This window comes from Streptomyces sp. LMG1-1-1.1 (assembly GCF_040815545.1).
Taxonomy (GTDB): domain Bacteria; phylum Actinomycetota; class Actinomycetes; order Streptomycetales; family Streptomycetaceae; genus Streptomyces.
This window is the reverse complement of sequence record NZ_JBFPNH010000032.1, coordinates 1-230,686: the sequence shown is the minus strand read 5'-3', so window position 1 is coordinate 230,686 and position 230,686 is coordinate 1. Positions and strand designations below refer to the sequence as shown.

Below are 230,686 nucleotides of genomic sequence, written 5' to 3'. Positions count from 1 at the left end.
GAGGCCCTCAGCCCGCACGAGCCCCGCACCGCCGCGCGCCTGGCGCACGAGGTCGGCGCCCGCCCCGACGCGCTGGAGACGCTCCTGCGCTACCTCGCCATGCTGGACGTGGTCACCGAGGACCGGGACGGGTTCCGCCTCACCGGCACCGGCCTGCTGCTGCGCGAGGACGCCACCGGCTCGATGCGACCTCTGGCGCAGATGTACGGCGGCCCCTTCTACCAGTCCTTCGCGCACCTTGGCCACGCCGTACGCACCGGCGAACCGGGCTTCGAGCACCTCTACGGCGAGAACCACTTCGACCACTTCGCCCACGACCCCGACCTCGCCGCGACGTTCGACCGCTCCATGGCGGCCGGCTCCCGCATGTTCGATCCCCTCCCCTCCCACCCCGTCCTCACGGCGGCCGCCGCCGCCCCCACCCCCCGTACGGTGATCGACGTCGCCGGCGGCACCGGCGAACTCCTCGGCCGGGTCCTTGCCGCCCACCCATCCCTGCGCGGGATCCTCCTGGAACGACCGCACGTCGTGGCCGCCGCACGCGGCCGCCTCACCGCCACCGGCGTCGCCGACCGGTGCGCCTACCGGATCGGCGACTTCGCCGACGTGCCGCCCGGCGGCGACGTCTACCTCCTGTCCCGCGTCCTCCACGACTGGGACGACGCCCGCTGCCGCGACATCCTGCGCCACCTGGGGCGCGCGATGCCGCCCCACGCCGACCTCCTCGTCGTCGAACGCCTCCTGCCCACCGACCCCACGCCGTCCCTCGCCACCGCCTGGGACCTCCACATGCTGTGCAACACCGGCGGCCGCGAACGCCGCGCCGACGCCTACGCCCGCCTCCTCGACACCGCGGGCCTCGCACTCGTCGGACACCGCCCCCTTCCCCTGGACGCCCACGTCCTCCACGTACGCAAACGCTGACGCCACGCGGCCGAGCCGTGCCGGCCGGCTCCGACGGCCGGGTTTCCCGGCGCCGTCGCCGCGACTACACGCCGGAGGACGATCGGGTCGTCTCCGACGAGCCTCCCGTCCCCCGTCCCGAGCCGTCGCCAGAGCCCTCGTGAGGCCGGTACGGCACGGTCGTCTCGGACGGGCGGTGGTCGTCGTCCCCCTCGTAGGCGACGACGACCACCGCTTCGCCCGCGGGCAGTTCGCGGGTCCGGAGCGTCGCGAGACCCACCTCGTCGAGGAGGACCCTCGCGAGGACCCGGCCGTCGGCGCTGAAGGTGACGCGGCCCCCGGGAGGGCGGCCGCCGGGGACGGCCGGGGCGACCCGGACCGTCAGGGCCGTCAGCGGCTCGCCGTCCGACTCGCCCGCGTCGGTGGCGAGGGCGGGCCGGGGTGCGAGCGAGCGGGAGGCCGGAGGATCGATGGCGAAGGCGCCGTCGCGGGTGATCCCGAAGGCGCTGCACAGGCCGTGCGCGGTGCGGGCGAGGTACCCGGCCGCCGGAGCGAGGACGGCCGTCAACTCACGGGGGGCCTGCGGCAGGGCGTCGAGGGCAGTGACGCCCAGGAGGTCGCTGTCCGCGCGGACCGTCGAGAGGACCACCGGAAAGCCGCCGACGACCAGGGTGTCCGTGCCCCGTCCCGACAGGAACGCGTCACAGGACTCCTCGTAGTCCACGGTGCCGTCGGGACGGACGGAGTACGCGAGGTCGGCGGTCACCCCGGGACCCGCCTGGAGCAGGTACCCGGAGGCCGGGAGGAGCGTGAGCCGGTGCGTCGCCCCGCGGGTCAGGAAGCCCGTGCCCGTCACGGGCGCCCCGACCGGGAGCAGGTCGTGGGAGAGGGAGCGGCCGTCGACGGTGATCGTGTGCCCGTGGATCCTCAGCCGGTGTCCGTCGGAGTCGGCGAGCCCGGCCGCCTCCGGTGCCGGCACGACCTGCCCGTCCCTCGTGACGGTGAACTCGACGGCGCCCTCGGCGGTGCCGGCCGCGACCCGCAGCCGGTAGCCGTAGGCGGGCAGCAGCTTCAGCTCGTGGACCCGGTCCGGATCCAGCGGAGCCACGTCCGGCAGGTCGGGGACGAGCGCATGGTCCAGGTCCCGGGCGTCGACGGTGACGGGCAGGCCGCGCAGGGTCAGCCGCCGGGTTCCGCGGCCGCCGAGGAAGGCGTCGTACTCCGGCGCGAAGTCGAGCATGCCGTCCTCGCGGACGTCGAAGGTGACGGCGGCCGTGAGGGTGTCGCCCAGCCGGAGGCGGTACCCCGTGCGGGGCGGGAGCGAGACCTCGGGCGGCGGATCGGCCGCGCCGTCGACGAACCGGGTTCCGGGGCGGGCACCGTAGTCGGAACCCGCCGCGTATCCGGTCTCGTCCGCGGAGTCGACGACCGAGACATGGGGAAACGTCAGCTGTGAGGTGTCGATGGTGATGGCCGGCATCGGCTCTCCCGATCGTTCGAGGGTGTGGGGGAGGGAGCTCAGAACGGCGTGGCGCCGGTGATCTCCAGACGGGGTACGAGGTCGATCCGGGTCTCGTGCCTGGCCGACCGTGTGGGCTCCCCGGTACGGCGTTCCCAGCGACGGATCCTGGTGTCCCACCCGCAGGTCACGAGTTCCGACTCGTCCCGCGTGGCGTCGAAGGACGCCACGCACCAGCTGTGGGCGGCGACGGGCGTACCGATGCGCTGACCGCGGCGGTCCCAGCGGTGCAGGGTGCCGTCGGCGCAGCCGGCCGCCAGCTCGCCGTCCGTGGTGAGCAGCAGGCACCACACGGGCGAGCCGGTGTCGAGCGGGGGACCGAGCGGCCGGCCCGAGTCGAAGTCCCAGCGGCGCACCCTGCCGTCCTGCCCGCCGGAGGCGAAGTCCCGTCCGTCGGGGGCGGCCGTGATCGCCTGCACCGGGCCGCTGTGGCCGAGGAGCGGATCGCCGGTCGGGGTGCCGGCCGTCCGCTTCCACCGCCGTACGGTGCCGTCCTGCCCGGCCGTGACGATCCCGTCCCCGTCCGAGGTGAGGGCGACCGCCCGCACCGTCCCGTCGTGCCCCGTCAGCGGCGGGCCGAGCAGCGCGCCCGTCGTGCGGTCCCAGCGGCGCACCGTGCCGTCCTGGGAGGCGGAGACGACCTCCCGCCCGTCCCGGGTGACGGCGAGCCCCCGGATTCGGCTCCGGTGGCCGGTGAGGGGCTCGCCGACGGGAGTGCCGGCCACCCGGTCCCAGCGACGCACCACGCCGTCGCCGTCGCCGATGAGGATCTCGGCGGCGTCGGGGGAGAGGGCCATCGCCCAGATGGTCCGCGGGTGGACCTTCGTCGGCCCGGACAGGCGATGGCCGAGGACACGGTCCCATCGGTAGACGTTCCCGAGGTAGTCCGCCCCGACGATCTCCGTGTCGTCGGAGGTCACGTCGAGGACCATCAACGACGCGCCGCCCGAGTCCACTTCGCCCGCCGCGTTGATTACGGCCTCGCGGACCGGGGCGGTGCTCCGCGGCACCTGCGGGCGCCGGAGGCCCAGCGTGCCCTCGTCGGCCGGCGCGCCGTTCCCGGCGGCCGTGTCCGTGCCGTCCTGCCCGCGCGTCCCGGTCTCCGTGCTCATCGCGACCCCCTCGGCGGTACGGCTCCGTCGAACGCGAGGGCGCTGGAGGCCTCGCCGCGGCCGGCCCGGACACGGCGGCCCACCCACGCGTAGACCCGGCCGTCCTCGCCGCGCGCCACGACCGGCACGCGGCTGACGGTCACTCCCGCGCGCGGCACCTCCTCCTCGCGGAAGAACACCCGCTTCTCGTCGGGTTCGAGGATCTGCCCGGCCGCCTTGACCTGCGGCAGGCGGACGCCCTCCGCACTGAACCGCGGGATCTGGCCCCGGCGCAGGCAGATGGCCGCCGCACCGGGCTTCAACGGCACCGGCACCAGGGGGATCCAGTGCGCGGGGACCTCGGTGAGGAGCCGGTAGGTCAGCGCCGCCGGGTCGACCGGCGGAGGCTGCTCCGGTCCGTCCTCGGGCGGCTCGTCGGAGCGGACCCGCGGTCTGCCGGTCGCGCTCTGCACGACGCGCTCGATGGCGAAGCCCAGGTTGGCCATCTCGTCCCGGGCGAAGAGGACCTCCTCCACGGGAGCGCCTTCGAGGCGAGCCGCGGCGGTCGGCAGCAGCGGGAGCAGGGGCGGGGCCGGCAGGCCGGTGGCGGTGTCCGTCAGCCGGAACACCGACCAGTGGCCGTCGTCCGCGGGCTCGATCACCGTCTTGTCCTCGAACGTGTCGACGACCGTGAGCGAGGCGATCCGGTGCAGGGCGTTCGTGGCGAGGTCGACGGGGATGACCCAGTGGTCGTTCCCGTAGATGTTCGCGAACTCGACCACGAGGAGCCGGGCCAGGTCCGGCACCCCCGCGCCGACGTCGGGCAGGTTGACCGCCGTGTCCTCGAACTCCCACCAGCGCTCGGCCGGCATGCCGGGATACGTGACCCGGGTGGGCAGCCCCTCCAGCCGCGTGCCGCCGCCCGGCGCGGGCAGCGGGACGCCACCGGTGTCGAGGTCGAACTGGTACGCGTCCGCGGTGCCGCCGGTGTACTCGGGCGCGGTCAGCTTCACCGTCCGGCCGCCCGGCGCGGCGGTGACGGCGAACCGGTGCTCCAGGCGCTCCCGGGCCCAGCTCGACGGCGCGGGCGGACGGTGCCGCTCCGCGAACCAGTCGAGCCAGAGCCGCGCCGCCTTGTCGAAGGCCGTCCGGTGGGCTGGGGAGAGCCCCGGCGGCCGCCAACCACCGTCCAGCTCACGGGCGAGCGCGGCACCGTCGGGCACCCGGCCCGAGAGCACCTCGCGCAGGGCGCGCCCCGCCGGGTCGCGCCGCAGCGGATCCTGGTCCGGATCCTGGTCCGGCCCCGGCTTGGACAACGGCACCTTCGTGAGGACCGCCGTGTCGATGTCCTCCACCACCGAGGACGGCAGACCGACGGTACGGAGAGTGGTGAGGAACCGCTCGCCCGCCCGGGCGGCGGCGCGCAGCGTCAGCGGCGCCGCGGTCCCGCCCGCCGCTCCGGCCTCCGCCAGGTACTCCACCGGCACTCCCTGGGACAGGGGGACGGGCGTGCCGCCGTCCGACGGCAGGAACGAGCCCAGCGGCGTGCTCTCGGTGTCGAGGGTGGACCAGACGGGCGAGCCGCCGTCCTCGCCCGCGAACTCGGCGACCTGCCACTGACGGGCCAGGAGGAACAGCGGGTCGGCGACCCGCGCCGCGAGCGCGTCGTCCAGCCGACCGCCCGTACCGCTCGGCCTGACCACCGGCTCCACGCGGTGGAACTGGCCGAACTGCATGACATCGAACACCGTCAGGACTCCTTGTCGGTCAGCAGCTTCACGATGTCCCCCAGCTCCGCCCGCAGCATGAGCGACTTCAGGTTCACGGAGGGCGCCGTGCCCAGCGCGGTGTCGGGAAGGTAGGCGGCGGGCAGGTAGCGGCCCAGCCAGCCCAGCGCGTCGAGGTCGACGAGCCGCAGCTTGGCCAGGTCGAGGGCCTCGCGGACGGTCGCGGCCAGGACGTCCGGTGTCCAGGGCGCTCCCACCACCGGCGGCACGGCGAGCAGCACGGCCTGCGGAGCGCGCGCCCCTGGAGCGTCGTAGTGGAACGTGGCGCCCGCCGTGTGCCGTTGGGCGGGGATCAGCTCCGACCACGCGTCGACCACGAGGACGGCCGCCCGGTGCGTTCCCAGCGGCCCGCCCGGGCCGTGCACCACCAGACCCGTCGCCGGCTTGTCCTCGTCGTCGGGCTTCCTGCGGGTCCCGACCCAGCGGTCGCCGGCCGCGAACGGCAGTTGGCCGATGCGCAGGGACTGGCCGGCGCCCGTCCCGGCGGCCTGGGTGTGCAGCAGCAGGTCCGCCAGGGCGCCCGTGCCGGGCCGGACCGCGCCCATCTGCTCCACCCAGTCGCCCGGGACGAGCAGGGGGTCGCCGCCGCGCTCGAGACCGGTGCCGAAGGAGGCGTCCAGCTGGTCCGGGTCGGCGGCCTTCACCAGACCCACGGCACGGAATCCGGGGCCGAACACCGCTTCCAGGACCGCCGCGTCGGCCCCCGGGTCCGTCCGCTTCGCCTCCTCGTCCGCCCGTTCGAGCCGCTCCCGACCCTTGCCCAGGGCCGCGGCCAGCTGGTTCGCGAGCTCCGTGTCGGGGCCCAGCGGCAGGCCGATCACCCCGTAGGCGGCGAGCGACTCCAGATTCTCGGTGTCCAAAGCCGTCCGGAGGTGCGCACGCGCGTTGTCCGCCCGGGTCTTCAGCCCGGGATCGGCGATGGGCTGCGCCGGGTTGTGGGCCCCGTCCAGATCGGCCGCCGTGCCCGCCCGGCCCGCCGAGAGCACACCGCCGACCGCCGCGCCCACCGCCTCGATCTGCGCGATGCTCACGGTCGTCCGGGACCAGGAAGCGGCCCTGCCGGTCCGCAGCACCGGCACGGCGTCGTCGGGCACGCTCGCGGGCCGTTCCCCGATCAGTGCGTGCGCGAGGACGGCGCGCAGAGCGCCCGCCGACGCGAGCGCCACCACGTCCAGGGCGCAGTACCCGGCGAGAGGCCAGGCGTGCTCGGTCACGGTCGTCGTACCCGGCCCGTCCTCCTGACCGGGACGCAGCCACGCGGCCCGCAGCCGGATCCGGCCGGTGGGCCCCAACTGGTGCCCGGCCCAGGCGTCGAGCAGCGGCTCGGCCTCAGCCCGGGGCCGTGTGATCTGCTGTGCGCCGTCCCAGCCCGCGGCGCGGGCGGTCCCCTCCGGCACGAGGACGAGGACGCGGTGGCCCACGGGAACGCCCCGCCGCGGGGTGTCGAGCACCTGGGGCAGCGGCGGCGGCTGCCCGCCCGCCGCGAGCGCCTCCATGGTGGCGGCGGCCCGGTCCTGGTTGCCCTGGGCCAGCTGGTGGACGCTCTCGGCGAGGAGGAGGTCGGCCACCGCGTCGAGGTCGTCGCGCAGCGCGTCCAGGTGACGCAGCACCGCCTCCCGCTCCGCGGTGGACATCCCCGCGGGCCCCGCCTTCGTCTTCAGATAGGCGACGACCTGCGACGCGGGGACCTCCGCGAGCCGCGCTCCGTCCGTGACGTCGTGGGGGCCGATGAACTCCTGTGCCCCCGGGCCCGTGTGCTGCGGGCTCTGCACGGACCACTTCTCGCGCAGCGGCGCGATGTAGCGGTCCAGTTCCGGGCCGCCGGAGAGCTCGCGCTCGTCGTGCAGCCGCCGTTCGAGCCGGTAGCCGAGCAGCGCGCCGAGCGGCTGCCCCTTGGCCATGCCGTCGACGACGGTCATCGCCACGCGCATCCGGCGCGAGGACAGGTCGACGGCGAAGGCTCCGGGGTCGCTCGGATGCGAGAGGGCGCCGCTGTGCAGGATCGCCGCGGTCGCCGCCTGCGGGAGCGAGGGCGCGAGCACCCATCCCCGGCTGCGCCGCCCCGGATGGCGCGACAGGTTCTCCACCCATCCGTACGCGCCCAGCTGGACGCCGGCCGGACGCCGTTCCCGCAGGGCGCGGAGTCGGGCGGTGGCGAGGGAGGTGATCCACGCGTCGAGCCGGTGGGAGACGAGGTCGAGGGACTCGCCGAGAAGACGTTCGACCGGGCCGAAGGCGTCCCCGCGGCGCTCCCACGTCCCCACCCGCTGGGCGAGGTACTGGAGCGCGGAGTCCATCTCGGCCAGCCGCACGCTCCACGGACGCTCGGTGCCGAGCAGCGTGAAGACGCCCCTTCGCTTCGTCGCCGCGTCCGAGATCCGCCCGGCCAGGGACAGCCGGGCGTCCACGATGGCCTGGAACACCGTCGGACCCCGGTCGGCGGCGGAACCGCCGTCGGGCTCCGTGCCGCCGCCGTCCTGCGCGTTCACCCCGCCGAACCCGCCCGCGGGCAACTGCATGATCTTGCCGAGCGTGAACGGCTTCGCCTTCAGCCCGGCCGCGGCGATCGTCTGCAGCGCCGAGGCGGGGTTGAGCAGTACCTCGGCGAAGGGCAGCCGGGGCCGGAACACCAGCGGGTCCTTGGCCCCGGCGGCGGCGCGCGCGTACTCCAGGTTGGCGGCGTGCCGTAGCAGTGCCTCCAGGAGGGTGCGGGCCTCTTCCTTGCCGACCATCAGCCTGCGCACCTCGAAGCGTTCGACGACGCGGTCGAGGAATTCGGTGAGAGCGCCCACCGGGTCCTGGCCCTCGGGCAGGTGCGGTCGCGCGTACGGCAGCCAGAGCCTGGTGGCCCGCCCGTTGACGTGATGGGTGATGCGGGGCCGGTAGCGAATGCCGAGCGCCTCGTTGAGGGCCCGGGACTGCCGGTCCTCCGGCGTGCCCTCCAGGCACACCTCCCCGCCGCCGAAGCCCATGCCGAAGATGCCGAGCCCCAGGTCCTTGAAGCAGGCGAGCATCCCGCCCTGCACGGGCCGCACCGACACCGTCCCGGACACCGGAGCCATGCCGAAGGCGCGCAGCACGTCACGCTCGGGCTTGGGCAGGTCGAGGGTCTCCCCGTGCTGGTCGGGTCCGCCGACCCGGGGGAGCGTGCCGACGCCCACCTCCCAGAAGGGGCGCAGCACGCCCAGGACGCGGTGCAGACCCGCCAGCCCCGACGGCTCGTGCTGCGGCGAGTCGGCGCGCCACCGCGACGTCGCGGTGACGGGCAGCAGTCCGTACGGCTGCCTGCCGGCGCGCAGCACCGGCAGCGGGCCCCGGGCCCGCACGTTCTCGTAGTGGTGGACGCGCAGCCACTCGCGGTCGACGCCGAGCTCCGCGCCGCCCTTGTCCTGTTCCATGAGCTCGTCGAGGAAGAAGTCCCCGGTGGCGCTCCACAGGGCGAGTTGCAGACTGCGCGCGTCGGCCTGCTCCGGCTCGTCGGCACCGGGGAGCGCGTCGAGACTTCCGGGTGGCAGGCCGAGTGCGGCCGCCGTGCGGGCGCCGTTGTCCCACGGTTCGGCCGGCGCGGTCGCGACCGCGCCGAGAATCCGGTCGACGTCCGGAGGCACGGGCGGCGGGGCCCCCGCGTCGGGAAGGTTGTTGGTGGGCGTGCCCTGCGGCACGAACGCGGCCTCGCCGTCCCCGTCCCGGCCGGCCAGCAGGGCGGAGACGCGGGACGCGGCGGCATCGGGGGAGAGCGAGGCCGACACGCCGAACACGACGACGCGGGTCAGCAGCGGCTCGTGGTCCGGGGCGTACCCGTTCTCGGGGCGCAGCTCCAGCGTGACGGCGAGCCCGTTCTCCTCCGCCTTCTCGTACTTCGTCAGCCAGAGCATCCCCGGATCGATCCCGGGCCCGCCCGGCGCGGGCGTGGCGTCCGGGTCGGGGCCGAGCTGCACCACGTCCGGGACCGCCCGCCCCGTCTGCTCGGCGACGAGGAGGTCGCCCTGGTAGGCCCGTACGACGAACATGTCCGGCAGCGTCGACGCGGTCGCGGCCCGGTTCCAGCCGCGGCCCCGGACGGGCGTGTCGGGCCACTGCGGTTCCGGCACCGTGACGTGGGGGTCCGGCACCGGCAGCGGCGGCCGGGTGTCCGACGTCGGCTTCAGGACCCGGACGAGCCACCGCGCCCGCCGTGCGCCGACGGCCCCGGTCAACTGGCCCCAGGCGGCGAGCAGCAGCCGCTCGCGGTCTCCTTCGGCGTTGTCGGTGCGGCCCGCCCGCCACACGGTCCGCCAGTACCGCCGTGCCTGCTGGACCTCCCCGTCGGTCGGGTGCGGCTCGTGGGACTCGACGTGGATGTCGTCGGGGAAGATCCGCACGAGCAGCCGGTCCGGTCCCGGACCGTCCAGGCGCAGCCGTGTCTCCAGCCGCACGGGCAGGAGCATCAGCGGTACCTCGGGGTCCACTTGACGCAGCAGCGGGGCGAAACCGTCGTCGGCAAGGCTCCGCAGCTCCTCGTCGACGGCGCTCCGGGCGGCGCCGATCCGGGTGAGGGCGGCCTTCCGTTCGTCGTCGGTGGCCCCGGGGCCGAGCAGGGAGCGGTGCCCCTCGGCCTCGGCCACGGCCTGGCGCAGTGCGCCGAGATCTCTCATCGGGTGCTTTCTCCTCAGGGGGCCAGAAGCCGAGCGGCGGGCAGGACGACCCTGACGGGCTGCTGGAAGCACTGGCGCGCGGTTCCGGCCGCGCTCCTGCCCCAGACCAGGCCGCCGTAGGAGACGTTGGGCCGTACGGTTCCCGGGGCGTGGGTCGCGCCCAGATACGCTTCCTTGGAGTCGAAGAGGTGACTCCATCTCAGGTCGTTCCAGTCGTCCGCGGTGCTGGGGGTGGTCGGTGGGACGTAGGGGCCGCCCCAGGCGCCGGCGGGCGGCGAGCTGCCGAGTGCGGCGTCGTCGGGGTCGTCGAGCCCGAACCGCGGCTCGGTCGGCTGCTCCGCGATCACGAAGCACCACGACCCGTTGCGGAGTTCCGTCTCCGTGAGGGCGAAGCCCACCATCGCCGTGTCCGGATCCAGACCGCTGCGGAAGATCGGGAACCGGGCCTCGGTCTCCTTGGGCTCCGTTCCGACGAGCGGAGCGGCGTAGATGATCGCTCCGGGATAGCGGCGCAGCAGCGCGCTGCGGATCAGCAGGACGACCCGGTCGGGCGGAGCGGTCAGGTGCGCGCCCAGCGGGAGGTCGCGCTTCCACGTGTGCAGCGGGGGCAGGTCCGTCCCGTACCCCCAGAACGTGTCGAAGTACGTGCCGCGCTGGTCGGTGGGGTACTCGCGCCAGCGCAGTTCGCGGGCGAACTCGTGGTTGAGGCCGGTCATGTAGGCGGCCACGAAGGGGGCGTTGGTGAGCGCGAGGACCGCCGAGTCGGCGGGGATGTGCTCGAGACCGCCGAAGAGCCATTCGTTGGACTGCCGGGACAGGGGCGGCCACATGGCGTCGTGGAAGACGGGCGCCCACTGCACGGGGGCCTCGGGGTCGGTGCCCGCGGGCCGTTCGACCCGGGACGCCACGACCGCCGGCACCGTGACCGACGGATCCGTCAGGGCCACGATGGTGTGCTGCGACGCCCCGGCGGGGAAGGTGTCGCGGTGCGGGACCGGCGGGGCGTCCGACGGGCCCAGGACCCGGTCGTGTGCCGAGACGACCATGTCCTTGAGGTCGGCGGGCCCGGCGCCCAGGACGGCGGGGGCGGGCAGCCTGTCCTGCTGCCGGTCGAGCAGCCCGCCGCCGGTGAAGACGTCGAGCGGCAGGGTGCCGGTGTCGTGCCAGCGGTCGACGAGCCCCTTGAGGGCGTCCGGCTCCCAGGGGTCCTGCGGGGCGCCGGGGCCGTCGCCCGTGGCCTTGAGCTCGCCGTAGAAGTCCGACCACCAGTCGCCGCGGCTCTCGCCCGGCGTGGTGTTCCAGTCCCAGCTGCCCGGGGAGGTGCCCCGGAACGTGCCGTGGCGCGCCTCGGAGTGCCAGGTGCCGGTGAATACGCCGTCCGAGGAGTTGTTCAGGTCGGTCCAGGTGCCGGTGCACACGCCGCGCCACACGCCGTGCTCCTCGCCGTCCGCCCAGGAGCCGGTGAAGAGGGCGAGCCACGTGGGGTCCTTGCCGTCCGCTCCGGGACGGTTGCTCCAGGTCCCTTCGAAGGCTCCCTGCCACGAGCCCGTACGGTCGGGGCCCGCCCGCCACGTGCCCGAGCAGGTGCCCCGCCAGGTGCCTGCCGGTTCGCCCTGTCCGTTGGCGATGGCCGTCCACGGCCCGGTGCAGGAGCCGGTGAACCGCCCCGGCGGTGTGCCGGTCGCCGTCGCGTCGGTGAACAGGTCGAGTCCGGCCGGGGCGGTCCGCAGGGTCGGGAAGACCAGATCGCCGTGCCGGTCGAGTCGGGTCTTCGCCAGGAAGTCCTCGGGCGCCTCCGCCTCGGGCAGCGAGCCCAGCCGGAAGGCGCGGTTGAGGCCCGCGGCGGGGAGCGGCTCCGTGGCGGCGAGCTGTTCGGTGGTGACCGCGCGCCGCAGCGAACGCGCGGTCGCCTCGTCCGACACGCGCTGCCAGGCCTTCGTGTCCTCGTCGTCGGGCGCGAGCACCTGCCGTACGGCGGCGAGCCGTTCCTCGCTGACGACCTTCTCGGGCGCGACGGAGAAAGCCACCGTGCCGTCCGGGTCGCGCCGGGGCACGGCGAGCCCGGTGGCGGAGGCCGCGACGGAGGTGAGGACCGTGGCGAACGGCGGCGGTTCCGGGGAGTCCGCCGCCCGTCCCGCGACCAGCCCGATCCGCCGGCTCAGAACCCCCATGGGGCGTACCGTGCGGTGGAACGCCGCGGTCGCCATGGCGTTCGGCAGCAGACTCGTCCGGATCGACGACCACAGGGTGGAGTCCGCGGCCAGGGCGATGCGGCTTTGCAGGGGCGTGGCCAGCCGCAGCACCTCGTCCGTGGAGAGCGTCTTCACGTGCCGCAGATGGAGACGGCCGGAGACCAGCCGGGCGAACCGGGCCAGGTCGAGGAACCGGTTGGCCGCCCGGACGTCCGCGAGCTGACGCCACGCGGACGCCATGAGGGCCTCCTGGTCGACCTGCACGGCACGGGCGCCCAGGCCCGCCGCGACCCGCCAGCGCGGGTCCAGGTTGAGGGTGTCGAGCCAGCCCGCGGAGGACGGGTCGGCGCCCTCGCGCAGGGCGTGGAAGCCGCCGTACAGCGGGGGCAGCACATCGGGGTCCTCGTCGCCGCCGGGATCGGCGACCTGGACCAGCGCCTTCGCGAGTCGCTGTTGCCACTGGGCGCTCTGCGGGCCGGTGGGCCACGGCTCGCGCGACACGTTGCCGGGGGGGCGCAGGGCGCTCTCGACCTCCTGGACGACGGGCCCCGGACCGTTGGCGAAGAGTCCGGGACGGCGGACGTCGAGCGGCCTGCGGCCGGCGTGCGGAGGGAGCGGGCGGGACCGGAGCCGTGCCGCCAGCGTCTCGAAGTCGCCGGCCTCGCCGGTCGAGAAGGACCAGGAGAAATAGACGGGGAGATCGGACTGCGAGGCGTCGCTCGGGTCCCATGCGGGAGCCAGACTGCCGTTGGGGACGGGGCCTGCGGTGTCCTTGCCGAGGCCGGCGAGGCGGCCGGCTTCGAACGACGGGACGAGACACGCGGTGTACGAGGTGTGCGGCTCCAGCCGGCGGGGCGCCAGGAGCCGGGAGACCGACCGTCGCGGATCCTTGTCGTGGTCCGGGAGCATCTGGGCGTGCGCCCACAGGTGCAGGGTGGTCGGGTCGGGCAACTGGCCGCCCCTGACCCGGAGGACCGGCAGCGGGACGCCCGGTACGCGCTGCGGACGGCCCTCCGAGACGGGGACGCAGACCAGGGCGAGCCAGGGACGGAGTTCGCCCGTCCCGCCGGCGCGCAGCGGGGTGAACAGCCAGGGCAGCTCGACGCGTTCGAGTTCGAGCAGCGGGAACCGGGTCGGCTCCGCGTCCGGTGTGCCGGGCAGCGGGAAGACCCGCACGATCTCTTTGGGGTCGATAGCCCGGACGTCCCCGGGGCCGTACAGCCGGAGCGCGGGCACCGGCACGGGCCGTCCGGGGCGGCCGTTCACCGAGGCGGTGGCACTCAGCTCTCCCCGGGCGGGTTCGGTGCGGGACAGGTTGTCCTCGTCCGTGAGACAGGCGGCGGCGCCGGCCCGCTCCCAGGACGCGAAGGTGTACACGGTCATGGCCTCACCTCGTACGCGGGCACGACCTGGAGCAGCCCGGACCGGCCCGTGACGGTCTTGAGCAACGCGGTGGCTTCGGTGAACGTGGACGTCTTGGCGAACGCGGTGTCGGCCTTCAGCGTCCCCAGGTGGGTGATCGCGAACGCGCGCTCCTTCAGCACCGGCCGGGGCAGCGGGGTGACGTAGCGGGCGCGCAGTTCGTGGACGAGACTGCGGCCGACGGCGCCGTGCGGCAGCGCTGCCTGCAAGGCGGCTTCGCTGATCCCCCAGGGGCTGATGGGCACCGGGGCGGGGCCGCCCAGCCACTTGGTCTCGTACTCGACCGGCACGGTCGTCCGGGTCGCGCTGCCCGCCGTCGGGGGCGGGGTCAGCTCGGCGCCGGAGCGGAACCGTTCGAACGCGGGCTGGGTGAGTTTCTGGTCGTCCGTGAGGTCGAAGAAGTCGGCCCGCGCGAAGTCCTCCGTGACCGGCTGCACGGTCCCGGTCCCGGTGGGGAACGTGACGCCCACCTCGAACGCGGTCGGCTTCGGCAGCTTCCCGGGCCCGAACCGGACCACCTCGATCCCCAGGGGCACCGTGCGCTGGTTGAACCGCAGCCTGCCCAGCGGATGCAGCAGGCGCCCGGCGGCCACGCCGTCGGCGCGCAGCGACACCATCGTGCGCGCCCCGTCCGGCAGGACCGGCTCCCAGCTGCGGGGGTCGTCCAAGGCCTGCTCCAGTGCCCGGACCACGTCGGGGGGCGGCGGGGCGACCGCCTGGCCGGTGCAGTTCCAGTGTTCGTCGAAGGGGAAACTGACGTCGAAGAAGAGCAGGGACACCGAGGCCCGTCCGGCGACGTGCCAGCACGGCGTCGGACCGTCCACGTGCACGTTCAGCCCCACCGAGCACAGCGTCGCCCCGGCGAACCGCAGCGCGAACGAGCCGCTGATGTCGAGCATCACCCCGAAGCTCGGTTCCCAGCGCACCAGCGCGTCGAACGAGAGCCGCCCGGACACGCCGGTGCTCCGGGACCCGATGACGGCGGACAGCTCCGCGCCCGCCTGGACGGTACCGGGGGTGAGGGCGAAGTAGCCGGAGAAGACGACCTTCAGGAACGGACTGTCCGCGATCGGGATGGTCAGGCGCTTCGGCGTGCGGAAGTCCGCCGGAGGCGTGAAGCGGGGGTGGAAGCCGCCCGCGCTGAGGATGAACGTCGCGTCCTGGCCCGACTTGGCCCGCAGGGCCAGACCTCCCTCCACGGAGGCGGTCAGCAGCCGCGAACCGGCGAGGTTCGCGTTGATCTCGACCAGGCCGTTCGCGGCGTCGACGATCCCCGTGACCGAGGCGCGGAGGTCGATCACCGGTGCCTGCGGGGCCGGCAGCGCCACCCGGAGCCGGCCGAGGATGCCGACCACCCCGCTGGGCAGCTCCAGCACCACCCCGACGTCGGCCGTCACGAACGAGACCGGTCGGCCCCAGCCGATCCGGAACATCGGGCCGACGACGGTGCTCCCCGACCGCGCGGGGAACACCGTGCCCAGGGTGGTGAGGATGCGCGGCGCCGCCGCGGCGGCGTCCGCGGGGAAGAGCAGGTCGTCGAGGTGGCCCGACTGCACGACCTCCGCCAGGCCCGCCCGGTCGAGGGCGCGCCCGACGCCGAGCAGACCGCCGACGGCGTTGAGCGTGAACGCGAGACCCAGTTCGATGGCCGGGGTGAACTCGGCGCTCAGCGCCACGAGCACCGACGGCGGCCGTGGCCGAAGGATCCCGAAGGCCTTGACCTCCACGACGCCCAGGCTCAGCGAGAGCGCGCCGCGGTACTCCCCGTCCTGCTCGCCGAGGAAGCCGCCGCCCTTCGCGGGCCCGAGGGCGAGGGTGAGCCCGAGGCCCTTCGGCGGCACGGGCACCGCCGTGTACCCGCCGCCGGACGGACGGATCTCCAGGCCCACCCCGTCGATCGTGGCGTCCGCGACGCCGAGCAGCGAGGCGCGGAAGGAGACCGCGAGGCGGATCCCGCCGCCACCCGAGGACAGGTAGAGCGAAGGCGAACGCAGTCCGGAGGGGATCTTCTCCAGGGGCAGGGCGACGCCCTTGCCGGTGCCCCCGCCCTCCAGCCGCAGCCCCTTCTCGTCGACACGTGCGCCCAGACCGCCCTTGAGGACGAGACCGGCGGGGGCGAGGAGCTTGAGCAACTGGTGGTCGGCGAGACCGAACTCCACCCCGTCCGCCCGGAACGAGAGCGTGCAGGCGTCCGGCGCGGCGCCGCCCGGTGCCGGGGTGGGCAGGGAGAGCGTGAGGCTGAGCCCGTCCCGTACGGCCAGTCCCGGCACGAGCGGGAGCGCGCCGCTCAGCGATACGCCGAGGTCGATCGTGCCCGGCACGGCGGTGCCGAGCGGCTTCACCTCGCCAGGGTTCGCGACGAGCACGTTCTTGATCGTCAGCGTCCAGTCCGGCGGGGTCAGCCGGGCCGCCGTCCGCAGCAGGTCGACGAGGACCGGCCACAGTTCGCCCTGCTGCGCCACGGAGGGCACGGCGAAGCGGACCAGCAGCGCTTCCGGCGTGAGGGTGGTGGCGGAGAGGCCGAGCGCCTGTGCCAGGCGTTCCCTGCGGGCGGCGTCGGACAGGCCCGGCAGGAGCGGAAGCAGGGGCGTGAGCCCTGCGCGGAGGTCGGCGGCCAGTTGCGCCAGTGGGCTTGTCATCGGCGGGCCGTGAGGGAGCGGGGGACGTTCATCTGATCGTCGCCGTTCTCCGTCCGGAGGCCGCGACGAAGTGCGGCCCGGCGGGGCGGATGGGGGATCGGAACACGTCCGACGCTAACTCCGGGCACGGTACGGCGCGCGGTCCACAAGCCGCCCGAGAGCCGATCCGGTGCCCATTTCACCCGCGCGGCAGGGGCGCGCGGGGGCTCGCGAAGGGGGGCCCTCAGGGGCGCCCCATGTGGATGTTGTCGTGCACGTAGGGGAACATCGGGAGAGCCATGGCGTCCGGACTGTCGACACCGCCGAGCGCGTCGGCGATGGACCACCACAAGGCGACGATCTGCGCCTGGGGCTCGATCCCCCACTCCGACCAGGCCCGCCCGTCGAAGGTGAACGAGGAGGCGTAGACGTCCTCGTCGCGCTTCGCGGCGTTCGCCACGGCCTCCCAGAGTGAGCCGATGTCCTCGGCGGGGCGATGGGCGATCTGCCAGGCGTGGGTGAGTTCGTGAACGAGCGTCCTCTTCCGGCCGGAGTCGGCCAGCGGGGCGTCGTACCTGCTGCCCAGGCCCAGCAGGATGGAGCCGTCGACGTTCGGCGTGCAGAACGCGCGGTCGTGGGCCCGGCTGAGGTCGGTGACCAGGATCCTGCCGACCGGAAGCGTGTCGCCGAACACCGCGGTGGCGAAGGCGATCTCCGAGTCGCGCAGCGGCCTGGCCCGCACGATCTGATCCGCCAGCACGGCGCCCGCGATGACCGCGGGGATGACCCCGGTCGGCCCGAGCACGAGCAGGACGCCGCCGGCGATCAGCACGCCGGCCACTCCGGTGGGGTGGGCGTACGGCAGCTCGGCCACCGAGCCGAGTTCGGAACCGAGGACGAGGACGCTCGCGACGAGCGGGCCCGCGACCGCGTTGACGACGAGGAACTCGCCGACGACCTCGGCCGTGTCCTGCAGGGTTCCGAGCACCCCGGTGTCCTCGTACCACTTGGTGAAGGCGGCCGAGGCGTTGCTCAGGCCGTCCCAGTCGCTCTCCAGACCCGGATTGGTCCCGTTCTCGTTCCAGTCGAAGTCCCGGCTCCCGGACCCCGGCGTGCCCGCGACCGTGCCGCTCTTCAGGGCGGCGACGGCCTTCGTCGCGGCCAGGGGCGGGTGAACAGCTCCGACACCCGCACGCGCTGGAGCGTGATCGCCCCGTCCCCGCCGTCGACGTGCGCGGTGACGTCGCCGGCGGGGAGGTCGGACAGCGAGGCGAGTACGGTGCCGGCCCCGTGGGGCGGCAACTTGGCTGACAGGACGCTGGGGTTGAGGGTCGGCTCCATCGTCCTGATCCCTCCAGGAGAGCTGAAGCGGGCACGGTGGAGCGGAAGCTCCCCGCCTTCTCATTCTGGTTCCGTGGGCCTCGACCCGCAGCGGGAGCGGCGGCCCGACGGCCGCCGCGCGTCACGCCTTGCCGAAGTGGACCACGAACATGCCGTTCTCGAGGTACGGCTTGGTCACGTACAGCTCGTACTCTCCGCTGGCGTCGTTGCGGGCGACGCCGGCGTGCACCCGCTCGCCGAGGAGGGCGGCGTTCGTCATGATGCTCTTGGCGATGACGCCGAGACAGCCCTCCACGCCCATGTCGCCCGAGAGTTCCGCGGAGAAGTCGACCGCGAGGGTGGGCTCCTTGAGGACGAGGCAGATGTCGACGGTCGTACGGGCCGGCAGGGAGAGGTCCGTCGGGAAGCGGACCCGCAGCACCGCGCCGCCCTCGAAGCCGCCGAGTTCGACCCGGGAGGCCGGGGACGCTTCGAGATCGCCGGAGTAGGTGTCCGGTGACACGTCCGTGAGCCGGAAGTCGATCCCGGCCGAGGAGACGGGCGCTCCGTTCCGGAACACCGCCACTTCGGAGAACGTGAGCAGGGTGTCGCCGAAGTCGACCTTCTCCGTGTGGATGTCCGTTCCCGTTCCGGGCCACATGAGGAGGTCGCCCGAGGTGGCCCTGGCCACGGGGCCGATGCGGACCTTCAGCTCGGTGTCCGTGGATCCCGGCTCGGGGCGCGCGCAGGCGCCCATCCCGCCGATCACCACGCAGTTGTTCCTGACGTGGGGTGCGAATCCGCGTCCCCTGAGGGTCACGACCGTGCCCTCGCGGCCTTCGGCCGGTTCGACGGAATCGATGGAGACGGCTTTCCGGGTCAGCATGAGATGGTCCTCCGCGCGTGTTTCTGATGCGGTCGACGTGGACGACGTCACGGATGTCCCGGGGCGTCGGGTGCCATCGAGTGAACCGACCGGCCGGGCAGGGCCGGGGAAGCCGTGCGGCCGGTGCACTCGAACGGGGCGGCAGAAACGAAAAGCCACGTCTGTTCGGTCGGTGGTACTCACATACGAGGACGCGCCGGGGCGCACGCGCCGGTCCTCCCGGGGCGGGGCGCGCACCGCGGGCGCCCCGGCCGCGTTGACGGTGGGATGACAGCCGCCGCGTACGGTGCGAGACATCCGCGCCCGCACCGTCGCCCGCACATCGGGCGGTCCGCGACGACGGGCCCCCGGCAGCCCGGCGACCTATGATGGGTTCGGTGGCGCAAGCAGGGACCGGTGTCCCGTAGAGCCCCCAGGGACGGCAGGTGACTCCCTCCCCTTCTCCCCCAAACAGTTCGGCGTGCGTTGCTCGGCCGGTTCCGTCTGGAATGCCACGGCGACCCCGTGCGGCTGTCCGGAAACGCGCAGCGTCTTCCGGCGTTCGCCGGGCTCCGGCAGGAGGTCGACCTCGGCGTCGTCGCGCAGACTCTCCGGCCGGCCGCCACCGAGGCACACGCGCGAGGAAGGCTGCGGACGGCGCTGTGGAAACCTCCCCGCGGAGGTCACGAACTCCTGCGCTGCACAAGGGAATCGCTCGTCCTCGCCGACGAAGTGGGCGTGGGCGCCCGGACGCTCGGCGGATGATCCCGATCGGTCGGCGATGACGCCGGGATGACGGCATGGACCGACCATCGAGCGCGGAGAGATCCGTCAGAAAGGAGGCCGGCGATGAACGCCGTTCGGTTCGCTCAGAACACCCGTATCGTCGAGTTGATGCGGCAGCCCGCGGAAGAGCGGGACCTCGGGTGGCTCAAGGAAGCGGTGCAGCAGGCGATCCAGCTGGAGCTCGCCACCCTCCCCCCGTATCTGTGCGGCATGTGGTCCATCGACTCCACGGCCGGCGGGAACACCCAGGTGTTCCGCACCCTGCGCGCGATCGTCTTCGACGAGATGTCCCATCTCGGGATCGCGTGCAACCTGCTCACCACCATCGGCGGGGAACCCCGCCTCGCCGACGAGGCGCTGGTACCGGCCTACCCCGGCCCGCTGCCCGGCGGAGTGCGGCCGGAACTGAAGGTCTACCTGAGCGGACTGACGCCGGAATCGGTGAAGATGTACGCGAGTATCGAGGAACCCGACGACCCGGTCGTACGGTCGGCCCGCGCGGCGTACACCTCGATCGGTGCCTTCTACACCGCGATCCTCGACACCTTCCGGGCGAACCCGCAGTTCATCACCGGGGCCCGGCAGGTGATCAAGGACATGGAGTTCCACGGTGCGGGGAACAGTCTCGACGCCCTCGACACGTTGGCGGACGTCGAAGCGGCCATCGCCGTCATCAAGGAGCAGGGCGAGGGCACGTCCGTGTCGCCCGAGAACCCGCACCCCGCGGACGCGGGCGAGCTCGCCCACTACTACGCCTTCCTGGAGATCGTGCACGGCCGCAAACTCGTCCACCCCGAGGGCCACCCGGACAAGTGGGACTTCCAGGGCCCCGTGGTCCCGATGCCCCCTGTCCTCCCCATGGGCGTCGTGCCCGACGGAGGCTGGCCGCGGACCGGTCCCGGCGCGCCCGCAGCGGATGTGACAGCCCTCCTGGACAAGGTCAACGGCGTCTACAGCGCCATGCTGGGCTTCCTGGAAAAGACATGGCAGCAGACCGATGCGGACCAGGCCACGGACATGCTGGACGAGGCGATCCGTCAGATGCGCTTGCTCCGGACACCTGCCAGGGACCTGATGAAGCGCCCGATTCCCGGCGGTGCCGGCAAGAACTACGGACCGGAATTCCGCTTCGTGGCACAGTGAAGCCGCCCGGCTCCCGCACGCTCCCCTCGGCCGTCGGTACCCGCCTCGCCCCGGCCGCGCCGGCCCGGGCCCCGGCGCACAGGGCCGCCGTCCGGGCGCTCGAAGCCGCGCCGGATCCGCGTCCGGTCGTCCGCCGCGGTGACCGAGCCTAGGCTGGGAGGGCCGGGGGCTTACGGGGGTGAGGTGGGTGAGCGCGTGGCGGGGTCACTCGGCGAGGGAGCGGCGACGGCGGTGGGTACGTTCCGGTACGTGGGGCGGCGCCGGGAGCTGGAGCTGCTCACGGAGGCGGTCCGGCACCCCCCTGCGGTGGTGCTGATCGAGGGGGAGGCCGGGATCGGGAAGTCGCGGCTGGTGGGTGAGGCCGCGGTGGCGCTGCGGGCGGAGGGCGGCGGGCCGGTGCTCGTCGGGTTCTGCCAGCCGTTGCGCGAGCCCTTTCCGTACGGACCCGTGTCCGACGCGCTGACCAAGGCGGGGCCGTGGCTGCCGGAGAGCGGGCTGCCCGAGGCCGTCGGGGCCCTGGGCCGGCTGTTGCCCGGTCTGGCGGACCGGCTGCCGGCCGCGCCGCCGGGCGCGGGAGGGGAGCAGGCCGAGCGGCTCCGGTTGGTGCACGGTGTGCGCGCGCTGCTCGCGGCGCTCGGGCCGACCGTGCTGATCATCGAGGACATGCACTGGGTCGACGAGGAGACCAGGGACCTGCTCCTGCTGCTCGCCCGTGACATGCCGCCCGAGCTCGGCCTGGTCCTGACCTACCGCGCCGAGGACCTGCCACCGGACACGTCGGTGCTCGGCGCCGCGTACCGGCACCCGGCGGGCGCCGGCGGCGCCGTGATCAGGCTGGGCCCGCTCACGGCGGAGGAGATCCGGGAACTGGCCTCCGCCGCGCTGGGACCGGTCGCCACGCCCGCGCTCGCATCCGCGCTGTACGAGCGGAGCGAGGGCCTGCCGCTGGTCGCCGAGGAGGACCTGCTCACCCTCGCGGAGCAGGGCGGCACGGCCGACCAGCGGGAAGCGGTACGGCGCCTGCGGGACACCGACGTGCCGAAGGGACTGCGGGAGGCGGTCACCGAGCGGCTGGCCGGACTGTCACCGGCCGGGGCGGCGATCGTCGACGCCGCGGCCGTGCTCGCCGTCCCCTCCGCCGAGGCGCTGCTGGCCGCCGTCGCCGGACTGGACGCCGAGACCGGCACCGACGGGCTGATCGAGGCACTGCGCAGCTCCCTGCTCGTCGAGACGGAAGACCACCGGTACGCGTTCCGCCACGTCCTGGCCCAGCAGGTCGCGTACCGGCACATCCCGGCACCACGGCGGAGCCGCCTGCACCGCTCGGCCGTGACGGCGCTCCAGGAGCTGACCCCGCCCCCGCTCGTCCAGATCGCCCACCACACCCTGTCGCTCGGCGACCGCGCCGCGTGGCTGCGCCGGGCCGAGGAGGCCGCCGAGCAGGCCGCCGCCGTCGGCGACCAGGGCACGGCCGCCGCACTGCTCCACCGGATCCTCGACGAGCCCGGACTCGACACCGAGCGCCGCTCCCGCGCGGCCACCTCGCTCGCCCGGATCGCGTACAACGGCGTCGACTTCGCCTCCGCCGCCCGACTGCTGCGCCGCCTCGTGGAGGACCCGCACCTGCCGAGAGCGGTCCGCGGCGAGATCCGCCTGGGACTCGGCCTGCTGCTCCTGAACGAGGCCGCCAACCCGTCGTGGGTACGCGAACTCGAACTCGCGGTCGACGAACTCGCGGAGCGGCCGGTGACGGCGGGCCGGGGCATGCTCGCCCTCGCCCTCGACGAACGCGCCGGGCCCGAATGGTCCGCGCGCTGGATGGAACGGGCCCGGCAGGCACTCGACGCCACCGGCGACGAGGCCCTCCAGGCCGCCTTCCAGGCCACCCGACTCACCCTGTTCAGCTGGCGGGCGGACCACACCCTCTGGCACCTCCTCGACCTGCTGCCCCGGGACACGGACTCCCCGGCCGAGCTCTGGCAGACCGCCCGGGCCCTCCACAACGTCGCCGAGGCGGCCATCGGACTCGGCCACGACGCCCGCGCCGCCGCCCTGGTCGCCGAGAGCCGCCACCAGGGCCGCCGCGCCGGCGCGGTGATCGTCGAGTGCTACGGACGCGTCCTCGAACTGTCCCTGGACACGCTCGCCGGCCGCTGGGACGGCCTCGAAGACCGATTCGACGCGCTGATCACCGCCTATCCGGACATCGGCGTGCCCCACGCGGAGCGCCTGCTCGCCCTGGGCACGATGGCGTTCGCCCGAGGACAGCGCGACCTCGCACAGGAGTGCTTCGACCGTGCGGCGCAGCACGGAGCACGGCAGATCGCCGTGAGCACCGAGCTCCGCGCCACCGCCGGCCTCATGTCCGTCCGGCTGGCCCGAGGAGCCGCCCAGGACGCCTGGGCCGCCGCCGAACCCGCCCTCGCCGTGCTCCGCCGCGCCCAGTCCTGGCCCAAGGCGACCGGACTGCTCCCCCTCGCCGTCGAAGCGGCCCTCGCCTGCGCCGACCGCCCCTCGGCCCAGTGCCTCGTCGACGAGGCACACCAAGGGCTCCAGGGCCGGGACGCACCGGCGGCCGAGGCGGAGATCCACCTGGCCCGCGGGCTCCTCGCCCTCGACGACGCCCCCGCCCGCGCCGCCGAGCACTTCGGGGCCGCCCGACTCGGATGGCTCGACATCGGACGCCCCTACGACGCGGCCCACGCCGGCGAACGCCAAGGCCACGCGCTCGCCCTCGCCGGCCGGCCCGAGGAGGCCACCACCCTCCTGACCTCCGCCGTCGACACCTACACCGCACTCGGCGCCCACGCCGACGTCTCCCGCTGCCGCCAACTCACCCAGGACCTCGGCCTCACCCGTCCCGGCACCCCCGGCCGCCGCGGCTACGGCGACCGCCTCTCACCCCGCGAACGACAAGTCGCGGAACTCCTCGCCGTCGGCGCCACCAACCAGTCCATCGCGGACACCCTCTTCCTGTCGCCCCGCACCGTCGAAAACCACGTCGCCAGCGTGCTGCGCAAGCTCCGCACCACCCGCAAGACCGTGGTGGACGCCCTCACGGAACCCGTCACGGACGACTGACCGAGCCGCCGGCCGGTAGCCGGTAGCCGGGCGCCCTGGCCCTTGTCCGTTGGTGTCCGGGCGCCGCGGCCCTACCCGCCGGTATCCGGGAGACCCGGCCGTACCCCCGCCCCCGCCCGCGTGACCCCGTACCCCCGCCCCCGCGACCCCGTACCCCGGCCGCCGCCCGAGTGGCCCCCGTACCCCCACCCCCGCCCCCGTACCCTGCGTACCCCCGCCGCCGCTCCCTCCCGTGCGTACCCCTAAAGCCGCCACCCCGGATTGTTTCCCGAACGTCCGGCGCCGATCGTGGAGAGCGGGGGAATCCATCCGCAGTCTCGGGAGACCCGATGCCCACCATTCCGCACCTCCGCCAGGCCGTTCTCATCGACGACCGGCCGGGCGACCGCCCGACGCACCGACCGGACTCGTCGTCCGCCGCGCGGCGGACCGCGGGATGCCTGACGGCCGCGACCGCCGCGTCGGTGCCCGCGCTGCGACGGTTCGCGCGGGGGATGGCGGCGCACTGGGGTCTGCCGGCGGGCATAGACGACGCCCTGAGGCTGGTGGTGAGCGAGCTGGTCGGCAACGCGGTGCGGCACAGCGGCGGGCCGGACGTCGCGCTGTTGCTCTCCGTGGACCTCGCGACGCTCAGCGTCGAGGTCAGGGACAACGGCCGCTGGCTGCTGCGCGCGGGCCGTCCCCGCCCCGAGGGGGAGCTCGCCTGCGGCGGACGGGGCCTGGACCTCGTCGAGGCGCACGCGAGGCGCTGCACGGTCGACGTTCGGCCGGGCGGGACGCACGTCATCGCGGAGCTCGCGCTCACGGATTGATCGGGCGGTCGGATTTTTCCGCGGCCCCCGGATGGGTAGGCCCGCCGGTGGTACGTACCCCGTGTACGCATCCCATGTGCGCACCCACGACGGAAGGGACACGGAATGGAAGACGACGGTACGAAGGGGCGACCGGTCACGGCGGCGGAGCTGTTCGACGGCCTGGGGATCGAGTACGAGCGCGCCTTCGTCCGGCTCCCGGCGCAGCTGGCGGCGGTCGAGTGGCTCACCGCACGGCTGGGCGCCGGAGCCAGGGTCCTCGACGTCGGCAGCGGCACCGGACGCCCGGTGGCCGACCTGCTGGCGCGCGCCGGCTGCGACGTGACCGGCATCGACGTCTCCGGTGCGATGGTCGCCCTCGCGAGCGAGCAGGTGCCCGAGGCACGCTTCGAGCAGTGCGACGTCCGTGCCTTCGACCCGCCGGACGGCAGCTTCGACGCCGTGTGCGCCTTCTTCCCGCTGATGATGATGACCCGCGCGGAGGCCGCCACCACTCTCAAGCGCATGGCCGGCTGGCTCGCGCCGGGCGGCTTCCTGGTGACGGCGACCGTGCCCGCCGACGTGGAGGGCGTCGAGATCGTCTGGATGGACCGCACGGTCCGGGTCTCCAGCTTCTCGGTGGACGAGTACGTGCGCCTCCAGCGCGAGGACTGCGGCCTCGACGTCCTCCACCACGCGCTCTCGGTCTTCGCCCCGGACGACGACCGCGCCGCCCCCGAGGACCACCTCTTCACCTACGCCCGCCGCCCGTCGCCCACGGGGGACGGAGAGCCGTCGGTCTGAGTCGCCGCAGTTCTGACGCCTCCTCATGTCCTGAGCCACGAATCAGGAGTTCACGATCCTTGCTCGCGTGTGAACGTGTGAACGTGTGAAGGTGCGGACGTGCGGACGTGCGGACGTGCGGACGTGCGGACGTGCGAGGGTGCGAGCGTGCGGGTCGCGAGCCCGCCTCCTTCGCCCGCCGGGCCGGGTGTGGGACGGTGGGCGTATGCCCGTTCCCGTGATTCTCGACTGCGATCCCGGTCACGACGACGCGTTCAACATCCTGCTGGCCGCCGCGCACCCGGCGGTCGAACTGCTCGCGATCACCACCGTCGCGGGCAACCAGACGGTGGAGAAGACGACGCTCAACGCCCGCCGGGTGTGTTCGGTGGCAGGGATCAGGGGCGTGCCGATCGCGGCGGGTCGAGACCGACCGCTGCGCGGACCGGTCAGGGTCGCCGAGAACATCCACGGGGACTCGGGGCTGGACGGGCCGGGCTTCGCGCAGGGCGAGCCGGACGTGCCGCAGGACGCGCGGGACGCCCTCACCCTCATCCGGGACACGGTGCTCGCGCAGCCGGGGCGGGTGACGTTGGTGCCGACCGGACCGCTCACGAACATCGCGGTCTTCCTGCTGGCCCACCCCGAGCTCGCCGAGCGGATCGAACGGATCGTGCTCATGGGAGGGTCGACGGAGCGCGGAAACACCACGCCCGCGGCCGAGTTCAACATCCTGTGCGATCCGGAGGCGGCGGACATCGTCTTCCGCAGCGGTCTGCCGGTGACGATGTTCGGCCTGAACGCCACCCACCAGGTGCGGGCCACCGCCGACGTCGTCGCCAGGATCGCCGCGCTCGGCACCCCGCTGAGCGCCCTGTGCGTGGACCTGCTCACCTACTTCGCGTCCACCTACCGCGAGGTGTACGGCTTCGACGCGCCCCCGCTGCACGATCCGCTCACCGTCGCCCACCTGATCGACCCGTCGCTGGCGAGCCTGGTGAGGGCCGCGGTGGCGGTGGAGCTGGACGGTACGCACACACGGGGCGCGACCGTGGTGGATCTTCACGGGGTGACGGGACGGCCCGCCGACATCGAGGTCGCGATGCGGGTCGACACGGACGCGTTCTGGGACCTGATCGTGGAGGCCGTGCGCACGTTGGGGGAGTGAGCCCCTGCGCCGATGCCCGGAAGTGCCTGTGCCTGTGCCTGTGCCCGCGGCCGTACCCGTGACTGTGCCCGCGGCCGTACCCGTGACTGTGCCCGTACCTGTGCCCGGACGGGGAGGATCTCCGTCCGGGCACGTCGTCCGGGTGCGGCACGCGGGTGGTCATCCGGGTGCCGCGGTCCGGGGGGTGGGCCTCGTCGCTACGGTTGGCCGTCGAGCCAGCTCAGCTTGTGGCTGTAGAGCACGCGCTGGCAGTAGTCCGTGCCGACGGGGTCGGCGGAGTCACGGTTCGCGGTGCAGTCGGACGCGGACGCGGGGCGGTGTTCGGAGAGGGACCAGAGGCGGTTCGTGCCGCGCTCGATGTAGAGGTCCTCGGCGCCACGGGCGGTTTTGACGGCCTGGCCGTTCTGGACCAGTTGGCCGTTGCTCCACTTGTAGCGCCAGAGGTTGCCGGGTTCGTCGGTGCCCTTCGACTCGTTCACGTAGAGCGTGCCGGCGGTGGCTGCCGCGCCCTGTGCGCCGCCGTTGGTCAGGGGCAGGTAGTTGGCCCAGCCTTCGGCGGTCACGTCGGCGGAGCGTCCCTCGAGGTCGGCGACGGGGTACGAGGCGATGCGGCCGGTGGAGGGGTAGCCGGACTCGGGGCGGCAGTACTCGCCCATGAGCAGGCGGTCGGGGGTGGTGCTGCGGTCGAGGGAGATGTACGAGGCCTTGGGGGCGCCGGTGGAGACGCACGCGTAGGAGCCCGTGGGGTTGCTCTGCGTCGCCTTGAACTTCCAGGCGGCCACCTGCGGCATCACGTAGCGGTATCCGAAGCTGTACCAGACGTTGTCGTGCCGGCCGACCTTGGTCTTGTCCTGGACGTTGGCGGTGGTCGCCACGCCGTCGGTGTCGGAGCCCATCGCGTCGTGCGTGGCGGGGTCGCCGTCCGGGTCCAGGTCCATGATGTAGCGCATGTCGAAGACGCGCAGGCCGTTGCGGGTGTCGGCGACGTAGAGGTAGTTGCCGTACCAGACGATGCCGCCGGCGTGGACGCCCTTCTGGATCGGGTACTCGGAGGCGTGCAGGCCGTCGAAGGAGACGTGGTCGGCCGAGTTGATGTACGTCCAACCCAGCAGGACGTGGCGGTACTTGACCTCGGGGCTGCCGGTGGCCGGATTGGTCCGGCTCTGCACGAAGGTGATCCGGACGCCCTTCTGGTTGCAGGCGTCGTCGGCCTCCAGCTCCGCGGCGGTGCAGTCGCCGGTGGCCGGGTTGGGGTCGGTCTCACGGCCGGGGTCCCAGCCGTCGTACGAGGCGAACAGCTGGATGTTCCCGGCGGTGCCCCACAGTTCGTTGTCCTTGGCGTCGGAGACACCGGTGAATCCCTGCGGCACCCATTCGCGCGAGATGGAGTCGTCGCTCTGCAGGCAGTACTTGATGTCGGGGTTCGGCGCCGTGCCGAACGGGTCGCGGGAACACCACGGCTCCACCGTGCGGTTGGCCCCCACCAGCAGGTTCTGCACCCCCGACTTCGGAAGCACCGAGTCCAGGCGCGTGACCCGCGTGGTGGTCTCGCCGTTCAGCGCACCCGGCGACATCGTGAAGTCGCCGGGCGAGGCGGCGCCGCCGGGTGACGTCCACCCGGTGGCCGCGAACGGGGAGGGGGCGGCCTCCGCCGCCAGCGGCTCCTGGACCGAGGAGTCCGAGACGTCCCGAGGGGCGTCCTCGGCCTGGGCCGGAGCCACGAGACCGGTGAACGCGAGCGACGCCGCGGCCGCCGTCGTGAGCCAGGCGCGACGTATTCGCCTTGCGCGCATGTGAGTTGCCTCCGTTGCTCCTGTGTCGGACGAGTCGAACGGAGAGTTCCAGAACGCCGGAACGAAGCGCAACCATGATCGACAGTGTGGCAAGGGCAGTGGTGGGAGCGGTAGTTGGTGCCGTTTTCGGGTGAATGGCCCCGCACGGAAGCGTGTGTGTCCGGAGGGCGGAGTGATCGCGAGGGCGCCTGTTTGATGGTGGCTCGGTGCAAGACCTCCCGCGGATCCGCACACGATGTACACGGCAGACGGCACCCGGCACCACCACCCGGCACCCGCCACCCGGCAGGCGGCGTCATGGACGGAGGCCGGTCGCCCGGCGGTCCGGCGGCCCGCGGACTTCGCCGCCCGCACGCGAACGGGTACGGCGTCCGCCGGGGGCCAAGTGGGTCCCCCTGCCGTCGACTCCCGGACAAGGTGACCGGGAGTCGGTCACAAGGACACCGGGCGGAGGTATCTTCCAGGGCGTGGTCAGTGACGAAGAGCATCGCGACGAGCCGGTCGGACAGGTGTCGGCGGGGGTGTTCCCCGGTGGTGCCGAGCTCTTCGGGCTCGACGAGCGGACGGCCCACCTCAACCACGGTTCCTTCGGGGCCGTCCCCTTGCCGGTCGCCCGGGTGCAGCGGCGGCTCGCGGACGAGGCGGCGGGCGACCCGGACGCCTTCTTCCTGGGCGTCGCGGACCGGCTCGCCGCCGCGAGGGTCCGGATCGCCGCGCGCCTGGGGGCGGACCCCGAGGGAATGGCGCTCGTGGCGAACGCGACGGAGGCGGCGCATCTGGCTCTGGACGCGCTCGGACTGAGCCCCGACGACGAGGTGCTGGTCACCGACCACGGCTACGGGACGGTGGTCGCGGCCGCCGCGCGCCGGGCCCGGCTCGTGACCGTCCCCATCGACCCGGCGTTGCCGGACGAGGACGCGGTGCGGGAGGCGGTGCTCGCCGCCGTGACGCCCCGTACGAGGGTCGCGGTGCTCGACCAGATCACGTCGCCCACCGCGCGGATCGTCGCCGGGCCGGGGCTCCTTGCCGCCCTCGCCGAGCGCGGGGTGACCACCGTCGTGGACGGTGCCCACGCGCCCGGCATGCTCGCCGACCCGCTGGCCGGCCGGCCGGACGTGTGGTTCGGCAACCTGCACAAGTGGGGGTTCGCGCCTCCGGGCTCCGCAGTCCTCGCCGTCGCGCCCGCGCTCAGGGACCGGGTGCCCGCGCCCGTACCGTCCTGGGAGGACCACCGCGGATTCCCCCGCGCCCTGGAATTCCGGGCCACCGTCGACTACACCGGCGTGCTCGCCGCGCCGGAGGGCCTCGACCTGATCGCCGCGCTCGGTCCGGAGCGGGTACGCGCCCACAACAGCGCCCTCGCGGCCCACGGCGCCGAGCTGCTGGCCGAACTGCCCGGCGTCACCCCGCTGCCGGCCGACGACCGCCTCGCCCTGCGGGCACTCCGACTTCCCGCCCGGTTCGCCCGGACCAAACAGGAGGCGGAGGCCCTGCGCGAGGAGATCATGCTCCGACTCGGCTGCCGCGTCCTCGTCTGGCCGTGGCCGGACGGCGGCGGCATCCGCGTCTGCGGCCAGATCTACAACCACCCCGGCGAGTACGAGCGCCTCGCCCGGGGCCTGAGGTCCCTCCTGGACGGCGCCTGACGCCGCTGAACGGGGAACCCACCCGCTCCGGTTCGGAGAGCCGTCGGACCAGGCCGGTCGTTCGGGGAGGGTGCGTGGAGGTTCGGAGGCCTAGATGATCTCCTGTCAGGGGCACGTGGTAGGACTGTCTGGGCCGGTCGAAGCGACCGGCGGGAACGTCACCACGGACGGGGGAACACAGCGTGGCGGTCACGGTTCCGGACTGGGCGGACACTCTTCTCGATCTGATCGGTGTGGCCTGGCCGAATGTCGACGAGGACGCGTACCGCGAGATGGCGGACGCGCTCCGGGAGTTCGCGGACGACCTGGAGGACGACGGGCAGCTCGCGAACAACCACGTCGAGCGGCTGCTGTCCTCGGGCCAGGGCGAGTCGATGGACGCGCTCAACGAGCACTGGGCGAAGGTCAAGTCCAAGCACATCAAGGACATCTCCGGGGCGGCCCGCACGATCGCGGGGGCCCTGGACACGGCGGCCGGCGTGATCGAGGGCATGAAGCTCGCGGCGCTGGTGCAGCTCGGCTACCTCGCCACCGAGGCGGGCATCGCGATCTCGCTGATCCCGGTCACCGGCGGTCTGTCGGCGCTGATCGGCGCGGGCGCGATGCGGGCCACGCAGGAGGTGATCAAGCGGCTGATCAAGGAGTGCGTGGAGGAGGCCGTCGGCTACGTCGTGGCGGCGATGACCGAGCCGGCCGTGGCGGCCCTGGAAGGCATGGCGGCGGATCTGGTCGTGCAGCTGGGCGCGATGGCGATCGGCCTGCAGGACGGGGTGGACCTCGACCAGACCAAGGACGCGGGCAAGGACGGCTTCAAGGACGGGGTGCAGTCCGGCAAGGAGGCCATGCACCTGGCCTCGGCGGGCAGCGGGGCGAAGGGTCCCGGCAGTGGTCTGAAGAACCTCCACATCGAGCATGCCGAGCACACCCACGCCTCCACCCAGCTCAACTCCGTCAGCGTCAGCATCCACGGCAAGACGGCGGGAAAGCTCGGCAAGGCGAGGACCGCGCACGGCCGCACCCGGGGCCGCGACTCGATCGCCGACGCGATCGACCCGATCGCCGACAAGGCGCTCGAAGCCCTCACCAAGGCCGCGAAGAGCATGGGCGACCACGTCGGCACGACGCTCCCCAAGGTCGTCAAGCAGATCTCCGTCGACCACAAGAACACCGACGACAACCTCCGCGACCGGTTCGCCCGCCAGCGCAAGGGCGACCACGACGACGGCGGCAAGGGGAACGGGGCGCCGCGCAAGGACCGCGGCGACGACGTGCGGACGCGGCCCAACTCCGTCACGGACGCCAAGGACGACCCGCGCGCCCACGGCGTCTCCCTGGACAAGACGGTCTGCAAGAACGACCCCGTCGACGTCGCCACGGGCAAGATGCTGCTGCCCCAGACGGACCTCACCCTGCCCGGCGTCCTGCCGCTCGTCCTGCGCCGCACCCACGTCTCCAGCTACCGCTACGGCCGGTGGTTCGGCCGTAGTTGGGCCGCCACCCTGGACGAGCGGATCGAGGTCGACGCCTCGGGCGGCGGCGCTATCTGGGCCCGCGAGGACGGTGCGGTACTGATCTTCCCCCGGCTGCCCCGCCCGGGCGACGACCGGGTCATGCCCGTGGAGGGCGACCGCCTGCCGCTGCGCCACGGAGGCGTGTCGGGCGACGAGACGTCGTACGAGGTCCACGATCCGCACAGCGGCCAGGTCCGCGTATACACCGGCAGCCCCTACCGGAGTTCCACCGCCTACTGGCTGGCCGCGATCGAGGACCGCAACGGCAACCGGATCGAGTTCTCGCGCCGCTCCGACGGCGCGCCGACCGCCGTCACGCACTCGGGCGGCTACGTCCTCCAGATATCGGCCGACGACTCGCGTGTCACCGGCCTCGCCGTCCGCGGGCCCGGCGAGCCGTCCGCGGTGGTGGGCTACGCCTACTCCCCGTCGGGCGACCTCACCCGGCTGACCGGCCCCGAGGGCCCCGGCGGCCCGGCCATGACGTTCACGTACGACGGCGACAGCCGGATCACGTCGTGGACCGACCGCAACGCCACCACGTTCCGGTACGTGTACGACGGCGAGGGCCGGGTCTCCGGCACGGTCGGCCCCGACGGCATCCTCTCCTCGCGGTTCGCCTACGACGTCCACCCGGAGACCGGGCACCGGATCACGCGGTACACCGACTCCACGGGCGCCACCACGACCCTGGTCCTCGACGACCGGCTCCAGGTCGTCGCCGAGACCGACCCCCTCGGCCACACCACCCACCTCACCTGGGACCCGTACGACCGCCCGCTCAGCCGCACCGACCCGCTCGGCCACACCACCGAACTCACCTGGGACGAGGCGGGGAACCTCGTCGAGGTGCGGCTGCCCGACGGCAGCACGGCGACGGCACGCTACGACGAGCGCAACCTCCCCCTCGAAGTGATCGCCGCCGACGGCACGGCATGGCGGCAGACCTTCGACGAGCTCGGCAACTGCACCTCCACCGAAGGCGCCGACGGCGCGGTCACCCGCTTCACCCACGACCCCACGGGCGCCGTCGCCTCCGTCCGCGACCCGCTCGGCGCGACCCTCCGCATCCGCTCCGACCGGGCCGGACTCCCGCTGGAGATCACCGGGACCGACGGCGGGGTGGCCACCGTGGAGCGCGACCACCGCGGCCGGCCCCTCGTCATCACCGATCCGTCCGGCGGACGCGAGGAGTTCTCCTGGGACCACGACGACCGGCTGCGGTACCGGACCGCGGCCGACGGGACCCGGGAATCCTGGTCCTGGGACCCGGAGGGCAACTGCCTGGCGTACACCGACGCCGCCGGCGGTGTCTGGACCACCGAGTACGGCCCCTTCGACAAGCCCGTCGCCCGCCTCGCGCCCGACGGGGCCCGCCACGAACTGCGCTACGACACCGAACTGCGGCTGCTCCGGGTCACCGACCCCCTCGGCCACGACTGGCACTACCGCTACGACGCGGCCGGACGGCTGGAGGCCGAGACCGACTTCGACGGCCGGCAGCTCTCCTACGGCTACGACGCCGCGAACCGCCTGACCACCCGCACCACACCCCTCGGCCGGACCGTCGGCTACGCCTGGGACGCCATGGACCGCCTGGTGGCGCGAAACGCCGACGGCGAAGTGACCCACTACGCCTACGACCGCTCCGGCGCGCTCGTCGAGGCCCGCACCGCCACCTCCACGCTCACCGTGGAACGCGACGCGCTCGGCCGGCCCCTCGCCGAGACCGTCGACGGGCGCACCCTCCGCCACTCCTACGACACCGCGGGACGCCGCGTCACGCGCACCACCCCGACCGGCGCGATCAGCCAACTCCTCTACGACGCGGCGGGGGACCGGGTCGCCCTGATCACCGGCGGCCACGCGCTCACCTTCACCCACGACCCCCTCGGCCGCGAACTCACCCGCAGCTGGGGCGCCCCGGGGGCCGCCACCACGCTCACCACCGACTGGGACCGCATCGGCCGACCGGTCGGCCAGACGCTGTCCGCGCCCGGTTCACCGGACCCCGTGCGCGCCCGCGACTACGCCTACCGCGCCGACGGCTACCCGGTCACCCTGGGCGAGACCACCGGAGGCCGGGCCCGCCGGGACAAGCGCGTCACCCTCGACCCGGTGGGCCGACCGCTGTCCGTCGAGGCACCCGACTGGGTCGAGCGGTACGCGTACGACGCCGCGGGCAACCAGACGTCGGCCGAGTGGCCCGACGCCGCAGGACACACCGAGGCCCGCGGCCCGCGCCGGTACGAGGGAGCCCACCTCGTCGCCGCGGGCGGCGTCCACTACGAGCACGACGCCGCCGGCCGGGTCGTCCTGCGCCGCCGCACCCGCCTGTCCCGCAAGCCCGACGTGTGGCGCTACGCCTACGACGCCGAGGACCGCCTTGTCGCGTGCACCACGCCCGACGGCACCCAGTGGACCTACGCGTACGACCCGCTGGGCCGCCGCAGCGCCAAGCACCGGATGGCCGCCGACGGCACCACGGTCGTCGAGACGATCCGCTTCACCTGGGACGGCCCCCTCCTCGTCGAGCAGTACGACGAGACGGCCGGCACCATCCTCACCTGGGAGTACGAGGGACACCGGCCGCTGGCCCAGTACGAGCGCAGGCCGCTGGGCGACGACGAGGTCGACGCGCGCTTCTTCGCCGTCGTCACCGACCTGGTCGGCACCCCCACCGAACTGGTCTCCACCGAAGGGGAGACGGCCTGGCGCAGCCGGTCGACCACCTGGGGTGCCACGGGATGGAACACGGCGGCCACCGCCTACACCCCGCTGCGCTTCCCCGGGCAGTACGCCGACCCCGAGACCGGCCTCCACTCCAGCTACTTCCGGCACTACGACCCCGACACCGCGCGCTTCACCAGCCCGGACCCGCTGGGCCTCGCCCCGGCGCCCAACCCCTCGACGTACGTGGTCAATCCGTGGGTGTGGACCGACCCCCTCGGCCTGGCGCCCAAGCGTTGCCAGATGGACGCCTACGATTGGGACGGCTCGATCCGGTACGGCCGGCTCGACCACCTGGGCAGGCCCACCGGCGTGTACGCCTGCCTGCGGCCCGAGATCGTCGACGCGAAGAAGGGCACGGAGGCGGGCAAGCTCAAGCCGCCGGGCTGGCGCGGCGACGGCACCGCCTTCAACGAGGCCCGCGGCCACCTCCTCGCCGACCGGCTCGGCGGCGCGGGCAAGGGGCGCATGGCCTGGCACAACCTCGTCACCCAGACCCAGACCCCGACCAACTCGCCCGACCAGCGCGACCAGGTGGAGCAGGTCATCTTCGACCAGGTGACGAAGAACAAGGAGGTCGTGCAGTACCACATCAAGCCGATCTACGAGGGCTCCAACCCGATCCCGATCAGGCTGGAGTTCACGGCGTTCGGCAACAAGGGCTTCTCCTTCACCCACAGTCTGGAGAATCCGGCCGCGGGCGTCCGGACCGCGGTACCAGGCCTATAGCATCGCAAACCGAACCGCCCCTGGAGGATCCGCGCATGACCCGCACCACGCCCCCGCGCCCCGTCGACATCGAAGCGGTGTTCCCCGCGCTCGCCCGGTACCGCCGGACGGCGACGCGACTGCACCCACGGCAGGGCGCGGCGAAGCCGGAGGAAAGCTCGGTGGCGGGGCCGCTCCTGTGGCCCGCCGACGAGCCGTGGCCGGTGTGCACCGCCGTGCACCCGAAGGGCACCGGACACCTGCTGTCGGACGTACGGCTCCGCCGGCGCATCCAGGACGAGGCCCGCGGGCGGGAGTTCACCGACGAGGAGCGGCGGCTCCTCGACGGGATGACCGCGGGGACGCACGTCCCCGAGCTCCGCGACGAGGACCCGCTGCCCCTCCTCGCCGTCGCCCAGCTCCGCACCCGGGACGTGCCGGACCTCGTCGGCCCCGAGGGGCACGACCTCCTCCAGGTGTTCTGGTGCCCCTTCGAGGTCCACGGCCCGGAGCGGACCATCGCCGTGGAACTGCGCTGGCGCCGCTCGGCCGACGTCGGCGCGGTCCTCGCCCCGCAGCCCGAACCGCCGGTCGCGGGGCGCGAGGAGTGCGTCCCCACCTCCTGCGTCGTCCACCCGGAGCAGGTCGTCGAGCACGAGTACCTCGGCCTCCTCGGGGAGGAGCTCCAGGAGGAGATCGACGAGTGGGAGGAGGGCCTCCTCGACGACGACGACGAGGACGACGAGGACGCGTACGACTCCTCCTCGCCCGCGAGTTACGCCACGTACGAGGAGTACGAGGCCGCCATGGCAGCCGCCCGCGCCCAGGAGCCCGAAGAGATCGACTACATGAGCGACCTCTCCATCGCCCCGGGCTGGAAGGTCGGCGGCTTCGCGTCCTGGCACCTGACGGACCCGCGTCCCGTGGACTGCCCCACCTGCGGCACGCCGATGCCCCCGCTGCTCACCGTCGCCACCGTGGAGTGCGACGGCGCCTCCCGGAGCTGGCTCCCGGTCGAGGACCGCGGCGCGGCGGACGACCCCCGGGTGATCGACCCGGTCGGCGTCTACCTCGGACGGGGCCTCATGCGCGTTCACACCTGCCCGGCCGACCCGGCCCACCCGCACCGGCTCAGCTTCCAGTAGGCCGAACGGCTCCGGGGCCAGCCGCTATCCCGCCGTGGTGCGTACCAGCGGGTTGTGGCCGATCGCGTTGGCGACGGAGAAGCTGACCGCGTCCGGGCGGTAGCGGTCGTCGGACCACTCGACCGGGCGGCCGTCGTGGGTGGTGGTGACACGCCGGACCCGGAGGAGGGGGCTGGTGCGGCGGACGGCGAGGAGGCCGGCGTCCCGGGCACCGGCCGCGACGGCGTCGATGACGTGCTCGCCGTGCGCGAAGACCAGGCCGGTGTCGTCGTAGAGGCGCTGGGTGACGGAGGCGCACCCGGGGTCGATGGTCTCGACGGCGGGGGAGATCCAGTCGGCGTAGACGGTGCGCTCGACGAGCACCGGCTCGCCGTCCAGGCCGCGCACGCGCAGCACGTTGAGCACCCGCGTGCCCAGGGCGAGGTGGAGCCGGGTGGCGTCCTCGGCGGTGGCCGGACGGTACTCCTGGGCGACCACCCGGCCGGTGGCGGTGCGGCCGTTGGCCTGGGCCCACTGGGCGAAGCTGCGCAGCTCGGCGAAGCTCTGGCTGCGGCGCGGGGCGAGGACGACGCGGCGGGCGCCCTGACGGGAGCCGATGAGGCCCTCCGCGGTGAGCGCGGCGACGGCCTGGCGGACGGTGCCGCGCGAGACGCCGTACCGGGCGGCGAGCTCGGTCTCGGCCGGCAGGTGGGCGCCGACCGGGTAGTCCTCGCGGTGGATCGCCCGCCGGAGCTCCGCGGCGATCTGCTCGTGGCGCGCGGTCATCGTTCCCCCTGGACTGCTGCGGTTCCTTCGACTGCTGTGTGCAGTGCGTCCAGCCTAGACCAGTGCTCAAGTGGCCGAAAACAAGCGTGATTGTGCAGGGAATGGCGGTGATCCGTTCTGCCGTCGTTCACCTTCAGGTCATCAACGCCCGGCGTACTGAGGCCAACTTGTTCAGACAAGTTGTCGCCCCCCGATCACCTGGAGAAGCTGCCCGTCCCCGCGACCCTCCCGAGAAACACCGTCATCGGCGGCTCCCTCGCCGTCGTCGCCGCGCTCGCCCTCACCGCCTGCGGAGCGGCCCCCGAGGCCACCGGCACCGACGGCAAGAACGCCGCCACCGCCACCTCCGCCGCCGACTTCGGCGGCCTGGACGCCCTCGCCGCCGCGGCCAAGAAGGAAGGCACGCTGCACGCCATCGCGCTGCCGCGCGACTGGGCCAACTACGGCGCCCTCATCGACGGTTTCCAGAAGAAGTACGGCATCAAGGTCGAGGTCGAGAACCCCGACGCCTCCAGCCAGGACGAGCTGAACGCCGTCACCTCCCGCAAGGGCCAGGACCGCGCCCCCGACGTCCTCGACCTCGGCAGCAGCTTCGCCCTCAGCGGCGCCCAGCAGGGCCTCTTCGCCCCGTACAAGGTGACCGCCTGGAACGACATCCGGGCCAGAAGGACCCGAAGGGCCGCTGGTACAACGACTACGGCGGCTACGTCTCCATCGGCTGCGACGCCAAGCGCGTCAAGAACTGCCCCACCACCTTCAAGGACCTCCTCAAGCCCGAGTACAAGGGCCAGGTGCCCTCAACGGCAACCCCACCAAGTCCGGCTCCGCCTTCGGCGGCGTCTACGCGGCGGCCCTCGCCAACGGCGGCTCCTTCGACGACATCCAGCCCGGCCTCGACTTCTTCGCCGCACTGAAGAAGAACGGCAACTACACGCCCGTCGAGTCCACCCCCGCCACCGTCGAGAAGGGCGAGACGCCCCTCTCCATCGACTGGGACTACCTCAACGCCGGCTACGCCGAGGAGTTCAAGTCCAAGGGCCTCGACTGGAAGGTCGCCGTCCCCGCCGACGGCCGCTACGCCCAGTACTACTCGCAGGCCGTCAACAAGGACGCCCCGCACCCGGCCGCCGCCCGCCTCTGGCAGGAGTACCTGTACAGCGCCGAGGGCCAGAACCTGTGGCTCAACGGCTTCGCCCGCCCCGTCCTGATGCCCGCCCTCGACAAGGCCGGCACCCTCGACAAGGACGCCGCCGGCCGGCTGCCCGCCGTCACCGGCGTCCCGGCCTTCCCCGCCGAGGCCCAGCAGGCCAAGGCCAAGACGACGCTCGCCCAGGGCTGGGGCAAGGCCGTCACCGGATGACGACCGACACCCCGCCGAGGGACACAGCGATGAGTGACACCCTCACGGCGACCGCCGCCGCCGGGCCCGAAATGGCCCGGCGGGGGCGGCCCCGCCGCGCCCCCGCCTGGCTCGCCGCCGTCCCGCTGCTCGCCTTCACCGCGATCGCCTTCGGCATCCCCGCCCTCGCCATCGTCGGCGGCGCCCTCACCGTGGACGACCCGGCCACCGGCGCGGCCACGTACGGCACCGCCAACCTCGCCGCCTCCGTCCACGGCGCCTACCTCACGGCCCTCATCGGCAGCGTCAAGCTCTCCGCGACCGCCGCCGGCCTCGCCGTGCTGCTCGGACTGCCGCTCGCCCAGGCCGTCGTCACCTCCCGCTCCCGCGCCCTGCGCGAGGCCGTGCTCACCGCCTCCGGCGTCCTCGCCAACTTCGGCGGTGTACCACTCGCCTTCGCGTTCGTCGCCACCCTCGGCAACTCCGGAGTCCTCACCACCCGGCTCGGCCTCGCCGACCACGGCTGGAGCCTCTACAGCTTCTGGGGCCTCGTCATCGTCTACCTCTACTTCCTGATCCCGCTGATGGTCCTGACCATCACCCCCGCCCTCGACGGGCTGCGCGGCCAGTGGCGCGAAGCAGCCCGCAACAACGGCGCCACCGCCCTCCAGTACTGGCGGCACGTCGCCCTGCCCGTGCTGCTGCCCAGCCTGCTCGGCGGCCTCGTGCTGCTGTTCGGCAGCGCCTTCGCCGCCTACGCCACCGCCGCCGCGATGGTCGGCAGCGCCGTCCCCCTCGTCACCCTGCAGATCTCCGACGCCCTCTCCGGCAACGTCCTCGTCGGCCAGGAGAACGTGGCGCTCGCCCTCAGCCTCGACATGATCGTCATCGCCGGGCTCGTCATGGCCGTCTATCTGCCCCTGCAACGCCGGAGCACGCGATGGCTCGCCTGAACCGATCCCCCTCCCCGTGGCGGTGGGCCGCCCTCGGCCTCGCCGGCCTGTACTTCCTGGTGTCGCTGGCCGCCTCCGTCGTCTTCACCGTCGACGTGCCCGGCCAGGGCCTCACCTTCGACGCGTACACGAAGATCCTCACCACCGACGGCTTCGTCACCAGCCTGCTGCTGTCCCTCGGGCTCGCCGCCGTCACCATCGCCGTCGTCCTGCTCCTCATGGTGCCCGCCATGGTCGCCCTGCGGCTCGGCGCGCCCCGGCTGCGGCCGGTCGTCGAGGCGGTGTGCTCGCTGCCGCTCGTGGTACCGCCCATCGCCTTCGTCGCCGGGCTCGGCACCGTCCTCAAGTGGGGCCCCGAGCACCTCTCGCGGACCCCGCTGTTCCAGACCTTCGTGGCCCTGCAGAACCCCGACTTCCCGGTCGTGCTCGTCCTCGCGTACGTGGTGATGGCCCTGCCCTTCGTCCACCGGGCACTCGACGCCGGGCTCGCCGCGATCGACGTCCGCACCCTCGTCGAGGCCGCCCGCAGCTGCGGAGCCGGCCGCGTCCAGGCCCTCGTGAGCGCCGTCCTGCCCAACCTGCGCGGCGCGCTGATGAACGCGTCCTTCCTCACCCTGGCCCTGGTCCTCGGCGAGTACACGGTCGCCCAACTGCTCGGCTTCCGGCCGTTCGCCGTCTGGATCGTCAACATCTCCGGGTCGCAGGCCCAGATGTCCGTCGCCGTGTCCGTGCTCAGCCTGCTCGTCACCTGGCTGCTGCTGCTCGCCCTCGCCGGCGCGGGCGGGCGCCGCCGTACCCGTACCTCCGAGGCATGACCTCCAGTCCTGACCCCCAAGGGATGACCATGAGCGTGACCACCCCCCTCGCACCGCGTACGGACACCGGCGCCGCGACCGTCGCATTCCGGGGCCTGAGCCGCCGATTCGGCGCCACCACCGCCCTCGACGGCCTCGACCTCACCGTCGCGCCCGGCGAACTCCTCGCCCTGCTCGGCCCGTCCGGCTGCGGCAAGACCACCGCCCTGCGCATGCTGGCCGGATTCGAGCAGCCCGACTCGGGCGCGGTCCTCGTCGACGGCGAGGACATCACCCGGGTGCCCGCCCACCGCCGCGACGCCGGCATGGTCTTCCAGTCGTACAGCCTCTTCCCCCACCTCGACTGTCTCGACAACGTCGCCTTCGGCCCGCGCATGCGCAAGGTCGCCAAGACCGCGCGCCGGAAGCAGGCCGCGGAACTGCTCGACCTCGTCGGCCTCGGCGACAAGGGCGGCCGCTACCCCCACCAGCTGTCCGGCGGCCAGCAGCAGCGCGTCGCGCTCGCCCGCGCCCTCGCCCTGCGCCCACGCGTCCTGCTCCTCGACGAGCCGCTGTCCGCGCTCGACGCCAAGGTGCGGCTCAGCCTGCGCGAGGAGATCCGCCGCATCCAGCGCGAACTCGGCATCACCACGCTCTTCGTGACGCACGATCAGGAAGAGGCGCTGTCCATGGCCGACCGGGTCGCCGTGATGCGCGCCGGCCGCCTGGAGCAGTGCGCGCCGCCCGCCGAGCTGTACGGGCGCCCCGCGACCGCGTTCGTCGCGGAGTTCGTCGGCACGATGAGCCGGATCCCCGGGGACGTCGACGGCAGCACCGTCGACGTCCTCGGCCGGCGACTCCCGGTGGACGGCGAGGCGCCCGCGACCGGCGCGGTGGACGTGCTCGTACGACCCGAGGACGTACGGGTCACCGACGGCGAGCCCGCCGCGGACGCGGACGCTCCGGCGGACGCGGGCACCGGCCGGATCACCGCCACCGCCTTCCTCGGGGCGACGACCCGGCTCACCGTACGGATCGAGGGCGGATCCGCCGACGGAACCGAGGTGAAGGCCGACCTGCCCACCCACGAGGCCGTCGCGCTCACCCCGGGCCGGCCCGTGCGGCTCGCCCTGCGCGAACGCCCCGTTCTCGTCGCGCCCCGCAGGGCAGGCTGACCCTGGGGCCCCGACCTACCGGTCCCGCGTGACCTGACAGCCGGTGCACCGCGCGCCGGCGGAACAGAGAAAGAGACCAACGTGCCCGCACTTCACGCCGTCCTGTTCGACATGGACGGCACGCTCGTCGACACCGAGGGCCTGTGGTGGCAGGCGGTGGAACAGGTCGCGGGACGCGCCCTGACCGAGGCCGACCGCCCCGACGTCCTCGGCCGCCCCGTCGAGCACACCGCCGCCTGGCTGGCCGCCGCCCCCGGCGCCCCGGCCGCCGAGCGGCTCGCGGCCGAACTGCACCGCGAGTTCGCGGCCCGGGTCGCGGCCGGCGTCGAGCCCCGGCCCGGCGCCCTCGACCTGCTTGCCGCGCTCGCCCGCGACGAGGTGCCCGTCGCGCTGGTCACCGCCTCGCCGCGGGCCGTCGCCGACACCGTGCTCGCCGCACTCGGCGCGCTCGGCGCGCCGGCCTTCACCGTGTCCGTCACCGCCGACGACACCGAGCTCACCAAGCCCGAACCCGACCCGTACCTGGCCGCCTGCCGTGCCCTCGGCGTCGACCCCGCGCACTGCGTCGCCGTCGAGGACACCCCCACCGGCGTCGCGTCGGCCGAGGCCGCGGGCTGCACGGTGCTCGCCGTCCCGTCCCTCGCCCCGATAGACCCCGGCCCCCGCCGGACGGTACGGAACGAGGGCCTCACCGGCGTCACCCCGGCGCTGCTGCGCGACCTGACCGGCGGCCGCCTCACCGTGATGAGCTGGAACCTGTGGCTGGGTGGCGCCATGGTCGACGACCACCGGGCCAAGCAGCTCGCCGTCATCCGCGCCTCAGGAGCCGACGTCGTCGGCCTCCAGGAGACCGGCGGCATCGCCACCCGCGAGCTCGCCGACGCGCTCGGCTGGCACCACCACACCGCGGGCGACAACCTCGGCGTCCTCAGCCGCCACCCCGTCGTCGCCCGCCTCGGCGACCCGGACGTCGGCTTCTACGGCGCGGCGGGAGTGCGCGTCCGGGTCGACGACGACCTGGAGGTGGACGTGTGGACGGCCCACCTCCACTACACCCCGTACGGGCCGTACGAGGCCGCCTTCGACGGGCTGGGCGCCGACGAACTGATCGCCCACGAGGACGTGCGCCTGGCACAGATGCGGGACACGCTCGCGCGCATCGCGAAGGAGGCGGGGGAGCGACGACCCGTCGTCCTGGTCGGCGACTTCAACGCCGCCTCCCACCTCGACTGGCCCGACGTCCCCTGGCCGGTGACGGAGGCCGCCGCCGAGGCCGGCCTCCGCGACTCCTACCGGGAGGCCCACCCCGACCCCCGCACGGACCCCGGCCACACCTGGTCGCCGATCCACCCCGTCCACCCGGAGCAGGGCGAGCACGTCGGCCGCCCCGAACCGCAGGACCGCATCGACTACGTCCTGCACAACGCCCGCGGCCTCCGCGTCCTCACCTCCCACACGCTCGTCACGGGCACGCCGGCGCCCTGGCCGGACGTCTCGGCGAACACCTGGCCGTCCGACCACGCGGCCGTGGTGACGACCTTCGCCCTCTGACAGGGGTCGCGGCACACCGTGTCCGGGCCGGCCGGCCCCCGGGAGGCCCGGGCACGGAGAGTCGCCTGAACGGACCCGTGTTCGGGGGGTCCGGATACGGAGAGTCGCCCGAACGGCCCCGTGCTCGGGAGGTCCGGGCACGGAGAGTCGCCCGGACGGGGACCGGCCGTCGGGCGCGGCGCCGGGCAACAGGACATGCCGCGCGACCTGATGTATGCCTTTCCCATGGGTTCCCGCCGCAGCGCCTTCGTCCCACGCCTCACCCGGCGCCGGGGCCGAATGCTGCTCGCCGTGCCCTTCGCGCTGATCGCGGCGGTCACCGTGGTGGACGTCCTCGTTCCCCCCGAGGTGCACCTGGGCCCGTTCCTCATCGCCGCGCCCGCGGTGACGGCGTCGTTCGCGGGACCGCGTATGACGGCCTTCGTGGGGGCGGTCGCGGTGCTCGCCCAGGTGGTCGTCTCCGTCGCCCGGACGAGCTTCACGGACCTCAACCACACCTACCAGATCGTCGCCCTCGTCCTCATCTCGATCATCGTCACCTTCTTCTCCTACCTCCGCGAGCGCGACGAGACCCGGGTGACCCGGCTCCGCTCGATCGCCCACGCCGCCCAGAGCGTCGTCCTCCGCCCCCTTCCTCACCACGCGGGACCCCTGCACATCGCCTCCGTCTACCTGGCGGCCGAGGAGGAAGCGCAGATGGGCGGCGACCTGTACGCCGCCGCCCGCACGGCGACCGGAACCCGCCTCCTCATCGGCGACGCCCGCGGCAAAGGCCTCGACGCCATCAGTGAGGCCTCGCTCGTCCTCGGCGCCTTCCGGGTCTCCGCCCGGCGCGAGCAGGAACTGCCGGAACTGATCGGGCACCTGGAGGCAGGCGTCGGCTCGAAGGAGGACGCCACCCTCGCGCCCGAGGCGCCATCCGGCCCCGACGACCCGACCGACGACACCGACGAGGCCTTCGTCACCGCCGTCGTCCTCGACATCCCCGACCACGAGCCCGTCGTACGCCTCGTGAACTGCGGCCACCCGCCACCCCTGATCATCAGGAACGGACGCGTCATCCCCCTCGACGCCGTCGACGCGAGCCCCCCACTGGGCCTGTCCGACGTCCTCACCCCCCACGTGACTGTCGAGACCTTCCCCTTCGCCACCGGCGACGTCCTCCTGCTCTATACGGACGGCGTCATCGAAGCCCGCGACCGCACCCGCGCCTTCTACCCCCTCACCGAACGCCTCGCCTCCTGGGCCGGCGATGACCCGCCCACCCTCCTCAGCCGCCTACGAGCCGACCTCCAGACCTACGCGGGCGGCCACCTCGGCGACGACGCGGCCCTCGTCGCGGTCGAGCGCCTCCCACCGAAGCCGTAGCGCGGGCCACGCCGTCCACGGGCCCGCACCCGGCGACGCCGCCCCTCCCGGCGGCGCACCGCTGCACGGCCCGTGGATCCGCCGGTCGTTCACCGCGCAGGGCCCCGCTGCACCGCCCGGACCCGCCGCTCGGTCACCGTGCGCGTCCGATGTCACCGAGCCGTCTCCTGATGTCCCTCACCACGCGCTGCGACAGATCGCTCACCTGACCGTCGCCGTCGGAGATCGGCGTCCGCACGAGGGCGACCACGTCACCGGCCAGAGCGACGAGCACGTCCACCTCGGCCCGCTGCGCGGGCGTGTAGACGGAGTAATCGCCCTCGCCGTCCACCAGGCCCCCCACCGCCCGCAGCCTGCGCCGCATCTCCTTGCGGAGGCCGTCCAGCAACTGCCGTACCTGACGGCTGTGCTTGCACCAGGCCCCGGCGCGCTCCTCGCGCACACGGATCTCAGCGGCCTTCTCCTTGAGAAGGACGGCGGCGGCGCGCTGCCCGCGAAGGTCCTTGCGCCCCTTCCAACTGATGAAGCCGCCCGCCGCGAGGAGTACGGGCGCGGCCGCGATGCCGCCGAGCACCAGCGTGCCCGCAGCGATCCCGCCCCCGCCCGCCGCCAGGGAGCCACCGCCCAGCCAGGCGAGGACGGCGCTCGTCGCGGCCGCCCCGGAGAGGCCGGAGATGGCCGTACCCGTGGACGCGGTCGCGAACGCCCCCACCGCGGCGACCGTGCCCGCCTTCGCGCCGACGGAGGCCGCGACGCCGCAGGCCATGGTGAGGACGGCGCGCACCGCGTCCCGCTGGACGCGACGGGCCTCCGCGTCCCCCGGGTCCGTCTCCGGAGGCTCGGCGACGGCCTGCAGGTCATCGGGACCGAAGTTCCTCAGATGGGAGAACACCTCGCCGAACGGCACGAGTGCCTTGTCGTACGCGCGGCGGCGGGCGCGCTCCTGCGCCGCGGTCTCGACGGCCACGTCCTGGGCTAGCCGTTCTTCACGCCGGTTCAACTCCTCCGCTCGCCGCTCGTTCCTCTTGCCCAGTCCGATCGCGTCGACCATGGCTATGCCCACCTGTGCCGCTCCCCTCCCGGCCGCTGCCCGCGCGGCCCACCGGTCGTCCTCTGCGGGGAAGTATCGTCGGGCGCGGACTGCCGCGCGGCCGATCCGGAGCGGATTGAGCCTGTCGTGTGGACGTCGTGCGTGGCGGGGGACCGGTGCGCGGGGGAGGGGGGCCGGGGACCGTAGTCTCGGGCCGCCCCGAGGGCGTACGCCCGCCTTGGGGCGCGCTCCGCCGGGAGAGCGGACGGCCGCCCACGCACGGACACGAGGACCTGTCATGACCGCACAGGAAACCGCCCCGCCTCTGCTCACGACCGACCGGCTGGACGAGGTCGAAGGGTGGTTCTTCGACGCCGACCGGTTTCTGTTCGGATGGCTCCTGGACCATCAGCGCGAGCGGGGGATCCGCGGCGACCTGCTGGAACTCGGCGTCTACAAGGGGAAGAGCGCGATCGTCATCGGCTGTCACGCCGCCGAAGGCGAGCTGTTCACCGTCTGTGACCTGTTCGACGCCGAGGAGGCACCCGACGACTCCACGGCCACCGAGATGCGGGTCTACTACCCGACGCTGACCCGCCAGGTGTTCGAGGCGAACTACCTGCGGTTCCACCGCCGGCTCCCGACGGTGGTCCAGGGGTCGTCCTCAGGGATCACCGGACACGTGCCGGCCGACAGCTGCCGTTTCGTGCACATCGACGCCTCGCACCTGTACCACCACGTCCGAGCCGACATCGCCGCCGCCCGTGAACTGCTGATCGAGGACGGGGTGGTCGCCCTGGACGACTTCCGCAGCCCCCACACCCCCGGGGTGGCGGCCGCCACCTGGGAGGCGGTCCTCACCACCGGCCTCAAGCCGGTGGTGCTCACCGAAAGCAAGCTGTACGGAACGTGGGGCCGCGCCGACGCCGTGCGCGACGCCCTCGCCGACTGCCTGACCACGCACCCCACCCTCTGGGGCGTGACCGAGGACGTGGCCGGCCACACGTTGCTACGGGTCCACTCCCGCTGACGCGGCGCCCTCCCCGACGAGATCCGGACCGCCCCGGGGTGATTTCTTCGGGTTTATGCGGGTAGCGAGCCAATAGCTGACTTTGGAGGTGACGGGATGGCCACGGGCAAGAAAGCCAAGAACATGGGCAAGACCGCCAAGGGCAAGGCGAAGGAGGCCACCGGCAAGGCTGTCGGCAACGAGAGCCTGGAGGCGAAGGGGCGGGCCGAGCAGGCGGCCGGCGATGCGAAGCAGGCCGCGCAGAAGGCGAAGGACGCCCTCAAGCACTGACCCGGCGACTGTCGAGAAGGCCGGCGGCGCGAGCCGTCGGCCTCTCTCCGTGCGCGGGCATGGCCGTGGCTCTTCGGTTCGCCGCGCGGGCATGACCGTGGCCGTGCGGGGGCACGGCCACGGGTCGGACGATTCGGACGATCAGGCGAGGCTCAGCGTCGACGTCCTGCGAGTTGGGGCGCCTCGTCCTCGGCGTCTTCCTCGGCGTCGTCCTCGTCCTCATCCTCGTAGGAGTCTTCTTCGTACTCGTCCTCCTCCTCGTCGGGGTAGGCCTCCTCCTGGTCCTCTTGGTCCTCCTGGTCCTCCTCGTCTTCCTGGCCCTCCTGGTCTTCTAGGTCGTCCTGGTCTTCCTCGTCTTCCTGGTCGCCCTCGGCCGGCTCTTCGGCCTCCGCGTCCTCGTTCGCACCCTCGCCCTCACCCTCGCCCTCGTCGTCGTTCTCGCTCTCCTCCTCGGCGACGGCATCCTCGTGAGTGACGACGACCTCGCCGCCCTCGATCTCCCCGCGCCAGCCATCCGGCTCCTCGTTGGAGAGGGACACGAAGCGGTCGAAGTGCTTCAGGTCCAGGCGCATGCGTCGGCCCTGGGCCCGCCACAGGTTGCCGGTCTTCTCGAAGAGCCCGGCCGGGTAGTACTCCACGACCAGGAGGATCCGCGTGAGGGAGGGGGCGAGTTCGTGGAAGCTCACGCATCCGCGCGTGGTCCCCTTGGGGCCCTCTGACGTCCAGACGATCCGGTCGTCCGGTATCTGTTCCTGGACGGAGGCCTTCCAGCTGCGGGTGGACGGTCCGACCTTGACCTTCCAGTCGGTGGTCGTCTCGTCACCTTGCGAGACGCTCCGGACGCCCTTGGCGAAGCTGCTGAAGTTCTCGTACTGCGTCCAGTGGTCGTAGGCGGTGCGCAGCGGTACGCCGACGTCGATGGACTCGACGATGTTCATCGACTTGCCGCCGCCCTTGCGGTTCTTCTTCTTCTTACCGCCGAGCAGACCGGAGCCCACGTCCTTGACTTTGTCCTTGATTCCGCCGAACGTCTGGCCGAGAACGGCCTTCGCGGGGGAGTCGCCCTGGAGCAGACGGCCGCCGAGGTCCCCGAGTTTGCCGCCGTTCTCCGCGACGTCGTAGAGGCCGTCGGTCAGGTCGCCCAGTTTGTCCACGGCCTTGTCCGCGAGGTGGCCGGCCTGAGAGGCCAGATAATCGGAGGCTTCGCTCATCAGCCGGTCGAACCCGGACCGGTCGCCGTTGTCCGATTGGTCGGTGGCCATGATTCACCTCCGCGCGGTCGGCTTGCGGCGGGCCGTCTTGGTGGCGGCGGGCTTTTTCGCGGCGGACTTGGTCGCCGGTGCCCGCGCCGTGCTCTTCTTCGCCGGTGCCGTCTTCTTCGCGGCCGGCTTGGCCGCGGTCTTCTTGGCGGGGGCGGCGCGCTTCGGCTTGCTCGCGGCGCGCTTACCCGCCGTGCCGGTGCTCGTCTTCCGCGTCGCAGTCCCCGTCCCGGCGGTCGAGCTCTTCTTGGCCGGAGTCGCCTTCTTGGCGGGAGCCGCCTTCTTGGCCGGGGTCGCCTTCTTGGCGGCGGCCGTCTTCTTGGCGGGGGTCGCCTTCTCGGCCGGAGTCTTGCGGGCCGAGCTGCGGCGCTGAGGCGCCTTGGACGGCGATGCCTGGGCGGAACGGCGGGTGGGCCGCCGGCGAGCCTTCGGCTTCTCCTCCTCCTCGGGTTCCTCTTCCGGTTCCTCCTCCTCCGGTTCTTCTTCCTCCGGCTCTTCCTCCGCGGCCCCTTCCGGTGCGGCTTCTTCCTCCTCCTCGGGCTCTTCCTCTTCGCCCTCCTCGTCCTCGTAGGGTTCCTCGGCGTCTTCGGGCTCGTCCTCGTAGCCGCCTTCCGCGTCGTCGTACTGGTCCTCGTACTCCTCCTCGTCCGTGTCGTCCTCGTCCTCGTCGCCGTGTCCGAGGGCGAGAGTGCGCTCGCGCAACGAGTCGGCGAGGCCGGCCATCCGGCGGTTCGCGGTGGCCACGAGTGCCTTGCGCCCGGCGTCGAGTGCCTCACCCTTGATCTGGTCCCCGAGTTCGGCCACCTGCGGCATCTCGCCCAGCTTCTTGAGCCCCTGCGTCGCGAGCTCGCGTGGGTCGAGGCCGAGACGGCGGCCCGCGGCGTACGTGATCAGGGAGAAGGCCAGTCGTCCTTTCTTGGCCCTCCCCAGTACGTAGCCCCCGGCGACGGCGGCTGCCAAGGCGATCTTGGTCGTGTCGTCCATGAGCTTTCCCTTCACCGGACGGTTACTTACGGGACTGCTCTGCTCGATGCGAGATATGCGTGAAGTGGACGGAAAAGCGAAGGATCGGAGAAAATGAGGGTGTTTGTTCCGTTTTGAGCGGGGAAGGCGCACGGGTCAGTCCGCGAGGGGAGCGAAAGCAGATGGCCGCCGCAGAGCCGGGCCGCAGACGACGTCCTCCGCCGGAGGAGGACGGCGAGGTGAGGCCGACCAGGCCCGCCAAGAAGGCCGCCGCGCGCAAGGCGCCGGCGCGCAAGCCGCCGCGTCACGGGGTGACCGGTGCGGCGGCTGCGATGCGCTCGGCGGTGGAGCAGCTCTCGACGTTGCTGGGTCGGGTTCCCGACTCGGTTTCGTCCCTCCGGCCGAGCGAGGACGGTTGGGAAGCCCAGGTCGAGGTCGTCGAGCTGGAGCGGATCCCCGACACCACCAGCATCCTGGCCAGTTACAAGGTCACCATGGACGAGGAAGGCGAGTTGATCTCGTACGAGCGCACCCGGCGATACAGCCGGGGCATGATCGACCGGCCGACCTGACCGAGCCGGCTCCGTGACCGGCCGACCTGAACGAGCCGGCTCCGTGACCGGCCGACCTGAACGAGCCGGCTCCATGAAGGGAAGCGGCCATGACAGTGGTGCCGCAGGGTGGAAGCAACGTCACCAGAAGCGGCGGCGCAGGTTCGGGCAACCTCTATGACGTTCTGGAGTTGATCCTGGATCGCGGCCTGGTGATCGACGTGTTCGTCCGCGTGTCGCTCGTCGGGATCGAGATCCTGAAGATCGACGCACGCATCGTCGTCGCCAGTGTCGACACCTATCTGCGATTCGCCGAGGCGTGCAACCGCCTCGACCTGGAATCCGGCCGGAAGGCCCCGGCGCAGTTGACCGACGTCGTCGGCAACGCGGTCGAGAGCGGAGCCCGCGGCAAGTCCAAGGGTGCCATCGGCGGCGTCGTGGACGCGGTGACGCAGTCGCTCTCCGGCGGGTCCGACGACGAGGAGGAAGAGCCGGAAGAGGAACCGGAAGAGGCCCCCCGCCGCCGTCGGCCCGCCCGGCGACCCGCACGCCGAGAGAAGGAGTAGACGATGCCCCTCTACGTGTACTCCATCACCGCCGCCACGCACCCGTGCCGCCTGGACGGGCTGACGGGTGTCGGCGCCGAGCCCGCGTCGGTGCGCGCCATCACCGCCGGGCGGCTGTGCGCGGTCGTCTCGGACATCGACGAGGAGATCCGGCCCAAGCGCCGGGACCTGGCCGCCCACCAGGCGGTGCAGGACCGTCTGATGGCCGACGGAACGGTTCTTCCCCTGCAGTTCGGCTACATCGCCGCCGACGACCAGACGGTCACCCAGGTGCTCCTGGAGCGCGCGGACGGTTATCTGGAGGCGTTGGAGCGGCTCCGCGGCTGCGCCGAGTACCACGTGAAGGCCTCCCAGGACGAGAACGTCCTGCTGAGGGAGATCCTCCACGACTCGGACCAGGCCCGACAGCTCAACGACCGCATCCGGGCGGGCGACGCCGACCCGAGACTGCCGCTGGAGCTGGGGGAGATCGTCTCCAACGAAGTACGGGCGAGACAGGAGGACCTGGCCGCCCGGCTGGTCCAGGCGCTGGTCCCCCTCGCGGCGGACCACAGCGTCCGCGCTCCGGCCGACGGCGACATCCTGAGCATCTCCCTCCTGGTCCACGACGACGACAAGGACACCTTCCTCCAGGCGGAGGCCGACCTCGCCGAGCAGGTCGAGGGCGTCGAGTTCCGCTACACCGGGCCGCTGCCGCCCTACAGCTTCGTGTAGCCGGCCCAGGCATTGCCGGGCCCGGCAAACGAGGAAGCGCCGAGGAGGATTCATGGGAGCGCTGAGCAAGCTCCTGACCGCGCCGCTGGCGCCCGTACGGCTCGTGGCGTGGGTGGCGGAGCGCGCCATGGACCAGGCCAACGAGGAGTACTACGACCCCGCCCCCGTCTACGCCGCCCTCGCCGAGCTGGAGCGCAGGCTCAGGGACGGGGAGATCGACCCGGCCGCCTTCGACGTCCAGGAGGACGAACTCCTCGACCGTCTCGACGAGATCGCACAATTCCGGCAGAGCCTGCCGTGACCCAGGAGGTCGGGCACCGTGACTGACCCGCTTGCCCACCGGATCGCCCCGCTGCCGTCGCGTGCGTCGCCGGCGGCGTACCCGCAGTCCTCGTCGGCCAGTCTGGCCGACATCCTGGAACGCGTCCTGGACAAGGGGATCGTGATCGCCGGCGACATCCGCATCAACCTCCTCGACATCGAGTTGCTGACCATCAAGCTGCGCATCCTGATCGCGTCGGTCGACAAGGCCAAGGAGATGGGCATCGACTGGTGGGAGCACGATCCCTCGCTGTCCTCCCGGCACAGCGGCGACCCGCTCGCGGTGGAGAACCGGCGCCTGCGCGCCGAGCTCGACGCCCTGCGTCGCGAGCGGCCGGACGCCCTGCCGTCCGACCACTCCGACGAGAGCCCCCAGCGACGTGGCACGGCCCGGCCCCGCGACACCGACCATGAGAGGCCCGCACCGTGACCGGAGCGCCGAGTCTCGTCTACGTCTACGCCGTCGTCGCCCCCAACGCCCGGCTCGGCGAGCTGCTTGGCGGCCTGCGCGGGGTCGGTGACGCCCCGGTCGCCCTCCTGTTCCCCCACGGGGCGGGGCCGACCGCCCCGGCCTTCGTCGTCAGCCGGGTGCCCGCCGACGCGTGGGGAGAGGACGTCCTCAGATCCCGCTTCGAGGACCTCGACTGGCTCGACGGCACCGCCCGGGCCCACCACCACGTCATCCAGGCCCTCGCGGAGCACACCGTCGTCCTGCCCCTGCGGCTTGCCACCCTCTACCGGGACGCCGACAGTGCCCGGCAAGCGCTCGGCGAGCAGCAGGAGAACTTCGGGACCCGGCTCGCCCTCCTCGCCCACCACACCGAGTACGGAGTCAAGGTGTACGTCGCCCCCGACACCGACACGGTCGTCGACACCGATACGGCCGGCGACACCGATACGGCCGGCGACACCGACACGGCCGGCGGCGCCGATGCGGCCGACGGTACCGCCGGAACCCCTGGCGGCCGTGCCCGAGAGACAGCTCCTTCCCCGAGCCCCGGCAAGGCCTATCTGGAAGCCCGCCGTGCCCAGCGCCACGCCCGTGAGGACCGCTATCTGCAGGCCAGGGAAGCAGCGGACCGCATCGCCGCCACAGCGGCCCGGCACGCCGCCGAGGCCGTCCGCCACCCCGTGCAGACCGGCCCGCTCACCCGTCGCGAGAACGGCGAGAACGTCCTCAACGACGCCTACCTCGTCCCCGACGACCAGGCCGAGGCCTTCCGCGCCGCTCTCCGTCAGGCAGGCCGAGACCTCACCGGTGTGCGCATCGACGTCACCGGCCCCTGGGCGCCGTACTCCTTCGCCATGCCGCCGGCTCCGCCCGACGCCCCGCCCGACCACCACGGCGCGCGATCATGACCCCCATCGAACGCGACGGCCCCCTTGCCGGCCGGCAGGTCGCCCTCGTCGACCTCCTCGACCGGCTGTTGGCCGGCGGCGTCGTCATCACCGGCGACCTCGTCCTCTCCATCGCCGACATCGACCTCGTACGCATCTCCCTGCGTGCCCTCATCACGTCCGTCACGGCATCCGACACCATCGCCCCCGAGGTCCGGCCATGAACACGGAGCGCGCCGCGCGACCGCCGACACCCGACCTGGACGCCGTCGGCGAACCGCTGGCACACGCCTTCCGCCTCCTCCAGGCGCCACCCGAAGCGCCCGGGGGGACCCGGCCCGCAGCCCATCGCATCCGCACCGACCCCGAGGCCGTCGGCGAGGACCTCCTCAAACTCGTCCTGACCATCGTCGAACTCCTGCGGCAGCTCATCGAACGCCAGGCTCTCCGCCGCGTCGACGCGGGCGACCTCACCGACGCGCAGGAAGAGGAACTCGGGGCCACCCTGCTCGCCCTGCACGACCGGATGACCGAGCTGTGCGTCGAGCACGGGTACGCCCTCGAAGACCTCAACCTGGACCTGGGCCCCCTCGGCACCCTGCTTCCCCCCGCCCGCTGAGAGGCGTCCCGTTCTCGCGCCCGCTGAGGGGGCGCGACGTCGTGCCGAGGGCGGGCCGCGCCTTGGCCCAGAGCAGGCGTGTGGCCCGGGAGCCGCTCCCGTCGAGGAGAGGGGCTCCCGGCCACAGTGGGGCTGGTCGGGCGCGGATCACGGACGTACGCGTGGCTCGCGCCGTACGGAGACGCCCCGCTCACGTCGTGCGAAGGGACGGCGTCACTTGTGCCGGACGAAGAGCCGGGCGACCGCGAGGAGGATGAGCGACCCGACGATGGCGGCGATCCAGGTGGACAGCTCGAAGAAGCCGTCGATGGAGTCGACGTCGAAGATGACCTTGCCGAGCCATCCGCCGAGCACGCCGCCCGCGATACCGATGAGCGTGGTGACGATGATGCCACCCGGGTCCTTTCCGGGCATCAGCATCTTCGCGATGATGCCGGCGAGCAACCCGAGGAGAATCCAAGCGAGTATTCCCATGATTCCTTCTGTCTCGCGATGTGATTCAGTCGTCGATCAGGAGAACTTCTCCTTCCCCTTCTCCTTCAGGCGCCGGGCCTTGCCGCGAGCTTGCAGTGCCCCGCCTTTGGCCGCCAGCTTCTCGTTTCCCATCGCGTGCGCCGATTTCCTGACGGCGCCGCCCGCGACCACTTCCATCTGCGCTTTCGTCTTCTCCCAGGTGCTCATGGCTCCTCCGTCCACGGACCGGACCGGCCTACACCCTGCGCCGCACAGCCGTCGGCAGCATGGCGTGCAGAGCCCGGCGGACCGTCATCCGCATGCCCCATGCCATCAGATGGAGCTCCCATTTCGTCAGGCGCACCACGGTTCGGCGGACGAGAGCCCCCGGAGTCCACCGGGAGAGCGCCAGGGGTCCGCGCCACCCGTGGCGATGGCGCCCCACACGGAGTTTCACTGCTGTCTCCTGCCGGTCGCGGAGCTGTGTCGTGCCCCGATTCGGTCGTCGAATCGGTGAGGGGACGGGTTCCCGGTGGATTTCCTCGTCTTCGCATGCGACTGCGCCGGCAGTTCGTTTTTAAACATCCGGGGGCTCGCCGGTGCCCGGCCCGGCGGGCACCGGCGAGCGGTTCGCCTACTCGGACTGGGTGGAGAGGCTCACTCCGCTGAAGTCCTGCGCGGCGGCGAGGCTGAAGTAGACCCAGCCGGAGGGCGGGTTGTCGATGGTCAGGGTCTCGGCGTTGCCGGCGTGGGCGGACTTGGCCTGGTAGCTGCCGGTGGTGGCCCAGCTGCCGCCGCCGTAGTACAGGTCGGCGTTGCCGGTGCCGCCGCCGCTGGTGATGGTCAGCCGCTTGACGCCGGCCGGCAGGTAGACGAAGTGGTAGCTGTAGTTGCCGGCGGAGGCGGTGAGGCCGTCGCGGCGGCAGTTCCCGTCGAACTGACGCGGGTCGCCGAGGGTGCAGAGGGGGGCGGCGGCGGCCGTGGCCTCGGGCAGCGGACCGCAGTCGTTCGTCGCGCAGTCGGTCGTGAGCCAGGTCGCGAAGTCCGCGTCGTAGCGGGTGCCGACGGTCTGCTTCAGGAAGGTGCGGGCGCCGGTCCAGTCACCGGTGCGGTACGCGCCGAGCACGGTCCGGACGTCCGCGGGGTGCTTCTGGAGCATGTAGCGGACCGCGAGCCAGCCCCAGCGGTAGACCCGGTTCGAGTTGACCTCGGGGTCCTCCTCCTGGCCGTAGACGGTGTCGAACAGGTCGCTGAGCCGGTACGTCCGCTTGCCGGCCTCGGTGATGGCGTCGGCGTTGCGCTCGCCGCGGTAGCCGTACGAGATGTTCTCGGCGATGCCCTCGACCCACCAGATGGTGGGCGTGGTCATGCCCGCCTCGAAGTCGCCGTACATGTTGTGGCGGCCGTCGAGGTAGTGGGTGTACTCGTGGTTGAGGTTCCAGATCTGGAAGTCCGGGCGCAGCCAGTGGGCCTCGTGGGCGATGAAGCGGGCCTGGTTGCCGGGAACGGCCGGGTCGCCCTCCTCGTACATGCCGCCGTTGTCGACGTCGATGTCGTAGATGGCCCAGGCGTACAGCGCGTACTGGGTGTAGTCGTCGAAGACGACGACCTCCAGGTTCGTGTTCACGTCACCGGGGATCGCGCCCTTGTCGCCGATGATCCGGTGGAAGTAGGCGTCCTGGTTGACCAGGCTCGTGCAGGTGGTCGCCAGCTGGTCGGGGGACATGTCCTGCGCGCGGATCCCCAACCCCGGGTTGCAGGTGTGCTGGAGGGGCAGGACCAGCGGCAGCACGCGCCGGCCGAGGTCGCAGATGGCGTAGGCCGCGCAGTTGTTCCTGTCGTACTGGCGCGTGTACCAGCCCAGGTTCATGGTGAGCGGCGCGGTGGGGCCGACGTTCGGGTACCGGTTGATCAGGTCCTTGAGGAGCGGCCGGACGCGGTCCTTGAGCTCGGGGACGTCGAGGGCGTAGCCGAGGTAGCGGCCGACGTTGCTGACGACGTCCAGGCGGTTCAGCTGGGCGCCGTTGCGCGTGACGAAGCCGGCCCACGTGTCGAGGAGGGCTGGGTCGGCCTTGAGGGCGGCACGCCAGCCGCGGTCGTCGTCGCTCGCCTTGAAGCCGTTCGAGACGACCCACTCGACGTGCTGCATCGCCAGGTTCATCTGGCCGGGCCAGGTGGCGTCGTACCTGCCGAGCATCCACTTCACGACACCGGCGTACCGGCCGGCCTCCCGGGTGCTGTCGATCAGCGTGACGACCTCGTTGAGGATCTCGCCGTTGGCGTCCGTGACGTCCTTGCTGCGCGGCGAAGCGAAGAAGGCGTCCAGTGCGCCGCGCGCCGCGCTCTTCAGCGCCGTGCCGTAGCCGCCGACGGCGTCCGCGTTGTTCTCCTGCACGTAGTAGCCGGCGCGCAGGAACATCACCAACTGCCCGGTGGAAGCCCTGTTGTCGCCCGCGTACGTGGCGGAGTCGGCGCGCAGCGCGTCGGCGACCGTCACCATCTGGGCCTCGCGGAAGGCCTTGCGCGCGTTCTCCCCGGTGAGGTTGAACAGCGGGTAGGTACAGCTGATCTGCGGGAGGGCCTTGAGCTGCTGCACCAGCGCCCCGCCCGTCGCGTTGATCACGCCGGACAGGTCGCCGCACGCGTCCGCCGCCGCGGACGCCGACCACTTGCCCGCCTTGGCGGCGGGCGCGGGGGCCGGTGCGGACTCCTCGGCCGCGTCCTGTGACGAGAGCCGGAAGCGGGGGTTGGCGTTGATCGCATGGGGCGACTTGGGCACGGGGATCGCCCGGGGCGCCGAGGCGGCGGCGCCCGCGTTCGCAGCGGCCGCGGCCGTCGTGTCGACGGGCGCGGCCTGGCTCTGCGGCGTGAACAGACCGAGCGTCATGAAGAGGGCCAGGCCGAGGACGGGGAGTCTTCGCGCGCCGGTCTTCGCTATCCGGAAGGGATGCATCTGTGGGGGCCTCCGGGGCCGTTGGGGCCGCGTGCTGGAAGAACGGCACGAGCCACTTGACATGTGACGTGTAAAATTTCACATGTCGCATGGTTCCGGAAGACCCCCGACGGGATTCGCGGCCGACGACCGTGGCGAGCCCGCGGTCGCCGACGGCCGCGGAGGGCCCGCGCGGTCACCGGCGGCAGCGGTGAGCCCGAGGACTACTCGCTCCGCAAGGCCGTGACCGCGGGGGCCCGCGCGGCACGGACGGCGGGTGCGAGCGCGCCGATCACGGCGATGAGCAGCCCGCCCAGTGCGAGCAGGACCAGATCGGGCGTCCCGTAGACGCGGAGGACGACCTCGGGAAGGCGAAGCCCGGCCTCTTCGCCCATGGCGGGAGTGATCAGGGAGTGGAGTGCCACGCCGAGCGGCGCGCCGACGGCACCGCCGACGAGCCCGGTCGCGAACACCGAGGCGACGACCATCGCTACGGTCTGCCGGGGGACCATGCCCAGCGCCTTGTGGACGCCGAGGTCACGGACCCGCTCGCGGATGTCGAGGACGACGCCGTTGAGGACGCCCATGGCGGCGACGGCGACCAGCATCAGCGTGAGGATCGCGGTCAGCGAGTTCAGGACGGTCACCTGGTCGCTGTCACCGCCCGCCCCGCCGGCCTCGGCCGAGACTCCCAGCGGCCGCAGCGCGGCGTTCAGCCCGTCGACGTACGCCGCCACGTCCGTGCCCGGTCGTACCGCGATGTGATGCGAGACGGCCGCCAGATCGGGTTCCGCGGCGTCGAGGGTCGCCCGGTCGGTGAAGATCCGCCTGCCTTCATGACGGGTGTCGAAGACCTCGCCGACGATGCGTACGGTCACCGAAGTGCCGCGATCGTCCAGCCTGATGGTGTCCCCGATCTTCGTTCCGGTCGCCGCCAGGAACGGCGTCGGCACCACCGCCTCGCCGGGCTTCGCGATCCAGCAGCCCGCGACCATCTCGTAGCCGCCCCAGGACGCGTCGCCGGTGAACGCGACGACCTCGACCGATCCGGCCGAACCGGGGACCGTCACCTGCGTGACGGAGGCGGCGTAGTACGCGCCGGTGCCGGGCCGGGCCTCGATCGCGGTCGCGATCCCGGCCGCCTCGGCCGGGGTCGGCAGCCCGCCGTCCGGACCGGCAGGCGCGTCGCGCCCGGGGACGCCGACGGTGACGTCTGCGGCGTCGTGCTCCCGCGCGGTCAGCACCTCGCCGAGCGACGAACCGAGACCGACGGCGAACGTGACGGCCGCGGTGCCGAACGCCACGGCCACGCACATGGCCGCCGTGCGCGCGGGGCGGGCGAAGGGAACGGCGAGCCCGAGCCCCACCGGCCTCGGCAGCGGAAGCCGGGCGCCGAGCCGGGCGGCCCGCCGGCCGCGGCCGGGCGAGGGAACGCGCCCGACGGCGAGCGCGTCGACGGTCCGCAACCGACCGCCCCGCCACGAGGCGGCTCCCGCCGTGAGTGCCACGAGGGCCAGAACGCCCGCGACCACGGCGGCGTCGACCCAGGGGGCCACGGTCAGACCGGTCGTGCCGTAGGCCTCCGCGGCCTCCGAAAGCACCGGTACGGCAAGGAGGTTGCCCGCCAGGACGCCCAGCCCCGCGCCGACGGCGGCCGGGATCAGCGCCTGGCCCAGGTACGCCCGTACGACCTGCGCCGGGGTGAGGCCCACGGCCTTGAGGATGCCGATCCGCCGCGTCCCGGAGCCGACCGTGCCCGCGACGACGTGACCGACGACGAGGACCGACATGACCAGGCCGAGCACGCCGAACGCGATGAGGAAGGGCACGAACAGAGCCGTCTCGCGCTCGGCCGCCTTCTTGACGGTGAGCCAGGACCGCGCTCCGGTGACCGCCCCGGCCGGTACCGCCGCCGTCACCGCGTCGCGCCCCGCCGACACCTCATCGGCGGTCGCCGCGTGGTCGAGGCGGTAGAACATCTCGTACCCCGCGGCGCCCCCGGGCGGCCTGAGCGCGTCGATCTGGGACGGTGACACCCAGGCGTCGGCGCTACGGGTGACCGACCGGGCCACGCCGACGACCTTCAGCTCCGGGTCGCCGGGGAGATCGGGCAGACGCAGGCGCAGGCCCAAGACGGGCATGACCCGGCTGTCGGCCGACAGCACGACCTCGCCGGGCCCGGTGGCCCAGCGCCCGTCCGTCAACACGAGTTCGTCGACCGCGCCCTCCGGACCGGAGCGCCCGGCCAGCGTCAGCGGCGGCAGGTCGTCGAACCCGTCGACGCCCGGGGTGAGGGAAACCGTCGTGAACGGGCCCGACGCGGCGGCGATCCCGGCGCCGCCTGCGGTGGCGCGCAGCCGAGCGGCCGATGCCCTGTCCGCGTCGAAGAGCACGGACAGATGGGCGCCGCGCTGCCGTGCGAAGGCCTGGTCGAACGGGGCACCGGAGACCGCGAGGAGGGAACCGGCGAGGACGGACGCGGTGACCGCCATCATCACGGACAGGCAGATCACCCATGCCTGCACGCGACGGCCTCCCGTCCCCGAGCGCACGACCCGGCTCAGCGCGCTCATCGGACACCCTCGGCAGCCTCGGCGGCGACGCTTCCCCCGACGTCGCCGGTGGCGCGATCGGCGACGACCCGTCCGTCGCGGAGCCGGATCGTGCGGCGCGTGCAGGACTGGGCCAGGGCGAGATCGTGGGTGACGACGACGATGGTCTGACCGTCGGCGTTCAGGTCGGCGAGTAGCCGGCTGACGTCCTCTCCCGACGCGGTGTCCAGGGCACCCGTCGGCTCGTCGGCGAGCAGGAGCGGGGGCCGGTTCATCAGCGCCCGCGCCACGGCGACGCGTTGCCGCTCGCCACCGGACAGGCGGCCGGGGTAGGCCTGGGCGTGCCGGTCGATGCCGAGCGTCTCCAGCAGCTCCGCGGCGCGGCGACCGGCCTCGCCGCGTGCCATGCCCGCCAACTGCGCGGGCAGGAGGACGTTGTCGGTCACGGTCAGGTCGTCGAGCAGGTTGAAGAACTGGAACACCATGCCGATCCTGGAGCGCCGGTAGCGGGCCGATGCCGCCTCTCCCAGTCCGTCGACGCGCACCCCGTCCACCGTGACGGTCCCGGCGTCCGGCCGGTCGAGCCCCGCGATCAGGTTGAGCAGGGTGGACTTGCCGCTGCCGGACGGGCCGAGGATCGCGACGGCCTCACCCCGCCGCACGGTCAGCGACACCTCCCGCAGGGCCGGTGGGCCCTCGGGCGATCCGTCGTATCTGCGGTTCACATCGCACAGTTCGATCAGCGGGGTGGACATGGCTCTCCTCGGGTCCGTTCATCCGGCTCGTCGGACGCTAGGCGCGAGCACGGTCCGTGCGCGTCGTCACGCCGGGCCCTTTCGCGTCCGCCGCGGCGACGAGAGCGCGCCGCGTCCTCCCTGAGGCGTAGACGAGAGGCGTACGCCCGATGCACCCCGAGGAGGGTGTGCCCGGGTACGGGGGTCGGTGACAATGGCGCGATGAACAGCACGTCACTGGCGGCCGGGCTGCGCGACGGGCTCCGGCTGCTGAAACGTCCGACCGGCCCGCTGCCCCGGCCGACCCGGCCGGGCTTGGCGTTCGACGCGGTCCTGGCGCTGGTCCTGTCCGCCGTGCTGCTCACGTACGCCGTGGACCAGGCGCCGGAACGGATGCGGGGCGCCCGGGACGGCATCGCCCCGCTCGTGCTCGGTTCGGAGACGGCGACCACGACCGCCGTGATCGCCCTCACGGTCCTCGCCTCGGCGCCCCTGGTCCTGCGCCGCAGATACCCGTTGGCCGTGCTGTGGACCGTGACGGTGGCGACCGCGCTGACGCCGTACGACGCGCAGCGGATCACCTTCTACGCCGGTGTCGTCGCGGCCTACACGGCGGCCGTCTACAGCCCCTACCGGGTGGCCACGCTGGCGAGCCTCCCGGCGCTGCTCCTCGCGAACGGGTCGATCACGCACCTGGAACTGCTGACGGTCTCGTCCTCGGTCCCCAGCAAATACGTTCCGCTCATGGTCCTCGTCCCGCTCGTCCTGGCGGCGAACGGGATGCGCACCTGGAAGGTGCGCACCGCCGAGAGCCAGGCGCAGGCGGCCGCACTCGAACGCGAACAGGCCGAGGAACTCCGCCGCGCGGCCGAGCGGGAGCGGGCACGCATCGCCCGTGAGCTGCACGACGTGGTGACCCACAACGTCAGCATGATGGTGATCCAGGCCGGCGCCGCTCGCACGGTCCTGGACACCGCCCCCGACCGGACCCGCGAAGCACTCCTCGCCATCGAGGCGAGCGGCCGGACGGCGCTGTCCGAGCTGCGGCACACGATGGGCCTGCTCACCATGGACGCCGAGGACGGCGCGGCCACGGCCACCGCGAACCTCGACCCGCAACCCGGCCTCGACCAGCTGGAATCGCTCGTCGCCCGGGTGCGGCACGCCGGTACCCCCGTCACCCTCCACGCGACCGGCACCCCCCGTGACGTGCCCTCCGGCATCAGCCTCGCCCTCTACCGGGTCGTGCAGGAGGCGCTGACGAACACCGTGAAACACGCGGGCGGCGCGAGCGCGGCCGTGACCCTGGACTACGGCGCCGACCGCCTGTGCGTGGAGGTCACCGACACCGGAGGCAGCCCACGCGCCGCCGCCGCCACGGGAAACGGGCGCGGTCTGATCGGGCTGCGCGAGCGGCTCGCGGTCTACGGCGGCACCCTGCAGACCGGGCGCCGCCTCACCGGCGGCTACCGTGTCACCGCACGCGTACCCCTGGAGACGGCGTGAGGGAGACAAGGTGAACGACCCCCTGCGCGTGGTGATCGCGGACGACCAGGCGCTCGTCCGCGCCGGCTTCCGGATGATCCTCGCGGCCCACGGCGTGGACGTGGTCGCGGAGGCGCCCGACGGCGCCGAGGCCGTCGACGCCGTCCGCCGCACCCGGCCCGACGTGGTCCTGATGGACATCCGCATGCCGGGGACGGACGGCCTCGAAGCCACCCGGCGCATCCTCACGGGCGCCGCCGACCAGCCGCGCGTGATCATCCTGACCACGTTCGACCTCGACGAACTCGTCTACGAGGCCCTGTCCGCGGGGGCGAGCGGCTTCCTCCTGAAGGACGTCACCCCCGAACACCTCGTGGCCGCGGTCCACCTCGTCCGCACCGGCGACGCGCTCCTCGCACCCACGATCACCCGCCGCCTCGTCGAGCGCCACGCGCGCGCGGTACCGGTCGGCGAGGCGGCCGACCTGCACCGCGACCTGGCGGTGCTGACCCCGCGTGAACTGGAGGTCCTGAGGCTGCTGGCGCAAGGCCTGAGCAACGCCGAACTCGCGGAGCGCCTGTACCTGTCCGATACGACGGTGAAGACCCACGTCGGCCGCATCCTCGCCAAACTGGGCCTCCGCGACCGTGTCCAGGCCGTGGTGACGGCGTACGAGACCGGACTCGTCACGGCCCGTGCCCCAGGCGCCGGCGGACGGCCCTGACTCCCGCGCCGCACGTCACGTCGCGGGAAGGCCCAGGCAGGCCGCCAAGCGGGCGCGGTGCCAGGCCGGCGGACCGAACAGGTGGGCCGAGCCGTGCGCGCGCTTGAAGTAGCGGTGGGCGTCGTGCTCCCAGGTGATGCCGATGCCGCCGTGCAGCTGGATCGTCTCGGCGGCCACCGCCGAGAACGCCTCCGAGCAGGCCGACTTGGCCGCGGCCGCCAGTCGGGGCAGCTCGCGGGCGCCCGAGGCGGCCGCGAAGGCCGCGCCGAGTGCCGCCGACCGCGCCGACTCCACCTGGACGTACGCGTCCGCGAGGCGGTGCTTGACCGCCTGGAACGAGCCGATGGGGCGCCCGAACTGGATCCGCTCGCCGGCGTACGCGAGGGTGAGCTCCAGGCAGCGCGAGGCGGCGCCGACCTGCTCGGCGGCGAGCGCCGTGCAGGCCAGGTCGAGTACGTGCGCGAGCACGCGGGCGCCGTCGCCCTCGCCTCCGACGAGCCGGCCCTCCGCCGAGGTGAGGACGACGCGCGCCAGGGCCCGCGTGGAGTCCATCGTCACGGTCGGCTCGCGGTGCACGCCCGCGCCGTCGCCGGGCACCTCGAAGAGCGAGACGCCCGCATCGGAACGGGCCGCCACGAGCAGCACCCCGGCCGCCGCGCCGTCCAGCACGTGCTCCTTGGTCCCGGTGATCCGCCACGTCCCCCCGGGCCCCGGGGTGGCCTCGGCCCGTGGGGCTGACGGGTCCCACGAGCCGCGCTCGGCCCACGCCACGGCTCCCACCACGGCGCCCGAGGCCAGGGGCGGCAGGAGCCGCGCGCAGGCCGCGTCGTCGCCGGAGGCGAGCAGCGCCTGCACCGCGAGCACCGCGGAGCCGAGGTACGGTACGGGGCTCAGCTCGCGTCCCAGTTCCTCCATGACGACGCCGACCTCCCGCGCCCCGCATCCGGCGCCGCCGTACTCCTCGGGGACGGCGAGCCCCGCGACGCCGATCTGCCGGGTCAACGGCCGCCAGGCCGCCTCCCCCGCGTGGCGGTGGAGCACGGCCCGCACGGCGGACCGCAGTTCCTCCTGTTCCTCCGTCGGTCTCACGCTTCCGCCCCTGTCGCCGTCGGCGCGACGCCGGGCCGGTCACAGGCCTCGATGACGCGGGCACGGCAGGCCGCGGGGGTGCCCCAGGCGTCGCGGAGGGGTCGGGCCTTGCGGATCCACAGGGCGAGGTCAAGCTCCTCGGTGTAGCCGACGGCGCCGTGGAGCTGGAGGGCGGTGCGGGCGGCGGCGTACGCGGCCTCGCCCGCCGTGACCTTCGCCGCGGCGACCTCGGCGGAGCCGTGGTCCGCTCCGCGCGCCAGGGCCACGGCGGCGGAGTGGAGCAGGGGCTGGGCGAACTCCAGGGCGATGAGCGTGTCGGCGAGGCGGTGCTTCACGGCCTGGAAGGAGCCGATGGCGACCCCGAACTGAGTGCGCTGCCGCACGTACGCGACGGTCCGGTCGAGGAGGGCGCGGCCGAGGCCGAGGCACTGGGCGGCGGTGGCCAGGGCGGCGACGTCCGCCGCGTGCGAGGTCGCGGCCGTCACCGCCGGGCCCCGCGCGAGGACGGTCCCGCCGAGCGGGCGGGCCAGCCGGCGCGCGGGGTCGGCCGAACGCTGGACGGGGCCGGCGGTCTCCGCCAGGCGTACGGTGTCGCCCTCGACGACGAGTACCGCGTCGGCGGCGTCCGGGTCCAGGGCGTAGGGCCCGCCGAGGGCGGGCACGCACAGCGAGACGACCGCCTTGCCGCCGGCGATCTGCGGCAGCAGGGTGGCGGCCCCGGTGTCTCCGAGCCGGTCGAGGAGCGCCGCCGCGGCGACCGTCTCCACCAGCGGTCCCGGCACGGCGTGCCGGCCCAGTTCGGTGAAGGCGACGGTCAGCTCGACCGGCAGGGGGCCGAGGCCGTCGTGCCGTTCCGGTACGGCGAGGGCGAAGACGCCCGCGTCCGCGAGCCGCGTCCAGAGCGCGCGGCCGGGCACGGTGTCCCCGGCCGCCCAGGCCCGTACGGCACCGGGGGTGTCGGCGGCCGTGAGCTGGGCGTCGAGGGAGCGGGCGAACTCCCGCTGCTCGTCGTCGAGGAGGAACCGCATCACCGGCGTCCCTTCGGGAGGCCGAGCAGCCGCTCGGCGATGATGTCGCGCTGGATCTCGTTGGTGCCGGCGTAGACGGGTCCGGCGAGGGAGAAGGTGTGGCCTTCGGCCCAGCCGCCGTGCGCGGGCGCGTCGGGGGCCTCGTCGGAGAGTTCGCCGTACGGTCCGAGGAGGTCGAGGGCGGTCTCGTGGAGTGCGATGTCGAGCTCGGACCAGAAGACCTTGTTGAGGCTGGACTCGGCGCCGATGGTCCCTCCGGCGGCGATCCGCGAGGCGTTGGCGTAGGTGAACAGGCGGTAGGCGCGGGCGCCGATGACGGCGTCGGCGACCCGGTCGCGCACGGCGGTGTCGCCGGGGTCGGCGTTCTGCCGCCACAACGCGGTCAGCCGTTCGGCGGCGGCCGTGAACCGGCCGGGGCTGCGCAGGGTCAGTCCCCGCTCGTTGCCCGCGGTGCTCATCGCGACCCGCCAGCCCTGCCCCGGCGCGCCGATCACGTCCTCGTCGGGCACGAAGACGTCGTCGAGGAAGAGCTCGGCGAACGCGGGCTTGCCGTCGAGACGTCCGATGGGGCGCACGGTGACCCCGGCGGCGTCCAGCGGGAACATCAGGTACGTCAGGCCCTGGTGCGGCCTTCCGGCGTCGGGGTCGCTGCGGAACAGGCCGAAGGCGCGGTCGGCGAAGGCGGCTCGGGACGACCAGGTCTTCTGGCCGTTCAGGAGCCAGCCGCCGTCGGTCCGTTCGGCGGTGGAGCGCAGCGAGGCGAGGTCGGAGCCGGACTCGGGCTCGGACCAGGCCTGGGCCCAGATGACCTCGCCGCTCGCCATGGACGGGAGGACGCGGGCGCGCTGTTCGTCGGTGCCGTGCTCGAAGAGGGTGGGGGCCAGGAGGTTGATGCCGTTCTGGCCGACCCGGCCGGGTGCGCCGGCCGCGTAGTACTCCTCCTCGAAGACCAGCCACTGGACGATGGAGGCGCCCCGGCCGCCGTACTCCTCGGGCCAGGAGACCGCCGACCAGCGTTCCGCGGACAGTTTCCGCTCCCACGCGCGGTGGGCGGCGAATCCCTCCCGCGTCTCCAGGGACGGCAGGGGAACGCGGGGCACGTGGGCGGTGAGCCAGGCGCGGGCCTCGGCCCGGAAGGCGTCGTCCGCCGCGGAGAAGTCGAGGTCCATCAGGCTCCCGCCTCCCGGGGGCGGGGGTGGTCCCCGAGGTCCCCGACCCGGTCGACCATGCCGACCTCCACGGCCACCGGGCCTCGGCGTGCGTAGCGGACTGGCCCCTTGAACGCGGTGCGGGCAGCGGACATCCGCCCTCCTTCCCTAACAAGTGTTTGGTAGGTTAACGTACGGCCATGAGCGACGTCGAGGAGTTCCGCAGAGAGGTCCGCGGCTGGCTGCGGTCCCACCTCACCGGCGAGTTCGCCGCCCTGCGCGGCCGCGGCGGCCCCGGACGCGAGCACGAGGCACACGCCGAACGCCTCGCCTGGGAGCGGCACATGGCCGCCGAGGGATGGACCTGCGTCGGATGGCCCAAGGAGTACGGCGGACGCGGCGCGACCCTCGAACAACAGGTCGCCTTCCACGAGGAGTACGCCCTCGCCGACGCCCCCGCCCGGGTCGGCCACATCGGCGAGCAGCTCCTCGGCCCCACCCTCATCGCCTTCGGCACCCCCGCACAGCGCGAGCGGTTCCTCCCGCCGATCGTCGCCGTCGACGAACTGTGGTGCCAGGGCTACTCGGAGCCGGACGCCGGCTCGGACCTGGCCAACGTCAGGACCCGCGCCGAGCGCGACGGCACGGAGTGGGCGGTCACCGGACAGAAGGTGTGGACCTCGCTCGCGCACGAAGCCGACTGGTGCTTCGTCGTCGCCCGCACCGAACCCGGATCGACCCGCCACCGGGGCCTGTCCTACCTCCTCGTCCCCCTGGACCAGCCCGGTGTGGAGATCAGGCCGATCGTCCAGCTGACCGGGACCTCGGAGTTCAACGAGGTGTTCTTCGACGGAGCCCGCACCCACGCCTCCCACATCGTGGGCGCCCCCGGCGACGGCTGGCGGGTCGCCATGGCCACCCTCGGCTTCGAGAGGGGCGTCTCCACCCTCGGCCAGCAGGTCGGCTTCCGCCGCGAGCTGGAGGCCGTCATCGAGCTCGCCAAGCGCAACGGAGCGGCCGCCGACCCGCTCATCCGCGACCGCGTCGCCCGCGCCTGGATCGGCCTGGAGACCATACGGTTCAACGCCCTCCGCATGCTCGACGGAGCCGCGGCCGGGGCACCGGGGCCCGAGGCGTCCATCGGGAAGATCTTCTGGGCCACCTGGCACCGCGAACTGGGCGAACTCGCCATGGACGTCTGCGGTGCCGACGGCATGCTCGCCGCCGGCGAACCCTACGACCTCACCGACTGGCAGCGGCTGTACCTCTTCTCCCGCTCCGACACCCTCTACGCCGGCTCCAACGAGATCCAGCGGAACATCATCGCCGAGCGCGTCCTCGGCCTGCCCAAGGAGGTCCGCCCGTGACCACCCCGCACACACCTCCGCCCTACGTACCGGGCCACGGCCTGCTGGCCGGCCGCACCGCCGTCGTCACCGCCGCGGCCGGTGCCGGCATCGGCGGCGCGACCGCGAGGCGGCTCCTTGAGGAAGGCGCCCGGGTCGTCCTCTCCGACGCCCACGCCCGCCGCCTCAAGGAGTCCGAGGCCGAGCTGGCCCGGGAGTTCGGCGCCGACCGGGTCGCCGCCCTGCCCTGCGACGTCACCGACGAGACCCAGGTCGGCGCGCTGTTCGACCTCGCCGCGGAGCGCCACGGACGGCTCGACATCGTCGTCAACAACGCCGGCCTCGGCGGCACGGCCGACCTGGTCGACATGGCCGACGAGCAGTGGGACAAGGTCCTCGACGTCACCCTGAACGGCACCTTCCGCTGCACCCGCGCCGCACTGCGCCGCATGAAGGCCGCGGGCGCCGGCGGCGTCGTCGTCAACAACGCCTCGGTGGTCGGCTGGCGCGCCCAGAAGGGCCAGGCCCACTACGCCGCCGCCAAGGCCGGCGTCATGGCACTCACCCGCTGCGCCGCCCTCGAGGCCGCCGACTACGGCGTACGGGTCAACGCCGTCTCGCCGAGCCTCGCCATGCACCCGCACCTGGTCAAGGTCACCACCCCGGAACTCCTGGAGGAACTGACCGCCCGCGAGGCCTTCGGACGTCATGCGGAGCCGTGGGAGGTGGCCAACGTGATCGTCTTCCTGGCCAGCGGGTACTCCTCGTACCTCACGGGGGAGGTCCTCTCCGTCAGCAGCCAGCACCCGTGAGACCGGCGCCGGAACGGCGCCGCGAGATCCTGGACACGGCGGCCGAGGTCTTCGCCGCCCAGGGGTACGACGCCACCACCGTCCGCCGCATCGCCGACGCGGCCGGCCTGCTCGCGGGCAGCCTCTACTACCACTTCGACTCCAAGGAGTCGATGCTCGACGAGATCCTCCGCGCCTTCCTGGACGAGCTGTGGGCCCGGTACGACGCCGTGCTCGCCGCGGCCCTCGGCCCCCGCGAGACCCTGGAAGCCCTCGTCACCGAATCGTTCCGGGAGATCGACCGGCACCGCGCCGCCGTCGCCATCTACCAGAAGGAGTCCCGGCACCTGCGCGAGCAGCCGCGCTTCGGCTATCTCGCGGGCTCGCAGCGGCGGTTCGAGGAAGCCTGGCTCAGGACCCTGGAACGCGGCGCGGCCGCCGGAGTCTTCCGCACCGACCTCGACGTCCGGCTCACGTACCGCTTCGTGCGCGACACCGTCTGGGTCGCCGCGTCCTGGTACCGGCCGGGCGGACGGCACAGCCCGGAGGAGATCGCCCGCCAGTACCTGTCGATGGTACTGGAGGGCGTCGCCCTCCGTGACGGACATCGGACGTACGCACGCCGTACGAAGAAGGAGTGACCATGGCCGAGGCCTACATCGTCGAAGCGGTACGCACCCCGGTCGGCAGGCGGAACGGCGGGCTGGCCGCCGTCCACCCGGCCGACCTCGGCGCCCACGTCCTGAAGGCGCTGATGGAACGCTCGGGCGCCGACCCGGCCGCCGTCGAGGACGTCGTCTTCGGCTGCCTGGACACCGTCGGCCCGCAGGCCGGCGACATAGCCCGCACCGCCTGGCTGGCCGCCGGACTGCCCGAGGAGGTGCCCGGCACGACCGTGGACCGGCAGTGCGGCTCCTCCCAGCAGGCCCTGCACTTCGCCGCACAGGGCGTCCTCTCCGGCACCCAGGACCTCGTGGTGGCGGGCGGCGTGCAGAACATGTCGATGATCCCCATCGCCTTCGCCAGCCGTCAGGCCGCCGACCCGCTCGGACTGACGGAGGGCCCGTACGCAGGCTCCGCGGGCTGGCGCGCCCGCTACGGCGACCAGCCGGTCAACCAGTTCCACGGCGCCGAACTCATCGCCGCCAAGTGGGGCGTCTCCCGCGGCGACATGGAGGAGTTCGCCCTGCGCTCGCACCGGCGTGCCGCCCGCGCCATCGACGAGGGCCGATTCGACCGGGAGATCGTTCCGTACGGGGACGTCGCCGTCGACGAGGGCCCGCGCCGCGACACCACCCTGGAGAAGATGGCCGGCCTGAAGCCGCTCGTCGAGGGCGGCCGACTGACCGCCGCGGTCTCCTCGCAGGTCTCCGACGGGGCCTCGGCGATGCTGATCGCCTCGGAGCGCGCCGTCCGGGAGCACGGACTGACGCCGCGGGCCAGGGTCCACCACCTCTCGGTGCGGGGCGAGGACCCGATCCGCATGCTGTCGGCGCCGATCCCGGCGACGGCGTACGCGCTGAAGAAGGCGGGGATGACACTCGACGAGATCGACCTCGTGGAGATCAACGAGGCCTTCGCCTCGGTCGTCCTGGCCTGGCTGAAGGAGACGGGCGCCGACCCCGAGAAGGTCAACGTCAACGGCGGCGCCATCGCCCTCGGCCATCCGCTCGGCGCGACCGGCACCAAGCTCATGACCACCCTGCTGCACGAACTGGAGCGCACCGGCGGCCGCTACGGCCTCCAGACCATGTGCGAGGGCGGCGGCCAGGCGAACGTGACGATCATCGAGCGCCTGTGACGCCGTCCGCGTCCCCGGCGCCGAAGAGCCGCTGCCGGACCGCGTGATCGGTGCGGGGGCCGCCCGGGGTATCCGCACCGTACCGCTCGATCGCCGCCTCCCTGTGCGGCGGCAGGGTGGAGGGGGCGGGCTCAGCCGGTCGTGGACAGGGCGTCGATCGTCGCCCGTGCCTCGGCCATGACGCGGTCGACGAGTTCGGCGCACGACGGCAGGTCCTCGATCACTCCCGCGACCTGCCCGGAGGCCATCACGCCGAGGTCCGTCCGGCCGTCCACCATGGACGCCTTGAGCAGCATGGGAGTGTTGGCGGCCAGCAGGACCTGGCTCCACGTCAGGTCCTTGCCGTGCTTCATCGCCAGCCCGTCACGGATCATCGCCGCCCAGGTCATGCCGGAGTCGCGCCGGAACGCCGACGCGTGCCGGACTGCCCGGAGCAGCGCGGAGGCCCGGCCCGAGCGCTCCAGGGCGTCCACCAGCTCCGTGCGCAGCATCCGGTGCGGCAGTCCGTCCACCTTCGTGGTGACGGTGACGTCCTTGACCGTCGCCGCGAGATAGCGGGCCTTCACCGCGTCGGGGACGGTGCTGTCGGACGTGAGCAGGAAGCGCGTCCCCATGCCGATCCCGGCCGCGCCGTAGGCCAGTGCCGCGACCAGGCCGCGCCCGTCGTGGAAGCCGCCGGCCGCGACGACCGGGATGTCCACCGCGTCCACGACCTGCGGGAGCAGCACGGTGGTGGCGACGCTGCCGGTGTGGCCGCCGCCCTCTCCGCCCTGCACGATGACCGCGTCGGCGCCCCACGACGCGACCTTCTCTGCGTGCCGTCGGGCGCCGACCGAGGGGATGACGACCACGCCCGCGTCCTTGAGCCGCGCGATCAGCTCGCGGGACGGCGCGAGCGCGAAGGAGGCGACCCGCACGCCCTCGTCGACGATGAGGCCGACGCGCTCGGCCGCGTCCCCGGCGTCCGCCCGCAGGTTCACGCCGAACGGCGCGTCCGTACGGGACTTGACCTCGCGTACTGCGGAGCGGAGCTGTTCGACGGTCATGGTCGCCGACGCCAGGATGCCGAGTGCGCCCGCGTCGGCGGTCGCCGAGACCAGGCGGGGGCCCGCCACCCACCCCATGCCGGTCTGGACGACGGGGTGCCGCACCCCGACGAGTTCGGTGAGGCGGGTGGCGATCGTGACGTCGCTCATGCGCGGACCTCCCGGTCGCGCAGCCCCTTCGGGTCGATCTCCTCGCGGATCAGGCGCAGTTCCTCGACGGTCGGCTCACGGGTGTACGGCACCTCGTCGGGGACGGCCAGCGCGAAACCCGTCGCCTCCGTGACCTGCTCGACGGTGACGCCGGGGTGCAGCGAACGCAGCCGCATGGTGCGGTCCGGGGTCTCGAAGTCGAAGACGCCCAGGTCGCTGATGACGTCCGGGACGCGGTGGTAGCGGGTCGAGGCCGGGTCGGCCGCGGCGGCCCGGTCGTAACCGACGCCGGAGACCATGTCGACCCGCTCGACGAAGACACGCGCCGAGTGCCTGGGAACCCAGTAACTCGTCGGGTTGTTCAGGGTGTTGACCGGCGCCCCACGCACGCCGAGGAGCTGTCGCGTCGGCCGCGCCCAGTCGCCGACGCAGCTGATGTTCTGGTTGCCGTACCGGTCGATCTGGCTCGCGCCCATCATCACGTGCCGGCGCCCGGTGGTGACCAGGGCCAGGTGCTGGCGGTACGGCAGCCAGCCCTCCACGACCCGGGGCGCGGCGCCGACGGCGGGCACGTCGCCGACGAGCAGCGCCTCGCCGTCGGTCAGCAGCAGGTCGGGGGAGAAGGTGAGCCTCGCGAGGCGGGCGCCGATCATCGGGACGGTGCCCATCGGGCTGGCCAGGACCTCGCCCGCGCCGCGCCACGCCTCGGCGCAGGCGATGACGCAGTACTCGGCCCGCGTCGCCGTCGTGCCGGTGCCGGTGCCGGTGCCGGTGCCGGGGGTGGGGGTGCCGGTGCCGCTCATGCTTCCTCCTCGTGGAACGCCGCTACCGCGGCCTGGTAGGCGTCCTCGTCGCCGGACAGGAACCTGGCGCTGAAGGCCCGCCACTCCTCCGGGTCCCGGGCCGCCTTCGCGTAGGCCCGCTGGAAGGCCTCGTCGCGGTCGTAGTCCGGGGCGCAGGAGGTGAAATGCGCGCCGTTCGGGGTCTCGACGACCCCGTCGACGAACGCCCTCTTGAGCAGCAGCGACTGCGGTCCCGCGTCCTTGAGCAGTTCGGAGGTCTCCACGATCCGCTCGCAGGAGACGTACGCGGTGTCGGCGGCCTCGCAGAACAGGTCGTCGAAGTACGGGTCGGGGCCCAGGTACTGGCCGTTGCCGAGCGCGTCGGCACGGTTGAGGTGGACCAGCGCGGCGTCCAGGCGCAGCGCGGGCACGGCGACGAGCTCCTCGCGGTCCCCGTAGGGAGACGTGACCGTCCGCAGTGAAGGGTTGACGCGCATCACGTCCGAGGCGATCCCGGCCCGGATGGGCATGAAGGGCAGCCGGTGCACGGCGGCGGTGAGCCCCCACATCACCATGGCCTCGTCCAGCTCCATCAGTTCGAAGTCGCCGCGCTGCCGGGCCGCGCAGAAGTGCGGCTCCAGGGGGACGGTGTCGAGCGTGGCGAACGCCGCGACCAGCTTGCGGATCCTCCCGGCCGCGGCCAGGAGCCCCACGTCCGGGCCCCCGTACGAGACCACGGTCAGATCGGTGACGTCCGACCGCAGCAGCGCCCGTACCAGTGCCATCGGCTTGCGCCGGGATCCCCAGCCGCCGATGCCGATCGTCATCCCGCTCCGAAGCCGACCCACGACCTCCTCGGCGGTCATCGTCTTGTCCCTGCTCACGACTGCTGCTCCTTGTCCGTGTCGGAGGTGACGCCCTGGGCGACCGCGCTGTCCGTGCCGAACGCGTCGCGTACGCGGTCGGCGACGCCGCTGAGGTTGGCCTCGAAGGTGAACCCCTGCTCGAAGCGGTAGCTGCGGCGGACGTCCACCGGATCGATGCCGTTGATCGCCGCCTTGGCGAGCCGGATCAGCTGTCCGTCCTTGGCGGCGATCTCCCGGGCCAGCTCCAGCGCCGCGTCGAGCAGCCGTTCGCGCGGGACGACCCGCCAGACCGAGCCGTGCCGGTGCAGCTCCTCGGCGGTGGCCGTGCGCGAGGTGTAGTACAGGGCCCGCATGAGGTGCTGGGGGACCAGCCGGGCCAGGTGGGTGGCCGCGCCGAGCGCGCCGCGGTCCAGCTCGGGCAGGCCGAAGGTCGCGTCGTCGGAGGCGACGATCACGTCCGCGTTGCCGACCAGGCCGATGCCGCCGCCGAGGCAGAAGCCGTGCACGGCGGCGACCACCGGCACCTCGCAGTCGTAGACGGCGGCGAAGGCCTCGTAGCAGCCGCGGTTGGCGCCCAGGAGGGCGTCGTGTCCGGCGGTGCGCTGGATCTCCTTGATGTCGACGCCGGCGTTGAAGCCGCGGCCCTCCGCGGTGAGCACGACGCAGCGCACCTCGGGATCGGCTCCCGCGGCGCGCACCGCGGCGGCGAGGTCGTACCAGCCCTGTACGGGGAGGGCGTTGACCGGTGGGAAGTCGACGGTGACGACGGCGATGCCCTTGTCCGGGGCGGAGGTGGAGACACCCATGAGCAGATCAGCTACCTTTCCACCAAACGTTTGTTAGGTGGAAGATAGCAGCGGTTCGCGCGCTGCGGGAGGTGTCCATTGGCAGTCACCATCGATCTGTCGGGATCCGTCGCCGTCGTCACCGGCGGCACGCGGGGCGTCGGCGCCGGGATCGCCAGAGCCCTGCTCGCAGCCGGGGCGGAAGTCGTCACCTGCGCCCGAAGAGCCCCCGACGAACCCGTCGAGGCGGCCGGTCGCACCGCCCGCTTCCTCCCCCTCGACCTCCGCGACCCCGCCGCCGTCGCCGACTTCTTCGACCGCGTCCGCGACGACCACGGCAGGCTGGACCTCCTCGTCAACAACGCCGGAGGAACACCCTTCCGCATGCTCGCCGAAGGAGGAGCCGCACAGCAGGCCAGGGTCGTCGAACTCAACCTCGTCGCCCCCCTGACCGCCTCCCTCGCCGCGTACGAGGTGATGCGGCATCAACCCGGGGGAGGGGCCGTCATCATGATCGGCAGCGTCAGCGGCACCCGCCCCTCACCGGGAAGCGCCGCCTACGGAGCAGCCAAAGCGGGCCTCGACAACCTCGCCCGCACCATGGCGGTGGAATGGGCGCCGCGCGTACGCGTCAACACACTCGTCCTCGGCATGGTGCGCACCGAACTGTCCCACCTGCACTACGGCGACGAAGACGGCCTCGCCGCCGTCGCACGCACCGTGCCGCTCGACCGGCTCGCCGAACCCTCCGACATCGGCGACGCCTGCGTCTTCCTCGCCTCCGACCACGCCGCCTACATCACCGGCGCCAGCCTGCTCGTACACGGAGGCGGGGAACGCCCGGCCTTCCTGGACGCCGCAACGGTCAACCACTGAACCCACGCGCACCCACCCGCCCCCTCACCGAAAGGCACCCCCATGACAGGACTGTGCAGCGGACGCGTCGTCATCGTCACCGGAGCCGGCCGCGGACTCGGCCGCGCCCACGCCCTCGCCTTCGCCGCCGAGGGCGCCAAGGTCGTCGTCAACGACCTCGGCGTCGGCCTCGACGGCACCGGAAGCGGCACCGGGCCCGCCCAGCAGGTCGTCGACGAGATCACCGCCTCCGGCGGAGAAGCGGTCGCCCACGCCGCCGACATCGCCACCACCGACGGAGCCGCCTCCCTCATCGCCACGGCCCTCGACACCTACGGCCGCCTCGACACCCTCGTCAACAACGCCGGCTTCCTCCGCGACCGCATGCTCGTCAACCTCGACGAGGACGACTGGGACGCCGTCATGCGCGTCCACCTCAAAGGCCACTTCCTCCCCCTCAAGCACGCCACCGCCCACTGGCGCGCGGAAACCAAAGCGGGACGCACCCCCGAGGCCCGCGTGATCAACACCAGCTCCGGCGCCGGCCTCCTCGGCAGCGTCGGCCAAGGCAACTACTCCGCCGCCAAAGCCGGCATCATCGGCCTCACCCTCGTCGCCGCCGCCGAAACCGCCCGCTACGGCGTCCAGATCAACGCCATCGCCCCCGCCGCCCGCACCCGCATGACCGAACACACCTTCGCCGACACCATGGCCGCCCCCACCGGCGCCGCCTTCGACGCCATGGCCCCCGAGAACGTCTCCCCCCTCGTCGTCTGGCTCGGCTCCACCGCCTCCGCCGGCGTCACCGGCCGCGTCTTCGAGACCGAAGCCGGCCGCATCACCGTCATGCACGGCTGGCGCCCCGGCCCCACCGTCGACAAGGGCGCCCGCTGGACCCCCACCGAAGCCGGCGCAGCCACCCTCACCCTCCTCGCCACCTCCGAACCCCCCCACCCCGCCTACGGCGCCCACTGACCCCCCCTCTCCGCTCCGGTTGTCATGGGGCAGACGCCCTGCGCCCGGCAGAGCGGCTCCCCCCGCCCCGCTGGGTCTGCCCGCCCGCCCCCCGTCGCGGGCACGACGGACGGCGCCCGCCCGGCCGCCCCCTCGTTGTGGGCGCGACGGACGGCGCCCGCCCCGGCCGCCCCCCGTTGTGGGCGCGACGGACGGCGCCCCGGCCCCCCTCGTTGTGGGCGCGACGGGGGGCGCCCGCCCCGGCCGCCCCCCGTTGTCGGCACGACGGACGACGCCCGCCCCGACCCCCTCGTTGCGGGCGCAACGGACGGCACCCACCCGTCACCCGCGTTGTGGGCAATCGTTCCGCTGGGGCGGAACGGGTGGGCACAACGGAACGGCGCCCCCTGCCGGGCCTAAAGCGTGTTGCAAAAGGTCGTGTCTGGGCAGGTCAGAGCCGGTTTCAGGCTGGCCGGGTCACGCTGTCATGGCGAGGTTGTGCATGTGGGCGACGGCCTGGACCGCGTGGTGGAGGCCGTTGCCGCGCTGTCGGCAGTCGCGGAGGATCTTGTAGTGCTTCATGCGGGCGAAGGCGTGCTCGACACGGGCCCGGACCTTGCGGTGCTCGGCGTTGTCCTCCTCCTCGCCGGGCAGCAGGGCCCGTCCGGGGCGTTTGCGGTGCGGGACGACGAGCCCGGTGTTTGATGTAGGCGCCGTCGGCCAGCACCGTCACGCCCTCGCAGACGGTGGCCAGGCCGGAGTCCCGCCACGCTTTCGAGTCCGCGGTGTTGCCGGGCACCGGCCGGGCCGCCGCGACCACGAGTTTCGTGTCGGCGTCGATGATGACCTGCACGTTCGCCGAGAACCGGTAGTTGCGTGAGGACGCGCCGGTCTTGCGGTCGCGGACCGGGATGAGGGTGCCGTCCACGATCCACAACCGCTCCACCGCGTCGGCCGGGCGTGCGGCCGGCTCGATCGCGAGCAGCGGCCGCAGCCGCTTAATCACCCGGCAGACGGTCGCAGGTGAGCAGCCGAACAGCGGGGCGAGCTGCCGCATGGTGAGGTTCGTCCGGTAGTACACGGCGACCAGCAGCACCCGGTCCGCCAGTGGCAGGCACCACGGACGGCCGCCACCGGGCCCGTTCCCGCCCCGTTCCCGCACGACCTTCAGCAGCCGCTCGAACTGCCGCATCCGCAGACCCGTGAACGTCTCCACCCACAACGGCTCAGCCCTCAACACCCCACGCATACAGGGGAAATGCCCGAATCAGAGCCTTCTGCAACACGCTTTAGGCTTCCGTGCCTTAACCCGCACCGGTTGCGCGCCCAAGTAAAGGTGCGGGCAGGTACAAGGGGCGGAGGCGCCGCCAAGGGCGCCGTCCCGTGTGCCCCCCGTCCCGCCCCAGCGGGACGATTGCCCACACGGAGGTGGGCAGGCGCGGGGTGCGTGGGCCCACACGTCAACGCGCCCCCCAGGGCCCCCTCCCACCCTCACCCGGGACGCCGCCCCTCACCGGGACGCCGCCCCTCACGGGATGCCGCCCCTCATCGGGACAACGCCCCCCACCGGGACGCCCGGCCAAACCACGGCACCCGGAGCCTGACAGCCCGAAGGCGCCGGACGCAGGTCACGGTTCCCGCTCACCGGGAAGGTGGTCCCACGCTCGGCGCCTCCGTCTCCGCGCGAGGCGGTCCTCGGCGTGCGCGCTGCTACTTCGGCGTCGGGGTCAGGACGACGAAGTCGGCGAAGGAGGGGTCGAGGCAGACGGCGAGGCGGCCGACGTCCTCGGCGTCGTCGGGACCCATCTGGACGCTGCCGCCGTGGTCGTTGACCTTGGCGATGGTGGCGTCGCAGTCGAGGACGTCGAAGACGGGGTGCCAGTAGGGGCGGCCGCCGGTGAGGGAGAGGTGTTCGCGGGGCAGTTGCATAAGGCCGCCCTGCATGCGCTCCGGGGGCAGTCCGGCGGGGGTGATGAGGGTGTACGTGCCGTCACCGCCCGGCATTGCCATGTCGGAGTACTGCCAGCCGAAGACGCTGCCGTAGAAGTCGCGGGCGGCCGCGGCGTCGGTCGTGTAGAGCTCGGTCCAGGAGAGGGCGCCCGGCGCGTCGACGAGGTCGACGCCCTTGTTCGTGCCGGGTTGCCAGACGGCGAACTGGCCGCCGAGGGGGTCGCTGTACTGGGCCATCCGGCCCCATTCGTCGAGGTCGGTGGGCGGGACGCGGACAGTGCCGCCGCCGCGTTCCACGGCCTCGGTCGTGGCGTCCGCGTCGGTGACGCTGTAGTAGATCATCCAGGCGGAGCGGGCGCCGGGTTCGGTGAGCTTGCCCAGGCCGGCGACGATCTTGCCGTCCTTGCGGAACATACCGCCTTCCATGTCGTCGCCGCCGCCGGTCATGGGTTCGTAGGTCCAGTCGAGGACGGCGCCGTAGAAGGCCGCGGCATCGGGGACGTCGGGGGCGCCGAGGTCCAGCCAGCAGGGGGAGCCCGGGACGAAGTCGGTGGTGATCATGGGTGTTCCCTTTCGCAGATCCCGTACGGCCCCAGGCTGTCATCGGCGACGGCCGTCCGCCCCTCGACCGACACCGCCCGTGGCCGCGCGCCTCCCGCTGTCGAGGAGCGGCCGATGTCCGCTGCCCTCACGCCCGAATCGCCTCGGGAGAACGCCCACCGTGGCGGGTGTCCCGGGTCGGTCGGGTCGGTGTCGTCCGGGTCGTCCTGGTCATCCGCCGAACGTACGCGGCCCGACGGACGTCATGACGTGCGGACCAGCGCGTGGATGAGTCGCTCGATCCGCGCCTGGGAGCCCGGCGTCGCCTCGGCCGAGCCGGTCATCAGGAGGTGGTGCAGCGTTCCGACGAGTGCGAGCGCCACCGACTCCGTGTCCAGAGGCGCGGCGACCCTTCCGAGCTCCTGCTCCGCGTGGAGGTAGCCGCTGACCGCATCCTGGATGGCGGAGAAGCCGGGGGCGCCGGCCTGCCAGGCCTCCCGGACGCGCCGGGCCGCCACCGGACGGGTCACCGCCAGGCCGACGAGCCCCGGGTCCAGGGACAGCACCGCGGCGGAGACCTCCGCGAGGTTGGCGTCCACGGAGCCGGTGCCCGCTCGGGAGGGCAGGTCCTGCGATCGTGCGGCGGCCGTGGCGAACCGGTGGAGGACCAGTTCGGCGACGAACTCGTCCAGTCCGGTGAAGTGGGTGTGCAGGACTCCCTTGGCGCATTCGGCCTCTTCGGTGACGGCGCGGCTGGTCAGCGCCGCGGCCCCGTCGCGGGCGAGGACGCGCTCCGCCGCGTCGAAGAGCCGTTCTCGCAGGCCTTCGATGGCTACTCCGCGCGGTGACATCAACTTCCTCCTGGAGAAAGGGCATTGCGAGTATGGGCAGCTGCCCATACTGTTTGGGCACGCGCCCATTCTAGGGCTCTCGCTCCTCGACCGGAGGTCATTTCGCATGCAGCAGACCGCCAACCCCGCCCAGGCGCGGGCATGGAACGGCTACGAAGGCACGCACTGGGCCGCCCACCACGACCGCTGGAACGCCGTCAACGCCGGCTTCGACGGGCCGCTCCTGGCAGCCGCGTCGATTCGCCCCGGGGAGCACGTGCTCGACATCGGCTGCGGCGCGGGCGCGACCACGCGCCTGGCCGCCCGCGCCGCGGGGCACGGCCACGCCACCGGCCTCGACCTCTCCGGCCCGATGCTCGAGCGGGCCCGGACCGCCGCCGCCGAGGAGGGGATCGCGAACATCTCCTTCACGCACGGCGATGCCCAGGTCCACGACCTGCCCCGAGCCGCCTTCGACCTCGCGATGAGCCGCTTCGGCGTCATGTTCTTCTCCGACCCCGCCGCCGCGTTCGCCCACATCGCCACCGCCCTGCGTCCGGGTGGCCGCGTCGCGTTCCTGACCGCGGCGGAACCCGACGGCAACGAGTGGCTCACCGCGCTCACCGCGCTTCGGGACATCCTGCCGATCGGCGGCTTCGGCACCCCGGGCGGACCGGGCATGTTCTCCCTCGCCGACCCCGACACCGCGACCGGCCTGCTGCGCACCGCGGGTCTTCAGGGCGTGCGCGCCGAACACGTGCAGGCGTACGGGACCTGGGGCCGCACCGCCGAGGAGGCCGCAGACTTCCTCCTCGACTCCGGCCCCGGCCGGCACCTCCTGAGCTCGGTCGATCCCGCCGCGCAGGCCCGTGCGCGCCGGCGCCTGACCGAAGGCCTCGGTGCTCACGAGACCGACGGTGCGGTCCGGCTCCTGAGCACGGGATGGCTCCTGACCGCCACCGTCGCCGCCTGACCGGCCGAGGGAGGCGAGCCCTCGACCGGCCCGACGGGGGCGCCCCGCCCTTCCGTGGTCAGGGCGCCGCGGGGGTCCTTGCCGCTGCGGTCGTGGGCGGTGAGTCCTGCCGGTAGAAGATGTCGATGTCGACCTCTTCGCCTCCGACGATCAGGGTGTCCCACGCTCCGCTCTCCCACAGCGTGCGCAGGGTGGGGGAGTCGAGCGACTCCAGGTGGCTCCGGAGCGTCGCGTCGTCGGGCATGCCCGGGAGGCGTGACGCCAGCCGGTCGCGGATCGACCGCAGCCGTTCGACGAGGGCGTCGATGTCCGCGCTCCTGTCGAGGTCCTTGCCCTCGGACTCCTCGATGCTCTGGGCGATCTTGTCCTTGATCGGGCGGCTGACGCCGTTCTCGTCGGTGGTGATCATCGTGTTCCAGGCGCGGCTCTTGTGCCGGTACTGGAGCATGGACATGGCCGCTTCGTGGCGCGCGAAGTCGGCGTCGCGGAACGGCCTGCCCGTCCAGGCGCCGTTGAGGGAGCGGGCCAGCGAGATGGCCGAGCCCAGGCCGCTGTTGAGTCCGCGCCCCGGCCAGAAGTGGATGGCGTTGGCGGCGTCGCCGAGGAGGAATCCGTACGTCCCCGGTGACGTCGACGTGGCCGAGTGCAGACGGGTGGTGAACCTGGGGCGCTGCACCATGTCGAGCCGGAAGGCGGTGACGGCGCTGAGGTCCTTCTCGGCCACGCCGAACAGCGTCAGCCCCTCCAGCACCCGCTTCCACAGGGCCGAACTCCTGACCATGGCGGGCAGGAAGAGGGTGCTGTGCGTCGAGCACTGGAAGTCGCCGTGCTCGTCGCGGCCCATGACGCACGGGCGGGAGGCGATGCAGTCCTCGAACACGTGCCGGACCGGATCGATGCCGACGACCTCCGCGGCCTCGGCGTCGGTGAGCCGCATGTTGAGGAATCCCTCGCCGCGCAGGGCGTTGAGGAGAAACCGGTTCTGGGCCACGGTCAGGAGGACCGTCATCGGGTCCGTCAGGTTCGACTTGACGCGCAGGCCCAGGACGACGTCCTGGACGTGCCGACCTTGCAGCGAGTAGATGGACTTGTCGGCGCTGCCGAACTTGTCGGCGAAGTACTCCCGCGTCCGGGACCGGCCGCCCTCGCAGACGGCGAGCACGTGATCCTTGGCGCCGGACTTCTGGTGTTCGGCCGGATCGAACGCGGCGGGCACCAGCCGTATGCGGTCCGGCTTCTCGTTGGCCAGTTCGAGGAGCGTGTCCTCGATGTAGGCGATCCGGAGGTTCCTCGGGCTGTGGCCCCGGACCGAGTCGGGGCCGACCGGCCACATCTCGGAGAACGCGTCGCCGCGGAAGAGCCGTTCCCGCACCTCCTCGGGGAGGTTCAGGTACTGGCGGCTCTGCACCGTGACGACCTGCTGCCGGCGCACGTTGCCCTGGCTTTCGTCCTTCCAGACGACCTTCGGCCCGTCCTGCGTCCAGCGCCCGTCGTACACGGTGATGGCGACCCGATGCCCCATGAGGTGCTCCAGGAGCAGGGCGAAACTCAGGCCGACGGGGCCTCCGCCCGACACCGTGACGTCCAGGACCGGCCCCGCCGCCATGGTCGCCTGGGCGGAGGGGGCGAGCGGGCGCAGTACGGAGAGGTCGAGGATGGTCTCCATCGCGTCGGCCGCTTCGAAGCGGAACGTCTCGGTGCCTATCTCGATGAGGTCGCCGGGCTGCAGTTCGTGCGACGTCACACGCGTCCCGTTGACCCGCGTTCCATTACTGCTGCCACTGTCGTACAGAACGAATCCATGGCCTTCACGGCGTACTTCGGCGTGAAAGCGTGAGACGTTCTCCCCGACTATCACGATGCTGTTGTCGCCTTTGCGACCCAGGGTTACCGGTGTGGTGCCGATCGGGAACTGCTTTCCAGCCAGGGAGCCTTGATGGCCGACAAGCCGAGGAGGCATGGGTCACCCAATTCCACGAGTCACGGATCCGATGACGAATGACGAAGCCGGTGACCAGGCAGTGTCACCCCGCATCACACAGCGAGAATCCTCCGGCACGCAGGGCAATCCTAAGGCGGCCGCGAGGTCGGTGAGAAGGCATACGGATCGACCGATCACCATACCGTGGTCATTCCGTGAAGATGTCACGGCAAAGGCCCGACAGGGACGCTTGATGCGCAGGTGAAGGGTGCGGCAGGACGGGAAGGGCGTGACCTGTCGGCCCCGACTCCGCCGCCCCGCCACCCTGTCGCCCTGCCGCGGGAGCGTCGCCGGTCAGGCTTCGTCGCGGAGTGATGAACCGGCGGGCGGTCAGTGCTCGCAGAGGGAGAACTCGCGCTCGTAGAGCTGCTCGTTGTGTTCGTCGACGAAGAACTTGCGCTCCTGCATGAGCTGTTCGCGGAAGCTCTCGGCCTGCTCGAGCGTCATGGTCGAGGATTCCGCCCAGGGCTGCTGCGGTGGCACGTCGGATGTCGAGACGATCGTCTCCGACGGGTCGACCAGGAAGAAAGCGAGGATCTTGCGATGGCCCGGGCGGGTTGGGTCCGTGAGGCGGAACGGGTCGACGCGGTGTTGCAGGACGTTCGGGAACGCGAGGCAGCGGCCCGCCGGGGTCGATGCCGACCCGAGCATCTGGTTCAGCGCGTCCTCGTCCTCCAGGCCGTAGACCTCGCGCAGACCGTCGTCGTCGTTCTGTTCGTAGTCCGGGTCGTCGAGCGCCGACCGGAAGCTCAGACGGCTCTCGGTGATGTTCTCGCTGTCCCAGTAGTAGAGCGCGGTCGAGACGATCCGCTCGTTCAGCATTCCCTCGACGTGCCAGGAACCGCCGGCGTACTCGGGCTTGTCCGGGGTGAGATGAAGGGTGGCGAGCTTGACGATGACCTGGAGTCGCCGGCCGCGCAGGTCGACCCGGGCGGATGCGTCGGGTGACTCGGGCGGGGTGAAGGCCGGGGCGTCCGGGACGACCGGGCGGCGGTTCTCCCACCAGTCGTCCTGGGCCCGGTCCCATGCGCGACGGGCCTCCGCGAACGCCTCGTCGTCGCTGTAGGACGACCTGTTCGGGTACTCCGGCTGCGGGCCGTACCAGCCGTAGGGGTCCGCCTGGATCCGCGGAGGCCGCGGATGGCGCAGATCGGTGAGTACGTTCTCCAGCAGCGGACGCATGCACGCGAACAACTCCGGCAGCACGGAGGCCAGTTCGTGGTGCTTCTCGGGGTGGACGTTGTTCACGTACGAACGGAAGGCGACTTCGCCGTCGTCGCTGACGTCGACGTCCGTCGGCAGCCACTGGAACTTCTCCGAGAACTCGTACCGCGAGTACTGGTTCGTCGGGTTCTTCCACGCCCGCTCGGGCGCACCGCTCACCTCCCTCACCAGGCAGAACAGTGAGGGGTGAACGAGATCCAGGACCTGGCCGTCGGATCCGGGATGCCAGTCCTGCTCCGCTTCCGGGACCTCTTCCAGGACCCGTACCGCCTCGCGGAGGCGGGACCCGAGCTTCTCGTCGACGAGCGTGTCCGACTGCCACACCCCGTCGACGGCGGACACCTCGATGCCGGTTCGCTCGTCCCGCAGCGCGGCGTAATGCGCGAGTTCGGAAAGCACGTAGCGAACCTGCGCTTCGGTGAGGCCCTGGGCCACCGCTTCCCGCGTCCACCGGGCCACGATGTCGGCATCGCGCATCTTGTCGAACCATCCCGGCTTCGCCCGAATGTGCGCGCTGCACCGCATGATCTGAAGTTCCCGCAGCGTCCGAGGCGTCGCGAACGGCAGGGAACGAGAAGCATGAAAGGGCAGCGGGAAAGCAGACAGGCCAGACAATTCTCTTGGTCCTCCCGGTCGGTGTGCGGTGGCGGGAAGAATACTTCAGCCGACTGACACCGCAGTCGTGCTCCTGTTCGTAGTGGTAGTCGCAGTCTCCCGCCCCGCCCCGGCCCCCGCCCCGCGCCCGCGCCGGTCACGTCGTCACCTCCGCGCGGGCGGCGGACCGGGAAAAGCGCAGTTCCGGGTCGGCGACGCCGCCGGACCGCAGCAGTCTGACGTCGTCGCGGTAGTCCATCGAGGTCAGCCACGGCATGCGGTCCCCCTGGCGGGGGAGCGAGTCCACGGCGCGCCGGACGTAGCCGGCCCCGAAGTCGAGGAACGGACGGGTCGCCATCCCGGGGTCCGCCGGCTCGGGTCGGCAGGTGTCGTACCCGTGGGCGTCGAGGTGGGCAAGGAGTCGGCAGAAGTGCTCGCAGAGCAGGCCGACCTTCAGCGTCCAGGAGGAGTTGGTGTAGCCGATCGCGAAGGCGAAGTTCGGCACGCCGGACAGCATCATGCCCTTGTACGCGAGGGTGTCGGCCGGCCGCACCTCCCGGCCGTCGACGGTGAGGCGGATGCCGCCCAGCGCCTGCACGTTCAGCCCGGTCGCCGTGACGACGACGTCCGCCGCAAGCTCCCGGCCGGACTCCAGCAGGACGCCCTGCTCGGTGAAGCCGGCGATGCGGTCGGTGACGACCGAGGCCCGACCGTCGCGGATCGCCCGGAACAGGTCCCCGTCGGGGACGGCGCACAGGCGCTGGTCCCACGGGTCGTACGGCGGGTTGAAGTGCAGGTCGACGGGGTAACCGGCGGGCAGCTGGCGGGTGTTGATCCAGCGGATCAGACGCCGCGCCGCCTTCGGGAACCTCTGGCAGAAGCTCCAGATCAGGCGCTGCTGGACGATGTTCTTGCGCCCGGTCAGCGCGTAGCCGCGCCGCTGCCCGAGGTACTTCTTCAGCGTGTTGGCGATCAGGTCGGCGCGCGGCACCGGCAGGACGTAGGTCGGGGTGCGCTGGAGCATGGTCACGTGCGCGGCGGTGTCCGCCATCGCCGGTACGACGGTGACGGCGGTCGCCCCGCTGCCGATGACCACCACGCGCTTGCCCGCGTAGTCCAGGCGCTCCGGCCAGTGCTGCGGGTGCACGAGCGTGCCCCGGAAGCGTTCCACGCCCTCGAACCGCGGAGTGAAGCCCTCGTCGTAGCGGTAGTAGCCGCCCGCGCAGAACAGCCAGCCGCAGGTCAGCGTGGTGCGCTCGCCGGTGTCGGTGCGTTCGACCTCGACGGTCCACCGTGCCCGGTCGGTCGACCAGGACGCGCCGAGCACCTTGTGGTGGTACCTGGTGTGCGCGTCCAGACCGCTCTCGGCGGCCGCCTCCCGCAGGTAGGCCAGGATCCGGGGCGCGTCGGCGATGGACTGCTCGTCGCGCCAGGGCTTGAACTCGTAGCCGAAGGTGTGCAGGTCCGAGTCCGACCGGATGCCCGGGTAGCGGAACAGGTCCCAGGTCCCGCCGGAGGCCCGGCGGGCTTCGAGGATCGCGAAGCTCTTCGACGGCAGCTCCGTCTTCAGGTACCGGGCGGCACCGATGCCCGAGATCCCGGCTCCGACGACGAGGACGTCGAGGTGCTCGACGGCGGACCTGGCAGGGGACGTGGACACGGGCGGCTCCCGGCGGTGTCGGAGGGGCGGTGCGTCCATGCTGCTGCCGGCACCACCGGGCGGCAATGTGCAAACTGCCCCGTCCCTGGCGGCCTGTGTGGCGATCTGCACCCGTACGATGAGGGGATGTCGTGGCAGCCGCCTTCTCCCCGAGTGCGGGAACTGATCCGCCGGGGTGCCGAGATCGCGCTCAACCCCTCGGACGACTGGCTCGCCGAGCTGGACGCGGCGACCCTGGCCGGCGGGGCCAGGGGGCAGATCGCCGACGATCCCGTGCTGGCCGCCGGAACGCGCCGGACCAACCGCTCCAACCTGCTGTTCTGGGCGGCCTCCAACGTCCGAGCACCGGGCGAGCCGGTCCCGGCCAACGACACGGAGGCGCCCCTGGCCGTCGCCCGGGACATGATCCGGCGCGGCCTGGACGAGTCCGCCCTGGACGCCTACCGGGTCGGCGAAAGCGTCGCCGTACGGATGTGGACGCAGATCGCCTGCTCGCTCACCAGCGATCCGCAGGAGCTCTCCGAACTCCTCGACGTGTCCCTGCGCTCCATTGCCGCCTTCGTGGACGACACCGTGGGCGCGATCTCGGCCCGCATGCGCGTCGAGCGGGACGAGCTCACCCGCGGCACCCACGCGGAGCGCAGGGAGGCCGTCGCCCTGCTGCTCGAGGGGGCGCCGATCACGCGGGAGCGCGCCGAGAGCCTGCTGGGCTACCGGCTGCACGCGACACACACCGCCGCGATCGTGTGGACCGTCGCCCCCGACGCCGACCTGAGCGGGCTCGACCGGGCCGCGGACGCGCTCGCCGGGGCCGCCGGCCAGCTGCGCCCGCTGAGCGTCATCGCCGGCGCCGCCACCCGCTGGCTGTGGGTGCACGGTCGACCCGACGGCGACCGGGTGCGCGCCGCACTGGACGAACTGCCGGACGTGCGGGTCGCGATCGGATCCACCGCGCCGGGCGTCGACGGGTTCCGCCGCAGTCACCTCGACGCCCTGACCACCCAGCAGATGCTCACGCGTCTCACCTCGCCCTCACGGCTTGCCTTCCACCACGAGGTCGAACTCGTCGCCCTGCTCACCGCCGACCCCGAACGCGCCGACCGGTTCGTCACCCGCACCCTCGGCGACCTGGAGACCGCACCACCCGAGATCACCGAGACGCTGCGCGTCTTCATCGCCGAGCAGTGCAACGCCACCCGGGCCGCCGCCCGGCTGTTCACCCACCGCAACACCCTGCTCCGCCGACTGGCCCGCGCCGACCGGCTCCTCCCGCGCCCCCTCGCCGAGCACACCATCGAGGTCGGCACCGCCCTCACGGTCCTCCAGTGGCGCGGACGCCCCTGACACCGCCGGCCGCCCGGCGTGCTCTTCTCCGGGAACGGCCGGTGGGGCGGGCACCCTCTAGGATGTCGGCCGCGCGTCGATGTCACGTGCGGTAGGCGTCACGTGCGGTCGGTGTCACGTGCGGTCGAACCGCGTGTGCCGTCGTGCCTCATGTGCCGTCGTGCGTCCGTGAGCCTTCCGGCCGGATGCGCGCGGGGAGCAGTTTCTACGGGGGAGAACTTCGGTGTTCGGAATCATCAGGCCGTGCCGCCATCGCCTGGGCGAGGGCCTGCGCAGCGAGTGGATGGCGCATCTGTGCGGGCTGTGCCTGGCGCTGCGCAGCGAGTACGGGCAGTTCGCCAGGGTGGCCACCAACTACGACGGCCTGATCGTCTCGGTGCTGACCGAAGCGCAGTCGGAGCGGACGGGGGACTGGCGCCGGGGTGCCGGTCCGTGCCCGCTGCGCGGGATGCGGTCGGCGGACGTCGCGCAGGGCGAGGGCGCGCGGCTGGCCGCGACGGTGTCGCTGGTGCTGGCCGCGGCGAAGATACGTGACCATGTGGCCGACGGCGACGGCCTGGTGGGGCGCCGCCCGGTGGCGCTGGCGGCACGCCGGATCGCCCACGGCTGGGACCGCGCGGGCGCCGCGGGCGGCGACCGGCTCGGCTTCGACACCGCGGTGCTGCTCGAAGCGGTCGGACGCCAGCCGGAGGTCGAGCGGTCGACCGGGCCCGGCGGGTCGCTGCTGACGGTCACGGAGCCCACGGAGACGGCGACCGCGGCCGCCTTCGCGTACACCGCGGTGCTCACGGACCGGCCGGGCAACACCGAACCGCTCACGGAGGCCGGTCGCCTGTTCGGCCGACTGGCGCACCTGCTGGACGCGGTGGAGGACCTGGACGCGGATCGGGCGTCTGGAGCGTGGAACCCGATCGCCGTCACCGGCGCGGACCGTGCCGAGGTGCGCCGGCTGTGCGACGACGCCGTCCATGGAATCCGACTCGCCCTGTCCGACGCTGAGTTCGTCGACGCGCGGCTGGTACGGGCGCTCCTCGGCGGCGAGTTGGAGCGCGCCGTCGACCGGGTCTTCGACCCCCGCCGCCGTCATCACCAGCACCGCCGCCAGGCGCGGGCCCCGCGCATGCTGCCCTGGCTGGGACGCCGTACGGCCACGGAGACGGCCTCCGAGGCCGGCACGGGCACGACGTGCGGCGTCGGGGCGCTCTCGGGCACGGCCCCGGAGGGTGGGGCGATGGCCTCCGGCCGGCCGGAGGGGCAGTGCCGCCGGTGTCACGAGTGGGGGCGCCTGTGCGGCGACTGCCGGTTGTGCTACAACTGCTGCCGCTGCGACGACGACGGCGGCCAGGACGACGGCGAGCCCATCCAGTTCGGCGACGGCAACCGCGACGGCGGTTCCGGCCGGGAAGGTTCCGGCCGGGACGGATCCGGCCGGGACGGCTCCGGCGGTGACGGCTGGTTCGGCGGCCGCGGCGGCGGCAACTCCGGCGGTTCGTCCGGTGGTTCGGGTGGCGGGAACGGCTTCGGCGGCTCCGGTGGCTCCGGCGGCGGATCGGGCGACGGCTGCGGCGGAGGCGGCGGTTGCTGCAACCCGTGCAAGTGCTGCTGCGATTGCTGCGACTGAACGACGGACGCGCCGGGTGGCACCCCGGCCATGGAGGGCCCGGCCGCCCGGTGTCGCCTCAGCGGGATTCCTCCCGTAGCCAGGCCAGCTTCTCCTCGGCGGCCCGCTCGCGGGGGTGTCCCGGCCCGTAGATGCGCCGGTAGTCGCGGACGCAGCGATCGAGGAGCGCGGCGGCCTCGGCGTGCTGTCCCACGTCGATCAGGACGTTCGCGAGGTTGTCCCGGGTCGACACGGTGTTCGGGTGGTCCTCGCCCTGCAGGGCCGCCCGGCCCGCCAGGACGTCCCGCAGGACGGGGACGGCGTCCTCTTCGCGCCCCATGGCGTGCAGGACGGCAGCCAGGTTGTTGCGCGCGGTGAAGGTGCTCTCGTGGCGCGGACCGAAGGTCGCCTCGAAGGACCGGATGACGGCGCGGAGGTGACCCTCCGCCTCGCTGTGGCGGTTCAGCCGGACGAGTACGGCACCGAGATTGGCCCGGGCCGCCGCGGTGCGCTCGTGGTCGGGCCCGTAGCGCTGCTCCAGTCGGGGCACCAGGCCGCGCAGCGCCCGCTCGGACTCCTTGTGGCGGCCGCACTTGATCAGCGACGAGGCGTGCGAGTTGGCGGCGCTCAGCACGTCGGGATGATCGGGCCCGAGCAGCTTGGTGCGCCGCTCCCACACGTCCCGCTGCAGCGGTTCGGCCTCGGGCGCGCGCCTCAGGTCCTCCAGGACGGTGGCCAGCCCCGCCGCGCTGCGCAGCGTGTCGGGGTGGTCGCGTCCCAGGGTCTCCGACTGGCTGCGGAAGGTGTCGCGCCAAGCAGATTCGGCGAGTTGCAGCTGTCCGGTCCGGTGGAGCACGTCGGCGAGTTCGGCGGAGGTGCGCAGCGTCTCCTCGTGACGGGGTCCCAGGACGGTCCACTGGCCTCGGGCCACCTGCTGGTAGAACGTCACCGCCTCCTCCCCGCGCCCGGGGGTCGACGCGAGGACCCGGGCCAGCTCGCGCACCGCGTCGAGCGCCTCCGGATGCTCGGCGCCCAGCCGTGCGACGACGGCACGGGCGCGCAGGGTGTGCCACTCCTCGGGGGAGATCTCGACCTGCGCGATCTCGTTCTGCGGGCCGCCCTCCGTCACCTCCGTGACGGTGATGCGTCCGCCGACCGGCCGCCAGGCCCGCCCCTCCCGCTCCTGTTCCGGCTCCTGTTCCGGCTCCTGTTCCTGCGGGTACGCCTGCTCCGGCTCCTGTCGCCGTACCTGATTCTGCTCCTGTTCCCGGCCGGCTCCTGACGATCCCGCCGTGACGTCCGCGCCGCTCTCCGCGTCCTCCCGAGGCGTCCTGCGCCACCACCGGCTCATCGTGACCATCTCCTTGTGTGCGTACGGTCCGGACGGTTCGTACGAGCGCCCTCAGGCACCCGCGTGTACGTGGGCGGCCCACAGGCTCGGGCTGGCGGCGAACGCGGTGCGGCACTCCCGGACCGCCTGGTGCAGTGCGGTCGCCGTCCGGCCGTGGTCCAGGGCAGGACCGCCGTCGCCGTCGCCGGTGCGCAGCCCGCGGTAGAGGAGGCGGGTGACGCGGACGGCCACGGCGTCGTGCACCGGCCAGAGCGTGCCGACGGCGTGGGGATATCCCGCGAGCTGGAAGGCGGAGGTGATGTGGATGGCCTCGTCGGCGAGGTCCCCGTCGGCGCGCGCCGTCTCGCAGGCCGAGAGCACCGCGAGTCGCGCGGCAGGCAGGTCGAGACGGGCGATCTCTCGGACCGTCAGCGGCCGTGTCGCATGGTCGTGTACCAGCAGCCGGCCCGCCGACGGGTCCGCGGGGTCACTGACCCCGTGGCAGGCGAAGTGGACGCAGGAGTGGTCCGGCAGGGCGGCCATGACCTGGTCGAACGTGGCCCCCTCCCCGCACAGCACATCGGTCGGCAGCAGCGCGCGCAGCGCCTCCACCTCGCGTAACGCCCCGCCGAGCGGCCGCGCTCCCGGGGTTTGTGGCAGGGCGACGGCGAGGAGCCGGCCGGACGGCGAAGGGACGGCGGCCCGGTCACGGGCGTACTGGAGAGCCCTGACGGTGGGCGTGTAGGAGGAGACCACACGGTCCATGACCGTTCGCGGCCCCAACTCGTCCGCCCGCCGCGGCGCGGTGTCGGTGCTGTCGCCGTGGTGACCGGCCGCGTGCAGCGGCAGGGCGGCCAGCGTGCCGCCCGGCGACCACCACAGCCGGGGCAGCCCGCCGTCCGCCCGAGGAGCGCCGGACAGCCCGAGCCGGTCGAGCACCGGACCGGTCACGTGGTCCCACGTCCATGCCAGCACCTCGGCGACGGTCCGCTGGGCGGCCTTGTCGCGGGCCGGGTCCCTCGCGTCGGCGAGCGCCTGCCGAAGCCGGTCCGCCTGTGCGCCGACCGCGTCCGGCGTGGCCCGCGGCAGCGATACGAGGAGGACGCCCCCCGGACGCAGGACCAAGGCGTCACTGCGGTAGCCGCTGCAGTAGGCGAGCACCACCGGGCCGTCCGCCGCGCACGCGAGCAGCGCGTCCTCGTCCGGCGCGGCGAGGAAATCGGCGAAGCCCGGTGCCCCGCGGATCTCGGCCACCAGCTCTTCCAGGCGGCTCGCCAGCGTGTGCCGCCGGTCCGCGGTACCGGGCGACAGCCGCCCCAGGGCCGTCTCCGCCGCGTCGGCGGCCTCCAGCGCGTCGAGCCGGTCACGGAGCGAGGTGAACCGCTCGGCGAGGCCCGGATGAGCTCCCCGCAGCCGTCCGATCCCGTCCCGGGTGGCCATGGCCCGGCTCAGCAGGACGCCCCGGCCCTGCTCCAGGAGCACCACCGCGTGTTCCGGCCGCCCCGCGTTGACCGCGCACGCCGCGGCCTCGGCGGCGAGACCCCGCACCCGGGACAGGCCGCGCTCCTGGTCGCCGCGGGCCAACCGGCCGGACGCGGCGAACGGCAGCAGTCCCAGGGCTGCTTCATGACCGCGCACCGCCTCGTCCCAGCGGAGTCCTGCCGCCGCGGCCGCTCCCCAGTCCCAGGCCGCCAGAACCCGCTCGTAGGCGGGCATGGCCTTCGTACCGGCGGCCTGCCGGTAGGCGTCCTCGGCGGCCCGCAGCACGCCCGGGTCGCCGTCCCGGTGGTGGAGGGCACGCAGCGCGTCGCCGTACGACCGCAGGAAGGAGCCGTGCGTCGAACCGCCCTCCGGAACGGCCCAGACGGCCCGGCCCAGATCGCTCACCGCCTGCTCCAGGAGCCCCTCGCGGGGGCTGTGGTGATGCATCGTCAGCCGGGCCGATCCGACGTTCGACAGTACGAGTGCCAGCGTCGGATCGCCGTACGGCACCTGCTCGGCGGCCTCCTCCAGGAGGACGATCGCCTCGTCCAGGTCCGCTGTGTCGGCGCTCCCGTCGAACCGGGCGCGCAGGGCGTTGGCCAGGTGGTTCAACCGGTCCGCGCGGACCACGCCTGCCCGTGGGGCCAGTGCCAGTGCGCGACGGGCCGCGGTGACGGCCTCGTCCGCGGCGCCCGTGTCCCCGGTCGCGCCGTGCCAACTCTGGAGCACCACACCGAGGTTGGCGAGGCGCACGACCTGCGCGGCGGCGGAGGCCGGCGTCGCGTCGAGCGCGTCGCGGGCAAGCAGGGTGGCTTCCCTCAGGGAGTCCAGGTCGTCCGTCTGCAGGGCCCGCTCCCGCAACGTCACGGCGAGGTTCGCCAGGGTGTCGGCGTACGGGCCGGTGCCCGGCCGCTGCCGCGCCAGGGCGGCCCGCAGCACGGCGATCGCCTCGTCGAGCACTGCCGCGTCCCCGGTCGCCTGGGCGAGCCGATGCAGGGTGTTGCCGAGGCTGTTCATCCTGGTGGCCCGCTCGGGGGCGTCGGCGGCGTACAGCGGCAGGGCCTCGCGCAGCAGCCGCGCGGACTCGCGCAGCAGGCCGGGGTCACCGTCGTCCTCGGCGGCCAGACGCAGGGCGACGCCCAGACCGGCGAGCCGCTCGGGACGGTGCGGGTGGCCGGCGGGTGTCTCGGCCAGGGCGGTGCGGTGCACCTCCAGCATCTCCGCGCGGTGCGCGTCGTCGGTGTGGTGATCGTGCCACTGCCGAAGGCCCTGGGAGAGGTTCGCCAGCACCAGCGGGCGTACCGCGCTGCCCGGCGGGCTCTCGCGCAGCGCGGCCCGCCACATGGCCAGGGCTTCCTGCAGGGCCGCTGTGTTGCCGCCGTGCAGATAGGAGCTGTGCAGCGCCGTGGCGAGGTTGGTGCGGTAGCCGGGCCGGTCGGGGGAGCCGGGCGGCAGGATCTCCAGTGCGTCCCGCAGGGTACGGATCGCCCGCGCGATGTCCGCCCCGTCGGACGTCCCGGAGCCCTCGCCGCCGTGGCCGCCGCTCCTCTGCCGCACCTGCAGGGCCTCGGCCAGCGAGGCCAGCGTCCGCGCGCCGGTCGTGGCGTCCTGCGGCAGGTCCGCGGCGCGATCGAACAGCTCGACCGCCCGGTCGAGATCGTCGGCATGCCCGTGGAGGTCGAAGCGCTGACGGTACGCCAAGGCGAGGAGGACCACGTCCTGGGGGCGGACGCGATCGGCTGACAAATGCCCGGGGAGCAACTGTCCGGCGGATAAACGCTCGACGGGCAACTGCCCGGGGCGCGACTGCCCGGCGGACAACCGCTCGGCCGGCACCCGCTCGTGGCCGAAGGCGATGACCGCGGCCAAATCGTCCGCGTCGCCCGTCAGTTGCCAACGGCGGTGCAGGGCGATCAGGAGATTGCCGGCGCGGCCCGGCACGGACGCGTCGCCGGGCTCCGTGGCCGCGAGTTCCCGGCAGTACGAGCGGATGGCCTCGTCGAGCACCTCGCGGTCGCCCGTCCTCAGGTGGAGCAGCAGCAGTTGATCGGCGCCGGGCCGTCCGCCGACTCCTCCGGCTGCTGTCGCATCCGCCGCGCTGACCACGACCACCCCCGGTTGACGCCGCCCAGGACCGCGCGTCCTCCGCGCGACTTCCACGGCCCGGCCCGTGTTCACGATAGCCAAGAAGCCCTCGGATCGCCGAGGTCCGCCCCTACAATCGGCACGAAGCGGCAACCGGCGTCCGAGGGGGAGCGGGAGCGTGGCGAACACGACCGACGGGGCGGACCCGGGCGATGCGCGGCTCGGTGAACTCTGCCGCCGGCTCACCGACCGCTCGCCGGACCTCGGCGCGCTGGGCGAGCCGGGGGCGCGGCTCGTCGAGGCCATCGTCGCCGCCCTGCGCGACGGCCGTTCGCCCGAGCAACTCGGCGAGCGACTGGACGAGTTGGAAGAGCTGCTGCTGGCCGCGGGACACAGCGCCGGGCTCGGCTCGTACCGCACGACGCCCCCGCCCTCCGTTCCCGGCTTCCAGAGCCTGCCGGTGGCCGGCCCCGGGCATCCCGCCCTGTACGTGCTCGCGTGTCCCACAGGCCGATGCGGACGCGTGGAGGCCCCCGACGCGGACGCCCCCGACCCGCCCGCCTGCGGCATCATCGACGGTCCGCTGAACGTGGTGCCCCTCCGGTGACCGGCGCCTTCCTCAGCGCACTGGGGGGCCGCATCGCCGAGCGGTGGCTGACGCTGCTGGCCCTGCCCGGACTGCTCTTCATCGCCGCCGCGACCACGGCGACGGTGCTCGGCCACGAACACTGGTCCGACATGGGAAAGTTGCGGACCTGGCTCGACACGCTGGCCGCTTCCCCCGCGTCCCGGAGCGCGGGAACCATCGCCCTCGTCGCCCTGGGAGTGCTGCTCGCCGCGGCCGCGATCGGCACGGCAGCCCAGACCCTCGGCGCCGGAGTGGAACTCCTCTGGTGCGCCGAACCCCGCGGGCCCCTGCTGCGCCGCCTCGCCGCCCGCCGGCTGCGCACCTGGCGCGCCGCCGACGCCGCGTTCCGCGCCGCACTGGTCACCGCCGGTCGGGCCCGCATCGCCGGGGCGGACGACGCCGACCGGCTCGCCGGCCTCGCGGAGAGCCACTTCGCCGCCCGCGACCGCATCGCCGCCGCCGCGCCTCGCCATCCCTTCGCCATGGGCGACCGGCTGGCCGCACCCGGCCAACGGCTCTGGCGCGTGTACCGCCTGGACCTGGCTGCGGCCTGGCCCCACCTCTGGCTCCTCGCCGCCGACGGCACACGCGCCGAACTGCACGCCGCCCGCGTACGGTTCAGCGCGGCGGCCCGGCTGAGCGCCTGGGGCGCGGGATACCTGCTGCTCGGCGTGTGGTGGTGGCCCGCCGCCCTCGTCGGGATCACCGCCGTCGCCGCGGGCCTCCATCGCGGCCGGACCGCCGCGGCCGCGTTCGCCGAACTCACCGAGGCCCTGGCCGACCTCCACGTGCGCGACCTGGCGGCCGCCATGGGCATCGACTCCGCACCTGCCATGGACCGCGCACTCGGCGAACGCCTCTCCCATGCCCTACGCAAGCCCGCCTGACGCCTCCCGACGCCTCCCGACGCCGCCCGGGCGGCTGCCGGCCCGCGGGTTCACCCCTGGGGAGGCATGCGGCGGCAGCGGTCGAGGTCGGGTCCTCCCTTGGGTGGAGATGATGCCGTCCTTCGGGGGGATTCGGACAAGTCCCTTATGAGAAAGGCTGCTTGGGACCGACCGTCCACCTCACGCGAGGATCTCCATCACCGTGCGAAGCAGACGAACAGTGCCCGCCTTGGCCCTCGGCGCCATCGCGACGCTCCTCCCTGTGCTCACCCCCGCCGTGGCATCGGCGGCCGGACCGGCGCCCCGGACCGCCACCGCGACCGGCGTCACGCCTTCCGTCGACCCGCTCGCCCGCTACGGGCGGCAGAAGCCGCGCTGGAGTCCCTGTGACGCCGGAGGGCCGGCGGAGTACGAGTGCGCGACGGTCGAGGTGCCCCTCGACTACGCCCGTCCGAACGGACGCACACTCGACGTCGCCGTGTCGCGGACGAAGGCGACCAGCGCCCGTGACCGGCGCGGTGTGCTGCTCCTGAACCCCGGCGGGCCCGGCGGATCGGGCCTCGACATGCCGCTCTGGATGGCGCCGATGCTGTCCGACGACGTGAAGAAGCGGTACGACCTGATCGGCTTCGACCCCCGGGGTGTCGGCCGGAGCGCCCCGGTGAGCTGCGGGCTGAACGACGACGAGAGGGCGTGGCAACGCCCGTACAAGGCGGAGACGTTCCGGAAGGACGTCCAGTGGGCGCGGACCGTCGCGGAGAAGTGCCGGGCGCGGAACGGCGCCGTCCTGCCGCACCTCACCACCCGCAACACCGCACGGGACATGGATGTCATCCGTGAGGTGCTCGGCGAGAAGAAGATCTCGTACCTCGGCTATTCCTACGGAACGTATCTGGGAGCCGTCTACACGCAGATGTTCCCGAAGGGCGCCGACCGGTTCGTGCTCGACAGCGCGGTCGACCCGGAGCGGATCTGGCGCGGCATGATCCGGATATGGGCCGAGGGGGCGGAACCGGCGTTCACGCGGTGGACCGCCTGGGCGGCGGAGCGGAACGCGACGTACGGGCTCGGCGCCACCCCTGCCGAAGTCGGTGCGACGTACTGGGCGCTGGTCGCCCGTGCGGACCGCGAGCCGATCGTGCTCGACGGCGTCGCCCTGTCCGGCGACGACATCCGGCTCGGGTCGCGGGCCGTGTTCTTCGACGTGGCGTACGCCGCCGAGACGGTCGTGCGGCTCAAGGACGCCGCCGAGGGCCGGACTCCGGCGCCGGCACGGAGCGGTACGCCGCTCGCCCCCGTACCGCCGCACTCCGCCCGCGCCGCCGACGCACCGGCCGACGAGCCCGCCGTCCCGGCGGACAACATGGACGCGGCCTTCTGGTCCGTGGTCTGCGCGGACACCCGCGCCTGGCCGCATGACCCGGAGCGGTACCGGCGCGACGCCACCCGCGACAAGGCGAGGTACCCGCTGTACGGGGACTTCGCGTCGAGCATCAAGCCGTGCGCGTTCTGGCGGGACGGCTCCGAACCCGCCACCAGGGTGAACAACTCCGTCGCCGCCCTCGTCCTGCAGAACGAGTGGGACTCCCAAACACCCCTGGCCAGTGGCCGGGGACTGCACCGGGCCCTGAAGGGGTCCCGCATGGTCACCGTCCTCGGCGGCCAGGGCCACGGCGTCTACGGACTGGGATCCTGCGCCGACGCGACCGCCACCGCCTACCTCACCACGGGCCGCCTGCCCGCCGCCGACCTCACCTGCCGAACCCCGCCCGATCACACCGGCCGCTCCACCCCGCTCCCGCTGCCGCCCCTCCCGCAGCGCCTCCCGATCGGACAGGACCACTTCTGACGGCACCCCCTCCTACCTGAGGGCGGGGCCCCACGAGACGGGGCGCCGCCCGTGCCAGGCGGGGCGGCGATCGTGGGTAGCGCGCCGGGCGGTCGCCGCCCCGACGCGGCCGGCAGAGTCGCTCCGGCTGATCCGGGGCCACGCCTACGGCCGGCGCGTCCGCACCACCGACGGCACGACCACCTCGCCCATCTCCACGAACTGCCGCTTCAGGGCCCCCGCCGCCTGAGCCTGACGGACGGTGGGCGCGCCCCCGGTTTCCGGTCCTACGGTGGTGGTGCGTCCGGGTGGGGCAGACTGGCGGCGTGCGCATCGTGATGATGACGGCGGGTTCGCGGGGCGACGTCGCGCCGTACACGGGTCTGGGTGCCGGTCTCGTACGGGCCGGGCACGAGGTGACGCTGGCGACGCACGCGGTGTTCGAGCCGCTGGTGGCGGGGTCGGGGGTGCGGTTCCGTCCGCTGCCCGTCGATCCCCGTGCGGAACTGCACTCCGCGCGGGGCCGGCGGCTGCACGACGCGAGGACCGGTGCGGGGAAGCTCGTACGGCTGGCGTACATGGCCCGTGGCGCGGTCGACGAGATGACGGCGGCCCTGGTGGAGGCGGCGCGGGAGGGCGAGGTCCTGCTGGTCGGCGGGGCTCTGGGGCCGCTCGGGTACGCGCTCGCCGAGGGTCTGTCGGTGCCCGCGCTGGGGCTGCACCTCCAACCGCTGCATCCGACCGCGGAGTTTCCCGCTCCGGTCCTGGGGGTGCGGTCCCTGGGCCCGGTGGGGAACCGGCTGAGCGGACGGTTCGTCATGGCGTCGGTGGAGCTGATGTTCTCCGACGCCGTACGGTCACTGCGGCGACGGCACGGACTGGCGACGGCGGGCCGGTCCCGGCGGCCGCGACCGGTGCTGCACGGATACAGCGAGCTCGTCGTCCCCCGGCCCCGGGACTGGCCCGCCCCTCTCGAAGTGTCCGGGTACTGGTGGCCGCACGAGACCGGGCAGCTGTCGCCAGAGCTGGAGGACTTCCTCGCCGCCGGGCCTCCACCGGTCTTCGTCGGACTGGGCAGCGCCACCGTCCCCGATCCCGAGCGGGTCAGCCGCGAGATCGTCACCGCGCTGCGCGCGGCGAACGTGCGCGGGATCGTCCAGCGGGGCTGGGCGGGGCTGGGTGCCCACGGCGACGACATCCTGACCGTCGACGAGGTGCCGCATTCCCTGCTCTTCCCCCGGACTGCCGCCGTCGTCCACCACGCGGGCGCGGGCACGACCGGCGCCGTCCTGCGAGCCGGCGTGCCCACCGTCCCGATGCCGGTCCAGTTCGACGCGGCCTTCTGGGCCTCCCGACTGACCGCGCTGGGCACCGCTCCCGCGGTCCTCCCGCTGCGACGTCTCACCTCCGGGTCCCTGGCCGAGGCCCTGCGCCGGGCGACGCGGGACGGCTCGCACGCCGCCCGCGCCCGCGCGCTGGCCGACCGCCTGGCCCTGGAGGACGGCGTCGCACCGGTGCTCGCCGCGCTCGACCGGCTGGCACGCTGACGCCGTCCCCGCGACGATCCCGCCCACCTTCACGAACAACTCGGCGCCAGGCCGAAGGGAGCGGCCTCGAGGAGCGAAACGGGCACACTCATCTCACGAGGTGCCGGAGGCCATGGGCGGGCGCGGGCAGGAGGGGAGTCAACGGTCAGCCAGCCGTGGACGCGGGGCCTCGCCCGCGGGTTCCGCGCCGGTGTCGTCGGTGCCGACCGGGCCGCGGGGAAGCAGCCGGTCCAGCCACTTCGGCAGCCACCAGTTGGTCCGGCCGAGGAGTGTCATGGTCGCCGGTACCAGCACCATGCGGACGACCGTGGCGTCGATGAAGATCGCGGTGGCCAGGCCGAGCCCGAACATCTTGGTGGAGGGGTCGTCGGCGACGGCGAAGGACAGGAAGACCGCCACCATGATGAGGGCGGCCGAGGTGATGATCCGGGCGGTGCGCGAGACGCCCTCGACGATCGCCGTGCCGTTGTCGCCGGTGCGCAGGTACTCCTCGCGTACGCGGGAGAGGAGGAACACCTCGTAGTCCATCGACAGGCCGAACAGGATGGCGAAGAGGAACATCGGGATGAACGACACGATCGGAACCGTCGCTTCCAGCCCGATCAGTGCGCCTCCCCAGCCCCACTGGAAGACCGCGACCATGATGCCGTAGGCCGCGCCGATGCTCAGCAGATTCAGCAGTACCGCCTTGAGGGGTACGAGCATCGAGCGGAAGATCAGCATCAGCAGCAGGAACGACATCGCCAGCACGGCGGCGACGAACATCGGCAGGCGTTGGCTGGTGCGTCGGCCCACATCGGACAGGCTCGCGGCGGCGCCGCCGACGTGGGCTCTGGCCGGGCCGTGCCCGATCGCCGTGGGCAGCACGTCGGTGCGCAGCCGGGCGATGGTGTCGGCCGTGGCCTTGTCCTGAGGGCTGGTGGTCGGGAACACCACGAGGGTCGCGATGCCGGTGGCCCGGTCGACGTGCGTCGGCGCGACGGATGCGATGCCCGGATCCGCCGCGACCGCCGCGACGAGTCGGTCCAGCACTCCCGGATCACCGGCGGGGTCCGCGGCGATGACGAGGGGACCGTTGGTGCCCGGGCCGAACCCCTCGGCGACGAGGTCGTAGGCCCGGCGCTCGGTACGGCTGTGGGGCAGTGAGCCGTCGTCGGGCAGGCCGACGCGCAGGCCGAGCACGGGCAGCGTCGCGGTCAGCAGCAGCCCCGCCGCGCCGATCGCGTACGGCACCGGGTGCCGGCTGACGTGCCCGATCCAGCGCCGCCAACCGGCGGCGTGGGCTTCGCCCGCCGCCGTGTCCCGCCGTCGGCCGAGGCGGCCCGACCGCCCGGCCCGAAGTGCCCGGCCGATCCGGCCGGCCCGGCCCAGCCGCGGGCCCGCCGCGCCGAGGAAGGCCGGCAGCAGCGTCACCGACGCGAGCACCATCGTCAGGACGACGATCGAGACGGCAACCCCGCCCACCGTCATGAACGGCACGTTCGCGACCGCGAGGCCGAGGATCGACACGACGACGGTGCCGCCGGCGAAGACCACCGGCCGCCCCGCCGTTGCCACCGCTCTTCCGGCCGCCGCCTGCGGATCGAGCCCGCACGCGAGGTACTCCCGGTGCCTGGCGAGCACGAACAGCGCGTAGTCGATGCCCACTCCGAGCCCGACCATGCTGCCCAGGACGGGGGCGAAGGTCGGGACGTCCGTCACCCCCGCCAGGACCGTCATCGTGGCGACCCCGACGGTCAGCCCGAAGACCGCCATGCCGATCGGCAGCGCGGCGGCGACGAGTGAACCGAACGCCAGGAACAGGATCGCGGCCGCGGCGAGGAGGCCGATCAGCTCGCTCGCGCCGCCGTCGGGGTCGGAGAAGGCGTAGAAGAGGTTCCCGCCCATCTCGACGCGCAGGGGCAGCTCGGCGCGCAGCCGGTCGCCGAGATCGACGAGGGCGTCGAGGTCTTCGGCCGACAGCCGGCTCTGGTCGGGGTACTGCACCCGGACGACCGCGATCCGCCCGTCGGCCGAAACGAGGCCGCCGCGCACGGCGGTGTCCCCGCCCGCGTCGAGCGCCCCGGCCGGGTCGCTCGTACCGAGCACGTGCGGCAGCCGCTTCACCTCGGCCCGCAGCCGCGTGAGAGCGGTGCGCGCGCCGTCGTCGTCGAAGAACGTCGCACCTGCGTCGACGGGGGTGACGACCACTTGGGCGGTCATCCCCTCCTGTCCGGTGCCGGCCCGCTCGATCAGTTCCGCGGCCCGCTGGGAGTCCAGTCCCGGAGCGGTCATCGAGTCCGCGGTCCGCCCGCCGAAGGCGACGGCGGCGAGCACGACGAGCGTGGCGGCGATCAGCCATGCCGCGATCACCCGCCAGGGATGGCGGGCGGCGCTTGCGCCCAGGCGCAACAGGGCTTTCGAGAGCATCGGGTCCTCCAACCACCTCGTCGGCCGTCCGTGTACGGCCTCCGATACAGAGGCTCGCCGCCACGGCGCTCCGCGGCATCGGCCCGCGGGCCGCGGATCCGTCGGCCCCAGGGCGGAGTGACGACCCGTCCTTTCGGCCGATGCGCGGCACGCCGCTGCCCCTAGGCTGAGAACCGTGCTCCGAGACGACGTGCGAAACCTGTGGACCGAACCCCGGCCGCCCGACGCGCCCGCCCGGGTGCGGCGGGACTGGGCGCTGCTCGCCGCGGGCCTGGCCGGTGTGGCGCTGGAGGCCACCCTGCGCGAGAACGTCGTGTGGCGGCCGGTGGCGGTGGTGTTCACCGTATGGCTGTGCCTGCTGCTCCTGTGGCGCCGGACCCGCCCCCTGGCGATGGTCACGCTGGCGTTCGGCTCGGTGATCCTGCTCCAGCTGGCCTCGCTGGTCGCCGCACCGCGCGAGTCCGTCGGCCTGTACACCAGCACGGTCGTGGTCGTGCTGGTGTACGCGCTGCCCCGGTGGGGATCGGGACGCGAGATCGTGCTGGGCGGCGCGGTGATCCTCGGGGCCAGCGCGCTGTGTTCCGTCACGGACGAGACCCCGGTCGGCGAGAACGTCGTCGGCTTCGTCTTCCTGCTGCTGCCCGGCGTGGTCGGGGCTGCCGTGCGGTTCCGGGTGACCGCTCGCGAGCGGCAGTTGGAGCAGGTGCGCTCCCGCGAGCGCGAGCAGCTCGCCCGGGAACTGCACGACACGGTGGCCCACCACGTGTCGGCCATGGTGATCATCGCCCAGGCGGGCCGGGTGCTCGCGGGCACCGACCCGTCCGCCGCCGTCGAGGCGCTGGAGGGGGTCGAGGAGGAAGGGGCGCGCACGCTGGAGGAAATGCGCGCCATGGTCGCCGCGCTGCGCGACCGCGGGGTCGGCGCCGAGCTGGCGCCCCCTGCCGGAGTCGCGGATCTGGAGCGCCTGGTGCGCACCCCGGGTGGTCGCCTCAGGGTCGACCTGGGGCTCGACGGCGAACTGGACGCGCTGCCCCCGGCCGTGGACGCGGCCGTCTACCGGATCGTGCAGGAGTCGGTGACCAACGCGCTGCGCCATGCGGTCGACGCGACCGAGCTCGTCGTTCGGGTCGCCGCGGAACGGCACACGGTACGGGTGAGCGTGCGCGACGACGGCCGGCGCACCGGCCGGGGCCGCGACGGATACGGACTCACCGGCCTGCGCGAGCGCGCGACCCTGCTCGGCGGCACACTACGAGTCGGCCCGGGGACCGACCGGGGCTGGCATGTCGAAGCCGAACTGCCGAGAGTGAGGACCGAGAGCGGTGTCCATTCGCGTCCTCGTCGCTGACGACCAGACGATCATCCGCACCGGGTTGCGGATCATGCTGAACGCCCAGCCCGGCATCGAGGTGGTCGGCGAGGCCGCCGACGGACAGGAAGCGGTATATCTGGCCCGCGAACGGCGCCCCGACGTCTGCCTGTTCGACATCCGCATGCCCGTACTCGACGGGCTCGAGGCCACCCGGTTGGTCGCCGGCCCGGGCGTCGCCGACCCGCTGGCCGTGGTCGTCATCACCACGTTCGACCTGGACGAGTACGTCTACGGCTCCCTGCGTGCCGGCGCCCGCGGATTCCTCCTCAAGGACACGGGACCGGACCTTCTGGCGCAGGCCGTACGGTCGGCGTCCGACGGTGAGGCGCTCATCGCGCCCAGCGTCACCGTCCGTCTGCTCCAGGCATTCGCGGACCTGCCCGCCGGCCGGCCCGTGGCCCAGCCGGTCTCCCCCGTCACCGCCCGCGAGGAGCAGGTGCTCCTCGCCGTCGCTCGCGGGCTGACCAACACCGAGATCGCCGATGCGCTGCACATCAGCCTCAGCACGGTGAAGACGCACCTGGCCAGCCTGATGGCCAAAGTCGGCGCCCGCAACCGGGTCGAGATCGCGATGTGGGCCTACGAAACGCGCCGTATCCTCCCCGGACCCTGAGCCGGGTGCCGGGCTGTGTCCCATGAGTCCCCGCCCGGCGACAGTGCACCGGTCGGATCACGTCGGCCCCCCAGGACCACCCGGTGATCACGGCTCGATACGCGCCCCGGAGGGTGTCTTGCCGACCATGCCGGGCTCGCGGGGCTCGGCCGACAGGGACGAGGAGTCGGGGCCGTACGCTCCCGGGCGACGCCGCCGCCACGCGCCGGCGCACACCGCGAGCGCCGCCGTGCCGTACGCCGCCGTCACGACGCCCGCTCCCGCGACCGGAACCGAGAGGTAGGCGACCGCGCCGGCGAGGGCGACACAGGACCATTCCCAGCGGCCGTCGAGCGCCACGAGCGCGACGAGCAGCAGGGCGTACCAGGAGTAGCCGGGCGTCAGGAGGAGGAACGCCGTCCCGGTGGTCACCAGGGCACCTCGCCACGGGCGTTCGGCATCCCCGCGCAGGACGACCAGGGCCGACACCGCGGCGAGACCGAGCAGGGCGGCGGGCAGCGCCCACGCGTCGGGCAGTACGAGGCGCAGCAGGGCGTACCGGCCGCCCGCGCCGGCGTCGTCGTAGCCTTCCTCCTCCGCGTAGCCGCCCAGGTATCCGAGCACCGAGCCGTGCGAGAGCAGCACGTACGGCAGGTACACGGCCGTGACCGTGGCGGCGGTGGTGCCGAGGACCGTGAAAGCCGTACGAGGGCTCCGCACCCCGGACAGCGCCCCCGGTACCAGCAGCATCGGCAGGAGCTTCGCGGCGATGGCCAGACCGAGCAGTGCCCCGCCCACCGCGCGCCGCCGGACCACCACGACGAGCGCGGCGACCGAGAGGAGCACGGCGAGGACGTCCACATGGGCGTTGTTGACGCCCTCCACGGGAACGGCCGGACACCACGCCCACCAGGCCGCCCGGCGAGGATCGCCCCGACGGCGCAGCACGAGCAGCAGCAGAGCGGTGACGGCCAGGGACAGGGCGGCCCCTCCGATCTGGAGGGCTTTGTGACGGGCATCCGACGGCGAGGCGGCGTGGAGGAGAAGGAACCAGCCCTCGGCGACGGGCGGGTAGATGGTGTGGACGGCGGGCCGGTTGATGCGCGTGCACAGGCCGTCGGCGAGCCCGGCCAGGCCACCGCTCCGCGCGCAGGCCCCCCGATCGGGGAAGAGCCAGGGATCGCGAAGCCCGGCGAGTTCGGCGTCGCCGGGGGCGTGGTCGTACGGGGAGATTCCGGCGGCCTGCACGCGGCCGTCCCACGCGTACCGGTAGGAGTCCGTGCTCGTACGCGGCGGCGCCACCAACCCGGTGACGGCCACCGCTACCGCCCCCGCCAGGACCAGGGGCACCACCGCGCGAACGGGGGCACGGCGCAGGGCGAGCACGGCCACGGCGAAGAGGCCCCACGCGGCCGCGTACCCGGTAAGGAAGCCGACACCGGTCGTGTGGCCGTCCAGCAGGGCGAGCAGCGCGGTGGTCAGAGCGGCGAGGACCAGGGAAGTGACGAGGACCGCACGGGTGAGGAGGCTGACACGAGGCATGGGCGCAGCCTGGCAGCGCCCCCGGCCTGGGGACGGGCGACCCGTCGGGGCGTTCGGGTTTCGTAAGGTGTCGAAGCCCCCACGGGGCCCGCCCCGGCGGTGTCATGGAGGGCATGACCTCCCCCGAGCCCAGGCCGCGCCGCATGCCGGCCGAGATCATCCGACCCCCGGTCTTCCGCGGCCCGCTCCACGACGCCCGCACGGCGACGTCCGTCGGCCGGTGGCTGGGCCTCGCCTTCGCCGTCTGCTTCGCGACCGGGATCGTCAGCCACTACCTCCAGCGGCCGCCCGCCTGGCTCGCGGACCGGCTGCCCGGGCGGCCTGTGGGGGGATACGCGTTCACCCAGGGCCTGCACGTCGCCACCGGGCTGGCGGCGATCGTGCTGCTCCTGGTCAAACTGTGGGCGGTGTACCCGCGGTTGTTCGTGTGGCCGCCGGTCCGGTCGGTGCGGCACGCCCTGGAGCGGCTGTCCGTCGCCGTGTTCGTGGCCGCCGCCGTCCTCGAACTCGTCACGGGGCTGCTCAACATCGTGGAGTGGTATCCGTGGCCCTTCTCGTTCGTCCCGGTGCACTTCGCCGTCGCCTGGCTGGCCGTCGGCTCGATCCTGCTGCACATCGCGGTCAAGGCCCCTGAGATCAGGGACCATTGGGGTCGGCGCTCGGCAGGGACGCTCGCGCTGCCGGCGGAGGACGCCGTCGACAGGCGTTCGCTGCTCCTGGCCACGGGCGGCGCGATCGGCGTGGTGACGCTGACGACGGTCGGTCAGTCCTTCACCCCGCTGAAGGCGTTCGACATGCTCGCGCCCCGGCACCCGGACCACGGCCCGCAGGGGCTGCCGGTGAACCGGACCGCCGCGGCGGCCGGAGTGTCGGCCCACCGCCTGGCCGAGTGGCGACTCGACGTCGTCGGCCCGCGTCCGTACGCGCTCACCCTTGCCGAGCTCCGGGCGGTGCCACAGGTGGACGTCCGGCTGCCGATCGCCTGTGTCGAGGGCTGGAGCGTCGACGCCGACTGGGCCGGGGTGCGGGTGCGCGAGCTCCTCGCGCGGGCCGGCGGACTGCCGGGCACCGCGGCGCTCCGGGTGACCTCACTGGAGGCGGGCGGCGCCTACCGGGTGACGGAGCTGGGCGCCGCGTACGCCGACGACCCGCTCACCCTCCTCGCGCTCACGCTCAACGGGCAGCCCCTCTCCCTGGACCACGGCTTCCCGGCGCGGATCATCGCCCCGGGCCGGCCGGGCGTGCTGCAGACCAAGTGGGTTCACCGGCTGGAGGTGCTGTGAGGAGCATGCGGACGCTCAGGTACGGGATCGGCGGGGTCGGACTCGCCCTGATGGGGCTCGGGGCGTGGCTGACGGCCGGCGAACCGGAGCCGCTCGGTGTGCTGGTGTGGCTGGCGGGCGCGCTCGTCCTGCACGACGGAATCCTCGCGCCGCTCGTCCTCGGCGTGGGACTGCTCCTGGTCGGACGGAGCCGACGGGGGCTGCTGCGCGGCGCGTCGGTCGTCGCCGGCAGCGTGCTCCTGGTGACGCTGCCGCTGCTCGTACGCCCCGGTGCGCCGGCCAACCCGTCGGTGCTGCCCCTTCCGTACGGGCGGAACCTGGCGATCGTCCTGGCCGCCGTCGCGGTGGTGACGGGCGTGCTCTACCTCGTACGCCGCCGCCGGGACGTCCCGCCGCGGTGAGAGGGCTGCCGGCCCTGGCGAGAAGGCCACCCACGGTGGTGAGGAGGCTGGCCACGGTGGTGAGGATGCTGCGCGCGCCGGTGACGGGTCGGCCTCGGTGGCGTACCCGCCCCGAGGCCGACCGAGGTCAGGGGCGGGCCGCCGGGGACTGCTCGGGCACGAGGGTCAGGAAGGGGCGGCCCGCCACCGTCCACCGCGTCGCCACGCTCCAGTCGGCCTGAGCGGCGTGCGCGGCCAGCGCCCGCGTGCCCACCCGCGCCCAGGGGAACGGCGCCCCGCTGCCGCCCCGGCCGTCCTCGACGCGGACCTCGCAGCGCTCGTCGACGTCCACGGGCACGCACTCGGCGATCACGGCCCCGGCGGGCGCCACGATCTCCCGCAGCCGCCGCAGCAGGGCGGCGGGGTCGCCGCCGATCCCGACGTTCCCGTCGATGAGCAGGGCCGTGTCCCAGCGGCCTTCCGCGGGCAGCGGGGCGAACACCGAGCGGCACAGGGCCGTCCCGCCGAGCCGTACGGTGCGGTCCACCGCCGCCGGGCTGAGGTCGATGCCCAGCGCTCGCCTGCCCTGTACGGCGAGGGCGGCGACGAGGCGCCCGGGGCCGCAGCCGACGTCCAGGACGGCGCCCCGGCAGTGGTCCAGGACGGACCGGTCGGCCTCGTCGGGGGCCTCGCACCAGCGCTCGACCTCCAGGGGCAGCAGCCAGCCGTCGTCGCGGCGCAGGAAGAGCGGCCCGCGGCCTGCCCGCAGCGCGTCGGTGTACGGGTCGGAGCGCCACGCCGTCGCCGCCGTCACGCGCCCACCTCCGACACCGCGGCCGTCAACTCGGCGTGCCGTGCGGCGAAACGCGTGCCGGGCGCCTCCGCCGCCACCCGCCGCGCGTCGTCCGCGGTGTCCACGTCGCGCAGGAGCGGCAGCGCGCCGACGCGAAGCCCGGCCGCGCGCAGCCGCTCGTACTGGACGGCGCCGGTGTCGGGGCGCGACATCGGTACGCCGCGCAGGAGCGCGGGGGCGGCGACGGCGACAGGGTCGGCGAAGCCGAGGGCCCAGAAGCCGCCGTCCGCGGCCGGGCCGAACCAGGCGTCGTATGCGTCCCACCGGAGTGCGGGGGCCAGCAGCTCCGGGGTCACCTGCGGAGTGTCCATGCCGATCAGCAGGGCGGGTCCGGCGCAGCCGGCGAACGCGGCGGCGAGCCGCTCGTCGAGCCCGCCCGCCGCCTGGGGGACGACCTCGAACCCGGGCGGCAGCCACGGACCGGGCTCCCCGTCGAGGACCAGCACGTGTCGCGCGGCCGGGACCAGGGCCGCGGCACCCAGGGTGTCGGCGAGGGCCACCTCGGCGAGCGAAGCGGCCTCCTCGGAGGTGAACGGGGGCGTGAGGCGGGTCTTCACCCGGCCGGGCAGCGGCTGCTTGGCGATGACGAGGAGGGTGGTCACGGACGGACACCCGCCACGGGTGCGAGCGGCGGCTCGTCGAGGACCCTGCGCATGTCGTGCACGGCCTGCCACGTCCCCCGCCAGGTGCCGGTGACCTTCGAGCGGCCCGACCGGGGCAGGTACGGCACGTCGACCTCGCTGACCCGCCAGCCCGCGTCGGCGGCCCGCACCACCATCTGGAGGGGATAGCCGCTGCGCCGGTCGGTGAGCCCGAGGCCGAGGAGCGCCTCGCGACGTGCGGCGCGCATCGGACCGAGGTCGCGCAACCGGACCCCCGTGCGCCGGTGCAGCAGCCAGGACAGCGCCAGGTTCCCCGCCCGGGCGTGCGCGGGCCACGCACCCCGTCGGGTGGGACGACGCCGGCCAAGGACGAGATCGCCCCGGCCTCCCGCCACGGCTTCGACGAAGCCCGCCAGGAGGCCGGGGTCGAGCGTGGCGTCGCAGTCGCAGAAGCAGACGAACTCGGCTTCGGCGGCCAGGAGCCCGGCGTGGCAGGCGGCCCCGAACCCGCGCCGGGGCTCGTGGACGACGGTGGCACCGAGGCCCGCCGCGAGCGCGGCCGATCCGTCGGTGGAGCCGTTGTCCACGACGATGGCCCGCCATCCGGCGGGGACGCGGCCGAGGACCCAGGGCAGGGCCTCGGCTTCGTCGAGACAGGGAAGGACGACGTCTACGGTCAAGGTCACGGGACCCACCGTAGGAAGTGAGCGGCGGATCGGGGCCGCGGAAGTCCTTACGAAACGCGGACGTCACCCGAGGTGCCCCAGGAAGCCATGGCCGGACGGTCCCCGCGGGTGCGACGCTGTGCGGCATGAACGAGAACACCGGCCCGGCGGACCGGGCCCGGATCCTGGTCGTGGACGACGACCCGACGGTGGCCGAGGTCGTCACCGGCTACCTGGAGCGGACCGGCCTCACCGTCGAGCACGCCGGCGACGGCACCGACGCCCTGCGACGCGCCGCGGAACGCCGACCGGACCTCGTCGTCCTCGACCTGATGCTGCCCGGCCTGGACGGTCTGGAGGTGTGCCGCCGGCTGCGCGCCGACGGGCCGGTGCCGGTGATCATGCTGACCGCGCGCGGCGACGAGGAGGACCGGATCACCGGCCTGGAGGTCGGCGCGGACGACTACGTCACGAAGCCGTTCAGCCCGCGCGAACTGGTGCTGCGCGTGGAGTCCGTACTGCGCCGCAGCCGGTCGGCGGCCGGGGCCGTCGTCCGGCCGGGGCTGCGGGCCGGGGACCTCGTCGTCGACCCCGCCACCAGACGGGCGACACGGCGCGGCGCCGAGATCGCCCTCACGCTGAGGGAGTTCGATCTGCTGGCGTTCTTCCTGGAGCACCCCCGGACGGCACACTCCCGGGAAGACCTGATGCGGAGGGTGTGGGGCTGGGACTTCGGCGACCTGTCCACGGTCACGGTGCACGTCCGCCGGCTGCGGTCGAAGATCGAGGACGACCCGGCACGGCCCCTCCTGATCCAGACCGTGTGGGGTGTCGGCTACCGCTTCGAAGCGGGCCGCGAGGAGGGGGCGGCGTGAAGGACGTACTCCTCATCGCCGCGTTCGCTCTGGCCGGCGCCGTATGCGCCGGCGCGGCCGGTGCCGTCGTCCTGCGGCTCGTACGGCGCCGCTCGGTCGCGGTCTCCCTGACGGTCGTCGCCGCCGTCACGGTCACCGCCATGCTCGCCGGGACGCTCGCCGTCGCCCAGGCGATGTTCCTGTCGGCGCACGACCTGTGGGTCGTGACGGTCGTGGTGGCGATGGCGGCCCTCGTCTCGCTCGGCACCGCCCTCGTCCTCGGCCGCTGGGTGGTGGCCCGCAGCCGCGCCCTCGCCCGCGCCGCGCGGGACTTCGGCGACGGCGGCAGCTTCTCCGCCCCCGACGGCGCCGCCACGGCCGAACTCGCCGCCCTCACCCACGAGCTGGCCGTCACCAGCGCCAAACTCGAAGCGTCCCGGGCCCGCGAGCGCTCCCTCGAAGCCTCCCGCCGTGAGCTGGTCGCCTGGATCTCCCACGATCTGCGCACCCCGCTCGCCGGCCTGCGGGCGATGGCGGAGGCCCTGGAGGACGGCATGGCCGCCGACCCCGCCCGCTACCACCGGCAGATCCGCACCGAGGTCGATCGCCTCGCCGCCATGGTCACCGACCTGTTCGAACTCTCCCGCATCCACGCCGGTGCGCTCTCCCTCAGCACGAGCCGCGTCTCCGTGTACGACCTGGTGGGCGACGCGCTCAGCGGCGCCGACCCGCTCGCCCGCGAGCACGGAGTACGGCTGGTGGGGGAGGAGGTCGCCCCCGTACCCGTCGAGGTCGACGGCAAGGAGATGACCCGCGTCCTGGCCAACCTCCTCGTCAACGCGATCCGGCACACCCCGGCCGACGGAACGGTCGCGGTCGCCGCCGAACGCCGTGCCGACTCCGTCGTGCTGTCCGTCACCGACGGCTGCGGCGGCATCCCCGTCGACGACCTGCCGCGCGTCTTCGACACCGGCTGGCGCGGCACCGAGGCCCGGACCCCACCGGCCGGCGCGGGACTGGGCCTGGCCATCGTCCGGGGCATCGTCGAGGCCCACGCCGGCAGAGCCGAAGTCCGCAACGTCCCCGGCGGCTGCACGTTCGAGGTGACCCTCCCCGCGGCGCAGGAGCAAGTGTCGGTGACGTAGCGACGGGAGCGACGGACGCGGGGGCGGGCCCTGTCGGGAGGGGCGGGAGCCCCTCCGCCCGGCGGGGCATCGCCGGGCGGAGGGGGCTGCCCGCGGGCGCGGGCGGACGCCCGCGAGGGTGGGCCCCGCGCCGTCCCGTGCGTGGCATCGCCCGGCGGAGAAGCGCCCTGTGCGCGGCGGACTCCGGCGCTCCCCATGACGGGCCCATGCCCCGCGCCGTCCCGTTCTGTGCCGCCGGCCCCGCCGTGGCCAGGTCAGCCGAGCAACGCCGAGGCGCGCTGGTCAGCGAGGGCGAACTCGGCCATGCCCTCGGCGAAGCCGACCCCGGGCCGCCAGCCGAGGTCCCTGCGGAGCCGGGACGAGTCGGCGGTGATGTGCCGGACGTCGCCGAGCCGGAACTCGCCGGTCACCACCGGCGTCGGGCCGGCGCCGGCACGGGCGAGGGCCGTCGCCATCTCGCCCACGGTGTGGGGGTCGCCGCTGCCGGCGTTGTACGTGGTGAGGGAGCCGGAGGGCCGACTACCGGTGCTCTCCAGCGCGAGGACGTTCGCGGCGGCGACGTCGCGCACGTGGACGAAGTCCCGGCGCTGACCGCCGTCCTCGAAGACGCGGGGCGCCTCGCCGCGCGCGAGCGCGGAGCGGAAGAGGGACGCCACGCCGGCGTACGGGGTGTCGCGAGGCATGCCGGGGCCGTAGACGTTGTGGTAGCGCAGCGACACCGCGGTCCCGCCCGTCGCGCGGGCCCAGGCGGCCGTGAGGTGCTCCTGGGTCAGCTTCGTGGCCGCGTACACGTTCCGGGGGTCGGCCGGCGCGTCCTCGTCGACCAGCCCGGGGGCGAGGTCGGATCCGCACCCGGGGCAGCGCGGTTCGAAGCGTCCCGCGGCGAGGTCGTCGGGGCGGCGGGGCCCGGGCCGGACGACTCCGTGACGGGCACACTCGTACCGGCCCTCCCCGTACACGACCATCGACCCGGCGAGGACCAGCCGGCGTACTCCCGCCTCGGCCATCCGCGCGAGCAGCACGGCCGTGCCGAGGTCGTTGCAACCCACGTAGGCGGGGGCGTCCGCGAAGTCCTTGCCGAGTCCGACCATGGCGGCCTGGTGGCACACCGCGTCGACGCCGTCGAGGGCGGCCTCCACCGCCGTCGCGTCCCTGACGTCGGCGTGGAGGAACTCCGCGGCGGGAGGCTCGGGGGCCACCCGGTGGGCGCCGGGCAGCAGGGAGTCGAGGACCACCGGCTCGTGCCCGGCCGCGGTGAGAGCGGTGACGATGTGCGAGCCGATGAATCCGGCTCCGCCTGTGACGAGTACGCGCATGACGGGCACGCTACGGACACCACGTGCCGAAAGGCCTCGGCCGCGCCGCGCCGTAAGACTTCCGTCACCCTGGACCTGCCCGGTTCCGGTGTCAGCCGGCTGAGGTGAGCTCGCCGCTGAGGGAGTCGTGGAGTCGGGCACTGGGGCCGTTGAGGCCCGTGATCTCGACCGTCTTGCCGCGCTGGGCGTAGCGGTGCTCGATCGCGTCGAGCACCGCCACCGAGGAAGCGTCCCAGATGTGCGCGGCGGAGAGGTCGATGACGATCCTGTCCGGGTCCCCGGCGTAGTCGAAGCGGCCGACGAGATCGTTGGAGGAGGCGAAGAACAGCTGGCCGGTGACGGCGTAGACGACCTGGCCGCCGTCGGGGTCGGTGACCGCGGTGACGTCCGCGAGCCGGGCGACGCGCTTGGCGAAGACCACCATCGCGGTGACGGACCCCGTGACCACGCCGACGGCGAGGTTGCGGGTGGCGACGACGCACACCACGGTGACGACCATGACGATGGTCTCGCCCGCGGGCATCCGCTTCAGCGTCCCGGGCGCGACGGAGTGCCAGTCGAAGGTCGCGAAACAGACCATGACCATGACGGCGACCAGGGCGGCCATCGGGATGTCCGAGACGACCGGGCCGAAGGCGATGCACAGCACCATCAGGAACACGCCCGCGAGGAAGGTCGACAGCCGGGTCCTGGCACCCGACACCTTCACGTTGATCATGGTCTGGCCGATCATGGCGCAGCCGCCCATGCCGCCGAGGAAGCCGGTGACGATGTTCGCGATGCCCTGCCCGACGGCCTCGCGGGTCTTCGACGAGCGGGTGTCGGTGATCTCGTCGACGAGCTGCGCCGTCATCAGGGACTCCATCAGCCCGACGAGCGCCATGGCGAAGGCGTACGGGGCGACGGTGGCCAGGGTGTCGAGCGTGAAGGGCACGTCCGGCAGCCCGGGGACGGGCAGCGACGACGGCAGCGCTCCCTCGTCGCCGACGGTCGGCACGCTGATGCCCGCGGCGACGGTGATCACCGTGAGGATCACGATCGAGACCAGCGGAGCCGGGACCGCGGTCGTGATCCTCGGGAACAGCACCATGAGGGCCAACCCGGCCGCGAAGAGGGGGTACACGGCCCACGGCACGTGCGTCAGCTGCGGCACCTGGGCCATGAACACCAGGATAGCCAGGGAATTGACGAAGCCGACCATCACCGAGCGCGGGACGAACCGCATCAGCTTGCCCACGCCCAGCGCGCCCAGCACGATCTGGAGGACCCCGGCCAGGACGACCGCGGCCACGAGGTACCCGAAGCCGTGCTGCCGGTTGAGCGGTGCGATGACGAGCGCCACCGCCCCGGTGGCGGCGGAGATCATCGCGGGTCGGCCGCCGACGACGGCGATCGTCACGGCCATCGTGAACGAGGCGAACAGGCCGATCGCCGGGTCCACGCCGGCGATGATCGAGAAGGAGATGGCCTCCGGTATCAAGGCCAGCGCGACCACCAGCCCGGCGAGCACCTCGGTACGCAGCACCTTCGGTGACAGCCAGGACGGACGGAGGGAGCGCAGCCGGGCGGCTGCGGAAACGGCGGAGTCGGGCAAGGGAGGCAGACCTGTCGGGCGGGCACACCGCCGGCGGGCAGGCGAGCGTACGGGGAGACGGAACGACCCTCCACGGTACCGGCGCTCCGCCCGGACGGATCACGCCCCCTGGGGGACTGGGCGACAGTGGGTGCATGACGTACGACGAGTGCCTGGCCCAGCGGTGCGTTTCGAACCGGCCTCCGGGTGAGGCGAAATCGGCTCGCCGCTTCGGCGGACCAGCTGGCAGGGTGCGGCGCATGACGCCCCAGTATCAGATTCGTGCCGACTACGACGCTCGCACCATCGTGGTCTATCAGGCGTACTCACCCGCCATCGCTGACGCGGCACTGCGGGCGGGCCGCTTCGTGGCGCCGTCCACCTGATCCGCACGTTCGCCGACGACTGGATCGTCAGCCTCACCGACCTCACCCCCCAGGTCCGTCAAGCCTCGGCACTGATGCGAAGCGGGCGCGCCGGCAAGGCACAGCGGCTGTTTCCGACAGAGCGCGTCTACCCGGTGGCCCGGACACTGGAAGACGTCGTTTCCCCAGGTGGATGACAGGAGACGCGTGACGGGCCACCCACGGCCCACCTCGTCGATGAACACTCCCGACACGCGGCCTAACAGCGGCATGACGGCGACCGTTCGGCCCCTGTTACGGGCCGGGCCGCAGGTTGGGCGCATGAACCATGACATCGGCGCGACGATCGAGGTCGTCGACGTACACAAGCGCTTCGGTCCACAGGTGGCCCTGGACGGCATGACGTTCGCGGTCCGGCCGGGCCAGGTCACCGGTTTCGTCGGCCCGAACGGCGCCGGGAAGTCCACGACGATGCGCGTGATCCTCGGCCTGGACGCGGCCGATGCGGGCGGCGCCCTGGTCGGCGGGCGGCCGTACCGGACCCTGCGCGAACCGCTGCGGCACCTGGGGGCTCTGCTCGACGCCTCCGCGTTGCAGCCGAGCCGTACCGCCCGCGGCCATCTGCTGTGGCTGGCGCACTCGCAGGGCCTGTCCGCGCGTCGGGTGGACGAGGTCATCGAGCAGGCGGGTCTGGGCCAGGCCGCCCGGCGCAGGGCGGGCGGCTTCTCCCTCGGTATGCGGCAGCGGCTGGGCATCGCCGCGGCCTTGCTCGGCGACCCGCCCGTGCTCATGCTCGACGAGCCGTTCAACGGGTTGGACCCCGACGGCATCGTGTGGATGCGCGGCCTGCTCGGCAAGCTGGCCCGGGAGGGCCGCGCGGTGCTGGTCTCCACCCACCTGATGGGCGAGCTGGAGGACACGGCCGATCACCTCGTGGTGATCGGCCGGGGAAGGGTCGTCGCCGACACGGGTGTGGGGGAGCTGCTGGCCTCCCGCTCCGGCGGCCGGATCACCGTGAGAACCTCCGCCGCCGCACCCGCCGAGGCCGTACTCCGCCGCGCCGGGGCGACCGTGGTGGCCACGGGCCACGACACCCTCAGCGTGTCGGGACTGGCCGACGAGCAGGTGGTGGCCGTCCTCAGCGGCGGCGCGGTGCCCTTCGCCGCGGTGTCCGCGGACCGCGTGACGCTGGAGCACGCGTACATGGAACTCACCCGCGACGCCGTCGAGTACCGCGGCACACCGGCCGAGGACGGTGCGCGATGACCCGTACGAAGGCCTTCGCCCGTCTGATCCACGCCGAGTGGACCAAATTCCGTACGGTACGGGGCTGGGTGCTCGGCATCGTCGGCGCGGCGCTCGCGACGGTGGTGGTCGGACTGCTCGGCACGGCCGCTCCGGGAGGGTCGGGCCCATCGGGCGCCGCCAGCGGCTTCCCCACCGGGCCGGGCGGGGAGGCCGTCAACGACAGCTTCTACTTCGTCCACCGCACCCTCGACGGAGACGGCAGCATCACGGTGCCCGTGGTCTCGCTGACCGGACGCGCCGAGGACGGCCACCGGCGGAACACCGAAGGAAGCGCCCAGCCATGGGCCAAGGCGGGAATCATCGTCAAGAAGGACCTCGCCCAGGGATCCCCCTACGCCGCACTCATGCTCACCGGCGGCCACGGCGTACGGATGCAGTACGACTACACCCAGGATCGCGCCGCACCCGCCGCCACCCCAGGGCCGGGCCCGCGATGGCTGCGGCTCGTCCGCGACGGCGCCACGCTCACCGGCTACGTCTCCGCCGACGGCGCGCACTGGAACCGGGTCGGCACCACCCGCCTCACCGGGCTGGGCGGCAGGGTGCAGGCCGGACTGTTCGCGGCCTCCCCGCAAGCCAGGCAGGAGACCCCGGTCGGCGTGGGGTTCGGCCCCGCCGTGGCCACCGGTACCTTCGGCCGCCCCGTCCTCCAGGGCACCTGGTCACGCACCACGTGGCGAGGCACCCAGGTGGGCGGCGACGCCGGCACGTCCGGCAGCTACTCGAACGCCATGAAAGGCGGCTACACCGAGTCCGCCGGCACCCTCACGGTGACCGGAGCCGGCGATATCGCCCCCGTCGTGGGCGGCCCGGCCATGGGGCCCGCGTACTCCCTGGAGAACTTCCTCGTCGGCGGATTCGCCGGGCTGATCGTGGTGATCGCCGTGAGCACGGTCTTCGTCACCGGCGAGTACCGGCGCACGCTCATCCGCACCACGCTCACCGCGCACCCGGCTCGCGGGCGCGTCCTCACGGCCAAGGCCGTCACGGTCGGCTCCACGGCCTTCGCCGCAGGACTCGCCGCCGCCCTGGTCGTCCCGCTCGGCGAACAAGGCGCCGAGGGCCGGGGCTTCCGGGTCTTCCCCGTCGACACGTCGACCGCACTGCGCGTCACCGTCGGCACGGCCCTCCTGTTCGCCGCCACCGCCGTCCTCGCGCTCTCCCTCGGCGCCCTGCTCCGGCGCGCCGCTGCGGCCGTCGCCGCGGTCGTCGCCGCGATGGTCCTGCCGTACCTGCTCGCCACCTCCGCCGTGCTCCCCGCGGGCGCCTCGGAATGGCTGCTCCGCGTCACCCCGGCCGCGGGCTTCGCCATCCAACAGACACTCCCTCGATACCCCCAGGTCCTGACCGTGTACGAGCCCTCCACCGGCTACGCCCCACTCGCCCCCTGGGCCGGCTTCGCCGTCCTCTGCGGTTACGCCGCGCTCGCGTTCGCCCTGGCCCTGACACGGCTCCGCCGGAGCGACGCATGAGGCACACCCTGCACGCCGAGTGGACGAAACTGCGGGCCGGCGGCGGCACCCTCCCGCTCCTCCTCCTCGCCGCGCTGCTGACCGTGACGGCCGGCGCCGCCACGGCCGCAACCGTGACCTGCCCCGCCCCCGGCTGCGGCGAGGACGACGTACGCCTCTCCCTCACCGGCGTCATCGTCGGCCAAGCCGTCGTCGCCATCGCCGCCGTCCTGACCGTGACCGCCGAGTACTCCACCGGGATGATCCACACCACCTTCACGGCCGTCCCCCGCCGCCTCACGGCCTTCACCGCCAAGGCAGCGGTCCTCACCGCGGCCGTCCTCACCACCGGAACCCTCGCCGTCCTCACCGCCCTGCTCGCCGGCCGCTCCCTCCTCCCGGGCAACGGCTTCACCACGGAAAACGGCTACACACCCCTCTCCCTCGGCGACGAACCCACGCTGCGCGCCGCCGTGGGCTCCGTCCTCTACCTCGCGCTGATCGCCCTCCTGAGCTTCGGCGTGGCGACAACGGTCCGCGAAGGCGCCACCGCGATCGGCATCGTCCTCGGCCTCCTCTACCTCTTCCCCGTCGTGGCCCAAGTGGTCAACGACCCCGACCTACAACGCCACCTCCAACAACTCGCCCCCATGTCCGCCGGCCTGGCCGTCCAATCCACCACCGACCTGGACCACCTCCCCATCAGCCCCTGGCACGGCCTCGCCGTCCTCGCGGCCTGGACGGCAACGGCCCTGCTCACCGGCGGCTTCCTGCTGCGCCGACGCGACGCCTGAGGCGCACGGCCCGTCCGGCCCTTCGACACGTGAACGGCACGCGGAACGCTCGACTGTGACGACCGGTCTGCGGAAGGCGGCGGCCTCGGGGGAGTCCGCCGGCTCCCCGGGTACAACCCACACAGCAACAGCCAAGGCGGGCACGGGTTCATAACCCGCCGCCACAAAGAAGTTGAGTCAGTTGACGACGGACGCCGCGAGGGCCGCCGCGGCGCCGTCGTCGTCGCGCGCCGCGCGGAGGAGTCGATGGTCTTGGCTCCGCCGTGGATCAAGGAGGAGACCGGCAGTCCGTCACACTCCGTATGTCTGGCGGCGATACGTTGACGGTGAGTATGTCCTCGTCCGCGGGACGCCACGCAGAGCATCCGGAAAGCTCCGCCGACTGCGGAGTGCAAGCCCGGCGCCGTACCGTCGCGGAGTCCGCCCCGGGCCTGCACGAGCCGCGGCTTCACGAGTCGCCGAGCGTCGAACGGCGCCTCTGAGTTGGGGCGTTCGAGCGCGCAGGCGACGCCGAGACGTCGGCCTCCCTGGTGCGCGCCAGCCGCCCGCCGTCCGGAATGCCGCCCCGTCCTCAACAGAGCGTCGCTCACGCCGTGCAGTCGGGGCCGCCGCGCCGCGGGACGCGTGATGAACCGCGCCTCCGCCGCGGCCACCAACCGCTCCAAGCCCTACCAGGCCGGGTTCCGCGTCCCGGAGACCCTCGTCACCGACGACCCCGACCTCGCCCTCGCCTTCCGGGACCGGCACAGCCAGGTCGTCTACAAGTCGATCAGTGCGGTGCGCTCGATCGTACGGCTCCTCGACGACGACGCGGCCGCCCGGCTGCCGCGGATCCGCTCGTGCCCCGTCCAGTTCCAGCGCTACATCTCCGGCGTGAACATCCGCGTGCACGTCGTCGCGGGAGAGGTCTTCGCCACGCGCATCGAGACCGACCAAGTGGACTACCGCTACGCCGGCCGATACGGCGGTCGTGCCGACCTCACGCCATGGACCCCGCCCCGCGAACTGGCGCGACGCTGCGTGGACCTCGCCGCCGCGCTGGGCCTCGCCCTCGCCGGCATCGACCTCGTCCTCACGGACGACGGCGAGTTCTTCTGCTTCGAAGTCAACCCCAGTCCCGCCTACAGCTTCTACGAGGACCACACGGCACAGCCGATCTCCGACGCCATCGCACGGGCCCTGCTCGGACGGCACTTCACCCGCACGGGGCGGATCATGGAAGGAGTCGGCGCGGGGTAGTGCGAGGCGTTCATGGGTGCCCTGCGCGAGCAGGGGGGCGAGCGCGAGGACAGTTCGTCTCCACGGTGTTCCTCGGCAGCGGTCTGGTCTTCGTGGCCACGCTGTTCGGGGCCGCGGCGGCGGCCTGGAGCGTGCTCGACGAGAGCGGCGGGGCGGAGGGGGTGGGCAGGGCTCCTCGTTCGGCCGCGCTGTCGCTTACGCCCTGCTGACCACCTACGCCATGCGGATGGCCGCGGTGTTCGTCATCACGACCTCGACCATCGGCCGCCGGCTCGGCGTCCTTCCGCGCCCGCTGGTCGCCGTCGGGTATCTGAACGGCTTGCGGGGTCGGCATTCCGTCGCGCCACGGCCCGCGGCCTCGGCCTGATCGGGCCGCACCGTCACTCGAATCACTCGAATCCCATGCATCACTCGAACGGTCCGGTCCCCGTCGCTGTGGCCGTCCCGGCCGACAAGAGTGGCGCAGGAGGCTTGACCGGGCCATTGGAGAGGACCGATCCCGTGGTGAGCATTGCCGTCGATCTGAACCGCTGCCAGGGGTACGCGCAGTGCGCGTTCCTCGCTCCGGAGATCTTCACCATGCACGGCGAAGAGGCGCTGCTGTACGACCCGGACGCCGACGAGGCGCAGCGCGAGAAGCTGGCCCAGGCCGCCGCGGCCTGCCCCGTGCAGGCCGTCCTCGTCGATGCCGTGGACGAGCCGGCCGAGGCGGTGCCCGGTGGTCGGTGACGGAGCCTTGGAGCAGCTCAGACGCGAGGGCCGGATCGTCGTCGTCGGCGCCTCCCTGGCAGGACTGCGGGCTGCCGAGACCCTGCGGGCCAAGGGCTTCGCGGGGTCGTTGACCATGATCGGCGACGAGGCTTGCGAACCGTACGACCGGCTGCTGATCGCCACCGGTGTCCGGGCGCGGCCGTGGCCGCGCGAGGAGGAGGCGGAACTCGACGGCGTCTTCGTGCTGCGGACCCGCGACGACGGCGCCGCGCTCGCCCGGCGGCTCGACGACGGACCCCGACGGGTCCTCGTCATCGGGGGAGGCTTCGCCGGCTCGGAGGTCGCCTCCGCCTGCCGCGAACGCGGCCTGCCCGTGCGTCGCCGAACGCGGTGCCGCGCCCCTGGTCGGCGCACTCGGCGGGGTGGTCGCCGCGGTGGCCGCCGACCTCCAGCGCGAGAACGGCGTGGACCTGCGGTGCGGGGTCATGGTGACCGCTCTGGAGGGCGACGCCTCGGGGCGGGTGCGCGTCGCGCATCTGTCCGACGGCTCCACCGTGGAGACCGACGTGGTGGTCGTCTCGCTCGGAGCCATCCGTAACACCGAATGGCTGAACGGCTCCGGGCTCGGGGCCGGTCCCCGCGGCATCGCCTGCGACGCCGGCTGCCGGGCCTTCGACATCCGCGGAATCGTCACCGACGACGTCTACGCGGCGGGCGACGTCGCCCGCTGCCCCCACCCCCTGTTCGGCTACCAGTTCCTTTCGCTGGAGCACTGGGGCAACGCCGTCGCGCAGGCCGGGATCGCGGCGCACAACATGGTCAGCGAGAGCGTCGACCGGCTGCCGCACATGGACGTGCCGGCCTTCTGGTCCTCCCAGTTCGGCGTCAACATCAAGTCGGTGGGGGTGCCGTCGATCGCGACGGAGATCCTGATCTCACAGGGCTTCCTGGGCAGCCGCCGGTTCGTCGGCGTCTACGGATACCAGGGGCGCGTCATCGGTGCCGTCTCCTTCGACCACGGCCGGTGGCTGCCGTTCTACAAGGAACTCATCGAGAGCACCGCGCCGTTCCCGCCGCAGTTCCCCACGGTCGACCGGCACGCGGACGGACAGCGGCCGATGGACGCGGACTTCCCCGACCCCTCGGTCCCCAGCCACGGCCCCACCGTGACCCTCAGCGGATACTCGCCGGCCGACCGCCGGATGACGTTCATCCCCGCGCACTGACACGCACGGCCACAAGGACCTGCCATGACGCAAACCCTGCTGCACCAGATCCTGGACTACGCCAACCGGGCCGACCCGCTGGCCGAGTCGGACTCCGAGGAGAGCGCCCTGCCGCCGAGCTTCCTCCGGCTCGACCCGCCGGAACACGACCGGCTGCGACGCATGACGAACCGGCACTTCGGCCCGCCGCACTCTCCCCACCGGGTCGACGGAATGCGCCCGGAACTGGCGGACACCCTCGCAGCCAGCCTCGACCCCGACCCGGACGCCGATCCCGCCGAGCGCGGCAAGGGCGCTCATGAGGCCCGGATGCAGTTGGGCATGTACCTGGCCGGCCTGATCGAGGAGCGCCGCAAGAACCCCGGCGACGACATGCTCTCCCAGCTGGCGACGGCCAAGGGCCAGGACGGCCCGATGACGACGATGGAACTGCTCAGCACCGCGGCCCTGCTCCTGATCGCGGGGCACGAGACCACGGTCAACCTCATCACCAACGGAATGCTGACCCTGCTGCGCAACCCCGACGTCCTCCGGCGACTGAGGACCGAACCGCGCCTGGCCGTGCCCATCGTCGAGGAACTCCTCCGCTTCGAGCCGCCGGTGCAGCTGCTGCCCCAGCGCACCACTCTCGCCGACATCGAGGTCCGCGGCGTCACCATCCCCAAGGGCTCCACCCTCTGGCTGCTCCTGGCCTCCGGCAACCGCGACCCCCCCCAGCGCTTCGAGAACCCCGACCGCTTCGACCCGGACCGCCCGGACGTCCAGCACCTCGGCCTCGGCAGCGGCATCCACAGCTGCTTCGGCGCGCCCCTCGCCCGACTGGAGGCCCAACTCGCCCTGTCGGAGCTGGCCCGGAGACTGGAGAACCCCCGCCTCCTGGACGACCCGCCCCCGTACCGCCAGAACGCCGTACTGCGCGGGCCGCGCCAGCTGGGGATCGCCTGCGACGGGATCCGACCCTAGTGCGGCAGCGGGCATGAGGTGGTGACCCGGCGCCCGCGTAACGTCCGCACCGCACCGCACGGCACCGCACCGCGCCGTACCGCATTCGCGACGGACGATCGGTCGGACGGTCGGCGAAGCCGTCAGCCCTTGCGGACCTCGCGCGGTGCGTGGCTGTAATGGGCGTGGCCGCGTTCGACGGCGACGAAGGCCAGTCGAGTGTTGTCGAGCAGGGGGGAGAGGTCGCCGTCGACGACCCGCGTCGAACCGGAGAGGATCACCTCGCGGAGTGCCGGGTGGTCCGCGACGGGGACGAGCGAGGCGATGTCGCCGCTGTTCTCCAGCTCAAGACGCTGGAGGAGGGCGAGACCGGAGACGAAGGCGATCGTGTCGGTCTTCGCGGAGAGCAGGGACACGTCCTCCAGCGCCGCCGCCTCGGCCAGCAGCTCGGGGCGGGCGAGCCGGCCGTCGTAGAGGCGGAGTTCGCGGAGGGCCGGGAAGAGCCCGGCGCCTTCCATGTCGGTGACGTGCTTGCGGCTCGTTTCGAGCCGGAGCTTCCGCAGGGCCTGCTTGGGGCCGAGCGCGGAAAGGGACGCGCCCTTCCACTCCGGCAGGACGAGGTCGTCGAGGGACGCCAGCAGGGGAAGGGACCGGGCCACGACGGGCCACGGGGTCTCCAGTTCCCGGAGTTCCGACAGCCCGGAGAGGTCCAGCTCCTGGGTGGTGGACGCGGGCAGACGCAGCCGGACGAGTCCGGGGCATCGCGTCACGGGGGAGAGGTCCGGGACACCGCTCAGGACGCGGAGGCTGCGCAGACCGGTGACGTCGGGCAGGAAGGCGAGGTCGGTGGCGGGACCCGTCTTACGGCGTGTGGGCGCTCCGATGACCAGCCCGTCGCATGTGCCGTCCTCGAACCGCTCGGCGTACGCGGGATCCCACGGTTCGTCGGTCACGAACATCTCGGACCACCCGTCGCGCCGTCGGGCGATCTTCATGCGTACTCCTCGGGGAAAGGAAAAGAGGGGGGTGGGGACGGAACGTCCCCACCCCCCTCTCCGTCAGCAGTGAGCGTACTTCCTCGACGGTCGGATCTTGTTGGTCAGCGTCGCGCCGCCGTAGCACTTGTAGCGATTGTACAAGCCCTGTTCGAGCCTACGGAGGCTGCCCTTGCTCCGCTCGTGATAGCGGATCGACTTCACGTTGTTGAGCTTGCCCTTCTTGTCGTGCTGGTGCATACGCCGGTGCATGTTCTTCGACTTGCCCACGTAGTACGAGCCGTTGTTGTACTTGATGACGTAGACACCCCGCTTTCGGGGCGCCTTCCTGGCGTGCCGGTTGAGGTTGCAGCTGGCGTTGTGGACGAGCGTGTCCGCGGTTCCGTCGAAGACGAGGTACGTGTGGACGTTTCCGACGTTGAGGTTGAAGACCAGCTGGTCCGGGAGCTCGCCGAGGTTGCGGACGGCCCGCACCGCGTGGGCGGTGTCGTCCGCCGATCGGAGCGCGTCGCCGGGCACGAGGTCGACGGCCTTGGTCCAGCCCTTGTCCTCGACCCACATCGGGTGGTCCGCGGTCGCCATGAGCGGCGGAGTCGCCGGGTCGAGGTCCGTGTCGATCGCCACCATGTGCTTGGTGCCGGAGCCGGTGTAGACCTCCAGGACGGGCTGGGCGGTGGTCAGACCCGTCACCGGGTCCATCGCCGCCACCAGGTCACCCGCCTGGACGTCTCCGATCGGCAGGTAGCTTCCGTCGGCCATCAGGACGGGAGTGTCCGGTGCGAAGGAGTTGCACCGGGACCGCCTGAAGACCTTCTTCGCCCGTGAGGCCATGCGGCTGACGCGGCCGGCCTTGCGGAGGGCGCGCGCCGCCTTGAAGCCTCTGACCGCGAGGCGTCCGGCGGAGCCGAAGGCGATGCCCACGCTCATCTCGGCGGCCTTGCGCCAGTTGCCGGTGGCGGCGTAGGAGAGGGCGCCGACGGCGGAGGCGATGTTGCCGATGGGGCCGGGGATGTACGAGGCGACTTCCGCGACGCGGGCGACGCGCTTGAACATCTTCTTGAAGCTGAAGCCCCAGTTCCCGTCGAGGTCCGTGCAGTTGACGGGGTCGCCGCTGCAGTAGTCGTACGGGTTGGCGTTGCCTCCGGGCTCCGGGTCGACCTGGAGGAACCGGCCGAGCGCGGGTGCGTAGAGGCGGGCGCCCATGAGGATGACGTCGTCGAGTGCCTCGGAGGACCGCTGCTTGGCGCCGAGCCAGCCGTAGCGCTGGGTGGCCTGCCCCTGGGCCGGGACGCCGAACTCGTCGAAGGTGAACACCTTCGGAGCGGTCGTCGCGGTGTCGAGGGTGACCGCCACGTCGCCGTGGAGGTTGGCGAACTGCAGTTCCACGCCGCCGGTCGCGGACGTGGTGGCGGTCAGGTCGCCGTCAGGTCCGGAGACGTTGCGGGTGAGGGTGCCCTGGGTGGTGTCCTCGATGATCCAGCGGGGCTCGTCGGAGTCGTCTCCGTAGTGGTTGAGCTTGCTGGTCGCGTTGGCCCAGGTGCCGTCCGGCTGCTTGGCCTCCGTCGTGAAGGCGGTGAAGCGGTGGGCCGGGTCGAGGGACCAGGACTGCCGCTTGTCGCCCACGGTCTGGGAGGCGACGAGGTCGTTGTCCCAGTAGGTGTTGGTGGAGCCGGTGCCGGTGGCCGTGGTGCGGCCGAAGGCGTCGTACGTGTAGCCGCCGGTCAGGAGCCGGTCGGCGCTGTCGTACGAGCTGGTCGTGACCGTGCCGTTCGCCGACGTGCAGGAACCGTCCTCGGCGGCGTCGTACACCGTCTTGGAAGTGCGGTTCATGCGGCCGGCGGTGCTGCGGCCCGCCTCGTCGAAGGCGTAGGCGCGGGTCGTGCAGCCGGCGACGGTGGTCTGGGCGGCCTTGGTCAGGCGGCCCAGACGGTCGTAGGAGTACTCCTTGCTGTCGGTGGAGTTGGTGTCCGCGGCGACGGCGCCCTGGGTCGTCATGTCCAGGTGCTGGCCGTAGACGACCTCGCCGTCGGAGATGCGGCTGTACGTACGGCCGGTGGCCGCGCCGCTCGCGTTGAAGCCGTCCTTGCGGACGTAGCCGCCGGGGTAGGTCTGCTCGGTGAGCTGGCCGTCGGGGCCGTACTTCGCGGTGAAGGTGCCCGCGACGGAGTCGGTCACGGAGGTGACCATGCCGCGCGGTTCCTTGGCGCGGTCGTACGTGTACGTGGTGGATCCGGTGTTGTCGCTGACCTTGACCGGCTTGCCGAACCTGTCGAACTCGGTCGTGGTCGTGCCGCCGTCGGCGTCCGTGTAGGACAGCAGACGGTCGAGCGCGTCGAACGTCCGGCTGATGGTCTTGCCACCGGCCATGGTCTTGACCGCGTTGCCGGTCACCGGGTCGTACTCGGTGGTGACCTCGGGAAGGTCCTGGCCGAGGTCACCGGTGATCTTCGTGGAGACGATCCGGTCGGCCGCGTCGTACACGGTGGTCGACGTGCGGGTCCTGCCCGCGTTCGTCTCGGTGGTCTCCTCGACGTCGCCGAAGCGGGAGTACCGGGGGATCCGCTTGACCGGCAGGGTGTCGGGCATGCGGGTGGTGTCCGCACCGGTGACCTTGCCGCCGGGCAGCGTGACGCACGGGTCGCCCGCCCACTCGGGGCGGTTGCCGCACGCGGCGTCGTCGGGGTTGGCGCCGGCCGTGTAGAACACGGTCCTCACGGTGCCGGTGTCGGCGCCGTTCGAGCCCGGCCTGCGGGACTCGACCGCGCGGCCCGCCGCGTCGTACCTGATGGTGGCGGTCAGGTTCGCCCCGCCGGTCACGGCGTCCGTCGTCACCGAGGTCTCGGTGCGCAGCGCCCAGCCCGACGTGCCGCCGATCGGGGTGCCGTAGCCGGTCTTGGTGACCCGGACCTCGACGTCGTCGACGTAGCCCTCGACACGGGCGCCGTCGAGGGTGGTGGTCTCCAGGTGGTAGGCCGCGCCGTCGGGCTTGCCCTCGTCGTACCGGTGCACGGTGTGCTCGCGCGCGACCACCGAGGCGCCGGCGGCGAGTGCGGGCATCGGCGGGTCGGCCTGCGCCGGCACCGCCTCGTCCAGCAGGGCGCGGAAGACCGGACCGGTCTCCTCCAGGAGGTCCTGGCCGTCGCGGCTGTAGACGCTGCGGGAGTCGAGCAGCGCGGCACGGGCCGCGGACTCGTCGGGCAGCGCAAGCTCGACGACCTTCTCGTCCACGTTCTCGCCGAGACCGAGCGCCAGGAGGCGGCCGGTGGCGTCGAGGGTGCGGACGGTGTTGCCGAAGCGGTCGTACTCGGCCGTGTCGACGTCGCCCACCCCGGTCGGCGACCAGGTGGCGGTGTTCACCTCCTGCGCCGAGGCGTTCAGGTAGCGGACGACCGCCTGCTGGTAGCCGTCCGTGCCGGGGACGGTGGCGGTGGCCGTGTTCACGGCCGGGGTGGACTCGACGTCGAAGACGGCGGTCGCGTCCGTCGGCACGTCCGACTGGCCCCACTTCGCGGCGCTCGCGCCGTCGAGGTCGTACGGGCCACCGGCCGCCCGGGTCAACGGGACCTCGTAGACCACCTTCGAGACGGTCTCGCCCTCGACGACGTCCTTGCTGCCCGGCTGGAGCGCCGGACGACGGACCTGGAGCAGACGGCCCGGGTCCTGGTCGGCGCCGGCCTTGCCGTAGTCGAACATCCAGGGCAGCTCGCCCGCGGTGTCGATCTTCGTCAGACGGTTCCCGGCGTCGTACGCGTAGACCGTCTTCAGGACCGTCGTGTCCGCGGCCGAAGCCTTGCGCGGGTCCCAAGCCTCGACGAGGCGGCCCTGGGCGTCATAGCGGTAGGCGGCCGCGTCGACGGCGTTCACGGCGTTCGCGGCCGGGTCCCACGACCAGACCCGCACGGCCTTCACGCGGTCGGCGACGTCACCGGGCGCGGTGGTCGTGGCGGTGGTGGCCGTGGCGTAGACGTACTCCAGCACCTCGCAGCCTCGCGCGGGGACCGCACCGGTGCACTGGCCGGTGTCGTCGACGCCGGGCTCGGCCTCGCCGATGACACGCTTGACGAGGGTGCGGCCGTCGGTCGTGTCGTACACGTACCGACTCGTCGACGCCTCGTCCGTACCGGAGACGGAGTCCACGACGTGGACGTCCGAGCCGGTCTGCTTCCTGAAGCGGGTGACCGTGCCGTCGTCGTCGGTCAGGACGTAGTCGGCGCCGGACGCGGCGAGGATCAGCCCCTCCGCTCCGGGCTCGGGGCTGAACGTGCCGTCCGAGCTCTTCGCGAAGGTGATCGTGGAGTCGTCGTAGCCGGTGATGACCGCGACGTCCTTGCCCGGGAAGGTCAGGGAGTGCAGCTCGTTGTCCGTCACGCCGCCCGCCGCGCCGCCGGCCCACTCCGGACCGAACGGGGCGACCAGCTCGCGCAGGGACAGGTGGTCGAAGTACACGGCCTTGCCGGAGTTCGCCGGGAAACCGTTGTACAGCCGCAGGAAGGCCGTCGTGGCGTCCTTCGGAACGGTGAAGTCGAGGGTCAGCTCGGCCCACGCGTCGGTGTACGGCACCTTCCGGGACGTCGGCTCGACGTAGCCTCCGGGCGTGGCGAAGCCCGCGTACAGGCGCAGGCCGCGCGCGTGCTGCGGGGACAGGCCGGTCGACGAGGGCACGTAGGCCCAGGTGGAGAACCGGTAGGTCCTGCCCGGCTTCATGCCGAGCTGCAGGGCGTTCTGGTCGCCACCGACCATGGCGAAGGAGTCGCCGCTGGTGTTGGTGGTGGGGACGACCTTCAGCGAGTCGGTCGAGCCGTCCTGGCCGAGCGTGGTCTCCCGGGTGAGCGTCGCCGTGGTCGCCGAGAAGCCCGTCAGGTCCGTGGCGACGTCCTGCTGGTTGGCGGTCAGCCGCTGGCCCTGCGGCATCCAGCCGCGGTCCGTCCCGCGGGAGGAGGCCGTACGGGTCGAGGACAGACCGAACTCGTCGGTGTCCGTCACGTTCACCGAGTAGTCGCCGGTCAGCAGGTTCACCGAGCCGGGGCCGACCTCGTCGGAGGCGGCGCCGTCGGCGTTCGGGTCGACGGTGAAGCCACGCCACTCGCTGATGTACGCGGGATCCGTGTCGCTGTCGGTGTAGAGCGTCGCGCGGACCTGGACGACACCGCCGACCTGGCCGAGTGTCTCCAGGACCGACCAGTTCGCGTACGCGCCGATGTCCGCGAGCGGCGTCTTCGGCGCGGTGATCGGGGTGTTGTCCTGCTTCGTCAGGTTCGCGAGCGGCACGTCGTAGACCGAGGCGCCGGGCCCCCGCCGCCACTGGTAGGTGACGCGGGTGTACTTCGGCTGGGCGTCGACCGCGATCTGGATGCGTCGCGCGCTGACCGCGCCCTCGGCAGGCCGCAGCATCGCGCCCTGGCCGACGAGGAAGTCGTACACGACGGCCGTCGAGAGGTTGCCCGCCTTGTCCTTCGCCTGGACGCGCAGGGTGCGGTGGCCGTCGGCGGCCGGGGTCACCGTCGCCGTCGCCGTACCGGTCGCGGCGACGGTGACGGCCGCGGCGCCGTCCAACGAGTAGACGTAGCCCGCCAGGTCCGTCGTGCCGGAGGCCGCGGTGAAGGTGAACTTGCCCGGTACCCCGCCGGCGCCGTGCCACAGGTTGTCCTGCGGGTAGTCCGTCGAGGAGACGAACGGCGCGCCGGGCTTGGTGGTGTCGACCGTGAAGGTCTGCCAGGCCGACCAGGTGCCGTTCCAGTCCTGACCGTCGTAGACCGCCGCCCGCCACTTGTACGAGCCCTGCGCCAGGGCCGTACCCGGCGTCCAGGTCGCGGTGGCGCCGGAGGCGACGTACGCCGAGGTGCCGGACTGCAGTGCCGCGGTTCCGTCGGACTTCCAGACCTCGAACGTCAGCCGGACGGTGTTGCCGTCGGCGTCGACGGCCTTGGCCGACAGCGTGGGCGTCGTGTCGTTCGTCGCCGCACCGGTCAGCGGGGACAGCGGCGCGGCCGCACCCGGCTTGGTGTTGTACGTGACCGAGATGTAGGGCGTGTTCGAGGCCGCGTTACCGGAGTTGAACTTCTTCCAGGCGAACTCGTCGGTCTCGTCCGTGGCCCGGATGCCGAGCGTGTTGGTGCCGTTGCCGTTCGCCGCCCAGGCGGCGGCCAGGCTGGTGATGTCCGTGCTCACCCAGCCGTCGGCACACGAGGACGAGTAGCCCTTGGTGGCCGTGGAGGTGGACCACTTCCGGTTCCAGTTCGGCTGGGCGGTCCAGCGCGTCGCGGTGGAGGCGGAGCTGGTGTCCCAGACCTCCCAGCTGCGCGCGCTGCACGACCAGGAGTGGAAGTTCCACAGGTTCAGGCTCGACGACTTGATCACCTTGCCGGAGATCTTCGCCATCGGGAAGGCCAGGAACGAACGGGCCACCTGGCCCTCGCCGTTGTTGCCGAGCTTGAGCTCCGTCGCGGCCGACTGGTCGGACGTGAACCCCTGCTGGACGAAGGCGTCGAAGCTCGCCCCGATGTTCACGGCCGGGTCGACCGTGACCGGGAACCTCGTCGCCGGGTCGGCGAGGAACGCCGCGTCCGGCGTGAGCGTGAGGTCGACCGCGTTGCCGTTCTGCGTGACCTTCAGACCGACCTCGGCCCGGTTCTCGTGCTCGCCCGTGTTCGGGTCGACCGTCGCGTCCCACATCACCGGCGCGGGCAGGACGCCCGCTTCCTTGCCGGTGTTCTTGTCCAGGAACGTCACCGAGCGGTCGGCGTTGGCCTTGACCGTCAGGCCCTTGGCCTGGAGCGACAGCGTCACCGAACCGGTGGCGTCGACCGCGCTGCGGTCCTTCAGCTCGAGGAACTGCTCGAAACCGGTACGGGTCGACTCGACCACCATGTCGGTGCCGGTCGTCACCCCCGGGTAGCGGGCCTCGGTCCCGTGCACCGTCGGATCGGGCAGGGCGCCGCGCCACGACAGGGTCATCCCGTGACCCTCGCCGCTGTCGAGCGACACCAGCGGGACGGCCGGCGTCTTCTTCTCGCCCGGTTCACCGCCCGACGCCTCGACCCGCGCGACCTCCTCGGCCGTCGACTCTCCCGCCAGCGCCAGATCCAGCGGATGGGCCACCGCGCGGACCCCGCCGCCCGGCGCCTCGACCAGGCTCGGGTCGACCGTGCGCCACGTGGCGTTGTCGTCCTTGAAGCGGACCGGACCGGTGTAGGTGTCCAGCGACATCGAGCCGTCCGGGTTGGCCCAGCTCGTCGTGGACTCGGTGCGCTCCCCGGTGACCTCGATCCGCCGGTCCTGCAGCCGCGCCATCAGCAACGCCGACGCGGCGTCCTCCGCCTCGGCCGGCCCCTTGACGTCCCCCGGCCCCTCGGCGGGCACCCGCTCGGGTATCGCCGCGGTCGCCATCCCCTCCATCAGCCCGAACGTCATCACCAGTGCCGTGGCCAGGGCTATGCGCCTCATCCGGCCAGGCGAAGGCAGCGGATGCCGCTCACGCAGAGCGGACGTCCGTCTTCTCATCCTGTTCGTTCCTCCCCTTGTTGATCACCCAGTGGTGACGGGGAAGGAATGTACCGCAAGCTAATACAGTACTTTTTATGACTAATTGACGTCTCGTCGGGGCCGTGAGCGAGGGAGCCGAAGCCCCGATACGCCGACAGGGCCCGGACCGCGCGTCGCGGTCCGGGCCCTGCCGTATGGGGTGCCGCCCTGCGGCGGCGTTGCGTCAGCTCTGTGCGGTGTCGTCGCCCGTCTGCCCGCCGTCCTCGACCGCGTGTACCTTCTCGCGCATCTTGCGCACCAGCTCCGCCTTCTTCTCGGCGGCACCCTGGCGGTCGGAGTTGCGATGCGGACCGTTGTTCTGCCGTTCGGCGCGCGACAGCTTCTTGCGCTGGCCGCCGCCCTGGCCCACGGGATTGTTGATGTTCTTGCTGTCGGTCACGGGTTCTCCCGGTGGTGATGTGAAAGTGAGCTGCGCATTCATCGGTGGGGGACGGGTGCCGCGTCGTCGAACGTCGTCAGCGGAAGCCCGTCACGCTCTCACTCGTCAATCGGCGTCTGGAAGAACATGACAATGACGTTACCCGCTTCCGGGGGCCCCGCGCGCCAAGATTTCCGCCGCCCGGGCGGGCGTCAGTGCGGGGGCACCGCGACGAACGCCTCCCTGGGCGTGGTGGTCGGCACGTAACGGTACGCGGTGCGCTCCGTCGGGGTCAGATCCCGATGGATCACCTTGGCCACGGCCTGGATCGTGTTCACGCCGTAGCTCATCGAGCTGTTGCCGTCCGTGAGCACGGTGATGGTGTAGTCGTGGCCGCCGCCAGCGAACGTGCCGACGCTGTGTACGCGCCAGCCGCGCGTGGCGCGCTGCAGCCAGCCGTTCTTGACGTGCACGGACACGGAGGAGGGCGCACCGGCCGGGGTCCCCCACTTCTGCGAGGTGATGACGTTCCCCATGAGCTTGAGGATGTAGGCGCGGGAGCCGTCGCTCAGGACGTTGTTCTTGGCGATGATCAGCGAGAGCAGCCGCTGCTCGTCGGTGACGTTGATCCGGGTGAGCCCCCAGTAGCCGCCGGACCCCGGCACCGTCTGCGTCATACCGGCGGCCGCCAGGAAGCCCTTCACCTTGGTGACGCCCAGCTGGTTCCACAGCGCGGTGGTGGCCGCGTTGTCGGACTTGGTGATCATGGCGGTGGCGAGGTCGGACTCGCGCGAGGTCAGGTACCGGTTCGTCTTCTTCGCGTCCCAGAGCAGTGTGGCGAGGACGGTCACCTTCACGACGCTGGCCGAGTCGTACGAGGTCGTGGCGCGCAGCGTGCACGTGGTGTTCGTGGTCCGGTCGCGCAGACCGACGGCGACCGTACCCGTGCGCGTGGCGAGGGCGGCGGTGATGTCCCTCTGCAGCTGGGCGGCAAGCCCCGCCTTGCCGGACGTGCAGCTGACCTGCGGCGCGGTAGCCGCGGCCGCAGGCGCCGCGCCCGCGACGACGGGCACGAGCATCCCGGCGGCCGCCACGGCCGGAATCACGCGGGCACGCAGGGATATGTGGTGAGTCATATGGGTCCCCCATGGAAACGAAACGCGCCTACGGCGCACTCGCCATAGATGACTCTTGAGCGTGCGGATGGTTGTACGAATCCAGCGGATTCCTCGGAACGGGGGCCCACTCCCGGTTCTCCGTGCCGCGCTGTCCACCACCGCTCCTCGCCCTCATCGGCGGCCGCCTCCCCGCCACCGAGGAGGTCGACGCCGCCGACAACCGCCTCCAGCGGGCCCTCGACGACCTGGTGGACGCCGCCGGCGGGCTCGAGGCCGGGTCGCGGGAGTCCGGGGATACGTTCACGAAGATGGCGACTCCTTGCACGATCCTCTCGCCGGGCGGTCGCCGTCCCTCGACGCGTGGTCGGATGGTGATCACGCCCGTTCGGGCGTTTCCGTCGAGAGCATGAAGGGGATTCGGGAATGAGCGAGCCGACGAATCGACGTCCGCTGCCGCACGACTTTCACCCGCCGGTGTCCGAGCTGGTGGTCGGCAGCGAGGATCTGACGGACGGCGGGGTCCTGCCGGACGCGCACGTGTACGCCAAGGGGAACTCCTCGCCGCAGCTGAGCTGGTCGGCGGGGCCGGCGGGCACCCGTGGCTACGCGGTCACGTGCTACGACCCGGACGCGCCGACCGGCAGCGGATTCTGGCACTGGACCGTCTTCGACATTCCGGCGGATGTCACCGAGCTGCCGGCCGGGGCCGGAACCGGGGGCTTCCGTGGTCTGCCGGCGGGTGCCGTGCAGGCTCGGAACGACTACGGCAGCAGGGACTTCGGCGGGGCCGCGCCGCCGCCGGGGGACGGGCCGCACCGCTATGTGTTCACGGTGTACGCCGTGGACCGGGAGAACCTGGGACCGGACGCGGACGCGACGCCGGCGGTCGTCGGCTTCCATCTCCGGTTCCACGCCATCGCCCGCGGTCATCTCATCGCGGAGTACGAGGACACCGGAGAGTAGGTGCCCACGGTGCGAGCGGCCTCACGGTGGGCCCTCGCGCGGCGCGGGGCGCCCGCACGATCTTCGCGTGTTCTTGCACGATCCTCTCGGTGGCGGGGGAGGAACGGGTCGGTCCGTGGTGAGATGGGCGCATGTCCCTCGACGAGCTTCGCCATCTGCTGGAGCGGCACGCACGGCCCGACCTGACCACGGCCATCGACGGCGTCCGGATCTGCCGCTCAGACCCGGGCGCCGAGCCGGAGTACGCGATGTCCGGCGTGATGCTCGCCGTCATCGCGCAGGGCGGCAAGCGGCTCGCGCTCGGCGAGCGGGTGTACGAGTACGGGGTCGGTCAGTACCTGGTCACCTCCGCCGATCTACCGGTGACCGGACGCGTCGCACCGGGCGGACCGGAACTCGGTTTCGGCATGACACTGGAGCCGGCTGTCATCGCGGAGTTGATGCTCCAGGGCGGGCCGGGTGACGTTCCCCGGTCGGCCGGGTCGCCGCGGCCGGGGATCATGGTCAGCGAGGCCTCGGCGGAGCTGATCGACGCGATCGTCCGCCTGGTCCGACTGTTGGACCGGCCGCGTGACCGCCGGGTCCTGGTGCCCTTGATCAAACGCGAGATCCTCTGGCGGCTGATGACGGGGGAGCAGGGTGAGGCGGTCCGCCAGCTGGGCCTCGCGGACAGCAGCCTGAACCACATCACCCGGGCGGTCGACTGGATTCGGGACCACTACGCCGAGCCCTTCCGGGTCGAGGACCTTGCACGTTCCTCCGGGATGAGCGTCTCCGCGTTCCACCGGAACTTCCAGTCGGTGACGGCGATGAGCCCGATCCAGTTCCAGAAGCAGATCCGCTTGCAGGCGGCGAGGCTCCTGCTGGCCAACCGTCCGCACGATGTCACCGGCGTCGGCCACCGGGTGGGGTACGACAGCCCCTCACAGTTCAGCCGGGAGTACAAGCGCCAGTTCGGCCTGCCCCCGAGCATCGACGCGGCCCGCACGCGCGAGCGCGTCGATCGTGTTGCGGCCGCCGTGTCCTGAGCGTGTCCAGACGGCTTCGAATGCCGACACCTAGCTGGTCCGTCGCCCCCCCCGTGCACAACCGCGCGCGACGTCACACGTGAAGGGTGGCCGCCGCTACAGGGGAGCGTCCGCCGGCGTCTCGTGTCCGCGGGGGCTCGCGCCCGCCTCCGGCTGCTGTCGCTCGGCGCCGCCCGCGGGGACGCGTACCGTCGCGACGACGACCAGTGAGGCCACCGCCCCCAACACCGCCGCCACGACCAGTACCGCGTTCAGGCCGGACGCGAACGCCTCACGCACCAGGTGCGCCATGTCGGCGCGTTCGCCCTCCGGCCAGCCGGCGACGATCGACCGGGCTTGTCCGCCGCTCAGAGCGACGGCCGCCTCGTGCGGGTCCGGGACACTGCCGTCGGCCGTCAGCACACTCTCGATCCGCGACTGGAAGATCACGCCGAACACGGCGATCCCCAGGGCGAAGCCCAACTGGCGGAAGGTGTTGACCGCACCGCCCACCATGCCTCCGCGCTCGGGCGGCACCGTGGCCAGGGCCGCCGCCGACAGACTCGGTGTCACGAGCCCGACTCCCAGACCGGCGACGAAGAGCCCCGCCACCAGGCTGCTGCCCGAAGACCCCGCGTCGAGGGTGGCCTGCATCCCGGAGCCCAGAGCGATGAGCGCCAGTCCGCCCCCGATGGACGCCCGGGGCGGCCAGGGGCCGAAGCGGCCCGCGAGTGCGGAGACGACGAACGCGGAGGCGCACATGGGCAGGATGTAGAGACCGGCTTCGACCGGCTCGTACCCCAGTACGGACTGCATCCACAGCGACTCGAAGAGCAGATACGCGAACGCGGCGCCTTGCAGGAACATGGCGCTGATCATGATGCCGGTGAACGACGGCCTGCGGAACAGCGACAGGTCGAGGACGGGGTGCTCGTGCCTCGTCTCGACCACGACGAAGAGGGCGAGGGCGACGGCCGCCACGGCGAACAGGCCGAGCGTGAAGGGTGCCGCCCAGCCCTCGGAGTGGGCTCGGATCAGCCCGAACGTGAGGGCACCGCTCGCCACCGTGAAGGTGATCACGCCGAGCACGTCCGCGCGCTGCCGGCCCTGCCCCTTCGCCTCCCGCACCGAACGCAGAGTCATCACGACGGCGGCCAGGCAGACCGGCAGGTTGACGAAGAAGATCCATCGCCAGTCCAGGTACTGGGTGAGGAGCCCGCCGACCACCGGCCCGGCCGCTGCGGCGACCGAATTGGTGGCGCCCCACACGGCGAAGGCCACGCCCCGCTCCCGGCCGCTGTAGTGCATGCCGAGCAGGGCGATCGTCGTACCGAACATTCCGGCGGCGCCCATTCCCTGCACCGCCCGGGCGCCGATCAGCACACCCGCGTTCGGGGCGAGCGCGCACACCACCGAAGCCGCGGTGAAGACGATCAGCCCGAGGAGGTACACCTTCTTGCGGCCGATCCGGTCGGCGCGGGACCCGACGCCGAGCAGCAGCGACGCCAGCGCCAGGGCGTAGACGTCGACCACCCACTCCAGATCGGAGAGCGTGGTGCCGAGGTCCGCGGCCATGGCGGGCAGCGCCACGGTCACGATCGTGACGTCCAGAAGCAGCATGAAGGTGCCCAGACAGATCGCCGCCAAGGGCCACCACTTACGCATCCGAACCCCTTCCCTGCCCGCCGCACCGAAGAGACGCCCCCGGCGGCCCCATGATCCACGGAGGAGCGGCCTTTTCACCCAGGACCCGCGCGCCACGCCCATGGGTGGACCGCAGGGAGGTACGCCTAGGTCCGCCTGGGGGATCAGCGGTGGCAGGCCGGAACACGCGCTCATAGCTTCGGCACATGACCAAACGACAGATCGCCCTCCTGGCATGCACCGTGGCCGTCGTCGCCTCGGGGACGGGCGCAACCGCCTCGACGGCCGGCAGCCGGACCGTGCACCTGGTGAAACCCGGCGAATCGATCCAGAAGGCCGTGGACGCCGCGAAGCCGGGGGACACCGTCATCGTGTCCCCCGGCACCTACCGTGAGAGCGTCCGCATCACCACGTCGGGCCTGACGCTGCGAGGCTCGGGCCTCTCCGCCACCGTCATCGCGCCCGGCGACGCCGCTGCCGGCGACGCGTGCGCCAAGGCCGGCCACGGTATCTGCGTGACCGGGACGGGGAGCAGCCCCGTCCAGGGCGTCACCGTGCGTTCGCTCACGCTCAGGGGCTTCACCGGCAACGGCCTGTGGGCGTCCTGGACCGACCGGCTCAGGGTCCACAGAGTGCTCGCCGAGAAGAACGGAAAGTGGGGCATCGCCCAGGAGAGATCCGTGCGCGGTGTGTTCAGCCACAACACCGCCCGGAACAACGGCGACGCCGGACTGTTCCTGGCCAACACCGTCGACAGGGAAGGCGGCGCCACCGACGCCAAGGGGACGGTGATCACGCACAACAGCCTGTCCGGCAACCGGATCGGCATCACCGTGAGGCGCCTGCGGAACGTGACCGTCGACCACAACGACGCGACCGGGAACTGCGCCGCGGTGTTCGTGGTGGGCGACGAGTCCGCGCCGCGCGCCGGGGCGATGACCCTGCGCCGGAACAACATCCACGCCAACAACAAGCACTGCCCGCAGACCCCTCGTCTGCCCTTCCTGCAGGGCTCGGGAATCGTCCTCACCGGTACCGAGGAGACGGTGGTCGAGAAGAACAGGGTCGTCGACAACGCGGGCACCTCGCCGCTCTCGGGCGGCATCGTGCTGTTCAAGAGCTTCGTGGGCGCCCTGAACGAGCAGAACGAGATCCGCGACAACGTGGTGATGCGCAACAGCACCGCCGACCTGGCCAACCGGGACACCGGCCGGGGAAACACCTTCACCCGCAACACGTGCACGCTCTCGGAGCCCGCCGGAATGTGCTGACCCACCGGGTTCCCCTCCATCCCCCATGGCACGACAGCAAGGACGAGGCAACAGATGACAACGGTTGATCCGGCTCCTCCGCCGCCCATGCGGCTGCGGGAGCTCGTATTCGGGGCGGCGTGCGCCGCCGCCGTACGTGCGGCCGCCCGCCTCGGTGTGGCCGACGCCCTGGGCGACACGCCCATGACCGTGGACGACCTGGCGGCGGCGGTGAAGACCCAGCCGCGGACACTGCGCCGACTGCTGCGCGCACTGTCCTGCCAAGGGGTCTTCACCGAGCACCCCGACGGCACCTTCGCCCACACGGAGATGTCCCGGCTGCTCCGCGAGGACGATCCCCACAGCCTGCGGTACATCGCACTGTGGTGCACCGAGCCGTGGACCTGGGACGTCTGGCCGAAGCTCGACGAGGCGGTGCGCTCCGGACGCAACGTCTTCGAGGACGTGTACGACCGGGAGTTCTTCGCGTATCTCAACGAGGACGCGCCCGAGTCCGCCTACGTCTTCAACCGGGCCATGACGACGTCGAGTCAGCAGTCGGCACGGGACGTCGCGAACCTTCTCGACCTCACGGACGTGTCCTCCGTCGCGGACATCGGCGGCGGACAGGGACACGTCCTGGCGAGCCTGCTGGAGAAGCACCCCTCCCTGCACGGCACGCTGCTCGACCTGCCGGGAGTGGTGGAGAACGCCGACCCGCGCCTGCGCGAGGGCGGGGCGCTGGCCCCCCGGGTCCGTGTCGTGGCCGGCGACTGCCGTGAGGCCATCCCCGTCCAGGCGGATGTGTACATCATCAAGAACATCCTGGAATGGGACGACGACAGCACCCGCAGGGCGCTCGCCAACGTCCGCGGGGCAGCGCGCCCCGGCGCCCGGGTCGTCGTGATCGAGAACCTCGTGGACGACACGCCTTCGATGAGGTTCACGACCGCCATGGACCTGCTCCTGCTCCTCAACGTCGGCGGTGCGAAGCACACCCGGCAGAGCATGGTCGACCGGCTGACGGACGCGGGGCTCGTCATCGGCGAGATCCGCCCGGTCAACGCGTACCTCCACGCCTTCGAGTGCACCGTTCCCGCCTGACGGGGACGAAGGAGGGAAACCCGAGGCCGCCCGCTCCGCGTCGTTCGCGGGGCGGGCGGCCTCGGGTTTCCCCGTCGTGCCGACGCTCGGGAGATCAGGAGCGTGCGTCCCGTTCCCAGCTGTAGAAGCACTGCGCCATGGCGTCCTTGGGGCTCCGCCACGTCTTCGGGTCGTACGCGCTGACGTACGCCGACAGCTTCTCGCTGGCGTCCCGGAACTCCGGGTGGCCGGTCAGCTTCGCGATGGCCGGCGCCGGGTCCTGTTCCGACTCGATGAGGTGCAGGTACACGTCGCCGAACTGGAACAGGCGACGCCGGGTGACTCCGACCAGGTGCGGGAGTTCACCCCGGTCGGAGGCGGCGAACACGTCGGCGATCGCCGGCGCCGAGTCGGGCGCCATGCGGGCGACGATCAGAGCGTGGTGCATCGAGCTTCCATCCTGGGTGTGGGGTGGGTGTGGTCAGCGGGGCAGGACCGAGGCGCTCCGGCGGTCGCGGGCGACCTGCTCGACGCGGTCCCGGATGAGGGCCATCTGCGTGCGGGAGTTGCGGTTGATGTTGTCGGTCATCCAGGCGTCGTCGACCGGAGCGTCGGGCTTCATCGCGAAGTCCTGCACCCAGCGCATGTGAACGCCGACCGGCGTCTCCTCGTACTCCCACCGGATGTTCATGTGGTCGAACGGGCCGGTCTCGACGCGGCGGGCGCGAACGGTCCGCCCGGGGCGGTCCACGGTGCGCTCCGACACCCAGCTCCAGACCTTCCCGGACTCGTCCGGGTGCATGGTCAGGCGGAACGTCGTGGAGTCACCCTCGCGGGAGAGCACCTCGAGGGAGGCGTACTCGCTGAAGAGGCTCGGCCAGTTCTCGATGTCGTTGGTGATGTCCCAGACGAGGTCGAGCGGGGCGTCGATGGTGATGCTGTTGTCGGTGTGACCGGACAAGGTCAGACTCCCGTCTTGAGGGTGCTGTTGACCAGGCTGAGGAACTCGGCGGGCGTCTTGGAGCGCTCGGCGTCGGTGGGCAGCGCCACGCTGTACGAGGTCTCCAGCTCGCCGACGATGCCGAGCAGGCCGAGCGAGTCGAGCCCGAGCGTGGTGAACGGCTGGTCCGGCGCCTTCTCCAGCTCCCGGGCGTCGACGGTGACACCGGCGGCCTTCTTCATCAGCGCCGCGAGTTCGTCGAAGGTCAGTGCGGTGGTGATCATCTGTGCTCTCCTTCCCGCCCGGTCCTACCGGGCGGAGTCGTCGCCGCGGCGCACGACCAGCGCCGCGTTGGATCCCATGAGTCCCCGGCTGAGGACGAGGGCCGTGCGCAGCTCGGCGGGGCGAGCGCGGGACACCACCAGATCGAGGTCGTGGCAGGTGTCGAACACGTTGGGGGTGGGGGGGACCAGCCCGTGTTCCATCGCGAAGACCGCGGCGGCGGTGTCCAGGACGGGCGCCCCGCAGTAGGCGCGGCCGATGCCCGTCTTGGGCGCCGTGACGGGTACGCGGGTGGCGTGCGCCCCGAGGGCGTCGGCGATCGCCATCGCCTCGGCGCGGTCCGCCTCCGGTACGCCCAGGGCGTCGGCGAACACGACGTCGATCTCCTCGGGGGCGCACTCGGCCTCGTCGAGGGCGACACGGATGGCGCGGGCGAGTCCCTCCCGGGACTCCTTCCACCGGGAGGCGCCGGTGAACGTGGCGCCGTGGCCGGCCACGACGGCCCGGACGGCCGCTCCCCGGTCGCGGGCACGGGACTCGTTCTCCACGACGAGCATCGCGCCGCCCTCCGCGGGGACGAAGCCGCAGGCTCCCGCGGTGAAGGGCCGGTAGGCGCGGTCCGGGTCCTCGACGGTGCTGAGCTCCGGGTATCCGAGCTGGCACACCATCGAGTACGGGGCGAGGGGCGCCTCCGCCGCTCCGACGATCACCGCGCCGGTCCCGCGCCGTACGGCCCGAGCGGCGTGGGCGATGCCGTCCAGTCCTCCCGCCTCGTCGCTCGCGACCACACCGCACGGTCCCTTGAACCCGCTCCGGATGGAGATCTGGCCGGTGCTGGCGGCGTAGAACCAGGCGATGGACTGGTACGGGCCGACGAACTTGGATCCCTGGCCCCAGAGCTTCTGCAGCTCTCGCTGGCCGAACTCACCGCCGCCGGAACCGGCCGCGGTGACGACGCCGATCGAGAAGGGCTCCTCCGGGTCGTCGCGGGCGAGGCCGGCGTCGTCGAGGGCGAGCTGGGCCGCCGCCATCGCGTAGTGGCTGAAGCGGTCGGTCTGGACGAGGAAGCGCTCCTCGATCAGGGCGGAGGCGTCGAAGCCCCTGACCTCGCCCGCGACCTTGAGCGGCAGGTCCTCGCAGCCCTCCCGGGTGATCCGGTCCAGGACGCCGAGCCCTTCCCGGACGGACTTCCAGTACGCGTCGCCACGCTGTCCGTTGGGGGCGATCACACCGATGCCGGTGACGACCGCGCGCCGTGGGCGCTCAGTGCTCATCGTTTCCTCCCGCCCGGCCCCGTCAGGAGGACCGCGGACTGGAAGCCGCCGAATCCGCTGCCCACGGAGAGCACGTTCCTGAGCTTCCGGGAGCGGGCGGTGCGCGGCACGTAGTCCAGGTCGCACTCGGGGTCGGGGGTCTCGTAGTTCGCCGTCGGAGGTACCACCTGGTGCTTCAGCGCGAGGACGCAGGCGGCCACCTCGATCGCGCCGATCGCGCCCAACGAGTGCCCCACCATGGATTTGATGGAGCTCATGGGCGTGTCGTAGGCGTGCGCCCCCAGGGAGCGCTTCACGGCGGCGGTCTCGTGCCGGTCGTTCTGCCGGGTGCCCGAGCCGTGCGCGTTGACGTAGTCGATCAGCGTGGGGTCGACCCCGGCCTGGCCGAGAGTGGAGTCGATCGCCCGGGACATCTCAAGGCCCTCGCCGGTCAGACCGGTCATGTGGTACGCGTTGCCGAAGGTGGCGTAACCGCCGATCTCGCAGTAGATGTGCGCACCGCGAGCCCTGGCGTGCTCGTACTCCTCCAGGATGAGGACGGCCGCGCCTTCGCCCATGACGAAACCGTTGCGGTTGTTGTCGAAGGGCCTCGATGCGTGCTCCGGGTCGTCGTTGTCGGGCGACGTGGCCTTGATGGCGTCGAAGCAGGCCATGGTGATCGGGGAGATCGGGGAGTCCGACGCGCCCGCTATGCAGACGTCCGCCCGGCCCTCCTCGATGGTGTGGAAGGCGTAGCCGACGGCGTCGAGGCCGGAGGTGCATCCGGTGGAGACGGTCTGCACCGGGCCCCGGGCGCCGAACTGTTCGGCCACGACGGACGCGAGCGTGCTCGGCGAGAACGCCATGTGCAGTTTGGGGGCGGCCGCGCGGTGGTCCACGTCCCACCGCCGCCCGCCCTCGCTGACCAGGACGTAGTCGTGTTCGAGCCGGGTGGTGCCGCCGACGGCGCTGCCCAGGGAGACGGCGACGCGCCAGGGGTCCTCGGCGTCGGTGTCGAGTCCCGAGTCGCGGACGGCTTCCCCGGCGGCGACGACGGCGAACTGGATGTACCGGTCGGCGTGGCCGCTCAGCTCCGGATCCAGTCCGTGGTCCGCCGGGTCGAAGTCGCACTCGGCGGCGATGCGGGACCGCAGCCCGACCGGGTCGAACAGGGTGATGCCGCGGGTCGCGGTACGGCCGGCGGCGAGGAGGTCCCAGAACGCCTTCGCTCCGGTGCCGCCCGGAGCGACCACACCGATGCCGGTGACGGCCACTCGCCGGGTCACTCGATGGCCCCGCTTCGCTCGGACACCCGTCCCGGGTCGTGCACGGTCAGGTGCGGGCCCGCGGCGGCGAGCTCGGCCTCGTCGGTGACCTCCGTGTCGACGTGGCCGAGGCTCGGCCGGGGGGCGAGCGGCCCCAGGTGGAAGACCATGCGGGCCTCCACGTCGCCCACGTTGCGGAAGCGGTGCCGCACGTCGATCGGGATCAGGAGACCCTGGTCGGGCTGGAGTGCGTACGTGTCGCCGTCCAGGTCCACCTCCAGCGCGCCCGACACGACGTAGACGAACTCCTCGGAGTACGGGTGGTAGTGCTCGCCGATGCGCTCGCCCGGCTGGACGATGGCCAGGCCCATGAAGCCGCTGGTGGCACCCACGGTGGCCGGCGTGAGCATGGCCCGCAGGTCACCTCCCCGCCTGCGGTTGGGCTCCGTCTCGCTCAGGTTCACGATGAGTGGACGCTGCTTGAGCATGGGTGATACCTCCAGATGTGGCAGTGACGTGCTGGGGGAGCGACGGCGGCGGAAGCCGCGACCAGCCGTCAGGCGTTCGACGAGCGGTCGGTGACGGGCAGCATGTCGGCGTGCGACAGAAGCCGGTTGATGTCGCGCTCCGTCTCCAGGGAGCCCTCGACGCCGATCGCGGCGCCGTCGAGGAGGCGTGCCAGCTCCGCGGCCTTCCGGGCGCCCTTGAGCCCGAGGGAGGCGACGGGGTCGAGGTCGAGGTCGCCGGTGATGTCGATGAGGCGCACCACGGTGTCGTCGCGCTGGAACACGGTGCTGCTGTACACCGGGCTGTCCGGATCGTCCGCCGCGGCCTGGTCCTGATCGGCGAGGAGCCTGGCGAGCTCCATCCCGTGGCCTTCCTTGGCCGGGTAGTACAGCGCGTGCCGCCGCAGACCGGCCGGCGTCGGCCGGTCGGACACCACGTGGTGGACGGCCGGGAGCGCGGCCCGGGTGAAGAACACACGCGCCGACTCGGGGTCGGTCAGGTCCCGGTCCTGCTCCAGGTACGGGTTGATGGCCTCCTCGACCGCGCGTACCTCGGGCTGGCGGGCGACGTGCCGCAGGGCCACCAGGAGGTCGCCCTCCACCTCCACGGCACGCACGACGCGATTGCCGTGCATGAAGAGCGAGGTGCGGCGCAGCCGGGTGGTCTCGTCGACCTGGGCCCGGGGCGACTCGTACCCGGCCAAGAGCTCCGCCACCTTCGACTCGGAACCCGGCTTGACGGTGAAGGTGAGGGCGTGGCGTGCCACACCGTCGCCCACGCGGGCCTGCACCTGCATGCCGGCCGATGCCGCGGTCCGCGAGGCCGGCTGATCAGGGCTGGTCTCCCGGAGGATGCTGTAGCGCATCGAACGGGTGTCCCGGACACAGCTGTGCATCGGCTTGACGGTTTCGACGTGCTCCTCGCTGTTCACCCACGCGAGGAACGGCGGCGCGCTCTCCCACTCGCTGGTGATGAGCCACTGCGAGGGGTTCTCGATGGACTGGCAGAGCTGGTCACTGATGTGACCGGGAACGGAAGCGACCTGCTTGCGCATGAGTTCGTACGCGTCCAGGAACTGCTGCTGCGCGCCCTCGTACAGGTCGAGCAGGAGGATCACCCGCAGCCTGGAGCCGTCGAACACAGACTGCGAGATACGTCCCGAGGGGGCCATCCGGCACACCTCTCTCTTCTCAGCGGGGGGGAGGGGGAACGACCTGCGCGACCGAAACGCCGGGGCCGTCGTGTGTTGATCCTTGACAGGAGTGCCGACAGCGCGCGAGCCCCATGAAGCGGACGAGTGAACCGCGTGTCATCCGGGTGCCCCCGGCACGCGGACCCGTCCCCGAAGGGCATGAATCTGCATCCCATCCCCGACTCGCGTCGCAGGTGACGCCGGAGACGAACAATGAACCGATACGACGTGGCCGGGGGAGCAACCGGCCACCGCACGCCCGTACTCATCGTCGGCGGCTCGCTGGTGGGCCTGTCCACCTCGCTGTTCCTGGGGCGTCTCGGAGTGCCGCACACACTGGTCGAGCGCCATACCGGCACCTCGATCCACCCCCGTGGCCGCGGCAACAACGTGCGCACGATGGAGCTGTTCCGCGGCGCCGGGGTCGCGGAGTCCATCCGGGAGGCCGCCTCGGTTCTGGCGTCCAACAACGGCATCCTCCAGACGCCGAGCCTGGTGGGCGACGTCGGCGAGTGGCTGTTCAAGGAGATCGACCCCGGCGGCGGGGTCGCCCGCTTCAGCCCCGGCGGGTGGTGCCTGTGCAGCCAGAACGACCTCGAACCGGTGCTGCGCGAGCGCGCCGTGGAGCTGGGCGGAGATCTGCGGTTCGCGACGGAGCTGATGTCCTTCGAGCAGGACGCCGAAGGGGTGACCGCGCAGGTCAAGAGCCGCGACACCGGTGAGCACACCACCATTCGCGCGGACTACCTCGTCGCGGCGGACGGCCCGCGCAGCCCAGTTCGCGAGCACCTCGGCATCGGGCAGAGCGGCCCGGGCGACCTTTTCCACAACGTGAGCATCACGTTCGTCTCCCGGGGCCTCTCGGGCGTCGTCGGCGACCGGCGCTTCATCGTCTGCTACCTGACGAACCCGGAGGCCGACGGGGCCCTGCTGCCGGTCGACAACCGGGAGCGCTGGGTGTTCCACGCTCCTTGGCACCCCGAACGCGGCGAGACGCTGGAGGAGTTCACCGACGAGCGGTGCAGGGAACACATCCGGCGGGCCGTGGGGGTGCCGGACCTCGACGTGGAGATCACGGGCAGAGCGCCCTGGCACGCGGCCGAGAGGATCGCCGAACGGTACGCGGACGGCCGGGTGTTCCTCGCCGGCGACGCCGCCCACGAGATGCCGCCCACCGGGGCGTTCGGCTCCAACACCGGTATCCAGGACGCGCACAACCTCGCCTGGAAGCTGGCCGCCGTACTGGGCGGCTGGGCCGGCCCCGGCCTGCTCACGTCCTACGACGCGGAGCGCCGGCCGGTCGCCGAGGCGACGAGCGCCCGGGCTTCGGCGCGGTCGGTCGAACACAGCCACCCCGGGTACACTCCCGGCCCCGGAGCCGGCGGCCCCCAGGGCAAGAAGGGCGGCATCCTCAACGAGGTGCTCGGCTACCGCTATCCGCAGGGCGCCGTCCTGGGCACCGACCCCACGCTGCCGGTCGTGTCCGACGGACTGCGGTTGACGGGCGAACCCGGCAGCCGGGCACCCCACATGTGGCTGAACCGCGCCGGCGCCCGGGTCTCCACCCTCGACCTGTACGAGCGGTCCCTGGTGCTCCTGAGTTCCGAAGGCGGCGTCGGCAGGTGGCACACCGCGGCGACCCGCGTCGGGCAGCGGCTGTCGGTGCCGCTCGACTCGTACCGGATCGGCGGCGGGCCCGACGCGGACCTCTCCCCCGAAGGCGACACGGACTGGGCGGGGGCTCACGGCGTCACCGCGGACGGCGCGGTGCTGGTCCGCCCCGACGGGTTCGTCGCGTGGCGGTCCGAAGGGGCGTCGGAGGATCCCGAAGCGGCGTTGCGGCAAGCCCTTGCGGCGATCCTGAGCCAGGACTGACCGGCTTCCTCGTGGTTCAGGACGGCCAGGACCGAGCGCTCTCTCCTCGTCGGCACGGCGGGGACGTTCCGGGGCGCGCCGGCGTTCGGTCGTAAGCCACTAACCCGTTCGCGCGCAGGACGCCGTCCGTTCCCGAACGCCGCACGGACCGCTGTGACCTGCGGCGGTGATCACCGCGGAGGACGATCAAGACCCCAACCGGGGGACATCGCGGGCGATGTCCCCGTTGCGGTGGTCACCGGTCGGGGATCTCCTCGTGCACGGAGCACAGCACAGGAGCCGCGCGGCCCAGCCGGCCAGGAAAGCTCCACCGAAAGAGAGAAGAAGCATGCGTCTCGCACGTACGGGCCCCCAGCTCGCCCTGGTCCTCGGCGCCCTCGTCCTGTCCGCACCCTCCGCCGCCGCGGCGCCCGCCGACGACGTCCGGATCAATCCGGGGAGAGCCACCCCTGGCACCACCGTCACCGTCAGCACCACCGCCTGCGGCAAGGAGACGTACGGCAAGGGCGAGTCGGAGGCGGGCGGGAAGTTCCACCTCCTGCCGGGAGACCGCAAGGGCGTCCTGGTGGGTCGGTTCACGATCCCGTTGGACGCCGCCTCCGGCACGGACACCGTGACCCTCAAGTGCCCGCCCCGCATCAAGCAGACCGTCACCTACCAGATCAACGGCCGCCCGAACGGTGCCGTGGAAGCGGGCTTCGGCTGGGCCGCGGGCGCGGGCGCGGACGGGGGCGACGGCGGCAGCCAGGCCGCCCTCGGCGCGCTGCTCCTCGGCGGCGCCGCCGCGGGCGTCCTGATCAGGATGCGCCGCCGCACCACCGCCGCCCGGAACGCCGTCTGAGCCCACGCCCCACGTCCCTCCACCCCACCACGGCCAGGGCCCCGGCTCCGCGAGGAGACCCGGGGCCCGCCGTCCAGCGGAGGCACGATCCGCGATGAAGAACGGCTCCGGGCCGAAGCCCGGCGCAGCGCCGTCCCGGCGCGTCCCCTCGGTCAGGCACTGGCCTGGACGCGACTCCGGCTACCGGGCACTCTTGCGCTGATCGGATCGGCTACACGGACCTCTTGCGCTGACCGGATCGGCTCCAGGGCGCGCGGAGCGCTCCGGCATAGGAGCCTGGTGGTGTGGTGAAGCCAAGGAAGGCGGCCGGCGAGCACCGGCGGAGCTGGCTGCGCGGGGCCCCGCCGCCCCGCTGGGTGCGGGTCCTGCCCGTGCTGCTGCTCGTCGGGGTCGGAGCGGCCTCCCTCACCGACTCCGTGCCGCTGGACATCGGCTTCCTGCTCGGCGCGGTGCCTCCGCTGGCCGTCCTGGCCTACGGACCATGGGCCACGGCCTTCCTCGGCGCCGCGACGATCGCGCTGCTGACGATTCCGTTCTTCCACCTGAACCGGCCCGGCAACACCGACCTCTTCACCCTGGGCTTCGTCGCGACCCTGAGCGTCTTCGTGTCCTTCGTCCGCGGGCGCCGGGACGAGCAGCTCTCCCTGGAACGCACCGTCGCCGAGACGGCCCAGCGGGCCATCGTCCCGGACGTCCAGCGGCGGGTCGGGCCCGTGCGCTGCGCGAGCCTGTACCGCGCCGCCGAGCGCGGCACGCTGGTGGGTGGCGACTTCTTCGACGTCCGGGCCGGCCCCCACGGGGTGCGGGCCGTCCTCGGCGACGTACAGGGGCACGGTCTGCCGGCCGTCGCGACGGTCGCCTCCATCCTGGGGGCGTTCCGCGAGGCCGTGCTGGACGACGTGGACGCCGAGTCGATCGCGGCGCGGCTGGACCGCAGGCTCGTGACCGACTCGGCGCGGACGGAGCACGCGGAGCTCTTCGCCACGGCCGTCCTCCTGGACTTCGCGCCGTACGGGCGGGAGGTCCGTGTCCTGGCCTGCGGGCATCCGCCGCCGGTCCTGCTGCGCGGCGGATCCGTGAGCACTCTGGAACTCGACCCCGGCCCGCCCCTGGGACTGGGCCTCGCCGACGTCATGCCCGGAACCGCCGCGACGGTGTCGCTGCTGCCCGGGGACCGGCTGCTCCTGGCATCGGACGGTGTCCTGGAGGCTCGCGACGCCTCCGGCGCCTTCTACCCCTTCGTCGAGCGTCTGGCCCGGATGACCGGTGTCGGCCTGGACGAGCTGCCCGACGAGATCTGGGACGACCTGAGCCGCTTCGCGCCCAAGATCCAGGACGACGTCACCCTCCTCATCCTCACCCTGGACACCTCGGGGCCGGGCTGACGCGAGAGACTTTCTGCGGCAAGGCGAAACGCTCGGCCGGGAAGCCCCGGCCGAGCGTTTCGCACACGAGGTGAGGTGTCAGCCCTGCGGCTGGAACTTCACGTCACTCACGTCCCAGAGGAACGTGCCGCCCAGTGGGTTCTCCGGCCATTCGGCACGGAAGTTCCGGACGAGGAACTCCACCATCCCGCAGTCGTAGCGACTCCACAGACAGTCGTTGCGCTGGTAGACGAGGACGGGCCACGTGGCGGGATCGTCGTCCGACGCGTCCCAGCAGAGCATGTCCGCGGTGGCGGAGACGCCCCAGGTGATCAGCACCGGAGAAGTGCCCTCCAGCTCCGGCGTCTTCTCCTCCGTCTCCCAGTCGGCCTCGGCGTTCGCCGTCTCGATCACCATGCCGTCCCGCGGCGCTTCTTCCAGCGGCACCTTGGGCTCCGGCCTGCCGATCGACAGGTAGTTCTGCACCGCGCCGGCCCCGTAGACCTCCATGAAGCGCCGGAAGTCGTGCGGGAACGGCTTGCCCCACGACGTGGCGAGGGCGGCCCAGTCGACCGTCGTGTCCCCGTCCTTCGGCGGCGGCATCAGCCGTCGCAGGGCGTCCAGGTCGGTCGGCTCACTCATCGGTTCCTCGCTCCGTGTCCGTGTGGTCCGCTCCGGTGCCCGTCATGGGGTGCTCCCCGTGGGTACCGGTGAACCGCCGCTGCTCTGTGTGCCGAGATTGTCTCCCGTGCTGAGTGTGTTCGGGATGAACACCTGGAAGTTGATTCCGACCGAACCGTCAGGATTGACGCCGTACGCCGACATGTCGTATCCGGTCGGTACCGTCCTGTTGCCGTCGTAGCGGGGTGACACGGTGTACATGACGTCCTGGCCCGCCATCACGGCGTTGTAGACCTGCAGTTCGTACGCCCTCATGTGCTCTTCGCCCTGCGTGGAGCCGATCTGCTTGGCGTTGGCACCGCGAGCGCACGGGGAGAGGTTCGCCAGGACTCCCTTGCCCGCCAGCTTGTTGCCGATGAGGTGACAGGCGTTGACGTTCTTCTGCGCGTCGAGGCCCTTGCCCTTGGCGTAGTCCTGCGCCCACTCGTATCCCGGCGGGTTGGAACCCACGCCGGTTCCCTTGTTCTTGCTCAGGTAGTCCTTGGTCAGGCAGGCCTCGGCGGCCGTGGCCCGGTTGCCGTTGGCCGCGTCCCGCTCGCCGTACTTGATCCAGCCGTCGCCGCAACCCGACCGGTTGTCGTCGTCGTTGTCGGGCTCGGGCTGGGGCCGTGGAATGCGCCGCGGGTCCGGTGCGGGCTCGTCGGCGGTGTCGTCCCGCGACCGGGAGGCCTCGTCGATCCGGTCCCGGACCTCGTTGACGACGTACTCGACGGCCGCGGCGACGGCGATGACGGCGACGACCACCACGACCGCGGCGACGAAGGCCACGGCGACCGCCGGGATCGCGAGGGCGAACCAGTGGCCGTCGATCTCGACGTTGCTGATCGGGTTGCCGCCGGTGAAGGCGTAGCGGTTGCCGGTGAAGGGGTCGCTGCCCAGGCTCATGTCGGCCAGGGCCCCGTTGTACATGTCGCGGCTGGTGAAGCGGTTCAGCCCCGGGTCGTAGTCACGGAATCCCATGTCGTACGTGCCGGAACCGGCGTCCCACCGCTTGGCGCTGTAGCGGTAGGAGTTGTACTCCTCCTTCGTCGGGTCGGAGGCGTCCGGCTTGTCGATGCCGGTGAACTCCGACGAGTCGTCGTTGCCGTAGGACGTGTAGCCGTAGGTGGCCTTGGTGTCGCCGCTGCCGTCGGTCAGCGTCTCGACGTCCGTGTGGCTGTTGTAGCCGTAGTAGGCGTCCTCGGTCGTCCCGTTCTCGTTGTGCTTGACCTGCGACAGCCGCTGTCCCCACGGGCTGTACTGGTAGGACTTGGCGAGCTTGCCGGCCACCTCCTCGGTCAGCACCTCCTGGGAGAGGCCGAGGTAGCGGTAGTCGGTGGTCTTGCCGTCCGCGGTCTTCGACGAGGTGCGGTCGAGCGGGTCGAAGGTGTACTTCGTCGACTTCATCGCGCCGGCGCCGTCCCGCTGCTGGGACTCGACGACGTGGTCGAAGCCGTCGTAGACGCTCCGCGAGACGATCTGCCCGTCCTGGGACGTCGACTCCTGACGACCCAGCGGGTCGTAGGTGAAGGAGGTGACGGATCCCGTGGTGGTCGACGTCTGGAGCCGGTTGCGGTCGTAGCGGAAGTCCGTGGCGGTGCCGCCGACGGTCTGCTGGACGACGTTGGCGTTGTCGTCGTGGACGTACGTCTCCGTGGCGGCGCCGTTGCCGGTCTTCACCGACTTGGCGATCCGGTCGACCGGGTCGTAGGTGTACGCGGTGGTGGACTCGAGGTACGCCGAGTGGTTGTCGGCGTTCATCTTCTTCGACGCGTCCTGCGCCTTGTTGCCGTTGGCGTCGTAGGCGTAGGTGTGCGAGGCGACGAGCGTGCCGTCGGCCTTCTTCTCCGCGCTGGTCCTGACCGCGCCGTCGAGGAAGTAGGCGAAGTCGAGGGTGTTGCCGTTGTCCTTGGTCTCCCGCAGCGACTCACCGCGGTCGGTGTAGGTGTACGAGGTGACCTTGGGGTCGGTGTCCGTGGGCGAGGTGCCCACCGAGACCGTCTTGACCTTCTCCCTCAGGTCGTAGGTGTACTTGGAGTACTGGTCGGGGTGGGTGATGCTCTCGGGCTGGTCGTTGGCGTCGTAGGTGTAGGTCGTGCTGGTCTTCTGCTGGCCGGCCAGGGTCTCGGTGATCCCGGACACCCGGTTCAGACCGGTGTAGGAGATCGTGTACGTGTCGACCTCGGCGCCGGACGAGAGGTCGTCGATCAGCGAGAGGTTGTCGTTCAGGTCGTAGGCGTAGCGGAAGTGGTGCTTCTCCGCGTCGATGTCGCCGGTGAGGTCGCGCACCAGCTTGACCCCGTCGGCCACGACCTTGCCGTCGGCGGCCTGGAACAGTTCCAGCTTCGCCGCGTTGCCCTGGGCGAAGTCGTACGTGCCGAGGCTGACCCAGGTGCCAGCCGCGGTGGACTGGTCGACCGTGCGGTCGGTGCTGCCGGCGCCGTGGGTGACCTTGTACCTGGCGGTCTTGCTGGCGCCCGCGACCTGCGGGAACTTCACGTACGCGGTGTACTTGCCGTTCTTCGGGATGTTCAGCGTCCAGGAGTACGCGTCCGTCCCGACTCCCGCCGCGTGCACGCGGTGGTCGAAGCCCTGCTGCCCGGCGAGGTTCGCGGTGGTCCAGGTCCCGGTGGAACCGGTGTTCTGGACGTCGGAGTTGTCGACGAGCGGCACCGCGGTGCCGACCGGCACGCCGTCGTCGGTCTTCTCCTTCAGCTTGCCGTTCGGGTAGTAGCTCCAGCCCATGGTGCGGCTGACGGACCCACCGGCGGAGCTGAGCGTCCTCGAGGTCTGCAGCCCCAGGTCGTCGTACTCGTAACTCGTCCGGATGTCCCACGGGTCGGTGGAGCTCTTGGTCCACCCGTTGTCGTAGTAGGTGAACTCGGTGTCGTTGCGGACCGTCTGGCCCTGGGAGGGCGGCTGCGAGGTCCGGGTGACGCGGCCGGCCGCGTCGTAGAACGTCTGGGTGTAGACGTTCGGGTTGTTGTAGCGGGCGTCCGACGGGTCGTACGGCATGTACTGCTTGACCGGCCGGTTCAGCTCGTCGTACTCGGTGCGGCTGGTGAAGTCGTCCGCGTTCGCGGTCTCCGTGCCGCGCGGGGTGACGACCCGGGTGGCGTTGCCGACCTGGTCGTACTCGTAGCGGGTGGTGCGGTACGTGGTGCCGGTGCCGGAGCCCGCGTGCGGAACCCTCTGCTCGGTCTTGCGGCCCCGCTCGTCGTAGCCGGAGAAGGTGGTGTTGCCGTCGGGGTCCGTGTCGGCGACGACCAGCGCGTCCTTGTCGTAGGCGCGGCGCGTCACCTTGCCCAGCGGGTCGGTGACCGAGGTGACCCGGTGCTCCAGGTCGTAGGTCATCTTCGACGAGAAGTCGTCGGGGTCGGCCGTCCGGTTCTTCTTCGGGTCGACGACCTTGACGTTGTTGCCCACCTCGTCGTACGTGTACGTGATCTTCTCGCCGAGGGCGTTGACCACCGAGGCCAGCTGGTAGATCTCGTCGTAGTTCTGGGTGGTGGTGTAGTCGTCCGGGATCCCGGACGTGGCCACGCCCTTCGGCTCGGTCGTGGTCTTCAGGTGGCCGGTCTTGTCGTAGGTGTAGACCGTCCGGCGCAGCGGCGCGGTCGGCGTGTCCTGCGGCGAGGTGGCCTCGGTGAGCTGGTCGGCCGCGTCGTAGGCCGCCGTGGAGACGGCACCGGTGGGCGCGATGGCCTTGGTGACGTTGTCGTTGGCGTCGTAGTCGGGTGCCGGAACGGTGATCAGGTCGCCCGCGGCCTGGTCCCTCGGCGCCGTCCTGATCAGCGGTCGGCCGTACGTGTCGTACGTCTGCGTGGTGCGGTGGCCCAGCGCGTCGGTCGTCTTGGTGACCTTGCCGCGCACGTCGTACTCGTAGCCCGTGCTGTTGCCGAGCGCGTCGGTGATCTTCGCCGGGTAACCGGTCAGCGTGAACTCGCTGTTGACCGTGGAGTGGCTGTTCGCGTCGGTGGCCTTGGTGAGCTGGCCGTGGGCGTCGTACTCGTACGTGGTCGTGTAGTCGCCCGCGGTGGGCGTCGCGACGCCCTTCGGGTCGGTGACGGTCTTCAGGTTGCCGAAGGCGTCATAGCCGAACTGCCAGGCGCGGCCCTGCGGCGACGTCTTGCGGTACAGGTCGGAGGAGTAGCCGTCCAGCCGCTTGACGTACTCGAACTTCTGGGCGTCGGCCGGGTACTTGCCGGGCGCGCAGTCGCTCTGCGGCGGGACCCCGCCCGTGTTGTGCTCGGCGGTGCGCTTCCACAGCGGGTAGCCGGTGAGCGGGTCGTAGCAGTACGCGGTGACAGCGCCGTTGTTCTCCTCCATGTACGTGACGTTGTTGTCCGCGTCCCACGCCAGCTCGGTCTGCTGCGACTTGGCGTTGACGGACCGCACCGGACGCCCGAAGTCGTCGGTGACGTACGTGGCGTCGTGGCCCTCGGCGTCCGTGACCACCGTGGACGTGAACCGGGTGTCGGTCGTGTCCGCGGCGTACGCGAACCGCGTGGAGCCCCCGATGCGGTCGGTGATCGACTGCGTCCACCAGTGGTACTTCGGGTCGTCGCCCTCGCTCGGGAGGTAGTAGTCGAGAGCGGTGGCGTTGCCGCGCGGGTCGGTGATCCGGACCAGCTTGACGTTCTTGTTGCCCTGCTCGGCGTCGTAAGTGAAGCCGAAGACCTTCGGCTGGGACGAGCCCGCGCCGTCGGTCAGCTTGGTGAGCAGCCCCTTGTCGGAGTACTCGAACGCCAGCTTGCGACCCGAGACGTCGGTGATCGACTTCAGGTGGTCGACGATCTTCGGGCTGCTGGTGTCCCCCTTGGTGTAGTAGGTGGCGGTGAGCGTCTGCCGCCCGGCGGGGTCGGTGATGTACGTCAGGAACTTGGTCGGCTTGTTGTTCGACTTGCGTTCCTCGTACGTGAACGTCTGGGTGTTGCCGTTCTTGTCGACGACGGACGTCTGGTAGCCGTCGCAGCCGAACAGGAACCGGGTGCCGTCCGGACGCGTCAGCGTCCAGGCGTCCGGGATCGGGTCCTTCGCCGGGGTGCAGTCAAGGCCCGGCTTGGCCGACAGCCGGAAGTGGACGCCGGCCGGCGCCTTCCACGAGCCGTCCGCCTGTACCCGGAAGACGTGGGTGGTGCCGTCCCCGTCGGGCAGCCGGACCTCGCGCGGGTTCGGGTTCGGGTGGAAGTCCAGCGGGGCGCCGAGCCGGATCGGCCCCGCGGCCTGCACGGACCAGCCGTGACCGGCGACGGTGTCCGAGGTGTCCTGGGTGTTGTAGGCGAAGCGGACGAAGGTGTTCAGACCGCGGCCCGGGTTGCTCAGGGCGTTGTACTGCCAGACGCTGTTCCCGACGGCGGTGTTGTTCATCAGCGACGAACCCGCGCCGGTGTTCTTGCCGTTGTACGAGGAGAACTTCTCCAGGCCGAGCTGGTCCGAGGTCGGGTCCTCGACGGTGACGTTCAGCCGGAGCCCGGCCGGACCGCCCGTCCCGGACAGCCAGGTGCCCGCCGCCGTGTCCCGGACGTCCCAGGTGAGGACGTACTCGGTGCGCTTGCTGCCGGAGCCGGAGTTGACGGGTGCGCGGAGCCGGGCCTGCAGGGTGACCGAGTCACCGGGCAGCAGATCGGCGGGCAGGGCCGTCTCGAGCTGGTTGCCGCCGGTCGTGGCGTCCGTGCCGTCCGGGAGCGCCCACCGGTAGCTCAGGGCGCGGGTGCCGGCCTTCCAGACGGACGTGGTGGTGTTGGTGAGGGTGAACTCGACGGTGTGGTCGCTGTTCGGGGTGATCCGGGTCGGGGTCTGCGGCGCGTAGTACGTCGACTCGGTCGTCGAGTCGATGTACGTGACCGCGATCCTGGGCCGAAGGCGCTGCTCGGTGCCCTCGGAGGACAGGAACAGGGTCCGCTCCTGCTGCGCGGCCTCGTCGGCCATCTTGAGGACCACGCCCCGCTGGGACGACGGAGTCGTCACCCAGGACTGCGCGAGCGAGGTGACCGTCCAGTCGTGCCGCGACGGGTCGTTCGTCTTGGCCCCGGTGTCACCCGCGACCGCGCCGAAGTCACCGCCCGCGGCAGCCCAGTTCGTGGCCGCGTCGGCCTTGACCCAGGTCGCGCCGGCCTCGTCGAAGTCGCGCGTCAGCGGCCGGATCTCGTAGACCGCCCCGGCGGTGTCGGTGGAGGTCTGGGTGCTCCACAGGCGCACCTTGGCTTCGAGGACGCGCGCGGTGGTGGGGATGCCCAGGGCCGGGAACTTCAGCAGGGCGCGGGTGTCGCCGTAGGTGGCGGAGTTGTTGCCGACGCTGAGCCAGTTCTTCGGGCCGCCGTCGTCGATCGTGTCAAGGAGCGACGTGGGCCGGGCGGAGGACAGGGTGGTGTCCTGCGTCGCGTCCAGCACCTTCGTCGTCCGGCCCGCCTTCGGCAGCCGCACGAGCCGACTGGGCGCGGCGAGTACCTGCCCGTCCTTCGTCTTGACCGCGACCATGTAGTAGTACGCGCGGCCGAACGGGTCGGGGTCGTCGGCCTTCGTCGGCACGGCGCTCGTGTCCGTGAACGAGGTCGCCGTGGACGCGACGGGCGCCACGAGGGTGGCGGCCGACGGGGTGAACGCCTGGTTGACGGAGCGGTGGACCTGGTATTCGGCGATGTCGTCGCCGGTCCCGATGGGGTCCGTGTCCTGGTACGCCGACCAGGACAGCTCCGCGCCCGTGTCGTGGATGGTGGTCGGGGTCGCGAGGTCGACGCCCTGGCGCCCGAAGGTCATGACGAGGCGCGGGTAGTGGGCGGTCTCGCCGCCGTAGGCGTACTCGCTGCCCTCGTACCGCGGTCCGCCCTTCGGGCCGTTCGCGGACTCGTCGCCGGCCTTGATCACGAAGCCGTTGTTCGTGGAGGTGCCGTCGATCCACTGCTGGACCGTCTTCGTCACCGCGAAGGAGTGCCAGGTGTTGAGCTCGCCCGGCTTCTTCGTGACCGCACCGCCCTTGGTGAACCGGACGGCGTCCGCGATCACCGAGGTGCTCGTCGAGGCCGGACCGTCCCCCAGCGCGATCTTGCCGAGCGTGCCCGCCTTGAACGGGTGGGAGCCCAGCGTCTTCCAGACCCCGGCCGTGCCGGCCTGCTGGTCGACCGTGTACGCCTTCGACCCGCCGTCGTACGTGACGGTGTACGGCGCGCTGGTGGCGCGATCCGAGGCCGGGACGTAGTGCGCCTCTACCTGGTAGGTGCCGTCCTCGGGAAGGTTCGGTTGCCAGGTGTAGGTGTCACCCGCGGCCGAGTCCTTGTTGTACAGGTAGTCCTGGTTCACCGCGTACTGCGTGAACGCGGTGTTGCCCGAAGCCGGCCAGGCGCCGACGGCGGCCGTCCGTCCGGCGTCGCCGTCGTCCACCACGACCGACGTGCCCGACAGCTCGCCCGTGAGCGCGTTCGCGTTGTTCCATGTGGCGCCGTCCTCGGTCCACGCCTGGGTGGCGCGGTGCGCCTCCAGTTGCACCTCGGTGTCACCGGTGGTGTGGGTCTGGTCGTAGTACAGCTTCAGATCGGCCGAATCGAGCCTGGTGCCGGCCGGGACGCCGGTCAGCGGGAACCGCAGCAGCGCACGCGAGGTCCCGGTGCTGGTGTTGCCGACCGACAGCCGCCAGTTCTCGTCGTAGTTGCCCCCCGGATCGTCCGAGGAGATCATCACGTCCTGCGCCGTGCTCGGCGTCGGCGCGATCGAGATCGTCGGGTCGATCGTGACCGGGAACCGCCGCTCCGGCGCGGCGAGCCACTTCGCGTCCGGCGTGACCGTCAGCTTCCAGCCGTCGCCGGCCCGGACGAGCTTCTGCTCGATCGCGGAGCTGTACCCGGTGCCGTACGGCGAGGAGGCGTCCTTCCTCGCGTCCGTCATGAACGCGGCCGGAACGACGAGGACCGGATCCGCGCCCTCGCCGTAGAACCGGATCGACCCGTCCTTGTCGGCCTTCGGTGTCAGCCCGCCCGCGTCCAGCGTGAACGTGAACGTCACCGGCCCGGCGGGCCGGGCGTCCAGGACGATGTTCTCCTTCACCCGCCCCGGACCCACCTGGTACGTCAGGTCCGCGCCGGCCACGGCGTCCTTGTACGTGACGGTGTCGCCCTTGGCGACGGGGGCGAGCGTGCCCGCGCCCTCCAGGCCCAGGGTCACCGCGTGTCCGGTGCCCGCCTCGAAGCGCAGCAGCCTCGCCGCGTCGCGGCCGAAGGACGTGCGCGCGACGTTCGTCGTGTTGGTGAAGGCGAAGCCCCCGGACCCGGCCGTCGTGACCGTCGGGTCGACGTCCTTCCACGACTTGCCCGACCGGTACGCCGTCGGCTCCGCCGACACCTCGGCCTGCACGCGCCCGTCGGACAACTTCCAGTACCGGGCGTTCGACGTGCGACGGCCCGTCAGTTCCGTGACACGCTGCGGCTTTCCGGCCGCCTTGCCCTGCGGGAGTTTCTCCCGGCTCGGCAGTACCGGGGACCCGCCGGTCGACGGCTGTTCCGGCCGGTCCTCGCCCTCGTCCTCGGTGAACCAGTCGGCGAGAGTATCGGATATGCCCTTGCCGTCATCGGCTGAAACCGGTGCGGCATAGGCGACTTGCGGAAGCATGGTGCCGACGACCGCCGAAACCACGAGGCAGGCTATCGCCGGCCCGTATCTCGCTTTCACGCCATTCCCCTCTTCGATGGACTTGACATCGACCGAAGCGCCTCAAGGCATGGCGAAACAGGCCACGTCCCCCACGCGGGGAAGCGGCCTGGCCGGAGCTTCGATCGCGAGCGGGGGGATTCTTCACCACGTCGCTGATACGCCGTCAACTGATAGCCCATTCAGGGCATTTCGCTGACCGGCGTTGGTGATTGGGGTCGCCTTGCCCGACATTTCCGTTGCCTGGCGTCCATCGAATCCGGTGGTGTATAACCCAATCCGATTCCTCGACGGAAGGTGCTGCCATGCCGACGACCGAAGAACCGCATCGACGCATCGACCGCAGCGGCCGCGGCCGCCGTGGCGTAGCCGTCGCCGCGGCTCTGCTGCTCGTATGCGGCGCGTTCGTCGCGTACGGATTCCGCGACACCGAGGACGAGGACGAGGCCGCGGCCGAGCGGGCCGCGCCCCCGACCGCCGGGGCGACCTACGACGTGACCTACGAGGTCCTCGGCGAGGGCGCGGCCGACGTCTCCTACCGTGGGGCGGGCGGCGAGGAGGCACACGTCACGCGTGTCGGCCTGCCCTGGCGGAAGACCGTGAGCGTTCCGCTCGGCGCCTCACCGATCGTCAACGTCACCCTCGGCGAGAAGGGCGGCACGGCCAGCTGCACCCTGGCCGTACGCGGCAAGCACGTCCAACGCGCCACCGCCACCGGCGCCTTCGGCCGCACCACGTGCGGCGGTGAGCTCCCCGCTCCCGAAGCGGCCGCCGCCCCTCGGTGAGTCGCCGGTGCACGCGGGTCAGGAGCGGGATATAGGGCGGGATACGGGCGGAATGGAGCGGGAGTTCCGATGCGAGTCGGCTGCCGTGACCGATGAGACGCAGACAGGCGCCTGGCGGGCAAAAGCCCGCGTCAGGCGCCTGTCTTCGCGCTCCTGGAAGAACCCGACCTTCTGGGAGCTGTAATTCGCGTAGTGGCCCTTTCCTTCTCGGTGCGGCGTCAGCCCGGGCGGGGGCCGGAGGAGTCGTCGTCGGGGTTCACGCCGGTGAACGCCGAGTCGTCCTTCGTACCGCTGGGGCGCTGTGTCCGGCCCCGGCGGCCGGTGTCGTGCATGCCCTTCTCCGACGGGCGGCCTCGCTTCTCGCCTCTGGTCGTGTCGCTGTGCACGGTGTCGCCGGGGACGTCCTGTTCTTCTTCCTTGGCGACCTTCCGGCCCTTGCCGGGCGGGGGCGCGTGCTTCTCGGGGTGGAAGGAACGCGAAGCGCTCGGGTTCTCCTGCTGTCGCGTCTCGTCCACGTCGGGGGACCATCCGTGCTGCCCGGCCATACCGTCGCGGCTCGGTTCGCCGCGTGAGGGCTTGGAGGACTTCGGTTTCTCGGCCATGAGCCGGCCTGCCTGTCCGTACGAGGGGCATGCGTCCGCATACCTGGGAGGACTTCGATTTTCTCACGGGACCCCTGGCGCGTCTCGTGGGCCGCGCACTGCGGCGATCGGCCCGCCAATCGGTCGGACGCGCACCTCGATCGGGTGAGGTGCGGGGTCCGTCGCCCTGCTGCCGGGCTCGCGCTGCCCGATGATCGCAGGCGGTCGGCGGATCGCGGTTCCCGGGCCGCACCGTCCGCCGTAACCCGGAAAGGCCGCCCATGCGCATCCTGCTCGTCGCCAGCAGCTTCAACAGCCTCACTCAGCGTGTCCTGGTGGAGCTGCGCGACCGCGGGCACACCGTTCCCGTCGAGGTGACCCCCGACGGGGCTGCCGTGCGCGAGGCCGTGGCGCGCCACGCGCCCGAGCTGGTCGTGGCCCCCCTGCTGAAGGCCGTCGTGCCCCGCGACGTGTGGACGGCGCACCGCTGCCTGATCGTGCACCCGGGGCCCGTGGGGGACCGGGGTCCGTCCTCGCTGGACCACGCGATCCACGACGGGGTCGAGGAGTGGGGCGTCACCGTCCTCCAGGCCGACGAGGAGATGGACGCGGGCGACGTCTGGGCGTCCGCGGCCTTCCGCGTCCCGGAGGTGGGCAAGAGCGATCTGTACCGCAACGAGCTGTCGGACGCCGCCGTGGCCGCCGTGCTCCTCGCCGTCGAGAGGGTCGCGGCCGGGGCGGCCCCGCGTCCGCAGACCGGCGAGATCCGTGCCCGTCCCGCTGTCCGGCAGGAGGAGCGTCGGATCTCGTGGGGCGAGGACGCCACCGAGACCGTCCTGCGCACCCTGCGGGCCGCCGACTCGCAGCCGGGTGTACCGGACCGGCTGCTCGGCGCCGAGTGGTTCCTGCACGGCGGCCACGCGGAGGACGGCCTGCGCGGGCGGCCCGGCGCACTGCTGGCCACCCGGGCGGGCGCGGTCTGCCGCGCCACCGTGGACGGCGCGGTGTGGATCCCCGAGCTCCGTGCCCGCACCGGCCCCGGCAGGCCGCGTGCCTGCAAGCTTCCCGCCGCCCTGGCCCTCGGGGGCCGGTTGCCGGAGCTCCCCGAGCTGCCGGCGCCCGCCGACCCGGCGCCGGGCCGGCGGACCTGGTCCGACATCCGGTACCGCGAGCAGGGGCCGGTCGGCGTTCTGTCCTTCGCGTTCCCCGGCGGGGCGATGAGCACCGACCAGTGCCGCCGCCTGCTGGACGCGTACGAGACCGCCCGCGGGCGCCCCACCTCCGTCCTGGTGCTCGGCGGGCAGCGCGACTTCTTCTCCAACGGCATCCATCTGAACGTCATCGAGGCCGCCGCCGACCCCGCCGCCGAGTCCTGGGCCAACATCAACGCCATGAACGACCTGGTCGAGGCGGTGCTCACCACGACCGACCGGCTCGTCGTCAGCGCGATCGGCGGCAACGCCGCCGCCGGCGGGGTGATGCTCGCCCTCGCCGCCGACGAGGTCTGGTGCCGCTCGGGATCGGTCCTCAATCCGCACTACCGGCGCATGGGGCTGTACGGATCGGAGTACTGGACCCGCACCCTGCCCGGGAAGGTGGGCGAGGCCCTGGCGGCGCGCCTCACCGAGGAGGCCCGGCCGGTGTCCGCGGCGGCGTCGCTCGACATGGGTCTGGTCGACCGGGTCGTCGACTGCGGACCGGGGGAGTTCACCGCCGAGATCACCCGGTTGGCCCTCCACCTGGCATCCCGCGGGGGCCTCCAGTCACGGATCGCCGCGAAGAAGGCGGAGCACGAGCGCCGGGAGGCCATCGCTCCCCTTGCGGCCCACCGCGAGCGGGAGCTCTCCCGGATGCGGTCGATCTTCGACGATCCCGCTTCGAGCTACCACGCACGGCGCCGTGCCTTCGTCCTGAAGGAGGCCCCCGAGCGGCGTTCCCGGACGGCCCAGGTGCGGGCGCGGGCGGATCGGCCGACTGTTAAGCAAGACCCAGGCCCGAAATGAGGCCTTCGCCCCATCCCTCCTCAGGAGGCGACTCATGAGCGCAGTACAGCCGGCCCCGGTCGAGGACCAGGGCGCCGCACCCGGCAGCGAAGAGAAGCCGATCCACATCCTCTGGATCAACGCGGGTCTGAGCTGCGACGGCGACTCGGTGGCCCTGACCGCCGCCATGCAGCCCAGCATCGAGGAGATCGCCCTCGCGGGACTGCCTGGGCTGCCCAGGATCGCGGTCCACTGGCCGCTGATCGACTTCGAGTGCGGCCCGGTGGGCGGCGCCGACACGTTCATCGAGTGGTTCTTCAAGGGGGAGCGGGGCGAGATCGACCCGTTCGTGCTGGTCGTCGAGGGTTCGATCCCGAACGAGGCCATCAAGCAGGAGGGCTACTGGAGCGGCTTCGGCGACAACCCGGAGACCGGCCAGCCCATCACCACCAGCGAGTGGATCGACCGGCTGGCTCCCAAGGCGCTCGCGGTGGTCGCGATCGGCACCTGTGCCACGTACGGCGGCATCCACGCGATGGCGGGGAACCCGACCGGCGCGATGGGTCTCCCGGACTACCTGGGCTGGGACTGGAAGTCGCACGCCGGCATCCCCATCGTGTGCGTGCCCGGCTGCCCCATCCAGCCGGACAACTTCGCCGAGACGCTGACCTACCTGCTCTACCAGGCGGTCGGCTCCGCTCCGATGATCCCGCTGGACGACAAGCTCCGGCCCACCTGGCTGTTCGGGGCGACCGTGCACGAGGGCTGCGACCGGGCCGGCTACTACGAGCAGGGCCAGTTCGCCTCGACGTACGACTCGCCCAAGTGCCTGGTCAAGCTGGGCTGCTGGGGGCCGGTCGTCAAGTGCAACGTCCCCAAGCGCGGCTGGATCAACGGTGTCGGCGGCTGTCCGAACGTCGGCGGCATCTGCATCGCGTGCACGATGCCCGGATTCCCGGACAAGTTCATGCCGTTCATGGACGAACCTCCCGGCGGCAAGGTCTCCAGCACAGCGAGCGGCGTGTACGGCTCCGTCATCCGCCGGCTGAGGAGCATCACGGCCAAGACCGTGGACAAGGAGCCGAAGTGGCGCCACACCGGCGAGCGCATCACCACCGGCTACCGGCCGCCCTGGTGACCGGTGCCCCACCGCACGGCCACCTCCCGCACGACCCCCATCCACTCCACTGTTCGAGAAGTCGAAGATCTGACGAAGGGCATCACGACGACCATGGCATCTCCGACGAAGGCGACGGGTGACGGCTCCGGACTGGTGGAGATGGCCTGGGACCCCATCACCCGGATCGTGGGCAGCCTCGGCATCCACACGAAGATCGATTTCAAGCAGAAGCGCGTCGCGGAGTGCTACAGCACGTCCTCCGTCTTCCGCGGCTACAGCGTCTTCATGCGGGGCAAGGACCCCCGCGACGCGCACTTCATCACCAGCCGCATCTGCGGCATCTGCGGTGACAACCACGCGACCTGCTCGGTGTACGCGCAGAACATGGCGTACGGCGTGAAGCCCCCGCACCTCGGTGAGTGGATCATCAACCTCGGCGAGTCCGCGGAGTACATGTTCGACCACAACATCTTCCAGGAGAACCTGGTCGGGGTCGACTACTGCGAGAAGATGGTCCGCGAGACCAACCCCGGCGTCCTGGAACTGGCCGAGCGCACCGAGGCGCCGCACGCCGCCGAGCACGGCTACCGCACGATCGCCGACATCATGCGGTCCCTCAACCCCCTCGAAGGCGAGTTCTACCGCGAGGCGCTCCAGGTCAGCCGCTACACCCGGGAGATGTTCTGTCTCATGGAGGGGCGGCACGTCCACCCCTCCACCCTCTACCCCGGCGGTGTCGGCACGGTCGCGTCCGTGCAGCTGTTCACCGACTACATGAGCCGCCTCATGCGCTACGTGGAGTTCATGAAGAAGGTCGTCCCGCTCCACGACGACCTCTTCGACTTCTTCTACGAGGCGCTGCCCGGCTACGAGGAGGTCGGCCGCCGCCGGGTGCTGCTCGGCTGCTGGGGCGCCCTCAACGACCCCGAGCACTGCGACTTCACCTACGCCAACATGACCGACTGGGGCCGGCGGATGTTCGTCACCCCCGGTGTCGTCGTCGACGGCAAGCTGGTGACCAACGACCTCACCGAGATCAACCTCGGCATCCGCATCCTGCTCGGCAGCTCGTACTACGAGGACTGGCAGGGCCAGGAGCAGTTCGTCACCCACGATCCGCTGGGCAACCCGGTCGACCCGCGCCACCCGTGGAACCAGCACACCATCCCGGCCCCGCAGAAGCGGAACTTCGACGACAAGTACAGCTGGGTCATGTCCCCGCGCTGGTTCGACGGCAAGGACCACCTGGCACTGGACACCGGCGGCGGCCCCATCGCGCGGTTGTGGTCCACCGCGCTCTCCGGCCTCGTCGACATCGGCTACATCAAGGCCACCGGGCACAGCGTCGTCATCAACCTCCCCCGGACGATGACCAAGCCGGAGACCACCTTCGAGTGGCGGATCCCGAAGTGGAGCAACGCCCTGGAGCGCAACCGCGCCCGGACCTACTTCCAGGCGTACGCGGCCGCCGTCGCCCTGCACTGCGCCGAGAAGGGCCTGGAGGAGGTCCGCGCCGGACGCACGCAGACCTGGGAGAAGTTCGAAGTGCCGGACGAGTCCATCGGCGTCGGCTTCACCGAGGCCGTACGGGGTGTCCTCTCGCACCACATGGTCATCAGGGACGGCAAGATCGCCAACTACCACCCCTATCCGCCGACGCCGTGGAACGCCTCCACCCGGGACACGTTCGGCACCCCCGGCCCGTACGAGGACGCGGTGCAGAACACCCCGATCTTCGAGGAGAACACGCCCGAGAACTTCAAGGGCATCGACATCATGCGCGCCGTGCGCAGCTTCGACCCCTGCCTGCCCTGCGGCGTCCACATGTACACGGGCAACGGCAGGACCGTGAAGCAGATGCACGTGCCCACCGGTCTGAGCGGTCTGGCCGGATGACCGCGACCACCGCCGAGCAGGCGGGCCGACGCGTCGAGGAGGTCCTGGACCGGCTGGCGGAGAACGGCGACGCCGAGGCCTGCGCGGCCGCGGAGGAAGTCGTACGCGTCCTCATGGAGTTCTACGGCAGCGGCATCGCCCGCGTCGTCGACCTCCTCGGGCGTCCCGCCGCCCGTCCGCCCGCCGACCCGCTCGGACCGCTGCTCGCGGACGAACTCGTCGCCAGCCTCCTCAACCTGCACGGACTGCACCCCGAGGACGTGCCGGCCCGCATCGACCGCGCCCTGTCCGCTCTGCCGCAGCCCGTGGAGAACGCCGGATTCGACCCGGCGACGGGCGTGCTGCGGCTGCGGGCCACCGCCTCGACCGGCGGCTGCGGCTGCTCCGGCACCCAGGACTCCGTCCGGCAGGCGGCCGTGGACGCCCTCGCCTGCTTCGCCCCCGAGGTGACCGGCGTGGAACTGGAGAGCGGCGCCCCGCGCGAACCGGCGCTGCTCCAGATCGGCGCCCGTCCGTCGCTCGCGGGCGCGGACGGCCACTCGTCGGCCGCCCGGTGAACGGGCTCCCGAACGGCGCCGGTAGGCCGCCGGGTCCTACCGGCCTGCGCCGGTTCACCACCCCCCGCCCGCCCCGCGAGGAGCGCTGCGAACTGTGCGGCGTCCCCCTGGCGGCCGAGCAGCGGCACCCGCACCTCGTCGACACCGACAAGCGGGCCCTGGTCTGCGCCTGCCGCCCGTGCTCGCAGCTCATGGACCGCTCCGGCGACTCCCACGGCCGCTTCCGGGCGGTCCCCGGCCGTTTCCTCGTCGACCCGGGCCACCGGATCGACGACAGGGCGTGGGAGTCGCTGCGGATCCCGGTCTCCGTCGCGTTCCTCTTCCGCAACTCCGCCCTCGACCGGCCGGTGGCGCTCTACCCGAGCCCCGCCGGTGCCACCGAGAGCGAACTGGACGAACCGGCCTGGCAGTCCGTCCTCGACGCCACACGGCTCGCCGCCCACCTCGAACCCGACGTGGAGGCCCTGCTGCTGCGCCGCCACGAAGGCCGCACCGAATGCTTCCTCGTGCCCATCGACCTCTGCTACGAACTGGTGGGCCGCATGCGACTGCACTGGCAGGGCTTCGACGGAGGCGCGGAGGCACGGGCCGACCTCGACGCCCTGTTCGCCCACGTACGCGGCCTGGCCCGCGAGCCGCAGGGGAGCAGGCCGTGACCGAGTTCTCCTTCAGCTGCACCGACGTCCGCGCCGACGCCTACGCGGCCGGACCCACGCTCGTGTTCCGGCTGCGGATCACCGCCTCCGGCGGCACCCGGGTCCACGCCATGGCCCTGCGCTGCCAGATCCGCATCGAACCCGCCCGGCGCGGTTACGACGACCACGAGGCCGCGGCCCTGGGCGACCTCTTCGGCGAACGCTCCCGGTGGGGCAGCAGCCTCAACCCGGTCCAGTTCGCCCAGGCCTCCGTGATGGTGCCCGGCTTCACCGGCGAGATCGAGACCGACCTCGTCGTGCCGTGCACCTACGACACCGACATCGCCGCGTCCCGCTACTTCCGGGCGCTCTCCGACGGTGACATCCCGCTGCTCCTGCTCTTCTCCGGCACCGCCTTCACCGGCGCGGGCGGCTTCCACGTCGAACCCGTGCCCTGGGACCGGGAGGTCTCCCACCGGATGCCCGTGAAGGTGTGGCGGGAAATGATCGACCAGCACTTCCCCGGCTGCGGATGGATCCGGCTCCCGGCCGACACCATGGACGCCCTGCTCGCCTACCGGTCGCGGGAGGCCCACCCCTCCTGGCAGACCACCGTGGAGACCCTGCTCGCAGAGGCGGGGGAGAGGACACGATGACCACCACCGTCGCCTTCACCCCCGGCACCGAGGCGCGGTTCGCCGTCGCCCGGCACGTCGCCGACGCCGTCCTCTTCGAGGGGTACGTGCTCTACCCGTACCGCGCGTCCGCCGCCAAGAACCGGCTCCGCTGGCAGTTCGGCGTCCTGGTGCCGCCGTCCTGGAGCGCCGCCGCCGAAGAGCACGACTTCCAGCTCACCGAGTGCCTCATGGAGCCCAGGACCGGCGCCGAACTCGCCGTGGAGGTCCGCTTCCTGCGCGCCCAGCGGCGTACCGTCGAGGAGTTCCGCGAGGACGGGACCTTCGCACCGACCGGCGAACTCCGCCTGGCCGACCGGGTCCTGGTGCCGTGGGACGAAGGCGTCGAGGAGCGCGTCACCCTCGTCGTCCCCGTCGCCGGACTGCGGGGCGACGGCACCGTCCTGCCCTTCACCCGCCCCGCCGCCGAGGAGACGGAGGACGTCACCGACGCCGACGGACGCGTCCTCGGCCGACTCCTACGCCGCCGCGAGGAGATCAACGGCACCCTGCGGATCTCGGCGGCCGAACTCGACGGCCCGTACCGTGTCGAGCGCCTCTCGGTCACGGTGGAGAACACCAGCGACTGGACCGCGCAACGGAACACCGACCGCCACGCGGCACTGCCGTACTCCCTCGTCGCCACCCACACACTGCTCCGCATCGACGGCGGCTCGTTCCTGTCGATGACCGACCCGCCGGAATGGGCCAAGGGCGCCGTCGCCGCCTGCCGCAACCTGCACACCTGGCCCGTCCTGGCCGGCGAACCCGGCCGCGACGACCTGATGCTCTCCTCGCCGATCATCCTGGAGGACCACCCGGCCATCGCGCCCGAGAGCCCCGGAGCCCTCTACGACGCGACGGAGATCGACGAGATCCTCGCCCTGCGCACGGCGGCCCTCACCGACGAGGAGAAGCGCGAGGCCAGAGGGACCGACGCCCGCGCGGCGGCGGTGATCGAGCTGGCGGACACCATGCCGCCCGAAGTCCTCGAACGTCTGCACGGAGCGGTACGGAGCCTCCAGAGCGTCACCGGGCCCCCGAAGCCGGCCGGGAACTTCCTCGAGCCGGAGACGCCCTGGTGGGACCCGGGCGGCGACACCGGTGTCGACCCGGGCAGCGACCACGTCCTCATCGACGGACGCGAGGTCCGCGCGGGCAGCAGGGTCGTCCTTCGCCCCCGGCTGCGCCACACGGACGCCCAGGACCTGTTCCTCGACGGGCGCAGCGCGCTGGTCGAGGCGGTCCTCCACGACGTCGACGGCGGAGTCCACATCGCGGTGACCGTGGAGGACGACCCCGGCGCCGACATCCGCCGCGAACAGGGCCGCTTCCTCTACTTCCAGCCCGACGAGGTCGAAGCCCTGGAGGACGTGTGACCGGCCCCGCGCCCGAAGCCCGGGCACCCGGCACGGCCCGCACCCTCGTGGCCGGGGTGGGCAACATCTTCCTCGGCGACGACGGCTTCGGCGTGGAGACCCTGCGGCGGCTCACCCGCGAGGCACTCCCCGCCTCCGTCGAGCTGGCCGACGTCGGGGTCCGGGGCGTCCACCTCGCCTACGAACTCCTCGACGGCTGGGACACCCTCGTCCTCGTCGACGTCACCGCCCGCGGCGGTGCACCGGGAACGCTCTATCTGATCGACGCCTCGGCGGCCGGCGACCGCGGCGGAACGGAGCCCGCGCCGCTCGACGGACACCGGATGACGCCCGACGCCGTCCTCGCCCTGCTCGACAACCTGTGCGTGGGCACCGGGGCCGCGCCGCCACGGCGCATCCTCGTCGTCGGCTGCGAACCGGCCTGCCTCGACGAGGGCATCGGGCTCAGCCCGCAGGTCGCCGCGGCCGTGCCCGAGGCGGTGCGCATGGTGACCGAACTGGTCCGCCAGGAAGCCGTCGTATGAACACCGAAACGGAGAGCACGATGCCCAAGAACCTCCTCGGCGCCGCAGTCGCCGCCACCGCCGCCCTGGCCGTCGTGGCCGTCGTCGTCGGAGTCCTCCCCGACGTCCGCCGCTACCTGCGCATCAGCAGGATGTGACGCACCCGCGGGTCCGGTGGCGGCGGCTGCACCGAACGGACGACACCGCCGCCCGGTCCCGGCGCGCCGGGCGTACCCCCGCCGCCCCCCGTTCTCTAATGGCGCCCGAACCCCCCGCGCCCAGGACGGAGACCGATGCACGAGATGTCCCTCGCGGTCGCCGTCGTCGACCAGGTCGAGGCCGCGGCGAAGTCCCGCGGGGTCGCCGGCGTCAGCAGCATCGAGCTGGACGTGGGCGAGCTGGCCGGCGTCGTCGCCGACGCCCTCGCCTTCTGCTTCGAACTCGCCTGCGCCGGAACCGTCGTCGAGGGCGCCGAGCTGATCACCCGTACCGTCCCGGGCACCGCGCGCTGCGCACCGTGCGCCGAGGACTGGGCGGTCGGCATGCCGCCCCGGCTGCTCTGTCCCCGCTGCGGCGCCGCGGCCGACGAACTGGTCTCCGGCCGCGAACTCCAGATCAGGGAAGTCCGCTGGGCCTGCCCCGAAACGACGAACGAACGACCTCGCCGACCGATCACCGAAGAGAGCTGACCATGTGCCGAGCCGTCGATCTCCAGCGCGCCGTCCTCGCCAAGAACGAGGCCGCGGCACACATCCTGCGCACCGAGCTGAACGCCCGCGGCACCACCGTCATCAACCTGCTCTCCAGCCCCGGCAGCGGCAAGACCGCCCTGCTGGAGCGCGAACTGCGCCTCGCCGGCGAACGGGGCGTCAGCGCCGCCGCGCTCACCGCCGACCTGGCGACCGAGAACGACGCCCGCCGCCTGGCCCGCTCGGGCGTCCCGGTCAAGCAGGTGCTCACCGACGGCCTCTGCCATCTGGAGGCAGACATGGTCGCCCGGCACCTGCACGACTGGCTGCCCGAGTCCGTCCGCCTGCTGTTCGTCGAGAACGTCGGCAACCTCGTCTGCCCCGCCGGCTACGACCTGGGGGAGTCCCTCCGTGTCGTGCTCGCCTCGGTCACCGAGGGGGAGGACAAGCCGCTCAAGTACCCCACCGCGTTCGGCCTCGCCCAACTGGTGATCGTCACCAAGACCGACATGGCCGAGGCCGCGGAGTTCGACGAGACCGCCTTCCGCGCCCACGTGCAGCAGGTCAACCCCGGCGTCGAGGTCGTCCTCAGCTCGGTGCGCGACGGCCGAGGAGCCGGCGCGCTCCTGGACCGGGCCCTCGCGGTGGCCGAGGGGAACCGCGCCCACACCCCGGCGATGGCACAGGCCGGCGCGTGACCGCTGCGCGGCCCGGACCCGCCCCGGCCATGGCCGCGCGGCGCAGCCGCGTGGTCGTCCGCGGTGTCGTGCAGGGCGTGGGCTTCCGGCCCTTCGTCTACGCCCTCGCCACCGGACTGCGCCTGTCCGGCCACGTCACCAACACGGCGGACGGCGTCGTCGCCGAGGTCGAGGGCGACCCCTCGGACGTCGCGTCCTTCTGCGCCCGCCTCGCACCCGACGCCCCGCCCCTGGCCCGCGTGGAGTCGGTCGAGGCGGCAGAGGTGACCGCGAGCGGCGGCAGCGGATTCACGATCGTGCCCTCCCGTCAGGGCGGCGCCGTCCGCACCCTCGTCCCGCCGGACACCGCCACCTGCGACGACTGCGTCGCCGAGCTCGCGGACCCGACCGACCGGCGGTATCTGCACCCCTTCATCACGTGCACCAACTGCGGCCCGCGGTTCACGATCGTCACGGGACTGCCCTACGACCGGGCCCACACCACCATGGCCGGCTTCCCGATGTGCCCGGACTGCGCCCGGGAGTACGCGGACCCGGCCGACCGGCGCTTCCACGCGCAGCCCGTCGCCTGCCCCCGCTGCGGCCCCCGGCTGCGGCTGGTCACGGCGCCCGGCGGCCCCGTCGCCTTCGGTGTCGAGGCCCTTGACTCCGACCGGGCCCGGGCCACCCCCGACCCGGACCCCGACCGCGGTCCCGATTCCGATCCCTGTCCCGATGCCGACCCCGACCGCGATCCCGACCCGGTCGCCGCCGCGCGCAGGATGCTCGCCTCAGGCGCGATCCTCGCCGTCAAAGGCCTCGGCGGCTACCACCTGGCCTGCGACGCGACGAACCCCGACGCGGTGGCCGAACTCCGCCACCGCAAGGCGCGCGGTGACAAACCGTTCGCGATGATGGCCGCGGACCTCGCCGACATCGAGCCCCTCGCGCACCTCGGCCCGCTCGAACGCGAACTCCTCACCGGCGCCGTCCGGCCCGTCGTCCTGCTGCGCCGCCGCGACGACGCCCGGCCGCGCGGCGGCGCCGCCCCCGCGCAGGGGGTGGCACCGGGCAGCCCGGACCTCGGCTTCATGCTTCCGTACACCCCCGTGCACCACCTCCTCCTCGGCGTTGGCGCACCGGACCGGGAAGGGCCCCGGTTGCTGGTCATGACCAGCGGCAATCTCGCGGGCGAACCCATCGTCATCGACGACGCGGAGGCACTGACCAGGCTCGCCGGTCTGGCGGACGCCTGGCTGCTGCACGACCGGCCCATCCATGTGCCCTGCGACGACTCCGTCGTCCGCGTCTGCGACGGCGAACAGCTGACGCTGCGCCGCTCCCGGGGCTACGCGCCGCTGCCGGTCGCGCTGCCCGTCGAGGTCGGCCCCGCCCTCGCCGTCGGAGGCGACCTGAAGAACGCGTTCTGCCTCGGCGACGGACGCCAGGCCTGGCTCTCCGCCCACATCGGCGACATGGACGACCTCGCCACGCAGCTCGCCCTCGCCTCCGCCGAGCGGCAGCTGGAGTCCGTCACCGGCGTCCGGCCCCGACTGCTCGCCGCCGACCGCCACCCCGCCTACCGGTCCACCCGATGGGCCCGCGAACACGCGGCGGGACGGCCCGTCGTCCCCGTACAGCACCACCACGCGCACGTCGCGGCGGCGATGGCCGAGAACGGCCTCGACGGCACGCGCCCCGTGATCGGCGTCGCCTTCGACGGCACCGGCTACGGGCTCGACGGCGCCGTGTGGGGCGGCGAGTTCCTCCTCGCGGACTACGCCGGTTTCACGCGGTTCGCGCACCTGGCCTACGTACCCCTGCCCGGTGGCGACGCCGCGGTACGGCGGCCCTACCGCATGGCTCTGGCCCACCTGCGGGCCGCCGGCCTCACCGCCGACCGTGCGTTGCCCTGCGTACGAGCCTGCGCGCCCGGTGAACTTCCGTTGCTGGAACAGCAGTTGGCGCGCGAGCTGAACTGCGTACCCACCTCCAGCATGGGGCGCCTCTTCGACGCCGTCTCCTCCCTCGCGGGGATCTGCCACCACGCGGGATACGAGGCGCAGGCCGCGATCGAGCTGGAGGCCGCGGCCCTGCGCGCACCCACCGTGGCCGAGGACGGACGCTACGCCTTCCGGCTCGGCCCGCCGCGGGCCGGCGCCCCGCTCACCGCCGACCCCGCCCCCCTGCTGGCCGCCGTGGCCGCCGACGTGCTGGACGGGACCCCCGCCGCCGTCGTCGCGGCGCGGTTCCACCGTGCCGTGGCCCGACTGGTGCGTGAGGTCTGCGCCGCCGCCCGCGGCGAGACCGGCGTGGAGACCGTCGCCCTGACCGGGGGAGTGTTCGCGAACACGGTGCTCTCCTCGGCCTGCGCCGAAGGACTGCGGGAAGACGGCTTCACCGTCCTGCGCCACCGCCGGATTCCGCCGAACGACGGCGGTCTGGCTCTCGGTCAGCTCGTCGTGGCCGCCCGGACCACGGACGGGGCGACCCCCGGAACACCGCGACGAGAGCGAAAGTGAGGAGACACCCATGTGCCTGGCGGTACCCGGAAAAGTGCTGGACGTCGAGGACCGGGACGGTACCCGGATGGCCACGGTCGACTTCGGCGGCGTGGTCAAGGAGGTGTGCCTGGAGTACCTGCCGGACCTGAAGCCCGGCGAGTACGCCATCGTGCACGTCGGCTTCGCCCTCCAGAAGCTCGACGAGGAGTCGGCCCGGCGGACGCTGGAGCTGTTCGAGACCCTCGGTCTGCTCCAGGAGGAGTTCGGAGACCCGTGGGAGGCCGCGGAGGCCGCGGTGAGCGAGTGGCAGACGGAGGATGACGTCCACGGAGAGGTACGGCCGTGAAGTACATCGACGAGTTCCAGAACCCCGACCTGGCACGCCGGCTGCTCGACGAGATCCGCGCGACGGTGACCCGCCCCTGGGCCCTGATGGAAGTCTGCGGCGGCCAGACCCACAGCATCATCCGACACGGCATCGACCAGCTCCTGCCGTCCGAGATCGAACTGATCCACGGCCCGGGCTGCCCGGTCTGCGTCACGCCGCTGGAGATGATCGACAAGGCCCTGGAGATCGCCTCCCGGCCCGGAGTGATCTTCTGCTCCTTCGGCGACATGCTCCGCGTCCCCGGTACGGGCCGCGACCTGTTCCAGGTCCGCGGGCAAGGCGGCGACGTCAGGGTGGTCTACTCCCCGCTGGACGCGCTGCGGATCGCCGAGCAGAACCCGGACCGGGAGGTGGTCTTCTTCGGCATCGGCTTCGAGACCACGGCGCCGCCCAACGCGATGACGGTCCATCAGGCCCGCAAGCGGAACATCCGCAACTTCAGCCTGCTCGTCTCCCACGTCCGCGTCCCCCCGGCGATCGACGCGATCATGCGGTCCCCGGACTGCCGCGTCCAGGGGTTCCTCGCCGCCGGCCACGTCTGCAGCGTGATGGGCACGGCCGAGTACCCGGAGCTCGCGCAACGCCACCGCGTGCCGATCGTGGTCACCGGATTCGAGCCGCTGGACATCCTGGAAGGCGTACGCAGGACCGTGCTCCAGCTGGAGCGGGGCGAGCACACGGTCGAGAACGCCTATCAGCGCGCCGTGACGGCCGAGGGCAATCCGGCGGCACAGGCGATGCTGAGCGATGTCTTCGAGATCACCGACCGGGCCTGGCGAGGCATCGGCGTCATCCCGGACAGCGGCTGGCGCCTGTCCGAGCGCTACCGCGACCACGACGCCGAGCAACGCTTCTCCGTCGAGGGAATCGCCACCCGCGAGCCCGCCGAGTGCCGCAGCGGCGAAGTGCTCCAGGGCCTGCTGAAACCGAACGAGTGCGAGGCGTTCGGCACCACCTGCACGCCCCGCTCCCCGCTCGGCGCCACGATGGTCTCCAGCGAGGGCGCCTGCGCCGCCTACTACCTCTACCGGCGGCTCGACGCGGGAACCCCCGGACAGCGGCCCCCCACATCGGCCCCCACGGCCTCCGACACCCCGTCCCCGGTCACCGCTTCCTTGGAGGGCAGCCCCCTTGCCTGACACCGTCAGCACCCCCCAGGCCGTCGACGCCGCACAGCCGGCCCCCGACATGCTCGCCTGGACCTGCCCGGCGCCACTGCGCGACCGACCCCGCATCGTCATGGGCCACGGCGGCGGAGGAGTACTGTCCGCCGAACTCATCGAGCACGTCTTCGCACCCGCCTACGGCGGACCGGCCCTCGCCCACACCACCGACGCCGCCGAGATCCGGATCGGCGGCGCCCGCCTGGCGTTCTCCACGGACTCCTTCGTGGTGCGCCCCCTCTTCTTCCCCGGTGGCACCATCGGCGACCTCGCCGTCAACGGCACCGTGAACGACCTCGCCATGAGCGGCGCCCGGGCGAGCCACCTCTCCTGCGGGTTCATCCTGGAGGAAGGCGTCGAGACCGACGTGGTCGCCCGCGTCGCGCAAGCCCTCGGCGCGGCGGCGCGCGCGGCCGGCGTCCAGGTCGTCACCGGTGACACCAAGGTCGTGGAGGCCGGTCACGGCGACGGCATCTACATCAACACCTCCGGCATCGGGCTGATCCCCGACGGAGTCGACCTGCGCCCGCAGCGAGTGGTGCCCGGAGACGTCGTGATCGTCAGCGGCCCCATCGGCATGCACGGCGTGGCGATCATGAGCGTGCGCGAGGGCCTCGAATTCGGAGTCGAGATCAACAGCGACTGCGCACCGCTCGGCGGCCTCGTCGAGGCCATGCTCGCCGTCACCCGGGACCTGCACGTCCTTCGCGACCCCACCCGCGGGGGCCTGGCCGCCTCACTGAACGAGATCGCGGCCGCGTCGGGCACGGGCGTCGCCATCCAGGAGCGCGCCGTCCCGGTGCCCGAAGCGGTCGGCAACGCCTGCGCGGTACTCGGACTCGACCCCATGTACGTGGCGAACGAGGGCAAGCTCGTCGCCTTCGTCCCACGTGACCACGCCGACGCCGTACTGGCCGCGATGCGCGCCCACCCCACGGGCACCGAAGCAGCGGTCATCGGCGAGGCCGTCGAGACCCACCCGGGCATGGTCGTGGCCCGTACCGGACTCGGCGGCACCCGCGTCGTCGACATGCCCCTCGGAGAACAGCTGCCGCGGATCTGCTGACCTCAGCCCCGGCCACCGCGTCGGCCGCGCGAGGTGTCGAGGGTGCCGCGTCGAACGGTCCGGCTGGCCGGGGCCGGATGCGCAGCCGGGGAGGTTGCTCGACTGCACGCCCCTGCCTGGGTGGGGCGAGCGAGAGGCGCCTGACGGGCAGAACTCCCGTTCAGGCGCCTCTTTTTATGCAGTCTTTTACGTCATGGAGTCCGAGCGCTCACATCAGGCCGCCGGTGGGCGCCGCGGCAGTGGACACCGGCCCCGCTCTTGACGGCCGGGGACTCGCGTTGAGCGGTTGCTAGCGGGTCACTACGGCGTGTACGGGGTAGATCTTCGGCTGCACGTCCGGAGCGCCGAGCTCGCGCAGGATCGGGATGATGATCTCGCCGAACTGCCGGAAGGCCTCCTCCGACTCCCAGACGTCGACGACGAGCCAGCCGTTCGGTGTGGGGGCGGAGGTGTGCGAGATGAGGCCGGGGACGGGCCAGTCGGCGGCGCTTGTCACGGCGCCGCGCCCGCCGGTGACCCTGTCCGCGCTCTCGTCGTACTGGGCCTGGGTCATGCCCGGGACATCGAAGACTGCGACGATCGCCATGGTGGCCTCCGGTCAGGTGGAATCGGTCCAGCCCAGTCGACCACGGTGGAGGGCCGCGCACCCGTCGGCCCGCTCCGAATGGGCGCAACGGGGTGAGCCGGTACCCGCTGACCGGTAAAGGGTGCCGAGATCCGGCAGTGAACCCCTGCACCGTCCGCTGCCACCATGCACCGGACGAGGACGACACCGGTCATTCCCGTCGTCTGTGTCGAGGAGGATCCCGACGCCCGAGGTATCCCGCTCGCCCGCAACCTGCAGGTGCCGGTCGTCGTCGGCGACGTCACGGAGGACGGCGTGCTGGAGGCGGCGAACATCGACCGTGCCCACGCCTTGCTCGCCCTCACCAGTTCCGACGCCACCAATCCGGAGGCCGCGCTCTGCGCCCGCACGCTCAAGGCGGACCTCCGGGTCGCACTACGGCTGTTCGACGACGACTTCGCCACCGCCGTCTACCGCACCCTCCGCTCCGCCCACCCCGACGCCCTCACCCGCAGCCGCAGCGTCTCCCATCTCGCCGCACCCGCCTTCGCCGGAGCGATGATGGGCCGCCAGATCCTCGGCGCCATCCCCGTCGAACGCAAGGTCCTCCTCTTCGCTGCCCTCCTGGTCGCCGGACACCCGCAGCTCGAAGACCGAAGCGTCTCGGAAGCCTTTCGCGCCGGCGCCTGGCGCGTCCTCGCCCTCGACACCGCCGCTCCGGACACGCGCCGCCCCGACCTCGCCTCCAGCCACCACGACGCGGAACGGCCCCGACTTCTCTGGGACTTGCACCCCGGCTACATCCTGCGCCCGGAGGACCGCGTGGTCATCGCCGCCACCCGTCGCGGCCTCGCCGAACTCCTGGCCGGAGACCCACAGGCACGCGCCGGGTCGTGACCCCTCGACGCGATGCTCGACCGCGCCACGCGGCGCCGCGGCCGGTGGTCAGGACCGTCGTTCCGGTGGCAGGCGGTGGGTGGGCTTGCTGCGTCGCCCCACGGGCCAAAGATGACGAAAGCCTGACGGTCGGGCGTCGGCCCTGGCAGTCGGCGTAGCCGCCTGGTCGAATCGGCGTCATGGATGATGACGACCATGACGAGAGCCGGGGTGCCCCGGTCGGCCGACGTGTCGTGCTGGGAATCCTCGGCCTGGGCGCGGTCGGGGTCCTCGCGGGACCTCGACTCCAGCGCGCGCAGGAGGCGGTGGTGAGCCGGGATCCCAGTGGGCTGGCGGCCGTGCTGCCCGGATCCGGTGGGTTCCGGTACTACTCCGTGACGTCTTCGGTGCCGGAGCGGGGGCCGACCGCGTACACCCTGAAGGTCGACGGACTGGTGGACCGGCCCGCAGAGTACCGACTGGCCGACCTTCAGGCGATGCCGCAGCGCAGGATCGTGCACGACGTGCAGTGTGTGACGGGCTGGCGCGTGCCGCGCACCCCCTTCGAGGGCGTACCACTGGCCCACCTCCTCGCGGCGGCAGGGGTGCGGCCCGAGGCACGCGCGGTCCGGTTCCGGTGCTTCGACGGCGTCTACACCGAAAGCCTCACTCTGGAGCAGGCCCGGCGTGACGACGTGCTGATCGCCCTGAGGCTCCGGGACGCGCCGATCTCCCACGCCCACGGTGGCCCGGCCCGCCTCTACGTCGCACCCATGTACTTCTACAAGTCGGCGAAGTGGCTGTCCGGGATCACCGTCACCGATACGGTCCGGCCGGGTTACTGGGAAGAACGCGGATACGACACGGACGCCTGGGTCGGTTCGTCGAACGGACGCGACGATGCCGCCACCGTCTGACCGCCTGATCCGCTTCGGTCGGGCCGTGCGCTGGGTCCACCGCACCACCGCCTGTCTCATGCTGACCTGTCTGGCCACCGCGGCCTGCCTGTACCTCTCGCCCCTGGCCCAGGCGGTGGGCAACCGGCACGTGGTGGTGACCGTCCACGTGTGGTGCGGGACGGCGCTCCCCGTTCCCTTCCTCTGCGGGCTGGCCCTCCGGGTGGTGCGCGCCGACGCTGCACGGCTGAGCCGGTTCGGCCCCGCCGACCGGGCTTGGCTGCGGGCCGTGCGCCGACGCCTGCCCGACCGCCCCGCGGGCAAGTTCAACGCCGGACAGAAGATCTACGCCCAATGGACCCTGGGGTCCATGCTGCTGATGCTCGGCACCGGCCTGGCCATGTGGTGGACCGGTCTCGCCCCCCTGGCATGGCGGACCGGTGCGACCTTCGTACACGATTGGGGAGCCACGGCGGTCGCGACGGCCGTCGTCGCCCACGTCGTGATGGCGCTGCGCGATCCGGAGGCGAGGAAGGGGATGCGTGCCGGCACCGTGGACCGCCGCTGGGCCGCGCGGGAGCATCCGCTGTGGAAGGCCGGGGCGGTCGACGTCAGTCCTTCCGAGTGTCCCGTTCCCAGACGTGGAGAGCGTCGCGGGACTCGGACGACGTCGACCAGGCGCCCCCTCCCAGCGCGGACGGCTGGGACGGGACCGGCGAGGGATAAAGGACCGGCATGAGACGGCGCGCATCCCTGGTGTCGATCAGCCAGTGACGCAACGGCCCCCACTCCTCGTCGCACTCGGCAGTCGATACGACGAGGGTGGTCTCGTCGACGAAGCCGCCCGCCCAGTCCCAGCAGCCGTACGCTTCTCCGTCATCCTCGGAGGGGGCGTCGGGGTGCCGCGGGATCGATGCCTCGGCGTCCCACTCCCACCCCTCCAGCACGGCGCCACGGGAGTCACGTACAGCGAGTGAGTCCTGGTCGTGGGAGACGGTCATGAGCCGCTCGCCCGAGGGGCTCACGCTCAACAGGCAGAGGTCGCCTCCCAGGTGGTTCACGTCCAGTTCCCGCCCGTCCCACCTGCCCCAGCGCAGGGGTGCACCATCCTGCCCTTCGCCGATGCTCAGCCCCATCTGGTGCGGGTCGGTCGGGTGGGGAAGGTGGAAGCTGCCGGCCGCCGCGGCCTCGGCGTCGACCCGCGCGAGCACGCGACCGCTCGCCGCGTCCAGGAGGAGCCATTCGTCGACGGTGTCCGGGCTCAGCTCGCTGTCGGGCAGTGGCCCGCGCACGTGAGCCCAGACGAACCTGCCGTCCGCCGAGAAGCCGACCGAACCGCCGTCCGGGTAGCGATGGTCCTGACGGTCCGCGTACTCGTCGTACGACTCGTGCGTCTCCCGGCACGCGCCGTACCAGCATCCGTGGCGGACCTCCCAGCGCACCGCACCCGACGGCTCCACCGCTCGCACGGCGTGAACCCCGGCGAAGACGGCCACACCGGCGTCCGGCGACACCTCCCACGTCCCGCGGTCTCGGGGCCAGGGTGCCGGGAAGCGCACGCTGGAGTCAGGGCGGGCGGTGAAGGCGTCGTCCAGGGGCTGCGCCACGATCTCGGTGTCGCTCCGCTGGACGAGCATCCTGCTTCCGGGCGGGCCGACGATCTCCGGCGGACCGGCCTCCGATGAGGACATGAGGGCGGGGACGGTGGCACAGAGCCGGGCACGGGCGGACACGCGAATCTCCTCAGGGCAGGCGAACGAGGGGAACGCTACGGCACCCCTAGGCCGCCCTCGCCCCACGTCTGCGCGACTACCCCGAGCTGTTCGGAGCGCTTACCGGCCTCGCGGTCATCGCCGCGTTCGTCGTGACGACGACCTCGGTGCGAGCGGACCGAGGAACCGCGGGCCCATGTCCTCCCCGGACAGCGGGTTGCCTGATGGGGTGGCGGCGAAGCCTCGCGGTGTCATCGCCCGTCGAAGAGGTGGGCCAGGCTCGTCGGGGTGAGCCGGATGTCGTCGAAGTGGACGCGGCAGCCGTCGCCGACGGGTGACTGCACCTCGATGCCGACGCGTACGGGGCGGGGGCCGTCCAGGGCGAACTGTCGTACCAGACGCCAGAATTCGCCGTCGTCCGAGACGTGGAAGGCGAACCCCTCCCCGATCCGGCTGATGCGCAGCCACAGTGCGTCTCCCGCGACGGGCCCGGCGAGCGCGTCGTCGGACCGCCCCCGGGTCACGACCGAGTAGACGCTCGGCGCTCCGTCGGGCGCCTGCTCGAAGTTGAGCTTGGCCCAGTGCTCGTCGTCCGACCGGACGATGAGGGCCCCGGCGTCCCAGGCGGACCGGAAGCCGACGCGAAGCCGGGCGGAGAACTGCCAGTCGCCTTCCGGCGGACCGGTCAGGGCCATGGCGGCGTCACGCCGCGCCGCCCCGCTGACCGGGTCCGTGAAGACGTCCGTTCGCGGGGCGGCCGTGACGGTCAGGACGCCTGCGGCCAGGGACCACGTCGCCGGGGCGATGGTCCAGTCGAGGCCGAGGGGGAGTGAGCTGTCGTCGTTCATGGCGTCATGATCGCGAGCCGGCGGGGAGATGGCCACGGACTGAGCCGAACATCCAAGAGCCCGTACGAGAGTCCAACAGGGTCTCCGCCTCCGTACCGCGGGCCGCGGGGCCGGTGGGGCCCCGCGGCCGTACGGGGTCAGTAGGAGCAGCCGCTGGTGGGCAGGGAGCTCGGGGCCGGTGGTGTGGTGCCGTCGTAGAGGGCGAGGAGCAATAGCTGCGGGCAGTGCTTGACGCCGCCGATGCGGATCTCGAAGTGGAGGTGCGGCCCGGTGGACTGGCCGGTGTTGCCGGACTCGCCGAGGTACTGGCCGGGGGTGACCGTGGTGCCGGCGGCGACGGCGCGGGAGTCCAGGTGGCCGTAGATGTACGTCACGCCGTTGGCGTCGGTGAGGGCGATGCCGTTTCCGAAGCCGCCGTCGATGTGTGCCACGGTGCCGCGGGTGACGGCGTAGACGGGCGTGCCGATGGGGTCCTGGATGTCGATCGCCGCGTAGTCGTGGTGGGGGTCGTCCAGCTCGCTGCGGGGGACGGCCGACCGGGGGAGGACGTAGGCGTACTGCCGGCCGACGCACTCGGCGGTCTCCGGCTCGGCGGAGAGGAGGGTCTGGGTCCAGCCGGAGACGTCGACCGGATCGTCGTTGTGGTAGACGATGTCGCTGCCCGATCCGTCGTCGGGGTCGAGGTCCTCGTACCAGTACATGCCTCCCGCGGAGGTGACGCCGTAGTAGAGGCCACCGCCGGGCGAGACGAGCTTGCCGAAGCCGGACCAACCGGACGCGACGAGCTGCTTGCCGGTCCAGTTCCCCGTGTCGTCGATCCGGTACTCCAGCAGTCGGCCGTCGGTGGTGTTCGCGAGGAGCCGGTCGTCCCCGGTGGAGGTGAGCGCCTTCAGGACGAAACCGGTGCCGATCTCACGGCGCTGGCCGATGTGCTGGGACCCGGCCGGCTTGGGCTGCGAGACGAGGTACTGCAGCAGCACGCCGCCCGCGGTGCCGTAGAGATGTCCGTGGCCGTCGTAGACGAGCTTGTCGTGGGTCCAGCCCGTCCAGATCGGCGTGGGCGCGCTCATCAGGGCGAGGGAGAGGTTGTTGGTCTTGACGTCGATCCGGTAGAGGGTGCCGGACGCGTCGGTGGCGAGGACGGTGCTGAAGTTCAGGGTCGCCATGGCCCGGGGCTCGAAACCGAGGTCGGGGCCTATGTGGGTCTTGACGCGGTTGCCGCTGGAGGGTCGATCTGGGAGTACGTCAGGCGGCCGTCGGCGAGGGCCCCGTAGACGGACACGGAACCGGAGCAGTCGGCGTCCGCTGACGCGGCGCCCACGGTGCTCGGGCTCGCGACGGCGCGGGGCGCCCGGGCGTGGACGGCCGCCGTGGCGGTGGTGACGAGTCCGAGGGCCATGGCCCCCGTGAGGAGCGCGCGAACGGTAGTGCGGCGCCTGCGGGTCAACGTCGGTCCTCCGTTGGTCGGGTTCCGGCGGCTGGAACGCACGGTTCTCGGCGTCCGCATCCCCGGCGGGGTCGCCGGCGCGCGGAGTGGTGCCGGCGCCGGTGAGCCTCTCCGACGGCGAGGCCGGTCGGTGCGATACGTGACCGATTGTTACCTGGCGTGGCGGAGTCGACCGGAGGGCATCCCCTTCACGACCCGCGGAAGCCTTGACCGATCACCAGGAGTCGGCGTAACGCCGAGCGGCGGCCCGGACTCCGTCCGCATCCCGACCGCGACCCCGACTCCATGTGATCGCTGGTCGCGGCGCCGTCGAAGTCAGGTCCCGGACTCCGATGTACGCGGCGACGTGAGGGCGTGGCCTGCTTGACCGGCCCCTCCACCACCTGCAAAGTCGGGATGCGGCCCGCACGAGCGTCGCCCGACTCTGCCGACCGGCCCGCCCGTCCACCGGAAAAACCACCCTTACCTCCAGGAGCGGCTGATTCGATGGTCTTCGACCTGATCGTGATCGGTACGGCCATCAGTCTGGGGCCCTTGCACAACAGTGCTTTCATTCTCCTGCTCTCCTCGCGGCGCGGCGTTCGCAAGGGACTGGCGTTCCTGCTGTCGTGGCTGGCCAATCTCGTCGCGGTGATCGCCTGTGTGGTGCTGCTGACCGGTGGTCAGCCCCCCGCGCATCACAGCGCCCCGTCGACGGCCGTGGTCGTGGCGAAGCTCGCCATCGGCCTGGCGATGGTGTTGTACGGCGTGCACCGGCGCCGCCGACCGCCCCGCCCGCACGGCCCGCCGCGCTGGGCCGCCCGGATCGACGACGCCTCCCTTGCCACCGCGGCCGGCCTCGCATGGCTGCTGCAGCCGTGGGGGCTGGTCGGCGCCGGCGCCGCGACCGCCGTCGACGCGAACCTCTCCACGGTCAACGCCTGGCTCGCACTGGTCGGCTACTGTCTGCTGGCCACGCTCAGCCTCATCGTGATGGAGATGTACACGGTCTGGGCGCCCGCTGCCGCGAACGCCCGGCTGACCGCCCTGCGGGACTGGTTGGCGCATCATCAGGAGCAGCTGATCGTCACCCTTTCCCTGGTCGCCGGCCTGTGGGTGGCGGCCCGGAGCATCTACGAGCTGGTCGCCTGACACGTACGACGCGGGGAACAGGTGCGTCCGCCCCGGCCCGGGGGCAGGTCAGATCCAGCCGCGGCGAGCCGCGACGACGCCGGCCTGGAAGCGGTTCACCGCGCCCAGAAGTTCGTGGAGGCGACTGATGCGCCGACGCATGGTGCGGACCGACCAGCCGAGCTGGCGGGCTATGGCCTCGTCCTTGAGGCCGCTGACCAGCAGGGTGAGCACCAGGCGATCCTCCTCGCCGAGCGGGTCCTCGGCCGGGGCGTCGAGTGGCAGGGCCTGTTTCCAGCACAGGTCCCAGTAGTCGGTGAGGGCGTCCAACAGGCTGGACGGTCGGATGACCGCGGCACGTACGCCATCGAGGTCCAGGGAGAGCGGCATCAGCGCCAGCCGGCGGTCCGCGATGGCCAGTTTGATCCGCAGGCCCGGCATCACCCGGGCCTGCTCGCCGCGGCGCACGAGTCCGCGGATGTCCTCGAGCACCCCCGGCCACTCCAGCGCCTCCGGGGCGTAGACCGCGCGGTAGCGCACGCCGCGCCCCAATGCGGTGCTCTCCACCGGGTTGGAGGTGGTCAGTGCGTACGGCGGCCGGTCCAGTGTCATGACGTCCTCGCGCGCCTCCTGCTGGAGGCGGACGAACCAGCGGCCGAGCGCCTCACGGCCCGTGGCGATCTCCACCTCGTCCTCCCCGGACGTTCCGGCCTGGGCCGCAGCGAAGAGGCGGGACAGCTCGCCCGCCGCCGAACGGACCCGGTCCAACTCGGCGGTCCTGTTCCGCACCAGGGACTCGACCGCGGCTCCCGGCTCGATCGCCGCGTACCGGCGACGGGCGCCCGCGAGCCGCCCGACCAGGCCGTGGTCGTGCAGCCGGTCGAGCGCCCTTGCAGCGCGGAGGGGGGAGCAGCCGAGGTCGGCGGCGAGCTCGGTCGGTGCCGCCGTACGCCGTGTCAACACGGCCCGGTAGACGCTCTCGTCGAACGGATCGATTCCTGCCGCGGTGAGCTCGTTCGTCATATGCGGATGGTGGCCCACTTGTGCCAGGTGCAGCAATGGGCCGCCAAGAGCCGTTGTACGGAGCGTGACTTCGGCGCTAGGACTTCTCCCCATGGCCAAGAACCCACGAAGTTGCCGACGCCTGCTGGCGGCCACGGTCACCACCGTCGCGCTGGCCGGGACGCTCACCGCGACACCCGGCACCGCGACCGCGAAGTCACCCGACCCGAACCAGCGGGTCATCGTCGAACTGTCCGGGGACGCCGCCGTGGCGGCCGCCCCCGGCGGCTCGCTCAGCTCGCCGACCGCCGTCGCCACCTCCGTCGTCGGCGACGCCCGACGGGCCCTGGCGGCACGGCAGGACGCCTTCGTCAGGACGGTGCGGCAAGCCGGACTGCACCCCGCCGCACCCCGCAAACTCGGCCTGCTCGTCAACGCCGTGGCGATGACGGTGCCCGCCTCCGAGACCGCGCGGCTGGCCGCGCTGCCGGGCGTCGTCGCCGTCCGGCCCGACACCCGTATACAGGTGCGTACGGACACCAGCGTCCCGCTGACCGGCGCGCCCGAGGTCTGGAAGCGCGAGGACCCGACCGGGGTGAAGGCCACGGGCAAGGGCACCGTCGTGGCGGTCCTGGACAGCGGCGTCGACTACGGCCACCCCGACCTGGGCGGCGGCTTCGGTGAGGGCCACAAGGTCGTCGGCGGCTTCGACTTCGCCAACGGCGACGACGACCCGATGGACGACAACGGCCACGGCACCCACGTCGCGGGCATCATCGCGGGCAAGGCGGCCACGAAGGGAGGCGTCACCGGCATGGCGCCCGACGCGCGCCTGCTGGCCTACAAGGTCACCGGAGCCGACGGCAGCGGCTACACCTCCGACATCATCGCCGGCATCGAGGCGGCGGCCGATCCGAGCAACCCCCACCCTGCCGACGTCGTCAACATGAGCCTCGGCGGCCCCGGCGACGGCACCGACCCCCTGGGCCGCGCGGCGACCGCAGCCGTGCGGGCCGGAGTGGTCGTCGTCGCGGCGGCGGGCAACGACGGACCCGCGAGCGGCACCGTCAGCACACCGGCCTCGGCCGACGGCGTCATCGCGGTCGGCGCCTCCACCAGCGGGCTGCGGATTCCCCGCGCGTACCTGGCGGGCAAGGAGCCCGAACTGATCCAGACGTACCGAGGCGTCCTGTCCGCGAACCCGCCCCGGGAACCGGTCACCGCGCCGCTCGTGGACGTCGGCGCGGGCACCGCCGAGGACTGGAAGCGGATCGGTGACGTACGGGGCAAGATCCTGCGGGCCGACATACTCGTCGCCCCCAGTACGGACGTCCTGAGCCAGAGCGACATCGACTGGGCACGCGAGGCCGAGAAGCGCGGCGCGCTCGCCGTCCTCGGCGGCCTGCCGGTCCACGACGGACCCGTGCTCGCCGCCACCCCGGGAACGGTCGAGGCCCGGGAGACCCCCGCCCGGCCCGACCTCGGCCGGACCGCCGCGTCCGGCGACTCGTTGCGCATGGACCGCCTGGTCGTCATGGGCATCGACACGACCCAGTACGCCCAGCTGAGCCGAGAACTGGCCGCCGGCGAGGTGTCCGTCACCCTGCGGGGCACCGACTCCACCGACGACATCGCCTCGTTCTCGTCGCGCGGACCCGGCACAGGCTTCGGCCTCAAGCCCGACCTCGTCGCACCCGGCGTGGAGATCAGCTCCTCGATCCCCACCTCGATGTACGCACCCGGCGTCTACCGCATGTCGGGCACATCGATGGCGAGCCCGCACGTCGCCGGAGCCGCCGCCCTGCTGCGCCAACTGCGCCCGGACCAGGACCCCGACGGGATCAGGTCCGCACTGATCGGCACCGCGAAGCCGCTCGCCGGCACCGGCCCCACCGTCCAGGGCAACGGACGGCTCGACGTGGCCGCCGCGGCGGCGGCCACCCTCAGCGCCTCGCCGACGACCGTGTCGTTCGGCCTCGCCGACCTGGCGGACAGGACCGTCGGCGGCACCGCCGAGGTACGCCTGGCCAACCCCGGCGGGGAACCGCTGACCGTCACCCTCGGCAGTACCGGACCCGCCACCGTGTCTCCGTCACGGGTCACCCTCCCCGCCAGGGGGTCGGCAACCGTCGGCGTCACCCTGCGCGCAGACCGCCCGGCCACCGACACGGAGATCAGCGGCCGGATCACGGCCACCCCCGCGCGGGGCCCGGTTCTCCGGGTGCCGTATCTGCTCGTCGTCCGGCACCTGGTCGTCCAGGCGTCCCCCGACCCGAGCGACGGCCGTTCCACCGTGCACATCGCCGCCCCGGCCGCCCTGAACGCGCCGCCGGAGATCAGGGTGACACCGCCGCACGGCAAGGCCTTCACGCTGCCCACCACCATGAACGGCGCGGGCTACTACCAGGCCGACGTGACCGGGAAGGCGGCCGGCGCCTACCGGTTGGCCGTGCGGGCCACGACCACCGACGGCCGGCGGATCACCGGCACCGGCGCCTTCGAGGCCACCGCCGCCGACAGCCGCGGCGACCGCTGGGAGCCCATCGGCCCGAACAACGAGGCCGGTCACGTCGCGCTCTCGCCCGCGCGGCCGAGGCAGGCCGTCGTGACCCAGTTCCGCAAGGCCGCCCCGTGGCTGACCACCGACGGCGGCGCAAGCTGGCGCCAGACGGGCAGGCTGCCGATCGCCGACGGCAACGGCACCGGAGCGGTCGTGGTGGACGCCCACCGACCCGATCGCTGGTGGTACGCCGTGAACACCGCCGCCGACCCCACCCGCCGGGGCACCATCCTGCGTACCGACGACAACGGCCGCACCTGGCGCAAGCTCGACGTGCCCGACGCGCACATCGACGAGTTCGTGGCGGACGAGCAGACCCGTACCCTCGCCGCCGTGGTAGACGGCTCGCTGCTGGTCAGTACGGACGCGGGCGACAGCTGGGCGACGTACCCCACCGGCGTGAGCGGCGACGTCCGCGACGCCGCCCTCGTCGGCGCCACCCTGTACCTGGCGACCTTCGACGGCGTCTGGCGGCTCGACGGCGTCGGCAAGGGCGATCCCGGTACGGCGCACCTCGTCCTCGACGAACCCGTGAACACCGTCCGCGGCATGGCGGCCGACTCCACCGTGGTGGCCGTGTACGTCCCCGGCACCGGCGTCCGCGGCTCCTACGACAAGGGCCTCACCTGGTCCACCCTGCTGCCCCTGGCGGAGGGCGGCGACGGACTGTCCGCCTCCGGAGGCGACCTGTACCTGCGCGCGCTGTTCGGCGCCGGACAGGTGAGCCGTGACCACGGCAGGACCTGGAAGCCCGTGCCCGCCCCCTCGCGGGCCGCCATCGCGATGGACTACGACCGCTGGGCCGACGGCTCGGTGACCGTGTCCAGCGAACAGGACGGCCTGTACCGCGGCGCGGCCGACGGCACCGGCTACCGGAGGATCGGCATCCAGGGCCTGACCACCTTCGCCCTCGCGACGAGCCGCGACCAGCTGCTCGCCGGAACCGTGAGCGGCACCTACCGCACCGCGATCCCCGTCGTCGGCCCCGAGTGGGGTCAGTCCGGGGCGGAGGGCATGACCGGTCGACTCACCTCGCACATCGCCGTCTCGCCCAAGGACACCGCGGTGGTGTGGCAGGTCCGGCGCACCGCGACCGGCCTCTTCGAGGTCTCCCGCAGCGGTGACGCCGGCCGGACTCGGCAGGTGAAGGGCACGTCGTCGGAGATACCGACGTCGCTCCTGGTCCACCCGGCCGACCCGGACCGGGTGGCGGTCAGCTTCAGGAGCATCTTCGGCGACGGCCTGTTCTCGACGTCCGACGGCGGCAGGACGTGGAAGAACCTCTTCCACGAGAGGTCCTTCGACGCCATGGCCGGCGACCCGCGCGACCCGCGGCGCCTCTGGCTGGGCAACGCCGCGGGCCTCTACCGCTCGGACGACGGCGGCGTCACCAAGACCAAGGTCGCCGAGGGCCCCGTCTCCGCGATCGTGGTGGACGGCCGACGCCTCGTCGTCGGCGGTTCGTCCGTCCGGGTCAGCACCGATGACGGCAAGACCTTCCGCACCGCCGACACCGGCCCGCTCGCCGTCCACGTCTCGGACCTGCTACGAGTGAACGGCGCCCTCTACGCGGCCACCGCCGGCTCGAAGGCGTCCGGACTCGTCCAAGGCGGCCGGGGCGTCCTGCGCAGCACCGACGACGGGCTCACGTGGGAGAACATCTCGACCGGCCTGCAGAACACCGACACCACCAAGTTGGCCGCCGCTCCCGACGGCCGCACGCTCTACGTCGGCACGGTCGACGGCGGGGTACACCGCCTGAAGCTACGCCGCTGACCCCCTCCGCGCAGGACGAGTACGTTCGCGTGCCTGCGAACCGGCGTCGACCGGCGGACCGCCCCACTACGCAAGCGGGTGTCCGGAGGTTCTGACGCCGACCGCACCTGCAGGCCGGCACACCGGGGATCTGTCGACGCCGACCGGCGCGCAGCAGCAACGAGGTTCGCGATGCTCCTCGTCCACGACGACGAGGAGCGCGAATTCCCCTACATGGCCGCCGCCGAGAAATGGGTGGAGGCGGCGAAGCGGCAGGGATGGACCCAGGTCAGCATCAAGAACGACTGGAAGGTGGTGTTCTGGCGACGTCGCCGCCCGCGTCCCTCCGCGCGGGCGGCGTCGTCGTGGCCGACGGCCCGCGCGGAAGCAGCTCGGAGGTGATGAAGGAGGTCACGGCCGCCAGGATCACCACGGGGATCGTCTGGGAGTTCCCGAGCATCAGGACCACCAGGGCCACACAGCTGACCGGGAGGCGCAGGGCGGCCGCCGAGGCCGCGGCCATGCCCGCGGCGGCTCCGGGGATCACCCCGAGCCCGGGCAGCGGGGCGGCCAGCACCCCCGCCGCTGCGCCCAGGAAGAGCGCGGGGAAGACCGGTCCGCCGCGGAGGCTGCCCAGACACAGGGTGTACGCGGTGGCCTTGAACAGCAGGACGGCGACGAGGGCGCCGACACCCCAGGCGTGCGGATCGCCGGTCAGTCCCTCCAGCGTCGCTTGGCCCGACGAGGCGACGTCCACGGGGGTACGACCCGTGACGACCGTGTAGAGGGCGGCGCAGCCTCCCGCCCCGACCGCGCAGACCACCGTCCGGACGAAGGGGGAGGCTGCCACGAAACGGGCCGTCAGCCGACCTCCGATGAGGATGAAGTGCACGACCGCTCCGATGCATGCGGCCAGCAGGATCGACCACACCACGTCCCCGATGTCCAGGCGTGGGGGAGCGGTGGGGAAGTGGACGGAGAGGCTGCCCGTGTCGCGGCCGGTCCAGTGCCCGAAGCCCGTGAACACGACGGCTCCGACGCCGCTCGACAGCAGAGCGGGAAGCATGATGACGAACAGCTGCGGGCCGCCCACGCCGGCCACCTCGATCAGCAGCACCGCGGCGATGAGCGGATTTCCGAAGATGGCGGAGATGGCCGCCGCCGCGCCCGCCGCGCCCAGCAGGGCCGTACTCTCGGGGGTGGCAGGGGCGCGGACGAGAGTCCGGAACAGCAGGGCCAGACCGCCGCCGAGCGCGATGAGGGGCGCCTCAGGGCCGAGGACGGCGCCGAGGGGCAGGCTCGCGACCGCTGCGATGATCACGCCGGGCAGGGCCGCGGCCGAGCCTCCGCCGGCGTGGAGGCCGGACGCCGGGACGTGACCCCCCGCACCCGGCAGATGGGTCACCACCAGCCCCACGACGACCCCGGCGACGGCGAGCAGAGGCAGCGGCCACCACGTGGGCGGGGTGTCCCAGCCGAGCGACTTCGGCAGGTCCGCCCACATGACGTGCTCCAGCTCGTGCAGGCCCACGAGGAACCAGAACGCGGCCAGGGAGACGGGGACGCCGATCAGAGCACTGAAGACCAGGACCTTGCGGTACGCGGGCTTCCGTAGGAGGTCCCGCAGATGGTCGGCCTCCGAGGACTCCTGCGGCTCTTCGGCGGGGGCTGGACGGGCTTTCGGTGTCGTCACGGATTCCGTCCTTTCGCAGCGGGGGATGGGGAGGCGGCGAGGGAGGAGGACTGCCCTCCGATGCCCTGGAGGTCGGCCTGCAGCGCGATTGCCTGGCGGGCCGGATCGGGGAACGCCCGCTCGACCGCTGCCCGCAGCAAGCTCGACTGCTTCAGGATCGCGGGGTGCTGCCGCGGCGGCAGGTCGGCGAGCAGGCCGTCGAGCATGGCGTGGAGCCTGCGGCAGATCTGCACGGACGCGCTTCCGTAGTCCCTGATCTCGCAGACGGCGAGCTGCAGATAGCCGTCCCAGTCACGCCCTGGCAGCACGAGCCGGGCGGCCCCGTGGCCGTCGGCCAGAACGTAACGACCGGGGAGCTGCGCCTTGCCCACCATGTGCAGGAACGACTCGATGTAGTTGATCACCTGTACGGCGGTCGTGGGGTCGTTGACCGCCGGGGAAAGCGCCCGGATGGCGATGTCGACGAGGACCCGCAGGGCGAAGGCGGGGTCCTGCTCGATGGTGCGCTCGGGGCCGAGGGCGACGAGACCGGCCACGCGCACCGGATCCGGCGCGGACGTGCCCTCCGACGAGGCCCTGTGGACCTCGACGATCACGGCGCCGCGCGGTACGAAGTCCCCGATCAGTCGTGGCAGGACGAAGACGCAGTCGTGGCGTGCCGCCTCCGCGACCAGACCGGCGACGTCGAAAGCCTGGATGGCGCCACCGCGTTCGGCACGGATGCGCGTCACCGGGTCGCCGTCCGCCACCGCCTCGGCTGCACGGGCGGTGGCGCTCCGGACCGCTGCCGCACCGCGCCTGAAGACGGCCGCTCCCATGCCTTCGACGAGTTCCGCGACGGCCACCGGCCGGAGACTGTGGGTGAACCGGTTGAGGTAGATGAGCAGGAGCACGAGACTTACGGCCACCGCGACGCCGGCCAGGGTCACGCCGAAGTCCGGAACCGAGTCGGATTCGATACTCCGCAACAAGGCGAAGGAGAAGGCGAACGTACCCGTGAAGGTCGCCAGAACCGCCTTCTGCAGCCGGTCCCGGTACCAGAGGCGCATGTACCGGGGGGAGAGGGTCCCCGTGGCCTGCTGCACCACCAGCACGCCGATGGTGACGACGAATCCGAGGAGCGCCACCATCGCGCCCACGATGGCGGTGAGTACGCCGCTCGCCGTCGTGGCGGAGTAGTGCCAGCCGCCGGGTGGCCAGTCCGAGCCCTCGCCGACCAGGGCGAGCTCGGCGAGAAGGGTGCCGAGGAAGAGACCGAGCATCGGCACGATCCACAGGCTCGCCTTGACGTACTGCCGCAGCCTGAACCTGCCGGCCCAGGAGGTCATGACACGCACGCCACGCCCCTTCACTGGAGGAGTCAGGTGCTCTCGAGGCACACGGGACGACGGGCTCCTCGACGGGGCCGCCCTCACTCACGGTAGGGCGATTCCCACGGCGGCGCAGCGGGAGCACCGCTGCCACCTCGTACGACGTGCCTGCCAGGACGGACCCGCTTCGGCGACCTAAGCTGATCGGGTGCCGACCGGTCCCTCGCGTCCGCGGCCTGAAGGCGCCCCGAGTGCGGTCGACCGGGGCTGAAAGGGGTCCCACGATGGACGACTATCCCCTGATCGAGGACCACGGACTGATCGGCGACCTGCAGACCGCGGCCCTCGTGACGACCGAGGCGACGATCGACTGGTTCTGCTGTCCGCGGTTCGACGCACCCAGCGTCTTCGGTGCCCTGCTCGATCGGAACAAGGGCGGCCACTTCGCCGTGCGGCCCGCTGCGGGCACGTACACCACCAAGCAGCTCTACCATCCGGACACCGCCGTTCTGGTGACCCGCTTCATGACCGAGGAGGGGGCGGGGGAGGTCGTCGACTTCATGCCGGTGACCGGAACGACCGCCACGGACCGGCACCGTATCGTCCGCATGCTGCGCTGTGTGCGCGGCAGCATGACGTTCGAGGGAGAGATAGCTCCGCGCTTCGACTACGGTCGTGAGCCTCACGAGGTGCATCTCACGGAGCACGGGGCGCTGTTCGCCTCGGGGCACCTGAACCTCGCCGTCCATGTCGTCCGTGAGCCGCAGGACGAAAGCCTGTTGAACAGACTTTCGGCCGACTCGAACGACGTGCGCTTCTCCCTGACCCTGCGGGCGGGGCAGCAGCGAGGCCTGATCCTGGAGTCGTCCCCCGGAGGGCCTCCGCGCGAGGTCCGTGTCGAGGAGTTCGAGCAGCTCTTCCACGAGACGGTCCGCTACTGGCGTTCCTGGCTGGGGCAGTCCACCTACTCCGGCCGCTGGCGGGAGGCGGTGGAACGTTCCGCCGTCACGCTGAAACTGATGACGTACGCGCCCACCGGAGCCCTGGTCGCCGCCCCCACGGCGGGACTGCCCGAGCAGCTGGGCGGAGAGCGCAACTGGGACTACCGGTTCACCTGGATCCGTGACGCCTCGTTCTCGGTGTACGCCCTGCTGGGCCTGGGATTCGAGGAGGAGGCGGCGGCGTTCATCAGCTGGCTGCACGACCGGGTGAAGCAGGAGGCGGGCCAGGGGAACGGGACCGGACCGCTGAACATCATGTACCGGGTCGACGGCTCCTCCGACCTGGTCGAGGAGACCCTCGACCACTGGGAGGGGTACCGCGGCTCGGCCCCGGTCCGCATCGGCAACGGGGCGGCGAGCCAGCTCCAGCTGGACATCTACGGCGAGGCGCTCGACAGCATCTACTTCGCGCACGAGCACGGCATGCATCTCGACCACGGGGGCTGGACCGCGCTGCACACGCTGCTCGACTGGTTGGTCGACCACTGGGACCAGCCCGGCGAAGGGCTCTGGGAGACACGCGGTGGTCGCAAGGACTTCACCTACGGCCGCGTGATGTCCTGGGTGGCGTTCGACCGCGCTTTGCGGATCGCCTACGACGACGGCCGCCCGGCGGCCGGCGGACGCTGGGTGGAGGCGCGTGACGAGATCTACACGCAGGTGCTCGACCGTGGGTGGGACCCCAAGAAGCAGGCGTTCGTCCAGCACTACGGCGACGACGTGCTCGACTCCGCCCTGCTGCGCATGCCGACGGTCGGCTTCATCACGCCGGGCGACCCGATGTGGAAGAGCACCCTGGACGCGATGGAACGGGAACTCGTCAGCGACAGCCTCGTCTACCGCTACAACCCGGAGGCGTCCCCCGACGGGCTGCGTGGCTCCGAGGGGACGTTCTCCCTGTGCACCTTCATGTACGTCGACGCCCTGGCACGGGCCGGACGGACCGACATGGCCAGGCTGGTCCTGGAGAAGATGCTCACCTACGCGAACCACCTGGGCCTCTTCTCCGAGGAGATCGACCTGACGGGGCGCCAGCTGGGCAACTTCCCGCAGGCGTTCACGCACCTGGCACTGATCGACGCGGCGATCACCCTGGACTCGATGCTCCGGGAGGAGGAACGGCGCCACAGGGCGTAGGCCGCGGGTCCTCAGAGCGGCGGAGGCGTCGGGGCGGGCCCGAGGAGGACGACGGTGTCCCCTTCCGCGGGGGCGCTCTCCCGCCTCTCCGTCACCGGATCCAGCTGGTGGTCGGCCCGCACCACGAAGAGCGTCTCGTGCTCCGGCGGCAACGGGGCGGTGGCCGGCTGCACCACGAACCGGGCCCCCCGCCCGTAGCGCTCCGCGAGGACGTGGCGGACCAGGGAGCGCCCGAAGAGGATGTCGCCGCCGGTGTACGGAGCGACCACGCCGTGGCTGTCGTGCGGGGGGCCCACCCGGTAGACGGGCCCGTCGACGTTGTCCTGCATCACGATCGAGGCGAGTGCGTTGAAGTCGTCGTCGTCGGTGGCGAGGAAGACGGCCGTCACGCCTTCCAGGCGCGCCCCGGGGTTGATGGCGGTGGCCAGCAGATCGCCCTTGGCGAGGGCGAGACCCGATTCCTTGATTCTCTCCCGCTCCTCGTCGAGTCCCGCCCACATCAGCACGTCGAGGCCGGCGGACCGCAGGGTCCTGCCCAGGTCGACCACCCAGGGCGCGCCGCCCACCAGGAGAACGCGGGTGCCCGCCACCTTGACGACGCCCAGCCGTCTGGCCACCGGCGCTGCCGTCAGCGCGTACAGCAGAACAGTTCCGACGATCACCAGAAAGGTCGCCGGGAGGATCTTCGCCGCCCCGGGCACCCCGCGTTGGACCAGGCCTGCGGAGAAGGCCGACGCCGTGGACGCCGCGACGATGCCGCGCGGGGCCATCCATCCGACGAAGGCGCGCTCCCCCCGTGTGAGATCCGTACGCGCAGCGGCGCCGAAGGCCACGACGGGCCGGACCACCAGTACGAGGATCCCGATCAGTCCGAGCGCGGGAAGGAGCACGGGCACCACGGACGCCGGGGTGACGGTGGCGGAGATGGAGATGAACAGCAGTCCGATGATCAGCTGGATCAGAGTCTCGAAGAAGGGCCTGCGCGCGGGCATGTCGAAGCCGCGGATGTTGGCGACGGCCAGTCCTGCCATGATCGCGGCGATGAGCCCCGTGTCCTCGCGCACGATGTCACAGCCGGCGGACACGCCGATGACGATCGCGAGTTGGGCCAGCGTGCCCAGGGTCTCGCCGAGCCGAAGGGTGCGCAGGGTGAACCACAGCAGGGCGGTCCCCACGATCCCGCCGACGAGCCCGACGGCCAGGCTGATGAGGAACTGGCCCAGCTGGTATCCCCGACCGAGGTCGACGTGATGCGACGAGGCCACGGCGTGGAAGACGAGCGCGCCGAGGATGCCGCCGATCGGGTCGGTCAGCGTTCCCTCCCAGATCAGGATGCGTCGCACCTTGTCGCTCGGCCGCACGAAGTCGAGCAAGGGCCCCACGACCGTGGGCCCGGAGACGACGAGGATCACGCCGAGCATCGCGGCCACGCGCAGCGGCATGTCGAACATGGCCGGTGCCACCGCCGCGACGACCAGGAAGGTGATCAGCACGCCGTAGACGAGCAGCCTGCCCACGATCCCTCTGGTGTGGCCGGCGAGCTTGCGCAGGTCGAGTCCCACACCGGCGTCGTAGAGGATCACCGCGACCGACAGTGACACCAGGTCCGAGAAGTCCGGCCCCAGCAGTTTGTCCGGGTCGACGACGTCCGTCAGCGCGCCGGCGGCGAACCCGACGGGCAGCAGGATGATCAGGGCGGGAACGCGCAGCTTGCTCGCCAGGATCTGCGATCCGGTGGCGAGCACCACCGTCAGGGCGAGGCCGAGAAGGATCTCGTCGTCGGTCACAGCGGCTTCCTCCGTTGGGGGCCGGGCGCGAGGGGGATGTCCATGACGAGCAGGAGCGGGTGATCAGCTGTCGGGCGCCGCGTCGTCATCGGGTGAGTGGCTTCCGCCACGCAGCTCGGACGGGGTGAGTTCTGCCAGTTCACCGTGGCTGTCCAGCCAGTAGAGGAGGACCACGGCCGGCGTGACGAGCAGCAGGGCCACCAGAGTCACGATCGCCAGCCACGTCAGCGTGGCGGGCGCGCCCGCCGCGTCCGCCACGCTCAGCGAGGTGGGGAGCAGATAGGGACGCTGGGCCATGCCCCAGCCGACGACGGCGGACGCGACGACGCCGACCGCCGTGACGCGCACCCACGTTCCCGGCGTCCGCAGCAGCAGCCACCCGGTGGCGAGAGCGAACGCTCCGGCCAGGACGACGAAGAACAGCCCCAGGCCGTGGGTGAGCCCGTGCCACACGTAGGGGGCGTCCTCGGAGGTGACGAACCCCGTGACCACCGCCAGGACGGTGAGCACGGCCAGACCGCCCAGTGCCCGCCGCCTGAAGTAGGCGATCAGATCGGGCGCGTCGAACCTGCGAGCGTCCCCGGTCAGGAACACCGCCCCGAGGAACGCGGAGGTCGCGACTGCGGCCAGTCCGAACACGATCGAGGTCGGACTGGTCCAGACGTCCGCCGAGGCCTCGGTGCCCGGCGCCACGCGTTCCGACGCGACTCCGCCCACGGCGGCACCGAGGAAGAAGGGCGTCACGAGCGAGGCCACTGCGAACACGGCGCCGTACAGACGCCGTCCGGCGAGCCGGCGGGTGGGTTTGCGGAGCGCGAATCCGGCGCCCCGCAGGACCATGCCGACGACGGCCAGGGCCAGGGGCAGCCACATCGCTGAGAACACGGTCTGGAAGAGGACGGGGAATCCGGTCCACATGATGACGAGAACGAAGATCAACCAGACGTTGTTGACCTCCCAGACGGGAGCCATGGCGTGGTCGATGAGCCGGCGGGGACGCCGACCGCGTTCCGTCCCTCCGGCCGTCAGGTCCCAGAAGCCGGCTCCGTAGTCCGTGCCGCCGGCGCAGGCGTACGCGGTCACGGCCAGGAGCAGCACCACGGCGATGAGGTCGGCGGTCACGGGCCGTCACCCCCGTGTCGGTCGGCTCCGGGGCCGACGGCGGGCACGTCACCCGCGGTAGGGGAAGGCCGTGGTCCGTACGGGCTGTCGGACTCCGGGTGGGTGTCCGCCGTGGCTCGCCGCGCATCGGCGAGCCGCCAGCGCGTGCGCATCTTCAGCAGGACGACGAGGAAGGAGCCGAAGAGGAACACGTACACCACGACCACCACACCGAACATGATCCACAGGCTGGTGGAGCGGGTCGACGTCACTGCCTCGGCGACCCGCATGTTCTGGTACACGATCCACGGCTGTCGGCCCACCTCGGTGGCGATCCACCCGCACTCGACCGCCACGACGGACCCGACACCGGCGCAGGCCGCCGAGCGGTAGAACCACGGCGAGGCGGGCAGGCGGCGGCGGCGGAGCCAGACGAGCCCGTACCAGAGCGCGAGCAGGACCAGTACGGACCCGATGAGGACCATGATGTCGAAGGCCCAGTGGGCGATGGTCGCCTGAGTGGCCGTCGGCCGCTGGTCTGCCGGGACGGAGGTCAGTCCCACCACCTTGGTGTCCGCCTTGAATCCTGCCAGGACGGAGTCGAGCAGGGGGATCTTGAGGCCCCCCTTGACGGTCCCGTCCTCCTGAAGGCGCCCGAAAAGGTACTCGGGTACCCGCGTGTCCGTGTTCCAGACGATCTCCATCGCGGCGAACTTCACCGGCTGCTTGTGGAACACCGACCGGGCGATGGAGTCGCCGAGGACGAACTGCACCGGTGCGGCGATGGCGGCGATGGTGAACGGGACGGCGAACCCGAGCCGGTGGTAGTGGTCCCGGCGTCCGCGCAGCCAGCCCACGGCGTACACCCCGGAGACCATGAAGCCCGCGGTGAGGACCATGGCCACGACGAAGTGCCAGTACTGCGGCCCGAACATCGGCGTGAAGATCGCCTTCCAGACGTTCACGTCGACCGGATCGCCCTCGGAGTCGAGGGAGAAGCCCTGCGGGGTGTTCATCCAGGAATTGGCGGCCAGGATACCGAACGCTCCGAGCAGCGCGGCGAACGGCAGGGGCAGCCCGAGGAGGAAGTGCGTCCGCGGCTTCAGCCGCCGCCATCCGTACAGGTAGATGGCGATGAGTACGGCCTCCAGGAAGAAGGCCCAGGCCTCGACGCCGAATCCGACGCCGAAGACGTCACCCCACCGCCCCATCAGGCCCGGCCACAACAGGCCGAACTCGAACGACAGCACCGTGCCGGTGACGATGCCGAGCGCGAACTGCACCGCCATGACGGCCGACCAGCGCCGAGCCAGGAGCAGGGCCGTGGCGTCCTTGCGGCGCAGCCCTCGGTAGTGCATCACCAAGGTGATGAAGGGAAAGGCGACTCCGAGGGGTACGAGGATGATGTGGGAGGCCAGGGTGAAGGCCATGAGTTCCCGGGCCGGCAGGAGTTGGGGCGGGGCAACCGCCAGCAGGTGGAGCGAGGTCGGCATACGTGCCTTCGCCGTTCGTGGATGTGGAGTACCGGGAGAGGGACGTCGTCACCCGCCGGTGGCGAAGCCGGGGAAGAGGGTCATGCCGCCGTCGACGTACAGGGTGGTTCCCACCACGTAGTCCATGAGGTCGGAGGCGAGTGCGACGACGGCGTGGGCGATGTCGTCGGGGTCCCCGATCCGGTCGTACGGGATGAGCGTCAGGAGGTCCTTCCGTGCCTCGGGGGTCTCCCAGGCATCCCGGTTGATCGGCGTCTTGATCGCCCCGGGGGCGACCGCGTTCACCCGGATCTTCTCCGGTGCGAGCTCCTGGGCCAGGGTCTGCATCATCATCTGCACGCCGCCCTTGGAGGACGCGTAGTTGACGTGGCCCGCCCAGGGGATGAGCTGATGCACCGAACTCATACAGATGATCTTCCCGGCCGAGCGGGAGACCTCGGGGACCACGCCCCGGCGCCGGAACTCCTTGGCCGCCTCCCGCGCACACAGGAACTGGCCGGTGAGATTGACGTCGAGGACCTTCTGCCACTGAGCGAGGGACATCTCCGTGAACGGGGCGTCACGCTGCAGTCCCGCGTTGGCCACGAGCACGTCGATGGTGCCGAACTCCTGGACCATCCGGTCCATCATGGCGACGACCTGGTCCTCCTGGGACACGTCCGCCTCGTACGCCGCCGCGCGGACCCCGAACGAGGCGATCTCCTCGGCCACCGCCTCGGCGGCCTCGCGCCCCGCCACGTAGTTCACGACCACATCGGCGCCGGCTCGGCCCAAGCCGATCGCCGTGGCCTTGCCGATGCCCGAATTGGCGCCGGTGACCAGAGCCTTCTGCCCGTGCAGCAATCGCGCCGGGATCACACTCCGCGGTGCTCCCACAGTGGAATCCATGCCGTACTGCCTCCTCGCTGCGCGGTTGCGCTGAGCCCGGCGCTCGGCACGGCCGGGCATCGTCGTCACGCAATCACCCGTCGGGGCGGTCGGCATCTCCGGGGAATCGCCTTTGGGCCGTTGGGTCCAGCTCTTCGCCCGGACGGACCAGCGGCCCGGTCGCCGCTACCGACCCAGCCGGCTCAGGAGGTGGTCGCCGACCCGGAGCGCGTTGGCGATGGCCGTCAAGGACGGATTGACCGCGCCGATGCTCGGGAAGAAGCTCGTGTCGACGACGTACAGGTTGTCGAGGTCGTGGGCCTTGCAGTTCACGTCCAGGGCGGACGCGGCGGGATCGGTGCCGAAGCGTACGGTGCCCGCCTGGTGTGCCGTCGCTCCGATCGGCATGCCCTTGTGCAAGTAGATGCTGTGGGACAGCAGATGATGCTCGTGCATGCCCAAGTGGCCAAGCATTCCCTGCAGTTTGTGCCTCAGGCGCTTCAGGCCCTCGATGTTGTTCTTCTCGTCGAGGGCGAGCCTGATACGCGCGTCACCGTCCAGGGTGACCCGGTTGTCCGCCAGCGGCAGGTCCTCACCGCACAGCCAGAAGTCGACGGCGTGGTGGGCCAGGACCTCGAACGGCATGTCGGGTGTCACCGCACCGGCCCACCGGGGAGCCTCGCCGTGGATCTGCTCGGCGTCCGACTTGCCGAGCATCTGGATGCCGCCCAGGGGGAAGTCCCAGTCGTCCGCGCCGAGGTACCAGTCGTGCAGGGCCAGGGTCTTCTGGAACGAGGTGTCGTTGGGTTCCTTCGACACCGCCATCAGGGCCAGGTTGTTGTGCCGCATGTAGAACCGGCCGACGACGTCGGAGCTGTTGGCCAGCCCGTTGGGATGCCGCTCGTTCGCCGAGGCCAGCAGCAGCGCGGCGGAGTTGACCGCCCCGCAGGAGACGACGACCACATCCGCGGTGAAGCGGACTTCCGAGCCGTCGGGAAGCCGTCCGACGACCGCGGTGACACTGCGTCCGCGGTCATCGGTCTCCAGGCGCACCACCTGCGTGTGCGTGACCATCTCGACGTTGGGGTGTTCCAGGGCCGGCTCGACACAGATCACCTCGGCGTCGGACTTGCCCCGTACCAGGCACGGGAAGCCGTCGACCCGGTTGCATCGGATGCACACGCTGGAGTGGGTGGGCCGGCCCCCGTCCTCCTGGCTCAGATCGACGCCGATCGGCAGGTGGAACGGGTGCAGGCCACGCCTCTCGAGGTCGTCGCTCAGCTGCTGGATGCGCGGCTCGTGTTCCACGGGCGGATGGGCGTACTGCGCACTCACGGGACCCTCGCCGGGATCCTCACCGTGCCGTCCGTGGACGCGGTACAGGTGCTCGGCCTGGGTGTAGTACGGCTCCAGGTCCTCGTAACGGATCGGCCAGGCGGGGGAGACGCCGCCGTGATGACGGAGCTCGCCGAAGTCCTCGGGCCGCAGACGGAAGAGGGCGGCTCCGTAGAACTTGGTGTTTCCGCCGACGTAGTAGTTGACCTCCGGCGGGAACTCCGTGCCGTGCTTGTCGAGCCAGAACTCCGGGGCCCGGTACTTGCCCTTCACGAAGACAGCCGTCGAGTCCCAGTTGTCCCGCTCGCGGGGTAGGTAGCCGCCGCGTTCGACGAGGAGGACGCGTGTGCCCGACGGGGCGAGGCGATGGGCGAGAGTCCCCCCGCCGGCACCGGTGCCGATGATGATGACGTCGTAGTGAGGGGCGTCGCCCACGGCGACCACCGTCCTTGGGATCATGGCCCCGACCTGGTGTCAGGTACCTGGCGCACGCTGGGCGAGGGCCAGCGGTCCCACCTTCGTCGAAACTATCGGCCATCCCCGTGGGCGGCGACCGGAGCGGCGTCGACGGCGCGCGTCCCGGTCACAGCACCGCGATCGGGTTGACGGGAGACCCCGTGGCCCCGGTCAACCGCAGGGGGGCGACCACACACAGGAAACTCCAGCGGCCGGCCTGCGCGCAGGCCGGGGCGAGATCCTCGAACTGCAGGTAGTCCATGAGGTGGATGCCCATGGCGTGGATGGCCAGGACGTGTACGGGGAAGGCGATGTCGAACACCGCGCTGGGCGCGGAGTCGTTGTTGCCGTCCCCACCCAGGACCGCGACCTCGCGCGCTGCCAGGAACTCCACCGCGGTCGGATGGAGGCCGACGCGTGCCTCGGCCGCGTTCCACGCCCCGAGCTCGGTGCGCCGCAGGCGGTGCCCGACCCTCACGAACAGCAGGTCGCCCGCTCCGACGCGGACCCCCTGCGCCAACTCGGCGGCCGTCAGGTCATCCGAGGTCACATGGTCGCCCGGCTCCAGCCACGGCACGCCGCGCAGCCGCGGGATGTCCAGCAGGACTCCCCGGCCCGCGATGCCGTCTTCGAGCAGGTCGACGGAGAGCATGCGGGCACCCTCGGCCGTCACCGTGCTCGCCGGCACCCCGCCGTAGAGCTCTCCGTCGACCACGACATGGCAGAGGGCGTCGAGATGGCTGTCCGCGTCGCCGTGCACGTTCATGGCGAAGCGGTCCGTGGCGAAGTGCAGCCCGTCCGCGTCGATGTCGCCAGGGCTCGGCCCGGTCATCCGGTGCACCGCCGGTTCCGGATCGTCGGCGCTTCGCACGGTCTCGATCGGTGCCGCCAGTGACACCGTGCGTCCGACACGGACCTCGGCGGCGGCGGCCGCCACCCGGTCGGGCGTCAGATGGCGCAGTGCCCCGCACCGACCGGTCACCTTCGGCGGTCCCGACCGCCTCCGCAGACGCTCGTACAGCTCGCGGAAGTCACGCGCGGTCATGTCGCCTGCCGCCGTCGGATCCGCGGACGCCGTCATGCGTACCCCCAAGGGCTCAGGCCCCAGCGGAGCACGTGCGTCGCGCCCGGCTGCAGGACGGTGAGGTCGGTGCCGCTACGGAAGGCGTCCGGCGGGCAGGACATCGCCTCCACCGCTACCCCCCGCCGCCGTTCGCCCTCGGGCAGGGTGTCACCCGTGAACACCTGCACGTACCGGGTTCCCTCGCCGAGCCAGAGATCGACGCCTCGCGTTCCCGAGGGGTGCGCCAGCCGCACGACCGCCCTCCCGTCAGCGCCGCGGTCGAGCCCGGTGAAGGGAGTGTCCAGTCGCAGGTCTCCGATGGGGCGGGCGGAGCGGAAGTCGTACGGCGTGCCGTCGACGGGCTCCCGGCTGACGGGCAGGCCTTTGTCGTCGGTACGCAGCCGGTACCGGGCGGGAACGGTCAGCACGGCGCTGTCGACGAGGTCGGTGCCGACCGTCAGGTAGGGGTGCTGTCCCACGCCGTACGGTGCCTTCTCCGTACCGGTGTTGGTGGAGTGGACGACGGTCGTGAGCCCGTCCGGGCCCAGCCGGTACTCGACACGGACATCGAGGAGGAACGGGTATCCGGGCTGGGGGCAGAGCGTCGTCCCGAGCAGCACCGAGTCATCGGCGCGGGCGAGCAGCCTCCACAGGGTCCAGCGCAGGAGTCCGTGGATGGCGTTGCCCTGCTCCACCTCCGTCAGGGGGAGTTGCAGACTCCTGCCGTCGAAGCGGTAGCTTCCGCCGCCCACACGGTTCGGCCACGGGACGAGCAGCTGTCCGCGTCCGCCCGTGATGGCGGACCCCGTGGAGAACCCGTCGAGCAGCGGCCGGCCGTTCACCACGTACTCGCGCAGCGCGGCGCCCAGTTGGACCACCACCGCGCTCTGGTCTCCCCGGACCAACCGCCATGACGCGCCCGTGGGCCCGGGGGACTCGGAATCGCCGCCGCCCGCGAAGGAGTGGACGGCCCGCTCCGGGTCCGCCCCGGCCGCCGACGTGCCGAGACCGGATGCGCGGGGCATCAGCGACAGCACCGCTGCCACGACGGCCTCCGGAGACTGGTCGATCTCCACCACCAACGGGTGCTCGTCGGGCTCCGGCTCCTGGAGGTCCGCGAGCTGGCTGTCCAGCAGGTCCGCCGGAAAGAAGTGGCCGTGACGTGCGGCCAGCCGGGACCTCAGCAGCTCCTTCGAACCGTGCAGGTACACCAGGAGAACATCGGGGCGCCCTGCCAGCAGCGTGTCCCGGTAGGCGCGCTTGAGCGCCGAGCACGTGACGACGGCCCGCCGACCGGCCGCCGTCGCCCGGCTCATCCACTCCCCGATCGCTTCGAGCCAGGGCTCCCGGTCGCTGTCCGTGAGGGCATGGCCGGCGGCCATCTTGGCGCGGTCGGCCTCGGAGTGGAACTCGTCCGCGTCCCGGAACTCCCAACCCAGTCGCCCGGCGAGAAGACGGCCCACCGTCGACTTGCCCGACCCGGCGACGCCGACGACGAGCACCATTCGCGGCAGCGCCCCCGTCGCCGTGTCGAATGCCATGGGTGCCGGTCCCCGACTTCAGTCCCTCATCGGCCGGGGCGCGACGCACGGCCCCCGGATGACGACGGCGTCGATGGCGATGAATGGGTCGTCATGACAGCTCCTCCGCGTCTGCCTGCCCGAGACGTCTCGGCAGGCGGGTCCGTACCCTCCAATCTGACCCCCGTCGCCCCCCGACGCATGTCGGCACGGTGGGAAGGCCCGTGTCGCCGCGAGCTCCGGCACGGTGGGAAGGCCCGTGTCGCCGCGAGCTCCGGCACGCTGGGAAGGCCCGTGTCGCCGCGAGCTCCGGCACGCTGGGAGGGCGCTCTCCGCCGGTCCGTACGCTGTCTTTCCGCCGGATTCGCACGGTTCACGGGTGACAAGGCTTTGCCATGGCGAGGACTTGCCGTCACGAGCCCTTCACGACGACGTTCGCCGGTCGATAGACCCATGGCATGTACTCCCCCTCTCACCCCTCCGCCTTCCGGCGCAGGCGCTGGCAGCTGATCTCGGCCGCCGCCGCGGTGCCCCTGCTGGCGTCGAGTCTCGCCATGCTGCAGGCACCCGCCCAAGCCGTGCCGAGCGAGCCCACCGTCCCCGCCAGGCCCTCGGCCACCCACAAGGTCACCCTGGTCACCGGCGACGTCGTCACGGTCACCACGACCGCCGACGGCAAGCAGATCGCCGATGTCGACCGGCCGGACAGCGCCGTCGGCGGTGTGAAACTCCAGGAGATCAAGGGTGACTTGTTCGTCATCCCCGACGAGGCCGTGCCCCTGCTGAGCACGGACAAGCTGGACCGGCGGCTGTTCAACGTCACCGACCTGATCGAGATGGGCTACGACGACGCGAAGTCGAGCGCCGTACCGCTGATCGCGACGTACACCCAGCCGAGGTCCCGTGCGGCCGTCGAGCCGACGGCCCCCCGGGGCAGCAGGCTGACCCGCAAGCTCAAGGGCATCGGCGGTGCCGCGCTCAGCACCGAGAAGCGGCAGGCCCGCACCTTCTGGAACGCACTGGTGCCGGAGGGCGGCGCGCCGCTGGGCGCGAACGTGGCGAGGCTGTGGCTCGACGGTCGCGTGAAGGCCAGTCTGAAGGAGAGCGTGCCGCTGATCGGCGCGCCCGAGGCGTGGGCGGCCGGCTACACCGGCAAGGGCGTCAAGGTCGCGGTGCTCGACACCGGCATCGACGTCAACCACCCCGACCTCGCCGGCCTGATCGACGGAACGGCCAGCTTCGTGCCAGGTGAGGCCGTCACCGACGTCAACGGGCACGGCACCCACGTGGCCGGCACGATCGTCGGCTCGGGCGCCGCCTCCGGAGGAGACAACAAGGGCGTCGCCCCCGGCGCCGACCTGTTCGTCGGCAAGGTGCTCGGTGGCGAGGAGGGCTACGGCCAGGACTCCTGGGTCATGGCCGGCATGCAGTGGGCCGCCGAGTCCGGTGCCGACGTGGTCAACATGAGCCTCGGCGACTCCTACCCCACGGACGGCGGCGACCCGATGTCGCAGACGGTCGACGCGCTCTCCGCGCAGTACGGCACGCTGTTCGTCATAGCCGCCGGCAACGCGGGCCCGGAGAGCATCTCCGCCCCGGGAGCGGCCGCCGCGGCCCTGACCGTGGCGGCCACGGACAAGCAGGACCGGCTCGCCTCCTTCTCCAGCACCGGCCCGCTGGCCTACTCCGGCGGCATGAAGCCGGACATCGCGGCTCCGGGCGTGGACATCACGGCGGCCCGCTCGCAGGAGATGACCGGCGGCGGTGAGGGCCTCTACCGCACCCTCAGCGGCACGTCGATGGCCACCCCGCACGTCGTCGGCGCGGCGGCGCTCCTGGCCCAACAGCACCCGGACTGGACCGGAGCGCAGCTCAAGGAACACCTGACGAGCACCGCGAAGGGCCTCGGCGACGAGTCCTCGCCGTACGAGGTCGGCACCGGCCGTGTCGACGTGGCCGCCGCCGTGCGCGCCACGGTCCGCGGCACCGGATCGCTCTTCTTCGGCAACTACACGTGGCCGCACGAGCCGAGCGACGTCGCGGTCACGAAGGACCTGACGTTCACCAACACCGGTTCCGCCGACGTCAGGCTGAACCTGGCGCTGACCCGTGCCGACGGCCCGTTCACACTGGGCGCCCCTTCGGTCACCGTCCCGGCGGGCGGCACCGCCTCCGTACCGGTGACCGGCGACCCGCAGGCCGCTCCGGCGGGACGGCACGTCGGGTACGTGACGGCCACCGACGCGGCCACCGGGCAGCCGGTGACCCGCACTTCCGTTGCGCTGCTCAAGGAGGAGGAGCGCTACGACCTGAACATCAAGCTGGTCGGCCGGGACGGCCTGCCCGCCGCGGGCTGGGTACAGATCAACCTGGCCGGGGACGTGTTCCCGTGGTCGGTCTACGTCGACGGCTCGACGACCATGCGCATGCCGCGGGGCCTCTTCACCGTCGCGGGGTACCTCGACGTGGCCGGCGAGAAGGCGGACCGTTCGGGTCTGGCCGTGCTCGTCGCCCCCGAGGTCGTACTCGAGAACGGCTCGGCCGACGTGGTCCTGGACGCGAGCAAGGCGCACCTGCTCCAGACCGAGGCACCGCAGCGCACCGAGGACCGTCAGCGCAAGGTCGACTTCAACGTCCACTACCGGGGCCTCGACCCGTACCTGGACTACCGCAGCGCGTACGTACTGCCGCCGACCTACGACGATGTCTACGTCGCGCCGACGAAGCCGATGAAGCAGGGCGAGTTCTTCCTGACCACCCGCTGGCGCAAGGGCGAGCCGCAGCTCGGACTGAGCACGGCGGACGGCCGGACCGACTTCCCGACGTTGCTGCAGGCGGGCAGTGCCCTGGGCACGGCCACGGACCGGCTGCAGGCGGTCCACGCGGGCAACGGCGCGCCGGCCGACTACGAGAAGGCCGGTGCCAAGGGGAAGGTCGCCGTCGTCGAGCGCAGCGACGAGGTCTCGCCGGAGGAGCGCACCGCAGCCGCGGTCGCGGCCGGCGCGAAGGCGCTGATCGTCGTCAACGACGGCGTCGGCAGCCTGATGGAGTACGTCGGCGAGTCCGCCATCCCGGTCGCTACCGTGCACCGCGACGCGGGCACGCACCTCGTGGCGATGGCCAAGGCCGGCGGACTCAAGCTGACCGTGGAGCAGACCGAGCACACGCCGTTCGTCTACGACCTCACCCGGGAGTACCCCGGGAACGTGCCGGACCGCGCCCTGGTCTACAAGCCGTCCAAGGACGACCTCGCCCGGATCGACGCCCGCTACTACGCCGCCGCGGGGGGCCGCCAGGCCGAGGGCTACCGGTCGGACTTCAGCCTCAGCCCGTCGTTCAACTTCGCCGAGCGCGAGTGGCACCCGGGCACCCGTACCGAATGGGTGACCCCGGGGCAGGTCTGGAGGGAGTTCCATACGCAGGGCGTCGACGGATCCCTGCCGTGGTCGATGGTGTCGGGCGACAACACGTACGCGAAGGGCAGCACCACCCGGCTGGACTGGTTCGCTCCGGTGACCCGGCCGGGCCAGAGCGAGTCCTTCGGCGTGTACAACTCCCGCTGGCAGAACTACATGACCTGGAACGTGCAGGCATGGGCCTCCGCCAGCGACACCATGCGGCTGGGCGGTTTCCTGCCCTGGGGCGAGACACCGTCCCACCTGCAGGTCTTCCAGGGCGACACGCTGATCCACGACAACCCGGTGAGCGGAGACATGCAGTGGGTGGAGGTGCCCGCGGGCAACCTGCCCTACCGCACCGTCCTCGACGCCGAGCGGCCCGGCGACACCTTCCGGCTGTCGACGCGCACCCACACCGAGTGGACCTTCACGTCCGACACCGTCGACTCGGACTCCTTCGAGCCGTTCTCGGTGCTGAACCTCGACTACGAGCTGGAGACGGACCTGCACGGAGACGTCAAGGCCGGCGCGGCCCAGCGGATCGCGCTCAAGCCGGTTTCGACCGACCTCGGCACCGTGCCGGGCACCGTCAAGACGGTGACGCTGGACGTCTCGTACGACGACGGTGCCACCTGGCAGAAGGTGACACTGACCAAGGGCACCGACGGCGCTTGGACGGGTTCGTTCCGGACGGCCAGGAAGCCCGGCGGCTTCGTCTCGCTCCGCGCGAGCGCCGGGACGGACAAGGGCTTCGGCGTCAAGAACGAGATCATCCGGGCGTACGGCCTGCGATGAACCGCACCGTCGGGCCCCGGGGAGGCGACTCCCCGGGGCCCTTCCCCTCGCACCTGCTCCCAGCAGGGACTATTCAAGATCTGCCGCCCTGGCGCATACTCTCCCCGCTGCGGAACGTGGAAGAGAGTCGGTCGCCGATGCTGGATGCCCTGGGCCTCGAACCGGATGACGAGCGCGTCTACCGGGCGCTGGTGGGACGACCGGACACCACCGCGGTCCTTCTCTCGGACCTCCTCGCGCTGACCCACGCCCACGTCGACAAGACCCTCTCGCGCCTGGTCGAGTGGGGACTGGCGACCAGGTCCGCGGACGGGCGCTTCACCGCCGCACCCCCGGCCATGGCGCTCGGCGCCCTCATCAGCCAGCGCCGTGACAGTCTGCGTACGGCCGAGCGGGCGCTGGTCACCATCGCTGAGGAACACCGCGCCGCGATGACCGGCAGCAGCATCACCGATCTGATCGAGGTCGTCACGGGCGTCGACGCCATCCGTCATCGCTTCCTCCAGGTGCAGCAGGCGGCCAGGACGGAGGTCCGCTCCTTCATCACCGCGCCGTTCGTGGCCCTGCCTCCCGACGAGAACACGGCCGAGCCCATGGCCCTCGGCCGCGGAGTCCTCTTCCGGGCCGTACTGGACCGCGCCGTCCTCGCGGAACCGGGAATCCTCCGCGACGCGATCGATTCCCTGCGCAACGGGGTGCAATTGCGCGTCGCGGACCACCTTCCGATGAAACTCGTCCTGGCCGACGCCGACCTCGGCCTGGTCCCGCTCGCGGTCACGCCGGCGGGAGAGCCGGGCGCCGTGCTGCTGCACCGCAGCGGCCTTCTGGACGCGCTGGACGCGCTCTTCGAGACGGTATGGCACACGGCCCATCCGCTCGAGTTGTCCGACACGGGAGGCGATTCCGAGGCGACTGTCGAGGTCGGTCCCCAAGGCCCGACCGACCTCGACCGCAAGATCCTCGCTCTACTCCTTGCCGGCCTCACGGATCTCACGGCCGCGACCCAGCTCGGTCTGTCACCCCGCACGCTGCACCGGCGCCTGCGCCATCTCATGGACCTGGCCGGGGTCAAGACCCGGATGCAACTCGGCGCCCACGCCGTACGAAACGGCTGGACGTGACAGGGGTTGGCGTCGCCACGTACGGCCGGCGACATTCCCTGGGGGGGTGTCCGCAATGACATTGCGGACACCCCCCCAGAAGAATCCGAGCTTCGTGTCGGACGACGACTGCGGCCGGCAGGCGGCATTCCCCCGAGAGGTCAGAGTGTGAGCGGGGTCCGTACTTGTGTACGGCTCACTGGCCAGGCGGACGTTGCTGGGCCTCAGTGTCCGGCGCTTGGGGGTTCGAGCCCCGGAAGCGGGTGAGCGTCTTCGCGAGGGTCTTCCAGGGCGAGGGGTCCTCCTTGGCCGTCGCCGGCGATGCCGTCCGGGGTGCGCCGTCGCTGCTGGTCGCCTCGGCGAGGGCGTCGAGCGCCGACTCGGCGGCCTCCCGGTACAGGTCGCAGGATGCTGTCATGGCTTCGAGTGCCTTGGCGTACCGGGTGACCATGGCCTGTGCGTGGGCCAGTTCCTCGGTGGGGGTGAGCAGGTGCCAGCCTTGGCGCAGCCGTGTCAGGACCTGTTCGGCGTCGGCCGGAAGTGGCTGGGGCAGTGAGGCGAACTCCTCGATCTTGCCGAGGAGTTCGCTGGGTTCCGTGCCGTCCAGGAAGACATTGCGTACCGTGAAGCGCTCCCCGTCGTAATCGAAGGCCTGCGGTGTCGGAGGCAGGATGACCGCGCCGCCGCGCGGTATCCCCACACCCAGCTCACGCTTCATCACGAAGTCGGCGATCAGCGCCTGCTCCGGCGTGGCCCGGTGCTCGACCACCCGGTGCCGCAGGCTCGGTGGCAGGAACGCCGTGATGGGCCGGCGTCCCAGGGCGTCCGGCGTCATCGCCTCGTGCACCACGACATGGATGAACCAGCTCTGCCGGGTGCAGGCCCGCAGCAGGCGGCGCAACTCGTCGTCGTCCTTCGGTAGATGGTTCGTCGTCCGCAGGCGCACGTCCGACACCGTCTCGTGGTCCCATGCGATCCGGTCGCTGTCGGGCCAGAACACAGTGGCCGGTGAGGGCCAGCTCGCCTCCCACACCCGCTCGGCCTCGGCGGCGAGGACCCAGTTGACACCCTCGCCCTTCATACGGCGGGACTCGGGCTCGTACGTGGTCAACTGCGCGCGCACCGTGACGTCGTCGGCCACGCGCCAGCGGGCCTCGAAGAGACGGCGGGCGGACGGGCCGGGGTCGGCGGACTCGTCCCGGGGATACAGGTCGGTGGAACGCGCCGCCTCGACGGGGTCGAGGTCCAGGAAGTCGTCGATTACCCGGGCCGCCTTCAGGGCGATCAGGTTGCGCCGGACGTCCCGCTCGGGCTCGGGCCCGACGTGACGCCCACGCCCGAGCCAGGCGGTGTCGGGGACGGTGGTCGATGCAGTGCTGTTCTTGGCCATGGAACCGTTCGGTGGGCGATCAGGGCCCGACCAGTATGGTCCCCAGCCCGAACGAGGGAAGCAGTACCCCGTCCGCCTCGTCGTGGAAAGAAGCCGAGTCTTCTTCGGCGAAGGGCTGACCAGCAGGTTTTCCGGCTGCTGGTCATACAGCAGTCGCCTCCGCACTGATCAGCGAAGAGGGTCGTGCGGACGGCTCCTCGGAGAGCGCCGGTCCGGAATCAGGTGGGATCTTGGTACGCATCCACCGGTTGTGCCGTGACGACCGGCCTGTCTCCAGTCACTCTGGCCGCTGATCGTGCTCGTCTCGTGCGGTCGCTTCGGCGGTGTCTGTCGGTCAGGCCCGCGGGGCGCGTGGCTCCAGCCGGAACTCGAAGCCGAGGGTGCCCGGGTCGAGTGCGGTCGCGCCGCCGTCGACGGTGAGCACCGCACCGTTCACGTACGAGGCGGCGGGCGACAGCAGCCAGGCGATGGCCTCCGCGACCTCTTGCGGCTCACCGGGCCGCCCGGCGGGCAGGACCCGGGTCACCTCGCTGTACGCCGCTTCCAGACCGTTCTCGTCCAGGCCCGCCTCGTCGGCGAACCGGTTCATTCGGCGGTCGGCCATGTCGGTGCGCACCCAGCTGGGGCACACGGTGTTGGCGCGCAACCCCGTGCCCCCGTAGTCGACCGCGAGCGAGCGGCACAGCTGGAGCAGCGCCGCTTTGGAGGTGGCGTAGGCGGCGTTCCCGACACCGTTGCGCAGCGCGGACACCGAGGCCACCGCGACCACCGCGCCGCGCGCGTCGAGCAGGTGCGGGAGCGCGGCGCGCAGCAGCAGGAACGGACCGGTGAGGTTGGTCCGCATGACCTCGTCCCAATCCTCCAGGGTCACTTCGCCCACCCCGCCGCCCCGCCCGATCCCGGCGTTGAGCACCAGACCGTCGAGCCGCCCGTACGTGCCGACCACCGTCTCGACGAGCGAAACCACCGCGGCCGGGTCCCCGATGTCCGACGGTACGGGCAGAGCACCGGTCTCCTCGGCCACCAGCCGCAGCGGCTCGGGGCGGCGCCCGGACACCGCCACCTTGTGTCCCGCCCTCGCCAATGACTGCGCGGTCGCCGCCCCGATTCCCGTCCCGCCCCCGGTCACCAGGTACACGCGCTCGTCCGCCACGTCCGCCGCCTCTCCCGTGTCGCGTCTGCCGTCCTCCGTCCCGGTGATCTTAAGCGCGCACCGCCCCGGGGGGCGGGCCGACCGGTCGCCACGGGGCATGCCTCAACCCGACGCGCCACGAGAGAATGCGCTACCGGAGGGCTGCTCCGCTTGACCGCGATCGAACGCAGCCGGGACGTTTCTTTCGGATCTCTCGCTGACCAGATGAGAAGGCGGCGAGGTGGAGTCCGGCGAGGTGGACAGTGGCGGCCTGCGGCGCACCGGCGCGCGTGACCGTCGCAGACGCCCGAGAATGGTCGGGCGGAGAAGGAACCAGCCCCCCGCCCAAACCGGGCCCCGCCCATACCGGGCCCCGCCCAAACCGGGCCCCGCCCAAACCGGGCCCCGCCCATACCGGGCCCCCCATACCGGCGGACCCGCGCGGCAACGGGTTCCGAGGCCCGGTCCTGTTGATCGTCCGAACTGCGGATGATCCGACCCGCAGCGGGCAGCCGAGTGGAGCTGTCGCCCGCGCCCGCGGGTCACATCTATCACGGAGGTATGCCGTGGCCAGTACGGCCCTCACTCTGGGCACCCTGCCCTCAGGTCTCGTCGCGCTCCCGGGCGTGTACCAACCGCAGGGGGACACCTGCCTCCTCGCGCATGTTCTCGCCCAGGAGGATGTGGGGCCCGGGACGGACGTGCTGGAGATCGGCACGGGCACGGGCGCCCTGGCCCTGCATGCCGCACGCAGGGGGGCCAGGGTCACGGCGGTCGACGTCTCCTGGCGAGCCGTGTTCACCGCACGCCTGAACGCTGCGGGCCGCAGACTGCCCTTGCGCGTCCTCCACGGCGACTTCGCAGCGCGCACCGTGGGCAGCCGCTTCGACCTGGTCCTCTCGAATCCGCCCTACGTCCCGGCCCCGGGCTCCGTGCCCTCGCGGGGGCCGGAGCGTGCCTGGGACGCCGGCCCCGACGGGCGGGGAGTGATCGACCGGATCTGCGAGCGCGCCCCGGCCCTGCTGCGCCCCGGCGGGGTGCTGCTCATGGTGCATTCAGGCATGTGCGGGGCCCCGGAAACCGTCGACCGGTTGAACGCGGCCGGGATGGCAGCGACGGTCGTGGCCCGGTCCATGGTGCCGTGGGGGCCCGTGCTGCGATCACGACGGGCCTGGTTGGAGAAGCAGGGCTTGGCCGCCGAAGCCGAGCAATGGGAAGAACTGGTGGTCATCCGTGCCCAGCACCTCTGACCGCTCCGAACGGCCGAGTCCCGACGGGGCCGCCGACCGCAGGGTGATCCTGGATGCGGCGGGCCCCGTCCTGGTGGAGGGGCCGGTCGAGGTCGTGCTCCCCGATGGCACCCTCGCCCGCTCCGACCGGTTCATGGTCGCCATCTGCACATGTCGCCGTAGCCGTACGTACCCGTGGTGTGACACCAGTCATCGCCGCCGCGAAAGGGCCGACTCGCCGCCAGGAGACAGGAACCCGTCATGACCCCGACCATTCCGAGCACGATGACGGCCACGACGGGGCCCCGCCTGGCGGAGGGACGCGGCGAACTGTCCCGTGCCGTGGTCCAGGCCCTGCGGTCCGGTGGCCCGCCCGCCTATTCGGCTGCGGTGGTACTGCGGACGGACCCGTTCGGCGAGGACCTGCATCTCGCGCTGTACTTGCTCTACGAGTTGCACTACCGGGGTTTCGACGGCGTAGACGACGAACGGGAATGGGACCCGTCTCTGCTGGGCCTTCGACGGGCGCTGGAAGCCCGTTTTCTGGACGCACTACGCGCCGCGCTGCCCGACGCCCCTCGCACCGTGGAAGAGGCCTTCGCCCCGCTTCTCGTCGAACCGCTGGACCTCTCCGGCAGCCTCAGCCGCCACTTGGAGAAGGAAGGCGAACTGTGGCAGTTGAGGGAATACGCCGCTCTGCGGTCCCTGTACCACCTCAAGGAGGCCGACCCGCATGCCTGGGTCCTTCCGCGCCTCACCGGTCGGGCCAAGGCCGCGATGGTGGCCATCGAGTACGACGAGTTCGGCGCGGGCCGCGCCGCCGGCATGCACGCCCAGCTGTTCGCGGACCTCATGCTCGACCTCGACCTCGATCCCGCATACGGCCACTACCTCGAACTGGCCCCCGCCGCCCTACTCGCCACCGTCAACGTCATGTCGCTCTTCGGGCTCCACCGCGCGTTGCGCGGCGCGCTCGTCGGCCACTTCGCCTGCCTCGAAGTCACCTCCTCACCCGGTTCCCGGCGGCTGGCCAAAGCGATGCGCCGCTGCGGGGCCGGCGCGGCCGCGGAACACTTCTACGCCGAGCACGTCGAGGCCGACGCCGTTCACGAGCAGCTGGTGCGCCACGAGGTCATAGGTGGCCTCTTGGCGGACGAGCCCACGTTGGAGGAGGACATCGCCTTCGGGTGCGCGGCCACGGTGTTCCTGGAAGATCACCTGGCCGATCACATCACCGCGGCCTGGGCAGCGGGGGAAAGTGCCCTCCTCACACCGCTGCCCCGGACGTGCCCCCCACACCCTCCCGCCTCCGTCCGACCCCGGCCCGGGGCCGGACCAGAGGGTGACCGCCCGTAGCGCGACTGAGTCTGCCCTTCAGGGCCCGGCGTCGACCGGAGTCACATGGCGCCAAGGAAGCGTGCCCGAAGGCGGCGGGCGGCGGGGGCTACGGACGGCTCATGTCGATGCTCGGACAGCAGCACGGCTTCCCCGTCCCCGCGGGCGGCGCCGGTGAGCTGACGGCCGCGCTGGTGCGGCGGCTGGAGCGCGGGGGCGGCGCGATCCGCTGCGGCACGCCGATCACCGAATTCGTCGCACGGGCCGGCCGCGCCGTCGGCGTCCGCACCGCCGCGGGCGAACGCGTGCCGCCCCGGCGTGCCGTCCTGGGCGCTGCTTCGGCACCCGTGCTGTACGGCTCCCTGGTCGGTGAGGAGCACCTGCCCAGCAGCGTCTGAGGGACCTGCGGCGCTTCCATTGGGACTCCGCCAATTCAAGGTGGAGTGGGCGCTGAATTCCGGGTGCCCTGGACGCCCCCCTGGGCGGCGACCGCGGGGACCGTGCATCTGGCCGACGGCAGGGACGGCCTGACCGTCTGCGCCGCTCGGATTGCCACGGGACTCGTACCCGAGGATTCCTTCCTCATCTTCGGTCAGGTGACCATGGCGCCGACGCTATTCGCTCTCCGGCGGGGGCCGAGTCCGCGTGGGCGTACGCGCACCTGCCGCACAGGACCAAGGGCGACGCGGGCGGGCAGGGTCTGACGGGTCGCTGCGAGGGCAGCGGGAGCGAAGCGGTGGCCGAGCGCATGGAGGAGTCGTCGAACGCCACGCCCCGGCTTCCGAGCGCGCGTCCTACGGCGGAGGGTCCTGGCTCTCCCGACCATGGAGGCGATGGACGCCAACCTGTGCGGCGGCGCCCTCCACGGCGGCACGGCCGCCCTCCACCGGCAGCTCGTCCGCCGGCCGGCCCCGGCAACGGGCGACCTGAGACACCCGTCAAGGGCTCTTCCTCGCGTCGGCGTCCGCACCCCCGGGCGGCGGTGTGTACGGCGCGCCGGGCGCCGACGCGGCCCAGGCCGCCCTGCGGCGCCACCTGCCGACGGTGCTGACCGTGCGTCGCCGACGGCTCCCGCGGTCCACGGAGCGCCCGGACTCCTGGACGGGCCGCGCCCGCGGGGGCGTCGGCAGATGCGGCGGCCTACCGTGGGACGCATGCAGCTCCTGCTGACCTCGGACACTCACCTGCCCGCCCGCGCCGCGTCCCTGCCGGAAACCCTCATGGCAGCCGTCGCCGACGCCGACGCCGTCATCCACGCCGGTGACTGGATCGACGAAGCCACGCTCGACCTGCTGGAGTCCAGGTCCCGTCGGCTGATCGGCGTGTACGGCAACAACGACGGCCCGGGACTGCGCCGCAGACTTCCGGAGGTCGCCCGCGCCGAGCTGGAAGGGCTGCGGTTCGCGGTCGTGCACGAGACGGGAGCGGCCGCAGGACGGGAGCGGCGCTGCGCCGCGCGCTTCCCCGACGTGGACGTCCTCGTGTTCGGCCACAGCCACATCCCGTGGGACACCACCGCCGGGAGTCTGCGTCTGCTGAACCCGGGATCGCCCACGGACCGCAGGCGCCAGCCCTTCTGCTCCTTCATGACGCTGACGGTGGTGGGGTCGAGGCTGTACGACGTGACGCTCCATCGGCTGCCCCCGCGGCGCTGACCGTTCCCGAACCCCTGTCTCGAGAGCCCCGGCACCGCCGCCGGACAGACCTGCCAAGGGGAAAGGTCGGCCGTCGGCCGATGGGGGCGCCGAATGCCCCGACCAGCGAGGCCGTCCGCGAGGCGGCGTGAAAGGAACAGCAGTGAACGAGCCGGATGCGGGGCCCCTGTTGCTGTTCGCCAACTTCCTGTCGGACCTGGCGGTGGACCTGGAGGAAGGCCAGGTGCTGGCGCAGTGGGCCCAGCAAGCGCCGCGCAAGGCGTGGCTGCTGCGGGCCGGCGACGCACTGGTGACCCCCGGATCACTGAGCGAGGAGTTCCGGCGGTACGTGAGCGACTTGACGGGTGTCGCCCGCGAACGGACGGCTGTCATCGAGGTGCCGCCGGCCGGCGCGGTCCCGCTGGCCCGGGCGGTTCGCGAGGCCGGGCTGATGGACCGGGTGGCCGCCCACGCGCGCCAGCCGGGAACGGCATTGCTGCCGACCGCTCCCGACGCTTCCGCCGTCGCGTTCGCGCGCGATCTCGGGCTGACCGTCCACCCGTACGCAACGGTCGACGAGGCCGCCGCCGCCCTGCCGGTGACGATGCTGCTGAACACGAAGGCCGGCTTCCGTGAAGCCGCCGCGCGACTGGGCATGCGACTGCCAGAGGGACGGGTGTGCCGCCGCCCCGAAGTCGAAGGAGCCGTACGACAGCTGCTCGAACAGCACGAGAGGGTGGTGGTCAAGCCCGACCGCTCCGCAGGAGGCCACGGCATGCGTTTCCTGTCCCGGCAGGACGTACGAGGATCGGGCCTGGCGCTCGAATCCGTCGGCGGCCCGCAGGGAACCTGGGTGGTGGAGGAATACGTGCCCGTGGCCGAGTCGGTGAGCATCCAGATGGAGAACACGCTCTCCGGGACCAAGGCCCTGTTCAGTGGCGCGATGCGGACGGAACACGGCTCCTTCACGGGATACGCGTCACCCCTGCCGCCGTCGTGTGCGCACGTGGCCGGCGAGCTGGAGGAGTGGGGGCTGAAACTCGGCCGCCACCTGGCCGACCACGGCCACCTCGGTCCATTCGGACTCGACGCACTCGTCGACACTGACGGAGTGCCGTACGCCGGCGAGACCAACGTCCGCAGGACCGCCACCACCACGCCCCACGCCATGGTCACCCGGCTCACGGCCTCGGCCGCCGTGGCCCCACCGGCATGGTCGGTGTCGAAGGGGCGCACCCGGACGGCTTTCGGCCTGGCCGATGCCCTCGACCGCCTGCGTGCCCACCGGATCGCCTTCGACCCGGAACGCGGGGAGGGGGCGGTGCTCTACGCGGGCGCCCCCCAGGACGGCCACTCATGGCGCTACGCGGTCATCGCGGCACACCCGGACGAGGTGAGCGAGTGGGAACGCAGCCTGGTAGAAGTCCTCGGGATCAAGTGACGGTACGGCCGCCGCACCCCCGGAAGCCCGAATATCGCGCCGTGCACGGGACGGTCGATGCGACCGTTCGCCGCCGCCAGAGAGCACCTTTCATGAAAGGTCGGTATCCGGGAAGGCGCCCGCTGAGCCATCCGGCTGTGTAGGCGGGTACGGGACATGGCGCAGCAGGGTGAGGAACGGTGGCCACACATGGACCGGATACAGCGCCCCGGAAACCCTCGTGGCGGGGAGTGCGCCGCCGGTGAGGCTCGCGCGACACCGTGGCAAACCCTCGAAAGGGCCCCCGATCAGATGTTCGGTCCTCTGGGGGGCCTCCGGCGACTACCAGCGGGCCGGCGGCCAAGAGCAGGCCCGGGACTGTCGGCGGGCCGCCCGCGGCTTGGACCGGGTCCGCGGCGGCCCTCGACCGTGACCTCCCCCTGACCACTGCCACCGCACCCGGCGCCGTACCCCGAGACGACGCTCTGGCCGAGCTGGCCGAGCTGGCGGAGTGGGTGCGCATCGCGTCCGTCTCCTCCGACCCGGACCGGGCACATGACGTACGCCGGTCCGCCCGCTGGCTCATGGAGGCAAGGCACCGCACCGGCTTCTCCCGCGCCGAAGTCCGGAAACAAAAGTTCTGCCCATCGTCTACGCCTCCTGGCCGGTGGCCGACCCCGGTGCACCGGTCCTACTCGTCTATAGAGCGAACGCCGCGGCCGAACTGTGCCGCCTGGTGGACCTCCTCAGCGACGCGCCGGGCCGCATCACTGTGCCCGGCTTCTAAGACTTGCCGGGCTTCTACGACACGGCGGCCGCCCCAGCCCCCGACCTGCACGCGGGCGTCGGCTCTGTCCCTGTCGACCTGACGGGCCGGGGAGGGAGACCGGGTACGTTCGGCGCCCCCGGTGAAGCGGGGTTTACGGCCCCCGAGCGCCTGGGGACCCGTCCCTCCGCCGGGGTCGCGCGCCTCGCGGCCGGTCGCACCGACGCACCCGCACACGGCCTCATTCCGGGCCGAGATCCAGGCGCTTCGACTCGGAGTCAGCGCGCTGGCCCGGCTCCTCGACCAACTCCCGACCGGCGATACGCCAACCCGATAGAAGGCGCAACAGACCCGCGGCAGAGCGCCCAGCCACGGGCCGGCCCCGACGGCGCGAGCCTTGCCGTCCACGGCAACAGCGCATGCCGCTACCACTTTCCGCCCTCGCCCCGCCCCGCCCCGGGGCGCTGCCCACGGCAGTAGGCCTTCGCTTCCAGCCCGACGGCCATGACGGTCGTCGCGACCGTCCTGTGACCGGCGTCGGCCGCATCGGTTGGGCAGCGCCAGCTTGATCCTCCCCCCGCCGGCCGGAAGGTGCGCCAGGCGAAGAAGCGGCTCCCCGCAGCTGTTTCGCCTGACCTACCGCGGGCAGCCGCTCCAGAGGGAGGGTGATCGAGACGGCGAAAGGAGCGCTTGATGAGCGAGGACCAGATGGCGGACGACGCCTATCAGCCCACGGGCACCAAGGGGGAGCAAGAGGACGCGGCGCCGCTGGACCTCCAGAACGCCGTGGACGAGCGCACCTACGACGACATGCTGGACGAGGGCTACTCGCCTCCCGAGAAGCCGTTGGGCGTTACCAAGCACGGTACGACGGCCGAGGAGCAGCATGCCGGCGAATCCCTGGACGAGAGGCTGTCCCAGGAGGTCCCCGACGTCGCGGAGCCCGAAGGGGACGGTCTGGGGGACCTGCCCGGCGGGGAGGGAGAATTGATCGACACCGAGGTGGGTACCGACCGCGCCGGGCGACTGAGGGCGCCGGACGAAGGTGCCCCTTCCGACACCACCAAGGAACTGATCGCCCGGGACGCGGGCATCGACGGAGGCGCGGCGAGCGCCGAGGAAGCGGCCGTGCACGTCGTCGAAGGCGAAGAACCGGACTCGACGTGACTCCTGGCACCGGGGGACCGACGACCCGCCTCGGCACGGGGACCACTTAGGCTTCCCGGCCCAAGCGCGAGACCATGAAGGTGACCCCTCCTGCGTGTCCGGTGCTCGCCTGGCGCCGCCGGACGGAGGATGGCCCGAGACGATCCGCCCCTGTCGCCAGGAGACCCCGTGCTGGAACGCAAAAAGTTCAAGGACCGCACCCAGATCACCTTCGTCCTGCCCGCAGAGACGCCCCCCGGCCCGGTCAGCGTGGTCGGTGACTTCAACGACTGGCGGCCCGGCACCCACACTTTGGTGCCCCGCGAAGACGGTACCCGCGCGGTCACCGTCGCCCTGCGCGGCAAGCGCGTGCACTCCTTCCGCTACCTGGCCGCAGGCGACTACTGGTTCGACGAGGACCATGCCGATAGCCACGACGGCACCAACAGCCGCGTGCACACCTGAGTCGAACGCAAACGGGCGGGCACCCGAGGAGTGCCCGCCCACCCGACTTTCCGGGCCCAAGAGCACAGGCGTGACGGTGCGTGATCAACAGCGGTTGTCACGCCGGTGGCTCACGCCGGTGGCTCACGCCGGTGGCTCACGCCGGTGGCTCACGCCGGTGGCTTACGCCGGGGAGGTTACCCCCAGCTGCCGATGTCCTCGTTCTCCACGTCCATGCAGGTGTAGAGGCGCAGTTCGTTGCCCCAGGCGTTGCCGCCCCAGCCGTTGATGCAGTTCTTCCAGGCGCTCTTGGGCTGGAGCTGGGCTCCGTTGCCGGTGTAGACGAAGTTGAAGACACGGTCGGGGTTGGACGCGCCGCAGGGGTACAGCTTGATGTGGTTGCCGATCGTGTCACCGCCCTCCCAGTTGTTCAGGCACAGGTCGGGGTTCAGGTAGCTGCGGATCTCGTAGTGGGTGGCGTCCACCTGGCGCCAGGACCACTTCTGGGCGTCGGTCCCGTTGCACCCCCACTGCTGAACCTGTGCGCCGGCGTAGGCGTTGGAGTTCGGCACGTCCCAGCACAGGTAGTTGTGCATCTCGATGTGGTAGTAGCCGGTGTCGGCGCTGGCCGGACTGGCGGTGAGGCCGGTGGCGATGAGGGCCGCGCCGGATATGGCGGCGGCTATGCGCTTGCGCATGGGTGTCTCCCCCGTGGAGTAAGTGGTGCTCGGTGAATCTGCCGCGGTCGCGGCTTGCGCGTGTGAGCGGACACTGATGGAGCGGTCCACGAAGATCATCCACGCCGGTCGTCACCTGAGCAACCGTCAAGGGACGTCGATCGTACGAGGGTTGACCGAGGCTTGGTGAGGTCACCGATCACATCGCTCACGCCGATCACGCCGATCACGCCGATCACGTCTCGCCGGCTCTCTACCGGTCGCCCCGCCGCGGTGTCCGGTCCGGGTGCGACGGCTCGATTCGCGTCGACTGCGGTCAGTCAACGGCACGCACGGGCAACGACCGGCGGTACCGATAGAGCGGCGCTGCCGGTCAGGCGGTCGGTTCAGCGCGGAGCCGCCGAGGCTGCGTTCGAGTCGGTCACGGCGCGAACTGGCCGGCGGGTGGCGCGTTTCCGGCGAGTACCAGGAGTGCGGCGTCGAGGCCGGCCATGGCCAGGATGGCGACGAAAGGCACGCGTCCGCGGAGCAGAGAGGGCGGTCCGGCCACCGCCACGGCGCAGAGCGCGAGGGTCACGCCGATCGCCCCCGCTCCGGCCAGGGACACCCGGCCCGTGGGGCCGGCTGTCAGCGTCACGCAGGAGGCCAGGGCGAGGGCGGCGGCCGACGCCATGGACCCGCGGCGGCCCAGTCGCTGCGGGAGCCCACGTACCCCGCTCGCGATGTCGTCGTCGAGGTCGGGGAGGACGTTGGCGAAGTGGGCGCCGGTTCCGAGGAGCGCTGCCGCGGCGGTCAACCACAGGGGTGGCCACGGGCTGGCCGGAAGAGTCAGCGTCAGGAACGCGGGGAGCAGCCCGAAGGCGGCGGTGTACGGCAGCCAGGAGAGGACCGTCCGTTTGAGCCACAGGTTGTACGTCCATCCGGCGGCGACGCCGCCGAGGTGCACGGTGCCCGCCAGGAGCCCGCAGCCGAGCGACAGAGAGACGCAGACCAGCAGGGCTGTGCAGGCCGCCGCGCCCACCGCGCCCGGCCGTGCGGCTCCCGTGGCCAGCGGCTTGTCCCGGCGTCCCGCGGCGCGGTCGCGCCGGAGGTCCAGTCGGTCGTTGGACCAGCCGATCGACAGCTGACCCGCGGCGACAGCCGCCACCGCCAGGGCCGCGGAGGCGAGATCCAACCCGAAGGCAGTGGCCAACAGCGCCGCGAGGACCGTCACCGTCGTCGCCGGCACCGGGTGACTCGCCTTCAGCAGACCGAGGGCGAAGGAGTGTTCCGTCGGGCCGGGGACCGCCGGGGTGGCGAGGGGGTGGGGTCCTTCGTCGGTGGTGGGGCGCATCGCACCACGCTAGGCGACGGCGCGCCCATGATCTCGGGGTTGAGGGTGTCGACGCCTCACCGTCCCTATGTTGGAGCAATGACCCGCGTCCTCGCGGTGAGTACGGCCTTCCCGCCGCACCGCTACCTGCAGCACGAGATCACCGAAGACCTCGTCTCCAGCCTGCCGCCCGGATCCGACCGGGCTCTCGTGCGCCGGCTGCACGCCGCGGCCGGTGTGGAGAGTCGTCATCTCGCGCTGCCCCTCGACCGTTACCGAGATCTCGGTACGTTCGGCGAGACCAACCGCCTCTTCGTCGAACTGGCCGTCGCGCTGGGCGCCGAGGCCGTCGAGCGGGCGCTCCACGAGGCCGGCGTACACCCCGAAGACGTCGACCTGGTCGTCTCGACGACCGTGACCGGCATCGCGACCCCCTCTCTGGAGGCCCGTCTCGCCGGACAGATCGGTCTGCGGCCCGACGTCAGGCGCACGCCCCTGTTCGGGCTCGGTTGCTCCGCGGGCGCCGCCGGCCTGGCCCGCGTCCACGACTTCCTCGACGGCCGGCCGGACAGCACCGCTCTGCTTCTCTCCACCGAACTGTGCTCGCTCACCTTGCAGCGCGCCGACACGTCGACGGCGAACCTGGTGGCGGGTGGCCTGTTCGGGGACGGAGCGGCCGCTCTCGTGGCCGTCGGGAGTGACCGTTCCGTCGGCCGTGACCTTTCCCCCGCGTCCTCACGGACGACATCACGCCCGTGCGGATCGTCCGTGCCGAGCGTCGTGGCGGCGCGCAGCCGCCTGTACCCCGGGACGGCGCACCTGTTGGGGTGGGACGTCGGTGACTGGGGCTTTCGCATGGTCCTCGGTCCGGAACTCCCCGAACTCGTCAGGTTGCAGGTGGCCGAGGAGGTCGAGTCCTTCCTCGCCGTGCACGACCTCAAACCCGGGGACGTGGGGGCGTGGATCTGCCATCCCGGCGGCCCGAAGATCCTGGACGCGCTCGCCGACGGGCTCGGTCTGCCGGACTCGGCCCTCGCGGCGAGCCGCCGCGCCCTGGCTGCCTACGGCAATCTGTCCTCCGCGTCGGTACTGCAGGTCCTGAAGGACACCCAGGCCGAAAGGCCGCCGTCCGGAACGACCGGCCTGGTGATCGGCTTGGGGCCCGGCTTCTCCTCCGAACTCGTCCTCCTGGTCTGGTGAGGCTCTCGTGACAGTGACGGTGACGCTGTACACCATGGTGGTCCTTCTGGTCGTCGCCGAACGCTTCGCGGAACTCGCCGTGGCGCGACGCAACGGGGACTGGAGCCGGGCCCGGGGCTCCCGCGAGCACGGCGCCGGGCACTACCCGGTCATGGTCGCCCTGCATGCCGCACTCCTCCTCGGCTGCCTCGTCGAGCCATGGGCGGCCGACCGGCCCTTCCTGCCGCTGCTCGGCTGGGTCGCCCTCGTCCTCACTCTGGCTGCCCAGGCCCTGCGGTGGTGGTGCATCGGAACGCTGGGGCCTCGCTGGCACACCCGGGTGCTGATCGTCCCCGACCTGCCGCTCGTCGCCTCCGGCCCGTACCGCTTCCTTCGGCACCCCAACTACGTCGCGGTCGTCGTCGAGGGCATGGCCCTGCCCCTGGTGCACACCGCCTGGCTGACAGCCCTGGGCTTCTCGCTGCTGAACGCGGCTCTGCTCACCGTCCGCATCCGCTGCGAGAACACCGCGTTGGCGCCTTCACGTGCCCTTGCCCCCGCCGGGGCCGCGTCGTGATCGACCTCCTCGTCGTCGGGGGCGGCCCGGCGGGTCTGGCCACCGCGATCCACGGAGCGCGACGAGGCTTCGACGTCATGGTCGCCGAGCCTCGGCCCGCGCCCATCGACAAAGCCTGCGGAGAGGGACTGATGCCCTCGGCGGTGCGCGCTCTGGACGCCCTCGACGTGCGGGTGCCCGGCCGACGCCTCCGGGGCATCCGCTACGTCGACGCCGAGGGCGGCCGGCGTGCCGAAGCCGCGTTCCGCACGGGGCCCGGTCTCGGTGTACGCCGGACCGTGCTGCACGAGGCACTCGCCGCCCGGGCCCTCGGGCTCGGCGTCCACGTCGTGCCGCACCGTATCCGTCAGGTGTCCCAGTCCGATGCGTACGTGACCGCCGACGGGATCGCCGCCCGCTATCTCGTGGCGGCCGACGGACTGCACTCGCCCACCCGGCGCGCGCTCGGCCTGACCGTACGGCCGGCCGCCACCCGGCGACGCACGCCCCGGTACGGACTGCGGCGCCACTACGCCGTCGAGCCGTGGACCGACCTGGTGGAGGTGCACTGGTCCGCCGACTGCGAGGCGTACGTCACTCCGCTCGGACCATGGCAGGTCGGCGTCGCCATCCTCACCTCGAGCCGACTGCCCTTCGACGAGCAGTTGACCCGCTTCCCCGCGCTGGCCGCCCGTCTGCGCACGGCCGACGGGACACCGGTCAGGGGCGCCGGGCCGCTGCGTCAGCAGGCCCGCGCTCGTACGGCCGGCCGGGTCCTGTTCGTGGGCGACGCCGCCGGGTACGTCGACGCGCTGACCGGCGAGGGCCTCACCCTCGCGCTGACGGCGGCGGACGCCCTCGTACGCTGCCTTGACGAGGGCCGTCCGCAAGCGTACGAACAGGCCTGGTGCCGTTTGTCCCGCAGCTACCGCCTCCTGACGAGGTCCCTGCTCTGGATCCGGAACCAGCCGTCCATGGCCCCCTTGATCACGCCGGCCGCCGCCCGGTTTCCCGGCCTGTTCCAGAGCACCGTGAACCTGCTGGCCTGAGCACCTGTGTCGCCGCTGCGCAGCGGCGTCCGAACCCGGGCCGCGGGTCGCACCCGTCGAACGGGTCGGTGCCGGAAGCGAGCGCAGCAGCTTCTCTCCCTGGGCCGTCAGTCGCCCGCCGCACCCGGCGACGTCCGAGCCGCGGCCGCCCTCCGACCCCTGCGGCGCGAGCGCGGACGCCCCGGCGCCGTGCCCGTCGACAGCTGGAACGTGACCGCCACGCGGGCACCGCCCAGGGGGCCGCGCGTGATGCGGACGGCGCCGCGGGCGGCGAGGGCCGCGCGACGGGCGATGTCGAGCCCGAGGCCGGTGGAGCCCGTACTCCCGCCGCGGGCGAGGGCACCGTCGGGGTCGGCGATGCCGGGGCCGCCGTCGTGAACGGTCAGTTCCACGGTGTGGGCGGTGCGGCACACGGAGACCTCCAGGGCGGTGCCCCGGGAGGTGTACCTGAAGACGTTGCCCACGAGCGCGTCCACGACGGCCGTGATGTCCGCTTCGGGGAGGCGGACGGGGGTCGTCTCGTCCGTGATCTGCAGTGTGCAGGGGCGGTCCTGCTGACCCGCGAGCACGGCCCAGAAGGCCGCGCGCCGACGGACGACGTCGGCGACCTCGCAGTGGGACCCGCCCTCCCGCGGCCCGTCGGGCGATTCCTCGCCCCGCAGGGCCCGGCCCATCGGGCCGACGGCGAGCGGGGTACGAGCCTCGGCGATGATCGCGTTGAGCTCCCGCTCCAGTTCGGCGACGGCCGTCTGGATGCGTCCGGTGTCGGCGCTCGGCGCGATCCGCTCGACCGCCAGGTGCAGGGCGGTCAGGGGGGTGCGGAGCCGGTGGGACAGGTCCGCGACCAGTTCGCGTTCGACGGCGAGCAGGTCCGTCATGCGGTCGGCCATGGTGTTGAAGGCCGTGCCCGCCTCCTTCAGTTCCGGCGGCCCCTTCGGCTGGACGCGGGTGTCGAGGTTGCCCGTGCCGAGCCGGCGTGACGCCTCGGCCAGCCGCTTCGCCGCCGTGACGACGGCGGAGCCGAGGCGGTCGGCGACCAGGACGGAGCCGCCGAGCAGGACGACCGCCAGACCGGCCATGACGCTCCACGACAGGGCGACGCCGCGGGTCAGGTCGTCGTCAGGCACGAAGTTCTCCACGACCGCGACCCGGTCCTGGGGCAGGATCACCGGCTGCAGGTAGATCCAACCGCCGGGCACGTCCCGGGAGATGGACTCGCGTTCCTCCTCGGCCCGGCCCAGCAGATCCGGCGGAGCGTGCCCCGTGCCGCCGACCGTGCTGTGGTCCGGCAGGTGGATGACCATGTGCTCGGCCGCGCGCAGCCCCGCCCCCGCCTCGCGCAGCTCGGCCGCGTCCGTGGTGAGGGCCAGGATCGGCGCCATCGCCGCCGCGCTCTGCTCGGCCGCCGTGATGCTCTGCTCGCGGGCGAGCGACATCACGAGCAGCCCCAGCGGGATCAGGAACGACAGCGCCACCATGGAGGTGACGGCCAGGGCCACCCCCGCCAGGGAGCGCCTCACCGCGGGGCCCCGGGCTCGGCGCGGCGTCTTCGGTGCCCTCGGTTCACGGGTGCGGCGCTCCAACGGGTAGCCGTGCGCCCAGCGCCACGGTGGGGGGATTCGGGTCCGGGGTCCGTGCGACGGGCCGCCGGAGGGTCTCCCGGTACGACGTCCTCCGGGAGTGGCGCATGCCGTCACCGGCCCCGTGGTCCGGGACGACGGGCCGTCAGGAGGTGCCGAACGACAGGCCGTGCTCGCCGGTGCGCAGGGACACCGCCCGGTCGGCCACCGGGATCGTACACCCCTCGGTCGAACTGCAGCTCGCATAGCCGATCAGCACTTTCGCCTCGCCCGGAGCGGTCGCCCGGATCGGCAGCGTCACCGTGACGGGGCCGTCGGGGTAGACCGGTACGGCGGCGCGCACGCCCGGCACCGTGATGCTCTTGACCGGCTTGTCCACCGTCATCTCCCCGGCGGTGGCGACCGAACCGACGGGACGGACCTCGGTCGGCCGCCCCACGCCTTCGACGCCCTCGGCGCGGAGCGTGGTGCTGTAGAGGTGGAAGCCGGCTTCGTCGGGCGTGAACGTGGCGACCAGGGTCCCCGCTTCGGACTTCCAGTCGGCCACGCTCAGCCGGACGGTGACGCCGTTCTCGTTGAACTCCGTCACGGCGACGGCGTGCGGCGGCGCGGCCTCCTGGCCGCAGCCGGTCAGCGAGATAGCGGCCAGCAGTGAAGCCGCGGCCCAGGCGAGGCGCGTGCGCGCGGCGCGGGGGAGGCGGTGGGCCGGGCGGGGAGAGGCCATGGGGTGTCTCATGTCGTCTTTCCGGGTCTTTCTCGTGTTTCGGGGAGGTGGGCCGCACGCCGGGGGCGCGACCGGCCCTCTTGGGTACGGGGGAGTGGAGCCGTCCTGCGCGCAGGGGGAGTCGAGCCCTCGCGGGCGCGTGGCGCCGGTACTCGCGTACCGCCGCTCACAGGGCCGCGGTCGTTCCCTGCAGCCGTACCTGCAACGCGTACACCAGGTCGGACCACAGGCCGGTGACCAGCAGGACGCCGACGAGGACCAGAAGTGCGCCGCCGGTCCGCATGACGGTCCCGTGGTGTTTCCTGACCCAGCGGAAGGCGCGCAGGGCCCGCTGGAAGGCGAGCGCGGTGAGCAGGAAGGGCGCGCCAAGACCCACGCAGTAGCAGACCATGAGGAGGGCGCCGCGCCCGGCGCTGGCCTCGTTCCAGGCCAGGGCCTGCACGGCGGCCAGGGTCGGCCCGATGCAGGGGGTCCAGCCCACGCCGAAGACGACGCCCAGCAGGGGCGCGCCGGCCAGGCCGAAGGAGGGCCGGCGGCTGCTGCGCAGCTCGCGCTGGGTGAAGCCGGGCAGCCAGCCCGCGAACGCGAGGCCCATGACGATGGTGAACAGGCCCAGGACCAGCGTGATGCCGTCCTGGTAGGCGAGCAGGTTGCGCCCGACGAAGCCGAACAGGGCGCCCCCGGACACCAGGACGCCGCTGAAACCCAGCACGAACAGCGCCGCTCCTGCGACCATCCGCCCGCGCCGCCCGCCGTCCGCCTCGGCGAGGTCGGACACCGACAGGCTGGTGACGTAGCTCAGGTAGCCCGGCACGAGCGGCAGGACGCATGGGGAGAGGAAGGACGCCAGGCCCGCGGCCACTGCCACCGGCACGGCGAGGAGCAGGGTGCCCGACACCGCGCCGGCGGCCGGCCCGGCGGCGAGCGCCGCCCACGTGGGGCCGGTCATGCGTCCTCCCCGGCGACCCGGTCCACGAGGGGCTCCAGGCGCGCGCGGGTGACCGGACCGGAGACGGCGACGGCGATCCGGCCCTGCCGGTCGATGACCAGCGTGGACGGGATGGCCTGCGGGTTGAGCAGCGCGGGAGGGAAGGCCAGCAGCAGCTTTCCGTCGGGATCGTGGATGCTCGGGTACCGCAGACCGTAGGTCCTCTCGAACTCCCGGGCCGGCCCGGTGGAACGGTCGCGGACGTTGACGCCCAGAAGCTCCACACCGCGCGGCGCCGCCGCACCGCGCAGCGCCTCCAGGTCGGCGGCCTCGGCGCGGCAGGGGGCGCACCAGGAGCCCCACACGTTCAGGACGACGACCTTGCCGCGGTACGAACGCAGCGCCAGGTCCCGGCCCGTGAGATCCCGGCCGGAGGTGTCGGGCGCGGAAGGGCGTTCGGCGACCGGCAGCACCGCCGCGGTCTCGACGGTGCCCGCTCCCGGCGCGCCGGCGTCCGCTCCCGCGACGGCGCCCCCGCCGCAACCGGTGGCCGCGAGGGCGAGGAGGAACAGGGCGACCGTCGCCGACGCGCCGCGTCTGTGGGTGCGGGCCGTCATCAGGCCCACTTCCGCAGGAACGCGCCGAGGCCCGTCTCGGTCAGCTCGGGGTTGCCGGTCGAGTGCGTCTCGGTCACCACCTTGCCGTTGCCGTCGAGGACGACCAGGACGGGCATCTTGTACGCGCCCTCGCCGGAGCAGTAGTCGCGCAGGAGGTCGAAGGCCGAGGAGTCCTGGCTGCCGATGTCCACCTTGACCACGTGGTACGAGGCGTCCAGGAGCGCCCCCACGCCGCTCGTGGCGAACACCCGGTCGGCGGCCTTGCAGTTGCCGCACCAGTTGGCGCCGAAGTCGATCAGCACCTTCTTGCCGTCGGCCTTGGCGGCGGCGACCGCGGCCTTGACGGCCCCACGGGCGTCCGCACCGGTCGGGTAGCCGCTGGTGAAGCCCGAGGAGCCGGAGACGGGCGCGCTCTTCTTCACGGCGGGCTTGGCCGGGGCGGGAGCGGCCGTCGTCCTGGCAGGGCGACGGGCGGCATCGGTCGTCGCCGCGGGCCGCTTGGCCAGGGGCGAGGACGCGGAAGGGCTCGGCCGGGTCGTCGGCGGGACCGACGTCGCCGCGGTGGTGGGGGACGCGGATGCCGTCGCCGCCTCCATGGGCGCCGGGGCGCCGGTTCCCTGGTCGGCGGGCGCGTCCGGGGCCGCCGCGGCCGACACGTTCTGCGCCGCGTCGTTGTTCGAGCCGCCCACTCCGCAGGCCGTGGCGACGGCGGCGGAGGCGAGCGTGAGGGAGACGGCCGAGAAGCGGACGAGGCCCTGGATGCCGGCGGTGCGTTGTTTGCGCCGGTGTGCGGCCATGACGGATCAACCCCTTGTGTCGGTGAGCTCTCCGGGGCCTGGAGGCGGCCGATGCCGGAGTGGGCGCAGGACACGGCCCGGCGTCCTGTCCGCCGGGGCCGGAGCGATCGTCCTGACCGACCGTGAGCTTAGGTGCCGAAAAGGCGTCCTGGACCGTCCTGATGCCACCCATCAGGCACGCTTAAGGAACTGCTCAGGTTCGCGACCGCAAGCCCTTCACCAGGGGTTCTCCGGCCGTCCGCGGTGCCTGCCCGAGGACTCACAACCGGGTCTCGCGCACGCTTGCCTGCGCCGTCGGCACGACGGTCGCCGTGATCTGCGAACGGTGGTCGTCGCTGGTGAAGACGACCACCAGCGTGCCGGGATCGCTCTGGCCGGTGCTCGTGCGGAAACCCGGATCGGGAACGGCCGAGACGAAGCACACGCTGTCGCGGCCGTACTGGACGGTGACCTTGCCCCCCTCGGAGGGAACCGTGTGCAGCCCGGGGCCGCCGCTGCACTTCGAGGCCGACGGCCGGGGCGTGGACGTGACGGGCGCCCGCGTGACCGAGGGCGACGGCGAGGGCGTACGCGTGGTCGGCGGCGGTGACGAGGGGGACGCGGGCGTGGTGGAGGACGCCTTCGGCGTGGTCGCGACGGACGAGGCCGGCACCCCGACGAGGACGGACGGGGAGGGGTACACCGCCTGGACCGACCGCGCGGTGGGCGGGGTCGGTCGGGTCAGGCCGATGACGAAGTACACCGTGAGCATCACCGCGGTGACGCTGGCCGCGGTGCACGACAGCCATAGGAGGAGATAGCGCAGGAGGCGTGGCACCGCATCAGTGTGGCCGACGCCCACCGCCCCACCCACCCCGCCCTCGCTCACGGAGAGGCGCACGCGTCCCGTACGGGCCGACGCGACCGGCGGCCCGACCTGGCGACCGCCCCGAGCCGGTCCCGAACCTGAGCTGTTGCTTAGGTCCTCCTGAGCGCATCCCTCAGAAGGCGTTCTCGCCGCTTCGGCACGCCTACGCTCCCGTCTCGGCGCCGGCGGACCCTCTCCGCCGCACGAAACCCGCCCGAGCCGACGCGGACCTGGGCCGGCCCCGCCACCGCACCCGTACAGCCCCTGGAGGAAACCGAGATGAGTGCCCGAGCCGCCCACGGACGTCGTGGACACCGCGCCCCGCGTCGCCCGCGCGTCACCGCCGCCGTGGCGGGCCTCAGCACCCTGGCCGTCGCCGCCGTATGCCTGGCGGGCGCCGAGCTCGCCGGCTCCGCGCACGACAAGGCCGAATCCGTCGCCCTGGACGGCGGTTCGCCCGACCCGACGCCGACCACCGGACCGCCGAACACCGCACCGCCCACCGCACCGAAGTCCCCGTCGGCCGCCCCGCACACCCTGACGACCCTCTCCACCACGCCGACGGCCCCCTCGGCCACCCCACCGTCCTCGGCCACCGCCAGGGCGACGAGACCTTCCGCGTCCCCGGGCGCGCAGAAGCCCAGGTCCGCGCCCCCGGCCACCGCGAAGCCGCCGGCCACCGAGCCCGACAGCGGTACGCGCCCGGCGGGCGGCGGCGAGGTCGAGGAGGTCGTACGCCTCGTGAACGTCGAGCGCGCAGCGGCGGGCTGCAAGGCCCTGGCGGTCGACGCGGACCTCACCGAGGCGGCTCAGGACTACACCGACGACATGGCCGCCACCGGCAACTTCTCCCACACGGGAACCGACGGCTCCCAGCCGCAGGATCGCATCGAGGCGGCCGGATACACCTGGTCACGATCCGGCGAGAACATAGCCAAGGGACAGACCGACGCGGCCGCCGTCATGGACGCCTGGATGCACAGCCCCGGCCACCGGGCCAACATCCTCAACTGTGGTTTCACCGAGATCGGCGTCGGCGTCAGTACCGACGGAGGCCCCTGGTGGACCCAGGACTTCGGCACCCCCTCCTGAGCTCTCCTCAGTGCGGCGCCACCAGCTTGATGCCCACCCCGCGCACGGTGCGCAGATAGCGCGGTGCCGAGGCCCGCTCACCGAGCTTGCGGCGCAGCGCGGACACGTGCACGTCGATCGTCTGGTCCTCGATGTAGGCCTCCCGCCAGACCTCCGCGAGCAGCCGGTGCCGGGACACCACCGTGCCGGCGTGCCGGGCGAGAAAGGCCAGCAGATCGAACTCCCGGCGCGTGAGAACCAGTTCACGCCCCGCCAGATAGGCCGAACGCCCCGGCGGATCCACGGTCAGCTCACCGACCGTCACCAGACTCGACGGATCGGCGGTCGGGGCCTGTCCGGCGACCGCGGCGGGCACCGCGGTGCGCCGCAGCACCGCCGAGAGCCGGGCCAGGAGCTGTGCCCCGGAGAACGGCTTGACGAGGTAGTCGTCGGCGCCCGCGTTCAGGAGCTTGACGATCTCACTCTCGTCGTCGCGGGCGGTCGCGACCACCACGGGCACGTTCGATATCCCGCGGATCATGCGCAGCGCGTCGCCGCCGTCGAGATCGGGCAGGCCGAGGTCCAGCACCACCGCGTCCAGCGATCCCTGCGCGACCTCGCGCAGCGCGCCGAACCCGTCGCCCGTGCTGCGCACCGCATGGCCGTGCTCCGCGAGGATCTCCATCAGCGAGGCACGGATGCTGGGGTCGTCTTCGACCACGAGTACGCAGGGCATGGCCGACACCCTACAACCGGCCGTCCGCCATCCGGACAGCCCAACCATGGCCCGATTCCGGGCGCGTGGCTCCCGGAATCGGGCACGGGTGATCCCGTGGACCGCTGCCCCGCGCGCCCCCGTACCGGAGAAGGCGTCCGGATCCCGCAGGCATGACCCCTCCGGAGCGGGGCACCCGGAGGCCGGAGGAAGGCCCCCGAAGAGAGAGAGCCATGACCGAAGACACGAGGCGGGGCACGTCCGTACCCGCAGCCACAGGAACCGTGACCACGGCCGTACCGGCCCGACTGGACCGCCTGCCCTGGTCGCGCTGGCACTGGATGATCGTGATCGGCCTCGGGACCGTCTGGATCCTGGACGGCCTCGAAGTCACCATCGTCGGCAACATCGCCGGCCGTCTCGCCGAGAGCGGCAGCGGCCTGGACATCACCGCCGCCCAGGTGACCGGAACGGCCGCCGCGCTGTACGTCGCCGGCGCCTGCTCCGGAGCACTCTTCTTCGGCTGGCTGACCGACCGCTACGGCCGCAAGAAGCTCTTCATGGTGACGCTGGCCGTCTACCTGGCAGCCACCGCCCTCACCGCCCTGTCGATGGAATCCTGGTGGTTCTTCCTCTTCCGCTTCCTGACGGGCTTCGGGATCGGCGGCGAGTACGCGGCCATCAACTCGGCGATCGACGAACTGATCCCCTCCCTCTACCGGGGCCGCGTCGACCTCATCATCAACGGCAGCTACTGGCTCGGAGCCATCGGCGGAGCCCTCCTCTCCATCGTCATGCTGGACACCGACATCTTCGCCCTCGACATGGGCTGGCGGCTCAGCTTCGCCCTCGGCGTCGTCCTCGGCCTGGTGATCCTCCTGGTCCGACGGCACGTCCCCGAGAGTCCACGCTGGCAGTTCATCCACGGACGCGGCGAGGAGGCCGAGGAACTGGTCTCCACCGTCGAGCGAGAGGTCGAGGAGGAACACGGCCGCCCGTTGCCGGAGCCCGCCGGCGAGATCACCATCCACCAGCGACGCAGCATCGGCTTCGGGCTCATCGCGAAGACCGTCTTCCGCCGCTACCCGCGCCGCGCCGTCCTCGGCCTCTCCCTCTTCATCGGCCAGGCGTTCCTCTACAACGCCATCACCTTCGGTTTCGGCACCATCCTCTCCACCTTCTTCGACGTCCCCACGGGCCGGACGGGCTACTACTTCGCCGTCATCGCCGCGGGCAACTTCCTCGGCCCGCTGTTCCTCGGCAGGCTCTTCGACACGGTCGGACGGCGCGTCATGATCTCGTCCACCTACCTCCTGTCCGGCCTCCTGCTCTTCGGCACCGCATGGCTCTTCGGCAGCGGCGTCCTCAGCGCCACCACGCTCACGGCCTGCTGGTGCGTCGTGCTGTTCTTCGCGTCCGCCGGCGCGTCCAGCGCCTACCTCACCGTCTCCGAGGTCTTCCCCATGGAGACCCGCGCCATGGCCATCGCCTTCTTCTACGCGATCGGCACCGCTGCCGGCGGCATCAGCGGCCCGCTGATCTTCGCCAAGCTCACCGAGTCCGGCATCCCGTCGCAGACCGTCCTCGCCTTCCAGATCGGCGCCGCCCTCATGTGCGCGGCCGGAATCGTGGCGGCCTTCCTCGCCGTCAAGGCGGAACGCCGCTCCCTGGAGGACATCGCCGAGCCCCTCTCGACGGCCCCCGCCGAGGTGTCAGCCACCCCCGACGCGGCTCCGCCCCGAGCCTGACGGAACCCCACGCGGACGCCGCAGCCCCGCTCTCCCGCACACGTGCCTCCCCGCCGCGGCGGGGAGGCACGCCGATGAGTGGCAACGGCCGTGCCGTACGCGGGTCTCCCCTCTCCCGCCTACTCAGGAACGGGGCACCCAGGGGGCGCAGCAGGGTGGCGCGGGCCCCGACGGCCGGCTGCTGCGTGCCGTCCGCGTCAGGACGGGAGCCACGCCCGCCAGGTGGACTCGTTGTCCTTCACCCACCGGTCGGCCGCCTCCTGCGGCGACAGCTTCTGTTCGGCGATCATCAAGGCGACGTCGTTCTGCATGTCGGTCGACCAGCGGAACCTCTTCAGGAAGGCGGCGGCGTCGCCCCCGCCCTCGGCGAAGCGGGCGTTGAGGAACTTCTGCAGGGGCGTGTGCGGGTACGCGCAGGACACCTTCTCCGGGTCGGCGTCACAGCCCTCCTCGTAGGCCGGCAGCTTCACCTCCGTCATCGGGACCTTCTCGAACAGCCACTGCGGTTTGTACCAGTAGGTCAGGAACGGCTTGTGCTCCTTGGCGAACTGCTTGATCTGGGTGATCTGTGCCGCTTCCGAGCCGGCGAACACGACCTGGTAATCGAGGCCGAGGTTGTCCACGAGCGCCTTGTCGTTCGTGACGTAGGACGGGGAGCCGTCCATCAGCTGGCCTTTGCCGCCGCTTTCCGCGGTGCGGAACGCCTCGGCGTACTTGTCCAGGTTCTTCCAGTCGGTGACGTCCGGGTGCTGCTCGGCGAAGTAGGTGGGCACGAACCAGCCGATGTGACCGGTCACCCCGAGATCGCCGCCCCGCTCGATCGTCCCCTTGCCGTCGATGTACCGCTTCTCCTGGTCCGGGTGGCCCCAGTCCTCCAGGATGGCGTCGACCCGGCCCTGGCTGAGCGCGTCCCAGGCCGGCACCTCGTCGATCTGGACGGTGTCGACCCGGTAGCCGAGTTCGTGCTCCAACAGGTACTGGGCGACGGCGACGTTGGCCTGCGCGCCCACCCACGACTGCACGGACAGCGTCACCGTGCGGGAGTCGTCGGCGGCGGCGTACGGGGAGGCCTGGCGGGTCATGTCCGCTGCGCCGCAGCCGGTGAGTGCCGTCAGCGCGACGGCGGTCGCGAGAGCGGCGAGACGTGTGCGAGCCATCTCAGGCCCCCTTTCCTGTGAGCTCACGGCGTTCCGTCGGCTGGGTCACCCGGTCCAGCGCCAGACCGAGGCAGACGATCGCCGCACCGGCGACCAGACCGGTCGCCAGGTCGCCCCGGGCGAGACCGAAGACCGCGTCGTAGCCGAGTGCGCCGCCGCCTACGAGGCCGCCGATGACGACCACGGCCAGGACGAGCACGACCCCCTGGTTCACGGCGAGCAGCAGCGCGGGCCGGGCCAGCGGCAGCTGGACCTGGAAGAGCTGCTGACGCCCGGTCGCTCCGAGCGACCGGGCGGACTCCAGGGCCGCCGGGTCCACGGCACGTACGCCTTGGGCCGTGATCCGCACCACCGCGGGCAGCGCGTAGACCACGGCGGCCGCGGCCGCCGGGGCACGGCCCACTCCGAACAGGGCGACCACGGGGATCAGGTACACGAACTGCGGCAGCGTCTGGAAGACGTCGAGCATCGGACGGAGTACGCGTCCCAGCCGGGTGCCACGGGCCGCGGCGACCCCGAGGGCGACGCCGAGCACCAGGGTCACGGCGACGGCCGCCAGGACCTGGGACAGCGTGTCGAGCGCCGGATCCCAGACCCCGAGCACGCCGATCACGCCCATCGCGAGGACGGCGGTCGCCGCGGTGCGCCAGGTACCGATGAGCAGGGCGAGCGCGCCGACGCCCAGGAGGACCGCCCACCAGGGCAGCCACTGAAGCCCGTCCCGCAGCGGGTTGAGGACGCCGGTGGTGAACCGCCCCGCCCAGTCCGCGGTGCCCCCGATGACGGGCACGCCGGAGTAGAGGTGTGCGGTCATCCAGTCCACGGCCCGGTTGACGGGCTCGGCGACGGCCACCGTCCACGCGGCCGGCCAGGACAGGCGGCCGGACAGGCGGCCGGTGAGCGCGACGGCGGCGGTCGCCACGAGGACGACGGCCCAGCCGAACCCGGCGCGGGGGACCGGCGGCGCACCGATCCGCGCTCCCGCCGCGGCGGTGACGCGGTCCAGGACGACGGCGAGCAGCACGACCGGCACCCCGGCGGTGAGCGCGGCACCGACGTCGACCGAGGCCAGCGCCTGGTACACGCGGTCACCGAGGCCGCCCGCGCCGATGACGGACGCGATCACGGCCATGCCGAGGGCCATCATGATCGACTGGTTGACACCGAGCATCAGCTCCTTGCGGGCCAGGGGCAGCCGCGCGGTCAGCAGCCGCTGCCTCGCGGTGGCGCCGAGGGACGCAACCGCCTCCATGACACCGGCGTCCGCGCCGCGCAGTCCGAGCGCGGTGAGCCGGGCCATGGGCGGGGCGGCATACACGACGGTCGCCAGGACGGCCGCCGGCACGCCGATGCCGAAGACCAGGACGACGGGCAGCAGGTATGCGAAGGCCGGCAGCACCTGCATGGTGTCGAGCACCGGTCGCAGGATCCGGTGCATCCGGTCCGACAGGCCCGCGGCGAGTCCGAGGAGACCACCGAGCAGCACCGACGCGGCGACGGCCACCACCATCAGCGCGAGGGTCTGCATGGTGGGCACCCACATGCCGAGAAGTCCGCACACGGCGAAGGCGGCGACGGAGGCCAGCGCGAGCCGGACACCGGCGACACGCCAGGCCACCAGGCCGGCGGCCGCGATGACGCCGCCCCACCCGGCGGCCAGCAGCGCCAGGTACACCGCGCGGACCGACACGACCACCAGGTTGCTCACGTGGCCGAGGAAGTAGAGGAACAGCGGGTGGCTGTCGCGGTGGTCGATGATCCAATCGCTGCCGCGCCCGAGCGGCGCCGACACGTCGACGGTCAGCGCTCCCGGCCAGCTGCCGCCGCCCAGGAGGACGGCGCCGAGGAGCAGGCCGAGGGCCGTGCCGACGCCGACCAGGCGGCCGCGGTGCCGCGCGAGCGCGCGCAGCGGGCCGGGCCGTGTGTCACGGGTCGCGGCGCCGGCGGCGTCGGCGGCCGTCCGGCCGGAAGGAGCGGGGGTGACGGTCACGGTCATCGCACCCACCGCCCCGGGCCTGCACGAGCCGCGGCTTCACGAGTCGCCGAGCGTCGAACGGCGCCTCTGTGTTGGGGCGTTCGAGCGCGCAGGCGACGCCGAGACGTCGGCCTCCCTGGTGCGCGCCAGCCGCCCGCCGTCCGGAATGCCGCCCCGTCCTCAAC

General features: G+C 72.3%; 179 protein-coding genes and 7 pseudogenes (1 of these 186 cut by a window edge). 102 read left to right on the top strand and 84 right to left on the bottom strand.

Annotation, left to right across the window (positions count from 1 at the left end; all coding sequences use genetic code 11):
- Nucleotides 1-924, top strand: partial view of a methyltransferase gene (locus MRBLMG1_RS19240; RefSeq protein WP_367825295.1) — the 3' portion only. The gene continues 825 nt to the left of window position 1, outside the view; only the last 924 of its 1,749 coding nucleotides appear in the window; its start codon lies off the left edge, out of view; its stop codon occupies nt 922-924.
- A gap of 64 nt (nt 925-988) precedes the next feature.
- On the opposite strand, the gene MRBLMG1_RS19235 is transcribed toward MRBLMG1_RS19240, so the two are convergent.
- From MRBLMG1_RS19235 to MRBLMG1_RS19195, 9 genes are all read right to left on the bottom strand, one after another.
- Entirely contained in the window at nt 989-2,383 is a 1,395-nt protein-coding gene (locus MRBLMG1_RS19235) for an Ig-like domain-containing protein (protein WP_367825294.1), read from the bottom strand.
- A gap of 38 nt (nt 2,384-2,421) precedes the next feature.
- Nucleotides 2,422-3,534: a WD40 repeat domain-containing protein gene (locus MRBLMG1_RS19230; protein WP_367825293.1), complete on the bottom strand. Its 1,113-nt coding sequence runs from the start codon at nt 3,532-3,534 to the stop codon at nt 2,422-2,424.
- Nucleotides 3,531-5,261 carry a hypothetical protein gene (locus MRBLMG1_RS19225; protein ID WP_367825292.1) on the bottom strand — a complete coding sequence of 577 codons (1,731 nt, stop codon included), beginning with the start codon at nt 5,259-5,261 and terminating at the stop codon, nt 3,531-3,533. Before MRBLMG1_RS19225 ends, MRBLMG1_RS19230 begins: the two co-directional genes overlap by 4 nt.
- A gap of 2 nt (nt 5,262-5,263) precedes the next feature.
- Nucleotides 5,264-9,934, bottom strand: a complete 4,671-nt coding sequence (locus tag MRBLMG1_RS19220) for a hypothetical protein (protein ID WP_367825291.1) — start codon at nt 9,932-9,934, stop codon at nt 5,264-5,266.
- Nucleotides 9,935-9,948: 14 nt separating this feature from the next.
- On the bottom strand, nt 9,949-13,509 hold the full coding sequence (locus MRBLMG1_RS19215) for a hypothetical protein (RefSeq protein ID WP_367825290.1): 3,561 nt from the start codon (nt 13,507-13,509) through the stop codon (nt 9,949-9,951).
- Nucleotides 13,506-16,187: a DUF6603 domain-containing protein gene (locus MRBLMG1_RS19210; protein WP_367825289.1), complete on the bottom strand. Its 2,682-nt coding sequence runs from the start codon at nt 16,185-16,187 to the stop codon at nt 13,506-13,508. The genes MRBLMG1_RS19215 and MRBLMG1_RS19210 overlap by 4 nt, the downstream gene beginning before the upstream one ends.
- A 223-nt stretch (nt 16,188-16,410) precedes the next feature.
- Complete coding sequence (locus MRBLMG1_RS19205; protein ID WP_367825288.1) at nt 16,411-17,154, bottom strand: hypothetical protein; 744 nt, start codon at nt 17,152-17,154, stop codon at nt 16,411-16,413.
- A 146-nt stretch (nt 17,155-17,300) separates the two neighbouring features.
- Entirely contained in the window at nt 17,301-17,507 is a 207-nt protein-coding gene (locus MRBLMG1_RS19200; RefSeq protein ID WP_367825287.1) for a hypothetical protein, read from the bottom strand.
- A gap of 121 nt (nt 17,508-17,628) precedes the next feature.
- On the bottom strand, nt 17,629-18,372 hold the full coding sequence (locus MRBLMG1_RS19195) for an IPT/TIG domain-containing protein (RefSeq protein WP_367825286.1): 744 nt from the start codon (nt 18,370-18,372) through the stop codon (nt 17,629-17,631).
- Between the two features lie 504 nt (nt 18,373-18,876).
- Between MRBLMG1_RS19195 and MRBLMG1_RS19190 the strand changes: the two genes are divergently transcribed.
- The 6 genes from MRBLMG1_RS19190 to MRBLMG1_RS19165 all read left to right on the top strand — a co-directional run bounded on the left by MRBLMG1_RS19190 (nt 18,877) and on the right by MRBLMG1_RS19165 (nt 26,103).
- Nucleotides 18,877-19,116: a hypothetical protein gene (locus MRBLMG1_RS19190; protein WP_367825285.1), complete on the top strand. Its 240-nt coding sequence runs from the start codon at nt 18,877-18,879 to the stop codon at nt 19,114-19,116.
- A gap of 84 nt (nt 19,117-19,200) precedes the next feature.
- Complete coding sequence (locus tag MRBLMG1_RS19185; protein ID WP_367825284.1) at nt 19,201-20,280, top strand: ferritin-like domain-containing protein; 1,080 nt, start codon at nt 19,201-19,203, stop codon at nt 20,278-20,280.
- 195 nt (nt 20,281-20,475) lie between these two features.
- A complete protein-coding gene (locus MRBLMG1_RS19180; RefSeq protein ID WP_367825283.1) occupies nt 20,476-23,361 on the top strand; it encodes a helix-turn-helix transcriptional regulator in 2,886 nt (961 codons plus the stop codon).
- A gap of 329 nt (nt 23,362-23,690) precedes the next feature.
- Nucleotides 23,691-24,173, top strand: a complete 483-nt coding sequence (locus tag MRBLMG1_RS19175) for an ATP-binding protein (protein ID WP_367825282.1) — start codon at nt 23,691-23,693, stop codon at nt 24,171-24,173.
- A 105-nt stretch (nt 24,174-24,278) separates the two neighbouring features.
- Entirely contained in the window at nt 24,279-24,956 is a 678-nt protein-coding gene (locus MRBLMG1_RS19170; RefSeq protein ID WP_367825281.1) for a class I SAM-dependent methyltransferase, read from the top strand.
- A gap of 205 nt (nt 24,957-25,161) precedes the next feature.
- Complete coding sequence (locus MRBLMG1_RS19165; RefSeq protein ID WP_367825280.1) at nt 25,162-26,103, top strand: nucleoside hydrolase; 942 nt, start codon at nt 25,162-25,164, stop codon at nt 26,101-26,103.
- 197 nt (nt 26,104-26,300) lie between these two features.
- On the opposite strand, the gene MRBLMG1_RS19160 is transcribed toward MRBLMG1_RS19165, so the two are convergent.
- Nucleotides 26,301-27,896, bottom strand: coding sequence for a hypothetical protein (locus MRBLMG1_RS19160; protein WP_367825279.1), 1,596 nt, complete (start codon nt 27,894-27,896; stop codon nt 26,301-26,303).
- Between the two features lie 467 nt (nt 27,897-28,363).
- Between MRBLMG1_RS19160 and MRBLMG1_RS19155 the strand changes: the two genes are divergently transcribed.
- The 3 genes from MRBLMG1_RS19155 to MRBLMG1_RS19145 all read left to right on the top strand — a co-directional run bounded on the left by MRBLMG1_RS19155 (nt 28,364) and on the right by MRBLMG1_RS19145 (nt 35,636).
- Entirely contained in the window at nt 28,364-29,542 is a 1,179-nt protein-coding gene (locus MRBLMG1_RS19155) for an aminotransferase class V-fold PLP-dependent enzyme (RefSeq protein WP_367825278.1), read from the top strand.
- A gap of 182 nt (nt 29,543-29,724) precedes the next feature.
- On the top strand, nt 29,725-34,512 hold the full coding sequence (locus tag MRBLMG1_RS19150) for a DUF6531 domain-containing protein (RefSeq protein WP_367825277.1): 4,788 nt from the start codon (nt 29,725-29,727) through the stop codon (nt 34,510-34,512).
- A gap of 35 nt (nt 34,513-34,547) precedes the next feature.
- Nucleotides 34,548-35,636 (top strand): hypothetical protein, encoded by a 1,089-nt coding sequence (locus tag MRBLMG1_RS19145; RefSeq protein ID WP_367825276.1) that lies wholly within the window; start codon nt 34,548-34,550, stop codon nt 35,634-35,636.
- Nucleotides 35,637-35,660: 24 nt separating this feature from the next.
- Here the strand turns inward: MRBLMG1_RS19145 and MRBLMG1_RS19140 are convergent, their stop codons facing one another.
- Nucleotides 35,661-36,401: a GntR family transcriptional regulator gene (locus MRBLMG1_RS19140; RefSeq protein WP_367825275.1), complete on the bottom strand. Its 741-nt coding sequence runs from the start codon at nt 36,399-36,401 to the stop codon at nt 35,661-35,663.
- Nucleotides 36,402-36,608: 207 nt separating this feature from the next.
- On the opposite strand from MRBLMG1_RS19140, the pseudogene MRBLMG1_RS19135 reads away from it, so the two are divergent.
- The 6 genes and pseudogenes from MRBLMG1_RS19135 (at nt 36,609) to MRBLMG1_RS19110 (ending at nt 43,581) form a co-directional block, all read left to right on the top strand.
- Nucleotides 36,609-37,761: pseudogene (locus MRBLMG1_RS19135) on the top strand (ABC transporter substrate-binding protein).
- A 29-nt stretch (nt 37,762-37,790) separates the two neighbouring features.
- Nucleotides 37,791-38,693, top strand: coding sequence for an ABC transporter permease (locus MRBLMG1_RS19130; RefSeq protein WP_367825274.1), 903 nt, complete (start codon nt 37,791-37,793; stop codon nt 38,691-38,693).
- A complete protein-coding gene (locus MRBLMG1_RS19125; protein WP_367825273.1) occupies nt 38,681-39,508 on the top strand; it encodes an ABC transporter permease in 828 nt (275 codons plus the stop codon). Before MRBLMG1_RS19130 ends, MRBLMG1_RS19125 begins: the two co-directional genes overlap by 13 nt.
- Before the next feature lie 29 nt (nt 39,509-39,537).
- Nucleotides 39,538-40,662: an ABC transporter ATP-binding protein gene (locus tag MRBLMG1_RS19120; protein ID WP_414721607.1), complete on the top strand. Its 1,125-nt coding sequence runs from the start codon at nt 39,538-39,540 to the stop codon at nt 40,660-40,662.
- A 111-nt stretch (nt 40,663-40,773) separates the two neighbouring features.
- Nucleotides 40,774-42,213: an HAD-IA family hydrolase gene (locus MRBLMG1_RS19115; RefSeq protein ID WP_414721612.1), complete on the top strand. Its 1,440-nt coding sequence runs from the start codon at nt 40,774-40,776 to the stop codon at nt 42,211-42,213.
- 225 nt (nt 42,214-42,438) lie between these two features.
- On the top strand, nt 42,439-43,581 hold the full coding sequence (locus tag MRBLMG1_RS19110; RefSeq protein ID WP_367825271.1) for a PP2C family protein-serine/threonine phosphatase: 1,143 nt from the start codon (nt 42,439-42,441) through the stop codon (nt 43,579-43,581).
- A gap of 133 nt (nt 43,582-43,714) precedes the next feature.
- On the opposite strand, the gene MRBLMG1_RS19105 is transcribed toward MRBLMG1_RS19110, so the two are convergent.
- Entirely contained in the window at nt 43,715-44,632 is a 918-nt protein-coding gene (locus tag MRBLMG1_RS19105) for a hypothetical protein (RefSeq protein ID WP_367825270.1), read from the bottom strand.
- A gap of 277 nt (nt 44,633-44,909) precedes the next feature.
- Here MRBLMG1_RS19105 and MRBLMG1_RS19100 point away from each other — a divergent pair, with 277 nt between their 5' ends.
- Both MRBLMG1_RS19100 and MRBLMG1_RS19095 read left to right on the top strand, forming a co-directional pair.
- Nucleotides 44,910-45,641, top strand: coding sequence for a class I SAM-dependent methyltransferase (locus MRBLMG1_RS19100; protein ID WP_367825269.1), 732 nt, complete (start codon nt 44,910-44,912; stop codon nt 45,639-45,641).
- A 96-nt stretch (nt 45,642-45,737) separates the two neighbouring features.
- The gene (locus MRBLMG1_RS19095; protein ID WP_367825268.1) at nt 45,738-45,911 is read left to right on the top strand and encodes a CsbD family protein; all 174 of its coding nucleotides are present in this window, start codon (nt 45,738-45,740) and stop codon (nt 45,909-45,911) included.
- Between the two features lie 152 nt (nt 45,912-46,063).
- Here the strand turns inward: MRBLMG1_RS19095 and MRBLMG1_RS19090 are convergent, their stop codons facing one another.
- Together MRBLMG1_RS19090 and MRBLMG1_RS19085 are read right to left on the bottom strand one after the other, a co-directional pair.
- Complete coding sequence (locus MRBLMG1_RS19090; RefSeq protein WP_367825267.1) at nt 46,064-47,173, bottom strand: SRPBCC family protein; 1,110 nt, start codon at nt 47,171-47,173, stop codon at nt 46,064-46,066.
- A 3-nt stretch (nt 47,174-47,176) separates the two neighbouring features.
- Nucleotides 47,177-48,154: a histone protein gene (locus tag MRBLMG1_RS19085; protein WP_367825266.1), complete on the bottom strand. Its 978-nt coding sequence runs from the start codon at nt 48,152-48,154 to the stop codon at nt 47,177-47,179.
- 161 nt (nt 48,155-48,315) lie between these two features.
- Between MRBLMG1_RS19085 and MRBLMG1_RS19080 the strand changes: the two genes are divergently transcribed.
- From MRBLMG1_RS19080 to MRBLMG1_RS19045, 8 genes are all read left to right on the top strand, one after another.
- Entirely contained in the window at nt 48,316-48,705 is a 390-nt protein-coding gene (locus MRBLMG1_RS19080) for a gas vesicle protein (RefSeq protein WP_367825265.1), read from the top strand.
- 89 nt (nt 48,706-48,794) lie between these two features.
- Complete coding sequence (locus MRBLMG1_RS19075) at nt 48,795-49,250, top strand: gas vesicle structural protein GvpA (protein ID WP_367825264.1); 456 nt, start codon at nt 48,795-48,797, stop codon at nt 49,248-49,250.
- Nucleotides 49,251-49,253: 3 nt separating this feature from the next.
- Nucleotides 49,254-49,964 (top strand): GvpL/GvpF family gas vesicle protein, encoded by a 711-nt coding sequence (locus MRBLMG1_RS19070; RefSeq protein WP_367825263.1) that lies wholly within the window; start codon nt 49,254-49,256, stop codon nt 49,962-49,964.
- Between the two features lie 52 nt (nt 49,965-50,016).
- Complete coding sequence (locus MRBLMG1_RS19065; RefSeq protein ID WP_367825262.1) at nt 50,017-50,265, top strand: gas vesicle protein GvpG; 249 nt, start codon at nt 50,017-50,019, stop codon at nt 50,263-50,265.
- A gap of 18 nt (nt 50,266-50,283) precedes the next feature.
- Complete coding sequence (locus tag MRBLMG1_RS19060) at nt 50,284-50,715, top strand: gas vesicle protein (protein ID WP_367825261.1); 432 nt, start codon at nt 50,284-50,286, stop codon at nt 50,713-50,715.
- Nucleotides 50,712-51,644, top strand: coding sequence for a GvpL/GvpF family gas vesicle protein (locus MRBLMG1_RS19055; protein ID WP_367825260.1), 933 nt, complete (start codon nt 50,712-50,714; stop codon nt 51,642-51,644). The genes MRBLMG1_RS19060 and MRBLMG1_RS19055 overlap by 4 nt, the downstream gene beginning before the upstream one ends.
- A complete protein-coding gene (locus MRBLMG1_RS19050; RefSeq protein ID WP_367825259.1) occupies nt 51,641-51,847 on the top strand; it encodes a gas vesicle protein in 207 nt (68 codons plus the stop codon). The genes MRBLMG1_RS19055 and MRBLMG1_RS19050 overlap by 4 nt, the downstream gene beginning before the upstream one ends.
- Complete coding sequence (locus MRBLMG1_RS19045; RefSeq protein WP_367825258.1) at nt 51,844-52,242, top strand: gas vesicle protein K; 399 nt, start codon at nt 51,844-51,846, stop codon at nt 52,240-52,242. The genes MRBLMG1_RS19050 and MRBLMG1_RS19045 overlap by 4 nt, the downstream gene beginning before the upstream one ends.
- Before the next feature lie 213 nt (nt 52,243-52,455).
- Here the strand turns inward: MRBLMG1_RS19045 and MRBLMG1_RS19040 are convergent, their stop codons facing one another.
- From MRBLMG1_RS19040 to MRBLMG1_RS19020, 5 genes are all read right to left on the bottom strand, one after another.
- On the bottom strand, nt 52,456-52,716 hold the full coding sequence (locus MRBLMG1_RS19040) for a GlsB/YeaQ/YmgE family stress response membrane protein (protein ID WP_367825257.1): 261 nt from the start codon (nt 52,714-52,716) through the stop codon (nt 52,456-52,458).
- Between the two features lie 36 nt (nt 52,717-52,752).
- Nucleotides 52,753-52,923 (bottom strand): hypothetical protein, encoded by a 171-nt coding sequence (locus tag MRBLMG1_RS19035; RefSeq protein ID WP_367825256.1) that lies wholly within the window; start codon nt 52,921-52,923, stop codon nt 52,753-52,755.
- Nucleotides 52,924-53,329: 406 nt separating this feature from the next.
- Nucleotides 53,330-55,648 (bottom strand): M9 family metallopeptidase, encoded by a 2,319-nt coding sequence (locus tag MRBLMG1_RS19030; protein ID WP_367825255.1) that lies wholly within the window; start codon nt 55,646-55,648, stop codon nt 53,330-53,332.
- A gap of 203 nt (nt 55,649-55,851) precedes the next feature.
- Nucleotides 55,852-58,200: an ABC transporter permease gene (locus MRBLMG1_RS19025; RefSeq protein ID WP_367825254.1), complete on the bottom strand. Its 2,349-nt coding sequence runs from the start codon at nt 58,198-58,200 to the stop codon at nt 55,852-55,854.
- Nucleotides 58,197-58,934 (bottom strand): ABC transporter ATP-binding protein, encoded by a 738-nt coding sequence (locus MRBLMG1_RS19020; protein WP_367825253.1) that lies wholly within the window; start codon nt 58,932-58,934, stop codon nt 58,197-58,199. Before MRBLMG1_RS19020 ends, MRBLMG1_RS19025 begins: the two co-directional genes overlap by 4 nt.
- A 201-nt stretch (nt 58,935-59,135) precedes the next feature.
- On the opposite strand from MRBLMG1_RS19020, the gene MRBLMG1_RS19015 reads away from it, so the two are divergent.
- Together MRBLMG1_RS19015 and MRBLMG1_RS19010 are read left to right on the top strand one after the other, a co-directional pair.
- The gene (locus MRBLMG1_RS19015; RefSeq protein WP_367825252.1) at nt 59,136-60,419 is read left to right on the top strand and encodes a sensor histidine kinase; all 1,284 of its coding nucleotides are present in this window, start codon (nt 59,136-59,138) and stop codon (nt 60,417-60,419) included.
- 10 nt (nt 60,420-60,429) lie between these two features.
- A complete protein-coding gene (locus tag MRBLMG1_RS19010; protein ID WP_367825251.1) occupies nt 60,430-61,122 on the top strand; it encodes a response regulator in 693 nt (230 codons plus the stop codon).
- Nucleotides 61,123-61,137: 15 nt separating this feature from the next.
- On the opposite strand, the gene MRBLMG1_RS19005 is transcribed toward MRBLMG1_RS19010, so the two are convergent.
- From MRBLMG1_RS19005 to MRBLMG1_RS18990, 4 genes are read right to left on the bottom strand one after another with little or no spacing between them, the layout of a single operon-like run.
- On the bottom strand, nt 61,138-62,211 hold the full coding sequence (locus MRBLMG1_RS19005; RefSeq protein ID WP_367825250.1) for an acyl-CoA dehydrogenase family protein: 1,074 nt from the start codon (nt 62,209-62,211) through the stop codon (nt 61,138-61,140).
- Entirely contained in the window at nt 62,208-63,239 is a 1,032-nt protein-coding gene (locus tag MRBLMG1_RS19000) for an acyl-CoA dehydrogenase family protein (RefSeq protein WP_367825413.1), read from the bottom strand. The genes MRBLMG1_RS19005 and MRBLMG1_RS19000 overlap by 4 nt, the downstream gene beginning before the upstream one ends.
- Nucleotides 63,239-64,408 (bottom strand): acyl-CoA dehydrogenase family protein, encoded by a 1,170-nt coding sequence (locus tag MRBLMG1_RS18995; protein ID WP_367825249.1) that lies wholly within the window; start codon nt 64,406-64,408, stop codon nt 63,239-63,241. Before MRBLMG1_RS18995 ends, MRBLMG1_RS19000 begins: the two co-directional genes overlap by 1 nt.
- Nucleotides 64,408-64,542 (bottom strand): hypothetical protein, encoded by a 135-nt coding sequence (locus MRBLMG1_RS18990; RefSeq protein ID WP_367825248.1) that lies wholly within the window; start codon nt 64,540-64,542, stop codon nt 64,408-64,410. Before MRBLMG1_RS18990 ends, MRBLMG1_RS18995 begins: the two co-directional genes overlap by 1 nt.
- A 45-nt stretch (nt 64,543-64,587) precedes the next feature.
- On the opposite strand from MRBLMG1_RS18990, the gene MRBLMG1_RS18985 reads away from it, so the two are divergent.
- The 4 genes from MRBLMG1_RS18985 to MRBLMG1_RS18970 are packed head-to-tail and all read left to right on the top strand — an operon-like array spanning nt 64,588 to nt 68,325.
- Nucleotides 64,588-65,754 carry an acyl-CoA dehydrogenase family protein gene (locus MRBLMG1_RS18985; RefSeq protein ID WP_367825247.1) on the top strand — a complete coding sequence of 389 codons (1,167 nt, stop codon included), beginning with the start codon at nt 64,588-64,590 and terminating at the stop codon, nt 65,752-65,754.
- Nucleotides 65,751-66,545 (top strand): SDR family oxidoreductase, encoded by a 795-nt coding sequence (locus MRBLMG1_RS18980; protein ID WP_367825246.1) that lies wholly within the window; start codon nt 65,751-65,753, stop codon nt 66,543-66,545. Before MRBLMG1_RS18985 ends, MRBLMG1_RS18980 begins: the two co-directional genes overlap by 4 nt.
- On the top strand, nt 66,542-67,165 hold the full coding sequence (locus MRBLMG1_RS18975; RefSeq protein WP_367825245.1) for a TetR/AcrR family transcriptional regulator: 624 nt from the start codon (nt 66,542-66,544) through the stop codon (nt 67,163-67,165). The genes MRBLMG1_RS18980 and MRBLMG1_RS18975 overlap by 4 nt, the downstream gene beginning before the upstream one ends.
- Before the next feature lie 2 nt (nt 67,166-67,167).
- Entirely contained in the window at nt 67,168-68,325 is a 1,158-nt protein-coding gene (locus tag MRBLMG1_RS18970) for an acetyl-CoA C-acetyltransferase (RefSeq protein WP_367825244.1), read from the top strand.
- A gap of 131 nt (nt 68,326-68,456) precedes the next feature.
- Here the strand turns inward: MRBLMG1_RS18970 and MRBLMG1_RS18965 are convergent, their stop codons facing one another.
- From MRBLMG1_RS18965 to MRBLMG1_RS18950, 4 genes are read right to left on the bottom strand one after another with little or no spacing between them, the layout of a single operon-like run.
- Entirely contained in the window at nt 68,457-69,521 is a 1,065-nt protein-coding gene (locus MRBLMG1_RS18965) for an NAD(P)H-dependent flavin oxidoreductase (protein ID WP_367825243.1), read from the bottom strand.
- Nucleotides 69,518-70,324, bottom strand: a complete 807-nt coding sequence (locus MRBLMG1_RS18960; protein ID WP_367825242.1) for a CoA-transferase subunit beta — start codon at nt 70,322-70,324, stop codon at nt 69,518-69,520. The genes MRBLMG1_RS18965 and MRBLMG1_RS18960 overlap by 4 nt, the downstream gene beginning before the upstream one ends.
- Entirely contained in the window at nt 70,321-71,169 is an 849-nt protein-coding gene (locus MRBLMG1_RS18955) for a CoA transferase subunit A (protein WP_367825412.1), read from the bottom strand. The genes MRBLMG1_RS18960 and MRBLMG1_RS18955 overlap by 4 nt, the downstream gene beginning before the upstream one ends.
- A 14-nt stretch (nt 71,170-71,183) precedes the next feature.
- Nucleotides 71,184-71,975, bottom strand: a complete 792-nt coding sequence (locus MRBLMG1_RS18950) for an enoyl-CoA hydratase family protein (RefSeq protein WP_367825241.1) — start codon at nt 71,973-71,975, stop codon at nt 71,184-71,186.
- Between the two features lie 78 nt (nt 71,976-72,053).
- Here MRBLMG1_RS18950 and MRBLMG1_RS18945 point away from each other — a divergent pair, with 78 nt between their 5' ends.
- Together MRBLMG1_RS18945 and MRBLMG1_RS18940 are read left to right on the top strand one after the other, a co-directional pair.
- Nucleotides 72,054-72,830, top strand: a complete 777-nt coding sequence (locus MRBLMG1_RS18945) for an SDR family oxidoreductase (protein ID WP_367825240.1) — start codon at nt 72,054-72,056, stop codon at nt 72,828-72,830.
- A gap of 42 nt (nt 72,831-72,872) precedes the next feature.
- Nucleotides 72,873-73,784: an SDR family oxidoreductase gene (locus MRBLMG1_RS18940; RefSeq protein WP_367825239.1), complete on the top strand. Its 912-nt coding sequence runs from the start codon at nt 72,873-72,875 to the stop codon at nt 73,782-73,784.
- Nucleotides 73,785-74,240: 456 nt separating this feature from the next.
- Here MRBLMG1_RS18940 and MRBLMG1_RS18935 read toward each other — a convergent pair.
- From MRBLMG1_RS18935 to MRBLMG1_RS18925, 3 genes and pseudogenes are all read right to left on the bottom strand, one after another.
- Nucleotides 74,241-75,012: pseudogene (locus MRBLMG1_RS18935) on the bottom strand (transposase family protein).
- Between the two features lie 461 nt (nt 75,013-75,473).
- On the bottom strand, nt 75,474-76,274 hold the full coding sequence (locus MRBLMG1_RS18930; RefSeq protein ID WP_367825238.1) for a VOC family protein: 801 nt from the start codon (nt 76,272-76,274) through the stop codon (nt 75,474-75,476).
- A 242-nt stretch (nt 76,275-76,516) separates the two neighbouring features.
- Nucleotides 76,517-77,104, bottom strand: a complete 588-nt coding sequence (locus MRBLMG1_RS18925; RefSeq protein WP_367825237.1) for a TetR family transcriptional regulator — start codon at nt 77,102-77,104, stop codon at nt 76,517-76,519.
- Nucleotides 77,105-77,210: 106 nt separating this feature from the next.
- On the opposite strand from MRBLMG1_RS18925, the gene MRBLMG1_RS18920 reads away from it, so the two are divergent.
- A complete protein-coding gene (locus MRBLMG1_RS18920; protein WP_367825236.1) occupies nt 77,211-78,056 on the top strand; it encodes a class I SAM-dependent methyltransferase in 846 nt (281 codons plus the stop codon).
- Between the two features lie 58 nt (nt 78,057-78,114).
- Here the strand turns inward: MRBLMG1_RS18920 and MRBLMG1_RS18915 are convergent, their stop codons facing one another.
- From MRBLMG1_RS18915 to MRBLMG1_RS18905, 3 genes are all read right to left on the bottom strand, one after another.
- The gene (locus MRBLMG1_RS18915) at nt 78,115-80,016 is read right to left on the bottom strand and encodes an FHA domain-containing protein (RefSeq protein WP_367825235.1); all 1,902 of its coding nucleotides are present in this window, start codon (nt 80,014-80,016) and stop codon (nt 78,115-78,117) included.
- A gap of 351 nt (nt 80,017-80,367) precedes the next feature.
- A complete protein-coding gene (locus tag MRBLMG1_RS18910; protein ID WP_367825234.1) occupies nt 80,368-81,876 on the bottom strand; it encodes a DUF4246 domain-containing protein in 1,509 nt (502 codons plus the stop codon).
- Nucleotides 81,877-82,012: 136 nt separating this feature from the next.
- Complete coding sequence (locus MRBLMG1_RS18905; protein ID WP_414721606.1) at nt 82,013-83,554, bottom strand: flavin-containing monooxygenase; 1,542 nt, start codon at nt 83,552-83,554, stop codon at nt 82,013-82,015.
- Nucleotides 83,555-83,641: 87 nt separating this feature from the next.
- On the opposite strand from MRBLMG1_RS18905, the gene MRBLMG1_RS18900 reads away from it, so the two are divergent.
- Nucleotides 83,642-84,859, top strand: a complete 1,218-nt coding sequence (locus MRBLMG1_RS18900) for a PucR family transcriptional regulator (RefSeq protein ID WP_367825232.1) — start codon at nt 83,642-83,644, stop codon at nt 84,857-84,859.
- A 223-nt stretch (nt 84,860-85,082) separates the two neighbouring features.
- Nucleotides 85,083-86,480, top strand: a complete 1,398-nt coding sequence (locus tag MRBLMG1_RS18895) for a DUF5685 family protein (protein WP_367825231.1) — start codon at nt 85,083-85,085, stop codon at nt 86,478-86,480.
- A gap of 58 nt (nt 86,481-86,538) precedes the next feature.
- Here the strand turns inward: MRBLMG1_RS18895 and MRBLMG1_RS18890 are convergent, their stop codons facing one another.
- Both MRBLMG1_RS18890 and MRBLMG1_RS18885 read right to left on the bottom strand, forming a co-directional pair.
- Nucleotides 86,539-87,810 carry a tetratricopeptide repeat protein gene (locus MRBLMG1_RS18890; RefSeq protein ID WP_367825230.1) on the bottom strand — a complete coding sequence of 424 codons (1,272 nt, stop codon included), beginning with the start codon at nt 87,808-87,810 and terminating at the stop codon, nt 86,539-86,541.
- A 51-nt stretch (nt 87,811-87,861) separates the two neighbouring features.
- A complete protein-coding gene (locus MRBLMG1_RS18885) occupies nt 87,862-91,377 on the bottom strand; it encodes a CHAT domain-containing protein (protein ID WP_367825229.1) in 3,516 nt (1,171 codons plus the stop codon).
- A 157-nt stretch (nt 91,378-91,534) separates the two neighbouring features.
- Between MRBLMG1_RS18885 and MRBLMG1_RS18880 the strand changes: the two genes are divergently transcribed.
- The 4 genes from MRBLMG1_RS18880 (at nt 91,535) to MRBLMG1_RS18865 (ending at nt 96,246) form a co-directional block, all read left to right on the top strand.
- Nucleotides 91,535-91,963 (top strand): hypothetical protein, encoded by a 429-nt coding sequence (locus MRBLMG1_RS18880; RefSeq protein ID WP_367825228.1) that lies wholly within the window; start codon nt 91,535-91,537, stop codon nt 91,961-91,963.
- Nucleotides 91,960-92,871, top strand: coding sequence for a hypothetical protein (locus tag MRBLMG1_RS18875; protein ID WP_367825227.1), 912 nt, complete (start codon nt 91,960-91,962; stop codon nt 92,869-92,871). Before MRBLMG1_RS18880 ends, MRBLMG1_RS18875 begins: the two co-directional genes overlap by 4 nt.
- A gap of 202 nt (nt 92,872-93,073) precedes the next feature.
- Nucleotides 93,074-94,720: an alpha/beta hydrolase gene (locus tag MRBLMG1_RS18870; RefSeq protein ID WP_367825226.1), complete on the top strand. Its 1,647-nt coding sequence runs from the start codon at nt 93,074-93,076 to the stop codon at nt 94,718-94,720.
- 320 nt (nt 94,721-95,040) lie between these two features.
- A complete protein-coding gene (locus MRBLMG1_RS18865) occupies nt 95,041-96,246 on the top strand; it encodes a glycosyltransferase (RefSeq protein WP_367825411.1) in 1,206 nt (401 codons plus the stop codon).
- Nucleotides 96,247-96,384: 138 nt separating this feature from the next.
- Here MRBLMG1_RS18865 and MRBLMG1_RS18860 read toward each other — a convergent pair whose 3' ends face one another.
- Nucleotides 96,385-98,655: an MMPL family transporter gene (locus tag MRBLMG1_RS18860; protein WP_367825225.1), complete on the bottom strand. Its 2,271-nt coding sequence runs from the start codon at nt 98,653-98,655 to the stop codon at nt 96,385-96,387.
- Nucleotides 98,656-98,830: 175 nt separating this feature from the next.
- On the opposite strand from MRBLMG1_RS18860, the gene MRBLMG1_RS18855 reads away from it, so the two are divergent.
- Both MRBLMG1_RS18855 and MRBLMG1_RS18850 read left to right on the top strand, forming a co-directional pair.
- Nucleotides 98,831-100,003, top strand: coding sequence for a sensor histidine kinase (locus MRBLMG1_RS18855; protein ID WP_367825224.1), 1,173 nt, complete (start codon nt 98,831-98,833; stop codon nt 100,001-100,003).
- The gene (locus MRBLMG1_RS18850) at nt 99,978-100,640 is read left to right on the top strand and encodes a response regulator (protein ID WP_367825223.1); all 663 of its coding nucleotides are present in this window, start codon (nt 99,978-99,980) and stop codon (nt 100,638-100,640) included. The genes MRBLMG1_RS18855 and MRBLMG1_RS18850 overlap by 26 nt, the downstream gene beginning before the upstream one ends.
- An 87-nt stretch (nt 100,641-100,727) precedes the next feature.
- Here the strand turns inward: MRBLMG1_RS18850 and MRBLMG1_RS18845 are convergent, their stop codons facing one another.
- Nucleotides 100,728-102,161, bottom strand: a complete 1,434-nt coding sequence (locus tag MRBLMG1_RS18845; protein ID WP_367825222.1) for a glycosyltransferase 87 family protein — start codon at nt 102,159-102,161, stop codon at nt 100,728-100,730.
- Between the two features lie 113 nt (nt 102,162-102,274).
- Here MRBLMG1_RS18845 and MRBLMG1_RS18840 point away from each other — a divergent pair, with 113 nt between their 5' ends.
- Together MRBLMG1_RS18840 and MRBLMG1_RS18835 are read left to right on the top strand one after the other, a co-directional pair.
- The gene (locus MRBLMG1_RS18840) at nt 102,275-103,444 is read left to right on the top strand and encodes a molybdopterin-dependent oxidoreductase (RefSeq protein WP_367825221.1); all 1,170 of its coding nucleotides are present in this window, start codon (nt 102,275-102,277) and stop codon (nt 103,442-103,444) included.
- A gap of 5 nt (nt 103,445-103,449) precedes the next feature.
- Complete coding sequence (locus tag MRBLMG1_RS18835) at nt 103,450-103,845, top strand: hypothetical protein (RefSeq protein WP_367825220.1); 396 nt, start codon at nt 103,450-103,452, stop codon at nt 103,843-103,845.
- A gap of 127 nt (nt 103,846-103,972) precedes the next feature.
- Here the strand turns inward: MRBLMG1_RS18835 and MRBLMG1_RS18830 are convergent, their stop codons facing one another.
- Genes MRBLMG1_RS18830 through MRBLMG1_RS18820 form a run of 3 tightly spaced genes read right to left on the bottom strand, consistent with a single transcriptional unit; the run spans nt 103,973 to nt 105,965 of the window.
- Entirely contained in the window at nt 103,973-104,638 is a 666-nt protein-coding gene (locus MRBLMG1_RS18830; protein WP_367825219.1) for a class I SAM-dependent methyltransferase, read from the bottom strand.
- Nucleotides 104,635-105,279 (bottom strand): TIGR04282 family arsenosugar biosynthesis glycosyltransferase, encoded by a 645-nt coding sequence (locus MRBLMG1_RS18825; protein ID WP_367825218.1) that lies wholly within the window; start codon nt 105,277-105,279, stop codon nt 104,635-104,637. The genes MRBLMG1_RS18830 and MRBLMG1_RS18825 overlap by 4 nt, the downstream gene beginning before the upstream one ends.
- Nucleotides 105,276-105,965, bottom strand: a complete 690-nt coding sequence (locus MRBLMG1_RS18820) for a glycosyltransferase family 2 protein (RefSeq protein WP_367825217.1) — start codon at nt 105,963-105,965, stop codon at nt 105,276-105,278. The genes MRBLMG1_RS18825 and MRBLMG1_RS18820 overlap by 4 nt, the downstream gene beginning before the upstream one ends.
- A 125-nt stretch (nt 105,966-106,090) precedes the next feature.
- On the opposite strand from MRBLMG1_RS18820, the gene MRBLMG1_RS18815 reads away from it, so the two are divergent.
- Together MRBLMG1_RS18815 and MRBLMG1_RS18810 are read left to right on the top strand one after the other, a co-directional pair.
- Complete coding sequence (locus MRBLMG1_RS18815) at nt 106,091-106,819, top strand: response regulator transcription factor (protein WP_367825216.1); 729 nt, start codon at nt 106,091-106,093, stop codon at nt 106,817-106,819.
- Nucleotides 106,816-107,943, top strand: a complete 1,128-nt coding sequence (locus MRBLMG1_RS18810) for a sensor histidine kinase (RefSeq protein ID WP_367825215.1) — start codon at nt 106,816-106,818, stop codon at nt 107,941-107,943. Before MRBLMG1_RS18815 ends, MRBLMG1_RS18810 begins: the two co-directional genes overlap by 4 nt.
- A gap of 254 nt (nt 107,944-108,197) precedes the next feature.
- Here MRBLMG1_RS18810 and MRBLMG1_RS18805 read toward each other — a convergent pair whose 3' ends face one another.
- Nucleotides 108,198-109,259 (bottom strand): NAD-dependent epimerase/dehydratase family protein, encoded by a 1,062-nt coding sequence (locus tag MRBLMG1_RS18805; protein WP_367825214.1) that lies wholly within the window; start codon nt 109,257-109,259, stop codon nt 108,198-108,200.
- Between the two features lie 91 nt (nt 109,260-109,350).
- A complete protein-coding gene (locus MRBLMG1_RS18800; protein WP_367825213.1) occupies nt 109,351-110,853 on the bottom strand; it encodes a SulP family inorganic anion transporter in 1,503 nt (500 codons plus the stop codon).
- Between the two features lie 239 nt (nt 110,854-111,092).
- Here MRBLMG1_RS18800 and MRBLMG1_RS18795 point away from each other — a divergent pair.
- The 9 genes and pseudogenes from MRBLMG1_RS18795 (at nt 111,093) to MRBLMG1_RS18755 (ending at nt 118,889) form a co-directional block, all read left to right on the top strand.
- Nucleotides 111,093-111,394: pseudogene (locus MRBLMG1_RS18795) on the top strand (DUF4291 family protein).
- A 124-nt stretch (nt 111,395-111,518) separates the two neighbouring features.
- A complete protein-coding gene (locus tag MRBLMG1_RS18790) occupies nt 111,519-112,463 on the top strand; it encodes an ABC transporter ATP-binding protein (RefSeq protein WP_367825212.1) in 945 nt (314 codons plus the stop codon).
- Nucleotides 112,460-113,977: a hypothetical protein gene (locus MRBLMG1_RS18785; protein WP_367825211.1), complete on the top strand. Its 1,518-nt coding sequence runs from the start codon at nt 112,460-112,462 to the stop codon at nt 113,975-113,977. The genes MRBLMG1_RS18790 and MRBLMG1_RS18785 overlap by 4 nt, the downstream gene beginning before the upstream one ends.
- On the top strand, nt 113,974-114,750 hold the full coding sequence (locus tag MRBLMG1_RS18780; RefSeq protein WP_367825210.1) for an ABC transporter permease: 777 nt from the start codon (nt 113,974-113,976) through the stop codon (nt 114,748-114,750). Before MRBLMG1_RS18785 ends, MRBLMG1_RS18780 begins: the two co-directional genes overlap by 4 nt.
- 627 nt (nt 114,751-115,377) lie before the next feature.
- Complete coding sequence (locus tag MRBLMG1_RS18775; RefSeq protein ID WP_367825209.1) at nt 115,378-115,989, top strand: ATP-grasp domain-containing protein; 612 nt, start codon at nt 115,378-115,380, stop codon at nt 115,987-115,989.
- A gap of 226 nt (nt 115,990-116,215) precedes the next feature.
- Entirely contained in the window at nt 116,216-116,356 is a 141-nt protein-coding gene (locus MRBLMG1_RS18770) for a hypothetical protein (protein ID WP_367825208.1), read from the top strand.
- Between the two features lie 137 nt (nt 116,357-116,493).
- A complete protein-coding gene (locus MRBLMG1_RS18765; protein ID WP_367825410.1) occupies nt 116,494-116,718 on the top strand; it encodes a ferredoxin in 225 nt (74 codons plus the stop codon).
- A pseudogene (locus MRBLMG1_RS18760) lies at nt 116,675-117,926 on the top strand (NAD(P)/FAD-dependent oxidoreductase). Before MRBLMG1_RS18765 ends, MRBLMG1_RS18760 begins: the two are co-directional and overlap by 44 nt.
- Nucleotides 117,927-117,950: 24 nt before the next feature.
- Nucleotides 117,951-118,889, top strand: coding sequence for a cytochrome P450 (locus MRBLMG1_RS18755; RefSeq protein WP_367825207.1), 939 nt, complete (start codon nt 117,951-117,953; stop codon nt 118,887-118,889).
- A 122-nt stretch (nt 118,890-119,011) separates the two neighbouring features.
- On the opposite strand, the gene MRBLMG1_RS18750 is transcribed toward MRBLMG1_RS18755, so the two are convergent.
- The 4 genes from MRBLMG1_RS18750 to MRBLMG1_RS18735 all read right to left on the bottom strand — a co-directional run bounded on the left by MRBLMG1_RS18750 (nt 119,012) and on the right by MRBLMG1_RS18735 (nt 128,899).
- Nucleotides 119,012-119,863: a hypothetical protein gene (locus MRBLMG1_RS18750; RefSeq protein WP_367825206.1), complete on the bottom strand. Its 852-nt coding sequence runs from the start codon at nt 119,861-119,863 to the stop codon at nt 119,012-119,014.
- A gap of 63 nt (nt 119,864-119,926) precedes the next feature.
- Nucleotides 119,927-127,306, bottom strand: coding sequence for a DNRLRE domain-containing protein (locus MRBLMG1_RS18745; protein WP_367825205.1), 7,380 nt, complete (start codon nt 127,304-127,306; stop codon nt 119,927-119,929).
- Between the two features lie 262 nt (nt 127,307-127,568).
- The gene (locus MRBLMG1_RS18740; RefSeq protein ID WP_367825204.1) at nt 127,569-127,784 is read right to left on the bottom strand and encodes a DUF6243 family protein; all 216 of its coding nucleotides are present in this window, start codon (nt 127,782-127,784) and stop codon (nt 127,569-127,571) included.
- 191 nt (nt 127,785-127,975) lie between these two features.
- The gene (locus MRBLMG1_RS18735) at nt 127,976-128,899 is read right to left on the bottom strand and encodes a serine hydrolase (RefSeq protein ID WP_367825203.1); all 924 of its coding nucleotides are present in this window, start codon (nt 128,897-128,899) and stop codon (nt 127,976-127,978) included.
- A gap of 71 nt (nt 128,900-128,970) precedes the next feature.
- On the opposite strand from MRBLMG1_RS18735, the gene MRBLMG1_RS18730 reads away from it, so the two are divergent.
- The 3 genes from MRBLMG1_RS18730 (at nt 128,971) to MRBLMG1_RS18720 (ending at nt 130,872) form a co-directional block, all read left to right on the top strand.
- Nucleotides 128,971-129,291, top strand: coding sequence for a hypothetical protein (locus tag MRBLMG1_RS18730; RefSeq protein WP_367825202.1), 321 nt, complete (start codon nt 128,971-128,973; stop codon nt 129,289-129,291).
- Nucleotides 129,292-129,304: 13 nt separating this feature from the next.
- On the top strand, nt 129,305-129,844 hold the full coding sequence (locus MRBLMG1_RS18725) for a YbhB/YbcL family Raf kinase inhibitor-like protein (RefSeq protein ID WP_367825201.1): 540 nt from the start codon (nt 129,305-129,307) through the stop codon (nt 129,842-129,844).
- Nucleotides 129,845-129,975: 131 nt separating this feature from the next.
- Nucleotides 129,976-130,872, top strand: a complete 897-nt coding sequence (locus MRBLMG1_RS18720; RefSeq protein ID WP_367825200.1) for an AraC family transcriptional regulator — start codon at nt 129,976-129,978, stop codon at nt 130,870-130,872.
- A 96-nt stretch (nt 130,873-130,968) separates the two neighbouring features.
- Here MRBLMG1_RS18720 and MRBLMG1_RS18715 read toward each other — a convergent pair whose 3' ends face one another.
- Complete coding sequence (locus MRBLMG1_RS18715; RefSeq protein ID WP_367825199.1) at nt 130,969-132,516, bottom strand: MFS transporter; 1,548 nt, start codon at nt 132,514-132,516, stop codon at nt 130,969-130,971.
- Nucleotides 132,517-132,701: 185 nt separating this feature from the next.
- Here MRBLMG1_RS18715 and MRBLMG1_RS18710 point away from each other — a divergent pair, with 185 nt between their 5' ends.
- Together MRBLMG1_RS18710 and MRBLMG1_RS18705 are read left to right on the top strand one after the other, a co-directional pair.
- Nucleotides 132,702-133,766 (top strand): right-handed parallel beta-helix repeat-containing protein, encoded by a 1,065-nt coding sequence (locus MRBLMG1_RS18710; RefSeq protein WP_367825198.1) that lies wholly within the window; start codon nt 132,702-132,704, stop codon nt 133,764-133,766.
- Between the two features lie 54 nt (nt 133,767-133,820).
- Nucleotides 133,821-134,849: a methyltransferase gene (locus MRBLMG1_RS18705; RefSeq protein ID WP_367825197.1), complete on the top strand. Its 1,029-nt coding sequence runs from the start codon at nt 133,821-133,823 to the stop codon at nt 134,847-134,849.
- A gap of 94 nt (nt 134,850-134,943) precedes the next feature.
- On the opposite strand, the gene MRBLMG1_RS18700 is transcribed toward MRBLMG1_RS18705, so the two are convergent.
- The 7 genes from MRBLMG1_RS18700 to MRBLMG1_RS18670 all read right to left on the bottom strand — a co-directional run bounded on the left by MRBLMG1_RS18700 (nt 134,944) and on the right by MRBLMG1_RS18670 (nt 140,246).
- Entirely contained in the window at nt 134,944-135,276 is a 333-nt protein-coding gene (locus tag MRBLMG1_RS18700; RefSeq protein WP_367825196.1) for a TcmI family type II polyketide cyclase, read from the bottom strand.
- A 33-nt stretch (nt 135,277-135,309) separates the two neighbouring features.
- Nucleotides 135,310-135,789 (bottom strand): SRPBCC family protein, encoded by a 480-nt coding sequence (locus tag MRBLMG1_RS18695; protein WP_367825195.1) that lies wholly within the window; start codon nt 135,787-135,789, stop codon nt 135,310-135,312.
- A 2-nt stretch (nt 135,790-135,791) separates the two neighbouring features.
- A complete protein-coding gene (locus MRBLMG1_RS18690) occupies nt 135,792-136,052 on the bottom strand; it encodes a phosphopantetheine-binding protein (RefSeq protein WP_367825194.1) in 261 nt (86 codons plus the stop codon).
- 24 nt (nt 136,053-136,076) lie between these two features.
- Nucleotides 136,077-137,324, bottom strand: coding sequence for a ketosynthase chain-length factor (locus MRBLMG1_RS18685; RefSeq protein ID WP_367825193.1), 1,248 nt, complete (start codon nt 137,322-137,324; stop codon nt 136,077-136,079).
- Nucleotides 137,321-138,589 (bottom strand): beta-ketoacyl-[acyl-carrier-protein] synthase family protein, encoded by a 1,269-nt coding sequence (locus MRBLMG1_RS18680; RefSeq protein ID WP_367825192.1) that lies wholly within the window; start codon nt 138,587-138,589, stop codon nt 137,321-137,323. The genes MRBLMG1_RS18685 and MRBLMG1_RS18680 overlap by 4 nt, the downstream gene beginning before the upstream one ends.
- Nucleotides 138,586-139,056 (bottom strand): cupin domain-containing protein, encoded by a 471-nt coding sequence (locus MRBLMG1_RS18675; protein WP_367825191.1) that lies wholly within the window; start codon nt 139,054-139,056, stop codon nt 138,586-138,588. The genes MRBLMG1_RS18680 and MRBLMG1_RS18675 overlap by 4 nt, the downstream gene beginning before the upstream one ends.
- A gap of 68 nt (nt 139,057-139,124) precedes the next feature.
- Nucleotides 139,125-140,246: a SchA/CurD-like domain-containing protein gene (locus MRBLMG1_RS18670; RefSeq protein WP_367825190.1), complete on the bottom strand. Its 1,122-nt coding sequence runs from the start codon at nt 140,244-140,246 to the stop codon at nt 139,125-139,127.
- 234 nt (nt 140,247-140,480) lie between these two features.
- Between MRBLMG1_RS18670 and MRBLMG1_RS18665 the strand changes: the two genes are divergently transcribed.
- The 3 genes from MRBLMG1_RS18665 (at nt 140,481) to MRBLMG1_RS18655 (ending at nt 144,368) form a co-directional block, all read left to right on the top strand.
- Nucleotides 140,481-142,142, top strand: coding sequence for an FAD-dependent oxidoreductase (locus MRBLMG1_RS18665; protein WP_367825189.1), 1,662 nt, complete (start codon nt 140,481-140,483; stop codon nt 142,140-142,142).
- 328 nt (nt 142,143-142,470) lie between these two features.
- The gene (locus MRBLMG1_RS18660) at nt 142,471-142,983 is read left to right on the top strand and encodes a sortase (protein WP_367825188.1); all 513 of its coding nucleotides are present in this window, start codon (nt 142,471-142,473) and stop codon (nt 142,981-142,983) included.
- A gap of 284 nt (nt 142,984-143,267) precedes the next feature.
- A complete protein-coding gene (locus MRBLMG1_RS18655) occupies nt 143,268-144,368 on the top strand; it encodes a PP2C family protein-serine/threonine phosphatase (RefSeq protein WP_367825187.1) in 1,101 nt (366 codons plus the stop codon).
- 78 nt (nt 144,369-144,446) lie between these two features.
- Here MRBLMG1_RS18655 and MRBLMG1_RS18650 read toward each other — a convergent pair whose 3' ends face one another.
- Together MRBLMG1_RS18650 and MRBLMG1_RS18645 are read right to left on the bottom strand one after the other, a co-directional pair.
- Entirely contained in the window at nt 144,447-144,989 is a 543-nt protein-coding gene (locus MRBLMG1_RS18650) for a hypothetical protein (RefSeq protein ID WP_367825186.1), read from the bottom strand.
- Between the two features lie 42 nt (nt 144,990-145,031).
- Nucleotides 145,032-153,608 carry a DNRLRE domain-containing protein gene (locus MRBLMG1_RS18645; protein WP_367825185.1) on the bottom strand — a complete coding sequence of 2,859 codons (8,577 nt, stop codon included), beginning with the start codon at nt 153,606-153,608 and terminating at the stop codon, nt 145,032-145,034.
- Between the two features lie 344 nt (nt 153,609-153,952).
- Between MRBLMG1_RS18645 and MRBLMG1_RS18640 the strand changes: the two genes are divergently transcribed.
- Entirely contained in the window at nt 153,953-154,432 is a 480-nt protein-coding gene (locus MRBLMG1_RS18640) for an MmpS family transport accessory protein (protein WP_367825184.1), read from the top strand.
- Between the two features lie 218 nt (nt 154,433-154,650).
- Here MRBLMG1_RS18640 and MRBLMG1_RS18635 read toward each other — a convergent pair whose 3' ends face one another.
- A complete protein-coding gene (locus MRBLMG1_RS18635; protein WP_367825183.1) occupies nt 154,651-154,947 on the bottom strand; it encodes a hypothetical protein in 297 nt (98 codons plus the stop codon).
- Nucleotides 154,948-155,294: 347 nt separating this feature from the next.
- On the opposite strand from MRBLMG1_RS18635, the gene MRBLMG1_RS18630 reads away from it, so the two are divergent.
- From MRBLMG1_RS18630 to hypE, 15 genes are all read left to right on the top strand, one after another.
- Entirely contained in the window at nt 155,295-157,016 is a 1,722-nt protein-coding gene (locus MRBLMG1_RS18630; protein WP_367825182.1) for a hydrogenase maturation protein, read from the top strand.
- Between the two features lie 34 nt (nt 157,017-157,050).
- A complete protein-coding gene (locus tag MRBLMG1_RS18625; protein ID WP_367825181.1) occupies nt 157,051-158,133 on the top strand; it encodes a hydrogenase expression protein HypE in 1,083 nt (360 codons plus the stop codon).
- 93 nt (nt 158,134-158,226) lie between these two features.
- Complete coding sequence (locus tag MRBLMG1_RS18620; RefSeq protein ID WP_367825180.1) at nt 158,227-160,011, top strand: nickel-dependent hydrogenase large subunit; 1,785 nt, start codon at nt 158,227-158,229, stop codon at nt 160,009-160,011.
- A complete protein-coding gene (locus MRBLMG1_RS18615; protein ID WP_367825179.1) occupies nt 160,008-160,568 on the top strand; it encodes a hypothetical protein in 561 nt (186 codons plus the stop codon). Before MRBLMG1_RS18620 ends, MRBLMG1_RS18615 begins: the two co-directional genes overlap by 4 nt.
- Entirely contained in the window at nt 160,565-161,224 is a 660-nt protein-coding gene (locus tag MRBLMG1_RS18610) for a DUF5947 family protein (RefSeq protein WP_367825178.1), read from the top strand. Before MRBLMG1_RS18615 ends, MRBLMG1_RS18610 begins: the two co-directional genes overlap by 4 nt.
- Nucleotides 161,221-161,859 carry a DUF6084 family protein gene (locus MRBLMG1_RS18605; protein WP_367825177.1) on the top strand — a complete coding sequence of 213 codons (639 nt, stop codon included), beginning with the start codon at nt 161,221-161,223 and terminating at the stop codon, nt 161,857-161,859. The genes MRBLMG1_RS18610 and MRBLMG1_RS18605 overlap by 4 nt, the downstream gene beginning before the upstream one ends.
- Nucleotides 161,856-163,256, top strand: a complete 1,401-nt coding sequence (locus MRBLMG1_RS18600; RefSeq protein WP_367825176.1) for a hypothetical protein — start codon at nt 161,856-161,858, stop codon at nt 163,254-163,256. The genes MRBLMG1_RS18605 and MRBLMG1_RS18600 overlap by 4 nt, the downstream gene beginning before the upstream one ends.
- On the top strand, nt 163,253-163,780 hold the full coding sequence (locus tag MRBLMG1_RS18595) for a hydrogenase maturation protease (RefSeq protein ID WP_367825175.1): 528 nt from the start codon (nt 163,253-163,255) through the stop codon (nt 163,778-163,780). Before MRBLMG1_RS18600 ends, MRBLMG1_RS18595 begins: the two co-directional genes overlap by 4 nt.
- Nucleotides 163,777-163,917, top strand: a complete 141-nt coding sequence (locus MRBLMG1_RS18590) for a DUF6893 family small protein (protein WP_367825174.1) — start codon at nt 163,777-163,779, stop codon at nt 163,915-163,917. Before MRBLMG1_RS18595 ends, MRBLMG1_RS18590 begins: the two co-directional genes overlap by 4 nt.
- 135 nt (nt 163,918-164,052) lie before the next feature.
- Nucleotides 164,053-164,448: a hydrogenase maturation nickel metallochaperone HypA gene (locus MRBLMG1_RS18585; protein ID WP_367825173.1), complete on the top strand. Its 396-nt coding sequence runs from the start codon at nt 164,053-164,055 to the stop codon at nt 164,446-164,448.
- Nucleotides 164,449-164,450: 2 nt separating this feature from the next.
- Nucleotides 164,451-165,146: a hydrogenase nickel incorporation protein HypB gene (hypB, locus tag MRBLMG1_RS18580; RefSeq protein ID WP_367825172.1), complete on the top strand. Its 696-nt coding sequence runs from the start codon at nt 164,451-164,453 to the stop codon at nt 165,144-165,146.
- Between the two features lie 29 nt (nt 165,147-165,175).
- Complete coding sequence (hypF, locus tag MRBLMG1_RS18575; protein ID WP_367825409.1) at nt 165,176-167,647, top strand: carbamoyltransferase HypF; 2,472 nt, start codon at nt 165,176-165,178, stop codon at nt 167,645-167,647.
- Nucleotides 167,648-167,657: 10 nt separating this feature from the next.
- A complete protein-coding gene (locus tag MRBLMG1_RS18570) occupies nt 167,658-167,975 on the top strand; it encodes a HypC/HybG/HupF family hydrogenase formation chaperone (protein WP_367825171.1) in 318 nt (105 codons plus the stop codon).
- The gene (gene hypD / locus MRBLMG1_RS18565; protein ID WP_367825170.1) at nt 167,972-169,156 is read left to right on the top strand and encodes a hydrogenase formation protein HypD; all 1,185 of its coding nucleotides are present in this window, start codon (nt 167,972-167,974) and stop codon (nt 169,154-169,156) included. Before MRBLMG1_RS18570 ends, hypD begins: the two co-directional genes overlap by 4 nt.
- Nucleotides 169,157-169,205: 49 nt before the next feature.
- Nucleotides 169,206-170,246 carry a hydrogenase expression/formation protein HypE gene (gene hypE / locus MRBLMG1_RS18560; RefSeq protein ID WP_367825408.1) on the top strand — a complete coding sequence of 347 codons (1,041 nt, stop codon included), beginning with the start codon at nt 169,206-169,208 and terminating at the stop codon, nt 170,244-170,246.
- A gap of 289 nt (nt 170,247-170,535) precedes the next feature.
- On the opposite strand, the gene MRBLMG1_RS18555 is transcribed toward hypE, so the two are convergent.
- A complete protein-coding gene (locus tag MRBLMG1_RS18555; protein WP_367825169.1) occupies nt 170,536-170,832 on the bottom strand; it encodes a hypothetical protein in 297 nt (98 codons plus the stop codon).
- Between the two features lie 192 nt (nt 170,833-171,024).
- Between MRBLMG1_RS18555 and MRBLMG1_RS18550 the strand changes: the two are divergent.
- The 3 genes and pseudogenes from MRBLMG1_RS18550 to MRBLMG1_RS18540 all read left to right on the top strand — a co-directional run.
- Nucleotides 171,025-171,708, top strand: a pseudogene (locus tag MRBLMG1_RS18550) (NAD-binding protein); the annotation flags it as partial.
- Between the two features lie 179 nt (nt 171,709-171,887).
- Entirely contained in the window at nt 171,888-172,604 is a 717-nt protein-coding gene (locus tag MRBLMG1_RS18545) for a molybdopterin-dependent oxidoreductase (protein ID WP_367825168.1), read from the top strand.
- A pseudogene (locus MRBLMG1_RS18540) lies at nt 172,588-173,100 on the top strand (cytochrome b/b6 domain-containing protein); the annotation flags it as partial. The gene MRBLMG1_RS18545 and the pseudogene MRBLMG1_RS18540, both read left to right, overlap by 17 nt.
- Before the next feature lie 94 nt (nt 173,101-173,194).
- Here the strand turns inward: MRBLMG1_RS18540 and MRBLMG1_RS18535 are convergent.
- From MRBLMG1_RS18535 to MRBLMG1_RS18525, 3 genes are all read right to left on the bottom strand, one after another.
- Nucleotides 173,195-174,316, bottom strand: a complete 1,122-nt coding sequence (locus MRBLMG1_RS18535; protein ID WP_367825167.1) for a hypothetical protein — start codon at nt 174,314-174,316, stop codon at nt 173,195-173,197.
- 230 nt (nt 174,317-174,546) lie between these two features.
- Entirely contained in the window at nt 174,547-175,143 is a 597-nt protein-coding gene (locus tag MRBLMG1_RS18530; protein WP_367825166.1) for a DUF1349 domain-containing protein, read from the bottom strand.
- A gap of 137 nt (nt 175,144-175,280) precedes the next feature.
- Nucleotides 175,281-176,309 carry a M23 family metallopeptidase gene (locus MRBLMG1_RS18525; RefSeq protein WP_367825165.1) on the bottom strand — a complete coding sequence of 343 codons (1,029 nt, stop codon included), beginning with the start codon at nt 176,307-176,309 and terminating at the stop codon, nt 175,281-175,283.
- A gap of 767 nt (nt 176,310-177,076) precedes the next feature.
- Here MRBLMG1_RS18525 and MRBLMG1_RS18520 point away from each other — a divergent pair.
- Complete coding sequence (locus MRBLMG1_RS18520) at nt 177,077-177,721, top strand: GAP family protein (protein ID WP_367825164.1); 645 nt, start codon at nt 177,077-177,079, stop codon at nt 177,719-177,721.
- Nucleotides 177,722-177,769: 48 nt separating this feature from the next.
- Here MRBLMG1_RS18520 and MRBLMG1_RS18515 read toward each other — a convergent pair whose 3' ends face one another.
- A complete protein-coding gene (locus tag MRBLMG1_RS18515) occupies nt 177,770-178,723 on the bottom strand; it encodes a helix-turn-helix domain-containing protein (RefSeq protein ID WP_367825163.1) in 954 nt (317 codons plus the stop codon).
- A gap of 91 nt (nt 178,724-178,814) precedes the next feature.
- On the opposite strand from MRBLMG1_RS18515, the gene MRBLMG1_RS18510 reads away from it, so the two are divergent.
- Nucleotides 178,815-183,038, top strand: a complete 4,224-nt coding sequence (locus tag MRBLMG1_RS18510) for a S8 family serine peptidase (RefSeq protein ID WP_367825162.1) — start codon at nt 178,815-178,817, stop codon at nt 183,036-183,038.
- Between the two features lie 274 nt (nt 183,039-183,312).
- Here MRBLMG1_RS18510 and MRBLMG1_RS18505 read toward each other — a convergent pair whose 3' ends face one another.
- Nucleotides 183,313-184,710: a chloride channel protein gene (locus MRBLMG1_RS18505; protein ID WP_367825161.1), complete on the bottom strand. Its 1,398-nt coding sequence runs from the start codon at nt 184,708-184,710 to the stop codon at nt 183,313-183,315.
- Nucleotides 184,707-186,038 carry a DUF2254 domain-containing protein gene (locus MRBLMG1_RS18500; protein ID WP_367825407.1) on the bottom strand — a complete coding sequence of 444 codons (1,332 nt, stop codon included), beginning with the start codon at nt 186,036-186,038 and terminating at the stop codon, nt 184,707-184,709. Before MRBLMG1_RS18500 ends, MRBLMG1_RS18505 begins: the two co-directional genes overlap by 4 nt.
- A gap of 266 nt (nt 186,039-186,304) precedes the next feature.
- Here MRBLMG1_RS18500 and MRBLMG1_RS18495 point away from each other — a divergent pair, with 266 nt between their 5' ends.
- Nucleotides 186,305-188,158, top strand: coding sequence for a glycoside hydrolase family 15 protein (locus MRBLMG1_RS18495; RefSeq protein ID WP_367825160.1), 1,854 nt, complete (start codon nt 186,305-186,307; stop codon nt 188,156-188,158).
- Nucleotides 188,159-188,169: 11 nt separating this feature from the next.
- On the opposite strand, the gene MRBLMG1_RS18490 is transcribed toward MRBLMG1_RS18495, so the two are convergent.
- The 7 genes from MRBLMG1_RS18490 to MRBLMG1_RS18460 form a co-directional block, all read right to left on the bottom strand.
- Nucleotides 188,170-189,945, bottom strand: a complete 1,776-nt coding sequence (locus tag MRBLMG1_RS18490) for a cation:proton antiporter (RefSeq protein WP_367825159.1) — start codon at nt 189,943-189,945, stop codon at nt 188,170-188,172.
- A 63-nt stretch (nt 189,946-190,008) separates the two neighbouring features.
- A complete protein-coding gene (locus MRBLMG1_RS18485; protein ID WP_367825158.1) occupies nt 190,009-191,067 on the bottom strand; it encodes a cytochrome d ubiquinol oxidase subunit II in 1,059 nt (352 codons plus the stop codon).
- On the bottom strand, nt 191,064-192,539 hold the full coding sequence (locus MRBLMG1_RS18480; RefSeq protein WP_367825157.1) for a cytochrome ubiquinol oxidase subunit I: 1,476 nt from the start codon (nt 192,537-192,539) through the stop codon (nt 191,064-191,066). Before MRBLMG1_RS18480 ends, MRBLMG1_RS18485 begins: the two co-directional genes overlap by 4 nt.
- A gap of 48 nt (nt 192,540-192,587) precedes the next feature.
- Nucleotides 192,588-193,427, bottom strand: a complete 840-nt coding sequence (locus tag MRBLMG1_RS18475) for an SDR family oxidoreductase (RefSeq protein WP_367825156.1) — start codon at nt 193,425-193,427, stop codon at nt 192,588-192,590.
- A 165-nt stretch (nt 193,428-193,592) separates the two neighbouring features.
- The gene (locus tag MRBLMG1_RS18470; protein ID WP_367825155.1) at nt 193,593-195,200 is read right to left on the bottom strand and encodes a GMC oxidoreductase; all 1,608 of its coding nucleotides are present in this window, start codon (nt 195,198-195,200) and stop codon (nt 193,593-193,595) included.
- A 124-nt stretch (nt 195,201-195,324) separates the two neighbouring features.
- Nucleotides 195,325-196,278 (bottom strand): cyclase family protein, encoded by a 954-nt coding sequence (locus tag MRBLMG1_RS18465; protein ID WP_414721605.1) that lies wholly within the window; start codon nt 196,276-196,278, stop codon nt 195,325-195,327.
- Complete coding sequence (locus MRBLMG1_RS18460) at nt 196,275-197,801, bottom strand: gluconokinase, GntK/IdnK-type (protein WP_367825154.1); 1,527 nt, start codon at nt 197,799-197,801, stop codon at nt 196,275-196,277. Before MRBLMG1_RS18460 ends, MRBLMG1_RS18465 begins: the two co-directional genes overlap by 4 nt.
- 437 nt (nt 197,802-198,238) lie before the next feature.
- Here MRBLMG1_RS18460 and MRBLMG1_RS18455 point away from each other — a divergent pair, with 437 nt between their 5' ends.
- A complete protein-coding gene (locus tag MRBLMG1_RS18455) occupies nt 198,239-201,973 on the top strand; it encodes a S8 family serine peptidase (protein WP_367825153.1) in 3,735 nt (1,244 codons plus the stop codon).
- Between the two features lie 137 nt (nt 201,974-202,110).
- Nucleotides 202,111-203,094, top strand: coding sequence for a transcriptional regulator TrmB (locus MRBLMG1_RS18450; protein ID WP_367825152.1), 984 nt, complete (start codon nt 202,111-202,113; stop codon nt 203,092-203,094).
- A gap of 175 nt (nt 203,095-203,269) precedes the next feature.
- On the opposite strand, the gene MRBLMG1_RS18445 is transcribed toward MRBLMG1_RS18450, so the two are convergent.
- Nucleotides 203,270-204,463 carry a hypothetical protein gene (locus MRBLMG1_RS18445; protein ID WP_367825151.1) on the bottom strand — a complete coding sequence of 398 codons (1,194 nt, stop codon included), beginning with the start codon at nt 204,461-204,463 and terminating at the stop codon, nt 203,270-203,272.
- A 334-nt stretch (nt 204,464-204,797) separates the two neighbouring features.
- On the bottom strand, nt 204,798-205,616 hold the full coding sequence (locus MRBLMG1_RS18440; RefSeq protein ID WP_367825150.1) for an SDR family NAD(P)-dependent oxidoreductase: 819 nt from the start codon (nt 205,614-205,616) through the stop codon (nt 204,798-204,800).
- Nucleotides 205,617-206,161: 545 nt separating this feature from the next.
- Between MRBLMG1_RS18440 and MRBLMG1_RS18435 the strand changes: the two genes are divergently transcribed.
- The 8 genes and pseudogenes from MRBLMG1_RS18435 (at nt 206,162) to MRBLMG1_RS18400 (ending at nt 213,590) form a co-directional block, all read left to right on the top strand.
- The gene (locus MRBLMG1_RS18435; RefSeq protein ID WP_367825149.1) at nt 206,162-206,845 is read left to right on the top strand and encodes a HemK2/MTQ2 family protein methyltransferase; all 684 of its coding nucleotides are present in this window, start codon (nt 206,162-206,164) and stop codon (nt 206,843-206,845) included.
- Complete coding sequence (locus MRBLMG1_RS18430) at nt 206,829-207,089, top strand: CDGSH iron-sulfur domain-containing protein (protein ID WP_367825148.1); 261 nt, start codon at nt 206,829-206,831, stop codon at nt 207,087-207,089. Before MRBLMG1_RS18435 ends, MRBLMG1_RS18430 begins: the two co-directional genes overlap by 17 nt.
- Nucleotides 207,086-208,180: an iron-containing redox enzyme family protein gene (locus tag MRBLMG1_RS18425; RefSeq protein WP_367825147.1), complete on the top strand. Its 1,095-nt coding sequence runs from the start codon at nt 207,086-207,088 to the stop codon at nt 208,178-208,180. The genes MRBLMG1_RS18430 and MRBLMG1_RS18425 overlap by 4 nt, the downstream gene beginning before the upstream one ends.
- A 65-nt stretch (nt 208,181-208,245) precedes the next feature.
- Nucleotides 208,246-209,329, top strand: a pseudogene (locus MRBLMG1_RS18420) (phytoene desaturase family protein); the annotation flags it as partial.
- Nucleotides 209,314-209,814 (top strand): metallophosphoesterase family protein, encoded by a 501-nt coding sequence (locus MRBLMG1_RS18415; RefSeq protein WP_367825146.1) that lies wholly within the window; start codon nt 209,314-209,316, stop codon nt 209,812-209,814. The pseudogene MRBLMG1_RS18420 and the gene MRBLMG1_RS18415, both read left to right, overlap by 16 nt.
- A 142-nt stretch (nt 209,815-209,956) precedes the next feature.
- Nucleotides 209,957-211,234 (top strand): peptide ligase PGM1-related protein, encoded by a 1,278-nt coding sequence (locus tag MRBLMG1_RS18410; RefSeq protein ID WP_367825145.1) that lies wholly within the window; start codon nt 209,957-209,959, stop codon nt 211,232-211,234.
- Between the two features lie 1,438 nt (nt 211,235-212,672).
- Nucleotides 212,673-213,146 (top strand): DUF5709 domain-containing protein, encoded by a 474-nt coding sequence (locus MRBLMG1_RS18405; RefSeq protein WP_367825144.1) that lies wholly within the window; start codon nt 212,673-212,675, stop codon nt 213,144-213,146.
- Between the two features lie 168 nt (nt 213,147-213,314).
- Complete coding sequence (locus MRBLMG1_RS18400; protein ID WP_367825143.1) at nt 213,315-213,590, top strand: hypothetical protein; 276 nt, start codon at nt 213,315-213,317, stop codon at nt 213,588-213,590.
- Nucleotides 213,591-213,766: 176 nt separating this feature from the next.
- Here MRBLMG1_RS18400 and MRBLMG1_RS18395 read toward each other — a convergent pair whose 3' ends face one another.
- Nucleotides 213,767-214,267, bottom strand: a complete 501-nt coding sequence (locus tag MRBLMG1_RS18395) for an RICIN domain-containing protein (protein ID WP_367825142.1) — start codon at nt 214,265-214,267, stop codon at nt 213,767-213,769.
- A 400-nt stretch (nt 214,268-214,667) separates the two neighbouring features.
- Nucleotides 214,668-215,579: a UbiA family prenyltransferase gene (locus tag MRBLMG1_RS18390; protein WP_367825141.1), complete on the bottom strand. Its 912-nt coding sequence runs from the start codon at nt 215,577-215,579 to the stop codon at nt 214,668-214,670.
- A 78-nt stretch (nt 215,580-215,657) separates the two neighbouring features.
- Between MRBLMG1_RS18390 and MRBLMG1_RS18385 the strand changes: the two genes are divergently transcribed.
- The 3 genes from MRBLMG1_RS18385 to MRBLMG1_RS18375 are packed head-to-tail and all read left to right on the top strand — an operon-like array spanning nt 215,658 to nt 218,342.
- Nucleotides 215,658-216,758 (top strand): type III polyketide synthase, encoded by a 1,101-nt coding sequence (locus tag MRBLMG1_RS18385; RefSeq protein WP_367825140.1) that lies wholly within the window; start codon nt 215,658-215,660, stop codon nt 216,756-216,758.
- Nucleotides 216,759-216,792: 34 nt separating this feature from the next.
- On the top strand, nt 216,793-217,314 hold the full coding sequence (locus MRBLMG1_RS18380) for an isoprenylcysteine carboxyl methyltransferase family protein (RefSeq protein ID WP_414721604.1): 522 nt from the start codon (nt 216,793-216,795) through the stop codon (nt 217,312-217,314).
- Nucleotides 217,311-218,342, top strand: coding sequence for an NAD(P)/FAD-dependent oxidoreductase (locus MRBLMG1_RS18375; RefSeq protein ID WP_367825139.1), 1,032 nt, complete (start codon nt 217,311-217,313; stop codon nt 218,340-218,342). The genes MRBLMG1_RS18380 and MRBLMG1_RS18375 overlap by 4 nt, the downstream gene beginning before the upstream one ends.
- Before the next feature lie 107 nt (nt 218,343-218,449).
- Here the strand turns inward: MRBLMG1_RS18375 and MRBLMG1_RS18370 are convergent, their stop codons facing one another.
- The 6 genes from MRBLMG1_RS18370 to MRBLMG1_RS18345 all read right to left on the bottom strand — a co-directional run bounded on the left by MRBLMG1_RS18370 (nt 218,450) and on the right by MRBLMG1_RS18345 (nt 223,805).
- Nucleotides 218,450-219,862, bottom strand: coding sequence for a HAMP domain-containing sensor histidine kinase (locus MRBLMG1_RS18370; protein WP_367825138.1), 1,413 nt, complete (start codon nt 219,860-219,862; stop codon nt 218,450-218,452).
- 205 nt (nt 219,863-220,067) lie between these two features.
- On the bottom strand, nt 220,068-220,646 hold the full coding sequence (locus tag MRBLMG1_RS18365; RefSeq protein ID WP_367825137.1) for a hypothetical protein: 579 nt from the start codon (nt 220,644-220,646) through the stop codon (nt 220,068-220,070).
- A 166-nt stretch (nt 220,647-220,812) separates the two neighbouring features.
- Entirely contained in the window at nt 220,813-221,595 is a 783-nt protein-coding gene (locus MRBLMG1_RS18360) for a cytochrome c biogenesis CcdA family protein (RefSeq protein WP_367825136.1), read from the bottom strand.
- Nucleotides 221,592-222,191: a TlpA family protein disulfide reductase gene (locus MRBLMG1_RS18355; RefSeq protein WP_367825135.1), complete on the bottom strand. Its 600-nt coding sequence runs from the start codon at nt 222,189-222,191 to the stop codon at nt 221,592-221,594. The genes MRBLMG1_RS18360 and MRBLMG1_RS18355 overlap by 4 nt, the downstream gene beginning before the upstream one ends.
- Complete coding sequence (locus MRBLMG1_RS18350) at nt 222,191-222,988, bottom strand: thioredoxin family protein (protein ID WP_367825134.1); 798 nt, start codon at nt 222,986-222,988, stop codon at nt 222,191-222,193. Before MRBLMG1_RS18350 ends, MRBLMG1_RS18355 begins: the two co-directional genes overlap by 1 nt.
- 259 nt (nt 222,989-223,247) lie before the next feature.
- Nucleotides 223,248-223,805 (bottom strand): hypothetical protein, encoded by a 558-nt coding sequence (locus MRBLMG1_RS18345; RefSeq protein ID WP_367825133.1) that lies wholly within the window; start codon nt 223,803-223,805, stop codon nt 223,248-223,250.
- Nucleotides 223,806-224,114: 309 nt separating this feature from the next.
- Between MRBLMG1_RS18345 and MRBLMG1_RS18340 the strand changes: the two genes are divergently transcribed.
- Entirely contained in the window at nt 224,115-224,927 is an 813-nt protein-coding gene (locus tag MRBLMG1_RS18340) for a CAP domain-containing protein (RefSeq protein ID WP_367825132.1), read from the top strand.
- Nucleotides 224,928-224,934: 7 nt separating this feature from the next.
- On the opposite strand, the gene MRBLMG1_RS18335 is transcribed toward MRBLMG1_RS18340, so the two are convergent.
- The gene (locus MRBLMG1_RS18335; RefSeq protein ID WP_367825131.1) at nt 224,935-225,642 is read right to left on the bottom strand and encodes a response regulator transcription factor; all 708 of its coding nucleotides are present in this window, start codon (nt 225,640-225,642) and stop codon (nt 224,935-224,937) included.
- Nucleotides 225,643-225,854: 212 nt separating this feature from the next.
- Between MRBLMG1_RS18335 and MRBLMG1_RS18330 the strand changes: the two genes are divergently transcribed.
- Nucleotides 225,855-227,369: an MFS transporter gene (locus MRBLMG1_RS18330; RefSeq protein ID WP_367825130.1), complete on the top strand. Its 1,515-nt coding sequence runs from the start codon at nt 225,855-225,857 to the stop codon at nt 227,367-227,369.
- Between the two features lie 197 nt (nt 227,370-227,566).
- On the opposite strand, the gene MRBLMG1_RS18325 is transcribed toward MRBLMG1_RS18330, so the two are convergent.
- Nucleotides 227,567-228,526, bottom strand: a complete 960-nt coding sequence (locus MRBLMG1_RS18325) for an ABC transporter substrate-binding protein (protein WP_367825129.1) — start codon at nt 228,524-228,526, stop codon at nt 227,567-227,569.
- A 1-nt stretch (nt 228,527) separates the two neighbouring features.
- Complete coding sequence (locus MRBLMG1_RS18320; RefSeq protein WP_367825128.1) at nt 228,528-230,522, bottom strand: ABC transporter permease subunit; 1,995 nt, start codon at nt 230,520-230,522, stop codon at nt 228,528-228,530.
- On the opposite strand from MRBLMG1_RS18320, the gene MRBLMG1_RS18315 reads away from it, so the two are divergent.
- Nucleotides 230,506-230,686, top strand: a 181-nt coding sequence (locus MRBLMG1_RS18315) for a hypothetical protein (protein ID WP_367825127.1), incomplete at its 3' end; no start/stop codon positions are given. The genes MRBLMG1_RS18320 and MRBLMG1_RS18315 overlap by 17 nt on opposite strands.

Coding starts and splice junctions, on each gene's coding strand:
- MRBLMG1_RS19145 (WP_367825276.1), top strand. CDS start 34,548: ATGACCCGCACCACGCCCCCGCGCCCCGTCGACATCGAAGCGGTGTTC.
- MRBLMG1_RS18665 (WP_367825189.1), top strand. CDS start 140,481: ATGAACCGATACGACGTGGCCGGGGGAGCAACCGGCCACCGCACGCCC.
- MRBLMG1_RS18985 (WP_367825247.1), top strand. CDS start 64,588: ATGAGCGACGTCGAGGAGTTCCGCAGAGAGGTCCGCGGCTGGCTGCGG.
- MRBLMG1_RS18475 (WP_367825156.1), bottom strand. CDS start 193,427: ATGGATTCCACTGTGGGAGCACCGCGGAGTGTGATCCCGGCGCGATTG.
- MRBLMG1_RS18715 (WP_367825199.1), bottom strand. CDS start 132,516: ATGCGTAAGTGGTGGCCCTTGGCGGCGATCTGTCTGGGCACCTTCATG.
- MRBLMG1_RS18385 (WP_367825140.1), top strand. CDS start 215,658: ATGACCCGCGTCCTCGCGGTGAGTACGGCCTTCCCGCCGCACCGCTAC.
- MRBLMG1_RS18790 (WP_367825212.1), top strand. CDS start 111,519: ATGAACCATGACATCGGCGCGACGATCGAGGTCGTCGACGTACACAAG.
- MRBLMG1_RS18350 (WP_367825134.1), bottom strand. CDS start 222,988: ATGGCCGCACACCGGCGCAAACAACGCACCGCCGGCATCCAGGGCCTC.
- hypB (WP_367825172.1), top strand. CDS start 164,451: ATGTGCCGAGCCGTCGATCTCCAGCGCGCCGTCCTCGCCAAGAACGAG.
- MRBLMG1_RS18455 (WP_367825153.1), top strand. CDS start 198,239: ATGTACTCCCCCTCTCACCCCTCCGCCTTCCGGCGCAGGCGCTGGCAG.
- MRBLMG1_RS19105 (WP_367825270.1), bottom strand. CDS start 44,632: ATGGTCGACGCGATCGGACTGGGCAAGAGGAACGAGCGGCGAGCGGAG.
- MRBLMG1_RS18640 (WP_367825184.1), top strand. CDS start 153,953: ATGCCGACGACCGAAGAACCGCATCGACGCATCGACCGCAGCGGCCGC.
- MRBLMG1_RS19090 (WP_367825267.1), bottom strand. CDS start 47,173: ATGGCCACCGACCAATCGGACAACGGCGACCGGTCCGGGTTCGACCGG.
- MRBLMG1_RS19200 (WP_367825287.1), bottom strand. CDS start 17,507: ATGGAGCCGACCCTCAACCCCAGCGTCCTGTCAGCCAAGTTGCCGCCC.
- MRBLMG1_RS18775 (WP_367825209.1), top strand. CDS start 115,378: ATGAACCGCGCCTCCGCCGCGGCCACCAACCGCTCCAAGCCCTACCAG.
- MRBLMG1_RS19045 (WP_367825258.1), top strand. CDS start 51,844: ATGAACACGGAGCGCGCCGCGCGACCGCCGACACCCGACCTGGACGCC.
- MRBLMG1_RS18615 (WP_367825179.1), top strand. CDS start 160,008: ATGACCGCGACCACCGCCGAGCAGGCGGGCCGACGCGTCGAGGAGGTC.
- MRBLMG1_RS18835 (WP_367825220.1), top strand. CDS start 103,450: ATGCGGACGCTCAGGTACGGGATCGGCGGGGTCGGACTCGCCCTGATG.
- MRBLMG1_RS18340 (WP_367825132.1), top strand. CDS start 224,115: ATGAGTGCCCGAGCCGCCCACGGACGTCGTGGACACCGCGCCCCGCGT.
- MRBLMG1_RS18660 (WP_367825188.1), top strand. CDS start 142,471: ATGCGTCTCGCACGTACGGGCCCCCAGCTCGCCCTGGTCCTCGGCGCC.
- MRBLMG1_RS19065 (WP_367825262.1), top strand. CDS start 50,017: ATGGGAGCGCTGAGCAAGCTCCTGACCGCGCCGCTGGCGCCCGTACGG.
- MRBLMG1_RS18995 (WP_367825249.1), bottom strand. CDS start 64,408: ATGGACCTCGACTTCTCCGCGGCGGACGACGCCTTCCGGGCCGAGGCC.
- MRBLMG1_RS18845 (WP_367825222.1), bottom strand. CDS start 102,161: ATGCCTCGTGTCAGCCTCCTCACCCGTGCGGTCCTCGTCACTTCCCTG.
- MRBLMG1_RS19235 (WP_367825294.1), bottom strand. CDS start 2,383: ATGCCGGCCATCACCATCGACACCTCACAGCTGACGTTTCCCCATGTC.
- MRBLMG1_RS19195 (WP_367825286.1), bottom strand. CDS start 18,372: ATGCTGACCCGGAAAGCCGTCTCCATCGATTCCGTCGAACCGGCCGAA.
- MRBLMG1_RS18805 (WP_367825214.1), bottom strand. CDS start 109,259: ATGCGCGTACTCGTCACAGGCGGAGCCGGATTCATCGGCTCGCACATC.
- MRBLMG1_RS18860 (WP_367825225.1), bottom strand. CDS start 98,655: ATGCTCTCGAAAGCCCTGTTGCGCCTGGGCGCAAGCGCCGCCCGCCAT.
- MRBLMG1_RS18415 (WP_367825146.1), top strand. CDS start 209,314: ATGCAGCTCCTGCTGACCTCGGACACTCACCTGCCCGCCCGCGCCGCG.
- MRBLMG1_RS18735 (WP_367825203.1), bottom strand. CDS start 128,899: ATGACTCACCACATATCCCTGCGTGCCCGCGTGATTCCGGCCGTGGCG.
- MRBLMG1_RS18525 (WP_367825165.1), bottom strand. CDS start 176,309: ATGGCGACCCTGAACTTCAGCACCGTCCTCGCCACCGACGCGTCCGGC.
- MRBLMG1_RS19140 (WP_367825275.1), bottom strand. CDS start 36,401: ATGACCGCGCGCCACGAGCAGATCGCCGCGGAGCTCCGGCGGGCGATC.
- MRBLMG1_RS19230 (WP_367825293.1), bottom strand. CDS start 3,534: ATGAGCACGGAGACCGGGACGCGCGGGCAGGACGGCACGGACACGGCC.
- MRBLMG1_RS18720 (WP_367825200.1), top strand. CDS start 129,976: ATGTCCCTCGACGAGCTTCGCCATCTGCTGGAGCGGCACGCACGGCCC.
- MRBLMG1_RS19175 (WP_367825282.1), top strand. CDS start 23,691: ATGCCCACCATTCCGCACCTCCGCCAGGCCGTTCTCATCGACGACCGG.
- MRBLMG1_RS19030 (WP_367825255.1), bottom strand. CDS start 55,648: ATGCATCCCTTCCGGATAGCGAAGACCGGCGCGCGAAGACTCCCCGTC.
- MRBLMG1_RS18780 (WP_367825210.1), top strand. CDS start 113,974: ATGAGGCACACCCTGCACGCCGAGTGGACGAAACTGCGGGCCGGCGGC.
- MRBLMG1_RS18495 (WP_367825160.1), top strand. CDS start 186,305: ATGGACGACTATCCCCTGATCGAGGACCACGGACTGATCGGCGACCTG.
- MRBLMG1_RS18460 (WP_367825154.1), bottom strand. CDS start 197,801: ATGGCATTCGACACGGCGACGGGGGCGCTGCCGCGAATGGTGCTCGTC.
- MRBLMG1_RS18585 (WP_367825173.1), top strand. CDS start 164,053: ATGCACGAGATGTCCCTCGCGGTCGCCGTCGTCGACCAGGTCGAGGCC.
- MRBLMG1_RS19165 (WP_367825280.1), top strand. CDS start 25,162: ATGCCCGTTCCCGTGATTCTCGACTGCGATCCCGGTCACGACGACGCG.
- MRBLMG1_RS19110 (WP_367825271.1), top strand. CDS start 42,439: ATGGGTTCCCGCCGCAGCGCCTTCGTCCCACGCCTCACCCGGCGCCGG.
- MRBLMG1_RS19080 (WP_367825265.1), top strand. CDS start 48,316: ATGGCCGCCGCAGAGCCGGGCCGCAGACGACGTCCTCCGCCGGAGGAG.
- MRBLMG1_RS19015 (WP_367825252.1), top strand. CDS start 59,136: ATGAACAGCACGTCACTGGCGGCCGGGCTGCGCGACGGGCTCCGGCTG.
- MRBLMG1_RS18840 (WP_367825221.1), top strand. CDS start 102,275: ATGACCTCCCCCGAGCCCAGGCCGCGCCGCATGCCGGCCGAGATCATC.
- MRBLMG1_RS19120 (WP_414721607.1), top strand. CDS start 39,538: ATGAGCGTGACCACCCCCCTCGCACCGCGTACGGACACCGGCGCCGCG.
- MRBLMG1_RS19035 (WP_367825256.1), bottom strand. CDS start 52,923: ATGAGCACCTGGGAGAAGACGAAAGCGCAGATGGAAGTGGTCGCGGGC.
- MRBLMG1_RS19170 (WP_367825281.1), top strand. CDS start 24,279: ATGGAAGACGACGGTACGAAGGGGCGACCGGTCACGGCGGCGGAGCTG.
- MRBLMG1_RS18630 (WP_367825182.1), top strand. CDS start 155,295: ATGCGCATCCTGCTCGTCGCCAGCAGCTTCAACAGCCTCACTCAGCGT.
- MRBLMG1_RS18365 (WP_367825137.1), bottom strand. CDS start 220,646: ATGGCCTCTCCCCGCCCGGCCCACCGCCTCCCCCGCGCCGCGCGCACG.
- hypF (WP_367825409.1), top strand. CDS start 165,176: ATGGCCGCGCGGCGCAGCCGCGTGGTCGTCCGCGGTGTCGTGCAGGGC.
- MRBLMG1_RS18920 (WP_367825236.1), top strand. CDS start 77,211: ATGCAGCAGACCGCCAACCCCGCCCAGGCGCGGGCATGGAACGGCTAC.
- MRBLMG1_RS19020 (WP_367825253.1), bottom strand. CDS start 58,934: ATGTCCACCCCGCTGATCGAACTGTGCGATGTGAACCGCAGATACGAC.
- MRBLMG1_RS18470 (WP_367825155.1), bottom strand. CDS start 195,200: ATGATCCCAAGGACGGTGGTCGCCGTGGGCGACGCCCCTCACTACGAC.
- MRBLMG1_RS18675 (WP_367825191.1), bottom strand. CDS start 139,056: ATGCTCAAGCAGCGTCCACTCATCGTGAACCTGAGCGAGACGGAGCCC.
- MRBLMG1_RS19075 (WP_367825264.1), top strand. CDS start 48,795: ATGACAGTGGTGCCGCAGGGTGGAAGCAACGTCACCAGAAGCGGCGGC.
- MRBLMG1_RS18815 (WP_367825216.1), top strand. CDS start 106,091: ATGAACGAGAACACCGGCCCGGCGGACCGGGCCCGGATCCTGGTCGTG.
- MRBLMG1_RS19125 (WP_367825273.1), top strand. CDS start 38,681: ATGGCTCGCCTGAACCGATCCCCCTCCCCGTGGCGGTGGGCCGCCCTC.
- MRBLMG1_RS19185 (WP_367825284.1), top strand. CDS start 19,201: ATGAACGCCGTTCGGTTCGCTCAGAACACCCGTATCGTCGAGTTGATG.
- MRBLMG1_RS19040 (WP_367825257.1), bottom strand. CDS start 52,716: ATGGGAATACTCGCTTGGATTCTCCTCGGGTTGCTCGCCGGCATCATC.
- MRBLMG1_RS18405 (WP_367825144.1), top strand. CDS start 212,673: ATGAGCGAGGACCAGATGGCGGACGACGCCTATCAGCCCACGGGCACC.
- MRBLMG1_RS19220 (WP_367825291.1), bottom strand. CDS start 9,934: ATGAGAGATCTCGGCGCACTGCGCCAGGCCGTGGCCGAGGCCGAGGGG.
- MRBLMG1_RS18590 (WP_367825174.1), top strand. CDS start 163,777: ATGAACACCGAAACGGAGAGCACGATGCCCAAGAACCTCCTCGGCGCC.
- MRBLMG1_RS18395 (WP_367825142.1), bottom strand. CDS start 214,267: ATGCGCAAGCGCATAGCCGCCGCCATATCCGGCGCGGCCCTCATCGCC.
- MRBLMG1_RS18755 (WP_367825207.1), top strand. CDS start 117,951: ATGACGCAAACCCTGCTGCACCAGATCCTGGACTACGCCAACCGGGCC.
- MRBLMG1_RS18425 (WP_367825147.1), top strand. CDS start 207,086: ATGACCCCGACCATTCCGAGCACGATGACGGCCACGACGGGGCCCCGC.
- MRBLMG1_RS18905 (WP_414721606.1), bottom strand. CDS start 83,554: ATGGACGCACCGCCCCTCCGACACCGCCGGGAGCCGCCCGTGTCCACG.
- MRBLMG1_RS19000 (WP_367825413.1), bottom strand. CDS start 63,239: ATGCGGTTCCTCCTCGACGACGAGCAGCGGGAGTTCGCCCGCTCCCTC.
- MRBLMG1_RS18965 (WP_367825243.1), bottom strand. CDS start 69,521: ATGAGCGACGTCACGATCGCCACCCGCCTCACCGAACTCGTCGGGGTG.
- MRBLMG1_RS18710 (WP_367825198.1), top strand. CDS start 132,702: ATGACCAAACGACAGATCGCCCTCCTGGCATGCACCGTGGCCGTCGTC.
- MRBLMG1_RS18450 (WP_367825152.1), top strand. CDS start 202,111: ATGCTGGATGCCCTGGGCCTCGAACCGGATGACGAGCGCGTCTACCGG.
- MRBLMG1_RS19025 (WP_367825254.1), bottom strand. CDS start 58,200: ATGAGCGCGCTGAGCCGGGTCGTGCGCTCGGGGACGGGAGGCCGTCGC.
- MRBLMG1_RS18360 (WP_367825136.1), bottom strand. CDS start 221,595: ATGACCGGCCCCACGTGGGCGGCGCTCGCCGCCGGGCCGGCCGCCGGC.
- MRBLMG1_RS18750 (WP_367825206.1), bottom strand. CDS start 119,863: ATGAAGATCGCCCGACGGCGCGACGGGTGGTCCGAGATGTTCGTGACC.
- MRBLMG1_RS19115 (WP_414721612.1), top strand. CDS start 40,774: ATGGACGGCACGCTCGTCGACACCGAGGGCCTGTGGTGGCAGGCGGTG.
- MRBLMG1_RS18900 (WP_367825232.1), top strand. CDS start 83,642: ATGTCGTGGCAGCCGCCTTCTCCCCGAGTGCGGGAACTGATCCGCCGG.
- MRBLMG1_RS18650 (WP_367825186.1), bottom strand. CDS start 144,989: ATGAGTGAGCCGACCGACCTGGACGCCCTGCGACGGCTGATGCCGCCG.
- MRBLMG1_RS18515 (WP_367825163.1), bottom strand. CDS start 178,723: ATGACGAACGAGCTCACCGCGGCAGGAATCGATCCGTTCGACGAGAGC.
- MRBLMG1_RS18890 (WP_367825230.1), bottom strand. CDS start 87,810: ATGAGCCGGTGGTGGCGCAGGACGCCTCGGGAGGACGCGGAGAGCGGC.
- MRBLMG1_RS18325 (WP_367825129.1), bottom strand. CDS start 228,526: ATGGCTCGCACACGTCTCGCCGCTCTCGCGACCGCCGTCGCGCTGACG.
- MRBLMG1_RS18960 (WP_367825242.1), bottom strand. CDS start 70,324: ATGAGCGGCACCGGCACCCCCACCCCCGGCACCGGCACCGGCACCGGC.
- MRBLMG1_RS18745 (WP_367825205.1), bottom strand. CDS start 127,306: ATGAGGCGCATAGCCCTGGCCACGGCACTGGTGATGACGTTCGGGCTG.
- MRBLMG1_RS19095 (WP_367825268.1), top strand. CDS start 45,738: ATGGCCACGGGCAAGAAAGCCAAGAACATGGGCAAGACCGCCAAGGGC.
- MRBLMG1_RS18335 (WP_367825131.1), bottom strand. CDS start 225,642: ATGCCCTGCGTACTCGTGGTCGAAGACGACCCCAGCATCCGTGCCTCG.
- MRBLMG1_RS18465 (WP_414721605.1), bottom strand. CDS start 196,278: ATGACGGCGTCCGCGGATCCGACGGCGGCAGGCGACATGACCGCGCGT.
- MRBLMG1_RS18970 (WP_367825244.1), top strand. CDS start 67,168: ATGGCCGAGGCCTACATCGTCGAAGCGGTACGCACCCCGGTCGGCAGG.
- MRBLMG1_RS18480 (WP_367825157.1), bottom strand. CDS start 192,539: ATGCCGACCTCGCTCCACCTGCTGGCGGTTGCCCCGCCCCAACTCCTG.
- MRBLMG1_RS18645 (WP_367825185.1), bottom strand. CDS start 153,608: ATGCTTCCGCAAGTCGCCTATGCCGCACCGGTTTCAGCCGATGACGGC.
- MRBLMG1_RS18705 (WP_367825197.1), top strand. CDS start 133,821: ATGACAACGGTTGATCCGGCTCCTCCGCCGCCCATGCGGCTGCGGGAG.
- MRBLMG1_RS18620 (WP_367825180.1), top strand. CDS start 158,227: ATGGCATCTCCGACGAAGGCGACGGGTGACGGCTCCGGACTGGTGGAG.
- MRBLMG1_RS18520 (WP_367825164.1), top strand. CDS start 177,077: ATGGTCTTCGACCTGATCGTGATCGGTACGGCCATCAGTCTGGGGCCC.
- MRBLMG1_RS18930 (WP_367825238.1), bottom strand. CDS start 76,274: ATGATCACCACCGACTTCGTCCCGGGCTCCCCCTGCTGGCTGGACCTC.
- MRBLMG1_RS18725 (WP_367825201.1), top strand. CDS start 129,305: ATGAGCGAGCCGACGAATCGACGTCCGCTGCCGCACGACTTTCACCCG.
- MRBLMG1_RS18390 (WP_367825141.1), bottom strand. CDS start 215,579: ATGCGCCCCACCACCGACGAAGGACCCCACCCCCTCGCCACCCCGGCG.
- MRBLMG1_RS19050 (WP_367825259.1), top strand. CDS start 51,641: ATGACCCCCATCGAACGCGACGGCCCCCTTGCCGGCCGGCAGGTCGCC.
- MRBLMG1_RS18545 (WP_367825168.1), top strand. CDS start 171,888: ATGGATGATGACGACCATGACGAGAGCCGGGGTGCCCCGGTCGGCCGA.
- MRBLMG1_RS18600 (WP_367825176.1), top strand. CDS start 161,856: ATGACCACCACCGTCGCCTTCACCCCCGGCACCGAGGCGCGGTTCGCC.
- MRBLMG1_RS18355 (WP_367825135.1), bottom strand. CDS start 222,191: ATGACGGCCCGCACCCACAGACGCGGCGCGTCGGCGACGGTCGCCCTG.
- MRBLMG1_RS18570 (WP_367825171.1), top strand. CDS start 167,658: ATGTGCCTGGCGGTACCCGGAAAAGTGCTGGACGTCGAGGACCGGGAC.
- MRBLMG1_RS19215 (WP_367825290.1), bottom strand. CDS start 13,509: ATGACCGTGTACACCTTCGCGTCCTGGGAGCGGGCCGGCGCCGCCGCC.
- MRBLMG1_RS18955 (WP_367825412.1), bottom strand. CDS start 71,169: ATGACCGCCGAGGAGGTCGTGGGTCGGCTTCGGAGCGGGATGACGATC.
- MRBLMG1_RS18915 (WP_367825235.1), bottom strand. CDS start 80,016: ATGCCTCCTCGGCTTGTCGGCCATCAAGGCTCCCTGGCTGGAAAGCAG.
- MRBLMG1_RS19100 (WP_367825269.1), top strand. CDS start 44,910: ATGACCGCACAGGAAACCGCCCCGCCTCTGCTCACGACCGACCGGCTG.
- MRBLMG1_RS18320 (WP_367825128.1), bottom strand. CDS start 230,522: ATGACCGTGACCGTCACCCCCGCTCCTTCCGGCCGGACGGCCGCCGAC.
- MRBLMG1_RS18770 (WP_367825208.1), top strand. CDS start 116,216: ATGGCCGCGGTGTTCGTCATCACGACCTCGACCATCGGCCGCCGGCTC.
- MRBLMG1_RS18785 (WP_367825211.1), top strand. CDS start 112,460: ATGACCCGTACGAAGGCCTTCGCCCGTCTGATCCACGCCGAGTGGACC.
- MRBLMG1_RS18625 (WP_367825181.1), top strand. CDS start 157,051: ATGAGCGCAGTACAGCCGGCCCCGGTCGAGGACCAGGGCGCCGCACCC.
- MRBLMG1_RS18700 (WP_367825196.1), bottom strand. CDS start 135,276: ATGCACCACGCTCTGATCGTCGCCCGCATGGCGCCCGACTCGGCGCCG.
- MRBLMG1_RS18940 (WP_367825239.1), top strand. CDS start 72,873: ATGACAGGACTGTGCAGCGGACGCGTCGTCATCGTCACCGGAGCCGGC.
- MRBLMG1_RS18555 (WP_367825169.1), bottom strand. CDS start 170,832: ATGGCGATCGTCGCAGTCTTCGATGTCCCGGGCATGACCCAGGCCCAG.
- hypE (WP_367825408.1), top strand. CDS start 169,206: ATGCTCGCCTGGACCTGCCCGGCGCCACTGCGCGACCGACCCCGCATC.
- MRBLMG1_RS18865 (WP_367825411.1), top strand. CDS start 95,041: ATGACGGCGGGTTCGCGGGGCGACGTCGCGCCGTACACGGGTCTGGGT.
- MRBLMG1_RS19210 (WP_367825289.1), bottom strand. CDS start 16,187: ATGACAAGCCCACTGGCGCAACTGGCCGCCGACCTCCGCGCAGGGCTC.
- MRBLMG1_RS18925 (WP_367825237.1), bottom strand. CDS start 77,104: ATGTCACCGCGCGGAGTAGCCATCGAAGGCCTGCGAGAACGGCTCTTC.
- MRBLMG1_RS19085 (WP_367825266.1), bottom strand. CDS start 48,154: ATGGACGACACGACCAAGATCGCCTTGGCAGCCGCCGTCGCCGGGGGC.
- MRBLMG1_RS18445 (WP_367825151.1), bottom strand. CDS start 204,463: ATGGCCAAGAACAGCACTGCATCGACCACCGTCCCCGACACCGCCTGG.
- MRBLMG1_RS18950 (WP_367825241.1), bottom strand. CDS start 71,975: ATGGGTGTCTCCACCTCCGCCCCGGACAAGGGCATCGCCGTCGTCACC.
- MRBLMG1_RS18685 (WP_367825193.1), bottom strand. CDS start 137,324: ATGAGCACTGAGCGCCCACGGCGCGCGGTCGTCACCGGCATCGGTGTG.
- MRBLMG1_RS18330 (WP_367825130.1), top strand. CDS start 225,855: ATGACCGAAGACACGAGGCGGGGCACGTCCGTACCCGCAGCCACAGGA.
- MRBLMG1_RS18380 (WP_414721604.1), top strand. CDS start 216,793: ATGGTGGTCCTTCTGGTCGTCGCCGAACGCTTCGCGGAACTCGCCGTG.
- MRBLMG1_RS19070 (WP_367825263.1), top strand. CDS start 49,254: ATGCCCCTCTACGTGTACTCCATCACCGCCGCCACGCACCCGTGCCGC.
- MRBLMG1_RS18530 (WP_367825166.1), bottom strand. CDS start 175,143: ATGAACGACGACAGCTCACTCCCCCTCGGCCTCGACTGGACCATCGCC.
- MRBLMG1_RS18510 (WP_367825162.1), top strand. CDS start 178,815: ATGGCCAAGAACCCACGAAGTTGCCGACGCCTGCTGGCGGCCACGGTC.
- MRBLMG1_RS18990 (WP_367825248.1), bottom strand. CDS start 64,542: ATGTCCGCTGCCCGCACCGCGTTCAAGGGGCCAGTCCGCTACGCACGC.
- MRBLMG1_RS18500 (WP_367825407.1), bottom strand. CDS start 186,038: ATGACCTCCTGGGCCGGCAGGTTCAGGCTGCGGCAGTACGTCAAGGCG.
- MRBLMG1_RS19130 (WP_367825274.1), top strand. CDS start 37,791: ATGAGTGACACCCTCACGGCGACCGCCGCCGCCGGGCCCGAAATGGCC.
- MRBLMG1_RS19160 (WP_367825279.1), bottom strand. CDS start 27,896: ATGCGCGCAAGGCGAATACGTCGCGCCTGGCTCACGACGGCGGCCGCG.
- MRBLMG1_RS18690 (WP_367825194.1), bottom strand. CDS start 136,052: ATGATCACCACCGCACTGACCTTCGACGAACTCGCGGCGCTGATGAAG.
- MRBLMG1_RS18670 (WP_367825190.1), bottom strand. CDS start 140,246: ATGGCCCCCTCGGGACGTATCTCGCAGTCTGTGTTCGACGGCTCCAGG.